Source organism: Saccharopolyspora ipomoeae (genome assembly GCF_029952525.1).
Classification (GTDB): domain Bacteria; phylum Actinomycetota; class Actinomycetes; order Mycobacteriales; family Pseudonocardiaceae; genus Saccharopolyspora; species Saccharopolyspora ipomoeae.
In genome coordinates this window covers 57,672-241,940 of record NZ_JASAOF010000007.1, presented here as the reverse complement: position 1 = coordinate 241,940, position 184,269 = coordinate 57,672, and the positions used below count along the sequence as shown (strand labels likewise).

General features: G+C 70.0%; 178 protein-coding genes and 1 tRNA gene (1 of these 179 cut by a window edge). 94 read left to right on the top strand and 85 right to left on the bottom strand.

Annotation, left to right across the window (positions count from 1 at the left end):
* Positions 1 to 249 precede the first annotated feature (249 nt).
* A complete protein-coding gene (locus QFW96_RS14620; RefSeq protein ID WP_281456165.1) occupies positions 250 to 1,422 on the top strand; it encodes a hypothetical protein in 1,173 nt (390 codons plus the stop codon).
* A 25-nt stretch (positions 1,423 to 1,447) separates the two neighbouring features.
* On the opposite strand, the gene QFW96_RS14615 is transcribed toward QFW96_RS14620, so the two are convergent.
* The gene (locus QFW96_RS14615) at positions 1,448 to 1,891 is read right to left on the bottom strand and encodes a hypothetical protein (protein WP_281456164.1); all 444 of its coding nucleotides are present in this window, start codon (positions 1,889 to 1,891) and stop codon (positions 1,448 to 1,450) included.
* A 764-nt stretch (positions 1,892 to 2,655) separates the two neighbouring features.
* On the opposite strand from QFW96_RS14615, the gene QFW96_RS14610 reads away from it, so the two are divergent.
* Positions 2,656 to 3,186, top strand: coding sequence for a hypothetical protein (locus tag QFW96_RS14610; protein ID WP_281456163.1), 531 nt, complete (start codon positions 2,656 to 2,658; stop codon positions 3,184 to 3,186).
* 205 nt (positions 3,187 to 3,391) lie between these two features.
* On the opposite strand, the gene QFW96_RS14605 is transcribed toward QFW96_RS14610, so the two are convergent.
* Entirely contained in the window at positions 3,392 to 3,982 is a 591-nt protein-coding gene (locus tag QFW96_RS14605; protein ID WP_281456162.1) for a hypothetical protein, read from the bottom strand.
* 252 nt (positions 3,983 to 4,234) lie between these two features.
* Positions 4,235 to 4,771: a hypothetical protein gene (locus QFW96_RS14600; protein WP_281456161.1), complete on the bottom strand. Its 537-nt coding sequence runs from the start codon at positions 4,769 to 4,771 to the stop codon at positions 4,235 to 4,237.
* Positions 4,772 to 5,054: 283 nt separating this feature from the next.
* Here QFW96_RS14600 and ku point away from each other — a divergent pair, with 283 nt between their 5' ends.
* Positions 5,055 to 5,855, top strand: coding sequence for a non-homologous end joining protein Ku (gene ku, locus QFW96_RS14595; RefSeq protein ID WP_281456160.1), 801 nt, complete (start codon positions 5,055 to 5,057; stop codon positions 5,853 to 5,855).
* A gap of 356 nt (positions 5,856 to 6,211) precedes the next feature.
* Here ku and QFW96_RS14590 read toward each other — a convergent pair whose 3' ends face one another.
* Positions 6,212 to 6,922, bottom strand: coding sequence for a DUF4145 domain-containing protein (locus tag QFW96_RS14590; RefSeq protein WP_281456159.1), 711 nt, complete (start codon positions 6,920 to 6,922; stop codon positions 6,212 to 6,214).
* Positions 6,923 to 7,105: 183 nt separating this feature from the next.
* On the opposite strand from QFW96_RS14590, the gene QFW96_RS14585 reads away from it, so the two are divergent.
* Positions 7,106 to 7,249 (top strand): hypothetical protein, encoded by a 144-nt coding sequence (locus tag QFW96_RS14585; RefSeq protein WP_281456158.1) that lies wholly within the window; start codon positions 7,106 to 7,108, stop codon positions 7,247 to 7,249.
* 368 nt (positions 7,250 to 7,617) lie between these two features.
* Here the strand turns inward: QFW96_RS14585 and QFW96_RS14580 are convergent, their stop codons facing one another.
* A complete protein-coding gene (locus QFW96_RS14580) occupies positions 7,618 to 7,803 on the bottom strand; it encodes a hypothetical protein (RefSeq protein WP_281456157.1) in 186 nt (61 codons plus the stop codon).
* 266 nt (positions 7,804 to 8,069) lie between these two features.
* On the opposite strand from QFW96_RS14580, the gene QFW96_RS14575 reads away from it, so the two are divergent.
* Complete coding sequence (locus QFW96_RS14575; RefSeq protein WP_281456156.1) at positions 8,070 to 8,549, top strand: hypothetical protein; 480 nt, start codon at positions 8,070 to 8,072, stop codon at positions 8,547 to 8,549.
* A gap of 73 nt (positions 8,550 to 8,622) precedes the next feature.
* On the opposite strand, the gene QFW96_RS14570 is transcribed toward QFW96_RS14575, so the two are convergent.
* A complete protein-coding gene (locus QFW96_RS14570; protein ID WP_281456155.1) occupies positions 8,623 to 8,958 on the bottom strand; it encodes a hypothetical protein in 336 nt (111 codons plus the stop codon).
* 132 nt (positions 8,959 to 9,090) lie between these two features.
* Between QFW96_RS14570 and QFW96_RS14565 the strand changes: the two genes are divergently transcribed.
* Positions 9,091 to 9,636 (top strand): HD domain-containing protein, encoded by a 546-nt coding sequence (locus QFW96_RS14565; protein WP_343231386.1) that lies wholly within the window; start codon positions 9,091 to 9,093, stop codon positions 9,634 to 9,636.
* Here the strand turns inward: QFW96_RS14565 and QFW96_RS14560 are convergent.
* From QFW96_RS14560 to QFW96_RS14550, 3 genes are all read right to left on the bottom strand, one after another.
* Positions 9,633 to 10,109, bottom strand: a complete 477-nt coding sequence (locus tag QFW96_RS14560; protein ID WP_281456153.1) for an NUDIX domain-containing protein — start codon at positions 10,107 to 10,109, stop codon at positions 9,633 to 9,635. The two genes, QFW96_RS14565 and QFW96_RS14560, sit on opposite strands and share 4 nt — an antisense overlap.
* A 12-nt stretch (positions 10,110 to 10,121) precedes the next feature.
* Complete coding sequence (locus tag QFW96_RS14555) at positions 10,122 to 10,865, bottom strand: helix-turn-helix domain-containing protein (RefSeq protein ID WP_281456152.1); 744 nt, start codon at positions 10,863 to 10,865, stop codon at positions 10,122 to 10,124.
* 146 nt (positions 10,866 to 11,011) lie between these two features.
* Positions 11,012 to 11,377 carry a winged helix-turn-helix domain-containing protein gene (locus QFW96_RS14550; RefSeq protein ID WP_281456151.1) on the bottom strand — a complete coding sequence of 122 codons (366 nt, stop codon included), beginning with the start codon at positions 11,375 to 11,377 and terminating at the stop codon, positions 11,012 to 11,014.
* Positions 11,378 to 11,482: 105 nt separating this feature from the next.
* On the opposite strand from QFW96_RS14550, the gene QFW96_RS14545 reads away from it, so the two are divergent.
* The 18 genes from QFW96_RS14545 (at position 11,483) to QFW96_RS14460 (ending at position 25,100) form a co-directional block, all read left to right on the top strand.
* Positions 11,483 to 11,914 carry a hypothetical protein gene (locus QFW96_RS14545; RefSeq protein ID WP_281456150.1) on the top strand — a complete coding sequence of 144 codons (432 nt, stop codon included), beginning with the start codon at positions 11,483 to 11,485 and terminating at the stop codon, positions 11,912 to 11,914.
* The gene (locus QFW96_RS14540) at positions 11,911 to 12,300 is read left to right on the top strand and encodes a hypothetical protein (protein WP_281456149.1); all 390 of its coding nucleotides are present in this window, start codon (positions 11,911 to 11,913) and stop codon (positions 12,298 to 12,300) included. The genes QFW96_RS14545 and QFW96_RS14540 overlap by 4 nt, the downstream gene beginning before the upstream one ends.
* Positions 12,300 to 12,590: a hypothetical protein gene (locus QFW96_RS14535; RefSeq protein WP_281456148.1), complete on the top strand. Its 291-nt coding sequence runs from the start codon at positions 12,300 to 12,302 to the stop codon at positions 12,588 to 12,590. Before QFW96_RS14540 ends, QFW96_RS14535 begins: the two co-directional genes overlap by 1 nt.
* Positions 12,587 to 13,399 carry an MFS transporter gene (locus QFW96_RS14530; RefSeq protein ID WP_281456147.1) on the top strand — a complete coding sequence of 271 codons (813 nt, stop codon included), beginning with the start codon at positions 12,587 to 12,589 and terminating at the stop codon, positions 13,397 to 13,399. Before QFW96_RS14535 ends, QFW96_RS14530 begins: the two co-directional genes overlap by 4 nt.
* Positions 13,400 to 13,438: 39 nt before the next feature.
* On the top strand, positions 13,439 to 13,795 hold the full coding sequence (locus tag QFW96_RS14525) for a hypothetical protein (RefSeq protein ID WP_281456146.1): 357 nt from the start codon (positions 13,439 to 13,441) through the stop codon (positions 13,793 to 13,795).
* A 52-nt stretch (positions 13,796 to 13,847) separates the two neighbouring features.
* Positions 13,848 to 15,881, top strand: a complete 2,034-nt coding sequence (locus QFW96_RS14520) for a hypothetical protein (protein ID WP_281456145.1) — start codon at positions 13,848 to 13,850, stop codon at positions 15,879 to 15,881.
* 200 nt (positions 15,882 to 16,081) lie between these two features.
* The gene (locus QFW96_RS14515) at positions 16,082 to 16,558 is read left to right on the top strand and encodes a Pycsar system effector family protein (protein WP_281456144.1); all 477 of its coding nucleotides are present in this window, start codon (positions 16,082 to 16,084) and stop codon (positions 16,556 to 16,558) included.
* Positions 16,559 to 16,576: 18 nt separating this feature from the next.
* Complete coding sequence (locus tag QFW96_RS14510; RefSeq protein WP_281456143.1) at positions 16,577 to 17,041, top strand: M50 family metallopeptidase; 465 nt, start codon at positions 16,577 to 16,579, stop codon at positions 17,039 to 17,041.
* A gap of 3 nt (positions 17,042 to 17,044) precedes the next feature.
* A complete protein-coding gene (locus tag QFW96_RS14505; RefSeq protein ID WP_281456142.1) occupies positions 17,045 to 17,278 on the top strand; it encodes a hypothetical protein in 234 nt (77 codons plus the stop codon).
* A gap of 16 nt (positions 17,279 to 17,294) precedes the next feature.
* Complete coding sequence (ssb, locus tag QFW96_RS14500; protein WP_281456141.1) at positions 17,295 to 17,729, top strand: single-stranded DNA-binding protein; 435 nt, start codon at positions 17,295 to 17,297, stop codon at positions 17,727 to 17,729.
* A gap of 81 nt (positions 17,730 to 17,810) precedes the next feature.
* Positions 17,811 to 18,434, top strand: coding sequence for a GGDEF domain-containing protein (locus QFW96_RS14495; RefSeq protein WP_281456140.1), 624 nt, complete (start codon positions 17,811 to 17,813; stop codon positions 18,432 to 18,434).
* Positions 18,434 to 18,874, top strand: coding sequence for a hypothetical protein (locus QFW96_RS14490; protein WP_281456139.1), 441 nt, complete (start codon positions 18,434 to 18,436; stop codon positions 18,872 to 18,874). The genes QFW96_RS14495 and QFW96_RS14490 overlap by 1 nt, the downstream gene beginning before the upstream one ends.
* A complete protein-coding gene (locus tag QFW96_RS14485; RefSeq protein ID WP_281456138.1) occupies positions 18,874 to 19,110 on the top strand; it encodes a hypothetical protein in 237 nt (78 codons plus the stop codon). The genes QFW96_RS14490 and QFW96_RS14485 overlap by 1 nt, the downstream gene beginning before the upstream one ends.
* Positions 19,107 to 20,066 (top strand): bifunctional DNA primase/polymerase, encoded by a 960-nt coding sequence (locus QFW96_RS14480; protein ID WP_281456137.1) that lies wholly within the window; start codon positions 19,107 to 19,109, stop codon positions 20,064 to 20,066. The genes QFW96_RS14485 and QFW96_RS14480 overlap by 4 nt, the downstream gene beginning before the upstream one ends.
* An 80-nt stretch (positions 20,067 to 20,146) precedes the next feature.
* Complete coding sequence (locus QFW96_RS14475) at positions 20,147 to 21,661, top strand: YfjI family protein (RefSeq protein ID WP_281456136.1); 1,515 nt, start codon at positions 20,147 to 20,149, stop codon at positions 21,659 to 21,661.
* 340 nt (positions 21,662 to 22,001) lie between these two features.
* Positions 22,002 to 23,462, top strand: a complete 1,461-nt coding sequence (locus tag QFW96_RS14470) for a DNA cytosine methyltransferase (protein WP_281456135.1) — start codon at positions 22,002 to 22,004, stop codon at positions 23,460 to 23,462.
* 34 nt (positions 23,463 to 23,496) lie between these two features.
* Positions 23,497 to 23,694, top strand: a complete 198-nt coding sequence (locus tag QFW96_RS14465) for a helix-turn-helix transcriptional regulator (protein WP_281456134.1) — start codon at positions 23,497 to 23,499, stop codon at positions 23,692 to 23,694.
* Between the two features lie 5 nt (positions 23,695 to 23,699).
* On the top strand, positions 23,700 to 25,100 hold the full coding sequence (locus tag QFW96_RS14460; protein ID WP_281456186.1) for a tyrosine-type recombinase/integrase: 1,401 nt from the start codon (positions 23,700 to 23,702) through the stop codon (positions 25,098 to 25,100).
* Between the two features lie 136 nt (positions 25,101 to 25,236).
* On the opposite strand, the gene QFW96_RS14455 is transcribed toward QFW96_RS14460, so the two are convergent.
* Positions 25,237 to 25,312 (bottom strand) — tRNA-Leu (locus QFW96_RS14455).
* Between the two features lie 258 nt (positions 25,313 to 25,570).
* Here QFW96_RS14455 and QFW96_RS14450 point away from each other — a divergent pair.
* Positions 25,571 to 26,875: an amino acid permease gene (locus QFW96_RS14450; protein ID WP_281456185.1), complete on the top strand. Its 1,305-nt coding sequence runs from the start codon at positions 25,571 to 25,573 to the stop codon at positions 26,873 to 26,875.
* 120 nt (positions 26,876 to 26,995) lie between these two features.
* Positions 26,996 to 27,607, top strand: coding sequence for an ANTAR domain-containing response regulator (locus QFW96_RS14445; RefSeq protein ID WP_093416966.1), 612 nt, complete (start codon positions 26,996 to 26,998; stop codon positions 27,605 to 27,607).
* Positions 27,608 to 27,681: 74 nt separating this feature from the next.
* Here the strand turns inward: QFW96_RS14445 and QFW96_RS14440 are convergent, their stop codons facing one another.
* Positions 27,682 to 28,071: a PaaI family thioesterase gene (locus tag QFW96_RS14440; RefSeq protein WP_281456184.1), complete on the bottom strand. Its 390-nt coding sequence runs from the start codon at positions 28,069 to 28,071 to the stop codon at positions 27,682 to 27,684.
* A gap of 109 nt (positions 28,072 to 28,180) precedes the next feature.
* Here QFW96_RS14440 and polA point away from each other — a divergent pair, with 109 nt between their 5' ends.
* Positions 28,181 to 30,874 carry a DNA polymerase I gene (gene polA, locus QFW96_RS14435; RefSeq protein ID WP_281456133.1) on the top strand — a complete coding sequence of 898 codons (2,694 nt, stop codon included), beginning with the start codon at positions 28,181 to 28,183 and terminating at the stop codon, positions 30,872 to 30,874.
* A 236-nt stretch (positions 30,875 to 31,110) separates the two neighbouring features.
* A complete protein-coding gene (locus QFW96_RS14430) occupies positions 31,111 to 31,497 on the top strand; it encodes a VOC family protein (protein WP_281456132.1) in 387 nt (128 codons plus the stop codon).
* Between the two features lie 140 nt (positions 31,498 to 31,637).
* Here QFW96_RS14430 and QFW96_RS14425 read toward each other — a convergent pair whose 3' ends face one another.
* From QFW96_RS14425 to QFW96_RS14410, 4 genes are all read right to left on the bottom strand, one after another.
* Positions 31,638 to 33,659, bottom strand: a complete 2,022-nt coding sequence (locus tag QFW96_RS14425) for a YhgE/Pip family protein (protein WP_281456131.1) — start codon at positions 33,657 to 33,659, stop codon at positions 31,638 to 31,640.
* 16 nt (positions 33,660 to 33,675) lie between these two features.
* Entirely contained in the window at positions 33,676 to 34,362 is a 687-nt protein-coding gene (locus QFW96_RS14420) for an ATP-binding cassette domain-containing protein (protein WP_281456130.1), read from the bottom strand.
* A gap of 50 nt (positions 34,363 to 34,412) precedes the next feature.
* Positions 34,413 to 35,345, bottom strand: coding sequence for a GNAT family N-acetyltransferase (locus tag QFW96_RS14415; protein WP_281456129.1), 933 nt, complete (start codon positions 35,343 to 35,345; stop codon positions 34,413 to 34,415).
* Between the two features lie 211 nt (positions 35,346 to 35,556).
* Positions 35,557 to 36,414 carry a class I SAM-dependent methyltransferase gene (locus tag QFW96_RS14410; RefSeq protein WP_281456128.1) on the bottom strand — a complete coding sequence of 286 codons (858 nt, stop codon included), beginning with the start codon at positions 36,412 to 36,414 and terminating at the stop codon, positions 35,557 to 35,559.
* Positions 36,415 to 36,719: 305 nt separating this feature from the next.
* Here QFW96_RS14410 and rpsA point away from each other — a divergent pair, with 305 nt between their 5' ends.
* The 4 genes from rpsA (at position 36,720) to QFW96_RS14390 (ending at position 41,506) form a co-directional block, all read left to right on the top strand.
* Positions 36,720 to 38,231 carry a 30S ribosomal protein S1 gene (rpsA, locus tag QFW96_RS14405; protein ID WP_281456127.1) on the top strand — a complete coding sequence of 504 codons (1,512 nt, stop codon included), beginning with the start codon at positions 36,720 to 36,722 and terminating at the stop codon, positions 38,229 to 38,231.
* 122 nt (positions 38,232 to 38,353) lie between these two features.
* A complete protein-coding gene (gene coaE / locus QFW96_RS14400; RefSeq protein WP_281456126.1) occupies positions 38,354 to 39,541 on the top strand; it encodes a dephospho-CoA kinase in 1,188 nt (395 codons plus the stop codon).
* Positions 39,542 to 39,698: 157 nt separating this feature from the next.
* Positions 39,699 to 40,856 (top strand): sensor histidine kinase, encoded by a 1,158-nt coding sequence (locus QFW96_RS14395; protein WP_281456125.1) that lies wholly within the window; start codon positions 39,699 to 39,701, stop codon positions 40,854 to 40,856.
* The gene (locus tag QFW96_RS14390) at positions 40,853 to 41,506 is read left to right on the top strand and encodes a response regulator (RefSeq protein ID WP_281456124.1); all 654 of its coding nucleotides are present in this window, start codon (positions 40,853 to 40,855) and stop codon (positions 41,504 to 41,506) included. The genes QFW96_RS14395 and QFW96_RS14390 overlap by 4 nt, the downstream gene beginning before the upstream one ends.
* A gap of 135 nt (positions 41,507 to 41,641) precedes the next feature.
* On the opposite strand, the gene QFW96_RS14385 is transcribed toward QFW96_RS14390, so the two are convergent.
* Both QFW96_RS14385 and QFW96_RS14380 read right to left on the bottom strand, forming a co-directional pair.
* Positions 41,642 to 42,139 carry a hypothetical protein gene (locus tag QFW96_RS14385; RefSeq protein ID WP_281456123.1) on the bottom strand — a complete coding sequence of 166 codons (498 nt, stop codon included), beginning with the start codon at positions 42,137 to 42,139 and terminating at the stop codon, positions 41,642 to 41,644.
* Positions 42,140 to 42,255: 116 nt separating this feature from the next.
* Positions 42,256 to 42,852 carry a ribonuclease FAU-1 family protein gene (locus QFW96_RS14380; protein ID WP_281456122.1) on the bottom strand — a complete coding sequence of 199 codons (597 nt, stop codon included), beginning with the start codon at positions 42,850 to 42,852 and terminating at the stop codon, positions 42,256 to 42,258.
* Between the two features lie 235 nt (positions 42,853 to 43,087).
* Here QFW96_RS14380 and uvrB point away from each other — a divergent pair, with 235 nt between their 5' ends.
* The gene (gene uvrB, locus QFW96_RS14375) at positions 43,088 to 45,259 is read left to right on the top strand and encodes an excinuclease ABC subunit UvrB (RefSeq protein ID WP_281456121.1); all 2,172 of its coding nucleotides are present in this window, start codon (positions 43,088 to 43,090) and stop codon (positions 45,257 to 45,259) included.
* A gap of 711 nt (positions 45,260 to 45,970) precedes the next feature.
* Positions 45,971 to 47,530 (top strand): acyl-CoA dehydrogenase family protein, encoded by a 1,560-nt coding sequence (locus tag QFW96_RS14370; protein ID WP_343231385.1) that lies wholly within the window; start codon positions 45,971 to 45,973, stop codon positions 47,528 to 47,530.
* A 68-nt stretch (positions 47,531 to 47,598) separates the two neighbouring features.
* Here the strand turns inward: QFW96_RS14370 and QFW96_RS14365 are convergent, their stop codons facing one another.
* From QFW96_RS14365 to QFW96_RS14305, 13 genes are all read right to left on the bottom strand, one after another.
* Positions 47,599 to 48,159: a GAF domain-containing protein gene (locus QFW96_RS14365; protein ID WP_281456120.1), complete on the bottom strand. Its 561-nt coding sequence runs from the start codon at positions 48,157 to 48,159 to the stop codon at positions 47,599 to 47,601.
* Positions 48,160 to 48,214: 55 nt separating this feature from the next.
* Positions 48,215 to 48,787 carry a GTP-binding protein gene (locus tag QFW96_RS14360; RefSeq protein ID WP_093416016.1) on the bottom strand — a complete coding sequence of 191 codons (573 nt, stop codon included), beginning with the start codon at positions 48,785 to 48,787 and terminating at the stop codon, positions 48,215 to 48,217.
* Positions 48,768 to 49,127, bottom strand: a complete 360-nt coding sequence (locus tag QFW96_RS14355; RefSeq protein ID WP_281456119.1) for a DUF742 domain-containing protein — start codon at positions 49,125 to 49,127, stop codon at positions 48,768 to 48,770. Before QFW96_RS14355 ends, QFW96_RS14360 begins: the two co-directional genes overlap by 20 nt.
* Before the next feature lie 2 nt (positions 49,128 to 49,129).
* Complete coding sequence (locus tag QFW96_RS14350; protein ID WP_093416013.1) at positions 49,130 to 49,570, bottom strand: roadblock/LC7 domain-containing protein; 441 nt, start codon at positions 49,568 to 49,570, stop codon at positions 49,130 to 49,132.
* Between the two features lie 78 nt (positions 49,571 to 49,648).
* Positions 49,649 to 51,247, bottom strand: coding sequence for a sensor histidine kinase (locus tag QFW96_RS14345; RefSeq protein WP_281456118.1), 1,599 nt, complete (start codon positions 51,245 to 51,247; stop codon positions 49,649 to 49,651).
* 658 nt (positions 51,248 to 51,905) lie between these two features.
* Positions 51,906 to 53,090, bottom strand: a complete 1,185-nt coding sequence (locus tag QFW96_RS14340) for an acyl-CoA dehydrogenase family protein (RefSeq protein WP_281456117.1) — start codon at positions 53,088 to 53,090, stop codon at positions 51,906 to 51,908.
* 12 nt (positions 53,091 to 53,102) lie between these two features.
* A complete protein-coding gene (locus QFW96_RS14335; protein WP_281456116.1) occupies positions 53,103 to 54,059 on the bottom strand; it encodes a 3-hydroxyacyl-CoA dehydrogenase NAD-binding domain-containing protein in 957 nt (318 codons plus the stop codon).
* A complete protein-coding gene (locus tag QFW96_RS14330; protein ID WP_281456115.1) occupies positions 54,056 to 54,805 on the bottom strand; it encodes an acetoacetate decarboxylase in 750 nt (249 codons plus the stop codon). Before QFW96_RS14330 ends, QFW96_RS14335 begins: the two co-directional genes overlap by 4 nt.
* Positions 54,802 to 55,575 carry a crotonase/enoyl-CoA hydratase family protein gene (locus QFW96_RS14325; RefSeq protein ID WP_281456114.1) on the bottom strand — a complete coding sequence of 258 codons (774 nt, stop codon included), beginning with the start codon at positions 55,573 to 55,575 and terminating at the stop codon, positions 54,802 to 54,804. Before QFW96_RS14325 ends, QFW96_RS14330 begins: the two co-directional genes overlap by 4 nt.
* Positions 55,572 to 56,762, bottom strand: a complete 1,191-nt coding sequence (locus QFW96_RS14320; protein WP_281456113.1) for a CaiB/BaiF CoA transferase family protein — start codon at positions 56,760 to 56,762, stop codon at positions 55,572 to 55,574. Before QFW96_RS14320 ends, QFW96_RS14325 begins: the two co-directional genes overlap by 4 nt.
* Before the next feature lie 132 nt (positions 56,763 to 56,894).
* A complete protein-coding gene (locus QFW96_RS14315) occupies positions 56,895 to 57,803 on the bottom strand; it encodes a LysR family transcriptional regulator (RefSeq protein ID WP_281456112.1) in 909 nt (302 codons plus the stop codon).
* A gap of 199 nt (positions 57,804 to 58,002) precedes the next feature.
* Positions 58,003 to 58,902 carry an ABC transporter permease gene (locus QFW96_RS14310; RefSeq protein WP_425524761.1) on the bottom strand — a complete coding sequence of 300 codons (900 nt, stop codon included), beginning with the start codon at positions 58,900 to 58,902 and terminating at the stop codon, positions 58,003 to 58,005.
* A gap of 29 nt (positions 58,903 to 58,931) precedes the next feature.
* Positions 58,932 to 61,550: an alpha/beta fold hydrolase gene (locus tag QFW96_RS14305; RefSeq protein ID WP_281456181.1), complete on the bottom strand. Its 2,619-nt coding sequence runs from the start codon at positions 61,548 to 61,550 to the stop codon at positions 58,932 to 58,934.
* Between the two features lie 679 nt (positions 61,551 to 62,229).
* Between QFW96_RS14305 and QFW96_RS14300 the strand changes: the two genes are divergently transcribed.
* Positions 62,230 to 63,204, top strand: a complete 975-nt coding sequence (locus QFW96_RS14300) for a TerC/Alx family metal homeostasis membrane protein (RefSeq protein WP_281456180.1) — start codon at positions 62,230 to 62,232, stop codon at positions 63,202 to 63,204.
* Between the two features lie 75 nt (positions 63,205 to 63,279).
* Here the strand turns inward: QFW96_RS14300 and QFW96_RS14295 are convergent, their stop codons facing one another.
* Together QFW96_RS14295 and QFW96_RS14290 are read right to left on the bottom strand one after the other, a co-directional pair.
* Positions 63,280 to 63,936, bottom strand: a complete 657-nt coding sequence (locus QFW96_RS14295; protein ID WP_281456111.1) for an RES family NAD+ phosphorylase — start codon at positions 63,934 to 63,936, stop codon at positions 63,280 to 63,282.
* Positions 63,937 to 63,973: 37 nt separating this feature from the next.
* Positions 63,974 to 64,558 carry a DNA-binding protein gene (locus QFW96_RS14290; RefSeq protein WP_281456110.1) on the bottom strand — a complete coding sequence of 195 codons (585 nt, stop codon included), beginning with the start codon at positions 64,556 to 64,558 and terminating at the stop codon, positions 63,974 to 63,976.
* Between the two features lie 268 nt (positions 64,559 to 64,826).
* On the opposite strand from QFW96_RS14290, the gene QFW96_RS14285 reads away from it, so the two are divergent.
* From QFW96_RS14285 to QFW96_RS14265, 5 genes are all read left to right on the top strand, one after another.
* Positions 64,827 to 66,497 carry a class I adenylate-forming enzyme family protein gene (locus QFW96_RS14285; RefSeq protein WP_425524760.1) on the top strand — a complete coding sequence of 557 codons (1,671 nt, stop codon included), beginning with the start codon at positions 64,827 to 64,829 and terminating at the stop codon, positions 66,495 to 66,497.
* 17 nt (positions 66,498 to 66,514) lie between these two features.
* On the top strand, positions 66,515 to 67,267 hold the full coding sequence (locus QFW96_RS14280; protein ID WP_281456108.1) for an SDR family oxidoreductase: 753 nt from the start codon (positions 66,515 to 66,517) through the stop codon (positions 67,265 to 67,267).
* 1 nt (position 67,268) lies between these two features.
* Positions 67,269 to 68,045, top strand: a complete 777-nt coding sequence (locus QFW96_RS14275; RefSeq protein WP_281456107.1) for an SDR family oxidoreductase — start codon at positions 67,269 to 67,271, stop codon at positions 68,043 to 68,045.
* Between the two features lie 32 nt (positions 68,046 to 68,077).
* Entirely contained in the window at positions 68,078 to 68,695 is a 618-nt protein-coding gene (locus tag QFW96_RS14270) for a TetR/AcrR family transcriptional regulator (RefSeq protein ID WP_281456106.1), read from the top strand.
* 95 nt (positions 68,696 to 68,790) lie between these two features.
* On the top strand, positions 68,791 to 70,347 hold the full coding sequence (locus tag QFW96_RS14265) for an AbgT family transporter (protein ID WP_281456105.1): 1,557 nt from the start codon (positions 68,791 to 68,793) through the stop codon (positions 70,345 to 70,347).
* A gap of 327 nt (positions 70,348 to 70,674) precedes the next feature.
* On the opposite strand, the gene QFW96_RS14260 is transcribed toward QFW96_RS14265, so the two are convergent.
* From QFW96_RS14260 to QFW96_RS14230, 7 genes are all read right to left on the bottom strand, one after another.
* Positions 70,675 to 71,127: a MaoC family dehydratase gene (locus QFW96_RS14260; protein WP_281456104.1), complete on the bottom strand. Its 453-nt coding sequence runs from the start codon at positions 71,125 to 71,127 to the stop codon at positions 70,675 to 70,677.
* A complete protein-coding gene (locus QFW96_RS14255) occupies positions 71,124 to 72,221 on the bottom strand; it encodes an acyl-CoA dehydrogenase family protein (RefSeq protein WP_281456103.1) in 1,098 nt (365 codons plus the stop codon). Before QFW96_RS14255 ends, QFW96_RS14260 begins: the two co-directional genes overlap by 4 nt.
* Entirely contained in the window at positions 72,218 to 73,396 is a 1,179-nt protein-coding gene (locus tag QFW96_RS14250) for an acyl-CoA dehydrogenase family protein (protein ID WP_281456179.1), read from the bottom strand. The genes QFW96_RS14255 and QFW96_RS14250 overlap by 4 nt, the downstream gene beginning before the upstream one ends.
* Before the next feature lie 5 nt (positions 73,397 to 73,401).
* Positions 73,402 to 74,157, bottom strand: a complete 756-nt coding sequence (fabG, locus tag QFW96_RS14245; RefSeq protein ID WP_281456102.1) for a 3-oxoacyl-ACP reductase FabG — start codon at positions 74,155 to 74,157, stop codon at positions 73,402 to 73,404.
* A 204-nt stretch (positions 74,158 to 74,361) separates the two neighbouring features.
* Entirely contained in the window at positions 74,362 to 75,579 is a 1,218-nt protein-coding gene (locus QFW96_RS14240) for an acyl-CoA dehydrogenase family protein (protein ID WP_281456101.1), read from the bottom strand.
* A gap of 3 nt (positions 75,580 to 75,582) precedes the next feature.
* Positions 75,583 to 76,620: a phosphotransferase family protein gene (locus QFW96_RS14235; protein WP_425524759.1), complete on the bottom strand. Its 1,038-nt coding sequence runs from the start codon at positions 76,618 to 76,620 to the stop codon at positions 75,583 to 75,585.
* Positions 76,617 to 77,297 carry an HAD family hydrolase gene (locus QFW96_RS14230; protein ID WP_281456100.1) on the bottom strand — a complete coding sequence of 227 codons (681 nt, stop codon included), beginning with the start codon at positions 77,295 to 77,297 and terminating at the stop codon, positions 76,617 to 76,619. The genes QFW96_RS14235 and QFW96_RS14230 overlap by 4 nt, the downstream gene beginning before the upstream one ends.
* 349 nt (positions 77,298 to 77,646) lie before the next feature.
* Between QFW96_RS14230 and QFW96_RS14225 the strand changes: the two genes are divergently transcribed.
* A complete protein-coding gene (locus tag QFW96_RS14225; protein WP_281456099.1) occupies positions 77,647 to 78,282 on the top strand; it encodes a cyclase in 636 nt (211 codons plus the stop codon).
* A 33-nt stretch (positions 78,283 to 78,315) separates the two neighbouring features.
* Here the strand turns inward: QFW96_RS14225 and QFW96_RS14220 are convergent, their stop codons facing one another.
* The 4 genes from QFW96_RS14220 to QFW96_RS14205 form a co-directional block, all read right to left on the bottom strand.
* Positions 78,316 to 79,455, bottom strand: a complete 1,140-nt coding sequence (locus QFW96_RS14220) for a benzoate/H(+) symporter BenE family transporter (protein ID WP_281456098.1) — start codon at positions 79,453 to 79,455, stop codon at positions 78,316 to 78,318.
* 230 nt (positions 79,456 to 79,685) lie between these two features.
* Positions 79,686 to 81,239 (bottom strand): GMC family oxidoreductase, encoded by a 1,554-nt coding sequence (locus tag QFW96_RS14215; RefSeq protein ID WP_281456097.1) that lies wholly within the window; start codon positions 81,237 to 81,239, stop codon positions 79,686 to 79,688.
* 18 nt (positions 81,240 to 81,257) lie between these two features.
* Entirely contained in the window at positions 81,258 to 82,805 is a 1,548-nt protein-coding gene (locus QFW96_RS14210; RefSeq protein WP_281456096.1) for an APC family permease, read from the bottom strand.
* A gap of 156 nt (positions 82,806 to 82,961) precedes the next feature.
* Positions 82,962 to 84,455: an aldehyde dehydrogenase family protein gene (locus QFW96_RS14205; RefSeq protein WP_281456095.1), complete on the bottom strand. Its 1,494-nt coding sequence runs from the start codon at positions 84,453 to 84,455 to the stop codon at positions 82,962 to 82,964.
* Positions 84,456 to 84,813: 358 nt separating this feature from the next.
* Here QFW96_RS14205 and QFW96_RS14200 point away from each other — a divergent pair, with 358 nt between their 5' ends.
* From QFW96_RS14200 to QFW96_RS14185, 4 genes are all read left to right on the top strand, one after another.
* Positions 84,814 to 84,966, top strand: coding sequence for a hypothetical protein (locus QFW96_RS14200; RefSeq protein ID WP_281456094.1), 153 nt, complete (start codon positions 84,814 to 84,816; stop codon positions 84,964 to 84,966).
* 21 nt (positions 84,967 to 84,987) lie between these two features.
* The gene (locus QFW96_RS14195; RefSeq protein ID WP_281456093.1) at positions 84,988 to 85,563 is read left to right on the top strand and encodes a TetR/AcrR family transcriptional regulator; all 576 of its coding nucleotides are present in this window, start codon (positions 84,988 to 84,990) and stop codon (positions 85,561 to 85,563) included.
* A 271-nt stretch (positions 85,564 to 85,834) separates the two neighbouring features.
* Positions 85,835 to 86,770: a coiled-coil domain-containing protein gene (locus QFW96_RS14190; RefSeq protein ID WP_281456092.1), complete on the top strand. Its 936-nt coding sequence runs from the start codon at positions 85,835 to 85,837 to the stop codon at positions 86,768 to 86,770.
* Between the two features lie 184 nt (positions 86,771 to 86,954).
* The gene (locus QFW96_RS14185) at positions 86,955 to 88,316 is read left to right on the top strand and encodes a S28 family serine protease (RefSeq protein WP_281456091.1); all 1,362 of its coding nucleotides are present in this window, start codon (positions 86,955 to 86,957) and stop codon (positions 88,314 to 88,316) included.
* Here QFW96_RS14185 and QFW96_RS14180 read toward each other — a convergent pair.
* Together QFW96_RS14180 and QFW96_RS14175 are read right to left on the bottom strand one after the other, a co-directional pair.
* Positions 88,304 to 89,413, bottom strand: a complete 1,110-nt coding sequence (locus tag QFW96_RS14180; protein ID WP_281456090.1) for an acyltransferase family protein — start codon at positions 89,411 to 89,413, stop codon at positions 88,304 to 88,306. The two genes, QFW96_RS14185 and QFW96_RS14180, sit on opposite strands and share 13 nt — an antisense overlap.
* 69 nt (positions 89,414 to 89,482) lie before the next feature.
* Positions 89,483 to 90,280, bottom strand: coding sequence for an SAM-dependent methyltransferase (locus tag QFW96_RS14175; protein WP_281456089.1), 798 nt, complete (start codon positions 90,278 to 90,280; stop codon positions 89,483 to 89,485).
* 385 nt (positions 90,281 to 90,665) lie between these two features.
* Between QFW96_RS14175 and QFW96_RS14170 the strand changes: the two genes are divergently transcribed.
* From QFW96_RS14170 to QFW96_RS14150, 5 genes are all read left to right on the top strand, one after another.
* Positions 90,666 to 91,997, top strand: a complete 1,332-nt coding sequence (locus QFW96_RS14170; RefSeq protein WP_281456088.1) for a sensor histidine kinase — start codon at positions 90,666 to 90,668, stop codon at positions 91,995 to 91,997.
* Between the two features lie 68 nt (positions 91,998 to 92,065).
* Positions 92,066 to 92,470, top strand: coding sequence for a roadblock/LC7 domain-containing protein (locus QFW96_RS14165; RefSeq protein ID WP_281456087.1), 405 nt, complete (start codon positions 92,066 to 92,068; stop codon positions 92,468 to 92,470).
* Complete coding sequence (locus tag QFW96_RS14160; RefSeq protein ID WP_281456086.1) at positions 92,467 to 92,826, top strand: DUF742 domain-containing protein; 360 nt, start codon at positions 92,467 to 92,469, stop codon at positions 92,824 to 92,826. Before QFW96_RS14165 ends, QFW96_RS14160 begins: the two co-directional genes overlap by 4 nt.
* Positions 92,807 to 93,400: a GTP-binding protein gene (locus tag QFW96_RS14155; protein ID WP_281456085.1), complete on the top strand. Its 594-nt coding sequence runs from the start codon at positions 92,807 to 92,809 to the stop codon at positions 93,398 to 93,400. The genes QFW96_RS14160 and QFW96_RS14155 overlap by 20 nt, the downstream gene beginning before the upstream one ends.
* A complete protein-coding gene (locus tag QFW96_RS14150; RefSeq protein WP_281456084.1) occupies positions 93,400 to 94,602 on the top strand; it encodes a cytochrome P450 in 1,203 nt (400 codons plus the stop codon). Before QFW96_RS14155 ends, QFW96_RS14150 begins: the two co-directional genes overlap by 1 nt.
* 71 nt (positions 94,603 to 94,673) lie before the next feature.
* On the opposite strand, the gene QFW96_RS14145 is transcribed toward QFW96_RS14150, so the two are convergent.
* Positions 94,674 to 95,357, bottom strand: coding sequence for a response regulator (locus QFW96_RS14145; protein ID WP_281456083.1), 684 nt, complete (start codon positions 95,355 to 95,357; stop codon positions 94,674 to 94,676).
* A complete protein-coding gene (locus QFW96_RS14140) occupies positions 95,354 to 96,916 on the bottom strand; it encodes a sensor histidine kinase (protein WP_425524758.1) in 1,563 nt (520 codons plus the stop codon). Before QFW96_RS14140 ends, QFW96_RS14145 begins: the two co-directional genes overlap by 4 nt.
* Positions 96,917 to 97,164: 248 nt before the next feature.
* On the opposite strand from QFW96_RS14140, the gene QFW96_RS14135 reads away from it, so the two are divergent.
* The 5 genes from QFW96_RS14135 to QFW96_RS14110 all read left to right on the top strand — a co-directional run bounded on the left by QFW96_RS14135 (position 97,165) and on the right by QFW96_RS14110 (position 101,892).
* Positions 97,165 to 98,151 carry a Bug family tripartite tricarboxylate transporter substrate binding protein gene (locus QFW96_RS14135; protein ID WP_281456082.1) on the top strand — a complete coding sequence of 329 codons (987 nt, stop codon included), beginning with the start codon at positions 97,165 to 97,167 and terminating at the stop codon, positions 98,149 to 98,151.
* Positions 98,148 to 98,672, top strand: coding sequence for a tripartite tricarboxylate transporter TctB family protein (locus QFW96_RS14130; protein WP_281456081.1), 525 nt, complete (start codon positions 98,148 to 98,150; stop codon positions 98,670 to 98,672). Before QFW96_RS14135 ends, QFW96_RS14130 begins: the two co-directional genes overlap by 4 nt.
* Before the next feature lie 3 nt (positions 98,673 to 98,675).
* Complete coding sequence (locus QFW96_RS14125) at positions 98,676 to 100,202, top strand: tripartite tricarboxylate transporter permease (RefSeq protein WP_281456080.1); 1,527 nt, start codon at positions 98,676 to 98,678, stop codon at positions 100,200 to 100,202.
* 443 nt (positions 100,203 to 100,645) lie between these two features.
* Entirely contained in the window at positions 100,646 to 101,407 is a 762-nt protein-coding gene (locus QFW96_RS14115; RefSeq protein WP_281456079.1) for a MerR family transcriptional regulator, read from the top strand.
* A gap of 296 nt (positions 101,408 to 101,703) precedes the next feature.
* Positions 101,704 to 101,892, top strand: coding sequence for a DUF397 domain-containing protein (locus QFW96_RS14110; protein ID WP_281456078.1), 189 nt, complete (start codon positions 101,704 to 101,706; stop codon positions 101,890 to 101,892).
* Between the two features lie 56 nt (positions 101,893 to 101,948).
* On the opposite strand, the gene QFW96_RS14105 is transcribed toward QFW96_RS14110, so the two are convergent.
* Positions 101,949 to 104,342: a Tex family protein gene (locus tag QFW96_RS14105; RefSeq protein ID WP_281456077.1), complete on the bottom strand. Its 2,394-nt coding sequence runs from the start codon at positions 104,340 to 104,342 to the stop codon at positions 101,949 to 101,951.
* A gap of 365 nt (positions 104,343 to 104,707) precedes the next feature.
* Between QFW96_RS14105 and QFW96_RS14100 the strand changes: the two genes are divergently transcribed.
* Together QFW96_RS14100 and QFW96_RS14095 are read left to right on the top strand one after the other, a co-directional pair.
* Positions 104,708 to 105,880 carry a lysozyme gene (locus QFW96_RS14100; RefSeq protein ID WP_281456076.1) on the top strand — a complete coding sequence of 391 codons (1,173 nt, stop codon included), beginning with the start codon at positions 104,708 to 104,710 and terminating at the stop codon, positions 105,878 to 105,880.
* A 193-nt stretch (positions 105,881 to 106,073) separates the two neighbouring features.
* Complete coding sequence (locus QFW96_RS14095) at positions 106,074 to 110,126, top strand: tetratricopeptide repeat protein (RefSeq protein ID WP_281456075.1); 4,053 nt, start codon at positions 106,074 to 106,076, stop codon at positions 110,124 to 110,126.
* Positions 110,127 to 110,156: 30 nt separating this feature from the next.
* Here the strand turns inward: QFW96_RS14095 and QFW96_RS14090 are convergent, their stop codons facing one another.
* Positions 110,157 to 110,471, bottom strand: coding sequence for a hypothetical protein (locus QFW96_RS14090; RefSeq protein WP_281456074.1), 315 nt, complete (start codon positions 110,469 to 110,471; stop codon positions 110,157 to 110,159).
* 224 nt (positions 110,472 to 110,695) lie between these two features.
* Here QFW96_RS14090 and QFW96_RS14085 point away from each other — a divergent pair, with 224 nt between their 5' ends.
* The 3 genes from QFW96_RS14085 (at position 110,696) to QFW96_RS14075 (ending at position 112,921) form a co-directional block, all read left to right on the top strand.
* Positions 110,696 to 111,856, top strand: a complete 1,161-nt coding sequence (locus QFW96_RS14085) for an acetyl-CoA C-acetyltransferase (protein WP_281456073.1) — start codon at positions 110,696 to 110,698, stop codon at positions 111,854 to 111,856.
* 175 nt (positions 111,857 to 112,031) lie between these two features.
* A complete protein-coding gene (locus QFW96_RS14080) occupies positions 112,032 to 112,493 on the top strand; it encodes a MaoC family dehydratase N-terminal domain-containing protein (protein ID WP_281456072.1) in 462 nt (153 codons plus the stop codon).
* Positions 112,493 to 112,921, top strand: coding sequence for a MaoC family dehydratase (locus tag QFW96_RS14075; protein ID WP_281456071.1), 429 nt, complete (start codon positions 112,493 to 112,495; stop codon positions 112,919 to 112,921). Before QFW96_RS14080 ends, QFW96_RS14075 begins: the two co-directional genes overlap by 1 nt.
* 47 nt (positions 112,922 to 112,968) lie before the next feature.
* Here the strand turns inward: QFW96_RS14075 and QFW96_RS14070 are convergent, their stop codons facing one another.
* From QFW96_RS14070 to QFW96_RS14055, 4 genes are all read right to left on the bottom strand, one after another.
* A complete protein-coding gene (locus tag QFW96_RS14070; RefSeq protein ID WP_281456070.1) occupies positions 112,969 to 114,036 on the bottom strand; it encodes an acyl-CoA dehydrogenase family protein in 1,068 nt (355 codons plus the stop codon).
* A 135-nt stretch (positions 114,037 to 114,171) separates the two neighbouring features.
* Positions 114,172 to 115,146 (bottom strand): acyl-CoA dehydrogenase family protein, encoded by a 975-nt coding sequence (locus QFW96_RS14065; protein ID WP_281456069.1) that lies wholly within the window; start codon positions 115,144 to 115,146, stop codon positions 114,172 to 114,174.
* Positions 115,143 to 116,258: an acyl-CoA dehydrogenase family protein gene (locus QFW96_RS14060; RefSeq protein WP_281456068.1), complete on the bottom strand. Its 1,116-nt coding sequence runs from the start codon at positions 116,256 to 116,258 to the stop codon at positions 115,143 to 115,145. The genes QFW96_RS14065 and QFW96_RS14060 overlap by 4 nt, the downstream gene beginning before the upstream one ends.
* Positions 116,259 to 116,261: 3 nt before the next feature.
* Positions 116,262 to 117,116, bottom strand: a complete 855-nt coding sequence (locus QFW96_RS14055) for an enoyl-CoA hydratase (protein WP_281456067.1) — start codon at positions 117,114 to 117,116, stop codon at positions 116,262 to 116,264.
* Positions 117,117 to 117,221: 105 nt separating this feature from the next.
* Between QFW96_RS14055 and QFW96_RS14050 the strand changes: the two genes are divergently transcribed.
* Genes QFW96_RS14050 through QFW96_RS14040 form a run of 3 tightly spaced genes read left to right on the top strand, consistent with a single transcriptional unit; the run spans position 117,222 to position 119,853 of the window.
* Entirely contained in the window at positions 117,222 to 118,412 is a 1,191-nt protein-coding gene (locus QFW96_RS14050) for an acyl-CoA dehydrogenase family protein (protein ID WP_281456066.1), read from the top strand.
* Positions 118,409 to 119,182, top strand: coding sequence for an SDR family oxidoreductase (locus QFW96_RS14045; protein ID WP_281456065.1), 774 nt, complete (start codon positions 118,409 to 118,411; stop codon positions 119,180 to 119,182). The genes QFW96_RS14050 and QFW96_RS14045 overlap by 4 nt, the downstream gene beginning before the upstream one ends.
* A gap of 44 nt (positions 119,183 to 119,226) precedes the next feature.
* Positions 119,227 to 119,853 carry a TetR/AcrR family transcriptional regulator gene (locus QFW96_RS14040; RefSeq protein ID WP_281456064.1) on the top strand — a complete coding sequence of 209 codons (627 nt, stop codon included), beginning with the start codon at positions 119,227 to 119,229 and terminating at the stop codon, positions 119,851 to 119,853.
* Positions 119,854 to 119,906: 53 nt separating this feature from the next.
* Here the strand turns inward: QFW96_RS14040 and QFW96_RS14035 are convergent, their stop codons facing one another.
* The 4 genes from QFW96_RS14035 to QFW96_RS14020 are packed head-to-tail and all read right to left on the bottom strand — an operon-like array spanning position 119,907 to position 123,330.
* Complete coding sequence (locus tag QFW96_RS14035; RefSeq protein ID WP_281456176.1) at positions 119,907 to 120,959, bottom strand: NAD(P)H-dependent flavin oxidoreductase; 1,053 nt, start codon at positions 120,957 to 120,959, stop codon at positions 119,907 to 119,909.
* A gap of 11 nt (positions 120,960 to 120,970) precedes the next feature.
* The gene (locus QFW96_RS14030) at positions 120,971 to 121,714 is read right to left on the bottom strand and encodes a CoA-transferase subunit beta (protein ID WP_281456063.1); all 744 of its coding nucleotides are present in this window, start codon (positions 121,712 to 121,714) and stop codon (positions 120,971 to 120,973) included.
* Positions 121,711 to 122,580, bottom strand: a complete 870-nt coding sequence (locus QFW96_RS14025) for a CoA transferase subunit A (RefSeq protein WP_281456062.1) — start codon at positions 122,578 to 122,580, stop codon at positions 121,711 to 121,713. Before QFW96_RS14025 ends, QFW96_RS14030 begins: the two co-directional genes overlap by 4 nt.
* Entirely contained in the window at positions 122,581 to 123,330 is a 750-nt protein-coding gene (locus QFW96_RS14020; protein WP_281456061.1) for an enoyl-CoA hydratase family protein, read from the bottom strand.
* A gap of 94 nt (positions 123,331 to 123,424) precedes the next feature.
* On the opposite strand from QFW96_RS14020, the gene QFW96_RS14015 reads away from it, so the two are divergent.
* The 3 genes from QFW96_RS14015 to QFW96_RS14005 all read left to right on the top strand — a co-directional run bounded on the left by QFW96_RS14015 (position 123,425) and on the right by QFW96_RS14005 (position 126,396).
* Positions 123,425 to 124,177, top strand: a complete 753-nt coding sequence (locus QFW96_RS14015) for an SDR family oxidoreductase (protein WP_281456060.1) — start codon at positions 123,425 to 123,427, stop codon at positions 124,175 to 124,177.
* 226 nt (positions 124,178 to 124,403) lie between these two features.
* A complete protein-coding gene (locus QFW96_RS14010; protein WP_281456175.1) occupies positions 124,404 to 125,309 on the top strand; it encodes an SDR family oxidoreductase in 906 nt (301 codons plus the stop codon).
* A gap of 58 nt (positions 125,310 to 125,367) precedes the next feature.
* Complete coding sequence (locus QFW96_RS14005; protein ID WP_281456059.1) at positions 125,368 to 126,396, top strand: MBL fold metallo-hydrolase; 1,029 nt, start codon at positions 125,368 to 125,370, stop codon at positions 126,394 to 126,396.
* Here QFW96_RS14005 and kstR (QFW96_RS14000) read toward each other — a convergent pair.
* Positions 126,382 to 126,987, bottom strand: coding sequence for a cholesterol catabolism transcriptional regulator KstR (gene kstR, locus QFW96_RS14000; protein WP_281456058.1), 606 nt, complete (start codon positions 126,985 to 126,987; stop codon positions 126,382 to 126,384). The genes QFW96_RS14005 and kstR (QFW96_RS14000) overlap by 15 nt on opposite strands.
* Before the next feature lie 171 nt (positions 126,988 to 127,158).
* On the opposite strand from kstR (QFW96_RS14000), the gene QFW96_RS13995 reads away from it, so the two are divergent.
* From QFW96_RS13995 to QFW96_RS13985, 3 genes are read left to right on the top strand one after another with little or no spacing between them, the layout of a single operon-like run.
* Positions 127,159 to 128,415 (top strand): glycosyltransferase family 4 protein, encoded by a 1,257-nt coding sequence (locus QFW96_RS13995; protein WP_281456057.1) that lies wholly within the window; start codon positions 127,159 to 127,161, stop codon positions 128,413 to 128,415.
* Between the two features lie 2 nt (positions 128,416 to 128,417).
* Positions 128,418 to 129,131 carry a methyltransferase domain-containing protein gene (locus tag QFW96_RS13990; protein ID WP_281456174.1) on the top strand — a complete coding sequence of 238 codons (714 nt, stop codon included), beginning with the start codon at positions 128,418 to 128,420 and terminating at the stop codon, positions 129,129 to 129,131.
* Positions 129,118 to 130,182 (top strand): prenyltransferase/squalene oxidase repeat-containing protein, encoded by a 1,065-nt coding sequence (locus tag QFW96_RS13985; RefSeq protein ID WP_281456056.1) that lies wholly within the window; start codon positions 129,118 to 129,120, stop codon positions 130,180 to 130,182. The genes QFW96_RS13990 and QFW96_RS13985 overlap by 14 nt, the downstream gene beginning before the upstream one ends.
* A gap of 66 nt (positions 130,183 to 130,248) precedes the next feature.
* On the opposite strand, the gene QFW96_RS13980 is transcribed toward QFW96_RS13985, so the two are convergent.
* Positions 130,249 to 130,932: a class I SAM-dependent methyltransferase gene (locus QFW96_RS13980; protein WP_281456055.1), complete on the bottom strand. Its 684-nt coding sequence runs from the start codon at positions 130,930 to 130,932 to the stop codon at positions 130,249 to 130,251.
* 113 nt (positions 130,933 to 131,045) lie between these two features.
* Here QFW96_RS13980 and QFW96_RS13975 point away from each other — a divergent pair, with 113 nt between their 5' ends.
* The 13 genes from QFW96_RS13975 to hsaB all read left to right on the top strand — a co-directional run bounded on the left by QFW96_RS13975 (position 131,046) and on the right by hsaB (position 144,686).
* The gene (locus tag QFW96_RS13975) at positions 131,046 to 133,157 is read left to right on the top strand and encodes an acyl-CoA dehydrogenase family protein (protein WP_281456054.1); all 2,112 of its coding nucleotides are present in this window, start codon (positions 131,046 to 131,048) and stop codon (positions 133,155 to 133,157) included.
* A gap of 78 nt (positions 133,158 to 133,235) precedes the next feature.
* Positions 133,236 to 134,291, top strand: a complete 1,056-nt coding sequence (locus QFW96_RS13970; protein ID WP_281456053.1) for an acyl-CoA dehydrogenase family protein — start codon at positions 133,236 to 133,238, stop codon at positions 134,289 to 134,291.
* Between the two features lie 9 nt (positions 134,292 to 134,300).
* Complete coding sequence (locus QFW96_RS13965; RefSeq protein ID WP_281456052.1) at positions 134,301 to 135,455, top strand: acyl-CoA dehydrogenase family protein; 1,155 nt, start codon at positions 134,301 to 134,303, stop codon at positions 135,453 to 135,455.
* A gap of 13 nt (positions 135,456 to 135,468) precedes the next feature.
* Positions 135,469 to 136,434 carry a bifunctional MaoC family dehydratase N-terminal/OB-fold nucleic acid binding domain-containing protein gene (locus QFW96_RS13960; protein ID WP_281456051.1) on the top strand — a complete coding sequence of 322 codons (966 nt, stop codon included), beginning with the start codon at positions 135,469 to 135,471 and terminating at the stop codon, positions 136,432 to 136,434.
* A 70-nt stretch (positions 136,435 to 136,504) separates the two neighbouring features.
* Positions 136,505 to 136,930, top strand: coding sequence for a MaoC family dehydratase (locus QFW96_RS13955; RefSeq protein ID WP_281456050.1), 426 nt, complete (start codon positions 136,505 to 136,507; stop codon positions 136,928 to 136,930).
* Positions 136,927 to 138,093 (top strand): lipid-transfer protein, encoded by a 1,167-nt coding sequence (locus QFW96_RS13950; RefSeq protein WP_281456049.1) that lies wholly within the window; start codon positions 136,927 to 136,929, stop codon positions 138,091 to 138,093. Before QFW96_RS13955 ends, QFW96_RS13950 begins: the two co-directional genes overlap by 4 nt.
* 110 nt (positions 138,094 to 138,203) lie before the next feature.
* The gene (locus QFW96_RS13945) at positions 138,204 to 138,980 is read left to right on the top strand and encodes a 2-keto-4-pentenoate hydratase (protein ID WP_281456048.1); all 777 of its coding nucleotides are present in this window, start codon (positions 138,204 to 138,206) and stop codon (positions 138,978 to 138,980) included.
* Between the two features lie 214 nt (positions 138,981 to 139,194).
* The gene (locus tag QFW96_RS13940) at positions 139,195 to 140,100 is read left to right on the top strand and encodes an acetaldehyde dehydrogenase (acetylating) (protein WP_281456047.1); all 906 of its coding nucleotides are present in this window, start codon (positions 139,195 to 139,197) and stop codon (positions 140,098 to 140,100) included.
* On the top strand, positions 140,097 to 141,140 hold the full coding sequence (gene dmpG, locus QFW96_RS13935) for a 4-hydroxy-2-oxovalerate aldolase (protein WP_281456046.1): 1,044 nt from the start codon (positions 140,097 to 140,099) through the stop codon (positions 141,138 to 141,140). Before QFW96_RS13940 ends, dmpG begins: the two co-directional genes overlap by 4 nt.
* Positions 141,141 to 141,154: 14 nt before the next feature.
* Positions 141,155 to 142,327: a 3-hydroxy-9,10-secoandrosta-1,3,5(10)-triene-9,17-dione monooxygenase oxygenase subunit gene (gene hsaA, locus QFW96_RS13930; protein WP_281456045.1), complete on the top strand. Its 1,173-nt coding sequence runs from the start codon at positions 141,155 to 141,157 to the stop codon at positions 142,325 to 142,327.
* Complete coding sequence (hsaD, locus tag QFW96_RS13925) at positions 142,327 to 143,178, top strand: 4,5:9,10-diseco-3-hydroxy-5,9,17-trioxoandrosta-1(10),2-diene-4-oate hydrolase (RefSeq protein ID WP_281456044.1); 852 nt, start codon at positions 142,327 to 142,329, stop codon at positions 143,176 to 143,178. Before hsaA ends, hsaD begins: the two co-directional genes overlap by 1 nt.
* Positions 143,179 to 143,193: 15 nt before the next feature.
* A complete protein-coding gene (gene hsaC / locus QFW96_RS13920) occupies positions 143,194 to 144,105 on the top strand; it encodes an iron-dependent extradiol dioxygenase HsaC (protein WP_281456043.1) in 912 nt (303 codons plus the stop codon).
* Between the two features lie 11 nt (positions 144,106 to 144,116).
* A complete protein-coding gene (hsaB, locus tag QFW96_RS13915) occupies positions 144,117 to 144,686 on the top strand; it encodes a 3-hydroxy-9,10-secoandrosta-1,3,5(10)-triene-9,17-dione monooxygenase reductase subunit (protein ID WP_281456042.1) in 570 nt (189 codons plus the stop codon).
* Positions 144,687 to 144,951: 265 nt separating this feature from the next.
* Here the strand turns inward: hsaB and QFW96_RS13910 are convergent, their stop codons facing one another.
* Complete coding sequence (locus tag QFW96_RS13910; RefSeq protein ID WP_281456041.1) at positions 144,952 to 146,082, bottom strand: steroid 3-ketoacyl-CoA thiolase; 1,131 nt, start codon at positions 146,080 to 146,082, stop codon at positions 144,952 to 144,954.
* Between the two features lie 200 nt (positions 146,083 to 146,282).
* On the opposite strand from QFW96_RS13910, the gene QFW96_RS13905 reads away from it, so the two are divergent.
* Positions 146,283 to 147,509: a cytochrome P450 gene (locus QFW96_RS13905; protein ID WP_281456040.1), complete on the top strand. Its 1,227-nt coding sequence runs from the start codon at positions 146,283 to 146,285 to the stop codon at positions 147,507 to 147,509.
* Positions 147,510 to 147,710: 201 nt separating this feature from the next.
* Here the strand turns inward: QFW96_RS13905 and QFW96_RS13900 are convergent, their stop codons facing one another.
* Genes QFW96_RS13900 through QFW96_RS13880 form a run of 5 tightly spaced genes read right to left on the bottom strand, consistent with a single transcriptional unit; the run spans position 147,711 to position 152,208 of the window.
* On the bottom strand, positions 147,711 to 148,142 hold the full coding sequence (locus QFW96_RS13900; RefSeq protein ID WP_281456039.1) for a nuclear transport factor 2 family protein: 432 nt from the start codon (positions 148,140 to 148,142) through the stop codon (positions 147,711 to 147,713).
* 9 nt (positions 148,143 to 148,151) lie between these two features.
* Positions 148,152 to 149,021, bottom strand: coding sequence for a TIGR03619 family F420-dependent LLM class oxidoreductase (locus tag QFW96_RS13895; RefSeq protein WP_281456038.1), 870 nt, complete (start codon positions 149,019 to 149,021; stop codon positions 148,152 to 148,154).
* Position 149,022: 1 nt separating this feature from the next.
* A complete protein-coding gene (locus tag QFW96_RS13890; RefSeq protein ID WP_281456037.1) occupies positions 149,023 to 150,183 on the bottom strand; it encodes a thiolase domain-containing protein in 1,161 nt (386 codons plus the stop codon).
* Positions 150,183 to 151,238: a thiolase domain-containing protein gene (locus QFW96_RS13885; RefSeq protein WP_281456036.1), complete on the bottom strand. Its 1,056-nt coding sequence runs from the start codon at positions 151,236 to 151,238 to the stop codon at positions 150,183 to 150,185. The genes QFW96_RS13890 and QFW96_RS13885 overlap by 1 nt, the downstream gene beginning before the upstream one ends.
* A gap of 10 nt (positions 151,239 to 151,248) precedes the next feature.
* A complete protein-coding gene (locus tag QFW96_RS13880) occupies positions 151,249 to 152,208 on the bottom strand; it encodes a Zn-ribbon domain-containing OB-fold protein (RefSeq protein WP_425524757.1) in 960 nt (319 codons plus the stop codon).
* Between the two features lie 91 nt (positions 152,209 to 152,299).
* Here QFW96_RS13880 and QFW96_RS13875 point away from each other — a divergent pair, with 91 nt between their 5' ends.
* The 4 genes from QFW96_RS13875 (at position 152,300) to QFW96_RS13860 (ending at position 158,412) form a co-directional block, all read left to right on the top strand.
* Positions 152,300 to 153,334, top strand: a complete 1,035-nt coding sequence (locus QFW96_RS13875) for an LLM class F420-dependent oxidoreductase (RefSeq protein WP_281456035.1) — start codon at positions 152,300 to 152,302, stop codon at positions 153,332 to 153,334.
* 403 nt (positions 153,335 to 153,737) lie between these two features.
* Positions 153,738 to 155,288: an acyl-CoA synthetase gene (locus tag QFW96_RS13870; protein ID WP_281456034.1), complete on the top strand. Its 1,551-nt coding sequence runs from the start codon at positions 153,738 to 153,740 to the stop codon at positions 155,286 to 155,288.
* Positions 155,289 to 155,444: 156 nt separating this feature from the next.
* Positions 155,445 to 157,085 (top strand): acyl-CoA synthetase, encoded by a 1,641-nt coding sequence (locus QFW96_RS13865; RefSeq protein ID WP_281456033.1) that lies wholly within the window; start codon positions 155,445 to 155,447, stop codon positions 157,083 to 157,085.
* Between the two features lie 223 nt (positions 157,086 to 157,308).
* On the top strand, positions 157,309 to 158,412 hold the full coding sequence (locus QFW96_RS13860) for an NAD(P)H-dependent flavin oxidoreductase (RefSeq protein ID WP_281456032.1): 1,104 nt from the start codon (positions 157,309 to 157,311) through the stop codon (positions 158,410 to 158,412).
* A gap of 219 nt (positions 158,413 to 158,631) precedes the next feature.
* On the opposite strand, the gene QFW96_RS13855 is transcribed toward QFW96_RS13860, so the two are convergent.
* The 6 genes from QFW96_RS13855 to QFW96_RS13830 form a co-directional block, all read right to left on the bottom strand.
* A complete protein-coding gene (locus tag QFW96_RS13855; protein ID WP_281456031.1) occupies positions 158,632 to 160,281 on the bottom strand; it encodes an acyl-CoA synthetase in 1,650 nt (549 codons plus the stop codon).
* Between the two features lie 11 nt (positions 160,282 to 160,292).
* On the bottom strand, positions 160,293 to 161,528 hold the full coding sequence (locus QFW96_RS13850) for a hypothetical protein (RefSeq protein WP_281456030.1): 1,236 nt from the start codon (positions 161,526 to 161,528) through the stop codon (positions 160,293 to 160,295).
* Positions 161,529 to 161,638: 110 nt separating this feature from the next.
* Positions 161,639 to 162,445 (bottom strand): crotonase/enoyl-CoA hydratase family protein, encoded by an 807-nt coding sequence (locus QFW96_RS13845; protein WP_281456029.1) that lies wholly within the window; start codon positions 162,443 to 162,445, stop codon positions 161,639 to 161,641.
* Positions 162,446 to 162,510: 65 nt separating this feature from the next.
* Positions 162,511 to 164,184 carry a 3-oxosteroid 1-dehydrogenase gene (gene kstD, locus QFW96_RS13840; protein ID WP_281456028.1) on the bottom strand — a complete coding sequence of 558 codons (1,674 nt, stop codon included), beginning with the start codon at positions 164,182 to 164,184 and terminating at the stop codon, positions 162,511 to 162,513.
* Between the two features lie 102 nt (positions 164,185 to 164,286).
* The gene (locus QFW96_RS13835) at positions 164,287 to 165,315 is read right to left on the bottom strand and encodes a 2Fe-2S iron-sulfur cluster-binding protein (protein ID WP_281456027.1); all 1,029 of its coding nucleotides are present in this window, start codon (positions 165,313 to 165,315) and stop codon (positions 164,287 to 164,289) included.
* A gap of 18 nt (positions 165,316 to 165,333) precedes the next feature.
* On the bottom strand, positions 165,334 to 165,963 hold the full coding sequence (locus QFW96_RS13830; protein WP_281456026.1) for a PaaI family thioesterase: 630 nt from the start codon (positions 165,961 to 165,963) through the stop codon (positions 165,334 to 165,336).
* A 160-nt stretch (positions 165,964 to 166,123) separates the two neighbouring features.
* Here QFW96_RS13830 and QFW96_RS13825 point away from each other — a divergent pair, with 160 nt between their 5' ends.
* The 5 genes from QFW96_RS13825 to QFW96_RS13805 all read left to right on the top strand — a co-directional run bounded on the left by QFW96_RS13825 (position 166,124) and on the right by QFW96_RS13805 (position 170,478).
* Positions 166,124 to 167,587, top strand: coding sequence for an aldehyde dehydrogenase (locus QFW96_RS13825; RefSeq protein WP_281456025.1), 1,464 nt, complete (start codon positions 166,124 to 166,126; stop codon positions 167,585 to 167,587).
* A 9-nt stretch (positions 167,588 to 167,596) separates the two neighbouring features.
* Positions 167,597 to 168,349, top strand: a complete 753-nt coding sequence (locus QFW96_RS13820; protein ID WP_281456024.1) for an SDR family oxidoreductase — start codon at positions 167,597 to 167,599, stop codon at positions 168,347 to 168,349.
* Positions 168,346 to 169,200 (top strand): NAD(P)-dependent oxidoreductase, encoded by an 855-nt coding sequence (locus QFW96_RS13815; protein ID WP_281456023.1) that lies wholly within the window; start codon positions 168,346 to 168,348, stop codon positions 169,198 to 169,200. Before QFW96_RS13820 ends, QFW96_RS13815 begins: the two co-directional genes overlap by 4 nt.
* 70 nt (positions 169,201 to 169,270) lie before the next feature.
* Positions 169,271 to 169,630: a carboxymuconolactone decarboxylase family protein gene (locus tag QFW96_RS13810; RefSeq protein WP_281456022.1), complete on the top strand. Its 360-nt coding sequence runs from the start codon at positions 169,271 to 169,273 to the stop codon at positions 169,628 to 169,630.
* Positions 169,627 to 170,478 (top strand): LLM class F420-dependent oxidoreductase, encoded by an 852-nt coding sequence (locus QFW96_RS13805; RefSeq protein WP_281456021.1) that lies wholly within the window; start codon positions 169,627 to 169,629, stop codon positions 170,476 to 170,478. Before QFW96_RS13810 ends, QFW96_RS13805 begins: the two co-directional genes overlap by 4 nt.
* A 140-nt stretch (positions 170,479 to 170,618) precedes the next feature.
* Here the strand turns inward: QFW96_RS13805 and QFW96_RS13800 are convergent, their stop codons facing one another.
* Genes QFW96_RS13800 through QFW96_RS13770 form a run of 7 tightly spaced genes read right to left on the bottom strand, consistent with a single transcriptional unit; the run spans position 170,619 to position 175,392 of the window.
* A complete protein-coding gene (locus QFW96_RS13800) occupies positions 170,619 to 171,098 on the bottom strand; it encodes a nitroreductase family deazaflavin-dependent oxidoreductase (RefSeq protein WP_281456020.1) in 480 nt (159 codons plus the stop codon).
* A gap of 4 nt (positions 171,099 to 171,102) precedes the next feature.
* The gene (locus tag QFW96_RS13795; protein WP_343231383.1) at positions 171,103 to 171,321 is read right to left on the bottom strand and encodes a ferredoxin; all 219 of its coding nucleotides are present in this window, start codon (positions 171,319 to 171,321) and stop codon (positions 171,103 to 171,105) included.
* Entirely contained in the window at positions 171,318 to 171,869 is a 552-nt protein-coding gene (locus QFW96_RS13790; RefSeq protein WP_281456019.1) for a nuclear transport factor 2 family protein, read from the bottom strand. The genes QFW96_RS13795 and QFW96_RS13790 overlap by 4 nt, the downstream gene beginning before the upstream one ends.
* Position 171,870: 1 nt before the next feature.
* Positions 171,871 to 172,065: a ferredoxin gene (locus QFW96_RS13785; RefSeq protein ID WP_281456018.1), complete on the bottom strand. Its 195-nt coding sequence runs from the start codon at positions 172,063 to 172,065 to the stop codon at positions 171,871 to 171,873.
* Entirely contained in the window at positions 172,065 to 173,420 is a 1,356-nt protein-coding gene (locus QFW96_RS13780) for a cytochrome P450 (protein WP_281456017.1), read from the bottom strand. Before QFW96_RS13780 ends, QFW96_RS13785 begins: the two co-directional genes overlap by 1 nt.
* Positions 173,417 to 174,196 carry an SDR family oxidoreductase gene (locus QFW96_RS13775; RefSeq protein ID WP_281456016.1) on the bottom strand — a complete coding sequence of 260 codons (780 nt, stop codon included), beginning with the start codon at positions 174,194 to 174,196 and terminating at the stop codon, positions 173,417 to 173,419. The genes QFW96_RS13780 and QFW96_RS13775 overlap by 4 nt, the downstream gene beginning before the upstream one ends.
* Before the next feature lie 2 nt (positions 174,197 to 174,198).
* Positions 174,199 to 175,392, bottom strand: a complete 1,194-nt coding sequence (locus QFW96_RS13770; RefSeq protein WP_281456015.1) for a cytochrome P450 — start codon at positions 175,390 to 175,392, stop codon at positions 174,199 to 174,201.
* A gap of 169 nt (positions 175,393 to 175,561) precedes the next feature.
* On the opposite strand from QFW96_RS13770, the gene QFW96_RS13765 reads away from it, so the two are divergent.
* Both QFW96_RS13765 and QFW96_RS13760 read left to right on the top strand, forming a co-directional pair.
* Positions 175,562 to 176,323: a glucose 1-dehydrogenase gene (locus tag QFW96_RS13765; protein ID WP_281456014.1), complete on the top strand. Its 762-nt coding sequence runs from the start codon at positions 175,562 to 175,564 to the stop codon at positions 176,321 to 176,323.
* 64 nt (positions 176,324 to 176,387) lie between these two features.
* Entirely contained in the window at positions 176,388 to 177,380 is a 993-nt protein-coding gene (locus QFW96_RS13760; protein ID WP_281456013.1) for an ABC transporter ATP-binding protein, read from the top strand.
* Here QFW96_RS13760 and QFW96_RS13755 read toward each other — a convergent pair.
* The 7 genes from QFW96_RS13755 to QFW96_RS13725 form a co-directional block, all read right to left on the bottom strand.
* On the bottom strand, positions 177,352 to 177,915 hold the full coding sequence (locus QFW96_RS13755) for a TetR/AcrR family transcriptional regulator (protein WP_281456012.1): 564 nt from the start codon (positions 177,913 to 177,915) through the stop codon (positions 177,352 to 177,354). The two genes, QFW96_RS13760 and QFW96_RS13755, sit on opposite strands and share 29 nt — an antisense overlap.
* A 97-nt stretch (positions 177,916 to 178,012) precedes the next feature.
* Complete coding sequence (kstR, locus tag QFW96_RS13750) at positions 178,013 to 178,657, bottom strand: cholesterol catabolism transcriptional regulator KstR (RefSeq protein ID WP_281456011.1); 645 nt, start codon at positions 178,655 to 178,657, stop codon at positions 178,013 to 178,015.
* 105 nt (positions 178,658 to 178,762) lie between these two features.
* The gene (locus QFW96_RS13745; protein ID WP_281456010.1) at positions 178,763 to 179,062 is read right to left on the bottom strand and encodes a hypothetical protein; all 300 of its coding nucleotides are present in this window, start codon (positions 179,060 to 179,062) and stop codon (positions 178,763 to 178,765) included.
* The gene (locus QFW96_RS13740; RefSeq protein WP_281456009.1) at positions 179,059 to 180,216 is read right to left on the bottom strand and encodes a 3-ketosteroid-9-alpha-monooxygenase, oxygenase component; all 1,158 of its coding nucleotides are present in this window, start codon (positions 180,214 to 180,216) and stop codon (positions 179,059 to 179,061) included. Before QFW96_RS13740 ends, QFW96_RS13745 begins: the two co-directional genes overlap by 4 nt.
* A 105-nt stretch (positions 180,217 to 180,321) precedes the next feature.
* A complete protein-coding gene (locus QFW96_RS13735; RefSeq protein WP_281456008.1) occupies positions 180,322 to 181,911 on the bottom strand; it encodes a long-chain-fatty-acid--CoA ligase in 1,590 nt (529 codons plus the stop codon).
* A complete protein-coding gene (locus QFW96_RS13730; RefSeq protein ID WP_281456007.1) occupies positions 181,908 to 182,996 on the bottom strand; it encodes an acyl-CoA dehydrogenase family protein in 1,089 nt (362 codons plus the stop codon). Before QFW96_RS13730 ends, QFW96_RS13735 begins: the two co-directional genes overlap by 4 nt.
* Positions 182,997 to 183,097: 101 nt before the next feature.
* Positions 183,098 to 184,269: the 3' portion of an acyl-CoA dehydrogenase family protein gene (locus QFW96_RS13725; RefSeq protein ID WP_281456006.1), read on the bottom strand. The gene runs 4 nt beyond the window's last position; the window shows 1,172 of its 1,176 coding nt (coding positions 5-1,176); the start codon falls outside the window, past its right edge; its stop codon occupies positions 183,098 to 183,100.

Genomic DNA, 184,269 nt, shown 5'->3' with positions numbered 1-184,269 from the left:
GCCTCGGGCCTCGGGCCTCGGGCCTCGGGCCTCGGGCCTCGGGCCTCGGGCCTCGGGCCTCGCTCGTGATCATATCAGTCATCGCAGGTCAGAAGGTCTAGATTGAACGATCCCAACGTTACCTGGTGAGCCAGTGATCGGAGTCGTCCACACCTCTGGGGGAGCGGCGCTCCCAGCCGTCGGCGAACGGAATCGGCGGTTCAGCCGAAGGGCTCGGCCGGGGGCTCGGCGTCGTCTACGATCACGCGTGTGGAGGCGCTGGGACCGCTGGTGAGCTCGCACGGAGTGGACAACCGGCAGCGCTGGGTCGTGGGCGGCGCGGCCGCGGTGATCGGCGCGGTGGCCGCGGCACTGATGCTCGTGCTCGTCCTGCACCCCGTGTTCAGCCGAGCGGCGGGGAAGTTCGCCGCCATGATGCTCATCGGGATCGTGGTCGGTTTCGGCGTTGCCGCGGCGCAGCTGACCAAGGCCCTGCGCGGCGGGCCCGCGGAACGCTACGACGTGCACGAGCGAGGCATCGCCCACGTCTCCCGGCGGGGTCACCGGAGTTGGCGCTGGGACCAGGTGCGCCGGCTGCGCGTGAAGCCCGGCCCCGCGGCGTTCGAGTGGATGCGGCGCTTCGGCTGGGACTTCACCTGCTGCGCTGATCTCACCGACGGGGCGTCGATCCAGTTCAACGGTCTGACCGCTGATGCTCCGTCGATCGCTGAAGTTCTGCGCGCGCACTGCCCGCGCGCGATCGCGTGGGACGGCGAGATCCACCGGTGGCACGTCTGGCGCTGGGTGCTGCCCTTCCTGGCCCTGTTCTTCGGCTCCTGGGTCGTTGTCGGGTACCTATGGCTCAACGAGGACCACTCGGTCACCGTGGATCACGGCGGCTGGAGCGAGGAGTTCGATCCGTTCGACGACTCGACGTACCTGCTCGCCGCGACCGGGGTGGGGTGCTGCTTCATCGGGTTCGTCGCCTCGGTGACCTACCTGTTCACGGGTTTCCGCGCCCAGCTGAACCGCCGCTCCGGGCCGGCGCCGGCGGAGCCGGACGAGGCCGTGCTCGCCGGACCGCTTCCCACCGGGTACGCGATGATCCTGGTCGGTGACGTCCTCCGCGTTCCCGGAATGGAGACCTTCGCCGACGATCTCGACCGCGAGGCCCTGGACGCGCTGGCCGCTTCCGTCGGAGGGCTCGGGGACGAGGAGGTCGCGGGCACGATCCTCCGTTCGGAGGACTGCTTGCGGTGGGAACCGCACCCGGCGTTCGCGCGGATCGGGGTGCGAGGGCTCGTGATCGCCCGCGAGGACATCGACCTGATCGTGCATCCGGGCCCCGACCAGGACCCTCCGGTGTTCGCGATCCTGCTGGACGACTGCGAGTCCGAGCTGGACTTCAGGATCGGGGACCTGGCTCTGCCCGCGGAGGACTGACCCGCTCAGCGCCTGCCCGCGAAGTTCATTGGCCTGAGCGCTTTTTCTCGTCGTACGCGGCGAGTTCCGCCGAGTATCGGCGCATGGCGGCCCGGTAGCGGAGTTGCAGCCGGTCGTTCTCCGACTTGACGTTGATGGTCAACAGAATCCACACGATGAGCCAGAGCCCGCCAGTGAGGATGCTCAAGACCAGGTGGAGCAGGTGGTTGACGTGCGTGATCTCGGGCTGAATCGGGGCTAGTGGGGCCCCTCCGGGCGTGGTGACGTTGATGCGCGCTTCTTCGGCTTGCTCTTGAGCCGCCTCCTGGCGGAGGCTGGCGTAACCCAGGGCCACCACGAGGCCGCCGAGCACGGCCAGTGTTGCTGCTGCCTCGATACCGATGGTGAGCCAGAGGACGGCGAGCGCGGCTACGGCGACGGCTCCGATTCCGAACTGCTTCTTGTGCGCGTATACGAGATCAAGGTGCATGGTGTGTCCCCCTCCAGGCTCAGTGAGGGTGACATTCGCCCAGCGGTCTCCGGCAGAGCCAGAAGGCCCGACAACCGCCGGCACGGCGAATCCGATGATCGGTCCACGCGAGCAGGAACGGATGAACGTCGCTCTCGGTGATAGGGAGCGAGCTCGTTTCGAGCCGATGGAAGGCTGATATCCGCAGCTCACGGCCAGAACAAGGCTGTGAGGATGCTGTACGTGCCCCCGGTGAGATTCGAACTCACACTGTACGGATTTTGAGCGGAGACACCTTAGGTGCTCTGACCAGTACTGGGGCAACTATTCAGCCGTTCTTGTCCGTGCATGGTCCGGGCGGAGCGAGGCTTGCGTGCGCTCACCTCGATTTCGTCCACATTGCATGGACACGGAGAGGGGCCTTCGTCGTCGAGACCCGCGGCAGCTGAGCCGATTGCGTAGCCGGGATCGGACCCAGTGGCCTCTTCGGTGTGAACGGAACCGGGCAGGTCTCAGGCGTCCAGCGAGGTCCTGGCTGGACTGCGGTTCTGTCATGCCGAAAGCCCGGACCGTCTCACCTGTCGCGGCCTGTTTTGCTCCATCTCGGGCTCCGGATTAGGAACCACCAGGAGTACACCTGGTGCACCTCCCACACTGCGCTCGTCGTCGAGAAACGAGCATCAACGGCCGGATGAGCGCGGTACGCCCATCATCGGGGCCATGCCGGGCCGGGTGCACCACCGCGAGTGATCGCCTCGCTACAGTGACACCTGTTCGATGGAGGTGTGCTGGGGTTGCAGGCTGTCGGCTACTTGGAAGCCTGGTCGCTGTGGTGGTCTGGGGCGGAAGTCAAGGGCTTCGCGATGTGGAGCCTTCCCGTGCTGTGGTGGGCACGTATCGGGAAGCTTCTACAGTTCGCCGGTGGCGCGGTTGTGATCATTGACCTGGTCGGACCGGAACGGTTCAAGCAACTCTCCAACCGCATGGGTAGGTCCAAGCATCGCTTGGACCTCAGAGTCCGCTTACTTCTCCACTTTGCCGTGATGTGCGTAATCGCAGGGCTCATTATGTTCGCCATCGTTGCGGACTTCGTCCGTCGAGCGCTCTCGTACGAGGTTGCGGCCTCCTACGATGCGGCGGCCTCCCTCTGGCTCTCCCTCGCATTCGTGCCGATTTTGATCGCCGCAAATCAAGCCCACCGCGTGGTGTCAGGATTTTCCAAGATCGTCGCATTGGGCCAACACGGGAACGCCTGGAAGTGGGTTTCCTTCGTGCTGATCGTGGTCGGCTTCCAGTTCGACCTACTCGGCTCATGAACTCGGTAACACGTGCCGGCGCCTGCTGTCCGGTCGCTGGTACTGACACGCCTCACGAATCACCCCCCGAAGGGTCAGGTGCGCCAGGCAGGACCGCGGTATAGATGTAGAAGTCGAGCCCAACTGGGCCAAGCAGTGGGCGCTCGCCGAGCCGATCGTGGGCCTGTAGGGCGACCTATTTCTCCCCGGAATATTATTAGCGAGATCAGATCAAGAAATGGTAGCCAACCCGGCCCCCTGGCATCCCTTTTTCGTACAGAATACGTTGGTATTCCTCATCAAGTATGCGGGACTCTAGATCGTTCCCGAGCTCGTCTACCTTCGCTTTACGAAGAACACCGTTGGGCTCCCTTCGCCATAAAATGTTCTGGTTATCCCGAAAGCGAACCAAGATGTCAATACGGCCGTGCCAGCTGCCGTCTACGTCTTCAACCGGCCCGAGTTCCGCCATTTGACTGCAAACCCCGTCTGTGGGTTCGATCATGTCGATGTTCAAACGCGCATTGGGGAAGGGTACCGGTATGGCAGTAAAATCGTGTATAGGCAATTTGCTGGTGTTGATATATCGAAGGGTGCCTTGCATCTTCCCGTTCTCGCGTCCCTGGATCGAAACCCAGGCTGCGAATTTAGAGGCTTGTTCTTGCTCGTCTCGCTCATCCCTGTGCCGCTGTTGGTCTGCTGAGTACTTGAGTTGCTTCCAGGCGGCTCTAGCCGCCCAAACGGCGGTACCGAACGCGGCCAGAGAGCCAATCGCCGTGACGCATGACGCGATGGCAGAAATCCAAGACGGGTTCACTCTGACTATCTTAGACGTGTCCGCCCTCGGAATGTCGACCGACGCAGACCTGAGCGATGATAAGGCGCTGACGACGAGACCGGGTCGTCGGCGTCCCGCATGCGCTCGCACCATGGGGCGTGGGTAGGCCTGGCCAGATGCCGACTTCGGCGAATCCCTGTGCCTCGTTGGTGGTGTCGATGACCGAATCGACCAGGTGTGGCCGAGGTGCTCGGCGGTCGCGCCACTTTGATGTCGAGGTGCGTGGCGACCTCAGTGAGGAAAGAGGTACATCAAGAATGACCTGATCAGGGAAAAAATCAGTCCGACCGCAATGCAGGAAACTCCCCAGGATTCGAAGCGAAGTCCGTCAATTGCCTGCTGTCGCTGAGTTTCCGCTTGGTGCTGAATATTAGTTTCATGCTGCTCGCTCTTTGCGGCGACGTCAGATACGTCTGCCCATGTTGTAGTGGCCAGCTTCTCAGTTATTTGCATGCGCATTTCAATCCGGCTGAGTCTCTCCTTGAGATTGGCGATCTGACTCCCCGTAGGTGCTTCACGAGGGATTGGTTCAGTTTCGATATAGGAAGCCGATCTCGTGCCCAATTGAAGAGTTGCCGTCCCTGTTCCGGATTTTCTTTGACTCTTTCGAAAAGCTTCCCAGGGTGTGTCCCACATGAACCGAAAGAGTGTATAGCTGGGGCTACCCAATGAGCGATGCGTATTGACGAGTCCCCGGGCGGTAACGAGGAGTCCGATGATCTGGAAAAAGCTCCCTATGATCAGGAAAGTAAATATAGCAATCTGCATATAGGGAGTCTGGCAGCGTTGTCTCGAGTGCGCACAGTTTGAAGTGGCGTGCGGGAATTCTGCCAGGTCAACGGCTAGCATTCCAGCGTGCGCACGTCGGCTGCTTGTTTTGGGCCTGCCTGGGGGTGGGTCATCGTCGATGTGAGTGGACTGACGGACGGCCAGCGGCCTGACCGGCCTTCCGCCCGCGCAGGCAGGTGGGGTTCAGTGTCGGCGGATGGGATTGGGTGTGAAGGGTCGAAAGGCCTTGGGCGGGCCTGCCGGCCGGGCGCAGGCTGGCGCTGTGAGAACGCTGTGGAACGGTGTCATCAGTTTCGGGCTGGTGGCGATCCCGGTCGGGTTGGCGGCGGCGACGGAGTCGCGCTCGATCAGCTTCCGGCAGGTGCACCGAGCCGACGGGGCCCGGGTGCGCCACGAGCGGGTCTGCACCGCTGAGGACCGCCGGGTGCCGTGGGAGGAGATCGCCAAGGGCTACGAGCTGCCCGACGGCCGCACGGTCGTGCTGACCGAGGACGAGCTGGCGGAGTTGCCGCTGCCCAGTACCCACACCATCGAGGTAGCCGAGTTCGTCCCGGCCGGCGCGGTCGATCCGATCCTGTTCGACCGCTCGTACTTCCTGCATCCGCACCAGGTCGCACTCGGCGCCTACAGCCTGCTGCGCGACGCCATGACCGACACCAGTCACGTCGGGCTGGGGCGGGTGGCGATCCGCACTCGGGAGCGGTTGGCGCTGCTGCGGCCCTACGGGCCGGGGATCAGCCTGGTCACGCTGTTGTGGCCGGACGAGGTGCGGGAACCGGAGTTCGGATGGCTCACCGACCAGGCTCCGAAGCCCCGCGAGCAGGAACAACGGATGGCGGAACAGCTGGTGCTGTCACTGTCGAGCGCGGCGTTCAACCCCACCGGCTACCGCGATCACTCACGCGAGGCGCTGCAGGCGCTGATCGATGCCAAGCTCGCCAACCGGCAGGTCGCCGTCCCAGAGCCCCGCACACAGGAAGCCGCGGATCTGGAAGAGGCGCTGCGGGACAGCCTCGACCAAGCCCGCCGAGCGCGCAGCGCTGGGCAACGTGAGACCGGGTGAAGGCGGCAGGGGCGATCGGACGACGAAGCGCCCCGCGCTGCCTTGATCAGGTGGTGCGGGGCGCTGTCGTGTTCACCGTCGGCACTTCCCCTACCTCGATGAACGGGTGTGCTATCGGGGCACACAAGGACAATATAGACCTCATGTTCGAACGCATCCAGGCTCATCCGCCCCACACTTCGGGTGACGATCGGGAGCGACATCCGCCAACGCCATGCGCGTGGACCTCTTGGCTGGACGAGGTCACCGACATCGATCTCGCCTGATCCACTCGCTAGGTCTTCGTTCCGGTGGTGGTGACACCGAACTCCGTCTAGTAAGCATTGTCGCGGCTCGCAAAACAGCAGGTCATCGAGCTACGTCTCAGCTTGCCCGCGTTGGTCAATTCGTCTGAGGACGCCTTCGGGGAGCTTGTTGAACAAGCTGTTGGCGCGGTCCGGTTTTGTGATCAGCTCATCGACAAGCTGGTTAACGGCCTCCAGGAACAGCTCCAGGAGCGCCGGGCCCTCCTCATCATCTAGTGCAAGCACCACGAGTTCACCGGGCTCGTCGTCTGGGTGCAAAGCTCCGTTACCCGTATACCGGACTACATCCAGCAGCTGTGTGAGGTGCGACGGCACCTTTGAAGCCAGGCGGTCAACGCGCTGCTCTAGAGATGTCTTCTTCGGAGCCTGGGGATCGAGTTCCTTCATCACCCGCTCGAGCGCAGCCCGAGCCAACCCGGCCCCGGCACGCCGTGACACCGCCGCCACGGCACGTGCTTCCTCGTATATCTCCCGCACCGATTCCGGCATGGCTTCGTGTGGTGGTCCACCCACCCTGCTCAGGGGAAATATCATCTGGCTCTCGCGCCAGATTGACACCTTCCCGCATTGGCGGCAGGTCGCCGCAGACCACATCTCGCGGCTCTGGCCGTCTGGGAGCTGCTTTTCCTCCACGCGGTGGGGCGCATTCCTGATCAGCGTCGTGAGCGTGCCCCAATCCTGGCTGGCGTAGACATCACAGTGCGGGCAGCAGAAGGCGCCCTTCCGTAGTTCCGGCTGGCGATCAAGCACCCTGCGTGTCATACACATAAGTTACCGAGCACCGGAAGTTGAGGACAGGAACGGCACTGCGTGCAGGACCGCAGCTGCTGGACAAGATCGACGCCACACTGCGCGACCTCACTGTCTGGCGGGGGGTAGCCCTGCGGCAAGAGATACAGGGGACTGCCCAACCACGTTGTTCCCACCACCCCCGAGGGGGGAGCCATGAAGTACCTCGTCCAAATCCGCACGGTTGCCACCACTGACGGCTGGCAAACGATCAGTGAGCCCTTCGACACCCGGGAAGAGGCCGCCGAGTGGATGCAGCGTCTGTGCGTTGAGTCCAAGATCGATGAGCGGCGCAAATAGCCCCGGTGTCCCGGCGACCTGTCCGTCCCAGCTGTCCCGCAGTTGTCCGAACCGGGGCAAACTGAGGGCGTGAGTGCGCCGCTGTCCTGTCCCGAAGGCCACACACTGGGGCCCGGCCGGATGCTCGTGGGCTGGTATCCGTGCCAGTGCAGTGGTGCCCGTAACGGGGGACACCGGACCTGGCGGTGCCGTGTGTGCGACGCCGCTGGCCACGGAGACGAGAACCTGATCTTCAACAGCCAGCACATTCCTGACGAAGACCGGCGGCCCAGGTAGCACCGCGGGACACCGTGCCACGACGGGCTCGGCGATCATCACTTCCTACCGGTCTCGCGGCCACGAGGGCGAGTCGAGGTGTGCACGAGTGGTTACCAGCTGATGATGGACGCCGTGGGGGTGTGCAGCGGTGGGAGTCCGCCGTCGTGGAGATCGTGCGCGTGCCGGCCGCGGTGCCGGCAGGCGTGGCGCGCCTCGACGTGTTGCTCGACGGGCTCCCGGTTGGCGACCTGCATGTGCGGATATGTGAGCAGTGCCAGGAGGGGCTGATCGAGCACGTGAGGGTCGATCCCCCGTACCGGCGTCTGTGGCTGGCCCGCTGCTTGGTTGAGGCCGCCACCGCCGAGCACCCGGCTACACGTGGTCGACCACGGTCATCGACGCCACCACCGAGGCACAGGGTTTCGCGCAGGCCGGCGTCTGGCCAGGAACGCCACAGCCCCAGTGGTGCCAGCACATGCGGGGCGCCGACGACCAGGTCTCGTGACCAGCACTCAGCCAGAAATCGCCACGGAGTGTCACCTATCGCGGTTACGCTCTGCATATGGATCTTGGAATCAGGAACGACGTGCGCACCGACCTGACGCAGCTGATTGACCTGGCCAGCTTGTTGGTCTGGTCCGACGACGACAACAAGTGCGGCGTGCGGCACCACACCGAGGACCAGAAGAAGGCCTTGGACGCTGCCGAAGAGCGCCTCGCGCTACACGGGCTGGGACAGCACATCGCCGGCGCTGGCGAATGGCTGGAGGAGCCCCACGTTAACGGGGACGCCTTCGCCGACGCGATGGATCTGCCGCTGATCGCCTTCAACGTCGCCGCCGGCTGCAGCGAGCCGGTCCGGTCGGTGCTGGGCGAGATCATCGCGCGCGAGTCCGTGGTGGGGCTGTGGAACGAGCACACCAGCACCTCGCCACTGCAGGTGTTCGACGCCTGGGCAGAACAGGTCCGGGCCGTATCCATCCGCCTCGCCGGGGCTTTCCGGCATCGCCACAACACCACCGCCAAGCCCTGGTCCCCGTGACCTCCTGACCGGCGAGCGCTCACCTCTGCACCGACCGGTGTGAAGGTGAGCGCACTCGGCGGATCGGCCGGGGTCAGCGCTGCGGTGGGTCCTGGATATCGGGGTCGTATTCGACCGAGATGACGACCTCTTCGTCGTGCGGGCAGTGCCCGACCGCGCGGTGCGGTTTGGGCATCCCCAGGTCGCAGAAGGCCGCCCATGCCCGCAGGGTCGCGTGCGGGTCGGGGTCGACGTCCGGCACGTGACCCGCCAGGGTGCGGGACAAGCCCGACGAGATGGTCCAGGTCAGGGGTGGCAGTCCCAGCCGGTCGGCTTCGACCAGCATTTCCGCAAGCGCGCTGGTGGTTTGGCGCTGCGCGGCCCGGTCGAGTGCGGCGCGCTCGGTGTCGATCAGATTCGTCGAGCTCATGCAGCGATCTTCTCCCGGCCCCGCCACCGGCGATAGCTCATTGGGGCACGTGTCGCCCTGGATAGCGAACCCCGCGCTCCTCGACGGTGATTTGGGTACCAGCATGCGCCTGGCTCTGTAGGGTCGGTGTACATGGGAGCGACTCCAGCTGCAGCCTTTGAGCTCGCAGAACGCCTCGTCAAACCGCTTGGACGTCGTTGGCTTCACGTGCAGGCCGTGGCAGAGCGTGCGCATGAGCTGAAAGCCGCTGTTCGCGAAGAAGACCAGGACACCCTCGTAGCCGCCGCTTGGCTGCACGACATCGGATACGCGCCGGAGATCGGTCACACGCAGTTCCACCCCCTCGATGGGGCGCGCTACCTGCGGGACAACGGTTGGCCTGAGGTGATCGTGAATCTCGTCGCGCATCACTCAGGAGCTCGCTTCGAAGCTGCAGAGCGAGGGCTGGCCTCCGAGCTGGCCGAGTTCCCGTTCGAGGACTCGCCCCTGCTGGACGCCCTCGTAGCGGCTGACTTGACGACTGGTCCTGCAGGTCAGCGATTCACCTATGACGAACGCATGGACGAGATCCTCAGCCGGTACTCGCCCGATGACCCGGTACACAAGACGTGGACCAAGGCGCGTCCAGTCATCGGAGAAGCTGTTGCGCGTACCCAGGTGCGTCTCGGCGAGGTCTAGCCGAGGTACGGCTCCGTACGCCCCGACTCCAGTGCGTGATCGATACGCAAGCGCATCGACGGGTGGATCGTGAGTTTGTCGAGGTCCGCTGGGGAGACCCAGCGGACCTCTTTCGTTTCGCTGCCATCCTCGCGCGGCTCTCCGCCGGTCCACTTGCACTCGAAGCACAACGAGAACTGCTGACGTACTTCCCCGTCGTCGTACGCCATCACGTGGTTCGGGTTGGTGTACATGCCGACCAGTCGAATCGGCTCCACCTGCAGCCCCGTCTCCTCCCGAACCTCCCGGACTACGGTTTCCGTCAGGTACTCGCCGGCGTCGTGCCCGCCGCCTGGCAGCGCCCACAAGTCGTTGTCAATCTTGTGGATCAGGAGGAGCTCGCCCGCGTCGTTGCGGACGGCTGCAGTCACGGAGGGCACGACCGAGTTGGGCGCCGGGGCCGAGGGGTCGTTGAAGTAGTCGATACGAGCCAAAACGGCGTCTCCTCAAGCTGCCTCAGGTAGGGCTTGTTCCCACACGCGATCGAACGATTTCATGTAGTGATCCCACATCAAGCCGCCCGGGATTTTACGGATGTGAAGGACTGGGTTCTGGCCGGCCAGGGCACCGAAGGCGTGGCCATTGACCAGCAGGTCGCCGTCGAATCGGTAGAGCGAGTTGTACAGGATCGTCCCGTGTGTGCGCACCTCGACATTGGGCAGTGAGGCGACCTCTGCAAGGTACCGGCGCATCATCTGGATCCGGCCTTGAAGGCCGCCTGTCGTGCCTTCCTCCATCGCGCGTTGAGTAACTGCGGTCGCCGTTTCATCGCCGACAGCGAACCGGAACTTCACACCCTGGGAAGCCTTTTCGCGGATCACCGGCAAGATGTTGTGCTGCTCCACCAGGAACTGGCCTGAGAAGACGAGCACATCGAGCTGTTCCTTGACCCCCGCGATCAGCTCTGTCCAGACCGAGAAGGGCACGGCCGAGCGCGTCGGGTAGAGGTGGACCAACTCCGTGTCCGTCGTCGGCCTGGTGTTGAGGTCATCGGCGAGTGCGGGCCACAGGTGGACCTCGTCGACCCCAACCAGTTTCGAGATGTCCTGCCGGTTCGTCGGGTGCGGTATGCGGCCGTCCTCTTTGACCCAGCGCTTGACCGTCTTCGGATTGACGCGTATTTCCTTCGCTACATCCTCAATAGCGAGTCCAGCCGCTCGTATAGCGGCCCGTAGGCGGTCGTTCGGCATTCGCCACCTCAGGGACGTTTGTGGGACGGATCGGGACGCTTTAGGACGCTATCGGAGCTGCAGGACGTCTACAAGTGGCCACGGAATGCCCCTGTGAACGTCCTCTGAGGTGGCGTGAACTTGTTGGCATGCAGGAACGAAACGAGCTACCGCGACAGACGCTCCATCGCCTCGGTGAGGCGTTCCTCGGTGGCGCTGAGCGCGGACGTCGCCTTCCGGAGCTGCCGACGAACGTCCTCCAGCTCGCTGCGGAGGTCGCGAAGTTGGTCCTCGGGGGTCCTCGTCCCCGTCTCGGCGACGTACGCGCCGCTTCCGTGCCGGATTATGACGCGTCCCTCCTGTTCAAGGATGCGGACAGCTTCCCGGACGGTGTTGATGGCCAGGTCATGCTCCGCTGCCAGCTCGCGGTACGACCTCAGCTTCGAGCCCGGCGCGAGTTTCCCGCCGAGGATCTGGTCGCGAAGCTGCGCTGCCAGTTCACGGCTGCCTAGCCGCTCCAAGTTCTGATCCACGTCACCAGCCTAACCGCTGTATCAACACACCTCTTGACAGAACGCACAGCGGCACCCTACTGTTCCAAACAGTCAAGCTGTCGCAACACAGTTAGGAACACTGCGATGGATATTTCCCCTGGTAATCGCCACGTTGTCGATCCGGAGTTCTTCTCCCTGCGGGTCCGGCAGGCGCTGCGCGGTGCTGTTGAGCCGGAGGAGTTCGCGGACGACCCGCTGAGTGGAGTGGGGGAGCCGAGCGAGGACTTCCTTACGGCGGAGGAGTTCACCCCGCTGGCCAGCCATCCCGATGTCATTGAGGCCGGGGCTCGTGTGGTCGAGGCGGAGGCGGCGGTTCTTGCCGCTGAGGATGCCGGGGTCACCGACGAGTTGGCCATGCGCCGGCTGGATCGGGCTCGGGCTGCCGAGCGTGAGGTCCTGGTGCGGTTGCAGCTTCGCCGGACGGTCGGGCACACGTACCGCGCGGTTTCGCGTGTGGCGCAGGTGGTTCCGCTGCGTCCGGGGCTGGTTGTGCTGGCTGGGGGTGAGGCGGCATGAGCGCTCACGTCAACTTGGTCAACGTGCACCACGTGCCTGGTGGTCTGCGGTTGCCGTCCACGTCTTTCGAACTTGGCGGGGTGTTGTACACGCTGGCTACGCCTGCCCACCAGGTGAACGGCGGCAGTGTGGTCGTCCGTCCGGCCCCGGAGGTCGACGAGGAGTCGAACTCGATCCGGCTCCGGTTCGACCAGTGGCAGGTCGCCAACGACGAGCTCCAGCGGTCCCTCCCTCTGCAGCTGGGCAACATGCGACTGGCCGTCGAGGTCGCTATGGCCTTCGAGGCTGACCCGGGGATCGGCTGGTCGAGCCCCGAGGAAGAGCTCGACTCGTGGGCGATGGCCTGGGTGGAGCGTCACCGCAACCGCCCTGGGGGTGAGCGGTGATGGCGGCGGCGGTGAAGGTTGCGACGTTCCCGTTCCGGGCGCTGTGGCGGCTGTTCCGCTTCCTGGTGCTTCCGGTCGGCCTGGGGGCGCTGTGCTGGTGGGTCTTTGCCCTGTCGGGCTGGGCCTGGACGTGGTTGCTGGTGCCGGTTGTGGTGTGCGCGCTGTGGGCGCTGGTCATGGTGCGGCTGTGGAAGGTGCAGATGCACGGCGAGCTGCGCTCGCTGGGCCGCGGCACCGTGCACGTGGACCACCCGCGGCGCCACCGGTCGAGGCGAGGTGGTCGTCGATGATCCGCAAGTCCGGGTTGTTCCTGGTGATGCTCGGTGGGCTGTCGCTGTCCTTCGCCGGCCAGGTCGACGCTGTAGAGCCGCTGCTGGGCCACGAGTTGGCAATCGTGTTCGCGGCCACCAACGACGTCGCGGCGCTGCTGGCGCTCAACGAGGTGCTTAACCCCGGAGCCGACCGCCACGTGCGGGGCTGGGCTTGGGTGGCGCTGTTTCTCGGCGGCGGCACGGCGCTGGTGCTCAATACCTGGCACGCCATCAAGGCCGCGGTGCTGCCCGGTCCGGCCGCGATTCTGGTCGGCGCCGAGCCGGTCGTGCTGGCGTGGGTGCTGTCCCACGTGGTCGCTCTGGTGCTGAGCAGGCACCGGCGGGAAGCGGATGCGACCGCTGCCGACACTGCTTCCGAGACGAGCCCGGAGACGCCCGCCGAGCGGCCTGAGTCGGCCGAGGTTCCGGAGACCTCGCTCGGGGTCGCGGAAGCGCCCGAGACAGCGCCGATCGCTGCTTCCGATGCAGCTCAGCGCGAACTTCCGACCGCTGCGCCCGATGCCGGCATCGAGGGTTCGGCGGGGGAGCCGGAAGCGCTTCCGGAAGCGGCTGAGGACGCTTCCGAGGCACTGCCCGAGGACCTGATCGCCCGCGCCGAGAAGGCCGAACGCAAGGCGCTGCAGCAGTCCGGCGGGAAGCGCGGTCTGCCCTACCGGGAAGCGCCCCGCAAGCTCGGCGTCCGCTACGACACCGCCCGCGCGGCGCTGGACGCCGCCCGTGCCCGGATGGCCACCGAAACCTCTGTCCCGGCCCAGACGGCCGCCTGAAGTTCCCGCACCACCCGTTGATCGAGAAGGGATCACAACATGTCCGACCAGAACATGCTAGCCGCCCCGGTGTTCGAGTCCCCGCGCCAGATCCGGGAGTTCTGCGAGCACGTCCGCAAGGTGATGCGCCCGGCGTACCTGCACCTGGCGCTGTCCGCCGACGAGCTGGAGGCGGTCCTGCGGGACCACCCGGTGATCGGCCCCAACCGGATGGGCATGGACGCCCGAGTCCGGGCGCGGCTGGTAGCCGGCCACATGCGGCGTGCGGCTGAGGGCCTGGCGGTGTGCTCGGTGGAGATGCCGCGCACCTTCACCTCCTACCGCAAGCACTTCCTGGAGCCGCTGGAGCAGGACCAGGGACGTCCGCGCCGCAAGTTCAACGTCGAGGACCAGTAACCCCCATCGCGCTGTGAGTGACCGCGAGGCCACCAGGAAAGGAGCGAAAGACATGGCCAGCAAGCGGAACGGAGACGGTGACCTCGCGGTCGCCGGTGCCGAGTACTACACCCCGAAGAAGCACTGGGCTTCCCGGCTCGCCCCGTACGCCAGCGAGTGGGCTGGATACGCGGCGTCGTGGCCGGTGGCGGCCGGGGCCCACGTGTGGATGACCAGCACCCCGGGTGCGCTGCCCTGGGCCAGTGCCGGGCTGACCCTGCTCGGTACGGGGGTCACGGCGCTGACCTGGTACTGCTCTCGGGCTCGGGCGGCGATCGTGCGCCGGTTCGCCACCGCCACCTCGGGGATCACCGCGGCGTGGGTGACCGCCGGAACCATCCAGGGCCCGTGGGAGACCCCGCTGCTGCAGCTGTGGGCCTTCGGCGGGGCGACGGTGGCCCTGTCGTGGTCGATCTTCAAGGCGCTCAAGCGCGGCGGGGACTCCGAGGGGGGAGACAACCTGTGGGAGAAGGTCAAGCTCGCCGGGGTCAAGACCGGGGAGCTGTCGGTGGCACCGAACAAGGTGCAGGGGCCGCTGCAGCTGCCTGCGGGCGAGATCGAAACCGCTGACGTGCAGAAAAAGGCCGACCTCATCGCCAGCTACCTGGGGCTGCGCAAGGGCGCGGTGCGCATCGCCGAGAACCCCGATGACGCCTCCCAGGCGGAAATGACCGTGGTGCCCAACGACGTGCTGCGCCACCCCGCCGACTGGACCGGCCCGTCGCACCCGGGCGGCTCGATCGCGGATCCGCTGGTCATCGGCGTCTACGAGGACACCGAGGTCATCAAGCTGTGGCTGCCGGGTGATCCCGCCACGGCCCGCAACGCCACCCACGTGCAGATCAACGGCATGAGCGGCTCGGGTAAGTCGCAGGGCTTCAAGCTGACCGCCGCCGAGATCCTGACCCGCCGGGACGCGAACCTGCTGGTGCTGGACCCGTCCAAGGGCGATCAGACCGTCTCGTTCCTCGAAGGCAGCAAGGCCTACCTGGTCACCGACCACGGCAAGTGCAAGAAGCTCCTGCGCAAACTGCCCGAGGCCATCACCGAGCGTGCCTCGCAGCTGGGGCAGTGGGGCTACGACCAGTGGGTTCCCGAGGCCTACACCGAGCACGGCATGGCCTACCTGGTGGTCTGGGTCGAGGAGGCTACCAAGCTCCTGCAGAGCGTCGAGAAGTTCGACGTCATCGCCCAGGAAGCCCGCTCGGCCGGGATCTCGCTGGTGCTGTCCCAGCAGCGCTCCACCTTCCGGCAGATGAGCACCGACGTCCGCGCGCAGCTGGGTGCCTCGATGTGCTTCGGCGTCAAAGACCCCGAGGACGCCGGGTTCTCGCTGTCGGACCAGACCCTCGACGCCGGCGCCTCGCCGTGGCGCTGGAAGAACCGCATGCCCGGATGCCTCTACCTGGAGGCTCCCGGCATCGAGGAAACCCGCTTCGCCACGCCGGGTCGGACGCTGCGCAGCACCGACCAGGCGCTCACCGCCGACATTGCTGCCCACGCCGACCAGTCGCCCGAGCTGTGGGGCCCCACGGCCGCGACTCTCGGTCTGGCGCGCAGCACCCAGGACGCCACCGACCGATCCGAGCCGAAGGAGGCGGACGTCGTGCCCATGCGCGGACCGAAGGAGGCCCAGCCGAGCGCATCCGACCTGCTGGACAACTTCGAGGACTCCCTGCAGCAGCAGGACTTCGAGGACGACCCGCACGACCCCGAGTCCGGCCTGATGCCGCTGCCCGAGCCCACCGAGCCCGACCTGGAAGACCTCGACCCCGACGAGGAGCTGCCCGACCTGCCCGAGGGCGCGGCCACCATCGCCCTGCCCCAGCCCAAGCCGAGCCTGGCCGAAGCCCGCGCCAACATCGCCGCCTGGATCGGACGCCAGACCCACGTGTTCGGCCCCAAGGACGTGCCCAGCGAGCTGCACGGCCGGGACCGCTCCTGGGTCTCCCGCGAGCTCTCCCGCCTGGCCGACGAAGGCGCGATCGCCCGCGCCGACGACCCGGGCACCTACCGCGCGCACCCCGCAGCCGGATACGCAGCGTGACACGCGGGGGTGTGCAACGCGTGCACACGATGCGCACGGTGCACACGCCCGCTCACCCCCGTCCAACGCGCGCGGGCGCGCGTGCGCGCGTGAAACGCCTCATGTAGCCGCGCTACGCACGCCCTGCACACCCACTTTCCCGGCCCGAAGTATGCCCAAATTTGATTACGGAACGTAGTCAAAATGAGAGGAGGTTCCCGATGATGGAGTACGTCGCGGTGCCCGGCGTGATGGAGCGCATCGACCAAGGACGCAGCGAGGTGACCACACAGCTGCAGCGGGCCGACACCAAGGCCCAAGGGCTGCTGGCACTGGTGGTCGGAGTCCTGGCCGGCGTGGTCGGCATGACCCGCACCGGCGTGGCCGCACCCGCCCTGGTGCTGCTGTGCCTGGCGGCCATCCCCACCGCCGCGGCCGTGGTGTTCCTGCTGCACGTGATCCGCCCCAACCTCGGCGGTGCCTACGCCGGATTCCTGCGCTGGGCCCACTTCGTCGGCGAAGCCGAGGCCCTGCTGGCCGACCTGGAAGGCCACGAGAAGCACACCGCCGGTCACGCCGCCGCCGAGCTGGCGTTCCTGTCCCGCCTGGCGGTGACCAAGTACGAGTGCATCACCTACGCCATCTACCTGCTCCTGCTGGGCCTCGCCCTGGCCCTGCCCGCCCTGTTCCTCGCCTGACGCAAAGGGAGAGCGCACATGTCCCACTACGACCCGAGCAACACCGACCTGGATCCCGACCTGCTGCGCATCGCCGCCCACGAAGCCGGCCACGCCATCGTCGGCGTCCTCAACGGCGGCGAGGTCCACGAGATCAAGATCTACCCGGCCTCGGAAGGCTACGCGGGCGTCACCCGCATCAAGTTCGCCGACGAACTGCTCAACGAGCTGCTGATCGGCCTGTGCGCCGGACACGAGGCCGAGACGTTGTGGTCCATGCGCCACCTCGGCTACAGCCGCTCGAAAGCCTTCCGCTCGACCAAAGACGGCTGCCACACCGACATGGCGCTGGTGCGCAAGTACCGCCGCCGCGACGACAACGCCCTGACCGAGACCGCCGCACGCGGCCGCGCGCACTCCCTGCTCATCCAGCACTGGCCCCGCGTGGAACGCCTCACCGACCGCCTGGCCTGCGCACGCCGCCTGACTACCGCGGGGGTGTAGGCGATGGGCCTGCCGCACCGCCACCGCGCCTACCTGCGGGCCGTGGCCCACGGACGCGCCGAGATGACCACCAACCAAGTGCCCGATCTGTTCATCGACGGGCTGGCGTGCTGCGACCAGCACACCGCCCACGAACTCGCCGCTCAGCACCTGATCGCCCCATCCGAACCCGCCGAGCGCGGCGCCCGCGTGACCGCCGTGCTCACCGACGCCGGAACCACCCACCTCGCCGCCTGAACGGAAAGGACCCGCCGTGAACGGACTCCCGGAAGTCACCATCGTCGGAACCGTCGTCGCCGACCCCGAGCTGAAGTTCGTCAGCAGCGGTGATGCGGTCGTGAACTTCACCATCGCCGCCAACTCCCGCCGCTTCGACCGCGATCGCGGGGAGTGGGTCGACAACAAGGCCACGTTCCTGCGGTGCTCGCTGTGGCGCCAGGCCGCCGAGAACGTCTCCGAGTCGCTGTCCAAGGGCGACCGCGTGATTGCCACCGGCGCGCTCGAACAGCGCTCCTACGAGACCGATCAGGGCGAGAAGCGCACCGTCTACGAGCTCGCGGTTACCGAGATCGGCCCGTCGCTGAAGTGGGCCACCGCCAAGGTCGCCAAGGCCAAGCGCAGCAGCACCGGCGGCCAGGCCAACGGGTTCACGCCGGCTGCCCCGGTCAACGACGAGCCCCCGTTCTGATCCCACCCGAGTAACGGGATGGCCCGCCGGTGCTCTGGCGGAGTCGAGCGGGCCATCCCCACCTCGAAGGAGGTACGACCCATGTTCGCAAAGTCCCTGGCGCTGGCGGGAGCCGCCGGCACGGTGGCACTGGGATGGCGGGCCCACCGCCTGCACGCCCGGCTGCACACCGACGAGCTGACCGGCCTGGCCAACCGCGCCGCCCTTAACCGTGCCTTCGCGCGGACCCAGCGCCGCGCCGCTGCTGGCGAACTCGTCGGCCTGCTGATGTGCGACGTCGACCGGTTCAAGCAGATCAACGACACCCACGGCCACCGCACCGGCGACCACGTTCTGCGCTCGATCGCCACCGACCTGTCCCGGCTCACGACCGGCACCGACGAGCTGGCGGTCCGGCTCTCCGGCGACGAGTTCGTCGTCCTGCTGCCCGATCTCGCCGACGTGCGCGACGCCGAAGGACGAGCCCGGCACTACCGCGACGCCCTCGCCTGCAACCGCGTGATCGACGGACAGCGCATGCAGCTGACCGTCTCGGTCGGCGCGGCCGTCGACACCGCCACCACGACCACGCTGTCGGCCCTGGCCGGGCACGCCGACGCCCGCATGTACGAGCTCAAGCGCCACACCCACCTGACCAGCCTGCCCACCACCTCGGCGACCTGCCCGACCACACGCCGCCGCGACCTGCCCAAGGAGGCAGCCTGATGTCCGACTTCGCCGCGATCACCACCGACGTCGCCGAATGGCTGACCGTTCAGCCCCTGCATTCGCTGCCGCCGATCTGGGGTTTGCAGATCACCGATGGCGCATGGCTCAGCGGGAACAAGACCGTCGAGGCGCAGATCGCGTCAAGCGGGAAGGACGTCGCCGAGAAACTGCTCGCGCTTGCGCAGGGGGCGGAGCATATCGACGTCCATGTCACGGTCGCTGACTACACCGGCCACTCGAAGGCGCAGGTAGTGAGCCAAACCCACCGTGGATACGGGATTTCGCTCTGGGACCACCTCAATCCGACCACACGGGCTTTGCTCGACCGCGAGGGCTGTCCCACGGGTCCCGTTACGACCGAGATCCCGGCAACGGCGCTGCGGAACGCCGCCGCTCGGCTCAGCCACGAGGGCACCTGCCCGGAATGCGGGCACTGATGGAGAAGCGACAGGTTGACCTGCCAAATCCTCCAGGAGAAATCCCGTTCGGCCACCCCGTCCTCGGTTGGCGCACCGCGCCGGACTGCGGCCGGTGCAACGACACCGGTCGCTACCAGGAGCAGCACGGCCGAATCACGGTTGACGCGCACTGCACCTGCAAGAAGGGCAGGCGCATGTCCGAACTCTGGATCGCCGACAAATTCGCCGACGACGTTGAGGAGGCCGACCGGTGAGCACCAATCAACTCCTTGACTGGGCGTTGTGCCTGGCCGAACTCGGCTGGCGGGTGTTCCCGCTGCTGCCGGGAACCAAGCGGCCGGCGCTGCACGGCCGCGAGTCCTGCCCCGGTTCCGGTGCCTGCGTTGAGGGGCACCTCGGCTGGGAGCAGCGCGCGACCAGCGACCCGGAGCGGATCCAGCGGTGCTGGTCGGCCCGCCCGTACAACATCGGCCTGGCCACCGGGCCGTCCCAGCTCGTCGTGGTCGACCTCGACCAGCCCAAAACGGTTCCCACCTGCGACGGCCGGGGCAGTGGCTCGGCGCGATCGGGCGCGGAGGCCTTCGACGAGCTGGTCCGTGGTGCGGGGGTGAGCGTCCCGGACACCTACACCGTGACGACGCCCTCGGGCGGCACGCACCTGTACTTCCGGGCGCCGGCCGGACCCGAGCTGCGCAACACCGCGGGCGTGCTCGGGCCGCTGATCGACACCCGCGCGCACGGCGGCTACGTGGTCGCGCCCGGATCGGTCACTCCGGAAGGGGCCTACGAGCTCTACGACGACTCCGAACCCGCCGAGCTGCCGGGCTGGTTGGTCCAGGAACTCACCAGAAGGCCGTCTGTGGCGATCTCAGGGCCGCGTGAGATCGCCTCTGCCCAGCCGTCGGCCTACGTGGCAGCGGCACTGCGCAACGAGGCGGAGCGGGTCGCAGCGGCCGAACCAGGGCAGCAGAACAACACCCTGTTCACTGCCGCCCTCGCTCTCGGTCGGCTCGTGGCCGGGGGAGCGGTCGACGAGCAGCGGGTGCGGGACGTCCTGCACCACGCCATGTCCCGGCTTCCCAACACCAAGGCGCACGACCCGTGGACGCCCGAGGCGATCGAGGCCACGATCCGCTCCGGCCTGCGCCTGGCCGCCGCACGTCCGCGCCGACTCGTCGAGCACCCACACCAGGAAAGGCAGGCCGCGTGAGCGCCCCGCTTCCCCAAACGCCCGGGCTGGGGCGCATTCAGCGCCCCAGCCACCCCACCGAAGCAGGAGAGGAGGCCCCGATGCCCGCACACCTCACCGCCGTCCCGGACACCCCCGACGACGAGCCGGGCCTGGTGTGGGACCAGCCCGTTCCACTGGGCAGCCAGCGGGTTCTCCCGCCGTTTCCCGTGGACGTGCTGCCCGACTGGCTGGCCGCGCAGGTCGACGCGGTCGCAGTGGCCACCCAGACGCCACCCGACCTCGCCGGGTGCGTCGCGCTGTCGGTGGTGTCCACGGCTGTTGGTGGGCGGGCGATCGCCCGTATCCGTACCGGCTGGGACGAGCCGGTGAACATCTACACCGTGGTCGCTCTGCCGCCAGCGAGCCGCAAAACCCCGGTGTTTCGGGCGATGACCACACCGCTGACCCTCGCCGAGCGTGACCTGGCCGAGAAGATGCGCCCGGTCATCGAGCAAGCCCGCCTGGAACGCAAGGCCGCCGAGGCCCTTCAGGAACGGGCCGAGCGGACCGCCACCTCCGCCGAGGCCGACGAGCGCGAGTCGGCGCTGGCCGATGCCCTGGATGCCGCACTCACCGTCCACGGCAAGGAGATCCCGCCCGAGCCGCGGCTGATCGCCGACGACATCACCCCGGAGGAAACCGCGTCGATGCTGGCCCAGCACGGCGGGCGGCTCGCGGTGCTGTCCGCCGAGGGCAACATCTTCGACATCCTCGCCGGCCGCTACAGCGGATCACCAAACCTCAACGTCTTCCTCAAGGGCCACGGTGGCGACATGCTGCTGGTCGACCGCAAGGGGAGGCCCGCCGAGCGGGTGGACAACCCCGCGCTGACTCTCGGGGTCACGGTGCAGCCCGCCATCATCGACGAGCTCGCCGAGACCCGGAAGTTCCGCGGCACCGGGCTTCTCGCGCGGTTCCTGTACTCGATGCCCGAAAACACTGTGGGCGACCGCATCGCCGACCCGCCACCGGTCCCGGAGGAAGTCGCCGGCGCCTACCACGAACGGGTCCGTGGCCTGGTCATGGGCATGCACGAGTGGACCGATCCCGCGGTGTTTGCGTTCTCGCCCGAAGCCAACGACGAGCTGATCGACCTGCACAACGCCATCGAGCCGAAACTGCACCCCCGGCGCGGGGAGTGGGCCCACATCGGCGACTGGGCCGGTAAGCAGGTCGGCCAGACCGCGCGCCTGGCCGCGCTCCTGCACGCCGTGCGCCACCACGACGAACCCTGGGCCCAGCCCGTCGACGGCACCACCGCCAAGGCCGCCCGCGTGCTCAGCGAGTACTTCACCGAGCACGCCCTGATGGTCTTCGAACGCCTCGGAGCCGACCCGGCGATCGGCGGCGCGAACACGATCCTGAACTGGATCCGCGACCACCAGATCACCAGCTTCACCAAACGCGACGTCCACCGAGCCCTGGCCCGCCGCTTCAACTCGGCAGCCGACCTCAACCCGTGCCTGGCGGTACTCGAAGAGCACGGCCACATCGCCTGCATCGAGCCCCCGCACAGCGGCCGGGGCAGGCCGCGCAGCCCCATCTACTGGACCCACCCCCGCTACCGCGCCTGACAGAAATGACAGAAATGACAGAAACCCCGCCCCACAACGAAATCCCAGTTCAAGCCCGCGCCCAGCTCGTCAGCGAGGCGTTGACAGAAATCGACGAAAAAGCTGACACAAATCGCCGGACCCGAGCGACCGTGACGCCGACCGGCCCCCGCCAAGCCCGCCCCGTATTTCTGTCAACTTTTTTGGCGATTTCTGTCAACGCCCCCACCGCGCCGCAAACCTGCCGGTGACCTGCAGAAACAGTCTCCGCCCGTATTTCTGTCATTTCTGTCATTTCTGTCAACGGCGTCCCAGCAGCAAGCGCCCCGCGGCACCCCCTGCTCGAAACCAGGAGGACCCCATGACCCTCACCCTCACCGACCTGTTCTGCGGTGCCGGTGGCTCCGCGCTCGGAGCCGCCGCCGTGCCCGGGATCGACTTGAGGATCGCGGCGAACCACTGGCAGCTGGCCGTGGACTCCCACGCGGCGAACTTCCCGGATGCGGCGCACGACTGCGCCGACATCTCCCAGGTCGACGTCCGCCGCTACCCCTCGACCGATCTGCTGTGGGCGTCGCCGGAGTGCACCAACCACTCGATCGCTCAGGGCCGCAAGCGCGCCGCCCAGCCGGACCTGTTCGGCGAGACCCTGCCTTCGGAGGCGGCGGAGCGGTCGCGGGCGACGATGTGGGACGTTCCGCGGTTCGCCGAGTACCACGGCTATCGGGCGATCGTGGTCGAGAACGTGGTCGACGCGGGCAAGTGGTCGATGTGGCCGGCGTGGCTGCACGCCATGTCCTGCCTCGGGTATCGGCATCAGTTGGTGTTCCTCAACTCCATGCACGCCCCGACCATCAACGCCCCGCGTGCTCCGCAGTCCCGCGACCGCCTCTACGTGGTGTTCACGAAGGAGGGCGATCCGGAGCCGGAGGTGCAGCCGCGTCCGCTGGCGTGGTGCCCGGGCTGCGAGCGGGACGTGGCGGCGGTGCAGGTGTTCAAGAACGGCAAGCCGTGGGGCCGCTACCGCTCGCAGTACGTCTACCGCTGCCCGACGCCGCGCTGCCACCTCGACGTCGAGCCCTACGCGCTCCCGGCCTCTTCGGCGATCGACTGGTCGCTGCCCGGTCAGCTCATCGGTGACCGCGACCGTCCGCTGAAGGCCGCCACGCTGCGCCGGATCGAGGAGGGCCTGCGCCGCTACGCCGATGTGCCGCAGCTGGTGCCCTCCGGTGGCACGTGGAACCAGGCCGGAACCCCGGTCACCGACCCGATGCGCACCCGCACCACCAGGGAGACCGAGGGCCTGCTGGTTCCGGTCGAGGGCCGCGAGGGCAAGTCCGCGCGCCCGTCGTGGGAGCCGCTGCGGACCCAGACCGCTCGCAACGAAACCGCGCTGGTCGTGCCGTACTACAGCAACGGCACCGCCCGCCCGGCCGACGAGCCACTGCCCACGGTCACCACTCACGACCGCCACGGCCTGGCCTTCGTCGCCGAGCTCCGGGGTGGTGGGTCGAGTGCGCGGCACGTCTCCCAGCCGCTGGCGACGGTTACCGCCAACGGCAACCACCACGGCCTGGTCCAGCACCCCACACCGCAGCCGCGCGTGCAGGTCGAGGACTGCCAGTTCCGGATGCTCCAGCCCTCCGAGATCCAGCGGGCGATGGCCTTCCGCGACGACTACGCGGTCCTGGGCACCCGCCGTGAACGGGTCCGCCAGCTCGGCAACGCCGTTACCCCACCCGCCGCCGAACACCTCCTCGCGGCCATCGCCCAAGCCCTCGGACACACCCCGACGACCGGCACTGAAAGAGCAGCCGCATGAGGACATCAACAAGCCGTCGAAGGGAGAGCTGCACATGACGTCGAGGCGTAGCGGGAACTGGCTAACCGTCGCTGAGTTCTGCCAGGAGATCGGTATCTCGCGGTCCACCTGGGACGACTGGAGGGCAAAGGAGCGGGCGCCACGGTGCATCCGCCTTCCGAATGGGTCCTTGCGCATCAAGCGCGTTGACTTCGAGAAGTGGGTGCAGGAGCTGGAGGACAACGCGGCATGAACAGCCTGGAGACGAGCTACGACGTCACGATCTGGCAGATCAAGGCTCGGAAGAACGCTAAGGGCAAGGTAACCAGCTATCGGGTGCGCTGGCTTGTGGACTCCCATGAGCACCACAAGACGATCAGGAACAAGACGCAAGCCGAGAGCTTCCGATCGAAACTGGTCGTGGCCGCGAGCCGCGGTGAGGCTTTCCTCGTTGCGGAACCCGGGCTGCCGGTTTCGATGCTGCGGAATAAGTCCGGGACGCCCTGGTTCGAGTTCGCGCAGAAGTACGTCGACATGAAGTGGAAACGGGCCGCGGCGAAATCAAGGTCCGGTATCGCCGACACCTTGGCGACGGTTACCCCTGCTCTGCTGACGACGGAACGCGGCCGGCCGGATCCTGAAGTACTGCGGAGGGCGATGACCGGTTGGGCCTTCAACGCGACGCACCGGGACGACCCGCGCCCGCACGAGATCGAGAAGGCACTTCGCTGGCTCGCGGAGAACACGCGGCCGGTCTCCGACCTGCAGGACCTTGCTCTGCTCCGAACTGTCCTGGAGCAGCTGGCGTCCAAGCTCAATGGCGAGATGGCCAGTGCCAAGACCTTCGGACGTAAGCGGGCGGTCTTCCACAACGCGCTTGAGTACGCGGTCGAACTGAAAGAGGTCGATCTGAACCAGCTGCCGAAGGTCAAATGGACGCCACCGAAGAAGGCCCGCGCGATCGATAAGCGGACGGTGGCGATCAACCCGCGTCAGGCCGAACGCTTGCTGGCCGCAGTCGAGGCACAGCAGGTTGAGGGCCAGCCGAGGCGCTCGTCGGGACCGATGCTTCGGGCGTTCTTTGCGGTCATCTACTACTCCGGGCTACGCCCTGAAGAGGTAGCAATGCTCAGCAAACCCGATCTACTGCTGCCTGGGGATGGCTGGGGCGAACTCCTGCCCTCCAAGGCCGCGCCTGTGGCCGGGGCAGCGTGGACCGACTCGGGCAGCCGGCGAGATCGGCGCCAGCTGAAGCAGCGAGCGGAGGGCGAGGTCCGGCACGTCCCGTGCCCACCGCAGCTGACGAAGATCCTGCACGAGCACCTGAGCAGGCACGGCACGGCCCGCGATGGGCGGCTCTTCCGGAACATGGACGGCGGCGACGTGGACGAAACCACGGTGGCGCGAGTCTGGCGGAAGGCGCGGGTGCAGGCGTTGACCCCGGAGGAGGCGGCATCGCCGCTCGTCCGGCGGCCCTACGACCTGCGTCACGCGTGCGTGTCCACGTGGCTCGCAGCGGGCGTGCCGTCAACCCAGGTTGCCGAGTGGGCCGGTCACTCGGTGACCGTGCTCCATGAGATCTACGCGAAGGTACTCGCGGGCCTGGAGCAGAACTACAGGCGACGCATCCAGACCGTGCTCGACGAAGCTCCCGAATAGCGCGCTGCAGACCGTGTCCGTGGATTGTCCGTGGAACACCGCACAGAACCGGGTCGCACCGGGTGCAACCGCATAGGAGTCTCTGAGGCCCTCGCAGCAAAAGCGCAGGTCAGCGAGTGAAACTGGTACTCAGATGTGGTGCCCCCGGTGCGATTCGAACGCACACTGGACGGATTTTGAGTCCGCTGCCTCTGCCGTTGGGCTACGGGGGCTGGTCTTGTCGTCAGCATACGGGACGGCCGATCAGGGTCTTCCGGGAGGGTGTCCGGGGCGTTACTCCTGGTCAGGTTCATGTGAACGGGTGCTGGAGATCGTTCGCCGCGCGGGTCCGGTGGTGGTGATCACGGCGTTCCAGGTTCGCTTGATCGTGCAGCGTGTGGCTGGTCGAACGTGCGGAGGACGTGTTGGTCGATGAGGTGACCCGGGGTGAGCCGGGGCTGCGGCGGAGTCTGAAGAACCGGCACCTCCAGATGATCGCGCTCGGCGGCATCATCGGGGCGAGCCTGTTCATCGGCAGCGGGGCGGTGATCTCGACCGTCGGGCCGGCGGCGATCGTGTCCTACGCGATCGGCGGGCTGATCGTCGTGCTCGTGATGCGGATGCTCGGCGAGATGGCGACCGCGCAGCCCGCGCTCGGCTCGTTCATGGAGTACGCGCGGACGTCGCTGGGGGAGTGGGCGGGATTCACCCTCGGCTGGCTGTACTGGTACTACTGGGTCGGCGTGGTGGCCTTCGAGGCCGTCGCCGGGGCGGAGCTGATCAACCCGCTGATCCCGATGGTGCCGCAGTGGGTGATCTCGCTGGGGCTGATGCTGGTGCTGACCGGGACGAACCTGGTGTCGGTGCGCTCGTTCGGCGAGACCGAGTTCTGGCTGGCCTCCATCAAGGTCATCACCATCGTGATCTTCCTGGTGTGCGGGACGTTGTTCGTCTTCGGGCTGTGGCCCGGGGCGGAGATCTCGGTGAGCAACATCGGCCAGGACGGTTTCTTCGCGCACGGCGGCTTCTCCGTGCTGCACGGCGTGGTGATCGTGATCTTCTCCTACTTCGGCACCGAGATCGTCACCATCGTCTCCGCCGAATCAGACGAGCCGGAGCGCTCGGTGGCGAAGGCGACCAAGGCCGTGGTGTGGCGGGTGCTGCTGTTCTACGTCGGCTCGGTGACGCTGCTGGTGATGATCACGCCGTGGGACCAGATCCCGACCGAGGGCAGCCCGTACGCCGCGGCGTTCACCCGGTTCGGGATGCCGGCGGCGGAGGTCGTGGTCGACGTCGTGGTCTTCACCGCGGTGATCTCGGTGCTGAACTCCGGGCTGTACACGGCTTCCCGGATGCTGTTCGCGTTGCAGAAGCGGTCGTTCGCGCCGGGCTGGGTGCGCGACCTCAACGGCCGCGGTGTGCCGTGGAAGGCGATCGTGCTGTCCACACTGGTCGGTTACATCGCTGTTGCGGCCAGTTACGTCGCCCCGGACACGATCTTCTACTTCATCATCAACAGCGCGGGCGCCGTGGCGCTGTTCATCTACGGCATGATCGCCCTCTCGCAGCTGCGGATGCGCCGCCGACTGGAACGCGAGGCACCGGAGGCGCTGAAGCTGAAGATGTGGCTGTTCCCGCACCTGACCTGGGTCACCCTGGCCCTGATCGCCACCGTGATCATCACCATGGCCTTCGTCGCCGACGTCCGCTCGCAGCTCCTGCTGAGCCTCATCAGCGTCGCCGCCATCATGTTGATCTACGTCCTGTTCGTGCGGCGGAGGGCGTCGAACGGGTGAGCGGGAGGATGTCGCAATGGTCACGCCGCCTCTTAACCTCGGCGTGAAGTCAGTACCGGTAAGCTGCGGTTTCCGATGCAAACCGCATCGGCGGACCCCGAGTTCTACTGGAGGATCCCGGTGACGACGCCGGCTGCCGAGGACACACGCGAGGCCAAGCCCGTCGAACGTCGCGTACTCGTGGCCGAGGACGAGGCGTTGATCAGGCTTGACCTGGTGGAGATGCTCCGCGAGGAGGGCTACCAGGTCGTCGGTGAGGCTGGTGACGGACAGGAAGCCGTCCGGCTCGCCGAGGAACTTCGACCCGATCTGGTGATCCTGGACATCAAGATGCCGAAGATGGACGGCATCGAGGCCGCATCCAACATCGCGGGGGACCGGATCGCGCCGGTGGTCATCCTGACCGCCTTCAGCCAGCGCGATCTGGTGGAGCGGGCGCGCGACGCCGGGGCGATGGCCTACCTGGTCAAGCCCTTCGCCAAGCGCGACCTCGTGCCGGCCATCGAACTGGCCGTGTCCCGGTTCACCGAGGTTCAGGCCCTGGAAGCCGAGGTCAACGACCTCACCGAGCGGCTTGAGGCGCGCAAGACCATCGAGCGGGCCAAGGGCCTGCTGATGAGCAAGCACAACCTCTCCGAGCCCGAGTCCTTCCGCTGGCTGCAGCGAACCGCGATGGATCGCCGCACCACGATGAAGGCGGTCGCGCAGGCGGTTCTCGAGAACCTGTCCTGATCGACGGAAGGCGGAAGGCGGGGCACCCGATCGGGTGCCCCGCCTTTCTCATGCCCGGGTCATCGGCCGCGGGGTCACTGGTCGCGCAGCACGCAGGTCAGCCGGGCCGAGCAGGTCCGGCGACCCTGCTCGTCGGTGATCACCACGTCGTAGGTCGCCGTGGAGCGACCCGTGTGCAGCGGGGTGGCCACGGCGGTGACCTTGCCCTCGGTGGCGGCGCGGTGGTGCGTGCAGCTGAGCTCCAGGCCTAGCGCGATGCGGCCCTCCCCGGCGTTGATCGCGGCGGCGATCGAGCCCGCCTGTTCGGCGAGCACCGCGTTCGCGCCGCCGTGCAGCAGCCCGTAGGGCTGGCGGTTGCCGGCCACCGGCATCGTGGCGACCACACGTTCGGGTGTGTATTCGATGATCTCGATGCCCATCCGCGCGCTGAGCTGTTCCTCGCCGGACTGAACGACCGCGATCAGGTTCTCGTCGACGCTGGTCGCGGCCTCGCTGCTGGTGGATTCGGGCACCGTGGTTCCTTCCCGTCGCCTGCGGTACTGGCTGTCAGCCCAGGAGCCTAAACTCGCGGCCGTGACGCACTCCGAGGACCGACGCCTGCTGTTGATCGATGGCCACTCGATGGCCTACCGCGCCTTCTACGCCCTGCCGAAGGAGAACTTCCAGACCGGCACCGGGCAGCACACCAACGCGGTCTACGGGTTCACCTCGATGCTGATCAACCTGTTGCGCGACGAGCAGCCCAGCCACCTCGCCGTCGCGTTCGACGTGTCCCGCAAGACCTTCCGCAGCGAGACCTTCACCGAGTACAAGGCCAACCGCAGCGCCAGCCCCGACGAGTTCAAGGGCCAGGTCAGCCTCATCCAGGAGATCCTGGGCGCGCTGAACATCCCGGTGCTGAGCAAGGACAACTACGAGGCCGACGACGTCATCGCGACGCTGACCACCCAGGCCACCGCCGGTGGCTTCCAGGTCTCCATCTGCACCGGTGACCGGGACGCGCTGCAGCTGGTCACCGACGACGTGACCGTGCTCTACCCGACCAAGGGCGTCTCCGAGCTGACCCGCTTCACGCCGGAGGCCGTGGAGGCCAAGTACGGCCTGACCCCGCTGCAGTACCCCGACTTCGCGGCGCTGCGCGGCGACCCGTCGGACAACCTGCCCAAGATCCCGGGGGTGGGGGAGAAGACCGTCACCAAGTGGATCCAGCAGTACGGCTCGCTGGCGGGGCTCGTGGACCGCGTCGACGAGGTCAAGGGCAAGGCGGGCGACAACCTGCGCGAACACCTCTCGTCGGTGCTGCTCAACCGGCAGCTCACCGAGCTGGTGCGCGACGTGGAGCTGGAGGCCGGGCCCGACGACCTGGAGGTCCGGGCCTGGGATCGCGACGCCGTGCACCGGCTGTTCGACGACCTGGAGTTCCGGGTGCTGCGCGACCGGCTGTTCGCCACGCTCTCCAGCGCCGAACCCGAGGTCGAGGAGGGCTTCGAGATCACCGGCGGGGTCGTCGAACCCGGCAAGCTCGCGGCCTGGCTCGACGAGCACGCGCGCGGCGGCCACCGCGTCGGCCTGTCCTGCACCGGCACCTGGGCTCGCGGCCGCGGCGACCTGGCCGGGATCGCGCTGGCCACCTCCGACGGCACCGGGGCGTTCGTCGACGTCACCGCGCTCACCGGCGACGACGAGCAGGCCCTGGCCGCGTGGCTGGCCGACGCCGAGGTGCCCAAGGCCGCCCACGACGTCAAGGGCCCGCTGCACGCCATCCGCGACCGCGGCTGGACCGTCGCCGGGCTCACCAGCGACACCGCCCTCGCCGCCTACCTGGTGCGCCCGGGCCAGCGCTCCTTCGAGCTGCCCGACCTCGTCGTGCGCTACCTGCAGCGCGAGCTGCGCGCCGACAGCGGTGCCGACGACGGCCAGCTGTCGCTGCTGGAGGACGAGTCGGAGAGCAAGGAGAAGGCCGCCGCGGGCGAGCTGCTGCGGGCCCGCGCCGTCGCCGAGCTCGCCGACGCCCTCGACACCGAGCTGGCCCGCATCGACAGCGGCAAGCTGCTCACCGACCTCGAACTGCCGCTGCTGCTGGTGCTCGCCGAGCTCGAAGGCGCCGGCATCGCCGTCGACGCCGACCAGCTGGCCGAGCTGGGCGAGCACTTCGCGGCCCGGGTCAAGCAGGCCGCTCAGGAGGCGTACTCGGTCATCGGCAAGGAGATCAACCTCGGTTCGCCGAAGCAGCTGCAGGTGGTGCTGTTCGACGAGCTGAACATGCCGAAGACCAAGCGCACCAAGACCGGCTACACCACCGACGCCGAAGCGCTGCAGACGCTGTTCGAGAAGACCGAGCACCCGTTCCTGCAGCACCTGCTGGAGCACCGCGACGCCACCCGGCTCAAGACCACTGTGGAGGGTCTGACGAAGTCCATTTCGGACGACGGCCGGATTCACACCACGTTCAACCAGACGATCGCCGCGACCGGGCGGTTGTCGTCCACCGAGCCGAACCTGCAGAACATCCCGATCCGCACCGAGGAGGGCCGCCGGATCCGCGAGGTGTTCGTCGTCGGCGGTGACTACGACGAGCTGATGACCGCCGACTACAGCCAGATCGAGATGCGCATCATGGCGCACCTGTCCGGCGACGAGGGGCTCATCGAGGCGTTCAACACCGGCGAGGACCTGCACAACTACGTCGCCTCGCAGGCGTTCGACGTGCCGATCGGCGAGGTCGACCAGGAGCTGCGCCGCAGGGTCAAGGCCATGTCCTACGGCCTGGCCTACGGGCTGTCGGCCTACGGGCTGGCCCAGCAGCTGCGGATCTCCGCCGAGGAGGCCAAGGCGCAGATGGACGCCTACTTCGCCCGCTTCGGCCGGGTGCGCGACTACCTGCGCGAGGTCGTCGACCAGGCCCGCAAGGACGGCTACACCTCCACCATCCTGGGGCGCCGCCGATACCTGCCGGACCTGCTCAGCGACAACCGGCAGCGCCGCGAGATGGCCGAGCGGATGGCGCTCAACGCGCCCATCCAGGGCAGCGCCGCCGACATCATCAAGGTCGCGATGCTCGGCGTGCACGGGGCCATCAAGGCCGAGGGCCTGCGGTCGCGAACGCTGCTGCAGGTCCACGACGAGCTCATCATCGAGGTGGCCGACGGCGAGCGCGACGTGGTGGAGAAGCTGGTCCGCGAGCAGATGGGCTCGGCCTTCGAGCTGGACGTGCCGTTGGAGGTCTCGGTGGGCGTGGGCCGGTCCTGGGACTCGGCGGCGCACTGACCGCACCGGATCTCGAGTCGATCACGGTTCCCCCGTTTCGGGGATGCGCGGTCGGGGTGTGTTGTGCAATGGCGAACGTCACCGCTGGTGGGGCCCTGGGCCCGGTACCGAACACCGGTGCGGATAACCTGCTACGCGCTCCGGCCGACCTCGGCCGCCGCGGCGTCGTGGCCGGGCGGGGCGCCAGCAGGGCGCGGGCACCCCGAACGCGTACCGCGCCGACCCCGAGGAGGAGCATGATCAGCATCGATCGAGTCGACCACCTGGTCCTCACCGTCGCCGATGTGGATCGGGCGGTCGAGTTCTACCGGGACGTCCTCGGCATGGAGCCGGTGGAGTTCCCAGGTGAGCGGCGTGCGGTCCGCTTCGGCGACCAGACGATCAAGCTGCACGCGTCCGCCGAGCTCGTCGAGCCGACCGCGACGCACCCGGTGCCCGGCTCGGCGAACCTGTGCTTCGTCACCGGCCAGCCGCTGTCCGACGTGCAGGAGCACCTGCGCACCAGCGAGGTCCGCATCGAGGAGGGCCCGGTCGGCCGCACCGGCTCCAAGGGCCCCATCACCTCGCTCTACCTGCGCGACCCGGACGGCAACCTCATCGAGATCGCCCGCTACGACGACTGACGACCGTTCCGCGGTCGCTTCGCTCGGCGGTGCGGGCTGAGTCCCGCACCTGGAACGGCGGCTGACGTCGCTCGCCTGATCGCGTCAAGAAACCCCGGCTCTCGCGTGGGCGAGAACCGGGGTTGTTGACGCCGGGTGGGCTACAGCGACAGCTCGGGCTTGAGGCGGCTGGGGGTCCAGACCCGCTGGCGCCAGGCCGCGATCGTGGTGAGCAGCAGGGCCGCGATCAGGTAGCAGAGCAGGACCGCGACCGCCTGGGTCACCGAGCCCTCGGTGCCGCCGTAGATGAGGTGGCGCAAGCCCGTGACCACGTAGCCCAGCGGGAGCACCTGGTGCAGCGGGTGCAGCGGCTCGGGGATGGTCTGCCAGGGGAACGTGCCACCGGCCGTGACCAGCTGCAGCACCAGGATCACCAGGGCGATGAACTTGCCCTTCGGGCCGAACGCCGCGTTGAGCGAGTGCACCACGGCGGTGAAGGCGAACGAGGTCAGGATCAGGAACCCGAGCGTGCGCCACTGGTGCGCGGGGTGCACGCCGATCGCGAACACCACCACCGAGAACAGCAGCACCGCCTGCACCAGGCCGATCAGCGCCGCGGGCAACCAGCCGCCGAGCGCGACCCGCCACGGGGCCACGCCCGCGGCCAGGGCGCGGTTGGACATCGGCCGCATGATCAGGAACAGCACGAACCCGCCGACCCACAGCGCCAGGCCCATGAAGTACGGGGCGAGTCCGGCGCCGTAGGTGTCGGCCTTGACCTGCGCCTGGGTGTCGACGGCGACCGGGTCGCCGATGGTGTCGGCGGTGGCCTGCCGGGTCTTCTCGTCCGGGTTCGGGATGTCACCCGCGCCCTTGCCGAGCTCGCCTGCCAGCGTCGTCGAGCCGTCGGCGAGCTGACCGGACCCGTCGTAGAGCTGCCGGGTGCCGCCGACGAGCTGGTCGGCGCCGTCGGCGAGCCTGCCGGTGCCCGACAACGCCTGCTGCTGGCCGTCGCGCAGCTGCACCGCGCCGTCGTCGACCTGCCCAGCGCCGCTGGTGAGCTGCTGGATGCCGCTGGTGAGCTGCGGAGTGGCGTTGGCCAGCGCGCGGTTGCCGTCGGCGACCTGGCGGGAGCCGTCGGCGAGCATGTTCAGCTGCCCGACCTGGGTCTGCAGCTTGTCGTTCGCGTCGGTGGCGGGGCTGCCGAGCTGGTCCAGCCCGTCGACGACCTTCTGCACGGTGGCCTCGTCGACGCCGGCCTGCCGCAGCTGCTGCGCGGTCCGGGCCTTGGTCTCGTCCAGGTCGTCGATGATGCCCTGCGAGAGGTTGCCGACGACGTTGGCCCTGTCCGCGAGCTGCTCGTTGCCCTCGGCGACCTTCTCGGCGCCGTCGGCGAGCTTGGCGGTCTGGTCCGGCAGCTGCGCGGTGGACTCCTGCAGCTGTTGCAGCCCGGTGTGCAGCTGGCCCGTGCCGTCGGCGAGCCGGTTGGCGCCGGAGGCGAGCTGCTGCTGCCCGCTGAGCAGCTGGTGAGCGCCGTCGGAGAGCTGCGTGCCGCCCTGCTGGGCCTGGCCGAGGCCGTCGCGCAGCTGACCGGCGCCGTCGGCGAGCTTGCCCGCGCCGTCGGCGGCCTCGACGGTCTTGTCGTGCACGGTCGAGAAGCCGAGCAGGAACTTCTCGGCCGCGGTCGACCCGGCGTTGGAGGCCACCCCGGCGCGGACCTCACCGGCGAGCTTGTCGGCGATGGTGCCGACCAGGTAGTTGTTCGCGTCGTTGGTGATCAGCTGCAGCTTGGCCTGCTGCGGCGTGAAGTCGGCGGGCGAGACCAGCGCGCGGGAGAAGTCCTTCGGCACGACCAGCGCGAAGGTGTAGTCGCCGTTGGCCACGCCGGCCTGGGCGCGCTGCAGGTCGGTGCGGGTCCAGGAGAACGTGCCGGAGTCGACGAGCTCGTCGTAGACGTCCCGACCGGCGTTGAGCTGCTCGCCGTCGTCCTGCTGCGCGCCGGTGTCGTCGATGACGACCGCGGCGGGCACGGAACCGAGCTTCCCGTAGGGGTCCCAGTTGGCGTAGATGTACATCGCGCCGTAGAGCAGCGGCACCAGCGTGACCGCCAGCAGCGCGAGCTTGGGCAGCTTGCCCGAGGTGAGCCGCCGCAATTCCGTTGCGGCGAGCCGGAAACTAGTCATCGCGGACCTTCAGGTGTCAACGGACCGAAGTGGACTTCCGGGTCTTGCCCGGGTTTTGGGTGTCGTCGGACTTCTCGGTGCTCTCGGACTCGGTGTCGTTCGCGCCGATGCGGACGGCGGGCGCTCCGAGCTCGTCGGCGGAGTGGGTGGAGCAGAGCACGATGACCGCCATGCCGTCGGCGGCGCGTGCGGTGGCGGGGGAGTACCAGTTCTGCGGGTCGTGACCGTGGCGGTCGGGGCAGTCGAGCACCAGCGCGCGCGTGGTGCGGGACTCGCAGGCCAGGTCGATCAGCAGCCGGGTGCGCTGGTGCGCGGGGAGGTTCTCGAAGCGGACGTCGCCGCGCAGCTCGCGCTCGGCGAGCCAGTCGCGGACCTTGCGGCGGGTCGAGCGGCGCCCGGCCAGCGACAGGCCCTCGGCGACGACGTCGCGGACCTGCAGCGCCTCGTCGGGCTCGGTGATCTGCGGTGCGTCGACGACGGTCACGGCGCGGCGCAGCACGTCGGCGTCGGCAGAGCCGTCCAGCCGGACGCTGCCGGCGCTGGGCTTGAGGCGACCGGACAGGGCCAGCGCGAGCGCGGTCTTGCCGGTTCCCGCCTCGCCGGTGACCAGCAGCGTCTGCCCGTCGGCGACCCGCAGCGAAGTGGGCGCCAGCAGCGGCCCGTGCGCGCCGATGACCTCGACGCCGGTGGCGACGATCTCCACGCCTTCTCCTCGATCCTCTCGGAGCCTGCACCGCGGCCCCGGGATCGGGGTCAGCGCAGCGCGGTGGCCGGGCGCACCTCCCACATCGTCCAGAGCGGCCGGTACCCCTGGCGGGGCCAGAACACCGAGGACAACGGGTTGGGCGGGTTGTAGTACAGGAAGCTGCCGACGACGCCGCGGCGCACGAACTCGTTGTGCGCCACCGCCATCAGCTGCTGCCCGACGCCGGTGCCGCGCGCCTTCTCGTGCACCGACACGCAGTTGACGTAGGCCCACGAGCCGGGGCGCAGCCGGTAAGCCCGGGGGGACTTGCCGGTGTCGATCCAGCCGCATTCCGCGACCGCGACGGGCGTGCCGTCCTGCTCCGCCAGCCAGACCGGGTCGTCGGAGTGCAGGCGCACTCGGGCGGCGGCCCGCTTCAGCTGGGCGGCGTCGGAGCGGTACGTCGCGGTTCCGACGAGGGCGGCGTATTCGAGCTCGGCGAGGGTGAGCTCGACGACGGCGTCCAGATCGGCCGGTCCCGCGCGGCGCACCTTTACGGTACCAGACAGTTCCGTATCTGCGACCGGGGCGGGTGATCGAACCGCGAGCACCGACAGCGGTAAGAAACCGTGGTCCAGCAACGCCCTCGTGCCCTGCACGTCCCGGCTGGGCCACACCACCATCGCCGAGGAGTTCGACCCGGGGTCGTCGCGCGCGGCCAGCCACTCCCGCCACGCGCCCAGCAGCGCGTCCAAGCCCGAGCGGGGGTGCTCGCCGACGATCGGGAAGAGCTCGAAGGCCTCACCGGCCTGCCACAGCCCGCGCGCCGAGCCGGCCGGGTTCGAGGTGTGCGTGACCAGCCCCGCCACCCCGTAGCCCTCGGGGGTGCGCGCCGCCACCGGCTCGGCGTCCGAGGGCACGAACTGGTCGTGCGGCAGCTGCGGGTCCAGGGCGGCGAACCGCGCGAACTGGGCCTCCATCAATTCCTGCGCGGTCGCCACCGGGGACTCCTCACGTCTCTCTCGGTCAAGCGACGAAGTCGCTTTCTCTTTTGGCGCCACCTGGTCAACCGGCGCCGCCGCGGGTTCTCAGCGGTTCGCTGGTGAGGACGCCGGGACGCCGTGTATTGGCATACATCAGGAGCGGCGCCCGGAGCCAGCGGGCCGCTGAGGTTCCGCTACCCGCACCGCCAAGCAAGGTGCCCGCGGAACGTTAATTCAGCGTGCAGACGAAGATCGCCGTTCCGGGGAACAGCTTGCCCCGGAGCGGGCTCCACTGCCCCCACTGCTGAGTGTGCCCCTCGGGCCACTCGGGTTCGATCAGATCGGTCAGGCGCAGGCCCGCGCCCGCGAGCGCGCGCACGAAGTCGCCGAGCGTGCGGTGGTGCTCGACGTAGGTCGCACGACCGTCGCCGTCGATCTCCAGGTAGGGGGTGCGGTCGAAGTAGGAGTGCGTGACCGTGAGCCCGGTCGGGCCCGGGTCGTCCGGGAAGATCCACCGCATCGGATGGGTGACCGCGAACACCCACCGGCCGCCGGGGCGCACCACCCGGGCCACCTCGCGGAACACCGCGCCCACGTCGGCCACGAACGGCACCCCGCCGAACGCCGAGCAGGCCAGGTCGAAGCTGTCGGCGGCGAAGGGCAGCTGATCCGCGCTGGCCTGGACCAGCGGGATCGAGGTGCCGGTGCGCTCGGCGGCCTCGGCCGCGTGCCGCAGCATCCCGCCGGAGATGTCCAGGCCGACGGCCTCGGCTCCCTGCCGGGCCAGCCAGCGCGCGCACGACGCCGCGCCGCAGCCGACCTCCAGCACCCGCTTGCCGCGCACGTCGCCCAGCAGCCCCGCGTGCTCCTCGCGCAGGCCCTCCGGGCACCAGACGAAGTCGTCGTCGCCGAGGAACTCGCCGTGCTCGGCCTGGTAGTCGTCGGCGTCGGCGTCCCACCACAGCCGGTTCGCCGAGCGCGACTCGGCGGCGTCCACGCTGCGCTTGCGCACACCGACGGTCCCCAGGCGCTGCTCCGCCGAGCTATTCTGGGAGCTGGCGTTTTCCGGCTCGTCGGGATGTGTCAAGGAGGCCCCCGGGACTGTGCGTGGCGGTGCGGACGTGAAGAGATTGTGTCGTGCGTCCGACACGCGTCTGCCGCCCAGGGGTACCGCGGTTTGCCCGACGATCGAGAAAGCGCGTACGATACCGCCCGCGCCGTGGGTCTTTTTCTCATCGGCTTCAGCGCCCCGGGTCACACCGAGGTGGCGAAGGTCGATCGGCGAACGGAATCCGCAGGTCCGGTCTGTGATCGGGCTGGAAGAAACCGGCGACGACGCGGCACAAACGTAGAACCAGCGACCAACCTATCCGTACCGGAGCAACCCACCTGATGTCCACCGACACCACCACCGTCCCGACTGCAGCCGCCACCAAGCCGCAGGTCGCAGTGAACGACGTCGGGACGGAGGAGGACTTCCTCGCCGCCGTCGACCAGACCATCAAGTACTTCAACGATGGGGACATTGTTGAGGGCACCATCGTCAAGGTCGACCGTGACGAGGTGCTGCTTGACATCGGCTACAAGACCGAGGGCGTCATCCCGTCCCGGGAACTGTCGATCAAGCACGACGTCGACCCCGCCGAGGTCGTCACCGTTGGTGACTTCGTCGAGGCGCTTGTTCTCCAGAAGGAGGACAAGGAAGGCCGGCTGATCCTCTCCAAGAAGCGCGCCCAGTACGAGCGCGCCTGGGGCACCATCGAGGAGCTCAAGGAGAAGGACGAGCCCGTGCGCGGCACCGTCATCGAGGTCGTCAAGGGCGGCCTCATCCTCGACATCGGGCTGCGCGGCTTCCTGCCGGCGTCCCTGGTCGAGATGCGCCGCGTCCGCGACCTGCAGCCCTACGTCGGCCGCGAGCTCGAAGCCAAGATCATCGAGCTGGACAAGAACCGCAACAACGTGGTCCTGTCCCGTCGCGCCTGGCTGGAGCAGACCCAGTCCGAGGTCCGCAGCGAGTTCCTCAACCAGCTGCAGAAGGGCCAGGTCCGCAAGGGCGTCGTGTCCTCCATCGTCAACTTCGGTGCGTTCGTCGACCTCGGTGGAGTCGACGGTCTGGTGCACGTCTCCGAGCTGTCCTGGAAGCACATCGACCACCCGTCCGAGGTCGTCGAGGTCGGCCAGGAGGTCACGGTCGAGGTCCTGGACGTCGACATGGACCGCGAGCGCGTCTCCCTGTCGCTGAAGGCGACCCAGGAAGACCCGTGGCGTCAGTTCGCCCGCACCCACGCGATCGGCCAGATCGTGCCGGGCAAGGTCACCAAGCTGGTGCCGTTCGGTGCGTTCGTCCGCGTCGACGAGGGCATCGAGGGCCTGGTCCACATCTCCGAGCTGGCCGAGCGCCACGTGGAGATCCCGGAGCAGGTCGTCCAGGTCGGCGACGAGGTCATGATCAAGGTCATCGACATCGACCTCGAGCGTCGTCGGATCTCCCTGTCGCTGAAGCAGGCCAACGAGGGCTTCAGCCCCGACTCGGAGTTCGACCCGACCCAGTACGGCATGGCTGCCGAGTACGACAACGAGGGCAACTACATCTACCCCGAGGGCTTCGACCCGGAGACCCAGGAGTGGCAGGAAGGCTTCGAGTCGGCTCGCGAGGAGTGGGAGCGCCAGTACGCCGAGGCGCACACCCGCTACGAGAAGCACATCGCGCAGATCGCCAAGGCCCGCCAGGCCGACGCCGAGGCCGCAGCGGCCGCGGCCGCCGGTGGCGGCGAGGAGCAGGCGGCTCCGACCGGCGGCGGCAACTACTCGTCGGCTTCGAACGACGAGCAGCAGGACAGCGGCTCGCTCGCGAGCGACGCGCAGCTGGCCGCCCTCCGCGAGAAGCTCTCCGGTGGTGCGTGAGCACTGACGCCTGAAGGCTGAAGTCCGAACGGCCCCGCATCCCCAGCGGATGCGGGGCCGTTTCGCGTCCGGCCGAGAAACGGCCTCTCGCAGGAGCCCCCGCGCCTGGCAGGATGTAGCGCATGTTGCGGGTGGGTTTGACCGGAGGCATCGGATCGGGCAAGTCGACGGTGGCGCGGCGGCTGGCCGAGCTCGGCGCGGTGGTGATCGACGCCGACGCCCTGTCGCGGGAGGTCGTCGAACCCGGCAGCGCCGGGCTGGCCGAGCTCGTCGAGCGGTTCGGGGACGGGATCCTCGACGACACCGGGGCGCTGGACCGGCCCGCCCTGGCGGCGAAGGCGTTCGCCGACGAGCAGTCGCGGCTCGACCTCAACGCGATCGTGCACCCCAAGGTCGCGGAGCTGACCGCGCGCCGGATGGCCGAGGCGCCGGCGGATTCGGTGCTGGTGCACGACATCCCGCTGCTCGTGGAAGCGGGCTACGCGCCGAACTACCACCTGGTGATCATCGTGGACGCCGCCGAGGACGTCCGGGTGCAGCGGCTCGTCGGCCGCGGCCTGGCCGAGCAGGACGCCCGCGCCCGGATCGCCGCGCAGGCCACCGACGAGCAGCGCCGCGAGGTCGCCGACGTGTGGCTGGACAACGGCGGTGACGTCGAGGACCTGCTGGCCCGCGTCGACGAGCTGTGGCGGGACCGGTTGGTGCCCTTCGAGGAGAACCTGCGGCTTCGGCAGCGGGCCGCGCGGTTCGGCCCGTCGATCGTCGACCCGGACCCTGAGTGGGCCGCCCAGGCCCGGCGGTTGATCGCCCGCGTCGAGCGGGCGGCGGGGGAGCGCGCGGTCCGCGTCGACCACGTCGGCTCGACCTCCGTGCCGATGCCCGCCAAGGACGTCATCGACCTGCAGCTCACCGTCCGCACCCTCGCCGACGCCGACGCGCTCGCGGACGCGCTCACCGAGGCCGGGTTCCCGTACCTGCCCGGCGGCGACGTCGACGCACCGCACGACTTCGCCCCGGAACCCGAGCAGTGGGCCAAGCGCCTGCACATCGCCGCCGACCCAGGCCGCCCGGCCAACCTGCACGTCCGAGTCGAGGGCACGGCGTCGTGGCGGGTCGCGCTGATCTTCCCGGCCTGGCTCCGCGCCGACCCGGCGGCCCGCGAGAACTACCTCGCCCTCAAACGCCGACTCGCCGAAACCCACGCCGACGCCCCGAACCACGAGTCCTACGCCCTCGCCAAGGAACCCTGGTTCGCCGACAACCTCCCCAAAGCCCTCGCCTGGGCGGACTCCACCAACCACGCCCCCTGACCACCTCCGCGTCAAGAACCCCGGTTTTCCTCGCGCGAAAACCGGGGTTCTCGACGTGATGTGGGGACGGGATCAACCGATCAGTTGATGGCTCGGTGGGGCGGGCGACGTATTCGTGGAGGACGTGTCAGCCTTCGGGGTGAGGGAGAGGGATTCGGTGACCGACGAGACGACGCCGCCCGGCGGGTGGTTGTACCGCGCGATGCACGTGGGGTTCTTCGTGCTGCTGGCGGCGTCGGCGTCGCGCTTCGTCGACGTGCACGGGCTGGTCGGCATCACGCCCTGGGTGCTGGGCCTGTCGGTGGCGCTGATCGTCGTCTACGGCGTCGGGATCGCGTTCTGGGAGCGCAGCGCGCACCTGCGGCAGGTGTGGGTCGGTGCGGTCGTGGTCGTGTGGTGCGCGCTGGTGCTGGTGGCGCCCAGCTTCGGCTGGTGCGCGGTGCCGCTGTTCTTCGTCTGCCTGCGGGTGCTGAAGCCGAAACCGCTGGTCATCGCGGTGGTGCTGCTGACCGCGACGGTCATCTTCGCGCAGCTGCGGCTCGCGGAGTACGTCCAGCTCATCTCGGTCCTGGTGCCGATCGCGGTCGCGACGATGGCCACCGCGGTGTTCCTGGAGCTGCGGCGGGAGAGCGAACGCCGCCGCGAACTCATCGACCAGCTGGTGCGCACCCGCGGTGAGCTGGCCGAGGCCGAGCACCGGGCGGGCATCAGCTCCGAGCGCGAGCGGCTGGCCCGCGAGATCCACGACACCATCGCCCAGGGCCTGTCGAGCATCCGGATGCTGCTGCAGGCCGCCGAGCGGTCCGGCAACGCCGACGCCAACGTGCGGCGCGCGGGCGAGATCTCCGAGCACAACCTGGAGGAGGCCCGCCGGTTCGTGCGCGGGTTGACCCCGGCGGCGCTGGAGCGGAGATCGCTGCCCGAGGCGCTGCGGGCGCTGGCCGACCGCACCGTCGCGGAATCCGGCATCGAGGTGCGCTTCGACGTCGTCGGCGACCCGCTGCCCACCCGCGAGGACGACGACGCGGTGCTGCTGCGGGTCGCGCAGGGCGCGCTGGCCAACGTGCGCGAGCACAGCGGAGCCCGCACGGTCGGCGTGACGCTGTCCTACCTCGACGACGAGGTCAGCCTCGACGTCCGCGACGACGGGACCGGCTTCGACCCGGCGAACCCGCCGCACGGTGCGGGACGCGGGTTCGGGCTCGGCGGCATGCGCGCGCGGGTCGAGCAGCGGGGCGGCACGCTGGCGGTGGAGAGCGGATCTGGCGAGGGCACGGCGGTGGCGGCGACCCTGCCGGTGGGAGGTGTCTCATGACGGAGCACGTGCGCGTGATGGTGGTCGACGACCACGTCGTGGTGCGCGCCGGGCTGCAGGCGCTGCTCGCCGGTGACGAGGGGGTCGAGTTCGTCGGCGAGGCGCGCACCGCGGTCGAGGCGGTGCAGCTGGCCGGTGCCTACCGCCCCGACGTGGTGCTGATGGACCTGCAGCTGGGCGACGGTGTGGACGGGGTCGAGGCGACCCGCAGGCTGCGGGCGCTGGAGAACCCGCCGCAGGTGCTGGTGCTGACCACCTACGACGCCGACACCGACATCAACCGCGCGATCGACGCGGGCGCCACCGGCTACCTCCTCAAGGCCGGGCCGCCGGAGGAGCTGTTCCAAGCGATCCGCGCTGCCGCGCGCGGGCAGACGGCCCTGTCGCCGGAGATCGCCTCGCGCCTGCTGCAGCGCAGCCGGTCTCCCGAGCAGGCGCTGAGCGACCGCGAGGTCGAGATCCTGGAGCTGCTCGCGCAGGGCTTGGGGAACCGGGATCTGGCCAAGCAGCTGTTCATCAGCGAGGCGACGGTCAAGACGCACCTGGTGCACATCTACGCCAAGCTCGGCGTCGACAGCCGCATGGCCGCGGTCAACGTCGCCGTCGAACGCCGGCTCATCCGCCTCGACGGCCGCCCCCAACAACCCTGACCCACTCCTGACCTGGAACAACACCCCCGGTCGAGCCCCTGCGCACCTCGGTGTTCCCGATTTCAATGGAAATCGGGGACCCGACTTCCATCGAAATCGGAACCCCCCGGGGCGGGTGGGGAGGGGAGGGTGGAGTCACCAGGGGTCGAAGATGCCCCTGTAGGCGAGCCACTGGTTGATCGAGCGGTGCATGCTGATCTCGTCGAGCGTGCGGTGGACCGTGCGGAAGGCGTAGTCGGCCTCGCTCTGGCGGATGGCGCCGGCGGCCACGGCGGAGGCGAACTCGGCGGCGCGGGCGATGCGCGGCCGCCCGGCATCGGGGACTTCCAGGCTCAGCAGCAGGTCAGCGGTGGCCCAGGATCGGGTGTCGCGGTGGATGGTGACCGCGGTGAGCGTGCTCGGGCCGGGGCGGGAGTGCCGGTTGCGGGGGCGCAGCCGCGTCAGGCGCAGACCCAGGTCGGCCAGCAGCCAGGTGATCTCCACGTCGTGGTCCGGGGTCGGGCACTCCACGGCCAGACCCCACCGCTCCACGTGGCAGACCTCCAGCCGGTGCACCTGGCCGGTCGGGCGTCTGCGCTGCGAGCTGAAGAGATCGATGACTTCCATCAATGTGGGGGAAACCGCAGCGCTCACAGCGTCAGAGAGTAGCGGCGAAAAGTGGAAACGTGATCATCAGTACCGGTTTTTAACATAACTTTTCCGCACCGGACGACCACGGCGGGCGAGAATGGACGAAATGTCTCCGACCGTCACTCCGATGGCGGTAGCGGACGTGGCTCGAGTACGGGATCTTGGGTCGGTTGTCCGTCCCACGACAGCTCGATGTCGTTGTCGCGCAACCACTTCGGCAGGTCGTAGCCGCAGCGCGCGAGTCCTTCCAGCGCCGCGCACGCGCGTCGCATCGCGCGTTCCGCCGTTTCCGGATCGAGCAGTTCCGCGCGCACCGCGAGGACGAATTCATCGATGTCGAGCAGTTCCGCGTCGCGGTTCTGGCGCACTTCCAGATCCAGGTAGTGGTCGACGGTCCGCCATTGCTTTTCACCCGTTCGGACGTCGACCAGATCCAGGTAGTAATCGAGGTCGCGCTCGTGGCCCGGATGCCGGTGGAAGCGGGAGACGCGCAGTCCGAGAGCGGGCAGCAGCCACGACTCCAGCGCGGCGAGCTCGGGGTGCCCGGGCATCGGCCGGGCGAGGTAGAGCCCGAAGGGCTCGCGGCGGAAGCGGCTCACGGTGCGGACGTGGCCCTTGGGGTCGGTGTTGGTGCCCTCCGCCAGGTCGAAGACCTCGGTCTTCGGCGGGTGCACGGGCAGTCCCAGGCGCTCGGCGATCTCCCGCTGAGTGGTCACACCGACACTCTAAGCTCGCGCATGAGGCGGGCGCGACGTTCGAAGCCCGCCGCGCCCGCTGATCTCTCTACCACTGTTCGCAGGTCACCTCCCATCGGTCGGGGCCGGTGACGCAGACCATTGTCCGCCTTCAGCGGCCGGAAAGCACCCCCGCAAGTCCGATGAGACCCCGGGAGGCGACATGAAGCCCCCCGTGAGGCGACATGATGTCGGTGGGGGCTCGTACGCTGGTCCCGTGGCTTTCGCGACTGAGCGCCCCGCACTCGACGACTCCGTGCTGGCGCACTCCGAGTTCCGACCCGTCAGCGACATCCCGCGCGCCGACGGGCGCTTCCGCGTGGTCAGCGACTACGAGCCGGCCGGCGACCAGCCCGAGGCGATCCAGGACCTGGAGCGGCGGATCAACAGCGGCGAGAAGGACGTGGTCCTGCTCGGCGCCACCGGTACCGGCAAGTCGGCGACGACGGCCTGGCTGATCGAGCGGGTCCAGCGGCCCACGCTGGTGCTGCAGCCGAACAAGACGCTGGCCGCGCAGATGGCCAACGAGCTGCGCGGGTTCTTCCCGGACAACGCCGTGGAGTACTTCGTCAGCTACTACGACTACTACCAGCCCGAGGCCTACGTCCCGCAGACGGACACCTACATCGAGAAGGACTCCTCGATCAACGAGGACGTCGAGCGGCTGCGCCACTCCGCCACCTCGAACCTGCTCTCGCGCCGCGACTGCATCGTGGTCTCGTCCGTCTCCTGCATCTACGGCCTGGGCACGCCGCAGTCCTACCTCGACCGCGCGATCCCGCTGGAGGTCGGCGGCGAGATCGACCGCGACGTCTTCCTGCGCGCGCTGGTCGACGTGCAGTACACGCGCAACGACATCGCCTTCGCCCGCGGCACCTTCCGGGTGCGCGGCGACACCGTCGAGATCATCCCCGCCTACGAGGAGCTGGCGGTGCGGGTGGAGTTCTTCGGCGACGAGATCGACAGGCTCTACTACCTGCACCCGATGACCGGCGAGATCGTCCGCGAGGTTCAGGACCTGCGGATCTTCCCGGCCACCCACTACGTGGCGGGCCCCGAGCGGATGGACAAGGCGATCCGCGCCATCGAGGGCGAGCTGGAGGAGCAGCTCGACCGGATGGAGAAGCAGAACAAGCTGCTGGAGGCCCAGCGGCTGCGGATGCGCACCCAGTACGACATCGAGATGATGCGCCAGGTCGGCTTCTGCTCCGGGATCGAGAACTACTCGCGGCACATCGACGGCCGCGAGGCCGGGTCGGCCCCGGCGACGCTGATCGACTACTTCCCGGACGACTTCCTGCTCATCGTCGACGAGTCGCACGTGACGATCCCGCAGATCGGCGGCATGTACGAGGGCGACGCCTCCCGCAAGCGCACGCTGGTCGAGCACGGCTTCCGGCTGCCCAGCGCGCTGGACAACCGGCCGCTGACCTTCGAGGAGTTCTCCGACCGCATCGGCCAGACCGTCTACCTGTCGGCCACGCCCGGTCCGTACGAGATGGCGCAGGCCGGCGGCGAGTTCGTCGAGCAGGTCATCCGCCCGACCGGCCTGGTCGACCCCGAGGTCATCGTCAAGCCCACCGAGGGGCAGATCGACGACCTGGTGCACGAGATCCGCGAGCGCGCCGAGCGCGACGAGCGGGTGCTGGTGACGACGCTGACCAAGAAGATGGCCGAGGACCTCACGGACTACCTGCTGGAACTGGGCGTGCGGGTGCGGTACCTGCACTCCGAGGTCGACACGCTGCGCCGGGTGGAGCTGCTGCGGCAGCTGCGGCTCGGCGAGTACGACGTGCTGATCGGCATCAACCTGCTGCGCGAAGGCCTGGACCTGCCGGAGGTCTCGCTGGTGTCCATCCTGGACGCCGACAAGGAGGGCTTCCTGCGCTCCGGAACGTCTTTGGTGCAGACCATCGGTCGTGCGGCGCGCAACGTCTCGGGTCAGGTGCACATGTACGCCGACCGGGTCACCGACTCGATGCAGCACGCCATCGACGAGACCAACCGGCGTCGTGCCAAGCAGATCGCCTACAACGAAGAGCGCGGCATCGATCCGCAGCCGCTGCGCAAGAAGATCGCCGACATCCTCGACCGGGTCTACAGCGAGGCCGATGACACCGACGAGACGGTGTCGGTGGGTGGTTCGGGCCGCAACACCTCGCGCGGCAAGAAGCCCTCCGGCGAGGCCGTGGCCAGCGCGGGGCTGCTGGAGGAGCGCGACATCTCGTCGATGCCGCGAGCCGAGATGGCGGATCTGGTGCAGCAGCTCAACGATCAGATGATGAACGCCGCGCGGGAGCTGCAGTTCGAGCTCGCGGCGCGGCTGCGCGACGAGATCGCGGACCTGAAGAAGGAGATCCGCGGGATGGACGCCGCGGGCATCGAGTGAGCGCGCGGGCGCGGAAGGTGATCAAGGTCTCGCCTTTCGCGCCGCTCCGCTCGTGAGTACCTGAACAGGATTCGTCCTTACTGCCGAGTTCTCGCTCTGACCTCGGACAATTCCCGTTCTGGTCCACAGAGGACCGCGTTTGCTGAGAATCCGCTCAACCGTTTCGTCGAATTGCTCACAGGGTTCCGCTTCGAGCCGACCAGCCACGATTACAGTCCGTCAGTTGGCTCACCGAAAAGGTGGTACCCCGGTATGGTGAGTTAGGGTAATTTCCCTCTCCTGCTGTGCTCACGTGGACGCTGCGGGCTTGTGCAAGAAACGGAGTTCTCGAGATGGATCCCGGCCTGAAGGTCACGACCTCGTTCCCCACGAGGACCTGCGGGATCCGACCCGAGGGCGAGCCCGCACGGCGTGGACCCGGCAGGACCAGGCAACCCCGACATCCGCAATGCTGACGGCACGCCATTCCCCTCTCCCCGGTCGAGCGACGCCGCACGCACGACGTGGCATCCCCACTGCTCACGCCGGTGACCGCGCATGCCCGAAGGCGGGGGTCGCCTTTTCCGCTCAGCGGCACGAATGAGATGGCGAACGCGGTAATCCACCCGCGCTGAATTCTCAGCGCGCGGCCGGTTCGTCGTTTCACTCGCGCCCAGAACGACCCGTTCGCGAACCCCCTCGCGAGAGCCTTTCCAGGAAGGATCAATCGGAATGGAGTCGCCCACTACCGGTTCCGCACGCCCCGGAGCGGTGTCGGAGATGCTCGATTTCCTGCGCAGATACAGCAGGGAGCAGCTCGACTCTCGACGAATGGACGAACGGCGCGGTTTCCATTTGTCGCTGATCCCCGATCTCGCCCAGGCCGGGCTGTTCGGCCTGCAGGTCCCGAAGCGCTACCGAGGTCAGGAACTCCCGCATTCCGACACCATCAAGGTGTGGCGCCAGGCGGGCGCGATCGACTGCAACCTGCTCATCCTGCTCGCCGTGCACAACACCCTCGGCGTGCCGCCGGTCCAGCACTTCGCGCGCGAGGAGGTGCGCGCGGCCGTGCTGCCCGAACTGGCGCAGGGACGGCGGCTGGTGACCAGCGCGGTCAGCGAGCCGAGCATGGGCTCGAACGTCCGGGCGATCACCAGCACGGCCACCAAGCGGCCCGACGGGTCCTACGTCATCAACGGCGGCAAGCAGTGGATCTCGCTGGGCAACGACGCCCACCACGTGAACCTCTTCGCGCGGCTGACCGACGAGAACGGCCAGGACACCGGGATCACCGGGTTCCTCGTCGACACCTCGACCCCGGGTTTCGTCCGCGGTCCCGAGGTCGTCACCCTCGGGCTCAAGGCCGTGCCGCAGAACAGCCTGAGCCTGGAGAACCTGCACGTCCCGGCCGAGAGCCTGCTCGGTGAGGAGGGCAAGGGCCTGGTCGCGGCCAAGACCGCGTTCACCCAGGGCCGGTTGATGCTGGCCACCGGCGCGCTCGGCGCGGCGATGCGGGCGCTGGAGATGACCCAGCGCTTCGCCCGTCGCCGCGAGGTCGCCACCGGCAACCTCGCCGAGAACGGCCGGATCCAGCAGATCATCGCCGAATCGGTGGCGGCCACGCAGGCGGTGGAGATGCTGGTCGAGCACATCGCCGACCGGCTCGACTCCGGTCGCGAGGTGCCCGAGCCGTTCTACTTCGCGGCCAAGATCCTGGGCTGCGAGCTGATGTGGCAGGTCGTGGACCGCTGCGTGCAGCTGCTGGGCGCCCGCGGGTTCGTCGACACCAACGTCGTCGGCCAGTTCTACCGCGACTACCGGCTGTTCCGGATCTTCGAGGGAACCACCGAGGCCATCACGGTCTACCTGGGCTCGATGGTGCTCAAGCAGCCGCAGCAGTTCCTGTCGATCTTCGACGAGTTCGACCTGGACCCGGCGCTGGCCGAGTACGTCGACCGCGTCGACAAGCTGACCACCACCACGACCACCGGTGGCCAGCAGCGGCACATCCTGGCAGGTCAGATCGGTGAGCTCGCCTGCTGGGCGATCCTGTCGGCGCTCACCGCCGAGGGCCGCACCCGCTCGTCGATGCACGCGCACACGGCGTCCTGGAGCGAGCAGCAGCTGGCCGACAAGCTGCGCTCCGCCGAGGAGAGCAGGCCGTTCGTCGAGCTGCCCACCGCGGACGAACTCGCCCGGCACATCGGCGATTTCGAGTCCAGCATCGGCAACGTCGAACAGCGCCGCCCCGGCATCCAGCACGACCTGGACCTGCTGCTGCGCCGCGGCTGAGGCCATCAGAAGCACCGAGGGGGCGGGACCGCCGTGCGCGGTCCCGCCCCCTCGGCGCAGGTGGGGCCTCAGCCCGCCTGGAGGTCGCGTTCGCGGCGGTGGATGAGCTCCACGCCCTCACCGGCCAGCGCCTTGATGGCGTTGAGGCCGTCGCGCCCCCACGGGCGCACCTCGCTGTCGATGACGCAGACCGTGCCCAGCGCCATGCCGGTGCGGTCGATCAGCGGAGCGCCCAGGTAGGAGCGGACGTTCATCTTGTCCACGACGTCGTTGCCCGCGAAGCGCGGGTAGTCGCAGACGTCTTCGAGGACCAGCGCCATCCGGCGGGCGATGACGTGCGGGCAGTAGCCCGTCTCCATCGGCGCCGACCGCGGGTCGGAATCGGAGTTCGGATCTTCCATCCCGGCGGCCTTGGTGAACAGACCGCCCAGGTACTGGTGGGTGTCGGTGATGAAGTTGACCATCGCGTTCGGCACGCCGAGGGTCTGGGCCACGCGCTGGGCGAACGCGTCGAACTCGGGATCGGCGGCTTCGCCCAGGCCGAGCTGGCGCAGCCGCGCGGCGCGCTCGGACGCGTGCGAGTCGACGGGGCTGAGGTGCCGGTGTCCGGCAGCATCGAAAGTCGTCACGAGAGGCTCCGATTTCAGAGGAATCCGGGGGAGTGGGGCGGATTCGGGACGGGGGTCATAAGGCGCGGGTCTCCAGCACGTGCTCGATCAGCTGCACCAGCACCGATGCCGAGGAGCGGCGATCGCGCGCGTCGCAGAGCACGACGGGGATGTGCGGTTTGATGTCCAGTGCTTGCCGTACCTCCTCGGGTTGGTAGCGGAAGCTGTTCTCGAACTGGTTGACCGCGACCAGGAAATCGATGCCGCGGCGTTCGAAGAACTCCACGGCCGCGAAGCAGTCCTCCAACCGACGCGTGTCGGCCAGCACGACCGCGCCCAGGGCGCCGTCCACCAGGTCGTCCCACATGAACCAGAACCGGTCCTGACCCGGGGTGCCGAACAGGAACAGCACGATGTTCTGCGGGTTGAACGTGATTCGACCGAAGTCCATCGCCACGGTGGTCGTGGTCTTGTCGCCCACGCCGGTCAGGTCGTCGTGCCCGACGCTGGCGACGGTGAGCGTCTCCTCCGTGGTCAGCGGCTCGATCTCGCTGACCGAATGGATGAACGTGGTCTTCCCGACTCCGAACCCACCCGCTATGAGGAACTTGAACGAGGTCGGGAATGGCTCAGAGCTGTTGGAGCCCATTCAGCAAAGCCTCCAGTTGATCGCGCTTCGGCACGTCGGCGGGTGCGTGGGTGGTCAGAGCTCCCCAGTCGATGAGATCGGAGAGCAGAACTTTGGTGACTACGGCGGGCTGCCGCAGGTGAGCAGCGACCTCGGCGACCGAGGTGGCGTGCCGGCACAGGTTCAGCATCTTGGCGTGAACCGGCTCGATGCGATCCGGTGAGAACCGACCGGTGGACCGGACCAGCGACTGCAGCGACAGCGGTTCGCTCGGTTCGGTCCGCCCGTTGGTCAGCGAGTACGGGCGCAGCAGCGGGCCGGCCTCGTTGTCCAGCCACGGCTTGTCCGATGGGCCGGGCATGCTCACCTGCCCATCTCACCGGCGCTCCGCGCGGCGGTGGGCTGCCGCATGGGGGTAGCCAGGTGGGAGGGGACCCGCTTGACGAGCTGAGCGATCTCGTAGCCGAGCACGGCGGCGTCCGCTTCCGGCGTGGCCAGCACGACCAGCACGGCGCCGCTACCGGCGGCGGAGACGAACACGACGAGGTCGTTGAACTCCACGACGACCTGGCGCACACCACCGCCGTTCATGCCGAAGCGGCGGCCGCCGTTGCGGGCCAGCGAGCACTGCGCGGCGGCCCATGCGGCGAGCGCGTCGGCCTCGTCGTTGTCCAGGCCTCGGTAGTACCGCTTGATTCCGTCGGTGGAGGCGAGCAGGGCACAGCGGGTGTGCGGGACTCGTCGGAGCAGGTCGGCGAGTAGCCAACTCAGGTCGGACGACGAGCCCGCTGCGTCATTGGCCATGGTGGAAAACGTCTCCTGACTCTCTTCTCACTGCCGGGGCAGATCTTGGGCGGGGGAGGGGGATGTGTGAAGCGGAGGTCAGCCCTGGTCCGGTCTGTCGTCCGAGACGCCGCCCTGGACACCGGAGCGGAACGAGGCGTACAGGCTCGGGCTGGGCCCGCCCTGCGGCTTGGTCTCCTCGGGTGCGGCGGTGCCTTCGGCGAGCTGCGGGACCAGGTAGCTGCGGGTGCGGTCGCGCCTCGGGAGCGCGGGCCGCTCGGCGTTGTCGGCGCCCGTGGGACCGGACGCGACGGGGGGAGCGGAAGCCGCCGGGGCGGCCTCGGGCACGACACCGGCGTGGCGGCCGCGCTGGGACGGCTGCCGGGTCGGCAGCTCCTCGCGGACCGCCGGCTGCGGGCCGGTGGCGTAGGCGGGCTGCTGGCCGGTGTGCCGACCGTTGTTGTTGAACGTCTGCGGCGTCGGCATCACCGAGGTGCGCGAGTCGTGGCCGTTGCTGCCGGGCTCGCTCGTCGACAGCACGCTGGCGGAGCTCTGCGCGGCCGAGTCGTCGGGCTCGACGTCGGTCTCGCCCAGCAGGTTGTTGGGGATGACCACGTGCGCGTCGGTGCCGCCGTACATGTTGTTCTCCAGCTCCACGCCGATGTGGTGCCGGTGCGCGAGCTGGGCGACCACGTACAGGCCGATGCGGCCGTCGCGGAGCTGGGCGTCGCGGTCGACCTCGTCGGGGTTGCTGAGCAGCCCGTTGAGCGTGACCCGGTTGCGCTGGTCGATGCCCAGGCCGCGGTCGCGGATGTCGATGGCCAGGCCCGCGGTGACGATCTGGCTGTTGATGCTCACCTGCGTGTCGGGCTCGGAGAAGGCGGTGGCGTTCTCCACCAGCTCGGCGATGAGGTGGATGACGTCGGCGACGGCGTGGCCGTGCAGCGTGCCGTCGACCGGCGGGATCACCTTGACGCGGGCGTAGTGCTCGACCTCGGCGACCGCCGAGCGCAGCACGGTGTACATCGCGACCGGCTTGCTCCACTGCCGCCGCGGCATCGAACCGCCGAGCACGGCCAGCGATTCGGCCTGCCTGCGCACGCCGGTGACCAGGTGGTCCACCGCGAACAGGCCCTTGAGCAGGTCCGGGTCCTCGACCTGCTGCTCCAGCTCGTCGAGCCGCTGGATGGCGCGGTGGGCCAGGGACTGCACGCGCCGGGCGAGGTTGGCGAAGACCGCGACGCTGGGGTCGATGTTGGCCTGCGAGGGCTCGCTCCGCATGCGCACCAGCGCGAACTCGACGGCCATCTGGGCCTGCCGGAGCTCGTGGGCGAGCAGCTCGTAGGGGTTGCCGGTGACGGGCTCGCTGGTGGGCCACTTGGGCGCGGGCTGCTGGCCGGCCTGGATCTGCTCGACCAGCTGCGGGAGCTCGCGGGAGCCCTGGGCGACGGTGCCGCGCAGCGACTCGATCCACTGGTGGGAGTGGCGCAGCGATTCCTGCAGCCTGACCTGGGCGTCGTGACCGGATTCGTGGATCCGGCGGTCGATCTCGTCGGCGAGGGTGTTCGCGCGCAGGAACCCGACGATCACGACGGCGATGCAGGCGACGATCGCCACGGCGAGCACGGTGTAGCGCACTTCGGGCGGCGGGACGAGGACGAGCGTGACCGCCGCAGCGCTTCCGAGCAGCGCTGTCACGGCCAGGGACGCCACGACCAGCCGCAACAGCTTCGCCCGAAGATCGTTGTGGGGAGGGGCTTCGGGTGCTCGGTCGGATGGGCTCGCGGGTAAGGGGCTTTCAGACATCAGCGTCCTTGGTACGGGGGTGTCGGTGACGGGCACCGCGGTGCCGAAACGTCCGGGGCCGAAACGTCGGGGGCGTCACCGGGGACTACTGGTGCTCCACTAATGATCAAAAGTATCACTCGGCGTGATGATAGTGCGTCCGGCCGGTGAATTGGGCCTTTCCGCCCAATGATGCGGCCATTGAGCGGATGGACTGCGCGGCCGCCGAGCGGCAGACGGGCCGCTCACCTCGGAAATCGAGGCGAGCGGCCCGTTCTCGCGGGTCGTGTGAAATTTTTGTTGAGATCGGAAGGATTTGAGCGCAAGTACCCGAACGGGTCACGTTCGCGCCCTTGTCGGATCGTGCGTCGGGGACGCGGGCGAGCGGCGCAGCCGCGAGGCGTGAAGCCCACCCTCGCAGCCGGCACCGCCGCGGGTTCTGAGCGGTTCTCCGGGGAGGACGCCGGGACGCCGTGTATTGGCGTACATCAGGAGTGGCGTCCGGACCCGGAGGGCCGCTCAGGTTCCGCTACCTGCACCGCTGCGCAGAACGAGTGCGGAATCAGGTTCCTCACGCGAAGGCGCTGAGGCCCGTGATGGCCTTGCCGACGATCAGGGTGTTCATCTCGCGGGAGCCCTCGAAGGAGTAGACCGCTTCGGCGTCGGCGAAGAACTTGGCGACCTCGTAGTCCAGCACGATCCCGTTGCCGCCGAACAGCTCCCGGGCCCAGGCCACGACCTCGCGCATCTTGGTGGTGGTGAAGGCCTTGGCCAGCGCGGCCTGCTCGGCGCTTCCGGAGCCCTGCGCCACCAGTTCGTTGAGCCGCACCACGACGCCGAACATGGCGGTGATGTTGCCCAGCATCTTGACCAGCAGGTCCTGGATCATCTGGAAGCCGCCGATCGGCTTGCCGAACTGCACGCGCTCCACCGCGTACTCGCGGGCCAGCTCGTAGGCGCGCACCGCCACTCCCAGCGCCTGCCAGGCGACGCCGCCTCGGGTCATGGCCAGCACCTTCGCGGTGTCGCGGAAGCTGTTGACCTGCTGCAGCCGGTTGGCCTCCGGCACCCGGACGTCGGTGAGGGTGATGTCGGCGTTCTGCACCGTGCGCAGCGCGATCTTGCCCTCGATCTTGGTGGCGGTGAAGCCGGGAGTGCCCTTCTCCACCACGAAGCCCTTGACGTTGCCGTCGGCCTCGTCGCGGGCCCACACCACGACCAGGTCGGCGAAGGTGCCGTTGCCGATCCAGCGCTTGGAACCGTTGAGCACCCACGCGTCGCCCTCCTTGCGGGCGGTGGTGCGCATCCCGCCGGCGACGTCGGAGCCGCCCTCGGGCTCGGTCAGCGCGAACGCGCCGATCCGGTTCATCTCCACCATGTCCGGGATCCAGCGGTCGCGTTGTTCCTGGTCACCGCCGTGGTAGATGCTGCCCATCGCGAGTCCGGTGTGGACGCCGGAGAACACCGCCAGGGACGGGTCGATCCGGTTGAGCTCCAGGCTCAGGAATCCGGTGAACAGCGGGCTGCGCCGCACGCCGTCGCCGTGCTCGGGGAACTGGTAGGAGGCCAGGCGCAGCTTGGCGAACTTCTCGACGACCTCGAAGGGGAACTCCGAGGTGTCCCACGCGCGGTTGGCCAGCGGCTTGACCTCGCGTTCCAGGTACTCGCGGATCTCGGCGAGCTCGGCGCGCTCGGATTCGCCGAGCAGGTCGTAGAAGCCGAAGAAGTCGGGGTTGGTGATCACGGGCTTGGGCATCGTCGTTCCTCGTCAGATCGATTCGGTCGCGCCGGCTTCGACGCCGGAGAGGGCGTCGTTGAGCGCGTTGTGCTTGCGGTCGCGCAGTCGTGCGCGTTCCTGGTAGGCCTCGGGGCCCGCGCCGTAGGCGGACTCGGTCTGCTCGACGATCGAGCCGATGGTGCTCTCGTCGAGCGTCGGACGGCCCAGCTCGGCCCAGCGGTCCGCCATGCCCACGCCGAGGTGGGCCATCATGTGCCGGATGCCGCCGGGCCCGCCGCCGAGGTGGAAGCTCTCGAACGGGCCGATGGTCGCGTAGCGACCGCCCAGCGACGCCTTCATCACGGTGTCGAGCTCCGCGGCCGACACCACGCCCTGCTGCACCAGCGAGATCGACTCCCGCATCAGGGCGCTCTGCAGCCGGTTCGCGACGAACCCGGAGACCTCCTTGTGGATGCGCACCGGGGTCTTGCCCAGGTCGCGGTAGAAGGCGATGGCCTCCTGCACGACGTCCTCGGCGGTCGTTCCGGGCACGATCTCCACCAGCGGCACCACCTGCGGCGGGTTGAACGGGTGGGCGATCAGCAGCCGCGCGGCCACCTCCTCGGGCAGCTCGGCGGCGATGGCCGAGGCCACGATCCCGGAACTGGAGGAGGCCAGGATCGCCTCGGCCGGGGCGTGCCGGGCGATCTCCGCGAACAGCTCCTGCTTGAACTCCACCCGCTCCGGGCCGTTCTCCTGCACCAGCTGAGCGTTCTCGACGGCCTTGGCCAGGTCGTCGGTCGCCTCGATGCGGCCGCGCAGCACCGCGACCTCGGCGCCCGGGATGCTCTCGGCGAGCATCGGCAGCGCCTCGTCGATGGCGGCGTCGAGGTCGTCGCGCGGATCGGTCACCCGGACCCGCAGCCCGGCGTGCGCGAACAGCGCCGCCCAGGCCAGGCCGATGGTCCCGGCGCCGACCACCGCGACGTCCGTCCACTTCGGATTCATGACTGCTTCCTCTCCGCCAGGTAGTCGTGCACGGGCTCGACTCCCGACAGCGTGAGATCGGTGAGGATGTGGCTGGCCGAGACGACCTCGCGCACCGGCAAGTCGGCGAGCGGCGCCAGCGCGTGCTCGAACAGCTGCAACCGCGCGGGACCGGTGAAGGCCTGCTTGACGGTGATGTCGGTGATGCGGGTGCGCACCAGCTCGGCGATCCGCGGCCGGTGGTCGTAGCCCGGGACGAGCTTGAGCATGAACGTGGGCACGGTGATCTCGGCCTCGGCGGCCGCGAGATCCATCGGGAACCACTTGTAGCCCATGGTCGCCGTGGCGATCCGCTCCGAGCCGTAGTCCAGCGTCCCGACCAGCGCGGCGTGGTCCACCTTGAGCGCCGGTTCGCCCATCACCTTCGGGTAGGCGCTGGCCTCGCGGCCTGCGGCGGTGGCGGGGAAGTTGTTCAGGTACATCGCGTGCAGGTACTCGCCGCGCTCCTCGCCGAAGCGCACCGGGATGGCCTGACCGGCCTCGACGTAGGGCCCGTACGCGGTGACCTCGCCCATGTTCATGATCTCGAAGCGCACCAGCGGCTCGTCGAACTCCAGGGGCTCGGGAACCGCGGCCCGCAGCGCCTCGGGGTCGGTGCGGTAGACGACGTTGAGGTACTCGCGGTCGGTGAACCGCGCGACCGCCGGTGCGTAGGCCGGGGAGGTCAGCGGTGTCGCCACCCGGCGCAGGATCTCTTCGCTGTTCATCGTCCCGTCCACTCCGGTGCTCGCTTCTCGGTGAAGGCCCGGACGCCTTCGGCGAAGTCGGCCGACTCGTAGAGCCCGCGGATCTCGCGGCGCTGGGCGGTGAACGCCTCCGGCTCGGGCAGCCGGTCGGAGTGCCGGACGACCTGCTTGACCGCGGCCAGCGCCAGCGGCGCGTTGGCGGTCAGCTCCTCGGCCAGCTCCAGCGCCGCCTGCAGCGCGGCGCCGTCATCGGCGACCCGGTTGACCAGGCCCAGCTCGGCGGCGCGGGCGGCGGCGATGGTGCGGCCGGTCAGCAGCAGTTCCATCGCCAGGTGGTGCGGGATGCGCTTGGGCAGCCGGATCGCGCCGCCGCCCCCGGCGATGAGCCCGCGCTTGACCTCGGGCAGCGCGAAGGACGCGCCGGAGGCCGCCACCACCAGGTCGCAGGCCAGGGCGAGCTCGAAACCGCCGCCCATCGCGAAGCCCTCCACGGCGGCGATCAGCGGCTTGGCGCTGTCGAACTCGGTGATCCCGGCGAAGCCGCGGTCGCCGACGCTGGGCGATTCGCCGCGGGCGGCGGCCTTGAGGTCCATGCCCGCGCTGAAGGTGCCGGCCGCGCCGGTGAGCACGCCGACGCGCAGCTCCGGGTTCGCGTCGAGCTCGTCGACGGCGGCGGCGATGCCGTGCGCGACGTCGGCGTTGACCGCGTTGCGCGCCTCGGGCCGGTTGAGTGTGATGATCAGGACGGTGCCGCGCGTCTCGGTCCGCACGGCGGTGTTCGGGGTGCTCATGCCGCTTCTCCCTCGTTGTGCTCGTCGAGCTCGGCGAAGACGTCGTCGGTGTCCTGGCCGGGGATCGGGGGGTGCAGCCGGATCGAGGCCGGGGTGGCCGAGAACTGCATCGGCACGCCCACCTGGCGGTAGGTGCCCTCGGTGGGGTGCTCGGCGACGTCGAGCAGGTGGCCTTCCCGCACGTAGGGGTCGTCGGCGGCTTCGTCGAGGCGCAGGACCGGGCCGACCGGGATGCTGCACTCGGTGCAGACGCGGAGCCACTCGTCGGTGGTCAGGTTCGGCGTCACCGACTCCATGAGCTCGACCAGCGCGGTGCCGTCCCGCCGGGTGTCGATGTAGTCGCCGGCGATGCGCGGGTCCTCGGCCAGGTCGGGGCGCCCGGCGGCGGCGAACAGGTCGCGGAAGTTCTTCGGCGAGTAGGGCATGATCATCGCGTAGCCGTCCTTGGTGGGACGGGCGCGGTGGCCGACGTTCATCGACAGCGGGAACCCGGTGTCGGTCATCGGCGGCTCGTAGATCCTGCCTTGCAGGTGCTCGACCAGGTTGAACGCCAGCATCGTGTCGGCCATCGGGACCTCGACCAGCTGGCCCTGCCCGGTCGCGCGCTGGTGCACCAGGGCGGCCAGCGCGGAGTAGACGATGGTCAGCGCGGCGACCTTGTCGCCGAAGATGCTCGGCAGCACCACGGGCTTGCCGATGTCCCCGGCGCGCTGGGCGACGTCGAGCAGTCCGGAGGCGGCCTGCACGGTCTCGTCGTAGGCGGCGAGCTCGGCGCGGTCGGAGTCCGGGCGGAACCCCTGGGCGTGGGTGTAGATCAGGTGCGGGTTGTCGGCGGCGAGGCTCTCGTAGTCCATGCCGAGCCTGCGCAGCGCGTTGATCCGCATGTTGGTGATGAGGATGTCGGCGCTGCCGATGAGGTCGCGGGCGCGCTGGGCGTCGTCGGCGTCCTTGAGGTTGAGCGCGACGCTGCGCTTGTTGCGGTTGACGTTCATCGCCAGCGGCGTCATGCCGGGGGTGCGGTGAATGGGGCCGATCCGCGCGGTGTCCTTCGGCGACTCGATCTTGATCACGTCGGCGCCGAGATCGCCGAGGATCTGGGCCGCGTACGGGCCCATGACCACTGTCGCCATGTCGATGACGCGCACGCCGGCCAGCGGGCCGGAGGCGTTGTCGGCGGGGGTTGTCATCACCACTCCTAGTGCGTCGGGAATGCATCCCGAATCGACTTGTTTGCTTCGCTAACAACGTTAGGTCCGCAGTGGAGCGGGGTTCAATTGATCAGTGGAACCGTATCGCGAACAATGGCGTGACCGCAGCGGTCACGCCACCGGATCGGCCAGGAATTGCTTCGCTTCGTCGATGAGTTCATGCAGGTCGAGCTGCACTTCTGTGCGGTCCTGACGCCAAATCAGGCCGGTTGCGAGACTGGGGGAGAAGTCCTGGATGGGCAGCACGGTGATGCTGTCGTCACGCAGTTTCTGCATTCCGCTTCTCGGGTCCAGCATCGAAATCGCGAATGCTCCGCCGTTGGCGATGACCTCCGCCGTGCTGCCGTAATCACCGGTGTCCAGCGTCATCCTGCGGTGTATTCCGGCGGCGCTCAGCCGCGCCTCCAGCTCGTCCCAGTAGTCCGGCAGCATCCGCGCGGCCGGGCGCACGTAGGTCAGGCCCACCAGCTCGTGCAGCGACACCGATTCGCGGCCGGCGAAGTCGGGCGCGGGCAGCACCGCGCCCAGCGGCTCGCGCATCAGCTCGGCGACCTCGATGCCCTCGGCGTGCACCGGCAGGTGCACCAGCGCCATCGCCAGCTCACCGCGCTGCACGCCGAGCAGGAGCTCGCGGCTGCCGCCGGGCCAGCGCTTGAGGTCGCACACCTCGGCGCAGCGGCGGGTGAAGCCGGTCAGCCGCTCCCGCAGCGTCGAGTGCAACCCGGGCGGCACCCCGAGGTACACGACCGGGCGGGTGCGCCCGATCGCCTCCCGCAGCCGCCACGGCACGTCGTCGAAGCGGCTCAACGCCTCCCGCGCGATCGGGAGCAGGGAGCTGCCGGCGTCGGTCAGCTGCACGTGGTGCGAGTCGCGCTCGAACAGCACCACCCCGAGCTCCCGTTCGAGGTCCCGGATCCGCTGGCTCAGCGGTGAGGTCGCCATGTGCAACGACCGCGCGGCCCCCGAGAAGCTCAGCTTCTCCGCCACTGCCACGAAGTACCGCAGATGAAAGATCTCCATCGCGCACCAACATTACGCCGTCCGGCCCAACGCGCCGGTCCACACCACCCGACCCCACCTCACCCGGCAACCTAAAACCCGACCTCCACCCCACCCCGTTCGAAAACCGGTTTTCGCGCGTCGAAAACCCCGGTTTTCGCGCGATGAAAACCGGGGTTTTCGAACGGGGGTCGCTCGGACGGGTGGGGCGGCCCAGGTGTCAGCTTGTGATGTCCTTGTGGTTGAAGCGCCAGAGGGCGAGGACCGTGAAGACCGCGGCGTAGGAGACGGCGGAGAAGGAGCCGGTGATCATCGACGAGGGGTCGACGTCCTCGCTGAGCAGGTCCGAGTAGGCCGTCGAGAAGTGGGTGGGCAGGTAGTTGCGGAGGTCTCCCAGGGCGGAGATCTGGTCGATGATCTCCGAGAGGATGGAGATCAGTACCGCACCGCCCACCGCGCCCAGCGGGGCGTCGGTGTTGACGCTGAGGAACAGCGCCAGCCCGGCGATCCAGCTGAGGTGGATCCCGACGTAGAGCGTCGCCAGGGCCAGGCTCAGCACCCCGCGCGGGAACGTCAGCGCCTCGCCGGTGGTGCTGATCAGGTCGCCGGTGCCGAACCAGAACACGCCCACCGCCAGCGCCACGCCGACCAGCAGGACGATGCCGAGCGCCGACAGCAGCGCCGCGACCTTCGCCTTCTGCCGCAGCAGCCGCATCCGCGGCACCGGCGCGGCCAGCAGGTACTTCAGGCTCGACCACGACGCCTCGCTGGCCACCGTGTCCCCGAAGAACAGCGCCACCACCACGACCAGCAGGAACCCGGTCGAGGCGAACAGCGTGAACACCGCGAAGTTCAGCCCGCTCGCGGTCGCGACGTCGGCGAACGTGCGCCCGCCCCGCGAGTCGTCCTCGCCGAGCTCGAACGCCGCGAGCAGCAGCAGCGGCAGCAGCACCAGGAACGCCAGCGTCAGCCTGGTGCGAGCCCGGCGCAGCTGCCGGGCCAGCTCGACCCGCAGCGGCAGCGTGCGCTTGGCCGAGTAGCCCTCGACGGCGCCGTCGGCCTGCGGCACGCCGAGCTTCGGCGTGCGCACCAGTGCGGTCTCGGGCTTCGCCACGACCACCTCGGTGGACGTGGTGGTGTCGTCGTCGCTCACCGCTGATCCTCTCCGACGAGCTGCAGGAAGGCGTCCTCCAGGCGGCGCCGCGGGCCCACCTGGTGCACCGCGACACCGGCCGCGACCAGCACGTTCACCGCCACCGCCGCCTGGTGGCCCGCGAGGTCGGCGTGCACCAGGTCGCCGTCGATCTCGATGTGGCCCATGCCCTCGACGGTGCGCAGCGTCTCGGCGGCCAGCTCCGGGTCGTCGACCCTGAAGGTCGCCTCCCCGTTGACGGCCATGATCTCGGCGACCGTTCCCTCGGCGACCAGCTTGCCGTGCTGCATCACGACCACGTGCGTGCAGGTCTGCTCGACCTCGGCCAGCAGGTGGCTGGAGACCAGCACCGCGCGGCCGGTGGCGGCGTAGCGGCGCAGGATCTCGCGCATCTGGTGGATCTGCGGCGGGTCGAGCCCGTTGGTCGGCTCGTCGAGCACCAGCAGCTCCGGCAGCCCGAGCATCGCCTGCGCGATCGCCAGCCGCTGCTTCATGCCCTGGCTGTAGGTGCGCACCTTGCGCTTGGCCGAGGACTCCAGCCCGGCGATCTGCAGCACCTCGTCCATGTGCGCCCGCAGCATCGGGCGGCCGGTCGCCGCCCAGTAGTGCCGCAGGTTGTCCAGGCCCGACAGGTGCGGCAGGAAGCCCGGCGACTCCACCAGCGCCCCGACCCGGGACAGCACCGGGGCGCCCGCCTGCAGCCGGTGCCCGAAGATCCGGACCTCGCCGCGGGTCGGCCGCAGCAGCCCCAGCAGCATCCGCAGGGTCGTGGTCTTGCCCGCGCCGTTGGGGCCGAGCAGACCCACGATCTGACCGCGCTCGACCTGGAACGACAGGTCGTCCACCGCGGCCTTCTTGCCCGGGTAGGACTTCGTCAGCCCCGAGATCACCAGCGGCGTGTCGGACAAGCGGGTGTCCGGGTCGTCGTGGAACTTGCGGCGGATCGCCGAGATCACCCACAGCAGCAGCGCCAGCAGGAACACCAGCCCGATGCCCACCAGCGGCCCGACGGGCACCGTTCCGGCGCTCGACGACGTCGCGCGCACCGACGGGATCGACACCGCTCGGTCGCCGGCCAGCGCCACCACGTGCATCGAGGGCTCCCTCGGCAGCGCGTAGGCCTGGTCGGTGGTGGCCACCGCGAGCTCGACCCGGTGACCGGACTCCACCGGGTGCACGATGCCCGGCAGCGCCACGTCGAACTCCTTCGGCGTGCCGTCCGGGGGGATGTCGGTGATGTGCATCGGCGAGACGGCGTTGCCGAGCAGCTGGCGCTGCCCGTCCGGGCCGACGTCGTAGAGCTTGGCGAACAGCACCGCGTCGGTGGGCTGCGGCTGACCGGGCACCGAGGCGATGGCCAGCCGCGTGCGCGGCGTGCCGGAGATCAGCGTCTGCTCCTCCAGCGGCTTCGTGCCGAACACCGCCACCTGGCCGGGCAGGTCGCGGGCCAGCGACTGGCCGAGGCTGCCCGCCGCGTCGAGGACCTGACCCGCACCGGGCAGCGAGCTCGTCGCGGCCGGCGACCCGCCCGGCGGGTTGAGCACCGGCGTCGGCTGCCCCTCCAGGGGCAGCGCGAAGCGCGGCGTCCGCGAGTCGCGCAGACCGGGATAGCTCGGCGCGGTCATGGTGCGCACCGGGATGTCGCCGTCGCGCTGCGGCCGACCGGCGATGTCGAACTGGAACCCGGTGCCCGGGTCCGGCACCGGTGGCACGCCGCCGAGGTGGAAGGCGAACCAGTCGGCGATGCGGCCGCGCACCTCCGGGCCGGGCGGGGTGCTGTCGTGGCCGCCGGCGAACCAGATGGTCTTGACCGGCGCGCCCGCCGCGGAGATCTGCCGCGCGTTGGCGTCGGCCTGGTCCAGACCGAACAGCGTGTCCCGCTCGCCCTGCACCAGCAGCGTCGGCTGGGTGATCCGCGAGTTGTAGGTCTTGGGGGAGGACTTCGCGAGCAGGTCCAGCGTCGGCCGGCTCGCCCGGCCGTACTGGGCGACCTCCGAGTAGGCCGCGCACACCTCGCGGGTGAAGTTCCCGCAGGTCGGGAGCGCGCCGGGCTTGGGCACGCCGCCCGCCGAGAACAGCAGTCCGGTCCAGGCCTGCTTGAACACGCCGTCGGGGTTGAACGAGCCGCCCGCCGGGGTGGCGCCGCCGATGCGCACCTGACCGGCGTTGTTGGGCAGCAGGGCCTGGCCCAGGTCGTTGTAGGTCATCGCCGGCGCGATCGCGTCCACCCGCGGATCGGTCCCGGCCAGCATCAGCGCGAGCGCGCCGCCGTAGGAGGCGCCGGTGACGCCGACGCGGGGATCGCCGTCGCGGTCGCGCAGCACCTCCGGCTGGCGGGCCATCCAGTCCAGCAGCTGCCGGGCGTCGGCGACCTCGTAGTCCGGCGAGTTCAGCCCGATCTGCCCGGTGCTGCGGCCGAACCCGCGCGCCGAGTAGGTCAGCACGGTGAATCCTCGCGCGACGAGTTCCCGCGCCTGCTGGTCGGTTTCGTCCTTGCTGCCGCCGAAGCCGTGCGCGAGCAGGATCGCCGGAGCGGGGGTGTCGACGGGGGAGTGCAGCGTGACGTCGATCTGCACGCGCTCGGTGCCGCTGGGCCCGTCGAGCACGTCGACCATGGCCTCTCTCGGCGCCGGTGGCTGCGCCGCGGGTTGCGGCGGCTGCACCTGGCCCGACCACAGGAACGCCCCCAGCACCACTAAGAGGATGCAGGGCAGGGCGAGCAGGGCCAGGCCGGTGCGACGACGGGGGGAGGCGGACACGCCATCGACAGTAGGGGAACGGAGCGGCACCGGTTTCATCCAGACGCGGGGGGAAGGCAAGACGCTATGAACCAGAGACCAAAGCGCAATCGGACACCTCGTCGTGCCCGTCGGAGTGTGGTCTCCGCCGCATCCCCGCGTGCGGTGCTCGTGTGAGCGAGCCGACGTGATCGTAACGATCAACGGCCGGGGTGCAACGGGTCCGTCTCGCCCAGTCCGGGGCGTCCGCATTGCCCCGTTCGGCGGTGCCGCCTAGGTTCAGATCGTGATTTTCAGTGCGAGTGGTCACCCCGCCTGGTGCGGAGACCCCGGCATACGTGACAATCTTGACGACTGGTGGAGGGGAGTATTCCTTCGCAGCGGTGCCGTCATCACGGAACTTGCCTGGTCAAGCCCGGTGCCGCTGGCCGATGAGGTGGATGATCGGTGGAAGAGACCTCCGGTCTCGGACGTGTTCGCCCTGAACCGGAGGTGATTGATGGGTGCCGACCTGATGCTGCGCGCGGCTCAAGCCCAGCAGCAAGCAGTCGACACGATGCACGTGCATTGGTGGGTGTGGGCAGCGACCCTGGGCGGACTCGCCCTGCTCCTGCTGCTCGACCTGGTGATCGTCGACCGCAAACCGCACGAGGTGACCACCGCTGAGGCGGCCAAGTGGGTCACCTTCTACATCGCCTGCGCGGTCCTGTTCGGCATCGGTGTCTGGATCTTCGGCGACCAGCACTTCGCCATCGAGTTCTTCACCGGTTACATCACCGAGTACTCGTTGAGCGTGGACAACCTGTTCATCTTCATGGTGATCATGTCCAGCTTCGCGGTGCCGTCGATCCACCAGCACAGGGTGCTGCTGATCGGCATCCTGCTTGCGCTGCTGATGCGCGGCATCTTCATCGCCGTCGGCGCCGCTCTGATCGCCCAGTTCGTGTGGATCTTCTTCATCTTCGGCGGCTTCCTGATCTGGACCGCGGTCAGCATGGTCCGCAAGAAGGACGAGGAAGAGGAGTACAAGGAGAACGCGGTCGTCCGCTGGGTTCGCAAGGTGTTCCCGGTGACCGACGACTACCACGAGGCCAAGTCCTCGGTGAAGATCGACGGCAAGCGGTACCTGACGCCGATGTTCGTGGTCATCGTGGCCATCGGCAGCGCCGACCTGCTGTTCGCCGTGGACTCGATCCCGGCGATCTTCGGCATCACCCAGGACCCGTTCCTGGTGTTCACCGCCAACGCGTTCGCGCTGATGGGCCTGCGGCAGCTGTACTTCCTGCTCGGCGGCCTGGTGGACAAGCTGGTGTACCTGTCGGTCGGCCTGGCGGTCATCCTCGGCTTCATCGGCCTGAAGCTGATCCTGCACGCGTTCCACGAGTACCACCTGGTGCCGGAGTGGGCGGAGATCAACAACTGGATGTCGCTGACCTTCATCGTGCTGACCCTGGCGATCACCACCTGGGCCAGCCTCGCCAAGTCCAAGCGGGACGAAGCGGCAGCGGAAGCCGAAGCCAACAAGAGCTGACACCTGGCACGAGAAGTCCCCTCCGGATCCGTCCGGAGGGGACTTCTCACGTCCGCGGGTCGACGAGCGGGGCGGTCAGTCGAGGAGGGTGTAGCTGAGCTCCTGGCAGACCCTGCCGAGGGGGACGTCGAGACCCGGGTGGCTGAGGGGGAGGAGGACGTCCGGGGTGTCCGGGAGGGCCGTGTCCGCTGGTGGGTCCCAGAGGCAGACCGAGGGTTGGCCCGAGTCCATCGCGGAGCGGTACCAGAGGCCGTCGAGTTCCGGGTAGGACGCCCTGATGGCTCGGGCCCAGGCCTGGGTGCGGGATTTGGGGCCGCTGCTGATGGCTTGTGAAGCGCCGGCTCGGGTGGGCCAGAGACCCGTGAGGTCGAGCAGGCGGAGCGTCCGGCGTGGACGGAACAGGACCAGGTGCGGGCTGCGGGTTCGGCGGTCCACTGTGGACGTCGCTTGGTAGACCTCGGCGATGCAGGTCTGGACCGAGAGCGAGAAGTAGAGGACCCCGTGCTCGCGGGTGATCGTCGGCCCGCCCTGCGAGTTGGGCAGGTGCGGGTCGAAGCGGGCGTGCGGCAGCGGCCCCGCGTAGCGGAAGCTGTTCCACTGCTGCGGGTGCGTGCCGCCGGAGGTGAACACGCGCGCGAGCCTGGTGCCCGCGGGTACTGCGATCACGTCCTCCGCGCGGCGGAGGATCGCCTGCAGCGCTGCAGGAGCAGGCGGCTGGGGGAGCCGTGCCAAGGTGTGTCCGTCCCGGTGGTGGTCGCGGTGGGGCTGGTCAGGCTGGGGTGCCGATGGCGGCCGCGAGCTCGGCGACCCGCTGCGGGTCGCCCCCTGCCAGCAGCCACTCCCGCGGGCTCACCGGTCTGTCGTGGATCTCCAGGTCTTCCTGCGGCGTGGTCATGAAGTTGGCCAGCACGAGCGCGGGCTGGTCGGCGGGCATCCAGGCCAGGACGACGTCCAGACCGGGCAGCACGTCGGAGTCGCCGAACTGCCACGCGGGCAGCCGCCAGCCGCCGCGGTCCTTCCAGCCGATCAGGCGTCGTTCGCCGATGCGGTGGCGGATGCGGCTGGTGTCGACGCCGATGCGGGCGGCGGCCTGCCCGACCGACAGCGCGGTGTCGCGCAGGACGGTCTGCTCGGCGACGGTGCGCGCGCGGGGGTCGGCCTCGTCCGCGTCCAGCGGGCGCAGGTCGAGGCCGGCGCCGGTGAGGGCGTCGCGCTCCGCTCCGGTGAAGTGCGCGGCTGGGTCGACCTGCGGCGAGGTGAGCTTCTTGGCTGCGTCCTCGACGAGGGTGAGGAACTCGTTGGCGGTGACCTTCAAACCGGCCCGGGCCAACACGGTCTCCAGCGCGGCTGACATGACTCCAGGATACCGCAGAGCGCACGAAATGCGTGCGCGAACGTGCGCCGGTGCACCGCGTACTCACCGCGTGCAGTACTGCCGTTGCAGATGGTGACGACGAGGTTGCTCTGACCGGATTCACCCCGGTGCGGCGTCCGTGTCCTCGATCGCCCGGCAGGCGGGATCGGCCGACTGCGAAGTGTCGGCGAATCGCCTCTTGACGGGGGCGCCGATGGATCGTTGACTGGACGTACCGACTGGTCGGTCTCACTGTGGAGGTGGCGTGTTGGGCAGCCCGTACGACGAACGACCGTGGCTGGATCTCTACGAAGGCGATCTCCCGTCCGAGATCCGGCCGCGGCACGCCACCATGGTCGAGCTCTTCGCCGACGCGGTCCGCGCGAATCCCGACGGACTCGCCCTGACCTACTTCGACGGGCGGCTGACCTTCGCCGAGCTCGACGACCTCAGCAACGGACTCGCCCGCCACCTCGCCGACAGCGGCGTGGCCCCCGGCGACCGGGTCGCGGTCTACCTGCAGAACGTCCCGCAGTTCGCCATCGCCGTGCTCGCCGGCTGGAAGGCCGGGGCCATCGTCGTCCCGCTCAACCCGATGTACCGGACGCACGAGCTCACCAAGATCCTCGGCGACTCCCGGCCCGAGGCCGTGATCTCCTCCGAGCAGGGCTGGCACGACGTCGTCGGCGGCGTCGCCACCGCGCTGGAGATCGACATCGCCATCACCACCAGCGAGCTCGACCTGCAGACCCGGTACGACCCGCGGCTGTTCTCCCGGTCCGAGCGCCGCCCCGCGGCCGGGACCGTCGACCTGCTCGCCGTGGCCCGCGCGCGCTCCGGCGAACGCCCGCCGGAGATCTCGCCGCAGGCCTCCGACATCGCGCTGCTCGTCTACACCTCCGGCACCAGCGGAGTCCCCAAGGGCGCCACCAACACCCACGGCAACGTCGTGTTCAACGCCGAGGGCACCGCGCTGCGGCTGGACGAGGACACCCCGGGCGGGATCTTCGCGCTCGCGCCGCTGTTCCACATCACCGGCCTGGTCGTGCAGTTCGCCGCCGCGCTGGCCGCCGGGCGCCAGCTCGACCTCGCCTACCGCTTCGAGCCCGGTGTCGTGCTCGACGCCCTCGCCGAGCACCGCCCCGCGTTCATGGTCGGCCCGTCCACCGCCTACATGGCGCTGATGAACCACGCCGAGGTCACGCCCGAGCACTTCGCCTCGCTGAAGATGGTGCACTCCGGCGGTGCGCCGCTGCCCTCGGCGGTCGTGGAGTCCTTCCGCGAGCGCTTCGGCCTCTACATCCGCAACGGCTACGGCCTCACCGAGACCACCGCGACCGCCACCTCCGTGCCGCTGGGCAAGGAGGCCCCGGTCGACGCCGCCTCCGGCACCCTCGCCGTCGGCGTGCCCACCTACAACACCGTGCTGCGCGTCGTCGACGAGGACGGCGCCGACCTGCCCGTCGGCGAGGTCGGTGAGATCGTCATCGAGGGGCCGATGGTGGTCCCCGCCTACTGGAACAAGCCCGACGAGACCGCCGCGAGCATCCGCGACGGCCGGTTGCACACCGGCGACGTGGGGTTCATGGACGAGCAGGGCTGGTTCTACGTGGTGGACCGGAAGAAGGACATGATCAACGCCTCGGGGTTCAAGGTCTGGCCGCGCGAGGTCGAGGACGTCCTGTACGGGCACCCCGCGGTGCGCGAAGCCGCCGTCGTCGGCGTGCCCGACGCCTACCGCGGCGAGACCGTGAAGGCATTCATCAGCCTGACCCGCGACAGCTCCGCCACCGGCGAGGAGCTCGTCGAGCACTGCAAGCGGCAGCTCGCCGCCTACAAGTACCCGCGGAGCGTCGAGATCCTCGACGAGCTCCCGAAGACCGCGACCGGCAAGATCCTGCGCCGACAGCTGCGCGACGCGGCGCGAGCCGGCGAGTGACACGGAAGGAAGAAGCATTGAGCAAGCGTTTCGACGGACGAGTGGCGATCGTGACCGGTGCCAGCCGGGGAATCGGGCTGGCCATCGCCGAGCGCCTGGTCGCCGAGGGCGCCAAGGTCACCATCACCGCCCGCAAGCCGGAACCGCTGGCCGAGGCAGTGGAGGGCCTGGGCGAGGAGAACGCGCTGGGCATCGCGGGCAAGGCCGACGACCTCGACCACCAGGCCGAGGTCGTCGCCAAGACCCAGGAGGCCTTCGGCCGGGTCGACGTGCTGGTCAACAACACCGGCATCAACCCCGCCTTCGGCCCGATGATCGACCTCGACCACGGGGTCGCGTCCAAGACCTTCCAGGTCAACGTGCTGGCCGCGCTGTCGTGGACCCAGCAGGTGTTCCGGGCCGGGATGGCCGAGCACGGCGGTTCGGTGCTCAACGTGTGCTCGGTGGCCGGCCTCAACCCCGCGCCCGGCATCGGCTTCTACGGCGCGACCAAGGCGATGCTCGCGCACATGACCCAGGAGCTCGCGGTCGAGCTCGCGCCGAAGGTGCGGGTCAACGCGATCGCCCCGGCCGTGGTCAAGACGAAGTTCGCCACCGCCCTCTACGCCGACAACGAGGCCGAGGTGGCCTCCGGATACCCGTTGGGGCGCTTGGGGATTCCCTCCGACATCTCCGGTGCGGCGGCGTTCCTGCTCTCCGAGGAAGCCTCCTGGATCACCGGTCAGATCCTGGTCCTCGACGGCGGTTCGACCCTGAAGGGCGGTATGTGACGTGGAGTTCGCCGATTCGGTCGTGATCATCACCGGTGCCGGCAACGGCATCGGGGCCGCGATGGCCCGCAAGTTCGCCGCGCTCGGCGCGAGAACCGTTCTGGCGGACCTCGATTCGGCCGCGGTGAGCTCGGTCGCCGACGAGGTCGGCGGCCTCGCGGTGCCCGGTGACGTCGCGAGCGAGCAGGGCGTGACCGCGCTCGTCGAGGCCGCGATGGCCGAGCACGGCCGGATCGACGTGTTCTGCGCCAACGCCGGCATCGGCCGCAACGGCGGCCCGGAGGCCGACGAGGACGCCTGGGCCGCCTCGTGGGAGGTCAACGTGATGTCCCACGTGCGCGCGGCCCGGGCGGTGCTGCCGCACTGGCTGGAGCGCGGGAAGGGGCACTTCCTCGGCACGGCCTCGGCGGCGGGCCTGCTCACCATGCTCGGCTCCGCGCCGTACTCGGTGACCAAGCACGCCGCGGTCGCCTTCGCCGAGTACCTCTCCATCACCTACGCGGACAAGGGCATCACCGCGCAGGCGCTGTGCCCGCAGGGCGTGCGGACCCAGCTGCTGGAGGCCACCGGCGAGACCGGCCAGATCCTCATGGGCGCCACCGCCATCGAGGCCACCGACGTGGCCGAGGTGGTCGCCGAGAAGCTGGGCGGCGACGAGTTCCTGATCCTGCCGCACCCCGAGGTCGCCGACTACTACGCGTTGCGCGCAGCCCAGCCCGAGCGCTGGCAGAGCGGCATGCGCAAGCTGCAGCGCAAGGTCGAAGAACGACCCGTCTAGGCTTGTGGGAACGCATCGACGAGGGAGGAACGATGGCGCGGTCGGCCAACGCACGCACGTCCACCGCTGCGGAGGCGGGCACCGAACCGGTGCCGCAGCGATTGCTGGCCGTAGCCACCCGGCTGTTCGCCGAGCAGGGCTTCGAAGCCACCTCGGTGCAGCAGATCGTCGATGCGGCGGGCGTCACCAAGGGCGCGATGTACCACTACTTCGGCTCCAAGGACGACCTGCTCTACGAGATCTACGCCCGGGTGCTGCGCGATCAGCAGGCGCGGCTGGACAGCGCGGCCGAGAGCGATTCCCCCGTCCAGGAGCGGCTGCACGCGGCCGCGTCGGACGTCGTGGCCACCACGGCGGCCAACCTGGAGGACACGATCATCTTCTTCCGGTCGATGCACCTGCTGCACCCCGACAAGCAAGCCGAGGTGCGCGCCGAGCGGCGCCGCTACCACGAGCGGGTGCGCGGGCTGATCGAGGAGGGGCAGACCAGCGGGGTGTTCCGCACCGACAAGCAGGCGGACCTGGTGGTGGACTTCTTCTTCGGCGCGGTGCACCACCTCGGCACCTGGTTCCGCGAGGACGGCAAGCTCACCGGTGAGGAGGTCGGCGAGCACTTCGCCGATCTCCTCATCGACTCGCTGCGGCCCTAGTTTCCGTCCTGTTTCGTTCCGGCGCCGGGGCTTGTGGCGTCGGAGCCGGAGCGGTTGGCTACCGCTGGCATGTCACCGGCCGGCGGGAGTGACCCGTGAGCGAGACCCAATCGGCGCGCACGTCGCGCCTGGACCGAGCGCTCAACCTGATCGAGCGGATCGGCAACAGGCTCCCCGAACCGTTCATCCTGTTCGGACTGCTGTTCCTGGTCGTGGCCGTGGTGTCCACGGCGATCGCGGCGTTCGGCGTCAGCGTGACCATCCCCGGTGCCGAGAAGGCGACGCCGATCCGCGGCGCGTTCACCGGTGAGGGACTGGAGTTCCTGTTCACGAAGATGGCGGAGAACTTCATCGGGTTCCCGCCGCTGGAGACCGTCGTCACGATCATGCTCGCGGTCGGCCTCGCCGAGCGCACCGGTCTGCTGACGGCGCTGATCAGGGCCTTCTTCGGCAGCGCGCGCGGCTCGGTGCTGCCCTACGCGGTGGGCCTGGTCGGGGTCAGCGCGAGCGTGATGGCCGACTCGGCGATGATCATCATCCCGCCGCTGGCGGCGCTGGTGTTCAAGGCCGCCGGCCGGCACCCCGTCGCGGGCCTGCTGGGCGGGTTCGCCGCGACCGGCGCCGGGTACTCGACGTCGATCGTCGTGACCAGCCTGGACGCGCTGTTCTCCGGGATCAGCAACAAGGTGGCCGAGACGCTGCCGGAGCCGGGAACGCTGGTCACGCCGGTGTCGAACTACTACTTCAACGCGGTCTCGGCGGTCCTGCTGGGGTTGCTGGCCGGGTTCCTCATCGACCGGCTCATCGAGCCCCGCCTGGTCCGCGGCGGTGTGCCCCGCGAGGCCGCCGACGGGGAGCAGGACACCGATCTCCAGGTCGCGCTCGAACCGTCCGAGCGGCGGGGGCTCGTGCGGGCCGGGGTGGCGTTCCTGCTCGCGACGGCGCTGGTGCTGCTGCTGGTGTTCTGGCCGGGCTCGCCGCTGGCCAACTCCGACGGCGGGTTCCTGCCGGACTCGCCGCTGATGGACTCGGTGACCACGCTGATCTTCCTCGGCTTCGCGATCCCGGCCATCGCCTACGGCGCGCAGGCCGGGTCGATCACGCGGGCCGCCGACGTGCCGCGGCTGATGGCGCTGGCGCTGCGCGACCTGACCGGGTTCCTGGTGCTGGCGTTCATGCTGGGGCAGTTCATCGCGCTGTTCAACTGGACGAATCTCGGTTCGCTGGTGGCGGTTTCGGGTGCCGACCTGCTGCAGTCGCTGAACCTGGACGGCTATCCGGCGTTCCTCGGGTTCATGCTGCTGGCGTCGCTGCTGAACCTGTTCATCATCTCCGGGTCGAGCCTGTGGACGCTGATGGCGGCGGTGTTCGTGCCGATGTTCGCGCTGCTGGGGTTCGAGCCCGGTTTCGCGCAGGCGGCGTTCCGCGTCGGCGACTCCGCCACGCAGATCATGACACCCCTGAACCCCTACATGATCATCATCCTGGGCTACCTCCGCCGCTACGAGCCCGACGCGGGCATCGGCACCCTGGTCGCCCGGATGGTTCCCTTCGTCGTCCCGTTCTGGCTCCTCTGGGCCCTGGTCATGACGATCTTCTACTTCTTCGACCTGCCATTGGGACCGGGCATGGGCATCCACATCCACCCATGACGAACGACACCACAACAGTCCGCACCGGAGGCGATAGGGGGACGCAGTTTTCATGAAAACCTCCCCTGAGTGAGGTTCCCAGAGGAGGGGCAGTTTTCATGAGAACTGCCCCTCGGGGACGACGACCGGAGTACTGGAGTTTTCGGTGAAACTCCTGGTGGGGAGGTTGTGGGGTGGTGAGGTTTTCATGAAAACCTCCCGTTGGGAACGAATTCCGGGGTGGGGAAGTTTTCATGAAAACTTCCCCACCCCGGAATGTGGAGTGGTGTCTGGTTGTGGAGGTGGGGGTGAGGTTTCAGCTGAAACCTCAGCACCGCCTGGTGCGGCTCAGAGGAGGACGCGGGAGAGGAACTCCGCCACGCAGGCGGGCTTTTCGGCGCCCTCGATCTCGACCACGGCCTTGACCGCGAGCTGCAGGCCGCCTTCGATCTCGGTGACGTCGATGAGCTGCGTCGTCGAGCGGACTCGGGCGCCGACCGGGACCGGCGACGGGAAGCGGACCTTGTTGAGCCCGTAGTTGATGCCCATCTTGACGTTGTCGACCCGGAAGGTCTCCGAGTTCAGCTTGGGCAGCAGGCTCAGCGTCAGGAAGCCGTGGGCGATCGGACCGCCGAACGGGCCCGACTCGGCCTTCTCGACGTCGACGTGGATCCACTGGTGGTCGTGGGTGGCGTCGGCGAAGGTGTTGACCTGCTCCTGGGTGATGGTCAGCCACTCGCTGGTGCCCAGCTCCTGGCCCTTGGCGGCCAGGATCTCTTCCTTGCTGGCGAAAACCTTCATGCGCTTCCTCCGGGAAGGTCGACGAGTTCGGCGATCCGGGCCCGGTGGACCTCGGCGATGCCGAAGGTGAGCTGCGAGCTCTTCGCGCGCCCCAGGTACAGGTGCGCCGGGTGCTCCCAGGTCATGCCGATGCCGCCGTGCAGCTGCAGGTGCTCCTCGGCGGCGCGGACCACGAGGTCGGAGACGTAGGCCTGGGCCAGCGCCACCGCCAGCTCCTCCTCGCTGCCCGAGGCCAGCGCGTCGGAGGCGTTGCGGGACACCGCCCGCGCCATGCTGATCTTGGTCCACAGGTCGGCCAGCCGGTGCTTGATCGCCTGGAACGACCCGATCTGCCTGCCGAACTGGTAGCGGGTCTTGCCGTACTCGACGGTGGTGTCCAGGCAGTGCTGGGCGAGTCCGACCTGCTCGGCGGCCAGCGTCCCGGCCGCCGTGACCAGCGCCCGGCGCACGGCGGCCTCGGCCTCCGCGCCGGAGGCGATGCGCTGACCGGGCGTGCCGTCGAGCTCCAGCGTGCCGAAGCGGCGGGTCAGGTCCAGCGGAGTGGTCGGCGTGCGCGTGGCCGCCGCGGCCTCCACCAGGTACAGCGCCGACCCGTCGGCGTCGACGGCCGGGACCACCACGTGGTCGGCGACCTCCAGGTCCACCACGGCCGACACCCGGCCGGTCAGCGCCGAGCTCTCGGCCTTGACCGCCTGCGGGAACGGCGCGTGCGGAGCGGTGGTGAGACCGACCGCGAGCGTGCCCACCTGCGAGCCGTCGACCAGCTGCGGCAGCACGGTCCGCTCGCGGCAGCCCACCAGCGCGGCGGTGGCCAGCACCGTGCTCAGGAACGGGACCGGGGCGACGGCGCGGCCGATCTCCTCGGCCACCACCGACAGCTCCCGCGCCGTGGCACCGGCACCGCCCAGCTCCTCGGGCACGAGCAGGCCCGCCAGGCCCATCTCCCCGGCCAGCGAGCGCCACAGGTCCAGGTCGTAGGGTTCGTCGGTCTCCACGCGGGCCAGGACGGCCGTCCAGTCGCAGCGGTCCCGCAGCACCCGGCGCACGCCGGAGCGCAGGTCCTCCTCGACCTCGGTGTAGAGCAGGTCCGTCATCGCGGCAGCTCCTTCCACGGCTTGTCCTTGTCGGTGCGGATCTCCGGCGGCAGGCCGAGGACCCGCTCGGCGATGATGTTGCGGAGGACTTCCGTCGTGCCGCCCTCGATCGTGTTGCCCTTGGCCCGCAGGTAGCGGAAACCGGCGCCCCGCTTGGTGAAGTCGGTGAACTCCGGCTGGCGGAACGTCCAGTCGTCGTAGGCCAGCCCTTCCTCGCCGAGGAGCTCCAGCTGGTAGCCGGTGAGCCGCTGGTTGAGCTCGGCGAAGGCCGACTTGATCGCCGACCCCTCCGGCCCCGGCTCGCCGACGGCCATCTGCTGGCGCAGCCGGATGCTGGTCAGGCGCACCGCCTCGGCCTCCACCCACAGCTCCAGAAGCCGGTCGTGCAGGCCGGGAGTGCGCTTGTCCGGGTGCTCGCGCCACTGCTCGGCGGCGGCGCCGATCAGGCCGCTCTCGCGCGGGGGCGTGCGGCCGCCGATGGCGACGCGCTCGTTCATCAGCGTGCCCAGCGCCACCGACCAGCCCTGGCCGACCTCGCCGAGCCGCTGCGAGTCGGGGATGCGCACCCCGGTCAGGAAGACCTCGTTGAACTCGGCCTCACCGGTGATCTGCCGCAGCGGGCGGACTTCCACGCCCGGCGCGGTCATGTCGCAGATGAAGTAGGTCAGTCCCTTGTGCTTGGGCCGGTCCGGGTCGGACCGGGTCACCAGGATCGCCCAGCGAGCCTGGTGCGCCAGTGACGTCCAGACCTTCTGCCCGTCCACGACCCACTCTTCGCCGTCCTCGACGGCGCGCGTGGACAGCGCCGCGAGGTCCGAACCCGCGCCCGGTTCGCTGAAGAGCTGGCACCAGATCTCCTCGCCGGTCCACAGCGGACGGAGGTAGCGGCGGCGCTGCTCGTCGTTGCCGAACTTCAGGATCGTCGGCGCGGCCATGCCCAGGCCGATGACGTTCAGGTGCGGCTGGTTGTCGGGTGCGCCCGCCTCGGCGAACGCGGCGTCGACGTCGGCCTGCAGCTCGCGGGCCGCGCCCAGTCCGCCCAGCCCCTCCGGGAAGTGCACCCACGCCAGCCCGGCGTCGAACCGGGCGCGCAGGAACTCCAGCCGGTCGGTGCTCTTCGGGTCGTGCGCGGCCAGGAACTCCTCGACCCGGCCGCGCAGCTCGGTGGCGTCCACGCCGCTCACGCCTTCGGTCCGCCGGCCACGTAGATGACCTGGCCGGAGACGAAACCGGAGCGCTCGTCGGCGAAGAACGAGACGGTGTTGGCGATGTCCTCGGGCGCGCCCGCGCGCCCCACCGGAATCTGCGAGATCGCGGCGGTGGTGAAGTCCTCGAAGGACATGCCGACGCGCTCGGCGGTCGCCTTGGTCATGTCGGTGGCGATGAAGCCCGGGGCGATGGCGTTGGCGGTGATGCCGAACTTGCCCAGCTCGATCGCCAGGGTCTTGGTCAGGCCCTGCAGACCGGCCTTGGCGGTGGAGTAGTTGGCCTGGCCGCGGTTGCCCAGCGCCGAGGTCGACGACAGGTTGACGATGCGGCCCCACTTGGCCTCGACCATGTGCTTCTGGACCGCGCGGGCCATCAGGAACGAGCCGCGCAGGTGCACGCTCATGACGGTGTCCCAGTCGTCCTCGGACATCTTGAACAGCATGTTGTCGCGCAGCACGCCCGCGTTGTTGACCAGCACGGTCGGGGCGCCCAGCTCGGAGGCGATCCGGTCGACGGCGGCCTGCACCTGCTCGGCGTCGGCGACGTTGGCCCCCACGGCCAGCGCCTTGCCCCCACCGGCCTCGATCGCCGAGACCGTCTCGGCGCACTGCTTCTCGTCAAGGTCGATGACGCCGACGGCGAACCCGTCTTCGGCCAGCCTCTTCGCGGTGGCGGCGCCGATCCCGCGAGCGGCACCGGTGACGATCGCGACACGACTCTCAGCCATGGACAACTCCTCGCTGCTCTGTTCCTCAGTCACGGTCCCGACCGCGGTGACCGGAATACCGGAGTAATCCGGTCACCGATTACGGCGGTAATCCGTGTCGGACGCGGAATACCGCCGTAATCCGCGTCCGGAATACCGCAGTAATCGGGTCACCGCCCGGGGTCGGGGGGTTCGTAGGGGTAAACGGGGGAGAGGGGTGGTGGGTTACTTCTGCTGGTACTTGCGGAGTTCGCGGCGGGCCAGGGAGCGGCGGTGGACCTCGTCCGGGCCGTCGACGATGTGCAGGGTCCGGGCGTGGGCGTAGAGCGCGGCCAGCGGGAACTCCTGCGAGACGCCTCCGCCGCCGTGGGCCTGGATGGCGCGGTCGATGACCCAGGTGGTCATCTCCGGGACGGCGACCTTGATCGCCTGGATCTCGGTGTGCGCGCCCTGGTTGCCGACGGTGTCCATCAGCCACGCGGTCTTGAGCACCAGCAGCCGGGCCTGCTCGATCTTGACGCGGGACTCGGCGATCCAGTGCTGCACCACGCCCTGCTCGGCCAGCGGCTTGCCGAACGCGACGCGCTCGGTGGTGCGCCGGCACATCAGCTCCAGCGCCCGCTCGGCCATGCCGATCGCGCGCATGCAGTGGTGGATGCGGCCCGGACCGAGCCGCGCCTGGGCGATGGCGAAGCCCTCGCCCTCACCGGAGATGACGTTCTCGACCGGCACGCGCACGTCGTTGAACACGACCTCGGCGTGGCCGCCGTGGTCGGCGTCGTCGTAGCCGAAGACGTGCATGCTGCGCTTGATCTCGACACCGGGGGTGTCCTTGGGCACCAGCACCTGGCTCTGCTGGCGGTGCCGCTCGGCGTCCGGGTCGGTCTTGCCCATCACGATGAGGATCTTGGCGCGCGGGCTCATCGCCCCGGAGGAGAACCACTTCCGGCCGTTGATGACGTAGTGGTCGCCGTCGCGGGTGATCCGGGTGCCGATGTTGGTGGCGTCGGAGGAGGCCACGTCGGGCTCGGTCATGCAGAACGCCGAGCGGATCTCGCCGTCGAGCAGCGGCTGCAGCCACTGCTTGCGCTGCGCCTCGGTGCCGAACTGGGCCAGCACCTCCATGTTCCCGGTGTCCGGCGCCGCGCAGTTGGTGGCCTCCGGCGCGAGAGCCCCGGAGCGGCCCATGATCTCGCACAGCGGCGCGTACTGGAGGTTCGTCAGCCCCGCGCCGTGCTCACCGGGCAGGAAGAGGTTCCACAGGCCGCGCCTCTTGGCCTCGGCCTTGAGCTCCTCCATGATCGGCGGCTGCGCGGACCAGCGGTCGGGGGCCTCGTCGAGCTGCTGGTGGAACACCGGCTCGGCGGGGTAGATGTGGGAGTCCATGAAGTCCAGCAGCTCGCCCTGCAGCTGCTGGGTCTTGGCGTCGAACGCGAAATCCATCTGTCATGCCTCCTTGAGGGTCGCCAGACCCTGCGCGACGAGCGGAGCCACCAGGCCGCCGACGTGCTCGAAGCCCTCGCCGACGGTCTGGTTCTGGATGAAGCGGAAGTGGATGCCTTCGAGGATCACCGCGATCTTGAAGTAGCCGAAGGCCAGGTACCAGTTCAGATCGGACAGGTCGAGCGGGCTGCGCTCGGCGTAGCGCGCGAAGAGCTGCTCGGCGCTGGGGAACCCGTACTCCGGGCCGACTCCCTTGGCGATCGGGTTGTTGTCCAGGCCGCTGAAGCCCTCCCAGTACACGGCCAGCAGGCCGAGGTCGGTGAGCGGGTCGCCGATGGTGGCCATCTCCCAGTCGAGGACGGCCTTGATCTGCTGGTCGTCGCCGACGATGACGTTGTCCAGCCGGTAGTCGCCGTGCACGATGCCCACGGGTCCGCCGGACGGGACCGAGGCTGCCAGCTGCTGCGAGAGGGCGTCGATGCCCTCGACCTCGCGGCTGTGCGAGGCCTTGAGCTGCTTGGTCCAGCGCCGCACCTGGCGCTCCAGGAAGCCCTCCGGGCGGCCGAACTCGGCCAGCCCGACCGAGGCCGGGTCGATGGCGTGCAGGTCGGCCAGCACGTCCATGAGCTGGTAGGACAGCTCCTGGCGCTGGTGCTCGGTGAGCGCCTCGCTCTGCTCGGGCGAGCGGTAGACGGCGCCGGGCACGTACTCCATGACGTAGAACGGGGCGCCGAGGACTTCGTCGTCCTGGCACAGCAGCTCGACCTTCGGCACGGGCACGGCGGTGCCTGCCAGGGCGGAGAGCATCCGGTGCTCGCGGCCCATGTCGTGGGCGGTGGCCAGCACGTGCCCGAGCGGCGGGCGGCGCACGACCCACTGCCGGGTGCCGTCGCCGACGATGTAGGTCAGGTTCGAGCGGCCGCCCTGCACCAGCTCACCGGTGAGCTCGCCGGTGACCAGACCGGGCATCTCGACGTCGAGGTAGGCCCGCAGCCGGTGCAGGTCGAGTCCGGGCAGCTCGTCGGGCTCTGGTGCGTTCACCTGATCTCCTCTTGCGGTACGGATCCGGCGGGCAGCAGCTCCGCCAGCCGGGTTCGGGTGTCGGCCGGGCCGGTGTGCAGCACGGCGTGCATGCCCAGTTCGCGGGCGGCGTCGACGTTGGGCGCGCCGTCGTCGACGAAGGCGGTCTGCTCGGCGTCGAGGCCGAGCGCGTCCAGGCTCATCCGGTAGATGCGCGGGTCGGGTTTGCGCAGGCCGACCTCGCCGGAGAGGACGGTGGAGTCGAACAGCCCGGCCAGCTGCTCCCACGGGTAGGCGTCGATGTTCCCCCAGCTGTTGGACAGCAGTGCGGTGCGGATCCCGCGTTCCCGCAGGTCCCGCACCAGCGTCAGCATGGCCGGTTCCGGCCGCATCCGCCCGAAGAGCCGTCCGAGCAGGTCGCCGGGGGCCACGGGCTGGTCGTCGAGGGTGCGCAGGCGGGCGGCCATCGCCTCGTTGAAGCCGTCGGCGTCGAGCTCACCGGTTTCGAGCAGGTGCACGGGCGTGCCCGCGGGCGCGTTGCGCGACAGCCACTCCTTGAGCGTCGCGGAGAACAGCTCCGGTCGGATGCGCTCCTCGGTCAGCCAGGCGTTGATCGAGTCGCGGGTGGGTGTGGTGAGCACACCTCCGTAGTCGAAGACGACCGCGCGCACGGTCGGGTTGACGGCACTGGAACCCATGAACTGGACCGTACCGACTAGACGGTATGTCGCGCTAGCCCCAGTTCGGGCCTCCGGCCGGTGTCAAGATGCCCGGGTGATGTCGGGGTCGCCCGATCGGCCGCCGGGTGCTCACACCGCGTGCCCCCGCGTCCGGTTCGCCCGGATCGGTCGCGTGGACGAGGTGCGGTGGTGCTCGTCGGGACGGCGGTTGCGCGGCCCCGTTCGGCCGAGCGCGGTGACGGTGGGTCAAAGGTGGTAACTCCGGCAAAAACGTCGTCGTTGACCGGGCTTTTAACCCGTCGGTAGGTTTCGAATCCGCCGCGCGGCCAGCACTTTTCGAAGTCCCCCGATCGTGCAGGAGAGGCCAATGAAGTCCGTCCTCAGTGGAAAGCGGGCCGCCATCGCGGCCGCCTTCGCCGCCGGTGCGGCGCTCGCCGTGGTCCCGCAGGCCGCGGCCGCGCCCTTCGACGTCAACTTCGACTGCTCCGGTGACTCGCCGCTCGGCGCGCAGCAGTTCAGCCTGCAGCAGAGCACCGACGTCACCGCGCCCGAGACCGTCGCCCCCGGAGCCGCCTTCGACGTCGTCGTCGACCCGGCCGTCAACACCATCCCGGGCGAGGTCAACGGCAACACCGTCAAGGAGGTCGGCGGCTTCGACCTGAAGATCCCGATCCCGGCCAACTCCACCTACGTCTCGGCCGACCTGGCGGGCGGCTCCGGCCTGGGCAACACCCCGCCGACCATCAACGTCGAGAACGGCGTGGCCACGCTGCACCTCGACGGCCCGATCGCCGGGGGCAGCGAGTTCGAGCTCCCCACCATCACCGTGCACCTCACCGCCGGTGAGTCCGGCACGATCGAGACCAAGCTGGCGGGCAGCAGCTACGAGGACCCGGGCCTGACCTTCACCGCCGTGGTGTCCTCGGTGGTCGGCGACGTCGACGTCCCGTCGGCGTGCTTCCCCAACCCGAACCCGACCCTGACCACGACCACCATCGGCTGACCCGGGGAGCGGCGGGGGCGACGTCCCCGCCGCTCACCTGCGGGTGATCAGGTGCGCGACGACGCCCGCCACCAGGCCCCAGAAGACCGAGGCGATGCCGAAGGCCGTGATGCCGGAGGCGGTGACCAGGAACGCGATCAGCGCGGCGGTCCGGCCCTCGGCCTCGGAGGTGGCCTTGGCCAGCGAGCCGCCGATGGTGTCGAGCAGGCCGATCCCGGCCAGCGCGGCGATCAGCGCGGCCGGGAACGCGGCGATCAGGCTCGCCAGCGTCGCCCCGAACACCGCGATGAGCAGGTACAGCGCACCCGAGGTGATCGCGGCCTTGTAGCGCTGCGCCGGGTCCTCGTGGGCCTCCTCGCCCATCGCCAGGGCGGCGGTGATCGCCGCGAGGTTGATCCCGAAGCAGCCCAGCGGGGCCAGCAGCGCGTTCGCCAACCCGGTCCAGGACAGCACCGGGGAGATCGGCGTGGTGTAGCCGTGGGCCCGCAGCGTGACGACGCCGGGCAGGTTCTGCGAGGTCATGGTGATCACGAACAGCGGGATCGCGATGCCGACCACCGAGTGCACCGAGAACTCCGGCCACGTCCACACCGGTGTCGCCAGGGCCAGGTCGACGTCCCCGGCCCGCAGGGTCCCGGCCAGCGCCGTGCCGGCCACGCCGAGCACCAGCGCGACCAGCACCGCGTAGCGCGGCACGAACCGCTTGGCCAGCAGGTACCCGGCCAGCATCGCCGCGACCAGCGCGAACTGCTCGCGCATCGTGGTGAACAGGTCGAGGCCGAAGCGCAGCAGCACCCCGCCGAGCAGCGCGGCGGCGATCGCGGGCGGGATGAGGTTCACCGCCCGCTCGAACAGCCCGGTCGCGCCCACCAGCAGCGCCAGCACCGCGGCCAGCAGGAACGCGCCGACGGCCTCCGGCATCGACAGCCCGTGGCCGCTGGCGGCCAGCAGCGCCGCGCCCGGCGTCGACCAGGCCAGCACGATCGGCGCGCGGGTGCGCAGCGACAGCGCGATCGAGACGACGCCGATCCCGATGCCCAGCGCGAAGATCCACGACGAGATCTCGGCGGGCGAGGCTCCCAGCGTCCGCGCGGCTTCGAAGACGATGGCCGCCGAGCTCACCACGCCCACGAGCGTCGTGATGAACCCGGAGACCAGAGTGGAGGCAGGCACGGCTCGCACCCGCTGATCTGACTGCACGACCCCGTCCGTTCTCTCGGCGAACGACCACGATCGCATCGCGATCGCCCGCTGCGGGACGGAGTGTGGCCAGGAAGACGAAAACCCCTCCGGGACGGGGGACCGGAGGGGGTCTCATCACCGAACCCCGGACGCGTTCGGGGTTCGGGGTTCGCGGGCGGGTGTCCTCGACGGGGAGGGCACCCGCCCGTCACGGGGTCGGCTCAGGCGTTGTCCTGCTTGAGCATGTCCGAGCACTTCTCGCCGATGGCCATGGTGGTGATGTTGGGGTTGACCGCCACCAGGAACGGCATCACCGAGGCGTCGGCGACGCGCAGGCCCTGCACGCCCTTGACCCGCAGCCGCGGGTCCAGCGGCTTCGAGTCGTCGTCGACGGCGCCCATCTTCACCGAACCCGCCGGGTGGTAGACGGTGTTGTGGGTGCGCTTGATGTAGTCGGCGATCTCGTCGTCGGTCTGCACGTCCTTGCCCGGGAAGAGCTCCTCGCCGGCCCACTCCTGCATCGCCGACTGCGCGACGATCTTGCGGGCCAGCTTGATGCCCTCGGTCATGACGCGCATGTCGTGGCCGTCCGGGTCGGTGAAGTACTTCGGGTCCACCTTGGCCTTGTCCCGGAAGTCCTTGCTGCGCAACCGGACCGTGCCGGTCGAGCGGGCGCGGGTGACGTTCGGGGTCAGGCAGAAGGAGTTCTCCGAGGTCGGGTAGCCCTGCCGCACGGTGTGCATGTCGAAGGGCACCGAACCGTAGTGGAACATCAGGTCGGGCCGGTCCAGCCCCTCCTCGGTCCGGGTGAAGATGCCGATCTCCCACCACTGGGTGGAGTCCTCCACCATCGGCTTCTTGGCCTCCCAGCTGATCACGCCCTCGGGGTGGTCCTCCAGGGTGGAGCCGACGCCGGGGGAGTCGACCAGCACGTCGATGCCGAACTCGCGCAGGTGCTCGGCCGGGCCGATGCCGGAGAGCATCAGCAGCTTCGGCGTGTCGATCGCACCGGTGGAGAGCACGACCTCCTTGCGCGCGGTGATCGTCTTGGAGTGGATCAGGTCGTCGCTGAGGTACTCCACACCGGTGGCGCGGGTGCCGTCGAAGGTGACCTTCTTGGCCCAGGCGTTGGTGCGGATCTCGAGGTTCGGCCGGTCCATGATCGGGTGCAGGTAGGACACCGACGACGAGGAGCGGGTGCCGTCCTGCTTGGCGTTGATCTGGAACCAGTTGGCGCCGTGGGTGACCGTCCTGCCCGAGTTGAACTCGGTGGTCGGGATGCCCTGCTGCTCGCAGGCCTCCAGCAGCGCCGCGCCGGTCGGGTCCTTCGGCGGGACCGAGCGGATGGTCACCGGGCCGGAGCGGCCGTGGTGCTCACCCGGTCCGTCGTTGGTCTCCAGCCGCTTGTACAGCGGGAACACGTCTTTCGAGCCCCAGCCGGGCAGGCCCATCGACTCCCACTCGTCGAGGTCCTCGGCCGGAGCCCAGAACGCGATGCAGGAGTTGTGCGAGGAGCAGCCGCCGAGCACCCGGGCGCGGGCGTGGCGCATGAAGGAGTTGCCGTTCTCCTGCGGCTCGATGAGGTAGTCCCAGTCGTAGCCGGACTCCAGCAGCGCCATCCACTTCTTGAGCTCGAGGACGTTGCTGTCGCCGACGTCGGACGGGCCGGCTTCGAGCAGGCACACGGTGGTGTCGGGGTCCTCCGACAGCCGGGCCGCGACCGCCGCACCGGCGCTGCCGCCGCCCACCACGACGTAGTCGAACTGATCGGTCATGGTCATTCCTTTCAGAACTCAGACGAGGGACGTGTTCTCGTCGCCCGCGGTGTCCTGTTCGGACGCCGCGTGGTCGGCGAGCACACCCACCTTGTGCCGCTGGACGAACCAGTAGTAGGCGAAACCGCCCACGGCCGCGATGCCGACGAACAGCACCGAGCTGTACTGCAGGTACCAGTGGTACGGCGGTTCTGCGTTGTAGACGTCCTTGCGGGGCCACGCGAGGTTGATCGACATGCCCAGACCCCACAGCACGGCCAGGACGTTGACGGGCAGGCCGAACTTGCCGAGGCTGAACCGGCCCTCCTCCTTGACCGGCTTCCACTTCCCGCGCAGGCGCGCGACCAGCATCGGGACGGTCACCAGCAGGTAGGAGATGTAGATGAGGATGATCGCCAGCGAGGTGATGGCGGTGAAGATCTGCGGCTGACCGATGTTGACCAGCAGCAGCACGACGGCCACCACGCCGATGAACACCGCGGGGGCGACCGGGGTCTGGAAGCGCGGGCTCACCCGGGCCAGCAGCTTGCCCGCGGGCAGCGCGTTGTCGCGGGCCATGGCGAACATGATGCGGATCGCGGCGGTGTGCACGGCCAGCACGCAGACGGTGATCGCCACGAAGATCGCCAGCAGGAACAGCCGGCCGACGAACGGGCCGAGCGCGTCGCTGAGCACGAACTGCAGACCGGACTCGGCGAGCTCCGGGGCGCTGAAGTCGCGGGTGGCCATCATGCCGAACAGCAGGATCAGGCCGCCCAGCACGAACGAGGCGATCAGCGCGCGCAGGATGGCGCGCGGGGCGTTCTTGTGCGGGTCGATCGACTCCTCGCCGAGGGACGCGGCGGTGTCGAAGCCGTACATGACGTAGGACGAGGCGATCCCGGCGACGAGGAAGGCGCTCAGGTAGCTGCCGCCGTAGGCCGCTTCGGTGCCGTTGGTGTCGAGGATGACCGTCGGCGGGTTCACCACGACCAGCGCCAGCGCGATGATCAGCAGCACCGCGGCCGCGAGCTCGATGAACACGCCGGTGGAGTTGATCTGCGCCATCAGCTTGACGCCGTAGGCGTTGACCAGCGTGGTGAACAGGATCAGCACCAGGGCCAGCAGCACCGCGTTGACCGCGGAGTCGGTGGCGTCGGAGCCGTCACCGACGAGCTGGAAACCGGACCAGATCTGCGGCAGCGTGTTCTGGTAGGCCAGCGCCGTGGCCGAGATCGACACGATCGAGGCCAGCAGCATCATCCAGCCCGCCAACCAGCCGACGTGCGGGCCGCCCAGCTTCTTGGCCCAGTTGTAGATGGAACCGGCGATCGGGTACCGCGATGCCAGCTCGGCGAAACTCAACGCCACCAGCAACTGCCCGAGGAACACGATCGGCCAGGACCACACGTAGGCGGGTCCGCCGAAGCCGATGCCGAAGTACGAGAGTTGGAAGGCGCCGGTGAGCACCGAGATGTAGCTGATGCCCGCGGCGAAGGTGTGGAAGCTGCCGAGGCTTCTCTTCAACTTGTTGGTGTAGCCGAACTCGTTGAGCCCGGCGTCGTGATTGGTGGTGGGCGCGCTCATGCCCCGAACTCCTTCCCCGGCCGACCCCTCCCGCCGGGAGGCAGGAGCGACGACGCGGGTTGGTTGTTTGCTAGCGCGAAATCCCTCGTCCCACAATGCTTTTGCGGGCGGTGCGGCGGAACGCTGTCCGCCGCACCGAACACAGGATTCCTTTCCTTACTTCGCGGAGAACCAGTTCTGCGGACCGGGCCGCAGGTTCTGGTACACGTGCTTGGCCTCCTGGTACTCGCCGAGACCGGCGCGGCCCAGTTCGCGTCCGATGCCGGACTGCTTGAAGCCGCCCCACTCGGCCTGCGGGAGGTACGGGTGGAAGTCGTTGATCCAGACGGTGCCGTGCCGCAGCCGGTTGGCCACCCGCTGCGCCTTGGCCGGGTCGCCGGTGAACACCGCACCGGCCAGGCCGTAGTGCGTGTCGTTGGCGATGCGGATCGCGTCGTCCTCGTCGGTGAAGCGCTCGACGGTCAGCACCGGGCCGAAGGATTCCTCGGTCACCGCGTAACTTCCCTGCTTCACCTCGTCGAGAACCGTGGGCAGGTAGTAGTGCCCGTTGGCGTAGCGCTCGCCCTCGGGCCGCTCGCCGCCGGTGCGCAGGACAGCGCCCTCGGAGACGGCCTTCTGGACGTAGTCGTCGACCTTCTGCAGGTGCGCGGCCGAGATCAGCGGGCCGGTCTCGGCGTCGTCGTCGAACGGGCCGCCGATGCGGATCTGCTCGGCGCGGCGGACGATCTCGTCGACCAGCGCGTCGTGCAGCTCGTCCTGCACGATCAGCCGGGCGCCCGCGGAGCAGACCTGGCCGGAGTGCAGGAAGATCGCGGTCAGCGCGAAGTCCACTGCGGTGTCGAAGTCGGCGTCGGCGAAGACCACGTTGGGGTTCTTGCCGCCGAGTTCGAGGGCGACCTTCTTGACGGTGGGCGCGGCCATCGCCGAGATCTTGCGGCCGGTGTGCAGGCCGCCGGTGAACGAGATCAGGTCCACGTCGGGGTGCTCGGCCAGCACCGAGCCGACCTCGGAACCGCTGCCCAGCACCAGGTTTCCGACACCGGCGGGCAGACCGGCCTCCTCCAGCGCGCGCATCAGCAGGATCGCGGTGGCGGGGGTGAGCTCGCTGGGCTTGAGGATGAAGGTGTCGCCGGCGGCGATGGCGGGCGCGACCTTCCAGGCCACCTGCAGCAGCGGGAAGTTCCAGGGGGTGATCATCCCGCAGACGCCGACCGGCTCGTACTGCACGCGGCTGATCGCGTCCGGCGTGCCGGTGTCGACGAGGCTGCCCGCGTCGGTGCCGGCGATCTTGCCGAAGTACCGGAAGCAGGCGGCGATGTCGTCCATGTCGTACTCGCTCTCCACCAGGCGCTTGCCGGTGTCGAGCGATTCGGCGCGGGCGAACTCGTCCTTGTCGCGGACCAGGATGTCGGCGACGCGCAGCAGCAGGTCGCCGCGGTCCCAGGCGGAGCCGGTGGACCAGGTGCCCTCGTCGAAGGCGCGGCGCGCGGCGGCGACGGCCTGCTCGGCGTCCGCGCGACCGCCCTCGGAGACGGTGGCGACCAGCTGCCCGTCAGCGGGGCAGTGGATCTGCCGGGTGCGGCCGTCGGCGGCCGGGACCCACTTGCCGTCGATGTAGCACGTGGCTGCCGAATTGTCTGCTTGCGGCATGGCTCTTCCCCGTAAAGTCGCTTGTGTGTCCGCGTCCTCGTCCGCGCGTGGAACACGCACCGCCCCGGGCGGCGAGTTCACAATGCGGCGGACGTCGATTCGTCGCCACGCGAATCCGCACCGGGTGATGATGCGGAGCAATTCGCCGAATGGTGCCGTCCTCGGCACGCATCGGTCTCGAATTCACCTCCTGGTGTTCCATTCGGTGGCTTTCGGGCGCGTTTTCTCCCATTCCGCGCGACGCAATTCTTTCCCGCCTCGCGGAGCCTTTGGCTGCGCTGCCGGGAGAGGACACTAACACCATTGATGTACATCTGTACATCATCTGCTGGTCGATGACGTTCGACCTCGTGGAAAAATGCGTTCTGAACTGGTCAAACGTCTGGTCGGTGACGTGGACCGCATCGGTATCGACCGCGACGTGGCAAGCTGGATCTCCGGATGGGCCGAACGCCCCAGGCCCTTCCTCCGGCCCCGCCACCCGGATGCCGATGACGTTCACGCGCCGTGACAGGGGAGGAACACCGAGCGCATGTCGACCACGCAGCCCGCGCCGCCCGCTCGCCGCAAGGACCCCGACCGCCGCGAGCGCATCGCGCGCGCCGCGATCGAGGTCGTCGCCGAACGCGGCGTCGAGAAGCTCACGCACCGCAGCGTCGCGGCTGCCGCGGGGGTCCCGCTCGGTTCCACCACCTACTACTTCGCGACCCTCGACGACCTGCTCGCCAGCGCCCTGCGGCAGGCCGCCGAGGACGACGTCGAGAACATGCGCAGGTGGGCCGACGGGCTCGAACCCGGCTGCGACCTGGCCGAAGCGCTCACCGACCTGGTGCTGCACTACCTCGGGGAAGCCCGCGCGCAGACCGCCGTCGAGCACCAGCTCTACATCGCCGCGCTGCACAAGCCGGCCTTGCGCCAGGTGAGCCAGGAGTGGGACACCTGGCTGGCCGAGCTGTTCGCCTCCTACACCGACGAGACCACCGGCCGGGCCCTGTCGGTGCTGTTCTGCGGTTGGCAGCTGCAGGGGATCGTCCGGGAATCGGTGCCGAGCCGAGATGAAATCGAGACTACTTTTCGGCGGATGCTGCAACCGGGCGCGAAAACCTGATTCCAACAGGCATTTCAGGGCGGGTGTCCGGATGGTCAACATCGGATGTCCGTTGCATTGCACCGGAATCGGGGCAGTTGATCTCAATGGCCTCGGCGAGGAAGATGGACCCATAGCGATCCGTGGCATCGGTGTTCGGTGATGTCGTCGAAGTTGTCGGTTTCGGCCCGGCGGGCGCATCAGCGGAGGAATCACCGGTGGCGCACGGACTTGCCGCGTCGGGGCGTGGCTCGCTCCCAGCACAATTGATCAACTCAGGTGGGGTGAGACCGTGGGGCACATCGAAGACCGCGAACTGGTACCGCTGAAGGCCGATTTCGACACCGTCTGGTACGGATACCGGCGTTCGCAGGTGAAGTTCTACATCCAGCAGACCGAGGCCGAGCTGCGGCTGGTCACCGAGGACCGGGACTCGGCGTTAAGCCAGGTCAACGAGCTGTCCGCGCAGCTCGACCAAGCGCGGGCGCAGGTCGAGGAGCTCAAGCGCGAGCTCGACGCGCAGGCGCAGGAACCCATCTCGATGGACGCGCTGTCCGACCGCATGCGCCGCATGGTCCGGCTCGCGCAGGACGAGGCGCAGGAGATCGTGGCCAGCGCCCAGGCGGCCTCGGAGCACGAGTGGGCGCGGTCCGAGCAGGCCGCCGCCGAGCTGCGCAACCGCTACGAGAAGCTCGTCGCCGAGGCCGATGAGTGGCGTCGCCAGTCCGAGGAGCAGCGCAACGACATGATCGCGCGCACCCGCTCCGAGGTGCAGGAGATGGCCAAGCAGGCCGAGCAGCAGCGCAGGCAGCTCGACGCCGAGGCCGAAGACCGCCGTGTCCAGGTGGAGCACGACTTCGAGACGTCCATGGCAGCCCGCCGCGAGGAGGCCATGCGCATCCTGGCCGAGCGCGAGCAGGCCAGCCGGGAGGAGGCCCAGCGCCGCGTCCGCGAGGCCACGGCCGAGGGCGAGCGCCGGATCGTGCGGGCCGACGAGTACTCGGCGACGATGCTCAAGACCCGGCAGCAGCTGGCCGAGCAGGTGCGCACCGCGCAGCAGATCCTGGGCAACGCCGAACCGTTCCTGGTGGCCACCGAGACCGGTTCGGACACCGAGGCTTCGGACGCCTACGTGACCGGAACCGTCCACAGTGGAGAAACCGACGTGGACGTCCCGAAGCAGCGCGACGAGGAGCCGCTGCCGCAGGAGGCCGACGCCACCGTCTGAGGTGACCGCGTCACCCGGGGTGCGCAACCGCGCGCACCCCGGGTGAGCGACGGGCCGCCCGCCCGGCACCCGGTGGGCGGCCCCTTGCTGCGCGCGGGGGACGTGTCGAGAACACGCCGCGCGCTTCCCGGTGCTCCGCCCGGCTGGCTATGTTGCTCCGATCGTCGTGCTCACGGGAGGTCGGATGAACTGGCGCGGATGGGGGACCATCGCCGCGGCCTGCGCGTTGACGCTGGTCGGGATGCCCGCGGAGGCGGCCCCTCCGGATGGGCTCGCGCAGCGGCTGGAGCGGGTGCCGGGCCTGACGGTGGTGGGCGAACGGCCCACCGAACCGGGATTCCGGTTGTTCGACCTCACCTTCGCCCAGCCGGCCGATCACCGGCACCCCGAGGCCGGGACGTTCCAGCAGCGGCTCACGCTGCTGCACCGCGACACCTCCCGCCCGACCGTGCTCCACACGACCGGCTACGGGCTGCCCACCAGCACCTACCGCACCGAACCGACGCAGCTGGTCGACGGCAACCAGATCGCGCTGGAGCACCGCTTCTTCACCCCGTCGCGGCCGGAACCCGCCGACTGGAACGATCTCGACATCTGGCAGGCCGCCACCGACGAGCACGAGGTGATCTCGGCGCTGCGCGGGATCTTCGATCGGCAGTGGATCACCACCGGTGCGAGCAAGGGCGGCATGACGGCGGTCTACCACCGCCACTTCTACCCGGACGACGTGGACGGAACCGTTGCGTACGTCGCACCGAACGATGTGGACAACGCTCACGACGCGTACGACGGGTTCCTCTCATCGGTCGGTACCGATCCAGCGTGTCGCGAGGCGCTGACGGCCGTGCAGCGGGAGGCGCTGATCCGCCGGCCGGAGATGATCGCGAAGTTCCAGGCCTTCGCCGACGAGCAGCGGATGACCTTCGACCGGATCATCGGCGACATCGACCGCGGCCTGGAGCTGGTCGTGCTCGACGCGCCGTGGAGCTTCTGGCAGTACCGCGGCCAGCAGGACTGCGGGCAGGTCCCGGCGCCGACCGCGAGCACCGACGAGATCTACCGCTTCCTGGACGAGACGGTCGAGTTCGCGTTCTACACCGACCAGGGCATGGAGCCCTACGCGCCGTACTACTACCAGGCCGGAACGCAGCTGGGCTGGCCCGACGTCTCCGACGAGCCGCTGGCCGACCTGCTGCACCACCGGGAGCTGAGCCAACCGCGCAACCTGGTGCCGCGCGAGATCCCGATGGAGTTCGAGCCGGGAGTCATGGGCGAGGTCGACGACTGGGTCCGCAGCCGCGGCTCGGAGCTGATGTTCGTCAACGGCCAGAACGACCCGTGGAGCGCCGAACCGTTCGAGCCGAGCCCGCTGGACTCGCACTCGTACCTGGTGCCGGGCGCCAACCACGGGGCCGACATCGCGGGACTGCCCGCCGACCGGCGGGCGGAGGCCGAGGCGACGGTGCGCCGCTGGGCCGGGGTGGAGGCTCCGGAGCTGCGCAGCACGTCGCTGGACCAGCGGCGGGTGGAGCGTCATCCGCTCTGACGCGACCCGCTCTCGGCGAACGTCCGGTCGTAGAGGCCGATCAGGAAGTCGTGGGCGGGCCGCTCGACCACCTCGGTCAGCGCCCAGCCCACCGCGGTGCCGGTGACCAGCACCGCCAGGGTCTGCAGCAGCGGCGGCACGCCGCTGACGTCGAGGTAGTGCAGCAGGACGTAGCCGATGGTCTGGTGGGACAGGAACACGCCGTAGGAGATCCCGGCGAACCAGGTCGCCGCGCGCGCCGCCGCGGGCGGCAGCGGCCAGTCCGGGCCGCAGGCCACCAGCGTCAGCACCAGCAGCCCGATCCAGACGGCGATGGTCGAACCCCAGTCGCAGTCCAGCGCGCCGTCGGGGAGCCGGATGTAGTTGTGCACGGCCTGGGCGCCCATGCAGGCCGCGAGCAGCAGCGCGAAGTGGCCGCGCCCGAGGCGGCCGGTGGAGACCATCCAGATCGCGACCCCGGCGACGAACAGGTGCCAGCGGTGCGCGCCGAAGCCGTCCACCAGCATCCGGTAGGTCTCGGGCACCCCGGAGATGCGCAGGTGCCACTGGGCGAGCGGGAGCAGTACAGCTGTCCACATCACCCAGACGATCTTGTTGCCGTGGCCCCACTTGGTGGCGAACAGCAGCGCGGCGAAGGTGAACCCCATCAGCTGCAGCGGGACCGTCCAATGTGAACCGTCCAGGAAGGCGTACTCCAGCGGCTTCCAGTTCCACAGCATGAGCAGGTGGTGCACCAGGTCGGCGCCGCTGGGCTCGATCCACGCGGGTGGTCGCAGGAACCGCAGGACCAGCCAGATCAGCACCACCGCGCCGACGAACGGCGGTACCAGCCGCGCCATCCGCTTCCACCAGTACCGGCGCAGGCTGCCGCGCCCGATGGTGGCCGCCGCGAAGTACGCCGAGATCACCAGCAGCAGGCTCGCGCCCACCTGGTACGGGAAGGTCAGCACGCGCGGGGAGAGCTCGGGGTGAGTCACCGTGCTCATGTGGGTCGCGTGGTAGAGCATCACCAGCACCACGCACGCCGTGCGCACCACGTCCCAGCTGACCTTCCGGGTGCTGCGCCGCGTTGGCGCCGCGGTGGTGAGTTCCTGCACGCTCGCTACCTCGAAGGTCGGTTTCGTCCGAAAGAAACCCCTGGTAGAGGTGGGTTTCGAGCGGACAGTCTAGCTTCCTGGGCTGTTCGGGCGACCCGGGGTGCGAGCCAGCAGCGCGAAGCTCAGCGGTTCGGTGACGCGCAGGTCCTCGGAGGTGGCGTCGGGTCTCCAGTCGGAGGCGGGCACCGCGCCCGGGTCGACCGCTTCGAGGCCTTCGAGGGACGACATCAGGCTCGCCCGGTCCCGGAGCGCCGGGGGCGGGCAGCCGGGCAGCGCGGCGAGCAGGTCGCGCGCCTGCTGCGGCGCGAACTCGTCGGTGAGGTGCGACAACGCCAGGAACGACCCGGGCGCCAGCGCGCCGGTGTAGCCGCGGATGACCTCGGCGGGGTGGTGGTGCTCCCCGAACAGGTGGGCCACGCCGAACAGCAGCACCGCCACCGGGCGATCGAGGTCCAGCAGCCGCCGGGTCGGTTCGGCGGCCAGCACCGCGTTCGGATCGCGCACGTCGGCGTGCACCATCGCGGCGTTGCCGCTGCCGCTCAGCAGGAGTTCTCCCTGGGTGGCGGCGAGGTGCTCGTTGTCGACGCAGACCACGGGGGAGTCGGGGGCGATCTCGTGCGGGCCGCCCGCGGTGGGGATGCCGGAGCCGAGGTCGAGGAACTGGTCGACGCCGTGCTCGAGGCAGGTGCGGATCATCCGCCGCAGGCAGTCGCGGTTGGCCAGCGCGTCGAGCCGGGCCGAGGGGGCGGCGGCGAGGATGCGGCGGGCCAGCGCCCGATCGGCGGCGAAGTTGCTGCCGCCGCCGAGCAGGTAGTCGTGGACGCGCGCGTCGCTCGGGCGGTCCAGGTCGAGCGTCCTGGTGATCATCGGTCAGCCGCCAAGGTGTCCGCGGGTAACTTCACTGCTGCGTAGCGTAGTGATCGCACCTCGTACTGATCAGGTGAAAAATCCGCAGCGCAGTGACGCAGCGTCACCTCTCTGGAGTAGTGCGCAAGATCTGCGAACGGCCCTCGCTCCGTTCCGCGAGTGGGCGAAAAATGCGTTTCCAGTTCTGTGAAAAACCGAAAGAACTACTGCCGGAACTGGCCGAGTGGTGTCCGGATTGAAGATCGAATAAGGCGTTGGTTGGCACATTGAGGCGAGCATCACCCAAAAGAGAGTCATCGGCTGTATGCTCTCCGTTACTATCTGCTTCGCGTACCCGCGCGCCCAAGCGAGCCCCCACCCCGCATCCGGCGATGAGGAACCGTTGATGTCGACCGACAACCCCGTGCCCCGAGGAGAGTTCCCTTACCGGTATCCGGTGGTCGTCGCGTTCCTGCTGACCCTGGGGCTGTCCGGCGCGCTGCTCGGCTGGGCGCTGTTCCAGGGCCCGCTCGAAACCCCCATCGCCGCCGTGGGCGCGCTGCTCGTGCTCGCCCTGTCGGCGGCCGTCGGCGGAGTCGTGCGCGGCGTCCAGATGACCCGCCACTACCGGCTCGCCGCCACCAGGATGAACAGCGACCTCGTGCGGCTGGCCGACGAGGCGCTGCCCACCCTCGCCCGCGACCTGCGCGCCGGAGCCGGGGCCGAGGAAGCGGCCAAGGAGCTCAACCAGAGCTTCGGCATCCCCCACCGCCGCGTCATCAAGGCGCTGTCGAAGGAACTGGCCGCCGGCGAGAAGCTGCGCGCCGCAGCCCTGTCCACCTGCTCCAACGCCGCCGGCCGGGTGCAAGCGCTGGCCACCGGCATGCTCGCCGACCTGCGCGAGATGGAAGGCAGGCACGAGTCCGAGGACGTGCTCGCCGACCTGCTCAAGCTCGACCACAGCACCGCCCAGGCCGGGCGGCTGGCCGACAGCATCGCGGTGCTCACCGGCGCGCGCAGCGGACGCCGCTGGAGCAAGCCGATCGTGATGGAGAGCGTGCTGCGCGGCGCGATGGGCCGGATCAGCGCCTACCAGCGGATCCGGTTGCACTCCACCAGCACCGTCGCCGTCGTCGGCTACGCGGCCGAGGGCGTGATGCACGCGCTCGCCGAGATCATGGACAACGCCACCAAGTTCTCCCCGCCCACCGAAGAGGTGCACGTCTACGTCGAAGAGGTGCACAGCGGCGTGGTCGTCACCGTCGAGGACAGCGGTCTGGCGATGAGCGAGGCCGCGCTCACCCGCGCGCAGCAGGCGGTCTCGGACACCCCGCTGGACCTCGCCGAGCTCGCCGGCAGCAGGCTGGGCCTGGCCGTGGTCGGCTGCCTGGCGCGCAAGCACGAGCTGTCGGTGTCCTTCCGCGGCTCGGCGCGCGGCGGGACCGGCGTGGTCGTGATGATCCCGCAGAAGCTGATCACCCAGCCGCGCGCCGAACCCGAACTCCCCGCCGAGGAACCCGTCGAGCACACCCTCGACCCCCACGCCGAAACCCCCTCGGAGACCACCGATCCCGGCGAGCTCCCCAAGCGACGCCGGGGGAGCACCCTGACCGCAGTGCGCAAGGCCCCGGCCCCCAAGCGGGCCGAGGGCGAGCGGCCGGACGCGGGAGCGCGCTTCGGCGCGTTCTCCCGGGCCCGCCGCGACGAATCGTCCACATCGGACGAGGACACCCGATGAACCCCCCCGACAGCCCCGATTGGAGGTGTGGGACCGCGGGTCACCCCGCCCGCCGTCCCGCAGCCGCGATGACCATCGACACCCACGAGCTCGACTGGATGCTGGAGAACCTGCTGCAGAACACCCCCGGCAGCAGACACGCGCTGGTGCTGTCCAAGGACGGTCTCAAGCTCTGCCACACAGCGGGTCTCGGGCCTGATCAGGCGGACCAGCTCTCGGCGATCGCGTCCGGGATCCAGAGCCTGTCCTACGGTGCGTCGGTCGAGTTCGGCGACGGCAGCGGGGGAGTGCGGCAGTCGATGACCGAGTTCTACGGCGGCGTGCTGTGCATCGTCGAGGCCGGGTTCGGCGCCCACCTCGCGGTGCTGGCCTCCGACGAGGCCGACGTGGGCATCATCGGCCACAACATGAACGAGCTCGTCGAGCAGATCGGCGAGCACCTGCGGAGTCCGAACCGGGTCGAGGTCTCATGACGCGGCGGCTGCTCGACGACGAGAACCCGGACCGGCTCTACATCGTCACGGGCGGCCGCACCCGTCCCGCCGACGACGCGTTCGACCCGGTGACCCTCGTGGTCACCGAGGGGGAGCCGACCCCGGGCATGCAGTCCGAGCACGCCGCCATCCTGCGACTGGCGCGCTCGCCGATCTCGGTGGTCGAACTCGCCGCCGAGCTCCGGCTGCCGGTGAGCGTCGTGCGCATCCTGCTCGGTGATCTCCAAGCGCTGGGCAAGATCACCGCGCGGCACCCCTCCGCCCGGCGCGACCCGTCGGACATCCCGACCCCGGATTTCCTGGAGCAGGTGCTAGTTGGACTTCGCAACATCTGACCGCGTCCCGCTGCGCGCCACCGCCGCGGACGGGCTCAAGATCGTCGTCATCGGCGGTTTCGCGGTCGGCAAGACCACCCTCGTGCGCTCGGTCAGCGAGATCCGGCCGCTGGAGACCGAGGAGACCATGACCGTCGCCAGCGTCGGCGTGGACTCCACCGCGGGCGTCGGCGCCAAGAGCACGACCACCGTGGCCTTCGACTTCGGGCGTATCACGCTCAACGAGCGGATGGTGCTGTACCTGTTCGGCGCGCCCGGACAGGAGCGGTTCTGGTTCATCTGGGACCAGCTGTTCAGCGGCTGCCTCGGCGCGGTCGTGCTGGTGGACTCCCGGCGCATCGCCGACTGCTGGTACGCCATCGACCGCCTGGAGGAGCGCGGGACGCCGTTCGTGGTGGCGCGCAACAACTTCGGCGTCCCCAAGCACAGCCTGGAGCAGGTGCGCGACTCGCTGGACCTGCCCGGGGACGTGCCGATGCTCGACTGCGACGCCCGCGACCGCGAGTCCAGCAAGCGGGTGCTGGTGCGACTGGTGGAGCACCTGCGCGAGATGTCGCTGGCCCGGAGGCCGTGATGGACCCGGGAGTGAGCGCGACCCCGTTCTTCGGCGAGCGGTTCCACCGCGACCCGGCCGCGGTGTACCGGCGGCTGCGGCGCGAGCACGGCCCGGTCGCCCCGGTTCAGCTGGAGGGCGGCGTCCCGGCGTGGTCGGTCCTCGGCTACCGCGAAGTGCACTACGTGGTGGGCAATCCCGAGCTGTTCAGCCGCGACCCGCGCCGCTGGAACCAGTGGCACCGCGTCCCGGAGGACTGGTCGCTGCGCGCCTACGTCGAACCCCGCCCCTCGGCGCTGCTGGCCGACGTCGCCGAGCACCGGACGAGGGGTGTGGCGGTGCACGAAGCGCTGGCGGCCGTGGACCGGTTCGAGCTGGCCTCCTCGGTGGAGCGGATCTGCGACCGGCTCATCGACCGGTTCGCCGGACGCGGTTTCGCCGATCTCGTCGTGGAGTACACCCACCAGATCCCGCTGCTGGCGATGGCCGAGATCTACGGCCTGCCCGACGACGACGCCCCGATGCTCACCCACGACGTGGCCCTGTCCGGGCAGGAGGGGGAGGAGGCGGTGCGCGCGCACGAGCGCACCGTGGCCCGGATGCTGCGGCTGGTCCGCGAGCGCCGCGCCGACCCGTCCGACGACCTGGTCTCGCACCTGGTGCTGCACCCGGTCGGGCTCTCCGAGGACGAGATCGCCGCGGACCTGTTCATCGCGCTCGGCAAGGCGCATCTGACCACATCGGACTGGATGGGCAACGCGCTGCGGCTGATGCTCACGGAGGCGCGCTTCGCCATCGACCTCGCGGGCGGGCGCAGCAGCGTCGGCCACGCGCTCAACGAGGTGCTCTGGGAGGACACGCCCACCCAGAACCACGTGGGCCGCTGGGCCACCCGGGACGTCCAGCTCGGCGGCAAGTCCATCCGTCGGGGCGATCTGCTGGTCCTGGGCCTGGCTGCGGCCAACGCCGACCCGCAGATCCGCCCGCACGGCCACGAGGGCGCGCTCGGCAACCACGCCCACCTCTCGTTCAGCCACGGCGAGCACGGCTGCCCGCACGCCGCTCAGGAGATCGCCCGCACCATCACCACCACCGGCATCGAGGTCCTCCTCGACCGCCTCCCCGACACCGCCCTGGGAGCCCACCCCGGCGACCTCACCTGGCGCCCCTCGGTCCTCATGCGAGGTCTGACGTCGTTGCCGGTGACGTTCTCCCCGCACTAGGCGCCCGCGCGGTGACGCGATTTCAATGGAAATCAGGTCCCTGAGTTCCATTGAAATCGCGTCACCCCGAGTCAGAGCCAGCGGTAGCGGCGTTCCGGGCGGCCGGTTCCTCCGTAGCGCAAGTGGACTTCCGCGCGGCCCGATTCGACGAAGTGCTCCAGGTACTTCCGGGCGCTGACCCGCGAGAGTTCCGTCGCCTCGGCGCATTCGGCGGCCGAGAGGTCGCCGCCGTCGGTGGAGCGGGCGCGGAGGATGTCCTCGACGATGCGGGAGGTCTCCGGCGACAGGCCCTTCGGGGGCGTGACGGCGCGGGTGCGGGTGCCGAAGAGGCGGTCGACGTCCTGCTGCGCGGTGGCGGCGTCGCCGGGCATGTCCGCCAGCGCGCGGTGCACCGAGCGGAAGCTCTCCAGGCGTTCCCGCAGCGCCTCGTAGCTGAACGGCTTGATCAGGTAGTGCAGCGCGCCGCCGTGGATCGCGCCCCGCACGGTCTCCAGGTCGCGGGCGGCGGTGATCACGATGACGTCCGGGTCCGCCGACGGCCGGCCGCGCAGCTGCCGCAGCACCGACAGGCCGTCGAGGTCGGGCAGGTAGATGTCGAGCAGCACCAGGTCCGGCCGCAGCTCGTCGACGGCCACCACCGCGTCGGCCCCGGTGTGCGCGGTGCCGACGACCTCGAAGCCCTCGACCCGCGAGACGTAGCCGCTGTGGACCTTGGCGACCATGAAGTCGTCGTCGACCACCAGCACTCTGATCATGCCGCCTCCAGGGGGAGTCGGGCGGTGAACACCGCGCCGTCGGCGTTGTGCACCTCCACGGATCCGCCGCGGCGGCGGCAGATCTGGCGCGTCAGCGCCAGGCCCAGCCCGCGCTCGCCGCCGCGCGCCGCCTTGGTGGTGAACCCGTGCCGGAACACCTCCTCGACGATCTCCGGCGCCACACCGGGACCGGAATCCCGCACCACGACGGTGATCTCGTCGGTGTGGTGCAGCTCGACCTCGATCCACGCGTCCCGAGTGGACTCCAGCGCGTCGAGCGCGTTGTCGACGAGGTTGCCGAGCACGGTGACGACGTCGGCGGAGAGCCCCTCGTCGATCTCGCCGAGGGACCCGTCCTCGCCGAGCCGCAGCCCCACGCCGCGCTCGGCGGCCAGGCTCGACTTGGCGATGAGCAGCGCCGCCGTGGCCGGGTCGTGCACGCGGGCGGTGACCTCGGCGTGCCAGCGCTCGCTGTGGTGGCTGATGCGCTGCACGTAGCGCTGCAGCTCCTCGTACTCGCCGAGCTCCACCAGCCCGGAGATGGTGTGCAGCCGGTTGGAGAACTCGTGGGCCTGCGCCCGCAGCGTGTCGGTGGTGTCGCGGTGCACCGCCAGCTCGCGCTGCAGGTCGACCAGCTCGGTGCGGTCGCGCATGGTCACCACCGCGCCGACCGCCGAGATCGGCATCCGGTTGAGCACCACGACCCGGCCCCGGCGCAGCACGATCTGGTCCACCCCGTCGGAGCGCCCGGTGAGCACGTCGCGCGCCCGGTCGCCGAGGTCGAGCGAGTCGATGTGGCGGCCGAGGCTGTCGGCGGGCAGCGCGAGCAGCTGCAGCGCCTGGTCGTTGACCAGCGTGATCCGGTTCTGCTCGTCGACGCCGACGACCCCCTCGCGCACCCCGTGCAGCAGCGCCTCGCGGTGCTCGACGAGCCGGGTGATCTCCTGCGGTTCCAGCCCGAGCGTCTGGCGCTTGACCCGGCGCGCCAGCAGCACCGACCCGGCGATGCCGAGGAACGCGGCGAAGGCCAGCAGCGCCAGCGGGTTCTCCGGCGCGTTGCGCAGGCCCTGCAGCAGGTCGGGGGTGTTGCGACCGGCGGAGACGACGCCGACGATCCGCGCGTCGTTGGAGATCACCGGCACGTGCGCCACGAGCGTGCCGGTGCCGTCGGCCTCGACCTCGCCGACCCACGCCGCACCGCGCAGCACGGTCGACTCGCCCAGCGGGAGCGGCTGGCCGCGCTGCCCGGGATCGGGCGAGGTGAGCACGCGCCCGCCCGCGTCGGCGATGATCACCTGGTCGGCGCCGGAGAGGCTCCGCGCGCTCTCGGCGAGGATCGGCAGCGCGTCCCGCCGGTAGGGGTCCTGCAGGCTGGCCCGGACCATCTCGGTGGCGGCGAGGTCCTCGGCGACCGAGAGCATCTTGCGCCCCTCGCTGGCCCGGAACGCCGCGTCGCTCTGCGACACCGAGTACACCGCGACGGTGCCCAGCAGCACGAGGATGATCAGCAGCTGCCAGCTCAGCAGCTGCCGCGACAAGCTCCCCTGCACACGCAGCACCGCGCACCTCCTCGCGGGAACGTTAACCCGCGCCCGCCGAGAACGGGCAAAGACCCTGGTCACACGCCGCCGAAGGACGATTCGGGCGGCCGGTGCGCGCGTTTCGCGGGTATCGGACGTTGCCGGACCCGGCCCGGTTACAGAAGTTCCGGAAGTGTCGTTACGACGTTAAGGGAGACAGATCACCGACCGGCGGTGCAGCATGAGCCGGCTCACGTTCCGACCACAATGGAGAGGCGGGATTGCCCGTGCGGCTACGCAGCGCGCTGGCTGCGATCGCGGCCGTGCTGCTCGTGCTCCTGGTGCCACCACTGATCAGCACCAGTGCAGACAGCAGCGCAGAAGCGCAGATCCGGGGACTGCGAGTCCTGGTGCCCAACTCACCCGGAGGCGGGTACGACATCACCGCTCGCACCGCGGTCAAGGCGATGGACGACGCCGGTCTGCAGAGCAACACCGAGGTGTTCAACCTCCCCGGCGCCGGCGGCACCGTCGGCCTCGGGCGCGTGGTCAACGAGCGCGGCAACGGCAAGCTCGCCATGTCGATGGGCCTGGGCGTGGTCGGCAGCGTCTACACCAACCACTCGCCGGTGTCGCTGCAGGACACCACGCCGATCGCCAAGCTCGTCGAGGAGTCCAACGTCGTCGTGGTCGGCAAGGACTCGCCGTACCAGAACCTCGACCAGCTCCTCCGGGACTGGAAGGCCAACCCCGGCGGGGTTCCTGTCGGCGGCGGCTCGTCGCCCGGCGGACCCGACCACCTGGCCCCGATGCTCATGGCCAAGGCCATCGGCCTCTCGCCGAAGCAGGTCAACTACGTGCCCTTCGACGGCGGCGGCGAGCTGCTGGCCTCCGTGCTCGGCGGCAAGGTCTCCTTCGGCGTCTCCGGCATCGGCGAGTACCGCGACCAGATCGAGGCCGGTGAGCTGCGCGTGCTGGCCGTCACCGGACCGGAGCGGCTGCCCGGCGTGAACGCGCCGACGCTGATCGAGTCCGGTGTGGACGTCAACTTCACCAACTGGCGCGGCGTCGTCGCCCCGCCGGAGATGAGCGAGCGCGACCGCGCCAAGCTCGTGTCGTTGTTCGAGCGCCTCAACGCCACCCCCGAGTGGAAGGAGGCGTTGCAGCGCAACGGCTGGACCGAGGCGTACGAGCCGGGACCGCAGTTCGGCGAGTTCCTGCGGCAGGAGAACGAGCGGGTGGCCACGGTGCTCGAGGAGTTGGGGCTGGCATGACCGAATCCACGACCACCACGAGCTCCAAGCGCACCTGGCTGCGCGAGCACTCCGAGCTGGGCATCTGCGTGCTGCTGGCGCTGCTGGGCGTGCTGGTGCTCGTCGACGCCGCGTCGATCTCGACCGACTTCACCCAGCGCGGCCCCGTCGGGCCCAAGACCGTGCCGTTCCTCATCGGCGGCCTGCTGCTCGTCGTCGCGGCGCTGCTGGCCCGCGACGTGCTGCGCGGCGGTCGCGGCGAGTCCGAGACCGGCGAGGACGTCGACCTCACCGCACCCAGCGACTGGCGGACGGTGCTGCTGCTGTCGGCGTCGTTCCTGGCCAACGCGGTGCTGATCAACATCATCGGCTTCCCGCTGTCCGGCATGATCCTGTTCTGGGGCTGCGCCTACGCCCTGGGCAGCCGCAACGCGGTGCGGGACCCGCTGCTGGCGGCGGTGCTGTCGGTGGCGACGTACTTCGTGTTCAACAACCTGCTCGGTGTCCCCCTGCCCGGCGGCCCGCTGATGGGGGTGCTGTAACTGATGGAATCCCTCAACCTGCTGCTCGACGGGTTCGCCACCGCGCTGACCCCGATGAACCTGGTGTGGGCCGCCCTGGGCGTGCTGCTGGGCACCGCCATCGGCGTGCTGCCCGGCATCGGACCGGCGATGGCGGTGGCGCTGCTGCTGCCCGTCACCTACGCCCTGGAACCGACCAGCGCGTTCATCATGTTCGCCGGCATCTACTTCGGCGGCATGTTCGGCGGATCGACCACCTCGATCCTGCTCAACACCCCGGGCGAGAGCTTCTCGGTGATCGCCGCGCTGGAGGGGAACCCGATGGCGCGCAAGGGTCGTGGCGCGCAAGCGCTCGCGACCGCGGCCGTCGGCCACTTCATCGGCGCGATCGTCGGCCTGACCCTGCTGGTGCTGCTGGCGCCGATCGTGGCCGAGCTGGCCGTCGACATCGGCGCACCGGACTACCTGGCGATCACGGTGCTGGCGTTCATCGCGATCACCTCGGTGCTCGGCAAGTCCCGGATCCGCGGATTCGCCTCGCTGCTCATCGGTCTCACGCTCGGCATCATCGGCCTGGACGAGATGACCGGCCAGCAGCGGCTCACCTTCGGGATGCTGCACCTGGCCGACGGCATCGACGTGGTCCTCGTCGCGGTCGGGCTGTTCGCGATCGGCGAGTCGCTGTGGGTCGCCGCGCACCTGCGGCGCAGCAACGCCGAACCGATCCCGGTCGGCCGCGCGCTGCTGTCCGGTTCGGACGTGCGCCGCACCTGGAAGCCGTGGCTGCGCGGCCCGTTCATCGGGTTCCCGTTCGGCGCGGTCCCGGCCGGTGGCGCGGAGATCCCGACGTTCCTGTCGTACGTGACCGAGCGGCGGCTGTCCAAGCACCGCGAGGAGTTCGGCAAGGGCGCGATCGAGGGCGTGGCCGGTCCGGAGGCCGCGGCGAGCGCCTCGGCGGCGGGCACGATGGTGTCGATGCTGACGCTGGGCCTGCCGACCACGGCGGTCGCGGCGGTGATGCTCGCGGCGTTCCAGCAGTACGGCATCCAGCCGGGTCCGCTGCTGTTCGAGCGCGAGTCGGAACTGGTGTGGGCGCTGATCGCCAGCATGTTCATCGGCTCGGTGCTGCTGCTGGTGCTGAACCTGCCGCTCGCCCCGGTGTGGGCGAAGCTGCTGCAGATCCCGCGGCCGTACCTGTACGCGGGCATCCTGTTCTTCGCCAGCGTCGGCGCCTACGCGGTCGGCGGTGACCCGCTGGACCTGCTGGTGCTGTTCGTGATCGGCCTGATCGGCTTCACCATGCGCCGCTACGGCCTGCCGGTGCTGCCCGCGATCATCGCGGTGATCCTCGGGCCGACGTCGGAGCAGCAGATGCGCCGAGCCCTGCAGATCAGCGACGGCGACCTCAGCGGCCTGGTCAACACGCCGTTCTCGATCACCGTCTACTGCATCGTGGCGCTGATCCTGGTGTGGCCGCTGCTGGCCCGCTTCCTGCCCAAGCGCAACCCCGCGCAGGACGAGCCCCAGGAGGGGGAGAAGGTGGAGGTCTAGATCCCCCGGATCTCCACCTCTCAAGAGATGGCCCGGTCGAGACCCCCGTCCGACCGGGCCATCTTCTTTCCTCCCGAGGGGCTTCTCCTCCTGCTGGTATTCAGTTGGCGCAGTGCGGTTTCCGGGAGGTCCCGCCGAGCAGGCGGCGTCCCGCGAGCTGGGCGAAGCGGAGCGCGCGCATCTCATTTCACGTCCGGGCGAGGCCGGCGGCTGACCGGATCGGCGATCGCCGACGTGCGGGTGCGGATCAACGCGCTGCTCGACGCGATTCCGCTGCTGGAGCGCAACATCGAGCACCGGAGACGCGGACGGGGTTCACGTCGCGATGGCCGAGCACCTGGAGGGAACGGCCGCGTTGCCGCGCGGTTTCCTGTCCTGAACCCCGGATGTCGTGCCTGAACGGGTAGCGGCACGCCTTGCGACGAGTAACTACACTTCTCGGGGTGGTGGACTATCGGATCGACGACCTCGCCCGGGCAGCCGGAACGACGGTGCGCAACGTGCGCGTCTACCAGGATCGCGACTTGCTGCCGCCGCCCCGCAAGGAAGGCCGCACGGCGATCTACACCGACGCGCACCTGACCCGGCTCAAGCTGATCATCAGCATGCTGGAGCGCGGATACGCGTTCGCGCAGATCAAGGAGATGCTGGGCGCCTGGGAATCCGGCCGCAGCCTCGGCGAGGTGCTCGGTCTGGAGGAGGCGGTCGCCGACCGGACCTGGGCCAAGGAGCAGCCGCGGACGGTGACCCTCGGCGAGTTGCGCAGGCGTTTCGGCACCCAGATCACCCCGAGCGCGATCAAGCGGATCATCGACCTGGGCATCCTGGAGCGCCGGGGGCGCGGTTTCGTCACCACCAGCCCGCTGCTCTACGACGCGGCGTCGGAGATGGTCGACCTCGGCATCCCGCTGTCGGACACGCTGACGATCGCCGAAGAGCTGCTGCGCAAGGTCGATTCGCTCGGTGAAGACCTCGCCGACCTGGTGCGAGAGCACGTGGTGACCCGCGTGTCGAGCGCGGAGGAGGCCACCCCGTTCTACGGCGAGGTCATCGACCGGTTGCGCCCGCTGGTGTTCAACGCCCTGCAAGCCGCCGCGATCCGCTCCGCCGAGCGCCTCATCCCGGCCGTCGTCGGGGAGCGCATGGCCGAGGTCATGTCCCAGCGCGAGGTCGCCGGGTCCAACCGGGAAACCGCCGGTCACTGACCTCTTTCGGGTTTTCGAGGTCCTGATCGGGCGCGTAATTCGCCGGTGCCGCCGCGTCGTCCTTTCCCACCACTTTCCTCCGCTGCGACTTCGGCCGCCGACCTTTCCCCGCGCTTTCCCGCGTCCACTGTGGACGTTGTTGGTGGCGAGATCGGTTCAGAAGGTCGCGCGGGCCGCGGGTGAGGAAGTGATCGTCCGCTCTTCGGCGGTGATTACCCTTCTGGGACTGGCGTCGGGACCGTGTGAGACAACGAGCCCGACGCCGTGATCCTCGATGAGCTGGAAGGCGCGAGAACATGACAGCGAACCCGGCCCGGTGGCGAGCTTCGTCGCGGTCTCAGAACCTGAGTTCCCGCCTGGAAGTCGGCCCCCTGAGACCTGGTGTCGCGGTGCGGAACTCATCGCGGCGGGAGAACCTCACCGCCTCGGCCGAGCAGTGGCGTTCCTTCGTGAACGCCGTCAAGGCCGGACGTTTCGACCGGTGACGTGAAAGGGGCTCCCGGCGACGCGCATCGCCGGGAGCCCCTCGCTCGGTTCTCGATCAGTTCTTGCCGAAACCGGCCCTGCGCAGCGCCTCGGCCATCGCGCCGCTGGGAGCGTCGTTGCGCTGACGACCACCGCCGCCGCCGCGGTTCTGCTTCCCGCCGCCCCGGTTGCCGCCGCCACCGCGGTTGCCGCCGCCGTTGCCGCCACCGCCGTTACCGCGGCCGCTACCGGCGCGAACGCCCTGCTCGGCGCGCTCGGGCTTGCCGCCCTTGCCCGGCTCGTCGTCCAGCCGCAGCGTCAGCGAGATCCGCTTGCGCGGGATGTCCACGTCGAGGACCTTCACGCGGACGATGTCGCCGGACTTGACCACGTCGTGCGGGTCGTTGACGAAGTTCTTCGACATCGCCGACACGTGGACCAGGCCGTCCTGGTGCACGCCCACGTCGACGAACGCGCCGAACGCCGCCACGTTGGTGACCACGCCCTCCAGCGTCATGCCCTGCTGCAGGTCGGCGATCTTCTCCACGCCCTCGGCGAACGTCGCCGTCTTGAACTCCGGTCGCGGGTCGCGGCCCGGCTTGTCGAGCTCGGCGAGGATGTCGGTGACCGTCGGCAGACCGAACTGCTCGTCGACGTAGTCCTGCGGCCGCAGCTGCTTGAGGACCTTCGCGTTGCCGATCAGCGCGTCGATCTCGTTCTGCGTGGACTGCAGGATCCGGTGCACCACCGGGTATGCCTCGGGGTGCACGGCCGAGGAGTCCAGCGGGTCGTCGCCGTCGGGGATGCGCAGGAAGCCCGCGCACTGCTCGAACGCCTTCGGGCCCAGCCGGGCCACGTCCTTGAGCGCCTTGCGGTTGCGGAACGGCCCGTTGCTGTCGCGGTGGCCCACGATGTTCTCCGCCAGCGTCTCGCTGATGCCCGACACGCGGGTCAGCAGCGGCGCCGAGGCGGTGTTGACGTCCACGCCGACGGCGTTCACGCAGTCCTCGACCACCGCGTCCAGCGAGCGCGACAGCTTCGACTCGGAGACGTCGTGCTGGTACTGGCCCACGCCGATCGACTTCGGGTCGATCTTGACCAGCTCGGCCAGCGGGTCCTGCAACCGGCGGGCGATGGACACCGCACCGCGCAGCGACACGTCCAGCTCCGGCAGCTCCCGCGAGGCGTAGGCCGAGGCCGAGTACACCGACGCGCCCGCCTCGGAGACCGAGACCTTGCTCAGCTTGAGCTCCGGGTGCTTGCTGATCAGCTCACCGGCCAGCTTGTCGGTCTCGCGCGAGGCCGTGCCGTTGCCGATCGCGACCAGGTCCACCTGGTGCTGCTGGGCCAGGGCGGCCAGCTTGGCCAGCGCCTGGTCCCACTGCCGCTGCGGCTGGTGCGGGTAGATGGTGTCGGTGGCCACGACCTTGCCGGTGCCGTCAACGATCGCGACCTTCACACCGGTGCGGTAGCCCGGGTCCAGGCCCATCGTGGCGCGGGAGCCGGCCGGCGCGGCCAGCAGCAGGTCGCGCAGGTTCGCCGCGAACACCCGGACGGCCTCGTCCTCGGCGTGCTGGCGCAGCCGCAGCCGCAGGTCCACGCTCAGCCGGGTCAGGATGCGGGTGCGCCAGGCCCAGCGGACCACGTCGGAGAGCCACTTGTCCGCCGGGCGACCCTCGGCGGCGATGCCGAACTGCTGGGCGATCCGCAGCTCGTAGGAGGTCGGGCCCTCGACCGGGGTGCCGTCGTCGGGTTCGAGGGAGAGCTCCAGGGCGTCCTCGTTCTCGCCTCGGAACAGCGCAAGGATGCGGTGCGAGGGCAGCGCGGTGAAGGGCTCGTCGAACTCGAAGTAGTCGGCGAACTTGGCGCCGTCCTCCTCCTTGCCCTCGCGGACCTTGGAGACGATCCGGCCGCGGGTCCACACCTGCTCGCGCAGCTCGCCGATGAGGTCGGCGTCCTCGGAGAAGCGCTCCACGAGGATCGAGCGGGCGCCGTCGAGGGCCGCCTGGACGTCGGCGACGCCCTTGTCGGCGTCGACGAAGCCCTCGGCGGTGGCCTGCGGGTCGTTGCTCGGGTCCGACAGCAGCCGGTCGGCCAGCGGTTCCAGGCCCGCCTCGATGGCGATCTGGGCCTTGGTGCGCCGCTTGGGCTTGTAGGGGAGGTAGATGTCCTCCAGCCGCGCCTTGGAGTCGGCGGCGTTGATCTGGGTCTCCAGCTCGTCGCTGAGCTTGCCCTGCGAGCGGATCGACTCCAGCACCGTGGCGCGCCGCTCCTCGAGCTCGCGCAGGTAGCGCAGCCGTTCCTCCAGGGTGCGCAGCTGGGCGTCGTCGAGGGCCCCGGTCACTTCCTTCCGGTAGCGCGCGATGAAGGGCACGGTCGACCCGCCGTCGAGCAGCTCGACGGCAGAGGCCACCTGGCCTTCGCGGACCCCGAGCTCCTCGGCGATCTTCTGATGAACAGTCGTCGTCACGTTTCCTGGTTCCGCCTTCTCTGCGATCTTCGCCAGATCCGATCGAGCATTGTGCCCGACCCGACACCAGGGCAACCGTGCCACTAGACCCGGCGTGTCGGGACCCCCGGGGTCACGTCCCCGGGGGTGGCGGTGGGTGCTCGGGCGGGGACGCTCGGTGGTGCGCACCGCTGCCGAGCGCTGCGGAGGCGGTGGGGCGGTGCCGAAGCGGGGGAGTGATGTGGTTAGGATTCGTCGACCGCTGGGGTTGTCTCACGATGCGTAACCGGGCATGTGGGGATCGATACCCGATGGGGTGAAACTAGGTACCCGTCTAGGTATATACCTCGATGGCAGACCACTCTCCGTCGCGGAGTGTGGGGCTCGTGAAACCCGAGACCCCCGACCACAGCAGATCCCCCGTACACAACGATCATGCCTCGACCCCCGACGAGGCGACCGAGAGTGCGCGGCACGCGAAGGCGCAGGGTGCCGACACCGGTCTGCGGGCCGCCGCGGATCGAGTGGGCCAGTGGCTCGCGCCGCTGCTCCAGCGCCTCGCGCAGTGGCTGTCCCCGCTGCTGCAGCGCATCACCAACGCCCCCGCCGTGCGGCGCCTCCGGGAGAGGGTTGCGCCGCACGTCCCCGAGTCCGTCAAGAACGCCTCCCGCCTGCGCCCCGTGCAGGTGGCTGCGGGCGTCGCCGCCGTCGGCGTCGTCGGCCTGATCATCGGCGGTGTCACCGGCGGTGACGAGCGGGACGTCGAGGAGGCCGCCGTGGCCGCCCCGATGGCCGAGCAGAAGAACGCCGCCCCGATGGTCGAGCAGAAGAAGGCCGACCCGCCGCAGACCCGCGCGGAGACCAAGACCGAGGCGCCCGCCGAGGCCCGGTCCGAGGAGCAGGCCGAGGAGCCCGCTCCGCTGGGCCCGCCCGTCGAGGGCATCGACGTGTCCAACCACAACGGCAACATCGACTGGCAGAAGGTCGCGGCCGACAACAAGAAGTTCACCTTCGTCCTGGCCAGCGACGGCACCGACTTCACGAACCCGAAGTACTCCGAGCAGTACCACGGTGCCAAGGACGCGGGCCTGATCTCCGGTGCCTACCACTTCGCGCGGCCGGACGACTCCGACGGCGCGACCCAGGCCAACCGGTTCCTGGACATCATCGACTACAAGAACGACGGCAAGACCCTGCCTCCGGTGCTCGACCTGGAGGTCGACCCCAACGGCGGCAGCTGCTACGGCATGAGCGTCGACCAGATGCACCAGTGGACCAAGTCGTTCAACGACACGGTCAAGCAGCGCACCGGCAAGGACCCGATCATCTACGCCAACCCGTCCTTCTGGAAGCAGTGCATGGGCGGCACCGACACCTTCAGCAACCACAACCTGTGGCTGGCCGCCTACGAGGTCGACAGCCCGACGGTGCCCACCGGGTTCCAGGACTGGGACTTCTGGCAGTACACCGACAAGGGCAAGGTCGCCGGCATCAGCGGCAACACCGACATCAACCAGTACAAGGAAGGCTTCGAGCGGCTCAAGCAGCTCGCCAGCTGACCGAGTGCTGAATCCCCCGGGGAGCGGGTCGTCCATCGCATGGGCGGCCCGCTCCTTCGCGCGTGCGGGCGAAAGGTGGCTGCGGGCGGTTCCCGGACGCGCCGAGGGCGATATTCTCGTGATCGGCGATCACCCGATCGGAGGGCGCAGCGGAATGTCACGGTGGGAGCAAGAGGTCACTCGAGCGAGGCAGTTGCTGCTCGACAGTGATCACGACGCCGCGGCGCAGGCGTTACGCACCGTGCTGGACGAAGGCGACTACGAAGCCGCCGCCCAGGCCGGGCTCATGCTCGGCGCGATCCTCACCGAGAACGACGACCTCTCCGCCGCCCGCGACGTCTACCAGCGGGTGATCGATTCCGGACATCCCGAGCACGCCCAAGCCGCCGCCCTCGCCCTCGGGCACCTGCTGCTCAACACCGGGGAACTGCCCACCGCCCAGGTCCTGCTGCGCTTCGCCACCGAAGGCGCCGAACCCGACGAAGCCGGCCGCGCCGACGTGCTGCTGGCCCAGGTGCTCCAGCAGCTCGGCGACACCGGCGGCGCCCGCGAGGCCCGCACCCGCGCGCTGGCCTGCGGCGACCCGGCCGTCGTCGAGGCCGCTCAGCAGCTGACCCTGCCGCCCGAGCGCTCCGAGGGCACCGAGTTCCTGCAGATCGCCTACCAGCGCGCGCTGGCGATGCTGGAGCAGGGACGTGACCACGACGCCGAGCCGCTGCTGCGCAAGCTGCTCGACAGCGGGCACCCGCACTACGGCTCGCTGGGCGCGGGCAAGCTCTACGCGCTGCACGTCGACGACACCGACGTCACCCGCCGCCTCGCCGAGCAGATCATCGAGCTCGGCCACCCCGAGCACCTCGCGTGGGGGCACGTGCTGCTCGGCGGCGTGCTGGTGGCCCTCGACGACCCGGCCGGGGCCGCGCGCGCCTACGAGCGCGCCGCGCAGGACCCGCGCCCCAGCGTGCGGCTGCACGCGCTGATCCAGCTCAGCCTGCAGCTGCGCCGGATGGACCGGATCCCGCAGGCCCGCCAGGCGCTGCAGCGCGTCATCGACAGCCGCCACCCGAGGTTGAGCCTGGAGGCGCTGGGCGTGCTCGCCGAGATCCAGCGCGACTCCGGCGACACCGATGCCGCCATCGAGACCTTCGGCCTGGTCGTGGACTCCGGCCACCCGGAAAAGGCCCCGCGCGCCGCTTACCACGTCGGCGTGCTGCGCTACGAGCGCGGCGAGCCCGACGCGGCGGTGGAGTCGTTCCGGGTGGCCGCGCGCTCCGAGGACACCAACGTCGCGCACGAGGCGGAACTGGCACTGTCCACGATGGACTTCGACGGACCGGTCGAGCCCGGTGTGGAGGACACCGCGCGGCTGGCGGTTCTGCCGATCGAGCCGAGCGAACCCGAGCCGGTCGACGCCGCCGAGCTGGAGCGCCGCGCGCAGCAGGCCGCCGCCTCCGGCGACATCGCGGCCGCGCGCGAGGCCTACCAGGGCCTCGTCGAGCACGACCCCGACAACGCCCCGCGCGCCCGGATCTCGCTGGGCCTGGCCGAGGCCGCGCTGGGCGACCCCGCCCGCGCCCGCCAGCTGCTGCGCGGAGTCGCCGCCGAGGGCGGAACCGAGGCCCGCGGCGCCGCTTTCATCGAGGCGCTGCTGGACGAACCCGATTCCCGCGGCGTGCTGCCGGTGCTGCTGCGCGTGGAGCGCGACGACGAGTCCGAAGTGGACTCGATGCTGGCCGGGGCCGAGCCCTCCGTGCGGGAACTCGCCGAGGCCGCGCGCGTCGTGCGCAGCGGTCGGTCTCCCGCCGACGGTCTCGCGCGGCTCGCCGAGTCGCCGAACGCGCTGGCCGCGACCGCCGCGCGCACCGCGCTCGCCGAGGAGCTGCTGGGGCGCGGTGAGCACGAGCGGGCGCGCGGGCTGCTGCAGCGCGTCGTCGACGCGGGGCACCCGGCGCTGCGCCCGTGGACCGCGTGCCGGCTCGGCGAGCTGCTCATGGAGCACGGCGAGCCCGACGGCACCATCGCCGCGTTCGAAACCGCTTTGGCCACGCGGCATCCCGCGATCCTCGGCGAGGTGTTCGGCAAGCTCTCGCTGATCTACCGCACGCTGGAGCGCACCGAGGCGCTGACCGACCTCTACCAGCGCACCGCCGCCAGCGGACACCCCGAGTTCGGGCCGCGCGCGGCGTTCCTGCTCGGCGAGCAGCACGTGGACCACGATCGCCTGGACCAGGCGCTGGAGCTGTTCACCCGCGCGGCCGGGTCGTCGTCGACGGCCGCACCGGTCGCGGTGTTCGCGATGCGCGCGCTGCGCCAGGAGCTCGAACCGGCGCGGTCCAGCTTCCTGCTGCTGGCCGACGAGGACGAACCGCACTTCACCGCGACCCAGCTGTGCCTCACCCTCGCCCACCGCTACCTGCGGCGCGGGGTCCCGGACTTCGCCGACTGGGCGCTGCGGCTGATCTCCGAGTCCGGGCACGCCGAGCTGCGCCAGCAGGGCCTGCTGCTCCTCGGAGCGCTGCGCGAGGAGAACGGCGACGCCGACGGCGCGCTGCGGGCCTGGCGGCAGGCCGCCGACGGCGCCGATGCGGAGGAGGCCGCCGTGGCGAAGGTGAGCGCGGCCGAGCTGCTGCGGCGCCGGGGGAGTCCCGAGCGCGCGGCCGAGCTGCTGGCCGAGGTCGCCGCCGCCGGAGTCGGCAGTTCCGAGCGGGCCGCGGCGATCCTCGCCGAGCTGCGCGCCACCACCCCGGAAACCCCTGCGCAGCAACCGGAAACCCCCGATCAGGAGCCGGAAGCGACCGTGCGGCAGGACGAGGACGCCGACGAGCGCGCGGACCGGATGCTGCGCGAGGGCGACGTCGAGGCGGCCCGGGCCGCGATCGCCGAGCACCGCGGTTCCGAGCTGCTCGCTGACTTCTGGTGCGCCGCTCGGACCGACCTGGCCGCGGCCGCGCGCCTGCTGGCCGAGTCCGACGGCGAGGACGCGCGCGCCTGCTCCGAGCTGGCCCTGGACTTCGGCCGCAGCGCGCAGGCGTCCGGTGGTGCCGACGCCCCCGCGTTCTTCCGCCTGGTCGCCGACCACGGCCATCCCGCCGCGCTGCCGAAGGCGCACATAGCGCTGGGCAAGCTCGCCGAGAAGCGCGGCGAGAACGCCATCGCGCTGAGCTGGTACCGGCGCGCGATCCGCACCGGCGAACCCGCCGCCATAGCGCGGGCCGGGGTGCTCATGGCCCAGCTGCTGATCCGGGTGCACGACCTCAACGGCGCGATCGCGGTCGCCCGCCACGCCAAGGCCGAGGGCGCCGGGACCGCGGCGGTGGAAGCCGGTGTGCTGCTGGGGCACCTGCAGCACCGGGTCGGCGAGGCCGCCGCCGCCAAGCAGGCCTGGGACGAGACCGAGGAGGCCGCCGAGTCGCCCGAGATCTTCGGCATGGCCCTGCAGCGCCGGATCCGCGCGGTCGGCGAGACCGCCCCGGAGTCGGCCGAGATGCTGCTGCGCGCAGCCGAGTCCGAGGACCCGGGTACCGCGGTGCCGGCGCACCTGCTGCTGGCCGAGCGGGCCGACGAGCGCGGCGAGAAGGCCCGCTGGCTGGAGCGCGCGATCGAGCTGGGCGTGCCGGGGCACTCCGACTCCGCCCGCAGCAGGCTGGGCGAGCTGCTGCTGGAGGACGGCGACGCCGAGACCGCGATGCGGCACTTCGAGCGGGTCAGCGCCTGCGAGGACCCGGAGATCGCGGCGCGCGGCGAGTTCGGCATCGGCCTGATCCGCTACGAGGCCGCGGACCTGCCGGGCGCGGTGCACGCGTTCGTCAAGGCCGCCGGGCACGTGCCCGAGGCCGAGTTGGGGGAGGACGCGATGAACAACGTGCGCGTCGTCCTCGACGAGCAGCGCGCCCACGGCGACCACCTGGAGGCCGCCGACACGCTGCGCCGGATGACCGAGGTGGTGCCGGAGGAGCACGTCGCCGAGTGGGCGCAGGAGACGGGTTCGGCCCTGCTGGCCGCCGACGACGCGGAGGCGGCGCTGGTCTACCTGCGCTGCGCGGTGGAGATCGGTGCGCCGGACCCGACGCCGGAAGCGGTGCTGGCCCTGGGCGAAGCGCTGCACCGGCGCGGTGATCTGGCCGGGGCCCGGCAGGCCTACGAGCGCGTCCTGGGCGCCGACGAGCACCTGGCCGCGCAGGCGAACTACCGGCTCAACGAGCTCCGCGCGGATGAAACGCCCGTGGGCAGCAGGGAAGCGCGCTGATCCCGGAAGCGGTTCAGACCCGGAAGCGGTTCAGACGCGGATGAGGGGTTCCGGGAGGGCCAGGACCTGGTCGACGACGTCGATGACATCACCGGTGATGCGCCAGTACGCTGCGCTGTCGTCGGTGCGGATCTCGCCTCGGCGGGGAACGCGGGCGGCGCGGACGTGGTCCTCGGCCAGGACCTCGACGATGTCGATGACGTCGCCGTGCGGGCGCACGTAGATCAGCGCCTCGAGCTCGCCGGAGCCGTCCCGCACCGGTGGCATGAGCTGGAAACCGCGCAGCACCAGCTGCCGCAGCCACATGCTCGGATCGGGTTCGCTCGCCTCTTCTGACGAGAGCATCTGTCTCCCCCAGATTCTTTCGTCGCAGCTCATCCGCACGTGCACGTGCAATCCGCAGACCCTAACACAGCGGAGAGCAACCAGTCGATCACGGAAAGTGAGTACATGAAGCGTTCGCCCTGCGAACGCGTTTCGGCTCGGTGCAACCAAACGCTTGCTTGTTTTCCGCAGTGCTCCGGGACTACTCTCGACCCGGCCACTGGTGGCGACGGAAGGGACTCCTCATGGCGGAGGCTTACATCATCGACGCGGTGCGCACGCCGGTCGGCAAGCGCGGCGGCGGACTCAGCGGGATCCACCCGGCGGACCTGTCCGCGCACGTGCTGCAGAACCTGGTGGACCGCACCGGGATCGACCCGGCGGCGGTCGACGACGTGGTCTGGGGCTGCGTCGACACCGTCGGCGCGCAGGCCGGCAACATCGGCCGCACCGGCTGGCTCGCGGCCGGCTACCCCGAGCACGTTCCCGGCGTCACCGTGGACCGCCAGTGCGGGTCCTCGCAGCAGGCGGTGCACTTCGCCTCGCAGGCGGTGATGTCCGGTGTCAACGACCTGGTGATCGCCGGTGGCGTGCAGAACATGTCGGCGATCCCGATCGGCAGCTCCCTGCGCGGTTCCGATCAGCTCGGATTCCCCCGCGCCTACGGTCCGGACTGCGGATCGGAGGGCTGGGCCAAGCGCTACGGCGACGAGGTCGTCACACAGTTCCGCGGCGCCGAGCTCATCGCCGAGCAGTGGGAGCTCTCCCGCGAGCAGATGGAGGAGTTCGCGCTGACCAGCCACCTGCGCGCGATCGCCGCCATCGACGGCGGGCACTTCGACCGCGAGACCGCGCCGCTGGCCGGAGTCGAGCACGACGAGGGGCCGCGCCGCGACACCGACAAGGACAAGCTCGCCGGGCTCAAGACGCTGAGCGAGGGCGGACGCCTCACCGCGGGCGTGGCCAGCCAGATCTCCGACGGGTCGGCGGCGCTGCTGGTGGCCTCCGAGCAGGCGGTCCGGGCGCACGGGCTGCGTCCGCGCGCCCGCGTGCACCACATGAGCGTGCGCGGCGACGACCCGGTGAAGATGCTGACCGCGCCGATCCCGGCCACCGAGCACGCGCTGGACAAGACCGGCCTGAAGGGCTCGGACATCGACGTGGTGGAGATCAACGAGGCCTTCGCCAGCGTCGTGCTGGCGTGGCAGAAGGAGATCGACATCGATCCGGCCCGGGTCAACCCCAACGGCGGCGCGATCGCCCTGGGCCACCCGCTGGGCGCCACCGGCGCGAAGCTGATGACCACGATGCTCCACGAGCTCGAACGCACGGGCGGCCGCTACGGCCTCCAAACCATGTGCGAGGGCGGCGGAACCGCCAACGTCACCATCATCGAGCGGCTGTGAGATCTCTCCGAGCGGTCCTTCTGCTCGGCGGTGCGGGTGGGGGAACCTGAGCGGCTCCGCGGACTCCGCGCGCCACTCCTCGAGCATGTCAATACGCGGCGTCGCGGCGTGCTCGCCACGAAGCCGCTCAGAACCCCCGGCGGTGCGAGCTGCGCAGGTGGTGGAAGGAGGAAGGTTGGCGATCAACAGGGACTACATCGGTTTCGAGTTCACCTCGGACGAGGCCTACGAGGTCAGCCGGGGCAAGATCCGCGAGTTCGCCGACGCGATCGGTGATCCCAACCCGGCCTACCGCGACCCGGCGGCGGCTCGTGCGCTCGGGCATCCGGACGTGATCGCGCCGCCGACCTTCGGGATCGTGGCCACCGGCGCGGCGTCGGAGAAGAACCCGATCCTGCGGCCGGACTTCGGGTTGAACTACCGGATGGTCGTGCACGGCGAGCAGAAGTTCAGCTACCGCAGGCCGATCCGCGCCGGGGACGTGCTCAGCACGCGGGGGCGGATCGTGGAGATCCGCGACGCCGGCAGCAACGAGCTGGTGCGCATCGAGACCGAGATCGTCGACGTCGACGGCGACCTGGTCGGGACCGCGGTCAACACGATCATCTCGCGCGGAACCGCAGAGGGAGGGCAGTGATGGCCGCGAACGTGGCGTTCGACCAGGTCGAGGTCGGTACCGAGATCCCGGCGCAGCGCTATCCCGTCCAGCGGCTGACGCTGGTGCGCTACTGCGGTGCCTCGGGCGATTTCAACACCATCCACTGGAACGAGCGGATCGCCAAGTCCGCGGGGCTGCCGGACGTGATCGCGCACGGCATGCTCACGATGGCCGAGGCGGCCCGGCTGGTCACCGACTGGGTCGGTGACCCGGGTGCGGTCGAGGAGTACGGCGTGCGGTTCGCCAAGCCCGTCGTCGTGCCCGACGACGACACCGGAGTCGAGGTCGAGGTCTCGGGAACGGTGACCGAGAAGCTCGACGACAACCGCGCCGTGGTGGAGCTCTCGGCCACCTCCGGCGGGGTGGAGGTCCTGGCCAAGGCCAGGGCCGTGGTCCGGCTGGCCTAGGGACCTGATGAGCGGCTGCTCCGCCACCCCGGCGGAGCAGCCGCTTCTCACGCGCTGAGCAAGGTCGCGCGGTGGGCGCTCGGGGTCCCGAACAGCTGGGTCGCGGAGTGGGCGCGCTTGAGGTGCAGGTGCGCCTCGTGCTCCCAGGTGATCCCGATGCCGCCGTGCAGCTGCACGCCTTCGGCGGCGATCGCGTAGTAGGCCTCGGTGCAGGCCGATTTCGCCATCGCCGCCAGCTCGCCCGCCCGCTCGTCGCGGGTAGAGACCGCCCAGGAAGCGGCGTAGGACAGGGAGCGGGCCGATTCCACGGCGACGTAGCAGTCGGCCAGCCGGTGCTTGAGCGCTTGGAACGAGCCGATCGGGCGGCCGAACTGGGTGCGCATCTTGGTGTACTCGACCGTCTCGTGCAGCCAGCGCTGCGCCGCGCCCACCGACTCCGCCGCCACGGCCGCCGCCGCGACGTCGACCAGCCGCTGCACCGGCAGCGTTCCGACCGGTCGCGCGGGCGCGTCGTCGAGGTGGACCTCGGCCATCCGGCGGGTCGGGTCCAGGGGAGTGGTGGCGACCGCGGCGGCCGCGTCGGTCTCGAACAGCGCCGGCTCGCCGTCGCGGGTCGCCAGCACGAGCAGCACGTCGGCCTGCGCCCCGTCGAGCACGTGCACCTTGCGCCCGGTGAGCCGCCGATCGTCGGTCGCCGTGGTGCTGAAACCGCTCGTGCGCCAACCGTTGTCGGGCTCGGCCCAGGCCAGCGCCGCGATCGTCTCCCCGCTCGCGATGCCCGGCAGCAGCCGCCCGCACGCGTCCGCGTCACCGGTGGCCAGCAGGGCCTCGGCGGCGAGCACGGCACTGCTCAAGAACGGGATGTCGGACAGCCGGCGCCCCAGCTCCTCCACCACGATCAACGTCTCCAGCTGGCTGAACCCAGCGCCCCCGAACTCCTCGGGAATCCCCAGGGAATGCGCCCCCACCTGCTCGGCCAGCTGAGACCACACCTCCCGATCGAACCCCTCGGCGACCTCCTCGGGCTCGCCCACCGCAGGTCCACCCCGTCGATCCAGCAGCAGCCGCACGACCTCCCGCAGCTCCTCCTGCTCCTCGCTGAAAGCAAACCGCACAACAACCTCCAAGCCCGGAGTCACCTCTCCGCGCCACTTCCGAGGGGTGTTTCGGATTTCAATGGAAACCCGACCCCCGATTTCAATGGAAATCAGGTTCCCGATTTCCATTGAAATCGGGAACCCCGCCACCGGTCAGGAGGTGCCGATGGGAGTCTTCGGGTCGGTGGCCAGGGCCGTCGCCACGCGGCGGCGGTGCCAGGCGGGGGTGCCCCAGGACTGGCGGAGCGCCGTGGTCTTGGTGAGGTAGCGGTGCAGGTCGTGTTCGGCCGTGTAGCCGATGGCGCCGTGGACCTGCAGGGCGGCGCGGGCCGTGAGGTGGGCCGCGTCGGCGGCGGTGAGCTTGGCCGCGGAGGCGTCCCTGCCGCCGTGCGGGCCTCCCGCTGAGAGGGCCGCGCCCCGGATGAGGGGGCGGGCGAACTCCAGCTTGAGCAGGGCGTTGGCGAGGTGGTGCTTGACCGCCTGGAACTCGCCGACCGGCCTGCCGAACTGCTGCCGCTGCTTGACGTGCTCGGTGGCCAGGTCGAGCATCCGGTGCCCGAGCCCGAGCAGGTAGGCCGCGCAGCCCAGGACCGCCAGGTCGAAGGCGCGCTCGAAGTCCGCGCCGGGCACGTCCCGCCCGCCGGTGGCGTCGACCTCGAAAAGCCGCCGGGCCGGATCGAAGGATTCCCTGCGCCGCAACGAGATCCCGGTCAGCAACCGCGTCGAACCGGGGTCGCACGCGTAGACCTCGTCGGCCAGGTCGGCGTCCAGCGCGCACGGCAGGTGCGGCGCGACCACCGCCGTGCGCACCGCCGCGTCGGCGGTCAGGTCCGGCACCAGCGCGGGCAGCAGCGCCAGCGACTCGATCACCGGTCCCGGGAGTCCCGCGTACCCGCATTCCTGCAGGCAGACGGTCAGCTCCACCGGGCCGAGCCCGAGCCCGCCGCGCTCCTCGGGCAGCGTCACGCCGGTGACCCCGAGGTCGCCGAGGCTCTGCCACAGCTTCCGCCAGCCCTCGGCGTCGCCACCGGCCCACGCGCGGGCGACGTCCGGCACGTCGGCGGTGGCGAACACCGAGCGCAGGGTGTCGGCCATGTCCTGCTGCTCGGGTTCGAGCACGAACCTCATCGCGACCCCCTCGGCAAGCCGAGCACCCGCTCGGCGGCGATGTTGCGCTGGATCTCGTTGGTCCCTGCGTAGATCGGCCCGGCCAGCGAGAACAGGTAGCCCTCCACCCACGAGCTCGACTCCGCCTCCGGACCCAGCAGATCCCAAGCGGTTTCGTGCATCGCGGTGTCCAGTTCGGACCAGAAGACCTTGTTCAGGCTCGCCTCCGCGCCCAGCCCGGCGCCGTCGAGGACCTTGGTCACGGTTTCGAACGTCGCCAGCCGGTAGGCCTGCGCGGAGACCCACGCGTCCACCACCCGGTCGTCGTCGAGCGCGCCGGGAACCTCGGTGAGCCGCTGCGCGGTGGCCAGGAACCGCCCGGGGCTGCGCAGCGTCAGCCCGCGCTCGTTGCTCGCGGTGCTCATCGCCACCCGCCAGCCGTCGCCGACCCCGCCCAGCACGTCGGCGTCGGGCACGAAGACCTCGTCGAGGAACAGCTCGGCGAAGGCCGGTTTGCCGTCGATGCGCTGGATCGGCCGCACCGTCACCCCGGGCGCGTCCAGCGGGAACAGGAAGTACGTCAGCCCCTTGTGGCGGGGTGCGTCGGGGTCGCTGCGGAACAGGCCGAAGGCGATGTCGGCGAACGCCGCGCGCGAGCTCCAGGTCTTGTTGCCGCTGAGCAGCCAGCCGCCGTCGACGCGCCGCGCGGTCGAGCGGATGCCTGCCAGGTCGCTGCCGGCCTCGGGTTCGGACCAGGCCTGCGCCCAGATGTCCTCGGCGGCGGCCATCCTCGGCAGGTAGCGCAGCTTCTGCTCGTCGGTGCCGTGCTCGAACAGCGTGGGCGCCAGCAGGAAGATGCCGTTCTGGCTGACCCGGCCGGGCGCCCCGGCCGCGTAGTACTCCTCCTCGAAGAGCACCCACTGCAGCAGCGACGCCCCGCGGCCGCCGAACTCGCGCGGCCACGACACCACCGACAACCCCGCCGAGTGCAGCAGCTTCTCCCACTCGCGGTGGGCGGCGAACCCCTCGGCGGTCTCCAGCGAGGGCAGCGGCTCGGCGGGGACGTGCTCGCGCAGCCACGCCCGCACCTCGTCGCGGAAGGCCAGGTCGTCCTCGGAGAGCTCCAGGTCCACGGCTCAGCCACGCTCCTCGTTGGACTTCTTCATGCTGCGCGCGTCCATGCCGGCCAGGGAGTCCTTGCCGACCTCGGCGTTGTGCGCGTGGGCGAAGTGGTGCAGTCCGAACACCGAGTCCATGCCGCTCTGCATGCCCATCAGGTCCTCTGCCTGGTTGATGGCCTTCTTGGTCAGCGACAGCCCGAAGGTGGGCATCTCGGCGACGGAGCTCGCCAGCCGCATGGTGGCGTCGGTGAGGTCCTCGCGCGGCACCACGTCGTTGACCATGCCGATCTCGTAGGCCCGCTGCGCGCTCATCCGCTTGCCGGTGAACAGGAACTCCTTGGCGATGCGGGGGCCGAGCACCCACGGGTGCGCGAAGTACTCCACGCCGGGGATGCCCATCTTCACCACGGGGTCGGCGAAGAACGCGTCCTCGCTGGCCACGATCAGGTCGCACACCCACGCCAGCATCAGCCCGCCTGCGACGCAGGCGCCCTGCACCGAGGCGATCGCGGGCTTGGGCATCTCCCGCCAGCGGCGGCACATGCCCAGGTAGACCTCCTGCTCGCGGGCGAAGCGGGACTCGCCGCCGGAGTGCGTCGTGTGGTCCCACCACAGGCCGGCGCGGCGCGGGTAGCTGACGTCGATGTCGCGCTCGGGGGAGCCGATGTCGTGCCCGGCGGAGAAGTGCTTGCCCTCGCCCGCGAGCACGATGACCTTGACCCGGTCGTCCTCGCACGCGCGGTAGAACGCGTCGTCGAGCGCGTAGGTCATCACCGAGTTCTGCGCGTTGCGGTAGTCGGGCCGGTTCATCGTCACCACGGCGACCTGGTCGCGGACCTCGTAGTGGACGACCGCTTTGTCTGCTGCCATCGGGCGCTCCTAGCTCGGCCTTGCGATTGCGGCACGGTCGAGGTTAGCCGAACAAGCAAGTGCTTGGTAGAGTGCCGAGGCGGGAACGACGCCGAGGAGGCGGTTGTGGACCTCACCGACAGCGCCGAGGAAGCGGCCTTCCGCTGCGAAGTCCGGCAGTGGCTGTCCGAGCACCTGACCGGCGAGTTCGCCGAAGCCAGGGGGCTCGGCGGGCCCGGTCGCGAGCACGAGGGATTCGACGTGCGGCTGGCCTGGGACCGGCTGCTGGCCGAGCACGGCTGGACCTGCTTGGGGTGGCCGGAGGAGTTCGGCGGGCGCGGAGCCAGCGTCGGCCGGCAGGTCATCTTCCACGAGGAGTACGCCCGGGCCGAAGCGCCCGTGCGCGTCGGTCACATCGGCGAGGAACTGCTCGGCCCCACCCTGATGGCCTTCGGCAGCCCCGAGCAGCAGAAGCGGTTCCTGCCCGAGATCGTCGGCGCCCGCGAGCTGTGGTGCCAGGGCTACTCCGAACCCGGAGCCGGGTCGGACCTGGCCAACGTGGCCACCACCGCGCGCCTGGAGGGCGACGAGTGGGTGCTCAACGGGCAGAAGGTGTGGACCTCGATGGCCCACGTCGCGGACTGGTGCTTCGTGCTGGCCCGCACCGACCCCGAGCGGAGCCGCCACCAGGGGCTGTCCTACTTCCTGGTGCCGATGGACCAGCCCGGCATCCGGGTGCGGCCGATCATGCAGCTCACCGGCACCTCGGAGTTCAACGAGGTGTTCTTCGACGACGCCCGCACCGCCGCCGGGAACGTCGTCGGCGAGGTCGGCCAGGGCTGGAAGGTCGCGATGGGCACGCTCGGCTTCGAGCGCGGCATCGGCACCGTCGACCAGCAGGTCGTCTTCCGCCGCGAGCTCGCCGAGATCACCGAGCGGGCCCGCGCCACCGGGGCCCTCGACGACCCGCTGCTGCGCGACCGCATCACCCGAGCCTGGACCGACCTGGAGGCGTTGCGCTGCACCGTCTTCCGGCTGCTCGGCGCCGACGGCCCGCCCGGTCCGGAGTCCTCGGTGGTCAAACTGCTGTGGTCGAACCTGCACCGCGAGCTCGGGGAGCTGGCGATGGCGGTGTCCGGGCCCGGCGGGCTCGTCGCCCAGGGCCCGCCCTACGACCTCGACGGGGGGCAGCGGCTGTTCCTGTTCACCCGCGCCGACACGATCTACGGCGGCTCCAACGAGATCCAGCGCAACATCATCGCCGAGCGGGTGCTCGGCCTGCCGCGCGAACCCCGACCCCAGGAGGTCACCCGATGACCCAGGCCCCGCCCGCGCACGGGCTGCTCAACGGCAAGACCGCCCTCGTCACCGCCGCCGCCGGAACCGGCATCGGTTCCGCGGTCGCGCGGCGGATGCTGGAGGAGGGCGCCCAGGTGCTCATCAGCGACCGGCACGAGCGCCGGCTCGCCGAGACCGAGGCCGAGCTCGCCGAGATCCCCGGTGCCAAGGTCGCCTCGGTGGCCTGCGACGTCACCGACGAGGCCCAGGTGCAGCGCATGTTCGACACCGCGACCAGCACGTTCGGCCAGGTCGACGTGGTGGTCAACAACGCGGGGCTCGGCGGCACCGCCTCGATCCTGGAGATGACCGACGAGCAGTGGGACAAGGTCGTCGACGTCACCCTGGGCGGCACCTTCCGCTGCACCCGGGCCGCGACCCGGCTCTTCCGCGAGCAGGGCACCCCTGGAGTCGTGGTCAACAACGCCTCCGTGGTCGGCTGGCGGGCCCAGGCCGGGCAGTCGCACTACGCGGCCGCCAAGGCCGGGGTCATGGCGCTGACCAGGTGCGCGGCGATGGACGCCGCCGAGCTGGGGGTCCGGATCAACGCCGTGGCACCGAGCCTGGTGATGCACGAGAACCTGGCCAAGGTCACCTCCGACGACCTGCTGGCCACCCTCACCGAGCGCGAGGCGTTCGGTCGCTCCGCCGAGCCGTGGGAGATCGCCAACGTGATCGTCTTCCTGGCCTCGGACTACTCGACGTACCTCACCGGCGAGGTCATCTCGGTCTCCAACCAGCACCCGTGAACCTCCGGTGAGCACCGCCGGAGGGGCTTTGAGAGGATGGCCCCGTGGTCTCGACCAAGCGCTTGTCCGCACGCAATCGCCCGGCGCGGGAGAACGGCTCCGAACGTCGCGCCGAACTGCTCGCCATCGCCGGTGAGCTGTTCGCGACCCGTGGCTTCCTGGCCACCACGGTCCGCGACATCGCCGACGCCGCCGGCATCCTCTCGGGGAGCCTCTACCACCACTTCGACTCCAAGGAGGCGATGGTGGACGAGATCCTGCGCGAGTTCCTCGACGACCAGCGGCAGGCCAACGCCAAGATCATCGCCGAGGCGCCGGACCCTCGCACCGCGCTGACCGAGCTGATCAAGCGGTCCTACTCGGCGCTGCGCAAGCACCCGGCCGCGATCGCGATCTTCCAGAACGAGGCCAACTACCTGGCCCAGTTCGAGCGCTTCGACTACCTGCCGGGCGTGGCCGACGAGTTCGAGAAGACCTGGCTGCGGGTCCTGCAGGACGGGCAGAAGCAGGGCGTGTTCCGCGAGGACCTCAACCCGAAGCTGACCTACCGCTTCATCCGCGACACCGTCTGGACCACGGTCCACTGGTTCAACCCGGGCGGGAAGCTCAGCATCAAGTCCATCGCGGACCAGTACATCACCATCCTCTGCGACGGCATCGTCACCCGCTGACGGTCGCCCGCTGAGCAGGGGGTTCGAGCCCGGTCCCGCCGGGCTCGAACCGGTCAGCCGCTCAGCGAGCCGGTCCGGCGCAGGGCCTCGGCCGCGTCGGTGACGAGCGAGTCGATGAGCTTCTCGCAGCTGGGGAGCTCGTCGATCATGCCGACGACCTGGCCCGCCGGGAGCACGCCCGCCTCGGGATGGCCGTCCACCAGCGCCGACTTGATCAGCATCGGGGTGTTGGCCGCGAGCAGGACCCGGTTGAGGGGGAGCTTCTGCGCCTTGCGCATCGCCAGCCCGTCGGTGATGAGCTGCCGCCACGACATGCCGGTGAGGGCCTTGAACGCGACCGCCTGGCGCAGGGCCTGGGGGAGACGTCGCAGCAGGGCCTGGGACTCGGCGGAGGCGGTGAGGTCCGTGCGCAGCATCCGGTGCGGCAGTCCGTCCACCTTGGACGTCACGACCGTGTCGCCCACCTGCGCCTGCAGGTAGGAGCGCTTGACCTCGTCGGGGACCCGGCTGTCGGTGGTGAGCAGGAAGCGCGTTCCCATCGCCACGCCCGCCGCGCCGTAGCACAGCGCGGCGGCCAGACCGCGGCCGTCGAAGAACCCGCCCGCGGCGATCACCGGGATGTCCACCGCGTCCACGACCTGCGGGATCAGCAGCGTCGTGGCCACCGAACCGGTGTGCCCGCCGCCCTCGCCGCCCTGCACCAGCACCGCGTCGGCACCCCAGCCCGCGACCTTCTCGGCGTGCCGCCGGGCGCCGATCGACGGGATCACCACGACCCCGGCGTCCTTGAGCTTGCCGATGAGCCGCTGCGAGGGAGCCAGCGCGAACGAGGCCACCTTCACGCCCTCGCGGATGAGCAGGTCGCAGCGCTCCTCGGCGTCACCGGCGTCCGCCCGCAGGTTCACCCCGAACGGTTCGCCGGTGCGCTCCTTGACCTCGCGGACCGCGTCAGTGAGCTGCGGCAACGTCATCGTCGCCGAGGCCAGCACACCGAGCCCGCCCGCGTTCGCCGTCGCCGAGACCAGCCCGGGTCCGGCGACCCAGCCCATGCCGGTCTGCACGATCGGGTGGCGCACGCCGGTCAGCTCGCACAGCGGCGTGCGCAGCCGTTGCTCGATCACGACGGAACCTCCTTGTCCCGCAACCCCTTCGGGTCGATCCGATCCCGGATCAGGGACAGCTCCTCGTCGGTGGGCAGCCGCGTCTCCGCGACCTCGTCGACGGCGAGCTCGAAACCGGTCCTCTCGCGCACCTCGTCCACGCTCACCCCGGGGTGCACCGAGCGCAGCCGCATCGCGCCGTCCGGGCCCCGGAAGTCCAGCACCGCCAGATCGGTCACCACCACCTGCACGTCGTGGTAGCGCGCGCCGACCCGACGCGCCCGGTCGTGCCCGACACCGGCGACCAGGTCGACCGACTCGACGAAGATCTTGGTGCTGTGGTTGGGGATCCAGTAGTTCGTGGTGTGGTTGACGGAGTTGCCCGGAGCTCCGCGCACGCCGATCAGCTGCACCTTGGGCCGACCCCAGTCGCCGATGCGGGAGATGTTCTGGTTGCCGAAGCGGTCCACCTGCGAGGCGCCCATCATCACCCGGCGCTTGCCGCCGGCCAGCAGGTCCAGGACCTTGCCGTAGGGCAGCCAGCCCTCGACGGTGGCGGTGGACTCCTCGCCCAGCGGCGTCGTCTCGGCGATGAGCATCGCCTCGCCGTCGGAGAGCAGCAGTTCCGGCGCGCTGGTCAGCCGCGCCAGGCGAGCGCCGATCGAGGGGATCGTGCCGAACGGGGAGGCGATGGCCGTCCCGGCGTCGGCGAAGCTGTCGGCGCAGGCCACCGCGCAGACCTCGGCTCGGGTGATCGTCATGCCGGCACCTCCGCGCGTGCGTGGAACTTCTCGACCGCCGCCTGGTACTGCGCCTCGTCCCCGTCGAGGAACTCGGCGCGGAACGCCTCCCACTGACCGGGTTTCGCGCTGGCGGCGTAGTGCCGCTGGAACGCTTCGTCGCGGCCGTAGTCGGGCGCGCAGCTGGTGAAGTGCGCGCCGTTCGGCGTTTCCACCACGCCCCGCGGGTGCAGCCGGTTGATCAGCAGCGTCTGCGGCGCGGCGGTCTCGGTCAGCTCCTCGGTGGCCACGATCTTCTCGCAGCTCAGGAAGCTGGTCTCGGCCGCGGCGCACATCAGGTCGTCGAAGTACGGGTCCGGACCGAGGTACTGGCCGTTGCCGTGGCGGTCGGCGCGGTTCATGTGCACCAGCGCCACGTCGAGGTTCAGCGCAGGCATCGCCACCAGCTCCTCGCCGTCGGCGTAGGGGGAGCGGACGGTGCGCAGGTCGGGGTTGAGCGCCATCACGTCGGAGCCGAGACCGGCGCGGGTGGGCAGGAACGGCAACCGCGCGGCGGCGGCGCGCAGCCCGGCCAGCACCATGCCCTCGTCGTACTCGGCGACCTCCAGCTCACCGCGCTGGCGAGCGGCCCGGAAGTGCGGGTCTAGCGGGATCGAGTCCAGCGACACGAACCCGTAGACGACCTTGCGGAGCTTGCCGGCAGCGGCGAGCAGTCCGACGTCCGGACCGCCGTAGGACACCAGCATCAGGTCCTTGAGGTCGGAGCGCAGGATCGCGCGCACCAGGGCCATCGGCTTGCGCCGGGAACCCCAGCCGCCGATGCCGATCGTCATGCCGTCGCGCAGGTGGGAGACCACCTCGTCGACGGTCAGCTGCTTGTCCTGCACCTACGCCTCCTCGTCGCGGCCGAACTCGGCGCGGATCGCATCCGACACCCCGGTGAGGTTGAGCTCGAAGGTGAACCCCTGCTCGAACCGGTAGCTGCGGTTGACGTCGACCGGGTCGATGCCGTTGAGCGCGGCCTTGGCCTTGCGGATCACCAGCGGGTTCTTCGCCGCGATGTCGGCGGCGACCTCCAGCGCGGCGTCCAGCAGTGCTTCGCGCGCGACGACTCGGTGCACCGAGCCGAGCTCGGCGAGCTGGGCCGCGGTGACGGTCTGCCCGGTGTAGAACATCGCGCGCATCATGTGCTGCGGCACCAGCCGGGACAGGTGGGTGGCCGCGCCGAGCGCGCCCCGGTCCACCTCCGGCAGTCCGAAGGTCGCGTCGTCGCTCGCGACGATGACGTCGGAGTTGCCGACCAGGCCGATGCCGCCGCCGACGCAGAAGCCCTGCACGGCGCTGATCACCGGCACCGGGCACTCGTAGACGGCCTTGAACGCCTCGTAGCAGCCGTTGTTGACGGCGACGAGCTTGTCGTGGCCGGGGTCGGCGGCCAGTTCCTTGATGTCCACACCCGCGTTGAAGCCGCGTCCCTCGGCTCGCAGCACCACGACTCGGGTCTGCGGATCGGCACCGCTGTCGCGCAGCGCCTCTGCGAGCTCGAACCAGCCCTTGACCGGCAGTGCGTTCACCGGTGGGTGGTCGACGGTGAGGACGACGATGCCGCCGTCCCGCCGTTCGATGTGCGTGCCCATGCCACCTGCCAAACCTAGCACTTGTTTGGTTGGGTTGTTACCGTAGCAACACCGCAGGACACCCCGCCAGGGGCGAGAACGCAGGGAGCGGCGGATGGGCATCGAGATCGACCTGACCGGCCGGGTGGTGCTGGTGACCGGCGGAACGCGCGGCATCGGCGCGGGCATCGCCGAGGCGTTCCTGCGCGCAGGTGCCGAGGTGCACGTCTGCGCCCGGAAACCGGTCGACGACCTGCCCTCGCACGGTTCGGCCGCGGCGCACTTCACGCAGGTCGACGTCCGCGAGGGCGAGCAGGTCGCCGAGCTGATCGACGGCATCCGGCAGCGCTCCGGGCGGCTGGACGTGCTGGTCAACAACGCGGGCGGGACCCCGGTCGCCGACACGGCGACGGCCTCGATCCGCTTGCACCGCAAGGTGATCGAGCTCAACCTGGTCGCCCCGCTGCTGCTCGCCCAGCACGCCCGGGAGGCCCTGGCGGAGTCGCAGGGCTCGATCATCAACATCAGCAGCGTCTCCGGCCGCCGCCCCTCCCCGGGAACCGCCGCCTACGGCGCGGCGAAGGCGGGCCTGGACAACCTCACCACCACGCTCGCCCAGGAACTCGCCCCCGACATCCGGGTCAACGGAGTCGTGGTGGGCCTGGTGAGCTCAGACGACCAAGCGGACCACTACGGCCAATCCGACCTCTCGTCGATCGTCCCCATGAGACGCCTCGCCGAACCCTCGGACGTCGCCCACGCCTGCCTCTTCCTCGCCTCACCCCTCGCGGCCTACATCACCGGCTCAGACCTCACGGTCCACGGTGGAGGAGAAACCTCCACCTACCTCAACACCATCCGAACCTGACCCACCAACCCCGATTACGGCCGTATTCGGGAACCCGATTACGGCGGTAATCCGCCCGTCCCCTCGGGGTTGACGGATTACTCCGGTATTCGGTTGACGGATTACTCCACGTATTCGGGGACGGATTACCGGAGTAATCCGTCAACTCCGGTGCCAGGGGGACGGTCTTCGCGGTCGGGGGCGGATTGCGGGGGCGGTCCGTTGAACGTTACGAACTTCTAGGAGGATTCACGTGATTTGTGAAGATCGGGTTGTGATCGTGACCGGGGGTGCTCGGGGGATCGGCCGGGCGCACTCGTTGGAGTTCGCCCGGCAGGGCGCGAAGGTCGTCGTCAACGACATCGGGGTGCAGCTGGACGGGAGCGGCGGTGACGGGTCCGCTGCCGCCGAGGTGGCCGAGGAGATCCGGGCGCTCGGGGGCGAAGCCGCCGTGCACGGGGCCGACGTCGCGGACTGGGGGCAGGCGCAGGAGCTCGTGGAGTTCGCCGTGGAGCGGTTCGGACGCCTCGACGTGCTGGTGAACAACGCCGGGGTCGTGCGGGACCGGATGTTCGTCAACCTCGCCGAGGACGAGTGGGACCAGGTCATCCGAGTCCACCTGAAAGGCCACGCGGCGACGATGCGGCACGCCGCGCAGCACTGGCGGGACCGGACCAAGGCCGGGGAGACCGTGCAGGCCCGCGTCATCAACACGACGTCGGGAGCCGGGCTGCTCGGCAGCGTCGGGCAGACCAACTACGCCGCGGCCAAGGCCGGGATCATTGCCCTCACCCTCAACACCGCCGCCGAGCTCGCCCGCTACGGCGTCACCGTCAACGCCATCGCGCCCTCGGCGCGCACCCGCATGACCGAGACCGTCTTCGCCGACATGATGGCCCAGCCCGACCAGGGATTCGACGAGATGGCGCCGGAGAACGTCTCCCCGCTGGTCGCCTGGCTCGGCAGCGTCGACTCCGCCGAGGTCACCGGCCGGGTCTTCGAGGTCGCGGGCGGCGACATCACCGTCGGCACCGGCTGGACCCGAGGTCCCTCCCGCGACGCCGGCCGCCGCTGGAACGCCGACGAGCTCGGCCCCGTGGTCTCGGAACTGCTCGCCAAGGCCCCCGTTGCCGACCCCGTCTACGGCACCTGAGGGCGGGGAGTGGTACATCTCTTCCAGGAATTTCGGCACGAAAACCCGGAGGACAGCGGTGAGCGATCGGCACGCGTGGATCGAGCCCGGCGTCGAGCAGGTCGGGCCCGGCGTGCACCGCATCCCGCTGCCGCTGCCCAACGACGGGCTGCGCGCCGTCAACGTCTACGCCATCGAGGACTCCGACGGGCTGGTGCTCATCGACTCGGGCTGGGCGCTGGAGGAGGCCCGCACCCAGCTGGAGAAGGGCCTCGGCGAGATCGGCTACGACTTCGCCGACGTGCAGCGGTTCCTGGTCACCCACGTGCACCGGGACCACTACACGCTCGCGGTGCAGCTGCGCCGCACCTTCGGCTCCAAGATCAGCCTCGGTGCCGGTGAGCAGCCCACGATGGACGCGATCCTGGCCGGGGGCACCGAACTCGCCGAGCTGCAGCGGTTGCAGCGCTGGGGAGCCGACGAGCTGATCACCAAGCTCGCCGACGCCTACGGCGGGAAACCGCCGGAGCGCAAGGGCGAGAACCCCTACGAGCCGCCGGACGAGTGGCTGCACGGCAAGGTCGAGATCCCGCTGGGATCGCGAACCCTGCTGGCCGTGCCCACTCCCGGGCACACCCGCGGTCACGTCGTGTTCGTCGACGCCGACTCGCAGGTGCTGTTCTCCGGCGACCACGTCCTGCCGCACATCACGCCGTCGATCGGCGTCGAGTCCGCGCGCCCGGAGCTGCCGCTCGGCGACTTCCTGGACTCGCTGCGGCTCATGCAGACCTACCCGGACCTGCGGCTGCTGCCCGCGCACGGGCCCGTCGGCGGCAGCAGCCACCAGCGCGTCGAGGAACTGCTGAGCCACCACGACGAGCGGCTGCGGCAGACCGCCGAGGTCATCGCCGACGGCGCCGGAACCGCCTACGAGGCGGCGCTCAAGCTCGGCTGGACCCGGCGCAACCGGAACTTCACCGACCTCGACCTGTTCAACCAGGTTCTGGCGGTCGGGGAGACCAGCGCGCACCTGGACCTGCTGGTGCGGCGCGGCGAGCTCACCGCCACCCAGAACGGTGACGCCGTGGAGTACTCAGGCCAGCAGTAGCCGGACGGTCAGCTCCAGCCGGTTGGACACGTCGCTGGCCGAGGCCCGCCGGGTCACCCAGGCGACCAGGTTCGACAGCCACACGTCGCCGATGACCCGCGCGATCGCCTTCTGCTCGTCGGTGGGTTCCTCGCTGGTCATCGCCCGGGTGAACAGCTGCTCCATCAGCAGCGCGACGGTGTCGACCTCGTTGGCGACCGAGGTGTCGGCGAACATGAACGCCCTGGTCATCGCCTCGGTCAGCTCGGGGTTGCGCTGGAGCTGGCGGGTGGTGCGGTTGAGCACGTGCAGCACCCGGTCGTAGGCGGTGTCGCCGGGGATCTTCGTCCGGTCGAGCTTCTCCTGCTCGCGGGCGAACTCCCGGGCCAGGCCGACCACCAGCAGGTGGATCTTCGACGGGAAGTACCGGTACAGGGTGCCCAGCGCGACGTCGGCCTTCTCGGCGACCGCGCGCATCTGCACCGCGTCGTAGCCGCCCTTGGCGGCCAGCGCGAGCGTGGCGTCGATGATGCGCTTGCGGCGCTCGGCCTGGGCCGTGGTGCCGGTGGCACTGCCGCGGAGCGCCTCCAGCACGTTCTGCGAGCTTTCCATGGACCGGGCTCTCCTTGAACTTTCGACGGACATCAGGTGACGGCGAAGCGTGTTCGTCGCCACGCGACTCATCGCCCGGGGCTACTCACGGGTTAAGGTGAGCGGGTTACCTCGACCGAAACATGTTCCAGTCTACCCAGCCCGCGGCACCCGGGCAGTGTGAGGTGAATCGTGCGGATCGCTTTGCTTTCCTATCGGAGCAAGCCGCATTGCGGTGGGCAGGGTGTCTACGTCCGCTACCTCAGCCGCGGTCTCGCCGAGCTGGGACATCACGTCGAGGTCTTCTCCGGGCAGCCCTACCCGGACCTGGATCCGGGCGTCGACCTGACGCCGGTCGACAGCCTCGACCTCTACAACGACGACGACCCGTTCCGCACCCCGCACTGGCGCGAGCTGCGCGACCACGTCGACCTGCTGGAGGTCGGCACCATGTGGACCGCCGGGTTCCCGGAGCCGATGACGTTCAGCATGCGCGCCGCCCGGCTGCTCAAGGCCCGCGCGCACGAGTTCGACGTCGTCCACGACAACCAGTGCCTCGGCAGCGGCCTGCTGTCGCTGCAGCGCGCCGGGGTTCCGCTGGTGGCCACGGTGCACCACCCGATCACCCACGACCGCCGGGTGGACCTGGCCGCTGCGAAGGGTTGGCGCAAGCTCACCGTGCGCCGCTGGTACGGCTTCACCCGCATGCAGGCGCGCGTGGCCCGGCAGATCCCGCAGCTGCTGACCGTCTCGCAGAACTCCGCCGACGACATCCGCGACGACTTCGGCGTCGGGCCCGAGCAGCTGCGCGTGGTGCCGCTGGGCGTGGACGCCGAGGTGTTCCGGCCGCCGGAGAAGCCGCGCGTTCCCGGCCGGATCGTGGCGATGGCCAGCGCCGACACCCCGATGAAGGGCGTGGGCACGCTGCTGGAGGCGGTGGCGAAGCTGCGCACCGAGCGCGAGGTGGAGCTCGTCCTGGTCAGCAAGCTGACCCCCGGCGGCCCGACCGAGCAGCGCATCGAGGAGCTGGCCATCGGCGACGTCGTGCGCACCGTCAAGGGCATCAGCGACGAGGAGCTGGCCGAGCTGTTCGGCTCCGCCGAGGTCGCCAGCGTTCCCTCGCTCTACGAGGGCTTCTCGCTGCCGACGGTGGAGGCGATGGCCTGCGGCACCCCGCTGGTGGCCAGCCGCGCCGGCGCGATCCCCGAGGTCGCCGGGCCCGACGGCGAGTGCGCCGACCTGGTGCCGCCGGGTGACGCCGAAGCGCTGGCGGAGGCCCTGGCCCGGCTGCTCGACTCGCCGGAGCGCCGCGCCCGTCTCGGCGCCAACGGCCGCGAGCGGGTGCTGGCCCGCTACAGCTGGAAATCCGTGGCAGCGGCGACCGTCGACTGCTACGCCGAAGCGATCGCGCGCAGCCCGCGCGGTGGGAAGGGAGCAACGCGTTGCTGACGGTGGACTTCGACAGGCTCGGCGTGCGGCCGGGACAGCGGGTGCTGGACCTGGGCTGCGGCGGAGGGCGGCACGCCTTCGAGCTGTACCGGCGCGGCAGCGACGTCACCGCCTTCGACCAGGACGTCGAGGAGCTGGAGAACGTGGCCGCGATGTTCGCCGCCATGAAGGACGAGGGCGAGGTGCCCGAGGGCGCCAAGGCCCAGACCGTCTCCGGTGACGCGCTGGCCCTGCCGTTCGCCGACGGCGAGTTCGACGTCGTCATCGCCTCGGAGATCATGGAGCACATCCCCGAGGACGAGAAGGCGATGCGCGAGCTCGTCCGCGTGGTCAAGCCCGGCGGTCGCGTCGTGGTCACCGTGCCGCGCGCCTGGCCGGAGCGGATCTGCTGGGCGCTGTCGGACGAGTACCACCAGGTCGAGGGCGGGCACGTGCGGATCTACTCCGCCGATGAGCTCATCGGCAAGCTCACCGACGCCGGGCTGCGCTACGTCTTCCGCGACTACGCGCACGCGCTGCACGCGCCGTACTGGTGGATCAAGTGCGCGGTGGGCACCGACAACAACGATCACCCGCTGGCCAAGGCCTACCACGCGTTCCTGGTGTGGGACATGATGAAGGCCCCGTGGATCTCGCGCACCGCCGAGAAGCTGCTGAACCCGGTGGCGGGCAAGAGCATCGCGGTCTACCTGGGCAAACCTCGTGCCGGCGCCTGAGCTGCCGGGCGTCGTCTCCGCCGAGGCCCTCGTCCAGACCGGCAAGGCCATCGCCTCCGTGCAGCTCCCCTCCGGGGAGATCCCGTGGTTCCCGGGCGGGCACACCGACCCGTGGGACCACGTCGAGTGCGCGATGGCGCTGTCGGTGGTCGGTCAGCTCGCCGAGGCCGAGAAGGCCTACGAGTGGCTGCGCGGCACGCAGCGCGCCGACGGGTCGTGGCCGCTTCAGGTGCGCGACGGCGCGGTCGAGGACGCCGGTGCCGACACCAACTACTGCGCCTACCCGGCGGTGGGCGTCTGGCACCACGTGCTCATCACCGGTGACGACGCGTTCGCCGAGCGGATGTGGCCGATGGTGCGCGACGCCATCGACTTCGTGCTCACCGCGCAGCACCGGCGCGGCGAGATCGACTGGGGCATCGGCGAAGCCGGGCCCACCGGCGAGGCGCTGCTGTCAGGCAGCTCCAGCATCCACCAGAGCCTGCGGTGCGCGCTGGCCCTGGCCGACCGGGTGGGGGTGCCGCAGCCGAGCTGGGAGGTGGCCGTCGGTCGTCTCGGGCACGCGCTGCGCAGGCACCCGGAGGCGTTCACGCCGAAGACCCGGTACTCGATGGACTGGTACTACCCGATCCTGGGCGGTGCGGTGCGCGGCGAGGACGGTCTGCGGCGCATCGACGAGCGCTGGGACGACTTCGTGGTGCAGGACTTGGGGATTCGCTGCGTCGACGACCACCCGTGGGTCACCGGCGCCGAGACCTGCGAGCTGGTGCTGGCGCTGGACGCCCTGGGCGAGCGCGAGCGCGCGGTGCAGCAGCTCGCCGCGATGCAGCACCTGCGCGACCCGGACGGCTCCTACTGGACGGGCTTCGTCTTCGCGGACGGCAAGCGCTGGCCGGAGGAGCAGTCCTCCTGGACCGCGGCCGCGGTCGTCCTCGCCGCCGACGCGCTGACCCGGACCTCGCCGGGCAACGGCATCTTCCGGGGCGAGGACCTGCCGCAGGGGCTGCCGGTGGAGAACGCCTCGTGCTGCGAGTACGAGCGCACCCGCTGACGCGATGAAGAACCCCACCTCGCCGAACAGCTCGGCGAGGTGGGGTTCTTCGCGTCCGGCGTCCGATCAGGGCAGCGAGCCGGGCTCGCCCGCGGTGCGTTCGAGGACGCGGAGGGAGCCCGCGACCCGGGTTTCGGTGAACGCGCCGGTGGCCAGGGCTCGGCGGTAGATGTTGTACGGGGCTTGGCCACCGTCCTCCGGGTCGGGGAAGACGTCGTGGATGACCAGGGCGCCGCCCGGGGCGACCCAGTGGGCCCAGCCCTCGTAGTCGTTGACGGCCGCTTCCTCGGTGTGCCCGCCGTCGATGAACAGGAACGTCAGCGGGGTGCGCCAGAACCCGGCGATGTCGCGGGAGCGGCCGACCACGGCCGTGACCTCGTCCTCCAGTCCCGCGCGGGCCAGGGTGCGGCGGAACTCGCCGAGGGTGTCGAGCTTGCCGACCTCGGCGTCCACCAGCGTCGGGTCGTGGTATTCCCAGCCCGGCTGGTGCTCCTCGGAACCCCGGTGGTGGTCGACGGTGACGACGCGGCCGCCGGTGATCCGGGCCGCGGCGCCGAGGAAGATCGTGGACTTGCCGCAGTAGGTGCCGATCTCGACGCCCACGCCGTCGCCGAGGTGGGCGACGGCGGTCTCGTGCAGCGCCAGGCCCTCGTCGGTGGGCATGAACCCGGTCGCGCGCTCGGCGAGGTCGAGCAGGTCCGCAGGCATCGACGGGTGGTGCTCGCGGTCGGTGGTCGATCCCTGCGTCACGTGGTGCCTCTTTCACATCGGTTCCGGTGCGCGTTGCAGCGTACCCGGTCCAGGCGCTAGCTTGTTAGAACATGTTCTAATTCTCGCAGTGCGGGCGCGGACGAGGAGGCGTTGTGCCGATCGCGATCACCGACGAGCAGCGGGCCCTGCAGGAGTCCATCCGGTCCTGGGCCGACGGGCTCGGCACCGACCCGGTGCGCAAGCTGGAGAGCTCCGACACCCCGATCTGGCACGAGCAGGAGACCTGGACCGGCCTCACCGAGATCGGCGTCTTCTCCCTGCTCGCCGAGGGGATCGGCACGACGGTCGACCTCGCCGCCGGGCTGGAGCAGGCAGCCGACGCGCTGGTGCCGGGCCCGGTGTGGTCCACGGCCGTGGCCGTGGCGCTCCTGGGGGAGGCCGACTTCGCCGAAGGCCGGGCCACCGCCGCGCTCTCGCTGGACCCCGGCGAGCTCGTCGCGACCGAAAGCGCCGACGGGCTGGTCGTTTCCGGCCGCATCGCCGCCGTCCCGGCTGCGATGGGCGTGACCCACCTGCTGCTGCCCGCGCGGGCGGGCGAGCGCGAGGTCTGGTTCCTGGTGCCCGCCGAGCGGGCCGAGCGGAACCCGCGCCCGTCGCTGGACCTCTCCCGCCCGGTCGCCGAGGTCGTGCTGCGCGACGTCGCCATCCCGGCGCGGCACGTCCTCGACCACGACGTCCAGGGCAGGGACGTGCGGGACCTCGCGGTCACCCTCGCCGCCGCCGAGGCCGCGGGCATCGCCGGCTGGTGCCTGCGCACCGCCGTCGACCACGCCGGGACCCGCGAGCAGTTCGGCCAGGTCATCGGCTCCTTCCAGGCCGTCAAGCACCTCTGCGCCCGGATGCTCTGCGCGGTCGAGAAGACCACCGCGCTGGCCTGGGACGCCGCCCGCGCCGCCGAGGATGCGCCGGACGAGCACCCGCTGGCCGCCGCCGTGGCCGGGGCGGCGGTGTTCGACGCCGCCGTGGAGGTCGCCAAGGACTGCGTCCAGGTGCTCGGCGGCATCGGCTTCACCTGGGAGCACGACGCCCACCTGTACCTGCGGCGCGCGCTGGCGCTGCGGTCGGCCGTCGGCGGCGCCGCCGGGTGGCGCCGACGCGTCGCCGAGCTCTCCGCCGGTGGCGCGCGACGCACGCTGAGCCTGTCCGCCGAACTCCCCGAGGACCGGCGCGGCGAGATCCGCGGCACCGTCGAGGAGATCGCCGCGCTCTCCCCTCGGCAGCAGCGGATTCGGTTCGCCGAGACCGGCTACCTCGCCCCGCACTGGCCCCGGCCCTACGGCTGCGGGGCGAGCCCGCACGAGCAGCTGCTCATCGACGAGGAGCTGGAGCGCGCGGGCGTGCGGCGACCGGACATGGTCGTCGGGAACTGGGCGGTGCCCACCATCGTCGAGCACGGCACCGACGCCCAGCGCGAGCGGTTCGCGTGGCCCACGCTGCGCGGCGAGATCACCTGGTGCCAGCTGTTCTCCGAACCCGGTGCGGGCTCGGACCTAGCCGGGCTGCGCACCAAGGCCGAGCGCGTCGACGGCGGCTGGAAGCTCACCGGTCAGAAGGTGTGGACCTCGCTCGCGCAGGAGGCCGACTGGGGGATCTGCCTGGCCCGCACCGATCCCGAGGCGCCGAAGCACAAGGGGATCAGCTACTTCCTGGTCGACATGCGTGCGGAGGGCATCACGATCCGGCCGCTGCGCGAGATCACCGGCGTGGAGCGGTTCAACGAGGTGTTCCTCGACGAGGTCTTCGTGCCCGACGAGTGCCTGGTGGCCGAACCGGGCCAGGGCTGGAAGCTGGCCCGCACCACGCTGGCCAACGAACGCGTGGCGCTCGGCGGCGGTTCCAGCCTCGGCCAGGAGGTCGAGCGGCTGCTCGCGGCCTCCGGCGACACCGACCCGTCGATGCGGGAACGCCTCGGTTCGGCCGTCGTCGAGGGCCTGGCGGGCTCGCTGCTGCGGCTGCGCGCCACCCTGCGCAGCCTGCACGGCCGGGGCCCGGGGCCGGAGTCCAGCGTCGAGAAGCTGCTGGGCGTCTGGCACCGCCAGGACGTCGCCGAGCTCGGCGTGGAGATGCTCGGCGCCGAGGCGCTGGTGATGGAGGCCGAACCGGTGCACGAGGTGCTGCTCACCCGTGCCCTGTCGATCGCCGGTGGCACCACGCAGATCCTGCTCAACGTGATCGCCGAACGAATCCTCGGGCTGCCTCGCTGAGGCTTGCGCGCGAGGTCGTCGAGGCGGTAGAAGTAGAACAAGTTTCACAACGTGGCCAGGGTTGGTCGAGGGGGCGGGATGGAGTTCACGCTCGGGGAGACGCAGCAGGCAGTGCGGGATCTCGCGGCCGAAGTGCTGGCTCGGGAGACCGAGCGCGCCGCCGCCTCAACTGGAATCGGTTTCGACGAGTCCGTGTGGAAGGCGCTGGGCGAAGCGGGCCTGCTGTCGCTGCCGGTCCCGGAGGAGCTGGGCGGTGCCGGGCTCGGCCCGCTGGAGGTCGGTCTGGTGCTCGCCGAGATCGGCAGGGCCGGCGTCGCCGTCCCGGCGCTGGCCACCCTCGCCTTCGGCGTCCTGCCGATCGCCCGGCACGGCAGCCCCGCGCAGCAGCAGGAGCTGCTGGCCGAACCCGGCCGGGTGCTCAGCGCCGCCCTCAACGAGGTCTCGAACCCGCTTCCCGCGAAACCCGCTGCCGTGCTGCGTGATTCCCGCGTGACCGGGCGCAAGGTGGGAGTGCTCGACGCCGACGCCGCGCACCGGCTGCTGGTCTCGGTCAGCACCGAGGACGGCCCGGCGATCGCGCTGGTCGACCCGCACGCCGACGGCGTCACCCTGCGCTCGGTGAAGTCCTCGGCCGGGACCGAGTGGGTCGTCGACCTCGACGGCGCTGCGGCCGAAACCCTCGGCGCGGCAGGGGAAATTGTGCTCGCCGACGTGCACGCGTGCGCCCTGGCGGGGATGTGCGCGCTCGGCGACGGCGCCGTGGCCGGGGCGCTGCAGCTCACCTCCGAGCACCTCCGGACCCGCGAGCAGTTCGGCAAACCCCTGGCGGCGTTCCAGGCCGTGGCGCAGCAGATCGCCGACGTCTACGTCGTCAACCGCACCCTGCACCTGGCCGCGCTATCGGCGAACTGGCGGCTGGGCACCGGGCGCGACGCGGGGGAGGACCTCGACGTCGCCGCGTTCTGGCTCACCGACCAGGCGCCCGCCGCGATGCACACCTGCCACCACCTGCACGGCGGGCTCGGCGTGGACATCACCTACCCGATGCACCGCTACTACTCGCAGGTCAAGGACCTGGCGCGGCTGGCGGGCGGTGCCGCGCACCGCGTCGACGTCCTCGCCCGACACGCCTGAGGAGAAGCCGTGTTCATCGAACTCACCGAGGAGCAGCGGGCGCTGCAGGCCGAGCTGCGCGAGTACTTCAGCACCCTGGTCACCCCGGAGGAGCGCGAAGCCCTTGCCGCGGACCGGCACGACCAGGCGCACCGCGACATCGTGCGCCGGATGGGTCGCGACGGTTGGCTGGGCGTGGGCTGGCCGACCGAGTACGGCGGACGGGGTTTCGGCGACGTCGAGAACTACATCTTCGCGAACGAGGCCTCCCGCGCCGACGTCCAGCTGCCGTCGGTGACGCTGCAGACCGTCGGGCCGACCCTGCAGACCTACGGCACCGAGGAGCAGAAGGCGTTCTTCCTGCCCAAGATCCTGTCCGGTGACGTGCACTTCGCCATCGGCTACAGCGAGCCCGAGGCGGGCACCGACCTCGCCTCGTTGCGCACCACGGCGGTGCGCGACGGCGAGCACTACGTGGTCAACGGGCAGAAGATCTTCACCACCGGCGGGCACGACGCCGACTACATCTGGCTGGCCTGCCGCACGAACCCGGACGCGCCCAAGCACAAGGGCATCTCGATCCTCATCCTCGACACCAGCGACCCGGGCTACTCGTGGACGCCGATCATCACCGCCGACGGCTCGCACCACATCAACGCCACCTACTACAACGACGTCCGAGTTCCGGCGTCGATGCTGGTGGGGGAGCAGGACCGGGGCTGGAAGCTGATCACCACCCAGCTCAACCACGAGCGCGTCATGCTCGGCCCGTCCGGGCGCACCGGGGGTCTGCGCGAGCGGGTGCGCGCCTGGGCGAGCGCGCGCGGCCTGCTCGAACGCGACGACGTGCGGCGGGTTCTGGCGCGCGTGCGGGCGTTCGAGCGGGTCAACGAGCTGCTCAACTGGCAGGTCGCGGCCTCGGCCTCGCTGGGGCCGGTGGAGGTCGCCGACGCCTCGGCGACCAAGGTGTTCTCCTCCGAGACCGTGCAGGTGCTGGGTCGCGAGCTGGAGGAGGTCGTCGGCAGGCACGGCGATCCGTCCGATGAGGACACCGCGGAACTGCTGCACTGGCTGGACGTCCAGGCCAAGCGCAACCTCGTGCTGACCTTCGGCGGCGGCGTCAGCGAGGTGCAGCGGGAACTGATCGCCACCGCCGGACTGGGACTGCCGCGGGTGCCGCGCTGAGGAACGGAGTGACATGACCAGTACCGCCACCGAAGCCGACGAGATCAGGGCGGCGGCCAAGCGGATCGCCGAGCGCGGGTCCTCCGCGCCGCGCTCCGCGCGCGACCCGGTGAACCTGCCGATGATCAACAACTGGGTCGAGGCGATGCGCGACGCCAACCCGGTCTACACCGATCCCGAGGCCGCGGCCGCGTCCGTCCACGGTGGACTCGTCGCGCCGCCGGCGATGGCGCAGGTGTGGACGATGGGCGGGCTGCACCCGCAGCGCGACCCCGACGACCCGCTCTACGCGATGATGGGTGCGCTCGACGAGGCCGGTTACGTCTCGGTGGTCGCCACCAACTGCGAGCAGACCTACCACCGCTACCTGCGGCACGGCGAGCAGGTCACGGTCACCACCAAGCTCGACTCGGTGGTCGGGCCCAAGACCACCGGCCTCGGCGAGGGCTGGTTCGTCACCACCCGCAACACCTGGTACGTGGGCGACGAGCCGATCGCCGACATGATGTTCCGGGTCCTGAAGTTCAAGGCCGCCGACGCGAAACCGGAGGAGGCCGCGCCGGAGCCGGAGCCGCCGGCCGAGGTGATCCGGCCCGCGATCAACCGCGACACCGCCTACTTCTGGGAGGGCACCGCCGCCGGTGAGCTGCGCATCCAGCGCTGCGGCGGCTGCGGGCTGCTGCGCCACCCACCGGGCCCGATGTGCCCGGAGTGCGGTGCCACCAAGCGCACCCACCTGGTCTCCGAGGGGCTCGGCGAGGTCTACAGCTACGTCGTGCACCACCGGCCCGCGATCCCCGGCAAGAAGCTGCCGCTGGTGATCGCGCTGGTCGAGCTCGACGAGGGCGTGCGGATCCTCGGCGAGCTGCACGACATCGACCCGGAGGCCGTGGCCATCGGGCAGCGCGTCCAGGTCGCTTACCAGCGCGTTGATGACGAACTCACCCTGCCGTACTGGAAACCTTCGGGGGACGTATGAGTGAAAACGCCGCATCGCGCGCTCATTCGTCCGACCGGGTGCGGGTGTCCCGCAGAACACTGGAGAACGCATGACTTTGGCGCGAACGCGCACTGCCGGGGAGGTCGCGATCGGCGATTCCCTGCCGGAGGAGCGCATCGAGGCGACCCCGACCTTCATCGTCAGCACGGCCATCGCCACCCGCGACTTCCAGGACGTGCACCACGACCGGGACCTGGCTCACGCCAAGGGGTCGAAGGACATCTTCCTCAACATCCTCACCACCACCGGCCTGGTGCAGCGCTACGTCACCGACTGGGCCGGCCCGGAGGCGCTGGTGCGCGGGGTGTCGATCAAGCTCGGCGTGCCCTGCTACGCCTACGACGCGCTGACGATGCACGGCCAGGTCCTGGAACGCGGTGACGGCGTGTTCGTCGTCGAGGTGCTGGGCCGCAACCAGCTCGGCACCCACGTCACCGGCCGGGTGCGGCTGGAGCTGCCGGAGGAGGACCGATGATCTCAGGCAAGACCGCCATCGCCGGCATCGGCGCGACCGAGTTCTCGAAGGACTCCGGTCGCAGCGAGCTGCAGCTGGCCGCCGAGTGCGTGCGCTCGGCGCTCGCCGACGCGGGACTGGAACCCTCCGATGTGGATGGTCTGGTCACCTTCACGATGGACACCAACACCGAGGTCGCGGTGGCCCGCGAGGTCGGCATCCCGAACCTGAGCTACTTCAGCCGCATCCACTACGGCGGCGGCGCGGCCTGCGCCACCGTGCAGCAGGCGGCGATGGCGGTGGCGACCGGGATGGCCGAGGTCGTGGTCTGCTACCGGGCGTTCAACGAGCGCTCCGGGCAGCGGTTCGGCCAGTTCAACGCCGGGCTGTCCGGGCAGGCGACCTCCACCGGCGTGGACAACAGCTGGTCGTACCCGATGGGCCTGGGCACGCCGGGCGCGCAGGTGGCCATGTTCGCGCGTCGCTACATGCACGAGTACGGGGCGACCAGCGAGGACTTCGGCCGCATCGCGGTCGCCGACCGCAAGCACGCCGCCACCAACCCGAACGCCTGGTTCCACGGGCGCCCGATCACCCTGGAGGACCACCAGAACTCGCGGTGGATCACCGAGCCGCTGCGGCTGCTGGACTGCTGCCAGGAGAGCGACGGCGGGGTGGCGCTGGTGGTCACCAGCCTCGACCGCGCCCGGGACCTGCCCCAGCCGCCCGCGGTGGTGGCCGGAGCCGCGCAGGGCAGCGGGCCGGACCAGTTCACCATGACCAGCTACTACCGCGACTCGCTGACCGGTCTGCCCGAGATGGGCCTGGTGGCGCGGCAGCTCTGGGAGCAGTCCGGGATCGGACCCGACGACGTCCAGGTCGGCATCCTCTACGACCACTTCACGCCGTTCGTGCTGGTCCAGCTGGAGGAGTTGGGCTTCTGCGGGCGCGGGGAGGCCAAGGACTTCATCGCCGAGGGCGCCATCGAGCACGGCGGTCGGCTGCCGCTGAACACCCACGGCGGGCAGCTGGGGGAGGCCTACATCCACGGGATGAACGGCATCGCCGAGGGCGTCCGGCAGATCCGCGGTGCGGCGGTCAACCAGGTCGACGAGGTGAACAACGTGCTGGTGACCGCGGGAACGGGCGTCCCCACCAGCGGACTCGTGCTCACATCGAACTGAAACATGTTATAGATTTTGCCGCGCTCATCGGTATGATGGAGCGATAACAGCACGTGAACCGGTTGCTCGTACCAAGGGGAACCTGTTCCAGTCCGTGGCGTGGAGGTCGCATGCTCAGTGCCGAGACCCGGCGAGGGCTCGCCGAGCGGTTGTGGCGGGCCGAACGCGAGCGGGACCCCATCCCGCCGCTGGTCGAGTCGTACCCGGACATCGACGTGGTCGACGCCTACGAGATCCAGCTGATCAACATCCGCCGCCGGGACGCGCCGATCGCCGGGCACAAGGTCGGGCTGTCCTCACCGGCGATGCAGCAGATGATGGGCGTCGACGAGCCCGACTACGGACACCTGCTCACCGACATGGCCGTGGCCGAGGACGTCCCCATCGACGCCCGCGCCTACTGCTTCCCGCGGGTGGAGGTCGAGGTCGGGTTCCTGCTGGCCGAGGACGTCCCACCGGGCTGCGACGAGCAGGGCGTGCTGGACCGGACCGAGGCGCTGATCCCGTCCATCGAGCTGATCGACAGCCGCATCCGCGACTGGCGCATCGGCATCGCCGACACCATCGCCGACAACGCCTCCTCCGCCGGCTACGTGCTCGGTGCCGCGCGCGTGGCCCCCGGCGAGCTCGACCCGCGCGGCATCGACGCCGTGCTGCACCGCAACGGCGAGGTCGTCGCCGAGGGCCGCTCCGACGCGGTGCTCGGCAACCCCGCAACCGCCGTGGCCTGGCTGGCCGACAAGGTCGCCGGGTTCGGGGTGCGGCTGCGAGCGGGCAACGTCGTGCTGCCCGGTTCCTGCACCCGCGCCATCGACGTGCGACCCGGCGACGCGTTCCGGGCCGAGTTCTCGGGCCTCGGCACCGTCGGTCTCACCGCGAAACCCTAGGGAGGTGCTTCGAAGTGGCGGAGCCACTTTCTCTTTCGGTGGGCGGGCAAGCAGACTGCACCGCCGGAGGTTCTGAGGGGCTTCGTGGCGAGCACGCCGCGACGCCGTGTACTGGCACACATCAGGAGTGGCGCGCGGAGTCCACGAAGCCCCTCAGGTTCTCCTACCGGCACCGCTACGCACAAGGACTACACACAGTTCTTAGGGAGGCGTTATGACCGCCAAGGCGGCGATCGTGGGGTCGGGCAACATCGGTACCGACCTGCTCTACAAGCTCAGCCGTTCCCAGGACGTCGAACCGGCCTGGATGATCGGCATCGACCCGGACAGCGACGGGCTGCGCCGGGCCGCCGACATGGGTGTGGCGACCAGCGCCGAAGGCGTGGACTGGTTGCTGGAGAACGAGAGCCCGGACATCGTCTTCGAAGCCACCTCGGCCTACGTGCACAAGGCCAACGCGCCGCGCTACGCCGAGCGCGGCATCCGGGCCATCGACCTCACGCCCGCGGCAGTCGGGCCCTACGTGGTGCCGCCGGTCAACATCGGCGAGCACCTCGACGCGCCGAACATCAACCTGATCACCTGCGGCGGGCAGGCCACGATCCCGATCGTGCACGCCGTGTCGCGGGTCGTGCCGGTGGCCTACGCGGAGATCGTCGCGTCGGTGTCCTCGGTGTCGGCGGGGCCCGGAACCCGCTCCAACATCGACGAGTTCACCCGCACGACCGCCAAGGGCATCGAGGTCATCGGGGGAGCCGAGCGCGGCAAGGCGATCATCGTGCTCAACCCCGCCGACCCGCCGATGATCATGCGCGACACCATCTTCTGCGCCATCCCGGCCGACGCGGACACCGACGCCGTCGGCGAGTCGATCACCCGGATGGCGCGCGACATCGCCGAGTACGTCCCCGGCTACCGGCTGCTGTCCGAGCCGCAGTTCGACCCGCCCTCGGCCGTCACCGGCGGCCGGGCGCGCGTCGCGGTGTTCGTCGAGGTCGAGGGCGCCGGCGACTTCCTGCCGAAGTACTCCGGGAATCTCGACATCATGACCGCCGCCGCCGTGCGGGTCGGCGACGAGCTCGCCCGCACCGGGGCGCTGCAGAAGGAGGCCGCGCGGTGACCGGACTGCCCAAGACGTACAGCACCGAGCTGGACCTGCGCATCACCGACACGTCGTTGCGCGACGGCTCGCACCACAAGCGCCACCAGTTCACCGCCGACGAGGTGCGCGGCATCGTCACCGCGCTCGACGGGGCCGGGGTGCCGGTCATCGAGGTGACCCACGGCGACGGGCTCGGCGGGTCGTCGTTCAACTACGGCTTCTCCCGAACGCCGGAGCAGGAACTGATCACGCTGGCGGCCGAGACCGCGCGCAACGCCAAGATCGCCGTGCTGATGCTGCCCGGCGTCGGCGTCACCGACGACATCGTCATCTCCCGCGACAACGGCGCCTCGGTGTGCCGGATCGCCACCCACTGCACCGAGGCCGACGTGTCCGTGCAGCACTTCGGGCTGGCGCGCGAGCAGGGCATGGAGACCGTCGGGTTCCTCATGATGGCCCACTCCCAGCCGCCGGAGGTGCTGGCCAAGCAGGCCCGCATCATGGTCGACGCGGGCTGCCAGTGCGTCTACGTCGTCGACTCCGCCGGGGCGCTGGTGCTGGAGCAGGTCGCCGAGCGGGTCCAGGCCCTCGACGCCGAGATCGGCGGCGACGCGCAGATCGGTTTCCACGGGCACGAGAACCTCGGCGTCGGCGTGGCCAACTCGGTCGCGGCCGCGCGCGCCGGTGCCGTCCAGATCGACGGCAGCGCAAGGCGTTTCGGTGCCGGAGCGGGCAACACGCCGGTGGAGGCGTTCGTCGGCGTGTGCGACAAGCTCGGGTTCACCACCGGCGTGGACTTCTTCGCCATCGCCGACGCCGCCGAGGACGTGGTGCGCCCGGCGATGCCGGAGGAATGCCTGCTCGACCGCTCCGCGCTGATGATGGGCTACGCCGGGGTGTACTCCAGCTTCCTCAAGCACGCCGCCAACCAGGCCGAGCGCTACGGCGTCAGCCAGGCGCAACTGCTGGTGCGGGCCGGCGAGCGCAAGCTCGTGGGCGGCCAGGAGGACCAGCTGATCGACATCGCGCTGGAGCTGCAGCGCGAGCAGACCAAGTGAGACGGGAGCACCGCATGAGCGACAGCACCGAAGTCGTCGAGGCAGTGCGCAAACTCCTTCCCGCGCTGCGGGATCGGGCGCAGCAGGCCGAGGACGGACGCAAGATCCCGGCGGAATCGATCGCCGAGCTGCAGGACGCGGGCTTCTTCAAGCTGCTGCAACCGCAGCGCCACGGCGGCTACGAGGCCGACCCGGTGGAGTTCTACACCGCGGTCAAGCTCATCGCGAGCGCCTGCGGTTCCACCGGCTGGGTCGCCTCCATCCTGGGCGTGCACCCCTGGCACCTGGCGCTGTTCCCGCAGCAGGCGCAGGAGGACGTCTGGGGTTCCGACGACAACACCCGGATCTCCTCGTCGTACGCGCCGATGGGCAAGGCCACCGTCGTCGACGGCGGCTACCGGCTGTCGGGCAAGTGGAGCTTCTCCTCCGGCTGCGACCACGCGAGCTGGGTGTTCGTCGGCGGGCCCGCGCTCGACGGTGACGGCAAGATGGTCGACTTCTGCACGTACCTGCTGCCGCTGGGCGACTACGCCATCAACGACGTGTGGGACACCGTCGGCCTGCGCGGCACCGGCAGCAACGACATCGTCGTCGACGACGTGTTCGTCCCGTCGCACCGGGCGCTGAGCTTCATGTCGATGTCGAAGACGGACTGCCCGGGTCACCAGGTCAACACCGCGCCGCTGTACCGGCTGCCGTGGGGGACCGTGCACCCGTCGACGATCACCGCGCCGATCATCGGCATGGCTCAGGGCGCCTACGACGCGCACGTCGAGCACCAGGCCAAGCGGGTCCGCGCCGCCTACGCCGGTGAGCAGGCCAAGGACGACCCGTTCGCCAAGGTCCGCATCGCCGAGGCCGCCAGCGAGATCGACGCCGCCTGGCTGCAGCTGTCCACCAACATCGCCGACGAGCTGGCGCTGCTGAAGGCGGGTGAGGAGGTCCCGATGTCGTTGCGGCTCAAGGCCCGTCGCGACCAGGTGCGGGGCACCGCGCGGGCGATCTCCGCGGTGGACCGGCTCTTCGAGAACTCCGGCGGCCGGGCGCTGCAGGCGGGCACGCCGATCCAGCGGTTCTGGCGGGACGCGCACGCCGGCCGGGTGCACGCGGCCAACGACGCCGAGCGCGCCTACACGATGTTCGGCAGCGGGGAATTCGGTCTACCGGTGAAGGATTCGATGGTCTGATGGTGGAGATCAAGAGCCAGGACGCGACCCTGCCCTCCGGGCTGACGCTGCACTACCACGAAGCGGGCGTCGGCAACGAGTCCACAGTGGTCATGCTGCACGGCGGCGGGCCCGGGGCCTCGGCGTGGAGCAACTTCAGCCGCAACGTCGAGGCGTTCGCCGAGGAGTTCCACGTCATCGCCGTGGACCAGCCCGGGTTCGGCAAGTCCTCGAAACCGACCGAGCACGGCCAGTACTTCACCCACAGCGCGGGCGCTCTCAAGGAGCTCTTCGACGTGCTGGGCGTGGCCAAAGCCCACCTGCTCGGCAACTCGCTCGGCGGAGGCACCGCCGTGCGCTTCGCGCTGGACCACCCGGACCGGGCGGGTCGGTTGGTGCTGATGGGGCCGGGAGGTCTCAGCGTCAACGTGTTCGCGCCGGACCCGACCGAGGGCGTGCAGAAGCTCGGCCTGTTCGGGGCACCGCCCGGGCCCAGCAAGGAGAAGCTGGAAGCGTTCCTGCGGACGATGGTCCACGACCAGTCGCTCATCACCGAGGAACTGCTGGAGGAGCGCTTCGCCGCCGCCAGCGCGCCCGAATCGCTGGCCGCCATGAAGGCGATGGGCCGTTCCTTCGCCCAGCCCGAGACCTACGAGGAAGGTCTGCTGTGGCGGGAGGCCTACAAGCTGCGGCAGCGGGTGCTGCTGATCTGGGGCCGCGAGGACCGGGTCAACCCGCTCGACGGGGCGCTGCTGGCGCTCAAGCTCATCCCGCGCGCGCAGCTGCACGTCTTCGGCCGCTGCGGGCACTGGGCGCAGCTGGAGAAGTTCGAGGAGTTCAACAAGCTGACCCGCGATTTCCTGCTCAACTAACAGGGAGGTAGTCCGATGGGGATTCGCTCGCTCGGGTACCTGCGCATCGAGGCCACCGACGTCGACGCGTGGCGGACCTACGCGCTCAAGGTCCTCGGCATGGTCGAGGGCAGCGGCAGCGACCCGAACGCGCTGTACCTGCGGATGGACGACTTCCCGGCACGGTTGGTCATCGTGCCCGGCGAGCAGGACCGGCTGTCCTGCGCCGGCTGGGAGGCCGAGCACGCCGCGGGTCTGCAGGAGGTTCGGGACTCGTTGAGCGCCAACGGGATCGCGTTCAAGGAGGGGACCAAGGAGGAGCTGGCCGACCGGCGGGTGGGCGAGCTGATCCGCTTCCAGGACCCGTCCGGCAACGAGCTGGAGGTCTTCCACGGCGCGGCCCTGCAGCACCGTCGCGTCGTCAGCCCCTACGGGCACACGTTCGTCACCGGCGAGCAGGGCCTGGGGCACGTGGTGCTGTCCACCCACGACGACGAGGCGGCGCTGCGGTTCTACCGCGACGTGCTCGGGTTCCGGCTGCGGGATTCGATGCGGATGCCGCCCGAGCTGGTGGGGCGGCCCTCCGACGGCGAACCGGCGTGGCTGCGGTTCTTCGGCTGCAACCCGCGGCACCACAGCCTGGCGTTCCTGCCGATGCCCACGCCCAGCGGCATCGTGCACCTGATGGTGGAGGTCGAGGACGTCGACGACGTCGGCCTCACCCTCGACCGCGCCTACCGGCGCCAGGTGCCGATGTCGGCGACGCTGGGCCGCCACGTCAACGACCTGATGCTGTCGTTCTACATGAAGACCCCGGGCGGCTTCGACGTCGAGTTCGGTTGCGAGGGGCGGCAGGTCGACGACGAGGACTGGATCGCGCGGGAGAGCACCGCCGTCTCGCTGTGGGGCCACGACTTCTCGGTCGGCAACCGGCCCCCGGGGCAGTGAGGGGAGTGGCGATGGAAGCCGTGGTTCCGCAGGTGGGCGGCCCCGCTGTCGACGGGGGCGCCTTCCGGCGCGCGCTCGGGCACTTCTGCACGGGCGTGACGGTGGTGACGGCCGCCGGGGACGGCGGGCCGGTGGGCTTCGCCTGCCAGTCGTTCTCGGCGCTGTCCCTGGACCCGCCGCTGGTCCTGTTCTGCCCCGGCAGGACGTCCCGCACGTGGCCGCTGATCGAGCGAGCCGGCCACTTCTGCGTCAACGTCCTCTCCGCCGAGCAGCGCGAGGTCTCCGCGGTCTTCGGCCGCCGCGGTGAGGACAAGTTCGCGAACCTGACCTGGACCCCGGCCCCGTCCGGCGCCCCGATCCTCGACGGCACCCTCACCTGGCTCGACTGCGAGGTGGACAACGTCCTCGACGGAGGGGACCACCACATCGTCGTGGGCAGGGTCCACACCCTCGGAGAACCCGCGGACGAAGACCCCCTGCTGTTCTACAAGGGTGCCTACACGGGCATCACCCACCCCACCACCCCGGCCCGGTACTGGCCCGAGGACTTCCTCACCGGAACCCCGGAGGACTGGCTCTGAGGGGCCTCCCACCCCAAGCGCCCACCGGACTCGGTGGGGAGGGAAGTTTTCATGAAAACTTCCCTCCCCCAATCACAACTCAGAACCCGGGGACCCACCGGGACCACACGACGAAAGTCCACCGTACGGAGAGTGCGGTGGACTTTCGGGTTCCGGGGGTGGGGAAGTTTTCATGAAAACTGCGCGACTCGAAGGGAACCGAGGTTTTCATGAAAACCTCCCGTTGGGTGGGGGAGGTTCTCATGAGAACTGCGCGTCGGGTGGGTCAGAGGCGTTCGATGATCGTGCCCGTCGAGAGGGCGCCGCCCGCGCACATGGTGACCAGGGCCGTGGTGCCGTCGCGGCGCTCCAGCTCGTGCAGGGCCGAGGTGAGCAGCCGGGCGCCGGTGCTGCCGACCGGGTGACCGAGCGCGATGGCGCCGCCGTTGACGTTGACCCGGTCCATGTCAGGTCCGTGGACGCCCGCCCAGGACAGCACGACCGAGGCGAAGGCCTCGTTGACCTCGAAGACGTCGATGTCGCCGATCTTCATGCCGCTGCGCGCCAGCACCCGCTCGGTGGCCTGCACCGGCCCGTCGAGGTGGTAGTAGGGCTCGGCGCCCACCAGGCACTGCGACACGATCCGGGCGCGCGGGCGCAGGCCCAGGGCCTGGGCGCGGTCGGAGTCCATCAGCAGCAGCGCCGCGGCACCGTCGGAGATCTGCGAGGAGCTGCCCGCGGTGTGCAGGCCGTCGTCGAGGACCGGCTTGAGCCCGACGAGGGCTTCCAGGCTGGTCTCGCGCAGGCCCTGGTCGCGGGTGACGTCCTCGTCGCCGACGCGGACCGGGACGATCTCCCGGTCGAAGCGGCCCTCCTGCCACGCCCGCTGCGCGCGCTCCTGCGAGCGGACGCCGAAGCGGTCCAGGTCCTCGCGGGTGATGCCGCGCCGGCCGGCGATGCGGTCGGCGGCCAGGAACTGGTTCGGCATGTCGATGTCCCAGGCGTCGGGTTTGGGCTTGCCGACGTCGACGCCGATGTTGCTGCCCAGCGGCACCCGCGTCATCGCCTCGACGCCGCACGACACGCCCACGTCGATGGCGCCGGTGGCGATGAGCCCGGCGACGAGGTGGGTGGCCTGCTGAGCCGACCCGCACTGGGCGTCGATCGAGGTGCAGCCGGTTTGCTCGGGCAGCCCGGCGTGCAGCCAGGCGGTCCGGGTGACGTTGCCCGCCTGCTCACCCGCCTGGGTGACGCAGCCGCCGATGACCTGTTCCACCGCGGCCGGGTCGACGCCCGCGCGTTCCAGCAGGCCGCGCTGGGCGGCGCCGAGGATCTCCGAGGCGTGCAGCCCGGACAGCCAGCCCTTGCGCTTGCCGATCGGCGTGCGCACCGCCTCCACGATCACCGGAGTGCCCACCTGAATCTCCTCTCACCGCGATCACTACCGAGATGAATCTAGAACATGTTATCTCTGTGCGCCACGGTCCGGTTCGAGGTCGGACGATCTTTCCCTTTGCTTGCACGATTCATGTGCAGTGAAAGGGGTTTACCGGGCTCGTTTCTTGTGGTTCGCTTCACATAGAACTCGTTTCAGTTCGTGCAGCGCAGGAGGTAGCCGTGGCAGCACCGAGCCTTCCGGAGGGCTTCGACTTCACCGACCCCGATCTCTACTCCGAGCGGGTGCCGCTGGAGGAATTCGCGGAGCTCCGGCGCACCGCGCCCATCTGGTGGAACAAGCAGCCGTTCCGCAAGTCCGGGTTCGAGGACGAGGGGTACTGGGTCGTCACCCGGCACGAGGACGTCAAGGAGATCTCGCGCCGCACCGACGTGTTCTCCACCTACGAGAACACCGCGATCATCCGGTTCAACGAGGAGATGAGCCGCGACCAGATCGAGATGCAGCGGTTCGTCATGCTCAACATCGACCCGCCCGAGCACACCAAGGTCCGGCGCCTGGTGGCGCGCGGGTTCACGCCGCGCGCGGTCAACAGCCTGGAGGAGGTGCTGCACCAGCGGGCCGAGGCGATCGCGACCGGTGCCCTGGAATCCGGCACCGGCGACTTCGTCACCGACATCGCCTGCGAGCTGCCGCTGCAGGCCATCGCGGAGCTGCTGGGCGTGCCGCAGGACCACCGCAAGGACATCTTCGACTGGTCCAACCAGATGGTCGCCTACGACGACCCCGAGTACGACATCGACCCGGAGACGGCCGCGGCGGAGATGCTCGGCTACTTCATGGGCGTGGCCGACCAGAAGCGCAAGTGCCCGATGGACGACATCGTCACCAAGCTCGTCGAGGCCGACGTCGACGGCAGCGCGCTCAGCGACGACGAGTTCGGGTTCTTCACGATCCTGCTGGCGGTGGCCGGCAACGAGACCACCCGCAACGCCATCAGCCACGGCATGCACGCGTTCCTGCAGAACCCCGACCAGTGGGAGCTCTACAAGCGGGAACGCCCGCAGACCACCGCCGACGAGATCGTCCGCTGGGCCACCCCGGTGGTGTCGTTCCAGCGCACGGCGCTGGCCGACGTCGAGCTCTCCGGCGTGCAGATCAAGAAGGGCGAGCGGGTCGGGATGTTCTACAGCTCGGCCAACTTCGACCCCGAGGTCTTCGCCCAGCCGGAGCGCTTCGACATCACCCGCGACCCGAACCCGCACGTCGGCTTCGGCGGCACGGGCGCCCACTACTGCCTGGGCGCGAGCCTGGCGCGGCTGGAGATCGACCTGATCTTCAACGCCATCGCCGACCACATGCCCGACATCCGCCAGCTCGCCGAACCCCGCCGCCTCCGCTCCGGCTGGCTCAACGGCATCAAGGAATACCGGGTCCAGTACCGCTGACCGACGCGGTGCCCCGGCCCGACCCCCGGGGCACCCCCGGTTCCCTCCGCCCCCAGAGGTTCCCGATCTCAATGGAAGTCAGGTCCCCGATTTCCATTGAAATCGGGAACCCCTGGGGCAGGGCGGTTCGGGTGGGTGAGTGGTGGAGATGAGGAAGGCGCCGTTCCCCTGGGAGGGGGACGGCGCCTTCTCGGTGGTGGGTCAGCGGAGGGTGGCGACTGCTCTGTCGAACTCCCAGAAGGCCCTGAGGGCCGTGACCCGGCCCTGGTCGTCGACCCGGTAGGTGAAGACGCCTTCGGCGTCCATCGCGGAGCCGTCGGGGAGGTGGGTGGTGATGGTGCCGGTGTTGGCGACCTCGTTGCCGCAGGCGAACGAGTCCTCGATGGTGAACTCGATGCGCTCGGCCTGGGCGATCGCCGTCTCCCAGAACGCAGCGATGGCCTCCCGGCCGTGGTGGCCCTTGCCGTCGGGGTCGAACGCCGAGGGACCCACCGGGTCCTCGACGACGGCGTCGTCGGCGAACAGCGACAGCCACTCGTCCTTCGCACCTCGCGAGACGGCGTCCATCGACGCCAGTGCGGCGTCGCGGGCCGGGTGCGACGTGCGGGTGGCCTTCCAGTGCACTCCGCTCATGCGGCCTCCTCAGACCTTCTCGATGACCTCGGCGGCGAACTTGCGGACCGAGTCCAGCTTGGCCTCCAGCGGGGCGTCGAAGCCGTGGCCGTCGAAGATCCACGGCACCACGATCGCGTCGGTGACGCCCACCTCGGCCTGCTCGCGGTAGCCGTCGACGCCGAAGCGGTCGATGCACACCGCCTGGATCTCGAACGGCACGTCGGCGCGGTCGCAGGAGGCGCGCAGCTCGCCGAGCCGGTCGATGGTCTCGCGCAGCTCCGAGAGCTTCATCATCGCCGACGCCCAGCCGTCGCCGACCCGGGCCGCGCGCTTGAGCGCCGGCTCGGTGTGCCCGCCGACGTAGAGCGGCACCGGCTTCGCCGGGGCGGGGGAGATCTGCAGCTTGTCGAAGTCGAAGAACTTCCCGTGGTACTCGACCATGCCGCCGCCCAGGATCAGCCGGATGATCTCGATCATCTCGTCGACCCGGGCGCCGCGCTTGGCGTACGACGCGCCGCACCACTCGAACTCCTCCGGTGCCCAGCCCAGGCCCAGCCCCAGCCCGAAGCGGTCACCGGTCATCGCCGCGACCGACGACAGCTGGCGGGCCAGCAGTACCGGGTTGCGCGGGCCGAGCTTGAGCACCGAGGTGTAGAACCGCAGCCGCGAGGTCACCGCGCCCATCGCCGCGGTGGCGATCAGCGGGTCCACCCACGGCGTGTCGGCGTCCCACATCCGCGACCCGTCGGGCGTGTAGGGGTACTCGGCGGAGACCTTCTCGGAGTAGAACAGCGAGTCCGGCAGCGCGATCGATGTGAAGCCGCACTCCTCGGCGGTGCGCGCGAGCTCGGTCAGCTGATCCAGCGGCGTCATCGCCACCGACATCGTGAACTTCATGTCAGGCTCCCGGTTTGTTCGATCCGACGACCCACATCGAGAAGTACTGCGAGCCACCGCCGTAGGCGTGCCCGAGCGCCACCCGGGCGCCGTCGACCTGGTTGTCGCCGGAGTCGCCGGTGACCTGACGCGCCGCCTCGGCGAAGCGCAGCAGACCGGACGCGCCGATCGGGTTGGACGAGAGCACCCCGCCCGACGGGTTGACCGGCAGCCGGCCCCCTATTGCGGTCTCCCCGGCCTCGGTGAGCTTCCAGCCCTCGCCCTCGGCGGCGAAACCGAGGTTCTCCAGCCACATCGGCTCGAACCAGGAGAACGGCACGTAGATCTCGGCGCAGTCCACTTCGGACAGCGGATCGGTGATCCCGGCCTGCTTCCACAGCGCCGCCGCGGCGTCCCTGCCTGCCTGCGGGTTGACCTGGTCGCGCCCGGCGAAGGTGGTCGGCTCGGTGCGCATCGCCGTGGCGTGGATCCAGGCCGCCTTGCGGCCGGTCGCGCTGGCCTCGTCGCCGATGACGACCGCGCACGCCCCGTCGGAGGACGGGCAGGTCTCGTCGTAGCGGATCGGGTCCCACAGCATCTGCGAGGCCATCACCGAATCCACCGTGATATCAGTCTGCTTCAGGTGCGCGTAGGGGTTGCGGGAGCCGTTGCGGCGGTCCTTCGCCGCCACCATCGCCCCGGTGTGCGTCGGTGCCCCGGAACGGCGGATGTAGGAGCGCACGTGCGGCGCGAAGTACCCGCCCGCCCCCGCGCCCACCGGCATGGTGAACGGCGGCACGATCGACAGCGCCCACATAGCGTTGGACTCGGACTGCTTCTCGAACGCCACCGCCAGCACCCGCTTGTGCACGCCGCCCTGCACCAGGCTCGCCGCGACGTTGCCGGTGGAACCGCCCACCGAGCCCGCGGTGTGCACCCGCAGCAGCGGTTTTCCGGTCGCGCCCAGCGCGTCGGCCAGGTGCAGCTCGGGCATCATCACGCCCTCGAACAGGTCGGGCGCCTTGCCGACCACGACCGCGTCGATGTCCGGCCAGTCGACCCCGGCGTCGGCCATCGCTCGGTCGACCGCCTCGCGGCACATCCCGGCCATCGAGACGTCCAGCCGCTTGCTGGTGTGGTGGGTCTGGCCGGTGCCCAGCACGGCCGCCAACTGCTTGCCCATCAGGCCCTTCCCTCCATCACGCACACCAGGTTCTGCTGCAGCGCCGGGCCGCTGGTCGCGTGCGCCAGCACCTTGCCCGCGCGGCCCTCGAAGATCTGCCCGGCCGCCTCGCCGATGCGCGACAGGCCCGCGGCGAACATCGGGTTCCCGCACAGCGCGCCGCCCGAGGGGTTGACCGCGACCGCGTCGTCGAGCCCGAGCGCGCGGCGCAGCACGATCTCCTGGTGGGTGAACGGTGCGTGCAGCTCGGCGATCTCCACGCCGTCGGTGCCCAGGGCTTCGCCCGCGGCCTCGGTGGAGACCGAACGTCGCAGGTCGCGGGCGCCGATACTGCCCGATTCGATGCGGTGCTGGATGCCGCCGATGTAGGCGGGCCGCTCGCGGATCTCGCGCGCCCGATCGGCCGAGGCGAGCACGATCACCGACGCGCCGTCGCTGATCGGCGCGCAGTCGTGCGCGCGCAGCGGATCGGCCAGGTAGGGCTCGGCCAGCAGCTCCTCGGCGTCGAACGCGCCGGAGAGCTGGGCGCTGGGGTTGCCCTTGGCGGCGGCGCGGCTGCGGACCGCGACCTCGGCCATGTCGGCCTCGGTGTAGTCCCCGGAGTCCAGGCCCATCCGCGCCTGCAGACCGGCGATGCTCACCGAGTCCGGCCACAGCGGCGCGACCGAGTACGGGTCGAGCTGCATGGCCAGCGTGCGCCGCAGGTTCCCGGCCGAGGACTTGCCGAACCCGTAGACCAGCGCGGTGTCCACCTCGCCGGTCCGGATCTTCACCCAGGCCTCGAACAGCGCCCAGGCGGCGTCCATCTCGACGTGGGACTCGTTGATCGGCGGGAAGGCCCCGATCGCGTCGATCGCGGCGATGAACGAGAACGCCCGTCCCGCCAGGTAGTCCGACGATCCCGAGCACCAGAAGCCGATGTCGGTCTTGGACAGGCCGGTTTGGGCGAAGACGTCCTGGAAGATCGGGACGAGCATCTCGACACCGTTCGTGGTGCCGGTGGTGGCGCGCACGTTCGGTGCCTGTGCGAAGCCGACGACGGCGACGTCAGTCATTCCAGCTCCTTCACAGGTGGTGGGCGTAGGTTTCGAACGGCGCGTCCGGTTCCCCGGTCGGTTCGAAGTGGTCGATGTTCTCCAGCGTGTGGCCCCACTGCTCGCGCGGTTTCCACGACGCCTTGACCCGCATGCCCATCCGCACCTGGTCGGCCTCGCAGCCCAGGACCAGGTGCAGGAACGCGATGTCGGCGCCGTCGAGCAGGATGTAGGCGCCCACGTAGGGCGGCTTGATGCGCTGGCCCAGGAACGGCACGTTGACGATGCAGAAGGTGGTCACGATCCCGGTGTCGGGCAGCTCCACCTCCTCCACGGTCGGCACGCCGTCGGTGGGGCAGGCGCCGCGCGGCGGGATGTAGACCTTCTCGCAGGCGGGGCAGCGCTGGCCGAGCATCCGGCCCTGCTTGAGCCCTTCCAGGTAGCGGCTCTCCTCGGGGGAAGCCGAGTGGGTGTACTCCAGGTGCACCGGCGTGGTCACCATCGTCACCGGATCACCGCCGACGGCCTCGGGCGCGGCGGTCACCTCCCCAGCGGGTTCGAAGCAGGCGATGTCGCGAATCCCGTTGCCGCGCTCGGCCGCCCAGCGGACCTGCACGCGCATCCCGGTGGAGATGGCCTCCGGTCCGGGCACGTCCACGGCGTGCAGCAGCGGGGTGTCGGCGCCGTCGAGGCGCACCAGCGCCCAGGCGAAGGGCCGGTCGAACGGCTGGCCGGGCAGCGGGTCGGGCATCCAGGTCCAGCTCACCACCGTGCCCTGGGTGCCGACCTCGACGAAGTCGTCCAGCGGCGCGGCGGTGTCCGGGTCGTATTCGAGGGGCGGCACGTGCACCCGGCCGTCGCTGCCGCGGACGCCGACGATGCCGCCGTCGCGCAGCGCGGTGGCGAATCGGCTGCGCGCGGTCCCGAGCGAGCGGGTGTAGTCGAAGCCGATGTTGAGCGGGGCGCTGAGCGGTTCGGAGATCCCAGTCACAACCCGAAGTGAAACATGTTCTCGCCATCCCGGCAATATCCGGTGCAGTATGGGCGGAGTCCGCGTGCGGTCGGGAAAGGGAGGTTCACAAGTGAAAGTAGGACTGCAACTGGGGTACTGGGGCGCGGCCCCGCCGCAGAACGCGCAGGAACTCGTTCTCGAAGCCGACCGGGTCGGGTTCGACGCCGTCTTCGCCGCCGAGTCGTGGGGCTCGGACGCCTTCACCCCGCTGGCCTGGTGGGGTTCGGACACCTCCCGCGTGCGCCTGGGGACCTCGGTGGCGCAGATGTCGGCGCGCTCGCCGGCCTCGTGCGCGATGCACGCGCTGACCCTCGACCACCTCTCCGGCGGCCGCGCGGTGCTGGGCCTGGGCGTGTCCGGGCCGCAGGTGGTGGAGGGCTGGTACGGCCAGCCGTTCGCCAAGCCGCTGGCCCGGACCAGGGAGTACGTCTCGGTCGTGCGGCAGGTGCTCGCGCGCGAGGCGCCGATCCGCAACGACGGCCCGCACCACCGCTTGCCCTACGACGGTCCCGGTTCGCTGGGGCTGGGCAAGCCGCTCAAGCCGATCACCCACCCGCTGCGCGCGGACCTGCCGATCTGGCTGGGCGCGGAGGGGCCGAAGAACGTCGCGCAGACCGCCGAGATCGCCGACGGCTGGATCGCGGTGTACTACTCGCCGCGGGTCGGCGGGATGTACGAGGAGTGGCTGGCCGAGGGCTTCGCCCGCGAGGGCGCGCGCCGCACCCGCGAGGAGTTCGAGGTCGCGGCGACCTGCCAGGTCGTGGTCACCGACGACCCGGCGGCCGAGCGCGCCAAGCTCAAGCCGTCGGTGGCGCTCTACCTGGGCGGGATGGGCGCGCCGGGGATGAACTTCCACGCCGAGCTGTTCCGCCGCATGGGCTACGAGGAGGCGGTGGCCGACATCGAGCGGCTCTTCGCCGCCGGGCGCCGCGAGGAGGCCGTCGCGGCCGTCCCGGACGAAGCCGTCGACGACGTGGCCATCATCGGGGACCGCGACCACGTCCGGGACCGCATCGCGGTCTGGGAGAAGTCGGGGGTGGACACGCTCCTCGTGGGCTGCCGCGACACCGACCACGTCAGAGCGGTGGCCGACGTCCTCACCTAGGGTGCCCCGGCCGCGGCTGGGCCGGGGTCGGATCACCGCCGGATCCCGGACGCGGGTGCGGCGGAGAAGGCGGTTTTGGTCACAACTGACCGGACATTTCGGGCGCCATGACGCGACGGTTCTGACTAAAACTGCCCCAAAACCCGGATTACCGCCGCAATCGGGCGCCAGATTACCGCCGTATTCCCACCCCCGATTACTCCGGTAATCGGGCACCCGATTGCGGCGGTAATCCGGGTGGGGTGGTGATCCTGGGGGAGTGGGGTGGAATTTGTTCTTGCGGCTCGGTGTCGGGTGAGGTGGGGTGTCGGTGGTGGTTCGCCAGGTGGTCTTGCCCTAGAACTGCAACACGTTCTAGGTTTGTTCGGCTGGGGAACGCTCTCGCCGTCGACAGGAGTCCGCCGTGGCCGACATAGGACTGTGGAACATCGCCGACCAGCAGCCGAACCGCACGGCCGTGGTCTCGCCGGACGGTGGCTCGGTGAGTTACGCCGAGCTCGCCTCCGCCGCCGACCGGTACGGCCGCGGGCTGCAGAGCATGGGGCTGGAACCGGGCGACAGCATCGTGCTGATGCTGCCCAACGGTGCCGACCTGCTCGCCGCCTACTTCGCGGCCATCCAGACCGGGTTGTACGTGGTGACCGTCAACTGGCACCTCGTCGGGCCCGAGGTCGCCTACATCGTCGAGGACAGCGGCGCCAAGGCGTTCATCGCGCACGAGCGCTTCGCCGAGGCCGCCTCCGACGCCGCCGCGCGCAGCGGCCTGTCCAGCGAGGCCCGCTTCGCCGTCGGCGAGGTGCCGGGCTTCCAGCCGCTGGCCAACCTCGGCGCCGACGAACCCGCCAAGCGGCCCGACGTGCGCACCACGGGCTCGCCGATGCTCTACACCTCGGGCACCACCGGTCGCCCCAAGGGCGTGCGCAGACCGCTGAGCGGGGCCGATCCCGACGACGTGCCCGCCGCGAACGCGTGGTTCTTCGGGGTGTTCGGGCTCAAGCCCTTCGACGACCACGTGCACCTGTGCGGATCGCCGCTGTACCACACGGCGGTGCTCAACTTCGTGAGCATCTCGATCCAGTTCGGGCACACCGCGGTGCTGATGGACCGCTGGGGGGCCGAGGAGATGCTGCGGCTCATCGAGGAGCACCGCGTCACCCACAGCCACATGGTGCCCACCCAGTTCCACCGGCTGCTGGCGCTGCCGGCCGAGACCCGCGAGCGCTACGACGTCTCCTCGCTGCGCACCATGATCCACGGCGCCGCGCCGTGCCCGCAGGAGGTCAAGCGCGCGATGCTGGACTGGTGGGGCCCGGTGGTCGTCGAGTACTACGCGGCCACCGAGGGTGGCGGTACGACGATCATGGCCGACGAGTGGCTGCGCAAACCCGGTTCGGTGGGCAAGCCGTGGCCGGGCTCTGTGGTGCGGGTGCTCGGCGACGATGGCGCCGAGCTGCCCGCCGGGGAGATCGGCACCGTCTACATGCAGATGGGCGGGTCGACCTTCGAGTACCACAACGACAGGAAGAAGACCCAGGAAGCACGCGTCGGGGACCTGTTCACCCTCGGCGACGTCGGGTACCTCGACGAGGACGGCTACCTGTACCTGTGCGACCGGCGCAACGACATGATCATCTCCGGCGGGGTGAACATCTACCCGGCCGAGATCGAGAGCGCGCTGTCGGTGCACGCCAAGGTCGCCGACGTGGCCGTGTTCGGCGTGCCGCACGACGACTGGGGCGAGGAGGTCAAGGCCGTCGTCCAGCCCGCCGACGGCGTGGCGCCCGGTGACGAGCTCTCCGGGGAGCTGCTGGCCTACGCCCGCGAGCGGCTCGCCAAGTTCAAGGTCCCGCGCAGCATCGACTACGTCGATGAACTGCCGCGCGACCCCAACGGCAAGCTCTACAAGCGCAAGCTGCGCGACCCGTACTGGGAAGGCCGCGAGAAGGCGATCTGAGCTGCGGTGATCCGCGCGCGACCGCGTGCGGCGGCGAACCCGGCCGCCGCGCGCGGTTCCGTGCTGCCCATCGAGGCCGGTGATGGCGGATCGCCCATTTCGCGGTACCTCCACCGACCCCTTGTCTTCCGCGATAACACGTTCTACTTTTTTCGAGTGGCACTCAACATCGCAGATCTCTTCGAGCACGCAGTCGACCTGGTCCCTGAGCGCGTCGCAGTGGTCTGCGGCGAGCGCCAGGTGACGTTCTCGGAACTGGAGGAGCGCTCCAACCGGCTGGCGCACCACCTCGCCGCCCGCGGCGTCGGGCCCGGCGCGCACATCGGTGTGTACTCCAGGAACTCAATCGAGGCGCTGGAGGCGATGCTCGCGGCGTACAAGCTGCGCGCTGTCGCGATCAACGTGAACTACCGGTACGTGCCCGCCGAGTTGCAGTACATCTTCTCCAACGCGGACATGGTCGCGCTGGTCCACGAGCGGCGCTACAGCGACCACGTCGCCGAGGTGCTGCCGCAGGTTCCGGGTCTGAATCACGTTCTAGTGATCGAGGACGGTTCGGACGACGACTACGCCCGGTACGACGGCGTCGAGTACGAGTCCGCGCTCGCGGCCTCCCGCGCCGACCGCGACTTCGCCGAGCGCAGCGCCGACGACCTCTACCTGCTCTACACCGGCGGCACCACCGGCATGCCCAAGGGCGTCATGTGGCGCCAGGAGGACGTGTGGCGCGTCCTCGGCGGCGGCATCGACTTCATGACCGGTGAATACGTCAAGGACGAGTGGGAACTCGCGCGCACCGGCGCGGAAACCGGCGGCCTGGTGCGACTTCCGGCCGCACCGTTCATCCACGGCGCCGCGCAGTGGGCCACCTTCGGCAACCTCTTCGCCTGCGCCACCACCGTTTTCGTGCCCGAGTTCGATCCGCACGAGGTGTGGAAGGCCGTGGAGCGCAACGGGGTCAACGTGCTGGCCATCGTCGGGGACGCGATGGCGCGGCCGATGATCGAGGCGCTCAACGAGGGAGGCTACGACGCGTCCTCGGTGGTCGCGATCTCCTCGACCGCGGCGCTGTTCTCCACCTCGGTCAAGCACCAGTACCTCGACGCGCTGCCCAACGTCGTGATCACCGACGCGATCGGCTCCTCGGAGACCGGTTTCGGCGGCATCGGCATCGTCACCAAGGACGGCGTGCAGTCCGAAGGTCCGCGCGTCACCGCGGACCGCAAGCTCATCGTCATCGACGACGACAACAAGCCGCTGGAACCGGGAACCGGGCAGATCGGCTGGCTGGCCAAGTCCGGGCACGTGCCGCTGGGCTACTACAAGGACCCGGAGAAGTCCGCCTCGGTGTTCGTCGAGGTCGACGGCACCCGCTACGTCGTGCCCGGCGACTACGCGCGGCTGGAAGCCGACGGGACGGTCACGCTGCTCGGCCGCGGGAACATGTCGATCAACACCGGTGGCGAGAAGGTCTTCCCCGAGGAGGTCGAGAGCGCGCTGAAGTCGCACCCCGACGTCTTCGACGTGCTCGTCGTCGGCGTGCCCGACGAGCGGATGGGCCAGCGGGTGGCCGCGCTTGTGCAGCCCCGCGAAGGCGCGTCGCCGAGCCTCTCCGAGCTCGACGCCCACGCGCGCCAGGTCATCGCCGGTTACAAGGTGCCGCGCAGCCTGTGGATAGTCGAGCAGATCACCCGCTCGCCCAGCGGCAAGCCCGACTACCCGTGGGCGCGCAAGCACACCGAGGACCACGCCCCGACGGAAGTCAACGAACCCACGCGGAAATCCGCCGCGCGCTGATTCGTCTTCAAGGCGCTGTGCGCAAGCGGTGGAGCCGCTTTCTCTTCCACCACGTCAGCACCTGGCACCGCCGCGGGTTCTGAGACGCCGTCTGGGGAGGACGCCGCGACGCCGTGTATTGGCATACATCAGGAGTGGCGCCCGGACCCAGGCGGCGTCTCAGGTTCCGCTACCCGCACCGCTACGCAGAACGAGCACGAAACAGGGTTTTGAGAGGAAGTCAATGCGAACTTCGCTGTGCGACACGCTCGGGATCGAGCACCCGATCGTCGCGTTCACGCCGTCCGAGCACGTCGCCGCCGCGGTCAGCAAGGCCGGTGGGCTGGGGGTGCTGGGGTGCGTGCGGTTCAACGACCCCGACGAGCTCGACCGGGTGCTGGACTGGATGGACGCCAACACCGACGGCAAGCCCTACGGCGTCGACGTCGTGATGCCGGCCAAGATCCCCACCGAAGGCACGCAGGTAGACCTGGACTCGCTGATCCCGGCCGAGCACCGCGCGTTCGTCGAGCGGACCCTCGCCGAGCTCGGCGTCCCGGAGCTGCCCGAAGATGAGAAGGAGCGCGGGGGAGTGCTGGGCTGGCTGCACTCGGTGGCCCGCTCGCACGTCGACGTGGCGCTGCGGCACCCGATCGCGCTGATCGCCAACGCGCTCGGCTCCCCGCCGGTGGACATCATCGAGCAGGCCCACTCGCACGACGTGCTGGTGGCGGCCCTGGCCGGCAAGGCCGAGCACGCCAAGCGGCACGTCGACAACGGGGTGGACATCGTCGTCGCCCAGGGCCACGAGGCCGGTGGGCACACCGGCGAGATCGCCACGATGGTGCTGGTCCCGGAGATCGTCGACGCCCTCGCCGGTCGCGCCCCGGTGCTCGCCGCGGGCGGCATCGGGACCGGGCGGCAGATCGCCGCGGCGCTGGCGCTCGGCGCCTCGGGCGCGTGGATGGGCTCGTACTGGCTGACCACGGCCGAGTACGGCATGACGATGGGCGATTCGGTCACCCAGGAGGCGCTGCTCGCGGCGAACTCCAGCGACACCGTCCGCTCCCGCATCTACACCGGCAAACCTGCACGACTGCTCAAGACCAAGTGGACCGAGGCGTGGGCCGCTCCGGACGCCCCGCAGCCGCTGCCGATGCCGCTGCAGAACATCCTGGTCGCCGACGCCCACCAGCGCATGATGCGCGCCAGCGACCCCCAGGCGGTCTCCATGCCGGTCGGCCAGATCGTCGGCCGCATGAACGAGATCCGCCCGGTGGCCGAGGTCTTCGACGACCTCCTCCGCGAAGTCGAGGACACCTTCACCCGCCTCGACAAGCTCCGCTGAGATCCACCTCCGACGCCCTCCCGGCCCACACCCCGGCCGGGAGGGTTTCTCACGTCCGTACCTCCCGGAGGTGGCGTCGTGGTGGCGGTGTTCCTCACCAGGGGACAGTTTTAGCCATAATTGACCGGACAAAAGGGACATTGATCATGGGTGATTATGGCTAAAACTGTCCCCTGGCAACGGACGTCGGCAACGCGACGCCGCCTCCTCGGGGTGGAGTCAGCCTTCGATCGCGGACTTCTCGGCTTGGGTCTTGGCCCATCGGTAGTCGGCCTTTCCGCTGGGTGAGCGCTGGATCTGGGGGACCCGGAGGATGGCCTTGGGAAGCTTGTAGCGGGCTACGTGGTGGGCCGCTTCGGCGAGGAGTGCTTCGTCCGAGACCTCTTCGCCATCGAGGACTTCTACGATGGCGACCACTTCCTGGCCCCAGCGGTCGGAGGGGCGGCCGGTGACGATGACGTCGGCGATGGCCGGGTGGGCGGCCAGGGCGCGCTCGACCTCCTCGACGAAGATCTTCTCGCCGCCGGAGTTGATGGTGACGCTCTGGCGGCCGAGCAGCTGGATCCGGCCGTCCTCCAGGCGGACCGCGCGGTCGCCCGGGACGCTGTAGCGGGTCCCGCCGACGACCGGGAACGTCCGGGCCGTCTTCTCGGCGTCGCCGAGGTAGCCCAGCGGTACCAGGCCGTGCCGGGCGAGCCAGCCCTGGCCCTCACCGGGGGAGAGCTCGCGGGTGAGGTCGTCGTCGAGGACCGTGGTGTCCTCGGCGGGGGTGAAAACGCCGGTGTCGGCACCGTTCCCGTCGGCGACCTGGCTCATCTGGATCCCCGTCTCCGACGATCCGACGGTGTCGACGAACAGCACGTTCGGCAGCTGCGCCCGCAGCCGGGCGCGCACGGTCGGGGTCAGCGGCGCGCCGCCGTTCTGCACGGCGAACACCCCGGAGAGGTCGTAGTCCCCGCGCTCCAGCTCGGCCACCATCGGCCGGGCCATCGCGTCGCCGACCACCGGGACGCTGACCACCCGCTCCCGCTCGACGGTGCGCAGCACGTCCGGCCAGTCCAGGCGCGTCGGATCGGTCGGCAGCACGATCGCACCGCCCTGGGTGATCATGTGGAAGGTCGACCACTGCGCGGCGCCGTGCATGAACGGCGCCGTCATGATCAGCCGCATGCCGCCGCCACCGGCCCGCGCGGCCTCGGCGATCTGGTCGTAGGAGCGGTAGGGCTCGGCGCTGCCGAACGGGGTTCCGCCCATCGCGCTGACGTAGGCGTCGTGCTGCCGCCACATCACGCCCTTGGGCATCCCGGTCGTCCCACCGGTGTAGAGCAGGTAGAGATCGTCCCCGCTCGGCTCGGGAGCCTCCCCGGGGGTGTCCACGATGGACTCGTACGCGACCGCGCCCGGCAGCAGCGGGTTCCCGCTGTCGTCGTCGACCTGGATCAGCAGCCGCAGACCGGGTAATCGGTCCCGGATCTCGGCGACCTGCGGCGCGAACGCGGAGTGGAACACCAGCGCTTCGGCGCCGGCGTCGCGGAACAGGTAGAGCAGCTCCTCGGCCACGTAGCGGTAGTTGACGTTGAACGGCACCGCGCGCGCCCGCAGCGCCCCGACCAGCGCTTCCAGGTACTCGTTGCCGTTGTGCAGGTAGATCCCGACGTGGTGCTGCCCGGACTCGTGCCCGGCCAGCCGCTCGCGCGGTGCGTGGCAGCCGAATCCCCGCTCGGCCAGGTAGTGCGCGACGCCGTCGATGCGCGCGTTGAGCTGCGCGTAGCTGAACCGCCGCTCGCCCCAGACCAGCACCTCCTGGTCGGGAACCGCCTCGGCGACCGTACGGAAGACCTCGGACAGGGCGAAGCTCGTGCCGGTCATCGTGGCTCTCCTCACCGAACTGGCGTGATGGGCAGGGACTTCCGGGGCCGGAACTCGAAGCTCGCCCCGGTGCTGATGCGGGTCACGGCCACCTCGTCGAACTCCGGCGCCGGGTCGTCGCGGGTGACGACCCGCGCGGTCCAGGCGTCCGCGGTGCCCGCGACGGCGACGTCGAGCCGGGGGTCGACCGCGCGCACCACGGCCTGCAGCGCGGCGGTGGAATCGGGCCCGCACAACGAGATCCACGCCCCGTCGTCGTGCGCCGGTCCGGGCCGCACGGTGATCGCGTCGTCCTCCCGGGACGCGCGCACGTAGGCGGCGGGGTTGAGCAGCGGGTGCAGCTCCAGGGTCCGCAGCGCCCCCGCGACACCGCCGGGAAGTCCGAGCGCGGCGTGGAGGCGTTCGGCGGCGATCCCGGCGATGCCCACCAGCTGCTTGGTGCAGATCTCCCGCGGGTCGTCGGTCCGCCGCGACACCGCGCGGACGAAACCCAGGTTGAGCAGGTGCATCTGCAGGCACACCTCGTCGGCCATCCGCACCAGCGCGGAGGTGCTGAACTCGCCGAAGTCCAGGTCGCTCAGCAGCGGACCGGTGTAGTCGCCGCGCCCGTCCTCGGACGGGTCGACGGGCGACAGCGGCAGGGTCGCCGCCCGGGACTCGCGCAGCGCCAGGCAGTCGGGGCTGGGGGAGACCGGCGGGTGCGAGTCGTCGATGCGCACCGTCCACGCGCAGTGCGGCTGCCGGTCGCTCGGCACCCGCGGCGGCCGGTGCACCGGTCGGACCTGCGCCTTCGGGTTCGTGGCGACCGCGGTGGCGTCGAAGGTCGGGTCCTCGATGTCGTGGCACATCGCCCGCACGTAGCGCTCGCCCATCGGCTCGACGTCCATCAGCGCACCGCAGTGGTCGAGGTGGAACTCCCCGGACCACGGGTCGTGCACGGTGTAGCGGAAGTCCATGAACTGGGGCGGAGCTCCGATGTCGAGCTGCAGTCCCTTGAAGATCGTCACCACGTCGTCGCCGCGGTAGTCCAGCGCTTCCTGCATCCGCCGGGTGTAGATCGGGCTGGCCGCCATCCACTCCTCGACGGCGATCCGCGTCATCTCCTCGCGGCCGAACGACGAGATGCACCAGGCCATCGCCGACCGGTCGATCAGCTGGCCCGCCAGCAGCAGCTCCGGCAGCAGCGCGGCCAGCCGGGGCCGGGACAGCGCCGCGTAGCGGCTCTCGGTTGCGTAGCTGCTCTGCATCCGTGCACCTCGCGACATTGCGGGGACGTTCGACTCTGCAACGACGGCCGGCCGGTGCCGGTGCTGCTGGACCGATCAGGGGCGCCCCCGCGCGGGGACGCCCCCGAGGCTCACTTGCCCTGGAAGTTCGGCTTGCGCTTCTCCGCGAAGGCCTTCGGGCCCTCCTTGGCGTCCTCGCTCATGAAGACCCCGATGCCGTGCCGGGCCTCGATGGCGAAGGCCTCCTCCTCGGGGATCGCCTCGGTCTCGCGGATGGTGCGCAGGATCGCCTGCACGGCCAGCGGCCCGTTCGCGGCGATCATCTCGCCGAGTTCGAGGGCCTTGTCCAGCGCTGTTCCGTCAGGCACGACGTGGCCGATCAGCCCGAGCTCCTTGGCCTCCGGCGCCTTGATGTGGCGTCCGGTGAGCAGCAGATCGGCGGCCACGGTGTATGGGATCTGGCGGGTGAGCCGCACGGCCGAGCCACCCAGCGGGAACAGGCCCCAGCGCGGCTCGGAGACGCCGAAGCGCGCGCTCTCCCCGGCCACGCGGATGTCGGTGGCCTGCAGGATCTCGGTGCCGCCCGCGATCGCGGGGCCCTCGACGGCGGCGATCAGCGGCTTGGTGAGCCGACGGCCCTTGAGCAGGCCCTCGATCTTGGCGGGGTTGAACGAGCCCTGGGCGTGCTGGTCTCCGGGGTGGTTGTTGCTCATGCTCTTGAGGTCGGCGCCCGCGCAGAACGCGCCGCCCGCGCCGGTGAGCACGCAGGCCCGGATGTCGGGGTCGTCGTCGACGCGGTCCCACGCCTCGATCATGATCTTGATCATCTCGCCGGACAGCGCGTTCTTGGCCTCCGGGCGGTTCATGGTCACCACGAGCACGCCTCCGCGCTGCTCCACGAGGCAGTGCGGTTGCTCGGTCGCCGCGGTCGCGGTCATTGCGCCTCCCTGACTGAGGGCAGTTCGTCCCGGAACCGCCCGTGATCAACGTCTGAAATGCCCGGTCAATTCGAGGAAGAACTGCCCTCTGCTCGCGCGGCGATGTCCAGCGCGGCCACGTACCCGAAGGTCATCGCCGGTCCGATCGTCGCCCCGGCCCCTGCGTAGGTCGAACCCATCACCGCCGCGCTCGCGTTGCCCGCCGCGTACAGGCCGGGCACCGGCGAGCCGTCCTCGCGCAGCACCCGCGCCCGCGCGTCGGTGCGCAAGCCGCCCTTGGTGCCCAGATCACCGGGCACGATCTTCACCGCGTGGAACGGTGCGACCTCCAGCGCCGCCAGGCTCGGGTTCGGCAGCTTCGGGTCGCCGTAGTAGCGGTCGTAGGCGCTGTCGCCGCGGCCGAAGTCCGCGTCGGAGCCCGTGGCGGCGAAGCCGTTGAACCGCCGCACCGTCGCCCGCAGCGCCTCGGCCGGGACCTCGATCTTGGCCGCCAGCTCCTCGATCGTCCCGGCCGAGTGCACGACCCCGGCCTTGTACCAGCTGCCGGGGAAGCGCTGCCGGGGCGGTAATCCGGCGAAGGTGTAGTTGTTGCGGTAGCGCTGATCGGCGATCAACCACGACGGGATGTGCGAGACACCGGTCTCGTGCCCCCGGTACATCGCGTGCACCGCGTCGACGTAGGGCGTCGCCTCGTTGACGTAGCGCTCACCCGCGGCGTTGACGATGATCGAGCCCGGCAGGTTGCGCTCGGACAGGCAGAAGTACGGACCCCGGGGCAGCGGGATCGACGGTCCCCACCACGCGTCGTCCATCAGGTCCACGTCCGCGCCGATGCGCTGACCGGCCTCGATGCCGTCGCCGGTGTTGGACTCGGCGCCCACGGTCCACTCGCTGCCGATCGGCTCGCGCTGGAACTGCTTGCGCATCCGCTCGTTCTTCTCGAACCCGCCGGCGGCCATGATCACCCCGTGCCGTGCGCGGACCAGCACGTCGTCGTCGCCGCGCCGCACCCGCACGCCGGTGACCGCGCCGTCCTCGACGTGCAGCTCGGTCAGCGGGCTGTTGAGCCACACCGGCACGTCCGCGCGCAGCAGGCCCGCGCGCAGCCCGGCGGCCAGGGCCTGGCCCAGCGCCAGCAGCGGCCGCTTGGTGGCCAGCGAGATCACCCGGCGCAGGCCGACCTTCGCCGAGGTGAACACGCCGCGCGGGTGGCGGGCGATGAGGTTCATCCACTTGTACTCGGCGGCGGTGACCGTGATCCCGGCCGGTGCGGGCAGGTAGGGGGGTTGCAGGTTGGCCAGCTCGTCGCCGAGCAGCTTGCCGTTGAACGGCTTCGGCTCCAGCGAGCGGCCCATCGGGGTGCCGCCGGGGGTCTCCGGGTAGTAGTCGGAGTAGCCGGGGATCCACTTGAGCTTCATCGGGGTGCGGCGCAGCACCAGCGAGACCATCTCGGGGCCGCGGGACAGCAGCGCCTCGCGGCGGTCGGCGGCGATCTCGTCGCCGATGAGGTGCCGCAGGTACGTCGCGGCCTTCTCCGGGGTGTCGCCCGCCTTCGCGCGTTGCAGAACCTCGTTGTGCGGGGCCCAGACGGCGCCGCCGGAGCGGGCGGTGGAGCCGCCGAAGTAGCGGTCCTTCTCCACGACCAGCGCCGACAACCCCCGGTCCGCCGCGGCGAGCGCGGCGGTCATGCCGGCGGCGCCGGAGCCGACCACGACGACATCGAAGGTCGCTTCTGTCATGGCACCTCCAGGTGGCCCTCACGATACTGAAACAGGTTATAGTTCTGTTGAGTTCCGCGCTACGCCCCAGTGTGATTCATAGCGAGAACGCGTTCCACGTGATCAGTCGTAGTCCACCTTGACCTTGGGCGTCTTGGGCAGCGACTGGCAGGCCAGGCGGTAGCCGTCGTCGAGGTCCTCCTGCTCCAGCACCTGGTTGTTGACCATCGTCACCTCGCCCTCGGTGACCCGGCACTCGCAGGCCGCGCAGATCCCCTCGGCGCACGACGACGGCGCCTGGATCCCGTTCTCCTTGAGCAGGTCGAGCAGCCGCTTGTCGGCGGGCCAGGTGAAGGTGTGCGCCTCGCCGTCGATGGTCACCTCGACCACGGAGTCCTCCGGCTGCGAGTCCTCGGCCTCGGCCGCAGCGGGCGTGGCGGTGTCGAACGGGTTGCCCGCCAGCGAGGCGAAGCGCTCCAGGTGGATCGACGACTTCGGGAACCCCGCCTCGCGCAGCGCTTTCCGCGTCGTGTCCATGAACGGCTTCGGCCCGCACAGGAACGCGTCGTGTTCCGGGAACGCCCCGGCGAGCGACTGCAGCGCCTCCTGCGTCGGCAGCCCCTGGACCGACTCCAGCCAGTGCAGCACCAGCAGCCGCCCGGGGTGCGCGGCGGCCAGCTCGGTGAGCTCGCGGGCGAAGATGACCGAGCGCTCGTCGCGGTTGGCGTAGACGAGCACCACGCGTCCGGAACCGGTGGCCAGCGCGGACTTCAGGATCGACATGATCGGCGTGATGCCGCTGCCCGCCGCGAACAGCAGCAGGTCGGCCTCCAGCGACTTCGGCGTGAACACCCCGGCGGGTTCCAGCACGTCGATCTCGCTGCCCGCGGCGACGTTGTCGCAGATCCAGTTCGAGGCGTAGCCCTCGGCGGTCCGCTTGACGGTGACCGCCAGCCGCCCGTCGGTGACCGGCGAGCTCGACAGCGAGTAGGCGCGGGCGACCGAACCGCAGCGCTCGCTCGGGATGCGCAGCGTCAGGAACTGGCCGGGCCGGTAGGGCAGGCGGGCGGTGTCGACGTCGAAGACCACAGAGCGGGCGTCGGCCGTCTCCTCGACGACTTCGGCCACCCGCAGCCGGTGGAACTCAGGCATCGCAAGTCTCCTCGCAGGTCAGTAGGTCACCAGGATCGCGCTGGCCTCGGCCGTGACCTCGCCGTCGGCGACGATCTCGCCGGTGGCGAAGACCTTGCGGCCCTCCTTGCCGGTGAACCGCGCGTTGATGGTCAGCGGCGCGCCGTGCGGGGTGCCTCGGCGGTAGTCCACCGCCAGCGACACCGTCATCGCCGGGTGCCCGGCCACCGCGACCGCGCGGCCCACGGCGTGATCGAGCAGCGAGGCCACCCAGCCGCCGTGCACCCGTCCCGGCGGGCCCTCGTAGGCGGCGCCGAGCAGCGCGGTCGACGACGTCGCGCCGGAGTCGTCGATCTTCACGCCGACCATCGGTGGCGCGAGCGGGTTCCCGGGCCCCTCGACCGGGTTGTGCACGCTGACCTGGTGGCCGTCGACGTGCGAGAGCAGCAGCGGCCGGTCGCGGGTGCGTTCGCGCAGCAGCGCCGCGGCCGCGGCGACGTGCTCGGCGGCTTCGCGCAGGTCCGGGCCGTCGACGTCGGTGTGCACGCTGGCCTCCACGAGTTCGCGGATCCGGCCGGCCAGCAGCGTGGTCTCGGCCGGGATCTCCGGGATGACCGGCACCGGGCCGGCCGCCGGCAGCGAGGTCGTGCCTGGTCTCTCGTCGGTCATCCGGTGGGTCCCCTCCTGAGCCGAATATCTAGAACATGTTCTACGGCTCGATTATGCTGTGTCAACGGGAGCTCGCCGAAGAAGGGGCAACCGGTTCTATTGCTACCGGGATGAATGGACCATAGTCTTGACACGTGTCTAGAAACCGGATGTGGTGCCGATGAGCGTCTGGACCGACAAGACGTCGAACCTGCTGGTCGACGGGGAGTGGCACCCCGGGTCGGGCGGCCGGTTCGAGACCGCGAACCCCGCCACCGAGGAAGTCCTCGGCACGGCGGCCAACGCCACCGCCGCCGACCTGGACCGCGCGATCGCCGCGGCGCGGCGGGCTTTCGACGAGACCGGGTGGTCGCGCGACGTGGACCTGCGGGTGCGCTGCCTGAAGCAGCTCGGGACCGCGCTGCAGGAGCACGCCGAGGAGCTGCGCGAGCTCACCATCGCCGAGGTCGGGGCGCCGCGCTTCCTGACCCACGGTGCGCAGCTGGACGCGCCGGTCGCCGACCTCGCCTACTTCGCCGACCTGGCCGCCGGGTACGAGTGGACCCGCGACCTGGGAGTGGCCGAGCCGATGGGGATGCCCAGCAGGCGCTGGACCCGGCGGGAGGCCGTCGGCGTGGTCGGCGCGATCACGCCGTGGAACTTCCCGCACCAGATCAACCTCGCCAAGCTCGGCCCCGCGCTGGCGGCGGGCAACACCGTCGTGCTCAAACCCGCGCCGGACACGCCGTGGTGCGCGGCGGCCGTCGCCGAGATCCTGCTCCGCGAAACCGACATCCCGCCGGGCGTGGTCAACGTGGTGACCTCGGACGATCACGCGCTGGGCGCGCAGCTGCCGTCCGACGAGCGGGTCGACCTGGTGTCGTTCACCGGCTCCACCGCCACCGGCCGCGCGGTGATGGCGGCCGCGGCCCCCGGCATCAAGCGGACCTTCCTGGAACTGGGCGGGAAATCGGCGTTCGTCGTCCTCGACGACGCCGACCTGGGCGCGGCCTGCGGGCTCGCGGCGTTCACCGTCTGCACCCACGCCGGGCAGGGCTGCGCCCTGACGACCCGGCTGCTGGTGCCCCGGGAGCGCTACGACGAAGCCGTCGAGGCGACCGCGAAGGCCCTGCGCGGCATCGGAGTCGGCGATCCGGACGAGCCCGGAACCGTGTGCGGGCCGCTGATCTCGGCGCGGCAGCGCGACCGGGTCGAGGGCTACCTGGCGCTGGCGCGGGACGAGGGCGGCGAGTTCGTCACCGGTGGCGCGCGCGCCGAGCGGGACCGCGGGTTCTTCGTCGAGCCGACGCTCATCGCCGGGCTCACCAACGACGCGCGGGTCGCCCGCGAGGAGATCTTCGGGCCGGTGCTGGTGATCCTGCCGCACGACGGCGACGACGACGCGGTGCGCATCGCCAACGACTCGCCCTACGGCCTCTCCGGCGCCGTGCACGGCGGAGACCTGGAGCGGGCGCGGGCCGTGGCCGCGCGGCTGCGCACCGGCACGGTCGGCGTCAACGGCGGTGTCTGGTACGGCGGCGACGCGCCGTTCGGCGGCTACAAGCAGTCCGGCATCGGCCGCGAGATGGGCGTGGCCGGCTTCGAGGAGTACCTGGAGACCAAGCTGATCGCCGAACCGGCGTAGGAGGGCGCAATGGGGCGTTTCCAAGACAAGGTCGCCGTCGTCACCGGCGCGGCGCAGGGCATCGGCGAGACCTACGCGCGGGCGCTGGCCGCAGAGGGCGCGCACGTCGTGGTCGCCGACCTCAACACCGAGTCCGGCGAGAAGGTCGCCGAGGCGATCACCGCCGACGGCGGGAGCGCGGCGTTCGTCGAGGTCGACGTGTCCTCGCCGGAATCCACCGCCGCGATGGCCGATTTCGCGGTGAGCCGCTTCGGCGGCATCGACCACCTGGTGAACAACGCCGCCATCTACGGCGGCATGAAGCTCGACCTGCTCTGCACCGTGGACTGGGACTACTACAAGCGGTTCCTCAGCGTGAACATGGACGGCGCGCTGCTGTGCACCCGCGCGTGCGTGCCGCACATGCAGCAGCGCGGTGGCGGCGCGATCGTCAACCAGTCCTCGACCGCCGCGTGGGTCTACTCCGGCTTCTACGGGCTGGCCAAGGTCGCGGTCAACGGGCTCACCCAGCAGCTCGCGCACGAGATCGGCGGCATGGGCGTGCGGATCAACGCCATCGCCCCCGGGCCGACCGACACCGAGGCCACCCGCGAGACCACACCGCCGGAGATGGTGAAGAAGCTGGTCAAGGGCATGGCGCTCAAGCGCATGGGCCAGCCCGAGGACCTGGTGGGCATGTGCCTGTTCCTGCTGTCCGACGAGGCGTCCTGGGTGACCGGGCAGATCTTCAACGTCGACGGCGGGCAGGTGATCCGCTCGTGAGCGGCGCCGGGTTCATCGGGCTCGGCCAGATCGGTGCTCCGATGGCGCGCAAGCTGCTGACCTGGCCGGACGGGCTCGTCGTGCACGACGTCCGGCCCGAGGTCGTCGCGAAGTTCGTCGACCGGGGTGCTCGCGCGGCGGCCACCCCGGCCGAGGTCGCGCGGCAGGCCGGGGTCGTGTCGGTGATGGTGCGCGACGACGCGCAGGTCGAGGAGGTGATGTGCGGGCCGGACGGGCTGCTGGCCGGGGCAGCGGCCGGAACCGTGGTGGCCGTGCACTCCACCATCGACGAGACCACCGCACCCCGGCTCGCCAACATCGCCGCATCGCACGGGGTTTCGGTGGTCGACGCGCCGGTCAGCGGAGGTGCGGTCGGCGCGGATCGCGGTGATCTCGCGGTCATGGTCGGTGGCGACGAGGAGGCGTTCTCCCGCTGCGAGGCGGTGTTCAGGTGCTGGGCCGGGCTCGTCGTGCACGCCGGCGAGATCGGGGCGGGCACGCGCCTCAAGCTCGCGCGCAACCTGCTGCACTTCATCGCCTTCACCGCCACCGCCGAGGCCCAGCGGCTCGCCGAGGCCTCCGGGCTCGACCTGCGCGCGCTCGGCGAGATCGTGCGGCACACCGACGCCATCACCGGTGGGCCCGGCGCGATCATGCTGCGCGGCGACACCGCGCAGCTGTCCCCGTCCGACGACTGGTACCCGATCTTCAGCAACGTCCGCGACCTCGGGGAGAAGGACCTCGCGCTGGCCCTGCGGCTCGGCGAGCGGCTCGGCGTCGAGCTGCCGCTGGGGGAGCGGGCGCTGCGCGACCTGGCGGCGGGACTCGGTGTGGGGAAGGAGGAAGCATGACCGAAAATGGCGCGGAGCGGTGGTTGTGCTTCCGACCGGGTGCGGGTGTCCCGCAGAACACGGAGGAAGCATGACCGATGAGCAGCGAGCACGTGGCCTGGCCAAGATGGGTGAGGTCTACGGCTGGGAGGTCTCCGACGGGCCGGGGGACTTCTTCGGCGTCACCGTCGACCACCTCTTCGCCGAGATCTGGTCCCGTCCCGGTCTGAGCTTGCGCGACCGGCGGTTGCTGCTGCTGGGCGCGCTGGCCGCCCAGGGTCTCGACGACGTCGCCGACATCCAGGTGCGGGCGGCGCTGGGCAACGACGAGCTCGACGACGCGCAGCTGCGCGAGATCGGCCTGTTCCTGACGCACTACGTCGGCTGGCCGCTGGGCACCAAGTTCACCATGCGCATCGAGAAGATCCTGGGAGAGAAGGGCCGCTCATGAAGTACGGCATCGTGCAGTTCACCAGCGACCGGGGGATCGCCCCCGCCGTCGCCGCGAAAGCGGCCGAACAGGCGGGTTTCCACTCCTTCTGGGTTCCCGAGCACACGCACATCCCGGTCAAGCGCGAGGCGGCGCACCCGGGCACCGGCACCGAGGAGCTGCCGGACGACCGGTACCTGCGGACGCTGGACCCGTGGGTGGCGCTGTCGATGGTCGCCGCGGTGACGTCGCGGATCCGGCTGGCCACGGCGGTGGCGCTGCCGGTCGAGCACGACCCGATCACCCTGGCCAAGACCATCGCGACGCTGGACCACCTCTCGGGCGGCCGGGTGAGCCTGGGCGCCGGGTTCGGGTGGAACGTCGACGAGCTCACCCACCACGGCGTCCCGAAGGGCAAGCGGCGCACGGTGTTGCGCGAGTACCTGGAGGCGATGCAGCAGCTGTGGTCGCAGGAGCAGGGGGAGTACCACGGCGATTTCGTCGAATTCGGGCCGAGCTGGGCGTGGCCCAAGCCGGTCCAGCAGCCGCGGCCCCCGGTGCTGATCGGTGCGGGCGGCACGGAGAAGACGTTCGCCTGGATCGCCCGCTCCGCCGACGGCTGGATCACCACGCCCACCGAGGGCGAGATCGACGACAAGGTCGCGCTGCTCAAGCGCACCTGGAAGGACGCCGGCCGCGAAGGCGATCCCCAGATCGTCGCCCTCTCGGGCAAACCCGACTTCGACCGGCTCGCCCGGTGGGAGCAGCTCGGCGTCACCGAAGTCCTCTTCGGCTTCCCCGACGAGGGCGCCGACACCGTCGCCGCCTACTTCCACCGCCTGGCGGGCAAGCTCGGCCTCGAAGAGTGAGGCTGTTGGACAGTTTTAGCCATAATTGTCCCGACATTTCGGACATCGATCATGGGTGATTATGGCTAAAACTGTCCAACAGCCCGCGGCTCCGCACCACCGGACCCCGCCGGAGCGGGAGGGGCCGAGTGGGGTTCGGGTCAGGGGACGGGTTCGCAGATGACGACCGGGATCTCCCGGTCCGTCCAGGACTGGTAGTCGTCGAAGTCGGCGTACATGTCGACCAGGCGGGGCCAGAGGTCGGCTCGTTCCCGCGGAGTTGCCGTGCGGGCCTTCATGCTGCGGATGTCGCGCTTGATCTGGACCGTGACCTCGGGGTTGGCGCGGACGTTGTGGTACCAGTCCGGGTGGCGCGGCAGACCGCCCTGGGAGGCGACCAGGACGACCCGGTCGCCGTCGCGCAGGTGCAGCAGCGGAGCCGTGCGCGGCCGGCCGCTGCGCTTGCCGGTGGTGGTCACCAGGCAGATCGGGATGCCCCGGGGGAACGCGCTGCCGACCCGCCACCTGCTGCCCAGCACCCCGCCGGTGAGCCGGTAGAGCCGCGTGTTCGCCCGCGAGGCCGCCTTGATGACCTTCCCGACCACCGGTGAATCCAGCTGCGGAGGACGTGCTTTCGGCATCGCCTCAGTCCTCCTCCAGCGACAGCGCGGCCTTCGGGCAGGACTGCACCGCCTGCTCGATCGAATCCCGCAGCTCCGGGGTCGGATCCGCCTTGACGAGCAGGTTGTCGTCGTCATCGATCTCGAAGACGTCCGGCGCCACGGCCTCGCACATGCCGTTGGCCTCGCACAGGTCGAAGTCGACCACGATCTCCATCGTCGCTCCCGTTCCCTCGCCGGTCACCACAGCTCCAGCGGTGCCGTGCCCTTGCGGTAGTGACCGGGCTGCGGCACGCCGGACGCGGCGACCTCCATGCGCTTCTTCATCCCGGGCGAGAGGACGTCCGCCTTGATCATCTCCAGGAACAGGTGCGCGGCGTTTCCGAAGTCGAAGAAGTCCCGCTGCCACGACCACATCATGTCGCCGCCGTAGCGGAACCAGCTCCCGCCGATACCGGCCACCTGGTACGGAGTCCCGTCGGGTCGCTTCGCGTCGGCGACCTGCTTCCACAACCCGATCACCTCACCCTGCTTCTCGTCGATGAGCACCCGCTGGTACGGGTAGCTCCAGCCCTGCAGGCCCTCCATCTCCACGCCCAGTGCGATGTCGCGGATCTCGTCGCGGCCCACCGTCATGAAGTCCTCGCCGGGCCCGGTGTTCCACCCGTAGGTGGCGTCGTGGGTGTAGAGCTGCGCCAACGGTTTCCAGTCGCCGAGCCGTTCGCAGCGCGCGTTCTCGTCCAGCCAGTGCTGGACCATGCGTTCCAGTTCTTCCCGAGGGTAAGCGGGCATGTCAAGCCTCCTCGATGCTCAAAGCCTGCGTGGGGCACTCCCGCACGGCACGTTCGACCTCGCCGCGCAGATCCGCGGGCGGCTCGCTGACCAGCACCTCGACCTTGCCGCGCCTGGGCACGGAGAACACCTCCGGCGATTCCAGCTCGCACATCGCGTGCCCCTGGCACAGGTCGAGGTCGCAGACGACTCGCATCAGGACTCCCTCCGGCGGCGGTAGGTCACCCGGCACGGCTGGGCGAGCTGGACGACCATCTTCGAGTGATCGTTGCGGTAGGACTCGGGCGGCTGCGCGAGCGCGAACTCGAAATCGCGCAGCAGGACCGAGAAGATCGCCTTGAGCTGCATCATCGCGAACGCCGCCCCGACGCACCGGTGCCGACCGGCGCCGAACGGGATCCACGTCCAGCGGTTGACCAGGTCCTCCTGCCGCGGCTCGGCGTAGCGCTCCGGGAGGAAGGCGTCGGGCTCGGGGAAGTCCTCGGCGATCCGGTTCGAGATCGCGGGCGTGGCCGCCACGAAGTCGCCCCGCTCGATGCGGTGCCCGCGCACCTCGAAGTCGTCCTGGGCGACCCGCAGCAGCAGGATCAGCGGCGGGTGCAGCCGCAACGCCTCCTTGATCGCCCCCTCCAGGCGCGGGATCGCCCGCAGCGAGCGGAAGCTCACCTCCGAGCCGTCGGCGTAGAGCTCGTCGAGCTCGCCGACGACCCCGTCGAGCACGCCCGGGTTGCGCAGCAGCTCGATGAGCGTCCACGCGGCCGTGCCGGAGCTGGTGTGGTGCCCGGCGAACATCATCGAGATGAACATGCCGGTGATCTCGTCGGCGCTGAACCGCAGCGCACCATCGTCGTCGCGGACCGACATGAGCACGTCGAGCATGTCCCGCTCGTCGCGCGGCGGTTTCCCGGCGGCGGCCCGGCCGTCCATGATCTCCTGCACCAGCCGCACCAGACCCGCCCGCGCCTCGTCGCGCCGCCGGAAGCTCTCGATCGGCGCGTGCGGGTCGACGTAGGCCAGCGCGTCCGTCCCGCGCTCCAGGTCGTGGTAGAGCTCGGCGAAGCGGTGATCGAGCTGGTCGCGGAACCGCTTGCCGATCAGGCACGCCGAGGACGTGTAGATCGTCAGCTCGGCGAAGAAGTCCAGCAGGTCGATCTCGCCCTCGTCGCCCCAGTCGGCCACCATGCGGGCGATCTCGGCGTCGATGGTCTGCGCGTGCCCGCGCATCTGCTCACCGCGCAGCGCCTGGTTGTGCAGCATCTCCTTGCGCCGCTCCGGCGGGGCGTCGAACACCACGCCCTGACCGAAGATCGGCGTCATGAAGGGGTACGCGGCGGCCTGGTCCAGGTCGTCGTCGGAGGAGCGGAAGAAGAACTCGTTGGCCTCCGCCCCCGACAGCAGCACGACCCTGCGCCCGGCGAGGTCGAACGCGCCCACGTCGCCGCACTCCTCGCGGACCCGCCGCATCAGCGCGATCGGGTCGGTGCGCAGCTCGTCGAGGTGGCCGTGCTCGTGACGGCCGCCGGAGACCGGTTTCGGGGCGAGCAGCGTCATGTCTCCTCCAGGGGTGCTTCGGGCTCGACCTCGATCAGGCTCAGGTGCACGCCGCGCGGCGCGGAGACCACGTGGTGCACGGCGTCGGCGATGTCGGAGGCGCGCAGGAAGTACGGGTGCCGCGCCAGACCCCACTTCACCCAGTCGTCGAGCACGGCCTGGGTGGTGTCGTGGTCCCACTGCATGCCCATCGAGGTGGAGGTGGGGCCGGGCCGGACGACGCTGGCGCGCACGCCGGTGCCCTCCAGCTCCATGCGCATCGTCCGGGCCATCGCCTCCAGCCCGGCCTTGGCCGGCACGTAGGCGCCCATCCGGGGGCGCGGTTTGGGGACGACGTCGGAGCCGATGAACACCACGTCGCCGCGCCGCCGCTCCACCATCCCGGGCACGATCCGCGACACCAGGCGGTGCGCGCCGCCGAGGTGCACGTCCAGCTGGCCCGCGAAGCGCGGGCCGTCCATCTCGTGCACCAGGTCGGCGTCGAGATCACCCGCGCCGTAGACCAGGATCTCGACCTCGCCCAGCTCCTCGCGGGTGCGGGCGACGAACGCGCTCACCGACTCGTCGTCGGTGACGTCGAGCGGCACGGCGACGGCCTGACCGCCGTCGGCGCGGATCTTCGCGGCGAGCTCCTCGCACTTGTCCACTCGGCGCGCGCCGAGCGCCACCGGGTGACCTGCGGCGGCCAGGGCCTGGGCGGTGGCCGCGCCGATCCCGGCCGAGGCACCGGCGATCGCGGTCGGCCTGCGTTCCGGGTTCGGTTCGAATCTGGGCATGGCTACCTGCTTTCCACGCGAACGGGCAGGGTGGCGAAGCCGCGCACGTTGCTGGAGTGCACCCGCCGCGCGCGGTCGAGGTCGACGTCGTAGTTCTCGACCCGCCCGACGAACTCGGTCAGCGCGATCCGCGCTTCCAGCCGCGCCAGGTGCGCGCCGAGGCAGAAGTGCGTGCCGCCGCCGAAGCTGACCAGCGGGTTCTCGCCCCGGCGGTCGAGGTCGTAGCGGTCGGGATCGGCGAAGGCGCGCGGATCCCGGTTGGCGGCACCGATCAGCAGCAGCACCCGGGCTCCGGCGGGGATCGTGCCGCCGTCCAGCGGGACGTCCTCGGTGGCGGTGCGCGCGACCATCTGGCTGGAGGTGTCGTAGCGCAGCGTCTCCTCGATCCAGTCGCTGACCCGCTCCGGGTCGGCGAAGGGCTTGGCCCGCTCGTCGGGGTTGAGGTGCGCCCAGTGCACGGCGTTGGCCAGCAGTTTCGTGGTGGTCTCGTTGCCCGCGACGACCATCAGGAACAGGAACGCGATGATCTCCTCGTCGCTGAGCCGGTCGCCGTCGATCTCGGCGGCCAGCAGCGCGGAGGTGAGGTCGTCGGTGGGGGAGCGGCGGCGCTCGGCGAGCATGTCGGCGTAGTAGCCGACCAGGTGCAGCGAGGCCTCCATCGCGGCCTGCGGCACGTCGAAAACGCCTTCCTCGCGGTGCATCACGGTGTCGGCGAGCTCCCGCAGCCGGTCGCGGTCGGCCTCCGGCACGCCCATCAGCTCGGAGATGACGTCCATCGGGAACTTGCCGGCGAAGTCGGCGACGAAGTCGAACTCCCCGGACTCCAGCGCGGGTTCCAGGTGGTGGCGGGCGAGTTCGAGGATGCGCGGTTGCAGGTCGCGGACCCGGCGCGGGGTGAAACCGCGGGAGACCAGCGAGCGCAGCCGGTTGTGCCGGGGGTCGTCGAGCGCGAGGAACGACATGGTCCGGTGCGCGTCGGGTCCCCAGGCGGCCGGGTCGAGGGAGACGCCGTTGGCGTTGGACAGCCGGGTGTTGTCCCGGAACAGCGCGGCGACGTCCGCGTGCCGGGACAGCGCCCAGAAGTCGAGCTCGTCGTTGCGGTAGACCGGTGCCTCGTCGCGCAACCGCGCGTAGGTCGGGTACGGGTCGTCGTGCACGGCGTAGTCGTAGGGGCTGAACACCACACCACTGGACATGTGTCCAGACGCTAGTACGGCTCGGCGAGTTCCGGCAAGCCTGCTCGCGACTGAATCGAGAACAAGTTCCGGTTGTTGTCACGCCGCGCTCCAACGCACCTTCCCTTATGTCGAGAACGTGTTCTAGTCTCGTGCGGGTACCGGTTGTCATCGGCAGGGAGGGCGGCGCATGGGACGGCTCGCGGGAAAGGTCGCACTGGTCACCGGCGCGGCACGAGGGCAGGGCGCTGCCATCGCGCGCGGCTTCGTCGCCGAAGGCGCCTCGGTGGTCATCGGCGACATCCTCGACGCACCCGGCAAGGAACTCGCCGACGAGCTCGGCGAATCCGCGAGCTACGCGCACCTCGACGTCTCCGACGAGCACGACTGGAGCGCCGCGGTCGACCACGCCACCGAGCGCTTCGGGCGCCTCGACGTCCTGGTCAACAACGCCGGCGTGCTCATGTTCTCCGCCCTGGAGGAGACCTCGCTGGCCGACTACGAGCGCATCGTGCGGGTCAACCAGTTCGGCACCTTCCTCGGCATGCGCGCCGCCACGCCCGCGCTCACCGCGGCCGGCGGCGGGTCGATCGTGAACTTCTCCTCGGTGGAGGGCCTCGGCGGCATGCCGCAGCTGGTGGCCTACACCGCGAGCAAGTTCGCCATCCGCGGCATGACCAAGGCCGCGGCCACCGAGCTCGGACCGCGCAACATCCGCGTCAACTCGGTGCACCCCGGCATGTTCGACACCGGCATGACCCGCGAGTTCACCGGCGAGGACACGGATCTGAGCCCGATCGGCGACATGGTCCCGCTCGGCCGCATCGGCCAGCCCGAGGACATCGTGGGGCTCATCGTCTTCCTCGCCTCCGAGGAGAGCACCTACTGCACCGGCGCCGAGTTCGTCGCCGACGGCGGAGCCACGGCGACCCACGCCTACTACCGCCGCTGAGAAGTTCCAGCGGTGACAGGACTTCCCGAAGCGCGAACGACGACGACGTCGCGAGGAGTGCGGTATGGGTGCTGAAGTCGTGATCGAGGGGTTGAGCAAGTCCTTCGGCCCGCAGACGATCTGGCGGGACGTGGGCTTCACCCTCCCGCAGGGCGAGGTCTCGGCGCTGCTGGGCCCCTCGGGAACCGGCAAGTCGGTGTTCCTGAAGTCCATGATCGGCCTGCTCAAGCCGGAGAACGGGCGCTGCCTGGTCAACGGCGTCGACATCTGCTCGTGCAGCGACCACGAGCTCTACGAGATCCGCAAGCTCTTCGGCGTGCTGTTCCAGGACGGCGCGCTGTTCGGGTCGATGGACCTGTTCGACAACGTCGCGTTCCCGCTGCGCGAGCACACCCGCAAGACCGAGGCCGAGATCCGCCGGATCGTGCTGGAACGCATGGAGATGGTCGGCCTCACCGGCGCCGAGGACAAGCTGCCCGGTGAGATCTCCGGCGGCATGCGCAAGCGCGCCGGACTGGCCCGCGCGCTCGTGCTCGACCCCGAGATCATCCTCTGCGACGAACCGGACTCCGGCCTCGACCCGGTGCGCACCGCCTACCTCTCGCAGCTGCTCATCGACATCAACGCGCAGCTCGACGCGACGATCCTCATCGTCACCCACAACATCAACCTCGCCCGCACCGTGCCGGACAACCTCGGCATGCTCTTCCGCCGCGAACTCGTCCTGTTCGGGCCGCGCGAAGTCCTGCTCACCAGCGAAGATCCGGTGGTCGCGCAGTTCCTCAGCGGCGACCGGACCGGCCCGATCGGGATGAGCGAGGAGAAGGACCAGGCCAGCATCGACCGCGAGCAGCAGTGGCTGGCCAGCGGCCGGATCGCCGCCGCCGAGCGGGTGGTGGGCGTGCCGGAGCAGCTGCCGGTCAGCGCCGGGATGCCGGAACGTCAGGCCGTGCGGCGGCGTCAGGACCGCGTGCTGGGGATGCTCGACCAGCTGCCGCCCGCCGCGCGGGAGAGCGTGCGGAGCAGCATCAGGCCCGCGGCAGCACCCGGTCGGTGATGCCGGCCAGGTGCGAGGCCATCCGCTCCATCGGCAGGTAACCGCTGCCCGCCAGCACCAGCGAGCCCACGAACGCCGTCATCACGGCGTCCAGCGCGGTCGGATCGGCCTCGCCGACCGCGTCGGTCAGGCGCCGGTACACCTCGTTGCCGATCTCGTCGCGCAGCCGCTTGACCTCCTGCTGGTCGGCCAGCAGCGCCGTGGTGCACGCCCGCACCAGGGCCGGCTCGGCGGCCAGCATCCGCGCGATCGTGTCCACCACCTGCGCCACGTCGTCACCGGGCTTGCCGGTGCGGTCGGCGCCGCTCGGCGGCAGGGCCTGGATCCGCTTCCAGAACACCGCGGTGACCAGGTGCTCCTTGGAGGAGAAGTAGGAGTAGGCGGTGGCCCGGGAGACCTCGGCACGCTCGGCGACCGAGCGCACGGTCATCGACCCGAACCCGCGCTCGGCGAGCTCTTCGACGGTCGCGTCCAGCAACCTGCGCACGGTGTCGGCGCGGCGACCTTCGACGACCTGGCGAACGGGTTCGGTCATGGGACGAGCCTAACGCTCGGCGGCCCCGGGCGGATTCGTGGTTGTTCGCCGCGTACCGCAGAATTCAAATGGATAACGAGTTCTACGTGGTGGTAATTCATCGGAGGAGGAGCCGGACCGTCAGTTCCAGGCGGTTGGAGACGTCGGTGGCCGAGGCCCTGCGGGTCACCCACGCCACCAGGTTCGACAGCCACACGTCGCCGATCACCCGGGCCACGGCCACCTGCTCCTCGCTGGGCTCGCCGTCGCTCATCACCGCGATGAACATGCCCTCCATCATCCGGTTCGCCGCGTCGACCTCGGTCGCCGCGGAGGCGTCGGCCGACATCAGCGCGCGGGTCACCGCCTCGGAGAGGTTCGGGTTGCGCTGGAACGCGCGGGTGAGCCTGCCCAGCACGAAGAGCAGCCGCTCGTAGGGCGTGTCACCGCGCACCGGAGCGCGGTCCAGGCGCTCCTGGATGCGCTCCAGCTCGCGGACGAGGCCGGCCACCAGCAGGTGGATCTTGGACGGGAAGTAGCGGTAGAGCGTGCCCAGGGCGACGTCCGCGCGCTCTGCCACGGCCCGCATCTGCACCGCGTCGAAGCCGCCCTTGTCGGCGAAGGTCATGGTCGCGTCGATGATCCGCTTGCGGCGGTCGCGCTGCGCGGTGGCGGTGATCTCGTCCTCGGCCATCGGGTTGAGCGCGTTGCCGCCCCTGCCGTTCCGATTGGTGGGGCCGTTCCGATTGGCAGCAGAAGTCATCGACGCAAAAGCCCCCTAGCCCGTCGGCGGAAAGGCGGATCGCGCCACCCGCGAGATCACGCTAACACGATGGAATCGGTAACTCGTTTCACCGGTGTTTCGGATTCAGTTGCCGGTTTCGGGAACGTCGAGGATGCCTTCGCTGATCGCGTGCTCGATGGTCGCGCGCAGCCGGGGGCAGGTGTCGACCAGCGCGGGGTGCTCGCCCTCGGCGATGCGCGCGGAGATCTCCGGGCACGCCTCGGTGGAGGTGGTCCACTGGATGCTGGTCTGCTCCGGGCTGAGCTTCTTGACCAGCACCCGCACCCCGCACGTGGTGCAGGGCAGCGGGCGCAGGCCTCCCTCCAGGTACAGCCGCTGGTCCGCGGTGGTGCTGGCCGGGACGTCGGTGCGCGCGGCCGTCATGAGTTGCCGACCTCCTCGGCTTCGCGACGGGCCAGGTTCTCGGCGACCTCGGCTTCCCACGCCTGCACGGCGCGGGTGGTGTCGACCTCGAACTCGAAGCGGGCGGTCTGCTCCTCGGTGACGTCCTCGACGTCGACGTAGAACTGGTCGTACCAGCGGCGGAGCTGGTAGACCGGCCCGTCCTCCTCGACCAGCAGCGGGTTGTCGATGCGCGACTTGTTCCGCCAGATCTCGACGTCCTGCAGGAATCCGACGCCGAAGGACTTGGCGAACTTGCCGGCCACCATGTCGGCCTGCTCGTCGTCGAGGCCGGGCAGCTTCTTGACCGACACGCCCCACTGCAGCACGAAGCTCGTCGGCGAGACCGGGTAGTGGCAGTTGATCAGGTACGCGTCGATCGGCGTGCCCTTGAACTCGGTCCACAGCCGGTTGATCATGTACGACGGCCCGTAATAGCTGGCCTCGGAGCGCAGCTGGGTGTCGTCGCCCGCGTAGTTGCCCTGCGAGGCGCCCACGTCGGGGCGGCCGCGCGAGTGCAGGTACTGGGTGGCGACGTGGCCCTCGAAGATGTTCTTGAAGTACGTCGGGAAGGCGAAGTGCACGTAGAAGAAGTGCGCCATGTCCACGACGTTGTCGATGATCTCGCGGCAGTTGGAGTTGTCGATCTGCACCCGGTCCCAGGTCCAGTTGGACCACTCGTCGGTGAAGACCTCGTCGATCCGCGGGATGGTGACCTCCGGCGGGGGAGGGTTGCCCTGCGGGTCGTGGTAGACGAAAAGCTGCTTGTTCTCCTCCAGCGTCTGCCAGGACCGGGTCCGGGCGCGGCCGGGAACCCGCTTGGCGTAGGGGATGGAGGTGCAGCGGCCGTTGCCGCCCCAGCGCCAGTCGTGGAACGGGCAGGCGACCGAGTCGCCCTTGATCTCCCCCTGGGTCAGGTCGCCGCCCATGTGCCTGCAGTAGCCGTCGAGCACGTGCAGCGCGCCCCGGCTGTCGGCGAAGACGACCAGCTTGGTGCCGAACGCGGTCACCGCGTGCGGCTTGCCGTCCTGGAACTCCGCGACGGGTCCCAGGCAGTGCCACCCCCGGGCGAACCGTTGTGGCGGGGCACCGGCATCGATCGTGCGCACCCCGTGCTCACGCTCCGTCCCGCTCATCGCGTCCCTCCATCAGTCACGTGTTGTATGTGAAACAGGTTATAGGAATATGGGGCAGAAGCGCCATCTTGCGCTGCTGCTCAATCGAATGAAAATTAGAACAAGTTATAGATTTTGGTGGTGGTAGGTGCCGTCGGCCCGGGACAGCACCGGATCGGAGGTCCGGACGCCCTCGGCGGCCAGCTCCCGCTTGAGCACCTTGTGCGTGGAGGTGCGCGGCAGCTCGGTCACCAGCCGCACGTGGCTCGGCCACTGCTTGGGGCCCAGATCCGGCTGGGAGCCCAGGAAATCGGCCAGGCCCGCCGGGTCGAACCCGTCGGTGGTGGTGATCGCGGCCATCACCGCATCACCCACCTCCGCCCGGACCGCGTAGACCGCCGCCTCGCGGATGTGCGGGTGGCGCAGCAGGATTCGCTCGATCGGTGCCGTGCCCAGGTTCTCGCCGTCGACCCGCAGCCAGTCGCCCGAGCGGCCCGCGAAGTAGCAGAACCCGTCGGCGTCCAGGTAGCCCAGATCGCCGCTCCAGTACATCCCGTCGCGCATCCGCTGCGCGTCGGCGTCCGGAGCTCCGTAGTAGCCGGCGAACCAGCCCGGGCCCGTGGTGTTGACCAGCTCGCCGATCGCCGCGGCACCGTTGAGCAACCGGCCGGATCCGTCGAACTCGGCCGCGGGACAGGGCTTCCCGGTGTCCGGGTCGAGGACGGCGACGCCGTCGCTGGCCCTGCCGAGCGCGCCCGGCGGGGTGTCCGGCGTGCGCGTGACCGCGATCCCGCCTTCCGACGAGCCGAAGCCGTCCACCACGTGGCAGCCGAACCGCTCGGCGAAGCGCGCGATGTCGCGCTGGTTGCCCTCGTTGCCGTAGACCACCCGCAGCGGGTTGTCGGCGTCGTCCGGTTCCTCGGGCGTGGCCAGCACGTAGGACAGCGGGGTGCCGACGTAGTTGGCGAAGGTCGCGCCGAAGCGACGCACGTCCGGCAGGAACCCGGACGCGGAGAACCTCGGCCGCAGCGCCAGGGCGGCTCCCGCGGCCAGGCCCACCGACCAGCCCGCCATCAGCGCGTTGGAGTGGAACATCGGCATCGAGATGTAGGTGACGTCGTCGCCGCCGAGCCCGAAGCGCTCGGCCAGCATCCGGCCCGGGAAGGCGATCTTGGCGTGGGTGCAGCGCACCGCCTTCGGGTCGCCGCCGGTGCCCGAGGTGAACACCAGCGCCAGCAGGTCCTCGCCGGTCGCGGGCACCGGGTCGAGCGCGGCACCGGCGTGGCGGGTGACCTCCTGCTGCCAGGAATCCACCGCGAAAACCCGGATGCCGTCCAGGTCCAGGCCGTCCAGCAGGGGTGCGTAGCGGGCGTCGGCGAGCACGATCCGGCAGTCGGCCAGCCGGATGTCACGCTCCAGGGCGGCGCCCCGGCGGGTCGGGTTGAGCCCGACCACCACCGATCCCGACAGCGCGGCGCCGCCGAGCAGGAACGAGAACTCCGGGACGTTGTCGAGCAGCACGCCCACGTGCGGCGGTGCGTCCCCGGCCAGCAGCTCGCGCAGCAGCGCGGCGCGCTCGGCGCTGTGCCGGACGTGCTCGGCCCAGGTCCACTCGCGGTCCTCGGTGCGCAGACCCGGAGACGTGTCGTCCGCCCGGGCCAGCAGCAGCTCGGTGACCGTCGGCATCACCTCCGGCCGCTGCAGCGGGGAGCTCATCGCGCCGCCAGGCCCGCGCCGATCCGGCGCAGCTGCGCCGTCGCGCCGCCCAGCGAGAACTCGCCGCGCTTGGCCGCCACGAAGTAGCGGTGCAGCTCGTGGTCGAGATCGATGCCCACGCCGCCGTGCACGTGGACCGCGGTGTGCGCCAGGCGGTGCCCGGCCTCGGCGGCCCAGAACTTCGCGGTGGCGGTCTCCTCGTCGCAGGGCAGGCCCTCGGCGGCCCGCCAGGCGGCCTGCCAGAGCGTCAGCTTCGCCGCCTCGACGTCGATGAACCCGTCGGCGAGCCGCTGCGCCACGGCCTGGAAGCTGCCGATCGGGCGGCCGAACTGCACCCGCTCCCCGGCGTAGGAGCTGGTCCGCTCCAGCGCTCCGGTGAGCACGCCGACCTGCACCGCGCAGACGCCGATGGTGGCGCGCACGACCAGCCGCTGCAGGGCGTCGGCGCCGAGCACGTCGGCGTCGGCCACCCGGGCGCTCGCGAGTTCCAGCCAGCCCTCGGCGTCGCCGTCGACGATCTCCTGGCGCTGCATCGTCGCGCCCGGTCGGCCGGGGCGGACTAGGAAGAGCCGGGGGCCGTCGTCGGTGGTGGCCGGGACCAGGACGAGGTCGGCGATCGGTCCGGCGGGGACGTTGACCTTGGTGCCGGTGAGCAGCCAGTCCTCGCCGTCGCGCTCGGCGCGGGTGGCGGGCGAGGCGGGGTCGGGGTTGCCGTCCTCGACCAGTGCCGCGGTGAGGACGACCTCGCCGCGAGCGGCGGGTTCGACCCAGCGGCGGCGGTGCTCGTCGGTGCCGGACTCGGCCAGCGTCGTCGCGCCCATCGTGATCGAGGGCAGGTAGGGGACCGGGGCCACCGCGCGGCCGATCTCGATCAGGATGCTGCACTGCTCCAGCAGCCCGAAACCGCGCCCGGGCAGCGCGGCGGTGAGCACGTCGGCCTTGGCCAGCTCCGCCCACAGATCGAGGTCGAAGCGGTCGTCCTGACGGTCGATCTCGCGCAGCCGTTCGTTGGTGACCTTGTCACCGAGGATCCGTCCGACGAGCCCGGCCAGGTCCTCCTGGGCCTCGGTGAGGGTGAAGTCCATGTCTCCTCCTGGAGGGGTGGGGAGTAGGACGGTTCCAGCCACGATCGTCCGGACGAGAAGGACATCGATCATGGGCGGTTGTGGCTAGAACCGTCCCCGGGTCAGCGCTTCGAGGGCGGCAGGCCGAGTCCGACGGCGGCGATGATGTCTCGTTGGACCTCGTTCGTGCCGCCGCCGAAGGTGAGGATCAGGGCGGAGCGGTGCATCCGCTCGATCCGTCCCGCCAGGGCCGCGCCCTTCGAACCGGACCGGACGTAGCCCGAGGTGCCGAGCACCTCCATGAGCAGCCGGTAGGCCTCGGTGGCGAACTCGGTGCCGAAGACCTTCGTCGCCGAGGCCGCGGCCGGGGCCGGGTGCTTCTCGGCGGTGGTGGCGATCTTCCAGTTCATCAGCTTGAGGAACTCCGCGCCGGTGTGCACCCGCGCGAGGTGCTGCTGCACCCACTCCTGGTCGATCACCCGCCGGCCGTCGGACAGCCGCGTCTGCGCGGCCCACTCCCGCACCTCCGACAGGGCCAGCTGCAGCGGGGCGGCGGAGGTGAGCGCGACGCGCTCGTGGTTGAGCTGGTTGGTCACCAGCGGCCAGCCCTCGTTCTCGGTGCCCACCAGAGACGACGTCGGCACCCGCACGTCGGAGTAGTAGGTGGCGCTGGTGGTCGGCCCGGACACGGTGTGCACCGGGGTCCAGGAGAAGCCGGGGGAGGAGGTCGGCACGACGAGCACGCTGAGCCCGCGGTGCTTGCGCGCCTCCTGATCGGTGCGGCAGGCCAGCCAGACGTAGTCGGCGTACTGGATCAGGCTGGTCCACATCTTCTGGCCGTTGATCACGTAGTCGTCGCCGTCGCGGACCGCGGTGGTGCGCAGGGAGGCGAGGTCGGTGCCGGCCTCGGGTTCGGAGTAGCCGATGGCGAAGTGGATCTCACCTGCCGCGATCTTGGGCAGGAAGTGGGCCTTCTGCTCGTCGGTGCCGAACCGCATGATGGTCGGCGCGATGCTGTTGAGCGTCAGGAACGGCACCGGGGCGCCCGCGATGGCCGCCTCGTCGGTGAAGATCAGCTGCTCCAGCATGCTGCGGTTCTGCCCGCCGTACTCCTCGGGCCAGCCCAGGGCCAGCCAGCCGTCGGCCCCCATCTGCCGGACCAGCTGCTTGTAGGCGCGGCCGTCGCCGTAGTCTCCCTGCGACAGCTCCTCGCGCAGCTCGGGTGTCATCAGGTCGGCGAAGTAGGCGCGCAGCTCCTCCCGCAGCTTCTCGTGCTCGGGGGTGTAGGCGATGC

Bases quoted from the DNA above. Each gene is read 5' to 3' on its own strand.
- QFW96_RS14615 (WP_281456164.1), bottom strand. From the start codon at position 1,891: ATGCACCTTGATCTCGTATACGCGCACAAGAAGCAGTTCGGAATCGGA.
- QFW96_RS14600 (WP_281456161.1), bottom strand. From the start codon at position 4,771: ATGCAGATTGCTATATTTACTTTCCTGATCATAGGGAGCTTTTTCCAG.
- QFW96_RS14590 (WP_281456159.1), bottom strand. From the start codon at position 6,922: ATGACACGCAGGGTGCTTGATCGCCAGCCGGAACTACGGAAGGGCGCC.
- QFW96_RS14585 (WP_281456158.1), top strand. From the start codon at position 7,106: ATGAAGTACCTCGTCCAAATCCGCACGGTTGCCACCACTGACGGCTGG.
- QFW96_RS14575 (WP_281456156.1), top strand. From the start codon at position 8,070: ATGGATCTTGGAATCAGGAACGACGTGCGCACCGACCTGACGCAGCTG.
- QFW96_RS14570 (WP_281456155.1), bottom strand. From the start codon at position 8,958: ATGAGCTCGACGAATCTGATCGACACCGAGCGCGCCGCACTCGACCGG.
- QFW96_RS14565 (WP_343231386.1), top strand. From the start codon at position 9,091: ATGGGAGCGACTCCAGCTGCAGCCTTTGAGCTCGCAGAACGCCTCGTC.
- QFW96_RS14555 (WP_281456152.1), bottom strand. From the start codon at position 10,865: ATGCCGAACGACCGCCTACGGGCCGCTATACGAGCGGCTGGACTCGCT.
- QFW96_RS14545 (WP_281456150.1), top strand. From the start codon at position 11,483: ATGGATATTTCCCCTGGTAATCGCCACGTTGTCGATCCGGAGTTCTTC.
- QFW96_RS14540 (WP_281456149.1), top strand. From the start codon at position 11,911: ATGAGCGCTCACGTCAACTTGGTCAACGTGCACCACGTGCCTGGTGGT.
- QFW96_RS14535 (WP_281456148.1), top strand. From the start codon at position 12,300: ATGGCGGCGGCGGTGAAGGTTGCGACGTTCCCGTTCCGGGCGCTGTGG.
- QFW96_RS14530 (WP_281456147.1), top strand. From the start codon at position 12,587: ATGATCCGCAAGTCCGGGTTGTTCCTGGTGATGCTCGGTGGGCTGTCG.
- QFW96_RS14525 (WP_281456146.1), top strand. From the start codon at position 13,439: ATGTCCGACCAGAACATGCTAGCCGCCCCGGTGTTCGAGTCCCCGCGC.
- QFW96_RS14520 (WP_281456145.1), top strand. From the start codon at position 13,848: ATGGCCAGCAAGCGGAACGGAGACGGTGACCTCGCGGTCGCCGGTGCC.
- QFW96_RS14515 (WP_281456144.1), top strand. From the start codon at position 16,082: ATGATGGAGTACGTCGCGGTGCCCGGCGTGATGGAGCGCATCGACCAA.
- QFW96_RS14510 (WP_281456143.1), top strand. From the start codon at position 16,577: ATGTCCCACTACGACCCGAGCAACACCGACCTGGATCCCGACCTGCTG.
- QFW96_RS14505 (WP_281456142.1), top strand. From the start codon at position 17,045: ATGGGCCTGCCGCACCGCCACCGCGCCTACCTGCGGGCCGTGGCCCAC.
- QFW96_RS14495 (WP_281456140.1), top strand. From the start codon at position 17,811: ATGTTCGCAAAGTCCCTGGCGCTGGCGGGAGCCGCCGGCACGGTGGCA.
- QFW96_RS14490 (WP_281456139.1), top strand. From the start codon at position 18,434: ATGTCCGACTTCGCCGCGATCACCACCGACGTCGCCGAATGGCTGACC.
- QFW96_RS14485 (WP_281456138.1), top strand. From the start codon at position 18,874: ATGGAGAAGCGACAGGTTGACCTGCCAAATCCTCCAGGAGAAATCCCG.
- QFW96_RS14475 (WP_281456136.1), top strand. From the start codon at position 20,147: ATGCCCGCACACCTCACCGCCGTCCCGGACACCCCCGACGACGAGCCG.
- QFW96_RS14470 (WP_281456135.1), top strand. From the start codon at position 22,002: ATGACCCTCACCCTCACCGACCTGTTCTGCGGTGCCGGTGGCTCCGCG.
- QFW96_RS14465 (WP_281456134.1), top strand. From the start codon at position 23,497: ATGACGTCGAGGCGTAGCGGGAACTGGCTAACCGTCGCTGAGTTCTGC.
- QFW96_RS14450 (WP_281456185.1), top strand. From the start codon at position 25,571: ATGATCGCGCTCGGCGGCATCATCGGGGCGAGCCTGTTCATCGGCAGC.
- QFW96_RS14430 (WP_281456132.1), top strand. From the start codon at position 31,111: ATGATCAGCATCGATCGAGTCGACCACCTGGTCCTCACCGTCGCCGAT.
- QFW96_RS14425 (WP_281456131.1), bottom strand. From the start codon at position 33,659: ATGACTAGTTTCCGGCTCGCCGCAACGGAATTGCGGCGGCTCACCTCG.
- rpsA (WP_281456127.1), top strand. From the start codon at position 36,720: ATGTCCACCGACACCACCACCGTCCCGACTGCAGCCGCCACCAAGCCG.
- coaE (WP_281456126.1), top strand. From the start codon at position 38,354: ATGTTGCGGGTGGGTTTGACCGGAGGCATCGGATCGGGCAAGTCGACG.
- QFW96_RS14390 (WP_281456124.1), top strand. From the start codon at position 40,853: ATGACGGAGCACGTGCGCGTGATGGTGGTCGACGACCACGTCGTGGTG.
- QFW96_RS14370 (WP_343231385.1), top strand. From the start codon at position 45,971: ATGGAGTCGCCCACTACCGGTTCCGCACGCCCCGGAGCGGTGTCGGAG.
- QFW96_RS14360 (WP_093416016.1), bottom strand. From the start codon at position 48,787: ATGGGCTCCAACAGCTCTGAGCCATTCCCGACCTCGTTCAAGTTCCTC.
- QFW96_RS14355 (WP_281456119.1), bottom strand. From the start codon at position 49,127: ATGCCCGGCCCATCGGACAAGCCGTGGCTGGACAACGAGGCCGGCCCG.
- QFW96_RS14350 (WP_093416013.1), bottom strand. From the start codon at position 49,570: ATGGCCAATGACGCAGCGGGCTCGTCGTCCGACCTGAGTTGGCTACTC.
- QFW96_RS14340 (WP_281456117.1), bottom strand. From the start codon at position 53,090: ATGCCCAAGCCCGTGATCACCAACCCCGACTTCTTCGGCTTCTACGAC.
- QFW96_RS14335 (WP_281456116.1), bottom strand. From the start codon at position 54,059: ATGAATCCGAAGTGGACGGACGTCGCGGTGGTCGGCGCCGGGACCATC.
- QFW96_RS14330 (WP_281456115.1), bottom strand. From the start codon at position 54,805: ATGAACAGCGAAGAGATCCTGCGCCGGGTGGCGACACCGCTGACCTCC.
- QFW96_RS14325 (WP_281456114.1), bottom strand. From the start codon at position 55,575: ATGAGCACCCCGAACACCGCCGTGCGGACCGAGACGCGCGGCACCGTC.
- QFW96_RS14320 (WP_281456113.1), bottom strand. From the start codon at position 56,762: ATGACAACCCCCGCCGACAACGCCTCCGGCCCGCTGGCCGGCGTGCGC.
- QFW96_RS14315 (WP_281456112.1), bottom strand. From the start codon at position 57,803: ATGGAGATCTTTCATCTGCGGTACTTCGTGGCAGTGGCGGAGAAGCTG.
- QFW96_RS14305 (WP_281456181.1), bottom strand. From the start codon at position 61,550: ATGGTCGACGTGCTCGACGGGCCCAGCGGCACCGAGCGCGTGCAGATC.
- QFW96_RS14300 (WP_281456180.1), top strand. From the start codon at position 62,230: ATGCACGTGCATTGGTGGGTGTGGGCAGCGACCCTGGGCGGACTCGCC.
- QFW96_RS14290 (WP_281456110.1), bottom strand. From the start codon at position 64,558: ATGTCAGCCGCGCTGGAGACCGTGTTGGCCCGGGCCGGTTTGAAGGTC.
- QFW96_RS14270 (WP_281456106.1), top strand. From the start codon at position 68,078: ATGGCGCGGTCGGCCAACGCACGCACGTCCACCGCTGCGGAGGCGGGC.
- QFW96_RS14260 (WP_281456104.1), bottom strand. From the start codon at position 71,127: ATGAAGGTTTTCGCCAGCAAGGAAGAGATCCTGGCCGCCAAGGGCCAG.
- QFW96_RS14255 (WP_281456103.1), bottom strand. From the start codon at position 72,221: ATGACGGACCTGCTCTACACCGAGGTCGAGGAGGACCTGCGCTCCGGC.
- fabG (WP_281456102.1), bottom strand. From the start codon at position 74,157: ATGGCTGAGAGTCGTGTCGCGATCGTCACCGGTGCCGCTCGCGGGATC.
- QFW96_RS14240 (WP_281456101.1), bottom strand. From the start codon at position 75,579: ATGGATTTCGCGTTCGACGCCAAGACCCAGCAGCTGCAGGGCGAGCTG.
- QFW96_RS14230 (WP_281456100.1), bottom strand. From the start codon at position 77,297: ATGGGTTCCAGTGCCGTCAACCCGACCGTGCGCGCGGTCGTCTTCGAC.
- QFW96_RS14225 (WP_281456099.1), top strand. From the start codon at position 77,647: ATGAAGTCCGTCCTCAGTGGAAAGCGGGCCGCCATCGCGGCCGCCTTC.
- QFW96_RS14215 (WP_281456097.1), bottom strand. From the start codon at position 81,239: ATGACCGATCAGTTCGACTACGTCGTGGTGGGCGGCGGCAGCGCCGGT.
- QFW96_RS14210 (WP_281456096.1), bottom strand. From the start codon at position 82,805: ATGAGCGCGCCCACCACCAATCACGACGCCGGGCTCAACGAGTTCGGC.
- QFW96_RS14205 (WP_281456095.1), bottom strand. From the start codon at position 84,455: ATGCCGCAAGCAGACAATTCGGCAGCCACGTGCTACATCGACGGCAAG.
- QFW96_RS14200 (WP_281456094.1), top strand. From the start codon at position 84,814: ATGCGTTCTGAACTGGTCAAACGTCTGGTCGGTGACGTGGACCGCATC.
- QFW96_RS14195 (WP_281456093.1), top strand. From the start codon at position 84,988: ATGTCGACCACGCAGCCCGCGCCGCCCGCTCGCCGCAAGGACCCCGAC.
- QFW96_RS14185 (WP_281456091.1), top strand. From the start codon at position 86,955: ATGAACTGGCGCGGATGGGGGACCATCGCCGCGGCCTGCGCGTTGACG.
- QFW96_RS14175 (WP_281456089.1), bottom strand. From the start codon at position 90,280: ATGATCACCAGGACGCTCGACCTGGACCGCCCGAGCGACGCGCGCGTC.
- QFW96_RS14170 (WP_281456088.1), top strand. From the start codon at position 90,666: ATGTCGACCGACAACCCCGTGCCCCGAGGAGAGTTCCCTTACCGGTAT.
- QFW96_RS14165 (WP_281456087.1), top strand. From the start codon at position 92,066: ATGACCATCGACACCCACGAGCTCGACTGGATGCTGGAGAACCTGCTG.
- QFW96_RS14160 (WP_281456086.1), top strand. From the start codon at position 92,467: ATGACGCGGCGGCTGCTCGACGACGAGAACCCGGACCGGCTCTACATC.
- QFW96_RS14150 (WP_281456084.1), top strand. From the start codon at position 93,400: ATGGACCCGGGAGTGAGCGCGACCCCGTTCTTCGGCGAGCGGTTCCAC.
- QFW96_RS14145 (WP_281456083.1), bottom strand. From the start codon at position 95,357: ATGATCAGAGTGCTGGTGGTCGACGACGACTTCATGGTCGCCAAGGTC.
- QFW96_RS14130 (WP_281456081.1), top strand. From the start codon at position 98,148: ATGACCGAATCCACGACCACCACGAGCTCCAAGCGCACCTGGCTGCGC.
- QFW96_RS14125 (WP_281456080.1), top strand. From the start codon at position 98,676: ATGGAATCCCTCAACCTGCTGCTCGACGGGTTCGCCACCGCGCTGACC.
- QFW96_RS14110 (WP_281456078.1), top strand. From the start codon at position 101,704: ATGACAGCGAACCCGGCCCGGTGGCGAGCTTCGTCGCGGTCTCAGAAC.
- QFW96_RS14090 (WP_281456074.1), bottom strand. From the start codon at position 110,471: ATGCTCTCGTCAGAAGAGGCGAGCGAACCCGATCCGAGCATGTGGCTG.
- QFW96_RS14085 (WP_281456073.1), top strand. From the start codon at position 110,696: ATGGCGGAGGCTTACATCATCGACGCGGTGCGCACGCCGGTCGGCAAG.
- QFW96_RS14075 (WP_281456071.1), top strand. From the start codon at position 112,493: ATGGCCGCGAACGTGGCGTTCGACCAGGTCGAGGTCGGTACCGAGATC.
- QFW96_RS14065 (WP_281456069.1), bottom strand. From the start codon at position 115,146: ATGAGGTTCGTGCTCGAACCCGAGCAGCAGGACATGGCCGACACCCTG.
- QFW96_RS14055 (WP_281456067.1), bottom strand. From the start codon at position 117,116: ATGGCAGCAGACAAAGCGGTCGTCCACTACGAGGTCCGCGACCAGGTC.
- QFW96_RS14045 (WP_281456065.1), top strand. From the start codon at position 118,409: ATGACCCAGGCCCCGCCCGCGCACGGGCTGCTCAACGGCAAGACCGCC.
- QFW96_RS14030 (WP_281456063.1), bottom strand. From the start codon at position 121,714: ATGACGATCACCCGAGCCGAGGTCTGCGCGGTGGCCTGCGCCGACAGC.
- QFW96_RS14020 (WP_281456061.1), bottom strand. From the start codon at position 123,330: ATGGGCACGCACATCGAACGGCGGGACGGCGGCATCGTCGTCCTCACC.
- QFW96_RS14015 (WP_281456060.1), top strand. From the start codon at position 123,425: ATGGGCATCGAGATCGACCTGACCGGCCGGGTGGTGCTGGTGACCGGC.
- kstR (WP_281456058.1), bottom strand. From the start codon at position 126,987: ATGGAAAGCTCGCAGAACGTGCTGGAGGCGCTCCGCGGCAGTGCCACC.
- QFW96_RS13970 (WP_281456053.1), top strand. From the start codon at position 133,236: ATGGAGTTCACGCTCGGGGAGACGCAGCAGGCAGTGCGGGATCTCGCG.
- QFW96_RS13960 (WP_281456051.1), top strand. From the start codon at position 135,469: ATGACCAGTACCGCCACCGAAGCCGACGAGATCAGGGCGGCGGCCAAG.
- QFW96_RS13955 (WP_281456050.1), top strand. From the start codon at position 136,505: ATGACTTTGGCGCGAACGCGCACTGCCGGGGAGGTCGCGATCGGCGAT.
- QFW96_RS13950 (WP_281456049.1), top strand. From the start codon at position 136,927: ATGATCTCAGGCAAGACCGCCATCGCCGGCATCGGCGCGACCGAGTTC.
- QFW96_RS13945 (WP_281456048.1), top strand. From the start codon at position 138,204: ATGCTCAGTGCCGAGACCCGGCGAGGGCTCGCCGAGCGGTTGTGGCGG.
- QFW96_RS13940 (WP_281456047.1), top strand. From the start codon at position 139,195: ATGACCGCCAAGGCGGCGATCGTGGGGTCGGGCAACATCGGTACCGAC.
- hsaA (WP_281456045.1), top strand. From the start codon at position 141,155: ATGAGCGACAGCACCGAAGTCGTCGAGGCAGTGCGCAAACTCCTTCCC.
- hsaD (WP_281456044.1), top strand. From the start codon at position 142,327: ATGGTGGAGATCAAGAGCCAGGACGCGACCCTGCCCTCCGGGCTGACG.
- hsaC (WP_281456043.1), top strand. From the start codon at position 143,194: ATGGGGATTCGCTCGCTCGGGTACCTGCGCATCGAGGCCACCGACGTC.
- hsaB (WP_281456042.1), top strand. From the start codon at position 144,117: ATGGAAGCCGTGGTTCCGCAGGTGGGCGGCCCCGCTGTCGACGGGGGC.
- QFW96_RS13900 (WP_281456039.1), bottom strand. From the start codon at position 148,142: ATGAGCGGAGTGCACTGGAAGGCCACCCGCACGTCGCACCCGGCCCGC.
- QFW96_RS13895 (WP_281456038.1), bottom strand. From the start codon at position 149,021: ATGAAGTTCACGATGTCGGTGGCGATGACGCCGCTGGATCAGCTGACC.
- QFW96_RS13890 (WP_281456037.1), bottom strand. From the start codon at position 150,183: ATGGGCAAGCAGTTGGCGGCCGTGCTGGGCACCGGCCAGACCCACCAC.
- QFW96_RS13885 (WP_281456036.1), bottom strand. From the start codon at position 151,238: ATGACTGACGTCGCCGTCGTCGGCTTCGCACAGGCACCGAACGTGCGC.
- QFW96_RS13860 (WP_281456032.1), top strand. From the start codon at position 157,309: ATGCGAACTTCGCTGTGCGACACGCTCGGGATCGAGCACCCGATCGTC.
- QFW96_RS13855 (WP_281456031.1), bottom strand. From the start codon at position 160,281: ATGACCGGCACGAGCTTCGCCCTGTCCGAGGTCTTCCGTACGGTCGCC.
- QFW96_RS13850 (WP_281456030.1), bottom strand. From the start codon at position 161,528: ATGCAGAGCAGCTACGCAACCGAGAGCCGCTACGCGGCGCTGTCCCGG.
- QFW96_RS13845 (WP_281456029.1), bottom strand. From the start codon at position 162,445: ATGACCGCGACCGCGGCGACCGAGCAACCGCACTGCCTCGTGGAGCAG.
- kstD (WP_281456028.1), bottom strand. From the start codon at position 164,184: ATGACAGAAGCGACCTTCGATGTCGTCGTGGTCGGCTCCGGCGCCGCC.
- QFW96_RS13835 (WP_281456027.1), bottom strand. From the start codon at position 165,315: ATGCCTGAGTTCCACCGGCTGCGGGTGGCCGAAGTCGTCGAGGAGACG.
- QFW96_RS13830 (WP_281456026.1), bottom strand. From the start codon at position 165,963: ATGACCGACGAGAGACCAGGCACGACCTCGCTGCCGGCGGCCGGCCCG.
- QFW96_RS13825 (WP_281456025.1), top strand. From the start codon at position 166,124: ATGAGCGTCTGGACCGACAAGACGTCGAACCTGCTGGTCGACGGGGAG.
- QFW96_RS13820 (WP_281456024.1), top strand. From the start codon at position 167,597: ATGGGGCGTTTCCAAGACAAGGTCGCCGTCGTCACCGGCGCGGCGCAG.
- QFW96_RS13810 (WP_281456022.1), top strand. From the start codon at position 169,271: ATGACCGATGAGCAGCGAGCACGTGGCCTGGCCAAGATGGGTGAGGTC.
- QFW96_RS13805 (WP_281456021.1), top strand. From the start codon at position 169,627: ATGAAGTACGGCATCGTGCAGTTCACCAGCGACCGGGGGATCGCCCCC.
- QFW96_RS13800 (WP_281456020.1), bottom strand. From the start codon at position 171,098: ATGCCGAAAGCACGTCCTCCGCAGCTGGATTCACCGGTGGTCGGGAAG.
- QFW96_RS13790 (WP_281456019.1), bottom strand. From the start codon at position 171,869: ATGCCCGCTTACCCTCGGGAAGAACTGGAACGCATGGTCCAGCACTGG.
- QFW96_RS13785 (WP_281456018.1), bottom strand. From the start codon at position 172,065: ATGCGAGTCGTCTGCGACCTCGACCTGTGCCAGGGGCACGCGATGTGC.
- QFW96_RS13780 (WP_281456017.1), bottom strand. From the start codon at position 173,420: ATGACGCTGCTCGCCCCGAAACCGGTCTCCGGCGGCCGTCACGAGCAC.
- QFW96_RS13775 (WP_281456016.1), bottom strand. From the start codon at position 174,196: ATGCCCAGATTCGAACCGAACCCGGAACGCAGGCCGACCGCGATCGCC.
- QFW96_RS13770 (WP_281456015.1), bottom strand. From the start codon at position 175,392: ATGTCCAGTGGTGTGGTGTTCAGCCCCTACGACTACGCCGTGCACGAC.
- QFW96_RS13765 (WP_281456014.1), top strand. From the start codon at position 175,562: ATGGGACGGCTCGCGGGAAAGGTCGCACTGGTCACCGGCGCGGCACGA.
- QFW96_RS13760 (WP_281456013.1), top strand. From the start codon at position 176,388: ATGGGTGCTGAAGTCGTGATCGAGGGGTTGAGCAAGTCCTTCGGCCCG.
- QFW96_RS13755 (WP_281456012.1), bottom strand. From the start codon at position 177,915: ATGACCGAACCCGTTCGCCAGGTCGTCGAAGGTCGCCGCGCCGACACC.
- kstR (WP_281456011.1), bottom strand. From the start codon at position 178,657: ATGACTTCTGCTGCCAATCGGAACGGCCCCACCAATCGGAACGGCAGG.
- QFW96_RS13745 (WP_281456010.1), bottom strand. From the start codon at position 179,062: ATGACGGCCGCGCGCACCGACGTCCCGGCCAGCACCACCGCGGACCAG.
- QFW96_RS13740 (WP_281456009.1), bottom strand. From the start codon at position 180,216: ATGAGCGGGACGGAGCGTGAGCACGGGGTGCGCACGATCGATGCCGGT.
- QFW96_RS13735 (WP_281456008.1), bottom strand. From the start codon at position 181,911: ATGAGCTCCCCGCTGCAGCGGCCGGAGGTGATGCCGACGGTCACCGAG.
- QFW96_RS13730 (WP_281456007.1), bottom strand. From the start codon at position 182,996: ATGGACTTCACCCTCACCGAGGCCCAGGAGGACCTGGCCGGGCTCGTC.